Annotated in this window: 229 protein-coding genes, 4 tRNA genes and 5 pseudogenes (1 of these 238 only partly in view); 118 read left to right on the top strand and 120 right to left on the bottom strand. The window is 57.0% G+C overall.

From position 1 onward, the window contains the following. A protein-coding gene (locus SIB83_RS10625; protein ID WP_006043393.1) for an HU family DNA-binding protein crosses the window boundary here: on the bottom strand, positions 1 to 213 show its 5' portion. Its footprint begins 63 nt before the window's first position; only the first 213 of its 276 coding nucleotides appear in the window; the start codon lies at positions 211 to 213; its stop codon lies beyond the left edge, outside the window. 152 nt (positions 214 to 365) lie between these two features. Further along, on the bottom strand, positions 366 to 1,031 hold the full coding sequence (locus tag SIB83_RS10620; protein ID WP_413745786.1) for an MBL fold metallo-hydrolase: 666 nt from the start codon (positions 1,029 to 1,031) through the stop codon (positions 366 to 368). 69 nt (positions 1,032 to 1,100) lie between these two features. On the opposite strand from SIB83_RS10620, the gene SIB83_RS10615 reads away from it, so the two are divergent. Further along, a complete protein-coding gene (locus SIB83_RS10615; protein WP_413745785.1) occupies positions 1,101 to 3,179 on the top strand; it encodes a glycogen debranching protein in 2,079 nt (692 codons plus the stop codon). Positions 3,180 to 3,215: 36 nt separating this feature from the next. Here the strand turns inward: SIB83_RS10615 and SIB83_RS10610 are convergent. Then, a tRNA-Gly gene (locus SIB83_RS10610) sits at positions 3,216 to 3,286 on the bottom strand. An 89-nt stretch (positions 3,287 to 3,375) separates the two neighbouring features. Here SIB83_RS10610 and SIB83_RS10605 point away from each other — a divergent pair. The 8 genes and pseudogenes from SIB83_RS10605 to SIB83_RS10570 all read left to right on the top strand — a co-directional run bounded on the left by SIB83_RS10605 (position 3,376) and on the right by SIB83_RS10570 (position 9,379). After that, on the top strand, positions 3,376 to 4,734 hold the full coding sequence (locus tag SIB83_RS10605; RefSeq protein WP_413745784.1) for an MFS transporter: 1,359 nt from the start codon (positions 3,376 to 3,378) through the stop codon (positions 4,732 to 4,734). 23 nt (positions 4,735 to 4,757) lie between these two features. After that, the gene (locus SIB83_RS10600) at positions 4,758 to 5,507 is read left to right on the top strand and encodes an MlaE family ABC transporter permease (RefSeq protein WP_413406305.1); all 750 of its coding nucleotides are present in this window, start codon (positions 4,758 to 4,760) and stop codon (positions 5,505 to 5,507) included. Between the two features lie 17 nt (positions 5,508 to 5,524). Continuing rightward, positions 5,525 to 5,932 carry a DUF3119 family protein gene (locus tag SIB83_RS10595; protein WP_413745783.1) on the top strand — a complete coding sequence of 136 codons (408 nt, stop codon included), beginning with the start codon at positions 5,525 to 5,527 and terminating at the stop codon, positions 5,930 to 5,932. Positions 5,933 to 6,057: 125 nt separating this feature from the next. Beyond that, a complete protein-coding gene (locus SIB83_RS10590; RefSeq protein ID WP_413405693.1) occupies positions 6,058 to 7,032 on the top strand; it encodes a DUF3086 domain-containing protein in 975 nt (324 codons plus the stop codon). After that, the gene (gene plsY / locus SIB83_RS10585; protein WP_413405690.1) at positions 7,032 to 7,631 is read left to right on the top strand and encodes a glycerol-3-phosphate 1-O-acyltransferase PlsY; all 600 of its coding nucleotides are present in this window, start codon (positions 7,032 to 7,034) and stop codon (positions 7,629 to 7,631) included. The genes SIB83_RS10590 and plsY overlap by 1 nt, the downstream gene beginning before the upstream one ends. 41 nt (positions 7,632 to 7,672) lie before the next feature. Further along, positions 7,673 to 7,978, top strand: a complete 306-nt coding sequence (locus SIB83_RS10580) for a hypothetical protein (protein ID WP_413745782.1) — start codon at positions 7,673 to 7,675, stop codon at positions 7,976 to 7,978. After that, positions 7,972 to 8,652: pseudogene (locus SIB83_RS10575) on the top strand (aldehyde dehydrogenase family protein); the annotation flags it as partial. The gene SIB83_RS10580 and the pseudogene SIB83_RS10575, both read left to right, overlap by 7 nt. A 118-nt stretch (positions 8,653 to 8,770) precedes the next feature. After that, a complete protein-coding gene (locus SIB83_RS10570) occupies positions 8,771 to 9,379 on the top strand; it encodes an aldehyde dehydrogenase family protein (protein ID WP_413745781.1) in 609 nt (202 codons plus the stop codon). A gap of 275 nt (positions 9,380 to 9,654) precedes the next feature. Here the strand turns inward: SIB83_RS10570 and pyrF are convergent, their stop codons facing one another. The 3 genes from pyrF to SIB83_RS10555 are packed head-to-tail and all read right to left on the bottom strand — an operon-like array spanning position 9,655 to position 11,986. Beyond that, on the bottom strand, positions 9,655 to 10,374 hold the full coding sequence (pyrF, locus tag SIB83_RS10565) for an orotidine-5'-phosphate decarboxylase (protein ID WP_413745780.1): 720 nt from the start codon (positions 10,372 to 10,374) through the stop codon (positions 9,655 to 9,657). Beyond that, the gene (tyrS, locus tag SIB83_RS10560; RefSeq protein WP_413745779.1) at positions 10,374 to 11,618 is read right to left on the bottom strand and encodes a tyrosine--tRNA ligase; all 1,245 of its coding nucleotides are present in this window, start codon (positions 11,616 to 11,618) and stop codon (positions 10,374 to 10,376) included. Before tyrS ends, pyrF begins: the two co-directional genes overlap by 1 nt. 41 nt (positions 11,619 to 11,659) lie before the next feature. After that, entirely contained in the window at positions 11,660 to 11,986 is a 327-nt protein-coding gene (locus SIB83_RS10555) for a DUF1825 family protein (RefSeq protein WP_413405682.1), read from the bottom strand. 463 nt (positions 11,987 to 12,449) lie between these two features. Between SIB83_RS10555 and SIB83_RS10550 the strand changes: the two genes are divergently transcribed. From SIB83_RS10550 to SIB83_RS10535, 4 genes are all read left to right on the top strand, one after another. Beyond that, complete coding sequence (locus SIB83_RS10550; protein ID WP_413745778.1) at positions 12,450 to 13,040, top strand: tyrosine-type recombinase/integrase; 591 nt, start codon at positions 12,450 to 12,452, stop codon at positions 13,038 to 13,040. Between the two features lie 385 nt (positions 13,041 to 13,425). Beyond that, positions 13,426 to 14,400 (top strand): hypothetical protein, encoded by a 975-nt coding sequence (locus SIB83_RS10545; protein WP_413745777.1) that lies wholly within the window; start codon positions 13,426 to 13,428, stop codon positions 14,398 to 14,400. A gap of 430 nt (positions 14,401 to 14,830) precedes the next feature. Beyond that, positions 14,831 to 15,112, top strand: coding sequence for a hypothetical protein (locus tag SIB83_RS10540; protein WP_413745776.1), 282 nt, complete (start codon positions 14,831 to 14,833; stop codon positions 15,110 to 15,112). A gap of 143 nt (positions 15,113 to 15,255) precedes the next feature. Beyond that, positions 15,256 to 17,295 (top strand): acyltransferase family protein, encoded by a 2,040-nt coding sequence (locus SIB83_RS10535; protein ID WP_413745775.1) that lies wholly within the window; start codon positions 15,256 to 15,258, stop codon positions 17,293 to 17,295. A gap of 123 nt (positions 17,296 to 17,418) precedes the next feature. On the opposite strand, the gene SIB83_RS10530 is transcribed toward SIB83_RS10535, so the two are convergent. Together SIB83_RS10530 and SIB83_RS10525 are read right to left on the bottom strand one after the other, a co-directional pair. Further along, positions 17,419 to 18,030, bottom strand: coding sequence for a hypothetical protein (locus SIB83_RS10530; RefSeq protein WP_413745774.1), 612 nt, complete (start codon positions 18,028 to 18,030; stop codon positions 17,419 to 17,421). Positions 18,031 to 18,035: 5 nt separating this feature from the next. Beyond that, on the bottom strand, positions 18,036 to 18,848 hold the full coding sequence (locus SIB83_RS10525; protein WP_413745773.1) for a hypothetical protein: 813 nt from the start codon (positions 18,846 to 18,848) through the stop codon (positions 18,036 to 18,038). 247 nt (positions 18,849 to 19,095) lie between these two features. Between SIB83_RS10525 and SIB83_RS10520 the strand changes: the two genes are divergently transcribed. From SIB83_RS10520 to SIB83_RS10500, 5 genes are read left to right on the top strand one after another with little or no spacing between them, the layout of a single operon-like run. Next, positions 19,096 to 19,821: a response regulator transcription factor gene (locus tag SIB83_RS10520; protein ID WP_413405680.1), complete on the top strand. Its 726-nt coding sequence runs from the start codon at positions 19,096 to 19,098 to the stop codon at positions 19,819 to 19,821. A 34-nt stretch (positions 19,822 to 19,855) separates the two neighbouring features. Then, positions 19,856 to 20,443, top strand: coding sequence for a hypothetical protein (locus tag SIB83_RS10515; protein WP_413745772.1), 588 nt, complete (start codon positions 19,856 to 19,858; stop codon positions 20,441 to 20,443). Positions 20,444 to 20,448: 5 nt separating this feature from the next. Then, the gene (locus SIB83_RS10510; protein WP_413745771.1) at positions 20,449 to 21,036 is read left to right on the top strand and encodes a GIY-YIG nuclease family protein; all 588 of its coding nucleotides are present in this window, start codon (positions 20,449 to 20,451) and stop codon (positions 21,034 to 21,036) included. Between the two features lie 37 nt (positions 21,037 to 21,073). After that, positions 21,074 to 22,564, top strand: coding sequence for a leucyl aminopeptidase (locus SIB83_RS10505; RefSeq protein WP_413405674.1), 1,491 nt, complete (start codon positions 21,074 to 21,076; stop codon positions 22,562 to 22,564). A 25-nt stretch (positions 22,565 to 22,589) separates the two neighbouring features. Further along, positions 22,590 to 22,844, top strand: coding sequence for a hypothetical protein (locus SIB83_RS10500; protein ID WP_413745770.1), 255 nt, complete (start codon positions 22,590 to 22,592; stop codon positions 22,842 to 22,844). A gap of 37 nt (positions 22,845 to 22,881) precedes the next feature. Here the strand turns inward: SIB83_RS10500 and SIB83_RS10495 are convergent, their stop codons facing one another. The 9 genes from SIB83_RS10495 to SIB83_RS10455 form a co-directional block, all read right to left on the bottom strand. After that, the gene (locus SIB83_RS10495; protein ID WP_413405671.1) at positions 22,882 to 23,058 is read right to left on the bottom strand and encodes a hypothetical protein; all 177 of its coding nucleotides are present in this window, start codon (positions 23,056 to 23,058) and stop codon (positions 22,882 to 22,884) included. Positions 23,059 to 23,231: 173 nt separating this feature from the next. Next, the gene (gene msrA, locus SIB83_RS10490; RefSeq protein WP_413745769.1) at positions 23,232 to 23,855 is read right to left on the bottom strand and encodes a peptide-methionine (S)-S-oxide reductase MsrA; all 624 of its coding nucleotides are present in this window, start codon (positions 23,853 to 23,855) and stop codon (positions 23,232 to 23,234) included. 8 nt (positions 23,856 to 23,863) lie between these two features. Beyond that, on the bottom strand, positions 23,864 to 25,042 hold the full coding sequence (gene lpxB, locus SIB83_RS10485) for a lipid-A-disaccharide synthase (protein WP_413745768.1): 1,179 nt from the start codon (positions 25,040 to 25,042) through the stop codon (positions 23,864 to 23,866). After that, positions 25,042 to 25,893 carry an acyl-ACP--UDP-N-acetylglucosamine O-acyltransferase gene (gene lpxA / locus SIB83_RS10480; RefSeq protein ID WP_413747359.1) on the bottom strand — a complete coding sequence of 284 codons (852 nt, stop codon included), beginning with the start codon at positions 25,891 to 25,893 and terminating at the stop codon, positions 25,042 to 25,044. The genes lpxB and lpxA overlap by 1 nt, the downstream gene beginning before the upstream one ends. Positions 25,894 to 25,898: 5 nt before the next feature. Then, complete coding sequence (gene fabZ / locus SIB83_RS10475) at positions 25,899 to 26,306, bottom strand: 3-hydroxyacyl-ACP dehydratase FabZ (RefSeq protein ID WP_186541269.1); 408 nt, start codon at positions 26,304 to 26,306, stop codon at positions 25,899 to 25,901. Between the two features lie 69 nt (positions 26,307 to 26,375). Then, complete coding sequence (gene lpxC, locus SIB83_RS10470) at positions 26,376 to 27,230, bottom strand: UDP-3-O-acyl-N-acetylglucosamine deacetylase (RefSeq protein WP_413745767.1); 855 nt, start codon at positions 27,228 to 27,230, stop codon at positions 26,376 to 26,378. Next, positions 27,230 to 29,584 (bottom strand): BamA/TamA family outer membrane protein, encoded by a 2,355-nt coding sequence (locus SIB83_RS10465; protein WP_413745766.1) that lies wholly within the window; start codon positions 29,582 to 29,584, stop codon positions 27,230 to 27,232. Before SIB83_RS10465 ends, lpxC begins: the two co-directional genes overlap by 1 nt. 45 nt (positions 29,585 to 29,629) lie before the next feature. Continuing rightward, positions 29,630 to 30,382: a phosphoribosylaminoimidazolesuccinocarboxamide synthase gene (gene purC / locus SIB83_RS10460; RefSeq protein WP_413405659.1), complete on the bottom strand. Its 753-nt coding sequence runs from the start codon at positions 30,380 to 30,382 to the stop codon at positions 29,630 to 29,632. Continuing rightward, positions 30,379 to 31,377 carry a hypothetical protein gene (locus SIB83_RS10455; protein ID WP_413405657.1) on the bottom strand — a complete coding sequence of 333 codons (999 nt, stop codon included), beginning with the start codon at positions 31,375 to 31,377 and terminating at the stop codon, positions 30,379 to 30,381. The genes purC and SIB83_RS10455 overlap by 4 nt, the downstream gene beginning before the upstream one ends. A gap of 101 nt (positions 31,378 to 31,478) precedes the next feature. Between SIB83_RS10455 and purD the strand changes: the two genes are divergently transcribed. Together purD and SIB83_RS10445 are read left to right on the top strand one after the other, a co-directional pair. Further along, positions 31,479 to 32,795 (top strand): phosphoribosylamine--glycine ligase, encoded by a 1,317-nt coding sequence (purD, locus tag SIB83_RS10450; protein WP_413745765.1) that lies wholly within the window; start codon positions 31,479 to 31,481, stop codon positions 32,793 to 32,795. A gap of 24 nt (positions 32,796 to 32,819) precedes the next feature. Then, entirely contained in the window at positions 32,820 to 34,925 is a 2,106-nt protein-coding gene (locus SIB83_RS10445) for an ATP-binding protein (RefSeq protein ID WP_413745764.1), read from the top strand. Here the strand turns inward: SIB83_RS10445 and kaiC are convergent, their stop codons facing one another. The 3 genes from kaiC to SIB83_RS10430 all read right to left on the bottom strand — a co-directional run bounded on the left by kaiC (position 34,926) and on the right by SIB83_RS10430 (position 37,777). Further along, positions 34,926 to 36,464: a circadian clock protein KaiC gene (gene kaiC, locus SIB83_RS10440; protein ID WP_413745763.1), complete on the bottom strand. Its 1,539-nt coding sequence runs from the start codon at positions 36,462 to 36,464 to the stop codon at positions 34,926 to 34,928. Between the two features lie 66 nt (positions 36,465 to 36,530). Beyond that, the gene (gene kaiB / locus SIB83_RS10435) at positions 36,531 to 36,890 is read right to left on the bottom strand and encodes a circadian clock protein KaiB (protein ID WP_413405649.1); all 360 of its coding nucleotides are present in this window, start codon (positions 36,888 to 36,890) and stop codon (positions 36,531 to 36,533) included. After that, the gene (locus SIB83_RS10430) at positions 36,887 to 37,777 is read right to left on the bottom strand and encodes a circadian clock protein KaiA (RefSeq protein WP_413747358.1); all 891 of its coding nucleotides are present in this window, start codon (positions 37,775 to 37,777) and stop codon (positions 36,887 to 36,889) included. The genes kaiB and SIB83_RS10430 overlap by 4 nt, the downstream gene beginning before the upstream one ends. 127 nt (positions 37,778 to 37,904) lie before the next feature. On the opposite strand from SIB83_RS10430, the gene rplU reads away from it, so the two are divergent. Both rplU and rpmA read left to right on the top strand, forming a co-directional pair. Then, positions 37,905 to 38,279 carry a 50S ribosomal protein L21 gene (gene rplU / locus SIB83_RS10425; RefSeq protein WP_413406299.1) on the top strand — a complete coding sequence of 125 codons (375 nt, stop codon included), beginning with the start codon at positions 37,905 to 37,907 and terminating at the stop codon, positions 38,277 to 38,279. 51 nt (positions 38,280 to 38,330) lie between these two features. Further along, positions 38,331 to 38,597 carry a 50S ribosomal protein L27 gene (rpmA, locus tag SIB83_RS10420; RefSeq protein ID WP_066911218.1) on the top strand — a complete coding sequence of 89 codons (267 nt, stop codon included), beginning with the start codon at positions 38,331 to 38,333 and terminating at the stop codon, positions 38,595 to 38,597. An 18-nt stretch (positions 38,598 to 38,615) separates the two neighbouring features. Here the strand turns inward: rpmA and SIB83_RS10415 are convergent, their stop codons facing one another. After that, positions 38,616 to 39,077, bottom strand: coding sequence for a DUF2127 domain-containing protein (locus SIB83_RS10415; RefSeq protein ID WP_413405647.1), 462 nt, complete (start codon positions 39,075 to 39,077; stop codon positions 38,616 to 38,618). Positions 39,078 to 39,089: 12 nt separating this feature from the next. Further along, complete coding sequence (locus tag SIB83_RS10410) at positions 39,090 to 39,851, bottom strand: class I SAM-dependent methyltransferase (protein ID WP_413405645.1); 762 nt, start codon at positions 39,849 to 39,851, stop codon at positions 39,090 to 39,092. 81 nt (positions 39,852 to 39,932) lie between these two features. Here SIB83_RS10410 and truB point away from each other — a divergent pair, with 81 nt between their 5' ends. Next, positions 39,933 to 40,838, top strand: a complete 906-nt coding sequence (gene truB, locus SIB83_RS10405) for a tRNA pseudouridine(55) synthase TruB (protein ID WP_413405643.1) — start codon at positions 39,933 to 39,935, stop codon at positions 40,836 to 40,838. Positions 40,839 to 40,888: 50 nt separating this feature from the next. Next, a complete protein-coding gene (locus SIB83_RS10400; protein ID WP_413745762.1) occupies positions 40,889 to 41,689 on the top strand; it encodes a YebC/PmpR family DNA-binding transcriptional regulator in 801 nt (266 codons plus the stop codon). Here SIB83_RS10400 and SIB83_RS10395 read toward each other — a convergent pair. The 3 genes from SIB83_RS10395 to SIB83_RS10385 all read right to left on the bottom strand — a co-directional run bounded on the left by SIB83_RS10395 (position 41,592) and on the right by SIB83_RS10385 (position 47,507). After that, positions 41,592 to 45,326, bottom strand: a complete 3,735-nt coding sequence (locus tag SIB83_RS10395) for a hydantoinase B/oxoprolinase family protein (protein ID WP_413745761.1) — start codon at positions 45,324 to 45,326, stop codon at positions 41,592 to 41,594. The two genes, SIB83_RS10400 and SIB83_RS10395, sit on opposite strands and share 98 nt — an antisense overlap. Next, positions 45,323 to 46,054, bottom strand: coding sequence for a glucosamine-6-phosphate deaminase (locus SIB83_RS10390; RefSeq protein ID WP_413747357.1), 732 nt, complete (start codon positions 46,052 to 46,054; stop codon positions 45,323 to 45,325). The genes SIB83_RS10395 and SIB83_RS10390 overlap by 4 nt, the downstream gene beginning before the upstream one ends. 73 nt (positions 46,055 to 46,127) lie before the next feature. Next, positions 46,128 to 47,507: a SpoIID/LytB domain-containing protein gene (locus SIB83_RS10385; RefSeq protein ID WP_413745760.1), complete on the bottom strand. Its 1,380-nt coding sequence runs from the start codon at positions 47,505 to 47,507 to the stop codon at positions 46,128 to 46,130. Between the two features lie 88 nt (positions 47,508 to 47,595). Here SIB83_RS10385 and rnz point away from each other — a divergent pair, with 88 nt between their 5' ends. Next, the gene (gene rnz / locus SIB83_RS10380) at positions 47,596 to 48,567 is read left to right on the top strand and encodes a ribonuclease Z (RefSeq protein WP_413745759.1); all 972 of its coding nucleotides are present in this window, start codon (positions 47,596 to 47,598) and stop codon (positions 48,565 to 48,567) included. 87 nt (positions 48,568 to 48,654) lie between these two features. Beyond that, entirely contained in the window at positions 48,655 to 49,167 is a 513-nt protein-coding gene (gene psbV, locus SIB83_RS10375) for a photosystem II cytochrome c-550 PsbV (RefSeq protein ID WP_413405634.1), read from the top strand. 67 nt (positions 49,168 to 49,234) lie between these two features. Here the strand turns inward: psbV and SIB83_RS10370 are convergent, their stop codons facing one another. From SIB83_RS10370 to serA, 4 genes are all read right to left on the bottom strand, one after another. After that, positions 49,235 to 49,621 (bottom strand): hypothetical protein, encoded by a 387-nt coding sequence (locus tag SIB83_RS10370; RefSeq protein ID WP_413745758.1) that lies wholly within the window; start codon positions 49,619 to 49,621, stop codon positions 49,235 to 49,237. A 104-nt stretch (positions 49,622 to 49,725) separates the two neighbouring features. Further along, on the bottom strand, positions 49,726 to 50,025 hold the full coding sequence (locus tag SIB83_RS10365) for a ferredoxin (RefSeq protein ID WP_115019479.1): 300 nt from the start codon (positions 50,023 to 50,025) through the stop codon (positions 49,726 to 49,728). Positions 50,026 to 50,175: 150 nt separating this feature from the next. Next, positions 50,176 to 51,060: a 50S ribosomal protein L11 methyltransferase gene (prmA, locus tag SIB83_RS10360; RefSeq protein ID WP_413745757.1), complete on the bottom strand. Its 885-nt coding sequence runs from the start codon at positions 51,058 to 51,060 to the stop codon at positions 50,176 to 50,178. Then, complete coding sequence (gene serA / locus SIB83_RS10355; protein WP_413405628.1) at positions 51,060 to 52,646, bottom strand: phosphoglycerate dehydrogenase; 1,587 nt, start codon at positions 52,644 to 52,646, stop codon at positions 51,060 to 51,062. Before serA ends, prmA begins: the two co-directional genes overlap by 1 nt. 145 nt (positions 52,647 to 52,791) lie before the next feature. Between serA and SIB83_RS10350 the strand changes: the two genes are divergently transcribed. The 6 genes from SIB83_RS10350 (at position 52,792) to SIB83_RS10325 (ending at position 56,898) form a co-directional block, all read left to right on the top strand. Beyond that, on the top strand, positions 52,792 to 53,322 hold the full coding sequence (locus tag SIB83_RS10350) for a hypothetical protein (RefSeq protein ID WP_413745756.1): 531 nt from the start codon (positions 52,792 to 52,794) through the stop codon (positions 53,320 to 53,322). Then, entirely contained in the window at positions 53,319 to 54,098 is a 780-nt protein-coding gene (locus SIB83_RS10345) for a photosystem II S4 domain protein (RefSeq protein ID WP_413405625.1), read from the top strand. The genes SIB83_RS10350 and SIB83_RS10345 overlap by 4 nt, the downstream gene beginning before the upstream one ends. Positions 54,099 to 54,166: 68 nt before the next feature. After that, positions 54,167 to 54,238, top strand: a tRNA-Val gene (locus tag SIB83_RS10340). 28 nt (positions 54,239 to 54,266) lie between these two features. Continuing rightward, complete coding sequence (murD, locus tag SIB83_RS10335) at positions 54,267 to 55,655, top strand: UDP-N-acetylmuramoyl-L-alanine--D-glutamate ligase (RefSeq protein WP_413405623.1); 1,389 nt, start codon at positions 54,267 to 54,269, stop codon at positions 55,653 to 55,655. 39 nt (positions 55,656 to 55,694) lie between these two features. Then, positions 55,695 to 56,141, top strand: coding sequence for an EVE domain-containing protein (locus tag SIB83_RS10330; protein WP_413745755.1), 447 nt, complete (start codon positions 55,695 to 55,697; stop codon positions 56,139 to 56,141). Beyond that, entirely contained in the window at positions 56,125 to 56,898 is a 774-nt protein-coding gene (locus tag SIB83_RS10325; protein WP_413745754.1) for a hypothetical protein, read from the top strand. The genes SIB83_RS10330 and SIB83_RS10325 overlap by 17 nt, the downstream gene beginning before the upstream one ends. Here the strand turns inward: SIB83_RS10325 and SIB83_RS10320 are convergent. The 4 genes from SIB83_RS10320 to SIB83_RS10305 form a co-directional block, all read right to left on the bottom strand. Next, positions 56,850 to 57,161 carry a DUF2811 domain-containing protein gene (locus SIB83_RS10320; RefSeq protein WP_413745753.1) on the bottom strand — a complete coding sequence of 104 codons (312 nt, stop codon included), beginning with the start codon at positions 57,159 to 57,161 and terminating at the stop codon, positions 56,850 to 56,852. The genes SIB83_RS10325 and SIB83_RS10320 overlap by 49 nt on opposite strands. A 298-nt stretch (positions 57,162 to 57,459) precedes the next feature. Further along, a complete protein-coding gene (locus SIB83_RS10315; protein ID WP_413745752.1) occupies positions 57,460 to 57,849 on the bottom strand; it encodes a DUF1818 family protein in 390 nt (129 codons plus the stop codon). Next, positions 57,846 to 58,073, bottom strand: a complete 228-nt coding sequence (locus tag SIB83_RS10310) for a DNA-directed RNA polymerase subunit omega (protein WP_067095871.1) — start codon at positions 58,071 to 58,073, stop codon at positions 57,846 to 57,848. Before SIB83_RS10310 ends, SIB83_RS10315 begins: the two co-directional genes overlap by 4 nt. Before the next feature lie 25 nt (positions 58,074 to 58,098). Then, on the bottom strand, positions 58,099 to 58,383 hold the full coding sequence (locus tag SIB83_RS10305) for a hypothetical protein (RefSeq protein WP_413405613.1): 285 nt from the start codon (positions 58,381 to 58,383) through the stop codon (positions 58,099 to 58,101). Positions 58,384 to 58,422: 39 nt separating this feature from the next. On the opposite strand from SIB83_RS10305, the gene SIB83_RS10300 reads away from it, so the two are divergent. Both SIB83_RS10300 and SIB83_RS10295 read left to right on the top strand, forming a co-directional pair. Then, entirely contained in the window at positions 58,423 to 60,066 is a 1,644-nt protein-coding gene (locus tag SIB83_RS10300; protein ID WP_413747356.1) for an Hsp70 family protein, read from the top strand. 74 nt (positions 60,067 to 60,140) lie between these two features. Beyond that, positions 60,141 to 60,986 (top strand): hypothetical protein, encoded by an 846-nt coding sequence (locus tag SIB83_RS10295; protein WP_413405611.1) that lies wholly within the window; start codon positions 60,141 to 60,143, stop codon positions 60,984 to 60,986. A gap of 236 nt (positions 60,987 to 61,222) precedes the next feature. Here SIB83_RS10295 and pyrR read toward each other — a convergent pair whose 3' ends face one another. After that, positions 61,223 to 61,783 (bottom strand): bifunctional pyr operon transcriptional regulator/uracil phosphoribosyltransferase PyrR, encoded by a 561-nt coding sequence (pyrR, locus tag SIB83_RS10290; protein WP_413405610.1) that lies wholly within the window; start codon positions 61,781 to 61,783, stop codon positions 61,223 to 61,225. A 149-nt stretch (positions 61,784 to 61,932) separates the two neighbouring features. Between pyrR and gpmI the strand changes: the two genes are divergently transcribed. Both gpmI and secG read left to right on the top strand, forming a co-directional pair. After that, positions 61,933 to 63,564 (top strand): 2,3-bisphosphoglycerate-independent phosphoglycerate mutase, encoded by a 1,632-nt coding sequence (gene gpmI / locus SIB83_RS10285; protein WP_413745751.1) that lies wholly within the window; start codon positions 61,933 to 61,935, stop codon positions 63,562 to 63,564. Between the two features lie 24 nt (positions 63,565 to 63,588). Further along, entirely contained in the window at positions 63,589 to 63,819 is a 231-nt protein-coding gene (secG, locus tag SIB83_RS10280) for a preprotein translocase subunit SecG (RefSeq protein WP_413745750.1), read from the top strand. Between the two features lie 376 nt (positions 63,820 to 64,195). Here secG and groL read toward each other — a convergent pair whose 3' ends face one another. Continuing rightward, positions 64,196 to 65,830: a chaperonin GroEL gene (gene groL, locus SIB83_RS10275; RefSeq protein WP_413405604.1), complete on the bottom strand. Its 1,635-nt coding sequence runs from the start codon at positions 65,828 to 65,830 to the stop codon at positions 64,196 to 64,198. Between the two features lie 75 nt (positions 65,831 to 65,905). Then, on the bottom strand, positions 65,906 to 66,217 hold the full coding sequence (gene groES, locus SIB83_RS10270; RefSeq protein ID WP_066911278.1) for a co-chaperone GroES: 312 nt from the start codon (positions 66,215 to 66,217) through the stop codon (positions 65,906 to 65,908). Between the two features lie 218 nt (positions 66,218 to 66,435). Between groES and atpD the strand changes: the two genes are divergently transcribed. Together atpD and atpC are read left to right on the top strand one after the other, a co-directional pair. Beyond that, entirely contained in the window at positions 66,436 to 67,899 is a 1,464-nt protein-coding gene (gene atpD, locus SIB83_RS10265) for a F0F1 ATP synthase subunit beta (RefSeq protein ID WP_413323568.1), read from the top strand. Positions 67,900 to 67,975: 76 nt separating this feature from the next. Beyond that, complete coding sequence (gene atpC, locus SIB83_RS10260) at positions 67,976 to 68,386, top strand: ATP synthase F1 subunit epsilon (RefSeq protein WP_413745749.1); 411 nt, start codon at positions 67,976 to 67,978, stop codon at positions 68,384 to 68,386. A 142-nt stretch (positions 68,387 to 68,528) separates the two neighbouring features. On the opposite strand, the gene SIB83_RS10255 is transcribed toward atpC, so the two are convergent. After that, positions 68,529 to 69,266 carry a M23 family metallopeptidase gene (locus SIB83_RS10255; protein ID WP_413745748.1) on the bottom strand — a complete coding sequence of 246 codons (738 nt, stop codon included), beginning with the start codon at positions 69,264 to 69,266 and terminating at the stop codon, positions 68,529 to 68,531. Positions 69,267 to 69,627: 361 nt separating this feature from the next. Beyond that, positions 69,628 to 70,131 carry a 30S ribosomal protein PSRP-3 gene (locus tag SIB83_RS10250; protein WP_413405598.1) on the bottom strand — a complete coding sequence of 168 codons (504 nt, stop codon included), beginning with the start codon at positions 70,129 to 70,131 and terminating at the stop codon, positions 69,628 to 69,630. A 125-nt stretch (positions 70,132 to 70,256) separates the two neighbouring features. Between SIB83_RS10250 and SIB83_RS10245 the strand changes: the two genes are divergently transcribed. After that, the gene (locus tag SIB83_RS10245; RefSeq protein ID WP_413745747.1) at positions 70,257 to 70,997 is read left to right on the top strand and encodes an HAD family hydrolase; all 741 of its coding nucleotides are present in this window, start codon (positions 70,257 to 70,259) and stop codon (positions 70,995 to 70,997) included. A gap of 14 nt (positions 70,998 to 71,011) precedes the next feature. Here SIB83_RS10245 and SIB83_RS10240 read toward each other — a convergent pair whose 3' ends face one another. Beyond that, positions 71,012 to 72,304, bottom strand: coding sequence for an aminopeptidase P N-terminal domain-containing protein (locus tag SIB83_RS10240; RefSeq protein WP_413745426.1), 1,293 nt, complete (start codon positions 72,302 to 72,304; stop codon positions 71,012 to 71,014). Positions 72,305 to 72,417: 113 nt separating this feature from the next. On the opposite strand from SIB83_RS10240, the gene SIB83_RS10235 reads away from it, so the two are divergent. The 5 genes from SIB83_RS10235 to ald are packed head-to-tail and all read left to right on the top strand — an operon-like array spanning position 72,418 to position 78,270. Beyond that, the gene (locus SIB83_RS10235; protein WP_413405592.1) at positions 72,418 to 73,431 is read left to right on the top strand and encodes a CNNM domain-containing protein; all 1,014 of its coding nucleotides are present in this window, start codon (positions 72,418 to 72,420) and stop codon (positions 73,429 to 73,431) included. Next, positions 73,428 to 74,738: a GTP-binding protein gene (locus SIB83_RS10230; protein ID WP_413745746.1), complete on the top strand. Its 1,311-nt coding sequence runs from the start codon at positions 73,428 to 73,430 to the stop codon at positions 74,736 to 74,738. Before SIB83_RS10235 ends, SIB83_RS10230 begins: the two co-directional genes overlap by 4 nt. A gap of 2 nt (positions 74,739 to 74,740) precedes the next feature. Then, positions 74,741 to 75,331 carry a nicotinate-nucleotide adenylyltransferase gene (locus SIB83_RS10225; protein ID WP_413405588.1) on the top strand — a complete coding sequence of 197 codons (591 nt, stop codon included), beginning with the start codon at positions 74,741 to 74,743 and terminating at the stop codon, positions 75,329 to 75,331. Positions 75,332 to 75,337: 6 nt separating this feature from the next. Further along, positions 75,338 to 77,101 (top strand): NAD+ synthase, encoded by a 1,764-nt coding sequence (locus SIB83_RS10220; protein ID WP_413745745.1) that lies wholly within the window; start codon positions 75,338 to 75,340, stop codon positions 77,099 to 77,101. Between the two features lie 29 nt (positions 77,102 to 77,130). Then, entirely contained in the window at positions 77,131 to 78,270 is a 1,140-nt protein-coding gene (ald, locus tag SIB83_RS10215; protein ID WP_413745744.1) for an alanine dehydrogenase, read from the top strand. Positions 78,271 to 78,274: 4 nt separating this feature from the next. On the opposite strand, the gene SIB83_RS10210 is transcribed toward ald, so the two are convergent. From SIB83_RS10210 to SIB83_RS10150, 13 genes are all read right to left on the bottom strand, one after another. Continuing rightward, complete coding sequence (locus tag SIB83_RS10210) at positions 78,275 to 78,706, bottom strand: YchJ family protein (RefSeq protein WP_413745743.1); 432 nt, start codon at positions 78,704 to 78,706, stop codon at positions 78,275 to 78,277. Beyond that, positions 78,706 to 79,776, bottom strand: coding sequence for a DUF3326 domain-containing protein (locus SIB83_RS10205; RefSeq protein ID WP_413745742.1), 1,071 nt, complete (start codon positions 79,774 to 79,776; stop codon positions 78,706 to 78,708). Before SIB83_RS10205 ends, SIB83_RS10210 begins: the two co-directional genes overlap by 1 nt. Further along, entirely contained in the window at positions 79,773 to 79,979 is a 207-nt protein-coding gene (locus tag SIB83_RS10200) for a hypothetical protein (RefSeq protein ID WP_413745741.1), read from the bottom strand. Before SIB83_RS10200 ends, SIB83_RS10205 begins: the two co-directional genes overlap by 4 nt. Before the next feature lie 307 nt (positions 79,980 to 80,286). Further along, positions 80,287 to 80,622, bottom strand: a complete 336-nt coding sequence (locus SIB83_RS10195) for a 2Fe-2S iron-sulfur cluster-binding protein (RefSeq protein WP_413745740.1) — start codon at positions 80,620 to 80,622, stop codon at positions 80,287 to 80,289. Positions 80,623 to 80,774: 152 nt separating this feature from the next. After that, the gene (locus tag SIB83_RS10190) at positions 80,775 to 81,725 is read right to left on the bottom strand and encodes a F0F1 ATP synthase subunit gamma (protein WP_413405574.1); all 951 of its coding nucleotides are present in this window, start codon (positions 81,723 to 81,725) and stop codon (positions 80,775 to 80,777) included. 11 nt (positions 81,726 to 81,736) lie between these two features. Next, positions 81,737 to 83,257, bottom strand: coding sequence for a F0F1 ATP synthase subunit alpha (gene atpA / locus SIB83_RS10185; protein WP_413405572.1), 1,521 nt, complete (start codon positions 83,255 to 83,257; stop codon positions 81,737 to 81,739). A 60-nt stretch (positions 83,258 to 83,317) separates the two neighbouring features. Continuing rightward, the gene (gene atpH / locus SIB83_RS10180; protein ID WP_413745739.1) at positions 83,318 to 83,866 is read right to left on the bottom strand and encodes an ATP synthase F1 subunit delta; all 549 of its coding nucleotides are present in this window, start codon (positions 83,864 to 83,866) and stop codon (positions 83,318 to 83,320) included. Then, positions 83,866 to 84,387 carry a F0F1 ATP synthase subunit B gene (locus SIB83_RS10175; RefSeq protein WP_413745738.1) on the bottom strand — a complete coding sequence of 174 codons (522 nt, stop codon included), beginning with the start codon at positions 84,385 to 84,387 and terminating at the stop codon, positions 83,866 to 83,868. Before SIB83_RS10175 ends, atpH begins: the two co-directional genes overlap by 1 nt. Continuing rightward, positions 84,384 to 84,851, bottom strand: coding sequence for a F0F1 ATP synthase subunit B' (locus SIB83_RS10170; RefSeq protein ID WP_413405566.1), 468 nt, complete (start codon positions 84,849 to 84,851; stop codon positions 84,384 to 84,386). Before SIB83_RS10170 ends, SIB83_RS10175 begins: the two co-directional genes overlap by 4 nt. A gap of 87 nt (positions 84,852 to 84,938) precedes the next feature. Next, positions 84,939 to 85,187, bottom strand: coding sequence for an ATP synthase F0 subunit C (atpE, locus tag SIB83_RS10165; protein WP_007098848.1), 249 nt, complete (start codon positions 85,185 to 85,187; stop codon positions 84,939 to 84,941). A 169-nt stretch (positions 85,188 to 85,356) separates the two neighbouring features. Further along, on the bottom strand, positions 85,357 to 86,082 hold the full coding sequence (gene atpB, locus SIB83_RS10160; protein WP_413405564.1) for an ATP synthase subunit a: 726 nt from the start codon (positions 86,080 to 86,082) through the stop codon (positions 85,357 to 85,359). 25 nt (positions 86,083 to 86,107) lie between these two features. Then, complete coding sequence (locus SIB83_RS10155) at positions 86,108 to 86,443, bottom strand: hypothetical protein (protein ID WP_413406294.1); 336 nt, start codon at positions 86,441 to 86,443, stop codon at positions 86,108 to 86,110. A 104-nt stretch (positions 86,444 to 86,547) separates the two neighbouring features. Beyond that, positions 86,548 to 87,750 carry a class I SAM-dependent methyltransferase gene (locus SIB83_RS10150; RefSeq protein WP_413745737.1) on the bottom strand — a complete coding sequence of 401 codons (1,203 nt, stop codon included), beginning with the start codon at positions 87,748 to 87,750 and terminating at the stop codon, positions 86,548 to 86,550. Between the two features lie 159 nt (positions 87,751 to 87,909). Here SIB83_RS10150 and SIB83_RS10145 point away from each other — a divergent pair, with 159 nt between their 5' ends. The 7 genes from SIB83_RS10145 to SIB83_RS10115 all read left to right on the top strand — a co-directional run bounded on the left by SIB83_RS10145 (position 87,910) and on the right by SIB83_RS10115 (position 95,916). Then, on the top strand, positions 87,910 to 90,825 hold the full coding sequence (locus tag SIB83_RS10145) for a phycobilisome rod-core linker polypeptide (protein ID WP_413747355.1): 2,916 nt from the start codon (positions 87,910 to 87,912) through the stop codon (positions 90,823 to 90,825). Positions 90,826 to 91,252: 427 nt separating this feature from the next. Then, positions 91,253 to 91,738, top strand: coding sequence for an allophycocyanin (locus SIB83_RS10140; RefSeq protein ID WP_067095786.1), 486 nt, complete (start codon positions 91,253 to 91,255; stop codon positions 91,736 to 91,738). A 39-nt stretch (positions 91,739 to 91,777) separates the two neighbouring features. After that, positions 91,778 to 92,266 carry an allophycocyanin subunit beta gene (apcB, locus tag SIB83_RS10135; protein ID WP_413405558.1) on the top strand — a complete coding sequence of 163 codons (489 nt, stop codon included), beginning with the start codon at positions 91,778 to 91,780 and terminating at the stop codon, positions 92,264 to 92,266. 5 nt (positions 92,267 to 92,271) lie between these two features. Then, positions 92,272 to 92,472, top strand: coding sequence for a phycobilisome linker polypeptide (locus SIB83_RS10130; protein ID WP_413745736.1), 201 nt, complete (start codon positions 92,272 to 92,274; stop codon positions 92,470 to 92,472). A gap of 144 nt (positions 92,473 to 92,616) precedes the next feature. Further along, entirely contained in the window at positions 92,617 to 93,867 is a 1,251-nt protein-coding gene (locus SIB83_RS10125; RefSeq protein WP_413747354.1) for an FtsW/RodA/SpoVE family cell cycle protein, read from the top strand. A gap of 85 nt (positions 93,868 to 93,952) precedes the next feature. Continuing rightward, positions 93,953 to 94,621: a cytochrome c biogenesis CcdA family protein gene (locus SIB83_RS10120; protein ID WP_413406290.1), complete on the top strand. Its 669-nt coding sequence runs from the start codon at positions 93,953 to 93,955 to the stop codon at positions 94,619 to 94,621. A 2-nt stretch (positions 94,622 to 94,623) separates the two neighbouring features. Further along, positions 94,624 to 95,916 (top strand): cytochrome c biogenesis protein ResB, encoded by a 1,293-nt coding sequence (locus SIB83_RS10115; RefSeq protein ID WP_413405554.1) that lies wholly within the window; start codon positions 94,624 to 94,626, stop codon positions 95,914 to 95,916. Here SIB83_RS10115 and queF read toward each other — a convergent pair. Next, positions 95,888 to 96,298, bottom strand: coding sequence for an NADPH-dependent 7-cyano-7-deazaguanine reductase (queF, locus tag SIB83_RS10110; protein ID WP_413405552.1), 411 nt, complete (start codon positions 96,296 to 96,298; stop codon positions 95,888 to 95,890). The genes SIB83_RS10115 and queF overlap by 29 nt on opposite strands. Before the next feature lie 294 nt (positions 96,299 to 96,592). Between queF and SIB83_RS10105 the strand changes: the two genes are divergently transcribed. From SIB83_RS10105 to SIB83_RS10095, 3 genes are all read left to right on the top strand, one after another. Then, on the top strand, positions 96,593 to 96,808 hold the full coding sequence (locus SIB83_RS10105) for a DUF4278 domain-containing protein (RefSeq protein ID WP_413745735.1): 216 nt from the start codon (positions 96,593 to 96,595) through the stop codon (positions 96,806 to 96,808). A gap of 69 nt (positions 96,809 to 96,877) precedes the next feature. Next, positions 96,878 to 97,105 (top strand): hypothetical protein, encoded by a 228-nt coding sequence (locus tag SIB83_RS10100; protein ID WP_413405548.1) that lies wholly within the window; start codon positions 96,878 to 96,880, stop codon positions 97,103 to 97,105. A 32-nt stretch (positions 97,106 to 97,137) separates the two neighbouring features. Next, on the top strand, positions 97,138 to 97,476 hold the full coding sequence (locus tag SIB83_RS10095) for a P-II family nitrogen regulator (RefSeq protein ID WP_413323596.1): 339 nt from the start codon (positions 97,138 to 97,140) through the stop codon (positions 97,474 to 97,476). A gap of 21 nt (positions 97,477 to 97,497) precedes the next feature. Here the strand turns inward: SIB83_RS10095 and SIB83_RS10090 are convergent, their stop codons facing one another. Next, positions 97,498 to 98,325, bottom strand: coding sequence for a TlyA family RNA methyltransferase (locus SIB83_RS10090; RefSeq protein ID WP_413745734.1), 828 nt, complete (start codon positions 98,323 to 98,325; stop codon positions 97,498 to 97,500). Positions 98,326 to 98,423: 98 nt separating this feature from the next. Between SIB83_RS10090 and SIB83_RS10085 the strand changes: the two genes are divergently transcribed. From SIB83_RS10085 to fumC, 4 genes are all read left to right on the top strand, one after another. After that, positions 98,424 to 98,639 carry a hypothetical protein gene (locus tag SIB83_RS10085; protein ID WP_413405544.1) on the top strand — a complete coding sequence of 72 codons (216 nt, stop codon included), beginning with the start codon at positions 98,424 to 98,426 and terminating at the stop codon, positions 98,637 to 98,639. 61 nt (positions 98,640 to 98,700) lie between these two features. Further along, positions 98,701 to 99,996 (top strand): adenylosuccinate lyase, encoded by a 1,296-nt coding sequence (gene purB, locus SIB83_RS10080; RefSeq protein WP_413745733.1) that lies wholly within the window; start codon positions 98,701 to 98,703, stop codon positions 99,994 to 99,996. A 15-nt stretch (positions 99,997 to 100,011) separates the two neighbouring features. Further along, the gene (locus SIB83_RS10075) at positions 100,012 to 100,119 is read left to right on the top strand and encodes an adenylosuccinate lyase (protein WP_413405541.1); all 108 of its coding nucleotides are present in this window, start codon (positions 100,012 to 100,014) and stop codon (positions 100,117 to 100,119) included. Positions 100,120 to 100,138: 19 nt separating this feature from the next. Then, positions 100,139 to 101,536: a class II fumarate hydratase gene (gene fumC / locus SIB83_RS10070; RefSeq protein ID WP_413745732.1), complete on the top strand. Its 1,398-nt coding sequence runs from the start codon at positions 100,139 to 100,141 to the stop codon at positions 101,534 to 101,536. An 11-nt stretch (positions 101,537 to 101,547) separates the two neighbouring features. Here fumC and SIB83_RS10065 read toward each other — a convergent pair whose 3' ends face one another. Beyond that, entirely contained in the window at positions 101,548 to 104,322 is a 2,775-nt protein-coding gene (locus SIB83_RS10065) for a DEAD/DEAH box helicase (protein ID WP_413745731.1), read from the bottom strand. Between the two features lie 57 nt (positions 104,323 to 104,379). Here SIB83_RS10065 and SIB83_RS10060 point away from each other — a divergent pair, with 57 nt between their 5' ends. The 4 genes from SIB83_RS10060 to SIB83_RS10045 are packed head-to-tail and all read left to right on the top strand — an operon-like array spanning position 104,380 to position 107,156. Continuing rightward, positions 104,380 to 105,540, top strand: coding sequence for an aminotransferase class I/II-fold pyridoxal phosphate-dependent enzyme (locus tag SIB83_RS10060; protein WP_413745730.1), 1,161 nt, complete (start codon positions 104,380 to 104,382; stop codon positions 105,538 to 105,540). Then, a complete protein-coding gene (locus tag SIB83_RS10055) occupies positions 105,540 to 106,274 on the top strand; it encodes an alpha/beta hydrolase (RefSeq protein ID WP_413745729.1) in 735 nt (244 codons plus the stop codon). The genes SIB83_RS10060 and SIB83_RS10055 overlap by 1 nt, the downstream gene beginning before the upstream one ends. A 58-nt stretch (positions 106,275 to 106,332) precedes the next feature. Beyond that, positions 106,333 to 107,004 carry a dethiobiotin synthase gene (gene bioD, locus SIB83_RS10050; RefSeq protein WP_413745728.1) on the top strand — a complete coding sequence of 224 codons (672 nt, stop codon included), beginning with the start codon at positions 106,333 to 106,335 and terminating at the stop codon, positions 107,002 to 107,004. Next, positions 107,001 to 107,156, top strand: a complete 156-nt coding sequence (locus SIB83_RS10045; RefSeq protein WP_413405529.1) for a hypothetical protein — start codon at positions 107,001 to 107,003, stop codon at positions 107,154 to 107,156. The genes bioD and SIB83_RS10045 overlap by 4 nt, the downstream gene beginning before the upstream one ends. An 18-nt stretch (positions 107,157 to 107,174) precedes the next feature. Here the strand turns inward: SIB83_RS10045 and SIB83_RS10040 are convergent, their stop codons facing one another. Then, on the bottom strand, positions 107,175 to 107,465 hold the full coding sequence (locus SIB83_RS10040; RefSeq protein WP_413745727.1) for a hypothetical protein: 291 nt from the start codon (positions 107,463 to 107,465) through the stop codon (positions 107,175 to 107,177). A gap of 54 nt (positions 107,466 to 107,519) precedes the next feature. On the opposite strand from SIB83_RS10040, the gene bioA reads away from it, so the two are divergent. Then, entirely contained in the window at positions 107,520 to 108,803 is a 1,284-nt protein-coding gene (bioA, locus tag SIB83_RS10035; RefSeq protein WP_413405525.1) for an adenosylmethionine--8-amino-7-oxononanoate transaminase, read from the top strand. Between the two features lie 23 nt (positions 108,804 to 108,826). On the opposite strand, the gene SIB83_RS10030 is transcribed toward bioA, so the two are convergent. Together SIB83_RS10030 and SIB83_RS10025 are read right to left on the bottom strand one after the other, a co-directional pair. Then, a complete protein-coding gene (locus SIB83_RS10030; protein WP_413405523.1) occupies positions 108,827 to 109,093 on the bottom strand; it encodes a DUF3143 domain-containing protein in 267 nt (88 codons plus the stop codon). Then, entirely contained in the window at positions 109,035 to 109,595 is a 561-nt protein-coding gene (locus SIB83_RS10025) for a J domain-containing protein (RefSeq protein ID WP_413745726.1), read from the bottom strand. The genes SIB83_RS10030 and SIB83_RS10025 overlap by 59 nt, the downstream gene beginning before the upstream one ends. Positions 109,596 to 109,623: 28 nt before the next feature. Between SIB83_RS10025 and rsmG the strand changes: the two genes are divergently transcribed. Continuing rightward, a complete protein-coding gene (gene rsmG / locus SIB83_RS10020; RefSeq protein WP_413745725.1) occupies positions 109,624 to 110,388 on the top strand; it encodes a 16S rRNA (guanine(527)-N(7))-methyltransferase RsmG in 765 nt (254 codons plus the stop codon). On the opposite strand, the gene SIB83_RS10015 is transcribed toward rsmG, so the two are convergent. The 14 genes from SIB83_RS10015 to rpsT form a co-directional block, all read right to left on the bottom strand. Continuing rightward, entirely contained in the window at positions 110,364 to 111,575 is a 1,212-nt protein-coding gene (locus tag SIB83_RS10015; protein ID WP_413745724.1) for an aldo/keto reductase, read from the bottom strand. The two genes, rsmG and SIB83_RS10015, sit on opposite strands and share 25 nt — an antisense overlap. Next, entirely contained in the window at positions 111,572 to 111,970 is a 399-nt protein-coding gene (locus SIB83_RS10010) for a ferredoxin (protein WP_413405515.1), read from the bottom strand. Before SIB83_RS10010 ends, SIB83_RS10015 begins: the two co-directional genes overlap by 4 nt. Positions 111,971 to 112,001: 31 nt before the next feature. Further along, entirely contained in the window at positions 112,002 to 112,394 is a 393-nt protein-coding gene (locus SIB83_RS10005; RefSeq protein ID WP_413405513.1) for a DUF1257 domain-containing protein, read from the bottom strand. Beyond that, positions 112,394 to 112,597 (bottom strand): DUF2997 domain-containing protein, encoded by a 204-nt coding sequence (locus SIB83_RS10000; protein ID WP_413405511.1) that lies wholly within the window; start codon positions 112,595 to 112,597, stop codon positions 112,394 to 112,396. Before SIB83_RS10000 ends, SIB83_RS10005 begins: the two co-directional genes overlap by 1 nt. A 66-nt stretch (positions 112,598 to 112,663) precedes the next feature. Then, positions 112,664 to 113,473: a HEAT repeat domain-containing protein gene (locus SIB83_RS09995; protein WP_413745723.1), complete on the bottom strand. Its 810-nt coding sequence runs from the start codon at positions 113,471 to 113,473 to the stop codon at positions 112,664 to 112,666. A 15-nt stretch (positions 113,474 to 113,488) separates the two neighbouring features. Next, the gene (locus tag SIB83_RS09990; protein WP_413405507.1) at positions 113,489 to 113,614 is read right to left on the bottom strand and encodes a hypothetical protein; all 126 of its coding nucleotides are present in this window, start codon (positions 113,612 to 113,614) and stop codon (positions 113,489 to 113,491) included. A gap of 39 nt (positions 113,615 to 113,653) precedes the next feature. Then, a complete protein-coding gene (locus tag SIB83_RS09985) occupies positions 113,654 to 115,417 on the bottom strand; it encodes a sodium:solute symporter family protein (RefSeq protein ID WP_413405505.1) in 1,764 nt (587 codons plus the stop codon). A gap of 28 nt (positions 115,418 to 115,445) precedes the next feature. Next, positions 115,446 to 116,486 (bottom strand): 23S rRNA (adenine(2503)-C(2))-methyltransferase RlmN, encoded by a 1,041-nt coding sequence (gene rlmN, locus SIB83_RS09980; RefSeq protein ID WP_413745722.1) that lies wholly within the window; start codon positions 116,484 to 116,486, stop codon positions 115,446 to 115,448. Continuing rightward, positions 116,483 to 116,635 carry a high light inducible protein gene (locus tag SIB83_RS09975; RefSeq protein WP_066911119.1) on the bottom strand — a complete coding sequence of 51 codons (153 nt, stop codon included), beginning with the start codon at positions 116,633 to 116,635 and terminating at the stop codon, positions 116,483 to 116,485. Before SIB83_RS09975 ends, rlmN begins: the two co-directional genes overlap by 4 nt. Before the next feature lie 68 nt (positions 116,636 to 116,703). Next, positions 116,704 to 120,804, bottom strand: coding sequence for a DNA-directed RNA polymerase subunit beta' (locus SIB83_RS09970; protein WP_413745721.1), 4,101 nt, complete (start codon positions 120,802 to 120,804; stop codon positions 116,704 to 116,706). A 47-nt stretch (positions 120,805 to 120,851) separates the two neighbouring features. Next, positions 120,852 to 122,756, bottom strand: a complete 1,905-nt coding sequence (locus SIB83_RS09965; protein WP_413745720.1) for a DNA-directed RNA polymerase subunit gamma — start codon at positions 122,754 to 122,756, stop codon at positions 120,852 to 120,854. 45 nt (positions 122,757 to 122,801) lie between these two features. Next, positions 122,802 to 126,095, bottom strand: a complete 3,294-nt coding sequence (rpoB, locus tag SIB83_RS09960) for a DNA-directed RNA polymerase subunit beta (RefSeq protein WP_413745719.1) — start codon at positions 126,093 to 126,095, stop codon at positions 122,802 to 122,804. A gap of 271 nt (positions 126,096 to 126,366) precedes the next feature. After that, complete coding sequence (locus SIB83_RS09955) at positions 126,367 to 127,152, bottom strand: TatD family hydrolase (protein WP_413745718.1); 786 nt, start codon at positions 127,150 to 127,152, stop codon at positions 126,367 to 126,369. 73 nt (positions 127,153 to 127,225) lie between these two features. Further along, entirely contained in the window at positions 127,226 to 127,531 is a 306-nt protein-coding gene (gene rpsT / locus SIB83_RS09950; protein WP_413405493.1) for a 30S ribosomal protein S20, read from the bottom strand. Between the two features lie 108 nt (positions 127,532 to 127,639). Here rpsT and hisD point away from each other — a divergent pair, with 108 nt between their 5' ends. Then, the gene (gene hisD / locus SIB83_RS09945; RefSeq protein ID WP_413405492.1) at positions 127,640 to 128,962 is read left to right on the top strand and encodes a histidinol dehydrogenase; all 1,323 of its coding nucleotides are present in this window, start codon (positions 127,640 to 127,642) and stop codon (positions 128,960 to 128,962) included. Between the two features lie 2 nt (positions 128,963 to 128,964). On the opposite strand, the gene rpiA is transcribed toward hisD, so the two are convergent. The 4 genes from rpiA to SIB83_RS09925 all read right to left on the bottom strand — a co-directional run bounded on the left by rpiA (position 128,965) and on the right by SIB83_RS09925 (position 135,518). Next, positions 128,965 to 129,681: a ribose-5-phosphate isomerase RpiA gene (gene rpiA, locus SIB83_RS09940; protein ID WP_413745717.1), complete on the bottom strand. Its 717-nt coding sequence runs from the start codon at positions 129,679 to 129,681 to the stop codon at positions 128,965 to 128,967. A gap of 39 nt (positions 129,682 to 129,720) precedes the next feature. Beyond that, positions 129,721 to 130,794, bottom strand: a complete 1,074-nt coding sequence (locus SIB83_RS09935) for a trypsin-like peptidase domain-containing protein (RefSeq protein WP_413406289.1) — start codon at positions 130,792 to 130,794, stop codon at positions 129,721 to 129,723. Between the two features lie 104 nt (positions 130,795 to 130,898). Next, the gene (locus tag SIB83_RS09930; RefSeq protein WP_413745716.1) at positions 130,899 to 134,630 is read right to left on the bottom strand and encodes a glycosyl hydrolase family 18 protein; all 3,732 of its coding nucleotides are present in this window, start codon (positions 134,628 to 134,630) and stop codon (positions 130,899 to 130,901) included. A 183-nt stretch (positions 134,631 to 134,813) separates the two neighbouring features. Continuing rightward, positions 134,814 to 135,518, bottom strand: coding sequence for a response regulator transcription factor (locus tag SIB83_RS09925; protein ID WP_413745715.1), 705 nt, complete (start codon positions 135,516 to 135,518; stop codon positions 134,814 to 134,816). A 199-nt stretch (positions 135,519 to 135,717) separates the two neighbouring features. Between SIB83_RS09925 and grrP the strand changes: the two genes are divergently transcribed. From grrP to SIB83_RS09885, 8 genes and pseudogenes are all read left to right on the top strand, one after another. After that, positions 135,718 to 136,638 carry an extracellular substrate binding-like orphan protein GrrP gene (gene grrP, locus SIB83_RS09920; RefSeq protein ID WP_413745714.1) on the top strand — a complete coding sequence of 307 codons (921 nt, stop codon included), beginning with the start codon at positions 135,718 to 135,720 and terminating at the stop codon, positions 136,636 to 136,638. 37 nt (positions 136,639 to 136,675) lie between these two features. After that, positions 136,676 to 137,011 carry a GrrA/OscA1 family cyclophane-containing rSAM-modified RiPP gene (grrA, locus tag SIB83_RS09915; protein ID WP_413745713.1) on the top strand — a complete coding sequence of 112 codons (336 nt, stop codon included), beginning with the start codon at positions 136,676 to 136,678 and terminating at the stop codon, positions 137,009 to 137,011. Further along, entirely contained in the window at positions 137,008 to 138,153 is a 1,146-nt protein-coding gene (gene grrM / locus SIB83_RS09910) for a cyclophane-forming radical SAM/SPASM peptide maturase GrrM/OscB (protein WP_413745712.1), read from the top strand. The genes grrA and grrM overlap by 4 nt, the downstream gene beginning before the upstream one ends. 169 nt (positions 138,154 to 138,322) lie before the next feature. Beyond that, the gene (gene rimP / locus SIB83_RS09905; RefSeq protein WP_413747353.1) at positions 138,323 to 138,790 is read left to right on the top strand and encodes a ribosome maturation factor RimP; all 468 of its coding nucleotides are present in this window, start codon (positions 138,323 to 138,325) and stop codon (positions 138,788 to 138,790) included. A 54-nt stretch (positions 138,791 to 138,844) separates the two neighbouring features. Then, positions 138,845 to 140,290: a transcription termination factor NusA gene (gene nusA / locus SIB83_RS09900; protein WP_413745711.1), complete on the top strand. Its 1,446-nt coding sequence runs from the start codon at positions 138,845 to 138,847 to the stop codon at positions 140,288 to 140,290. Next, the gene (locus SIB83_RS09895) at positions 140,287 to 140,568 is read left to right on the top strand and encodes a YlxR family protein (protein ID WP_413405476.1); all 282 of its coding nucleotides are present in this window, start codon (positions 140,287 to 140,289) and stop codon (positions 140,566 to 140,568) included. The genes nusA and SIB83_RS09895 overlap by 4 nt, the downstream gene beginning before the upstream one ends. 62 nt (positions 140,569 to 140,630) lie before the next feature. Next, complete coding sequence (gene infB, locus SIB83_RS09890) at positions 140,631 to 144,026, top strand: translation initiation factor IF-2 (RefSeq protein WP_413745710.1); 3,396 nt, start codon at positions 140,631 to 140,633, stop codon at positions 144,024 to 144,026. Continuing rightward, positions 144,026 to 144,541, top strand: a pseudogene (locus SIB83_RS09885) (low-complexity tail membrane protein); the annotation flags it as partial. The gene infB and the pseudogene SIB83_RS09885, both read left to right, overlap by 1 nt. 558 nt (positions 144,542 to 145,099) lie before the next feature. Here SIB83_RS09885 and SIB83_RS09880 read toward each other — a convergent pair. Continuing rightward, positions 145,100 to 145,321 carry a DUF3493 domain-containing protein gene (locus tag SIB83_RS09880; RefSeq protein ID WP_413406285.1) on the bottom strand — a complete coding sequence of 74 codons (222 nt, stop codon included), beginning with the start codon at positions 145,319 to 145,321 and terminating at the stop codon, positions 145,100 to 145,102. Between the two features lie 82 nt (positions 145,322 to 145,403). Between SIB83_RS09880 and SIB83_RS09875 the strand changes: the two genes are divergently transcribed. From SIB83_RS09875 to SIB83_RS09860, 4 genes are all read left to right on the top strand, one after another. Beyond that, a tRNA-Thr gene (locus SIB83_RS09875) sits at positions 145,404 to 145,476 on the top strand. 1,164 nt (positions 145,477 to 146,640) lie between these two features. After that, on the top strand, positions 146,641 to 146,769 hold the full coding sequence (locus tag SIB83_RS09870; RefSeq protein WP_256359648.1) for a hypothetical protein: 129 nt from the start codon (positions 146,641 to 146,643) through the stop codon (positions 146,767 to 146,769). Between the two features lie 929 nt (positions 146,770 to 147,698). Next, positions 147,699 to 148,802, top strand: a complete 1,104-nt coding sequence (locus SIB83_RS09865) for a DUF389 domain-containing protein (protein ID WP_413745709.1) — start codon at positions 147,699 to 147,701, stop codon at positions 148,800 to 148,802. Positions 148,803 to 148,938: 136 nt separating this feature from the next. Then, complete coding sequence (locus SIB83_RS09860) at positions 148,939 to 150,012, top strand: metallophosphoesterase family protein (protein WP_413745708.1); 1,074 nt, start codon at positions 148,939 to 148,941, stop codon at positions 150,010 to 150,012. A gap of 131 nt (positions 150,013 to 150,143) precedes the next feature. Here the strand turns inward: SIB83_RS09860 and psbA are convergent, their stop codons facing one another. Next, positions 150,144 to 151,223 carry a photosystem II q(b) protein gene (gene psbA, locus SIB83_RS09855; protein WP_007100687.1) on the bottom strand — a complete coding sequence of 360 codons (1,080 nt, stop codon included), beginning with the start codon at positions 151,221 to 151,223 and terminating at the stop codon, positions 150,144 to 150,146. A 193-nt stretch (positions 151,224 to 151,416) separates the two neighbouring features. On the opposite strand from psbA, the gene SIB83_RS09850 reads away from it, so the two are divergent. The 4 genes from SIB83_RS09850 (at position 151,417) to SIB83_RS09835 (ending at position 152,883) form a co-directional block, all read left to right on the top strand. Next, a complete protein-coding gene (locus SIB83_RS09850) occupies positions 151,417 to 151,575 on the top strand; it encodes a hypothetical protein (protein WP_413406592.1) in 159 nt (52 codons plus the stop codon). 92 nt (positions 151,576 to 151,667) lie between these two features. Beyond that, the gene (locus tag SIB83_RS09845; protein ID WP_413405465.1) at positions 151,668 to 151,964 is read left to right on the top strand and encodes a hypothetical protein; all 297 of its coding nucleotides are present in this window, start codon (positions 151,668 to 151,670) and stop codon (positions 151,962 to 151,964) included. A 91-nt stretch (positions 151,965 to 152,055) separates the two neighbouring features. Further along, the gene (locus SIB83_RS09840) at positions 152,056 to 152,433 is read left to right on the top strand and encodes a hypothetical protein (RefSeq protein WP_413745707.1); all 378 of its coding nucleotides are present in this window, start codon (positions 152,056 to 152,058) and stop codon (positions 152,431 to 152,433) included. Between the two features lie 81 nt (positions 152,434 to 152,514). Then, positions 152,515 to 152,883 (top strand): hypothetical protein, encoded by a 369-nt coding sequence (locus SIB83_RS09835; RefSeq protein ID WP_413745706.1) that lies wholly within the window; start codon positions 152,515 to 152,517, stop codon positions 152,881 to 152,883. Here the strand turns inward: SIB83_RS09835 and SIB83_RS09830 are convergent. Next, positions 152,862 to 153,809, bottom strand: a complete 948-nt coding sequence (locus SIB83_RS09830; RefSeq protein WP_413747352.1) for an aspartoacylase — start codon at positions 153,807 to 153,809, stop codon at positions 152,862 to 152,864. The genes SIB83_RS09835 and SIB83_RS09830 overlap by 22 nt on opposite strands. Positions 153,810 to 153,864: 55 nt before the next feature. Between SIB83_RS09830 and SIB83_RS09825 the strand changes: the two genes are divergently transcribed. The 3 genes from SIB83_RS09825 to SIB83_RS09815 are packed head-to-tail and all read left to right on the top strand — an operon-like array spanning position 153,865 to position 157,396. Then, complete coding sequence (locus SIB83_RS09825) at positions 153,865 to 154,854, top strand: glutathione S-transferase C-terminal domain-containing protein (RefSeq protein ID WP_413745705.1); 990 nt, start codon at positions 153,865 to 153,867, stop codon at positions 154,852 to 154,854. Next, positions 154,851 to 155,489 carry a DUF2301 domain-containing membrane protein gene (locus SIB83_RS09820; protein ID WP_413405457.1) on the top strand — a complete coding sequence of 213 codons (639 nt, stop codon included), beginning with the start codon at positions 154,851 to 154,853 and terminating at the stop codon, positions 155,487 to 155,489. Before SIB83_RS09825 ends, SIB83_RS09820 begins: the two co-directional genes overlap by 4 nt. Then, on the top strand, positions 155,486 to 157,396 hold the full coding sequence (locus tag SIB83_RS09815; RefSeq protein ID WP_413745704.1) for an ABC-F family ATP-binding cassette domain-containing protein: 1,911 nt from the start codon (positions 155,486 to 155,488) through the stop codon (positions 157,394 to 157,396). Before SIB83_RS09820 ends, SIB83_RS09815 begins: the two co-directional genes overlap by 4 nt. Here SIB83_RS09815 and SIB83_RS09810 read toward each other — a convergent pair. Further along, positions 157,377 to 157,874, bottom strand: a complete 498-nt coding sequence (locus SIB83_RS09810; RefSeq protein ID WP_413745703.1) for a hypothetical protein — start codon at positions 157,872 to 157,874, stop codon at positions 157,377 to 157,379. The genes SIB83_RS09815 and SIB83_RS09810 overlap by 20 nt on opposite strands. A 157-nt stretch (positions 157,875 to 158,031) precedes the next feature. Between SIB83_RS09810 and SIB83_RS09805 the strand changes: the two genes are divergently transcribed. After that, positions 158,032 to 158,250, top strand: a complete 219-nt coding sequence (locus SIB83_RS09805) for a CP12 domain-containing protein (protein ID WP_413323665.1) — start codon at positions 158,032 to 158,034, stop codon at positions 158,248 to 158,250. 106 nt (positions 158,251 to 158,356) lie between these two features. Here SIB83_RS09805 and SIB83_RS09800 read toward each other — a convergent pair whose 3' ends face one another. Together SIB83_RS09800 and obgE are read right to left on the bottom strand one after the other, a co-directional pair. After that, positions 158,357 to 158,539 carry a hypothetical protein gene (locus tag SIB83_RS09800; protein WP_413405452.1) on the bottom strand — a complete coding sequence of 61 codons (183 nt, stop codon included), beginning with the start codon at positions 158,537 to 158,539 and terminating at the stop codon, positions 158,357 to 158,359. Positions 158,540 to 158,656: 117 nt separating this feature from the next. Then, positions 158,657 to 159,646 carry a GTPase ObgE gene (obgE, locus tag SIB83_RS09795; RefSeq protein WP_413747351.1) on the bottom strand — a complete coding sequence of 330 codons (990 nt, stop codon included), beginning with the start codon at positions 159,644 to 159,646 and terminating at the stop codon, positions 158,657 to 158,659. Positions 159,647 to 159,706: 60 nt separating this feature from the next. Between obgE and SIB83_RS09790 the strand changes: the two genes are divergently transcribed. Continuing rightward, positions 159,707 to 160,939, top strand: a complete 1,233-nt coding sequence (locus SIB83_RS09790) for an ABC transporter ATP-binding protein (protein ID WP_413745702.1) — start codon at positions 159,707 to 159,709, stop codon at positions 160,937 to 160,939. 12 nt (positions 160,940 to 160,951) lie between these two features. Here SIB83_RS09790 and SIB83_RS09785 read toward each other — a convergent pair whose 3' ends face one another. The 4 genes from SIB83_RS09785 to SIB83_RS09770 form a co-directional block, all read right to left on the bottom strand. Then, positions 160,952 to 163,327 carry an endonuclease MutS2 gene (locus SIB83_RS09785; RefSeq protein ID WP_413745701.1) on the bottom strand — a complete coding sequence of 792 codons (2,376 nt, stop codon included), beginning with the start codon at positions 163,325 to 163,327 and terminating at the stop codon, positions 160,952 to 160,954. Then, positions 163,327 to 163,725, bottom strand: coding sequence for a VOC family protein (locus SIB83_RS09780; RefSeq protein WP_413405446.1), 399 nt, complete (start codon positions 163,723 to 163,725; stop codon positions 163,327 to 163,329). Before SIB83_RS09780 ends, SIB83_RS09785 begins: the two co-directional genes overlap by 1 nt. Before the next feature lie 110 nt (positions 163,726 to 163,835). Then, positions 163,836 to 164,837 (bottom strand): porphobilinogen synthase, encoded by a 1,002-nt coding sequence (gene hemB / locus SIB83_RS09775; RefSeq protein WP_413405445.1) that lies wholly within the window; start codon positions 164,835 to 164,837, stop codon positions 163,836 to 163,838. 53 nt (positions 164,838 to 164,890) lie between these two features. Continuing rightward, the gene (locus SIB83_RS09770) at positions 164,891 to 165,895 is read right to left on the bottom strand and encodes a DnaJ C-terminal domain-containing protein (RefSeq protein WP_413747350.1); all 1,005 of its coding nucleotides are present in this window, start codon (positions 165,893 to 165,895) and stop codon (positions 164,891 to 164,893) included. A gap of 117 nt (positions 165,896 to 166,012) precedes the next feature. Here SIB83_RS09770 and SIB83_RS09765 point away from each other — a divergent pair, with 117 nt between their 5' ends. The 3 genes from SIB83_RS09765 to fldA all read left to right on the top strand — a co-directional run bounded on the left by SIB83_RS09765 (position 166,013) and on the right by fldA (position 169,153). Next, entirely contained in the window at positions 166,013 to 166,381 is a 369-nt protein-coding gene (locus tag SIB83_RS09765) for a hypothetical protein (protein ID WP_413745700.1), read from the top strand. A gap of 4 nt (positions 166,382 to 166,385) precedes the next feature. After that, positions 166,386 to 168,032: a SulP family inorganic anion transporter gene (locus SIB83_RS09760; protein ID WP_413745699.1), complete on the top strand. Its 1,647-nt coding sequence runs from the start codon at positions 166,386 to 166,388 to the stop codon at positions 168,030 to 168,032. A 614-nt stretch (positions 168,033 to 168,646) separates the two neighbouring features. Further along, positions 168,647 to 169,153, top strand: a complete 507-nt coding sequence (gene fldA, locus SIB83_RS09755; protein ID WP_413745698.1) for a flavodoxin FldA — start codon at positions 168,647 to 168,649, stop codon at positions 169,151 to 169,153. A 75-nt stretch (positions 169,154 to 169,228) separates the two neighbouring features. On the opposite strand, the gene SIB83_RS09750 is transcribed toward fldA, so the two are convergent. The 7 genes from SIB83_RS09750 to SIB83_RS09720 all read right to left on the bottom strand — a co-directional run bounded on the left by SIB83_RS09750 (position 169,229) and on the right by SIB83_RS09720 (position 176,536). After that, on the bottom strand, positions 169,229 to 170,188 hold the full coding sequence (locus SIB83_RS09750) for an NAD(P)/FAD-dependent oxidoreductase (RefSeq protein ID WP_413745697.1): 960 nt from the start codon (positions 170,186 to 170,188) through the stop codon (positions 169,229 to 169,231). Positions 170,189 to 170,190: 2 nt separating this feature from the next. Further along, the gene (locus tag SIB83_RS09745) at positions 170,191 to 170,952 is read right to left on the bottom strand and encodes an alpha/beta fold hydrolase (RefSeq protein WP_413745696.1); all 762 of its coding nucleotides are present in this window, start codon (positions 170,950 to 170,952) and stop codon (positions 170,191 to 170,193) included. Positions 170,953 to 171,599: 647 nt separating this feature from the next. Continuing rightward, on the bottom strand, positions 171,600 to 172,634 hold the full coding sequence (locus SIB83_RS09740) for a chlorophyll a/b binding light-harvesting protein (RefSeq protein ID WP_413745695.1): 1,035 nt from the start codon (positions 172,632 to 172,634) through the stop codon (positions 171,600 to 171,602). A gap of 1,489 nt (positions 172,635 to 174,123) precedes the next feature. After that, positions 174,124 to 174,351, bottom strand: a complete 228-nt coding sequence (locus SIB83_RS09735; protein ID WP_413747349.1) for a DUF3303 domain-containing protein — start codon at positions 174,349 to 174,351, stop codon at positions 174,124 to 174,126. A 578-nt stretch (positions 174,352 to 174,929) separates the two neighbouring features. Continuing rightward, positions 174,930 to 175,400 (bottom strand): hypothetical protein, encoded by a 471-nt coding sequence (locus SIB83_RS09730; protein ID WP_413405432.1) that lies wholly within the window; start codon positions 175,398 to 175,400, stop codon positions 174,930 to 174,932. A 401-nt stretch (positions 175,401 to 175,801) separates the two neighbouring features. Beyond that, the gene (locus SIB83_RS09725) at positions 175,802 to 176,065 is read right to left on the bottom strand and encodes a Nif11-like leader peptide family RiPP precursor (protein ID WP_413405431.1); all 264 of its coding nucleotides are present in this window, start codon (positions 176,063 to 176,065) and stop codon (positions 175,802 to 175,804) included. Between the two features lie 237 nt (positions 176,066 to 176,302). Then, positions 176,303 to 176,536 carry a hypothetical protein gene (locus tag SIB83_RS09720; RefSeq protein WP_413745694.1) on the bottom strand — a complete coding sequence of 78 codons (234 nt, stop codon included), beginning with the start codon at positions 176,534 to 176,536 and terminating at the stop codon, positions 176,303 to 176,305. 985 nt (positions 176,537 to 177,521) lie between these two features. Between SIB83_RS09720 and psbE the strand changes: the two are divergent. Further along, a pseudogene (gene psbE, locus SIB83_RS09715) lies at positions 177,522 to 177,605 on the top strand (cytochrome b559 subunit alpha); the annotation flags it as partial. Positions 177,606 to 178,275: 670 nt separating this feature from the next. Here the strand turns inward: psbE and SIB83_RS09710 are convergent. Beyond that, positions 178,276 to 178,722, bottom strand: a complete 447-nt coding sequence (locus tag SIB83_RS09710) for an MAPEG family protein (RefSeq protein ID WP_413745693.1) — start codon at positions 178,720 to 178,722, stop codon at positions 178,276 to 178,278. 356 nt (positions 178,723 to 179,078) lie between these two features. Here SIB83_RS09710 and SIB83_RS09705 point away from each other — a divergent pair, with 356 nt between their 5' ends. Continuing rightward, positions 179,079 to 179,873, top strand: a complete 795-nt coding sequence (locus SIB83_RS09705) for a LuxR C-terminal-related transcriptional regulator (RefSeq protein ID WP_413745692.1) — start codon at positions 179,079 to 179,081, stop codon at positions 179,871 to 179,873. Between the two features lie 426 nt (positions 179,874 to 180,299). Here the strand turns inward: SIB83_RS09705 and SIB83_RS09700 are convergent, their stop codons facing one another. Then, positions 180,300 to 181,316, bottom strand: a complete 1,017-nt coding sequence (locus SIB83_RS09700) for a hypothetical protein (RefSeq protein ID WP_413745691.1) — start codon at positions 181,314 to 181,316, stop codon at positions 180,300 to 180,302. 239 nt (positions 181,317 to 181,555) lie between these two features. Further along, a complete protein-coding gene (locus SIB83_RS09695) occupies positions 181,556 to 181,636 on the bottom strand; it encodes a hypothetical protein (RefSeq protein WP_413406275.1) in 81 nt (26 codons plus the stop codon). Between the two features lie 1,120 nt (positions 181,637 to 182,756). On the opposite strand from SIB83_RS09695, the pseudogene SIB83_RS09690 reads away from it, so the two are divergent. Next, positions 182,757 to 183,092: pseudogene (locus SIB83_RS09690) on the top strand (hypothetical protein). Positions 183,093 to 183,406: 314 nt separating this feature from the next. Here the strand turns inward: SIB83_RS09690 and SIB83_RS09685 are convergent. Beyond that, on the bottom strand, positions 183,407 to 183,631 hold the full coding sequence (locus SIB83_RS09685; protein WP_413405418.1) for a hypothetical protein: 225 nt from the start codon (positions 183,629 to 183,631) through the stop codon (positions 183,407 to 183,409). A gap of 212 nt (positions 183,632 to 183,843) precedes the next feature. On the opposite strand from SIB83_RS09685, the gene SIB83_RS09680 reads away from it, so the two are divergent. Both SIB83_RS09680 and SIB83_RS09675 read left to right on the top strand, forming a co-directional pair. Next, entirely contained in the window at positions 183,844 to 183,993 is a 150-nt protein-coding gene (locus tag SIB83_RS09680) for a hypothetical protein (RefSeq protein WP_413405416.1), read from the top strand. Positions 183,994 to 184,050: 57 nt separating this feature from the next. Continuing rightward, on the top strand, positions 184,051 to 185,244 hold the full coding sequence (locus SIB83_RS09675; RefSeq protein WP_413745690.1) for a THUMP domain-containing class I SAM-dependent RNA methyltransferase: 1,194 nt from the start codon (positions 184,051 to 184,053) through the stop codon (positions 185,242 to 185,244). An 11-nt stretch (positions 185,245 to 185,255) separates the two neighbouring features. Here the strand turns inward: SIB83_RS09675 and SIB83_RS09670 are convergent, their stop codons facing one another. Both SIB83_RS09670 and SIB83_RS09665 read right to left on the bottom strand, forming a co-directional pair. Continuing rightward, entirely contained in the window at positions 185,256 to 185,654 is a 399-nt protein-coding gene (locus tag SIB83_RS09670) for a phage holin family protein (RefSeq protein WP_413745689.1), read from the bottom strand. Next, positions 185,651 to 186,091: a glycine zipper domain-containing protein gene (locus SIB83_RS09665; protein WP_413745688.1), complete on the bottom strand. Its 441-nt coding sequence runs from the start codon at positions 186,089 to 186,091 to the stop codon at positions 185,651 to 185,653. The genes SIB83_RS09670 and SIB83_RS09665 overlap by 4 nt, the downstream gene beginning before the upstream one ends. Before the next feature lie 64 nt (positions 186,092 to 186,155). Between SIB83_RS09665 and SIB83_RS09660 the strand changes: the two genes are divergently transcribed. The 3 genes from SIB83_RS09660 (at position 186,156) to SIB83_RS09650 (ending at position 191,467) form a co-directional block, all read left to right on the top strand. Next, a complete protein-coding gene (locus SIB83_RS09660) occupies positions 186,156 to 186,566 on the top strand; it encodes a hypothetical protein (RefSeq protein ID WP_413745687.1) in 411 nt (136 codons plus the stop codon). Positions 186,567 to 186,670: 104 nt separating this feature from the next. Beyond that, positions 186,671 to 190,222 carry a chromosome segregation protein SMC gene (smc, locus tag SIB83_RS09655; RefSeq protein ID WP_413745686.1) on the top strand — a complete coding sequence of 1,184 codons (3,552 nt, stop codon included), beginning with the start codon at positions 186,671 to 186,673 and terminating at the stop codon, positions 190,220 to 190,222. Positions 190,223 to 190,282: 60 nt separating this feature from the next. Continuing rightward, the gene (locus SIB83_RS09650) at positions 190,283 to 191,467 is read left to right on the top strand and encodes a PRC-barrel domain-containing protein (protein WP_413745685.1); all 1,185 of its coding nucleotides are present in this window, start codon (positions 190,283 to 190,285) and stop codon (positions 191,465 to 191,467) included. Between the two features lie 42 nt (positions 191,468 to 191,509). Here the strand turns inward: SIB83_RS09650 and msrB are convergent, their stop codons facing one another. From msrB to SIB83_RS09635, 3 genes are all read right to left on the bottom strand, one after another. Then, positions 191,510 to 191,935, bottom strand: a complete 426-nt coding sequence (gene msrB, locus SIB83_RS09645; protein ID WP_413745684.1) for a peptide-methionine (R)-S-oxide reductase MsrB — start codon at positions 191,933 to 191,935, stop codon at positions 191,510 to 191,512. Between the two features lie 28 nt (positions 191,936 to 191,963). Next, the gene (locus SIB83_RS09640) at positions 191,964 to 193,250 is read right to left on the bottom strand and encodes a glycosyl transferase (protein WP_413405402.1); all 1,287 of its coding nucleotides are present in this window, start codon (positions 193,248 to 193,250) and stop codon (positions 191,964 to 191,966) included. A gap of 29 nt (positions 193,251 to 193,279) precedes the next feature. Next, a tRNA-Leu gene (locus SIB83_RS09635) sits at positions 193,280 to 193,361 on the bottom strand. Positions 193,362 to 193,509: 148 nt separating this feature from the next. Here SIB83_RS09635 and accC point away from each other — a divergent pair. Further along, on the top strand, positions 193,510 to 194,856 hold the full coding sequence (gene accC, locus SIB83_RS09630; protein ID WP_413745683.1) for an acetyl-CoA carboxylase biotin carboxylase subunit: 1,347 nt from the start codon (positions 193,510 to 193,512) through the stop codon (positions 194,854 to 194,856). A 22-nt stretch (positions 194,857 to 194,878) separates the two neighbouring features. Here accC and SIB83_RS09625 read toward each other — a convergent pair whose 3' ends face one another. Next, on the bottom strand, positions 194,879 to 195,208 hold the full coding sequence (locus SIB83_RS09625; RefSeq protein WP_413406273.1) for a YggT family protein: 330 nt from the start codon (positions 195,206 to 195,208) through the stop codon (positions 194,879 to 194,881). 89 nt (positions 195,209 to 195,297) lie between these two features. On the opposite strand from SIB83_RS09625, the gene psbX reads away from it, so the two are divergent. The 4 genes from psbX to SIB83_RS09605 all read left to right on the top strand — a co-directional run bounded on the left by psbX (position 195,298) and on the right by SIB83_RS09605 (position 197,479). Then, a complete protein-coding gene (gene psbX / locus SIB83_RS09620) occupies positions 195,298 to 195,420 on the top strand; it encodes a photosystem II reaction center X protein (protein ID WP_066910860.1) in 123 nt (40 codons plus the stop codon). Between the two features lie 81 nt (positions 195,421 to 195,501). Then, a complete protein-coding gene (locus SIB83_RS09615) occupies positions 195,502 to 196,464 on the top strand; it encodes a Ycf66 family protein (protein ID WP_413405398.1) in 963 nt (320 codons plus the stop codon). Positions 196,465 to 196,496: 32 nt separating this feature from the next. Next, positions 196,497 to 196,994 (top strand): TolB family protein, encoded by a 498-nt coding sequence (locus tag SIB83_RS09610; protein WP_413745682.1) that lies wholly within the window; start codon positions 196,497 to 196,499, stop codon positions 196,992 to 196,994. Further along, the gene (locus SIB83_RS09605; RefSeq protein ID WP_413745681.1) at positions 196,991 to 197,479 is read left to right on the top strand and encodes a TolB family protein; all 489 of its coding nucleotides are present in this window, start codon (positions 196,991 to 196,993) and stop codon (positions 197,477 to 197,479) included. Before SIB83_RS09610 ends, SIB83_RS09605 begins: the two co-directional genes overlap by 4 nt. A 14-nt stretch (positions 197,480 to 197,493) precedes the next feature. Here the strand turns inward: SIB83_RS09605 and SIB83_RS09600 are convergent, their stop codons facing one another. Genes SIB83_RS09600 through SIB83_RS09590 form a run of 3 tightly spaced genes read right to left on the bottom strand, consistent with a single transcriptional unit; the run spans position 197,494 to position 200,082 of the window. Further along, positions 197,494 to 197,703, bottom strand: a complete 210-nt coding sequence (locus SIB83_RS09600; RefSeq protein ID WP_413745680.1) for a chlorophyll a/b-binding protein — start codon at positions 197,701 to 197,703, stop codon at positions 197,494 to 197,496. Positions 197,704 to 197,709: 6 nt separating this feature from the next. Further along, entirely contained in the window at positions 197,710 to 199,716 is a 2,007-nt protein-coding gene (locus SIB83_RS09595; RefSeq protein WP_413745679.1) for an ABC transporter ATP-binding protein/permease, read from the bottom strand. Positions 199,717 to 199,740: 24 nt separating this feature from the next. Continuing rightward, positions 199,741 to 200,082 (bottom strand): histidine triad nucleotide-binding protein, encoded by a 342-nt coding sequence (locus SIB83_RS09590; RefSeq protein ID WP_413745678.1) that lies wholly within the window; start codon positions 200,080 to 200,082, stop codon positions 199,741 to 199,743. A gap of 73 nt (positions 200,083 to 200,155) precedes the next feature. Between SIB83_RS09590 and SIB83_RS09585 the strand changes: the two genes are divergently transcribed. Then, positions 200,156 to 201,700, top strand: coding sequence for a YifB family Mg chelatase-like AAA ATPase (locus tag SIB83_RS09585; RefSeq protein WP_413747348.1), 1,545 nt, complete (start codon positions 200,156 to 200,158; stop codon positions 201,698 to 201,700). 37 nt (positions 201,701 to 201,737) lie between these two features. Here SIB83_RS09585 and SIB83_RS09580 read toward each other — a convergent pair whose 3' ends face one another. The 5 genes from SIB83_RS09580 to def all read right to left on the bottom strand — a co-directional run bounded on the left by SIB83_RS09580 (position 201,738) and on the right by def (position 203,727). Then, positions 201,738 to 201,881 carry a hypothetical protein gene (locus tag SIB83_RS09580; protein WP_413405387.1) on the bottom strand — a complete coding sequence of 48 codons (144 nt, stop codon included), beginning with the start codon at positions 201,879 to 201,881 and terminating at the stop codon, positions 201,738 to 201,740. Positions 201,882 to 202,030: 149 nt separating this feature from the next. Then, entirely contained in the window at positions 202,031 to 202,201 is a 171-nt protein-coding gene (gene rpsU, locus SIB83_RS09575; RefSeq protein ID WP_006043142.1) for a 30S ribosomal protein S21, read from the bottom strand. 43 nt (positions 202,202 to 202,244) lie between these two features. Then, positions 202,245 to 202,862, bottom strand: coding sequence for a DUF3747 domain-containing protein (locus tag SIB83_RS09570; RefSeq protein ID WP_413745677.1), 618 nt, complete (start codon positions 202,860 to 202,862; stop codon positions 202,245 to 202,247). Between the two features lie 57 nt (positions 202,863 to 202,919). Further along, positions 202,920 to 203,117 (bottom strand): hypothetical protein, encoded by a 198-nt coding sequence (locus tag SIB83_RS09565; protein ID WP_066910887.1) that lies wholly within the window; start codon positions 203,115 to 203,117, stop codon positions 202,920 to 202,922. A gap of 4 nt (positions 203,118 to 203,121) precedes the next feature. Beyond that, on the bottom strand, positions 203,122 to 203,727 hold the full coding sequence (def, locus tag SIB83_RS09560; RefSeq protein ID WP_413405383.1) for a peptide deformylase: 606 nt from the start codon (positions 203,725 to 203,727) through the stop codon (positions 203,122 to 203,124). Between the two features lie 66 nt (positions 203,728 to 203,793). On the opposite strand from def, the gene SIB83_RS09555 reads away from it, so the two are divergent. Next, entirely contained in the window at positions 203,794 to 205,704 is a 1,911-nt protein-coding gene (locus SIB83_RS09555) for a prolyl oligopeptidase family serine peptidase (RefSeq protein WP_413745676.1), read from the top strand. On the opposite strand, the gene SIB83_RS09550 is transcribed toward SIB83_RS09555, so the two are convergent. From SIB83_RS09550 to SIB83_RS09515, 8 genes are all read right to left on the bottom strand, one after another. After that, a complete protein-coding gene (locus SIB83_RS09550) occupies positions 205,689 to 206,369 on the bottom strand; it encodes a class II aldolase/adducin family protein (protein ID WP_413745675.1) in 681 nt (226 codons plus the stop codon). The two genes, SIB83_RS09555 and SIB83_RS09550, sit on opposite strands and share 16 nt — an antisense overlap. After that, positions 206,356 to 207,468: an S-methyl-5-thioribose-1-phosphate isomerase gene (mtnA, locus tag SIB83_RS09545; RefSeq protein ID WP_413745674.1), complete on the bottom strand. Its 1,113-nt coding sequence runs from the start codon at positions 207,466 to 207,468 to the stop codon at positions 206,356 to 206,358. The genes SIB83_RS09550 and mtnA overlap by 14 nt, the downstream gene beginning before the upstream one ends. 89 nt (positions 207,469 to 207,557) lie before the next feature. Next, complete coding sequence (locus tag SIB83_RS09540) at positions 207,558 to 208,826, bottom strand: SufS family cysteine desulfurase (protein WP_413405375.1); 1,269 nt, start codon at positions 208,824 to 208,826, stop codon at positions 207,558 to 207,560. Then, on the bottom strand, positions 208,823 to 210,019 hold the full coding sequence (locus SIB83_RS09535; protein WP_413745673.1) for a SufD family Fe-S cluster assembly protein: 1,197 nt from the start codon (positions 210,017 to 210,019) through the stop codon (positions 208,823 to 208,825). Before SIB83_RS09535 ends, SIB83_RS09540 begins: the two co-directional genes overlap by 4 nt. 2 nt (positions 210,020 to 210,021) lie before the next feature. Then, entirely contained in the window at positions 210,022 to 210,810 is a 789-nt protein-coding gene (sufC, locus tag SIB83_RS09530) for a Fe-S cluster assembly ATPase SufC (protein ID WP_413745672.1), read from the bottom strand. Between the two features lie 53 nt (positions 210,811 to 210,863). Next, positions 210,864 to 212,303 (bottom strand): Fe-S cluster assembly protein SufB, encoded by a 1,440-nt coding sequence (gene sufB, locus SIB83_RS09525; protein ID WP_413745671.1) that lies wholly within the window; start codon positions 212,301 to 212,303, stop codon positions 210,864 to 210,866. Next, on the bottom strand, positions 212,300 to 212,611 hold the full coding sequence (locus tag SIB83_RS09520; RefSeq protein WP_413745670.1) for a hypothetical protein: 312 nt from the start codon (positions 212,609 to 212,611) through the stop codon (positions 212,300 to 212,302). Before SIB83_RS09520 ends, sufB begins: the two co-directional genes overlap by 4 nt. A gap of 68 nt (positions 212,612 to 212,679) precedes the next feature. Next, the gene (locus SIB83_RS09515) at positions 212,680 to 212,820 is read right to left on the bottom strand and encodes a hypothetical protein (RefSeq protein WP_413745669.1); all 141 of its coding nucleotides are present in this window, start codon (positions 212,818 to 212,820) and stop codon (positions 212,680 to 212,682) included. 262 nt (positions 212,821 to 213,082) lie between these two features. On the opposite strand from SIB83_RS09515, the gene sufR reads away from it, so the two are divergent. The 10 genes from sufR (at position 213,083) to SIB83_RS09465 (ending at position 222,100) form a co-directional block, all read left to right on the top strand. Continuing rightward, positions 213,083 to 213,757: an iron-sulfur cluster biosynthesis transcriptional regulator SufR gene (gene sufR / locus SIB83_RS09510; RefSeq protein WP_413745668.1), complete on the top strand. Its 675-nt coding sequence runs from the start codon at positions 213,083 to 213,085 to the stop codon at positions 213,755 to 213,757. Between the two features lie 2 nt (positions 213,758 to 213,759). Further along, positions 213,760 to 214,137, top strand: coding sequence for a hypothetical protein (locus tag SIB83_RS09505; RefSeq protein ID WP_413747347.1), 378 nt, complete (start codon positions 213,760 to 213,762; stop codon positions 214,135 to 214,137). A 78-nt stretch (positions 214,138 to 214,215) separates the two neighbouring features. Continuing rightward, a complete protein-coding gene (locus SIB83_RS09500) occupies positions 214,216 to 214,806 on the top strand; it encodes a phycobiliprotein lyase (RefSeq protein ID WP_413405365.1) in 591 nt (196 codons plus the stop codon). A 93-nt stretch (positions 214,807 to 214,899) separates the two neighbouring features. Next, the gene (locus SIB83_RS09495; protein ID WP_413405363.1) at positions 214,900 to 215,658 is read left to right on the top strand and encodes a phycobilisome rod-core linker polypeptide; all 759 of its coding nucleotides are present in this window, start codon (positions 214,900 to 214,902) and stop codon (positions 215,656 to 215,658) included. Between the two features lie 194 nt (positions 215,659 to 215,852). Next, on the top strand, positions 215,853 to 216,926 hold the full coding sequence (locus SIB83_RS09490) for a DUF4912 domain-containing protein (RefSeq protein ID WP_413745667.1): 1,074 nt from the start codon (positions 215,853 to 215,855) through the stop codon (positions 216,924 to 216,926). Between the two features lie 4 nt (positions 216,927 to 216,930). After that, positions 216,931 to 217,119 (top strand): hypothetical protein, encoded by a 189-nt coding sequence (locus tag SIB83_RS09485; protein ID WP_413745666.1) that lies wholly within the window; start codon positions 216,931 to 216,933, stop codon positions 217,117 to 217,119. Positions 217,120 to 217,169: 50 nt separating this feature from the next. After that, a complete protein-coding gene (locus tag SIB83_RS09480; RefSeq protein WP_413745665.1) occupies positions 217,170 to 218,591 on the top strand; it encodes a phospholipase D-like domain-containing protein in 1,422 nt (473 codons plus the stop codon). A gap of 358 nt (positions 218,592 to 218,949) precedes the next feature. Next, the gene (locus tag SIB83_RS09475; RefSeq protein WP_413745664.1) at positions 218,950 to 219,807 is read left to right on the top strand and encodes a sulfotransferase; all 858 of its coding nucleotides are present in this window, start codon (positions 218,950 to 218,952) and stop codon (positions 219,805 to 219,807) included. Positions 219,808 to 220,778: 971 nt separating this feature from the next. Then, positions 220,779 to 221,372 (top strand): hypothetical protein, encoded by a 594-nt coding sequence (locus SIB83_RS09470; RefSeq protein ID WP_413745663.1) that lies wholly within the window; start codon positions 220,779 to 220,781, stop codon positions 221,370 to 221,372. A gap of 161 nt (positions 221,373 to 221,533) precedes the next feature. Then, positions 221,534 to 222,100 (top strand): hypothetical protein, encoded by a 567-nt coding sequence (locus tag SIB83_RS09465; protein WP_413745662.1) that lies wholly within the window; start codon positions 221,534 to 221,536, stop codon positions 222,098 to 222,100. Here the strand turns inward: SIB83_RS09465 and SIB83_RS09460 are convergent. Next, complete coding sequence (locus SIB83_RS09460) at positions 222,058 to 223,068, bottom strand: site-specific integrase (RefSeq protein WP_413745661.1); 1,011 nt, start codon at positions 223,066 to 223,068, stop codon at positions 222,058 to 222,060. The two genes, SIB83_RS09465 and SIB83_RS09460, sit on opposite strands and share 43 nt — an antisense overlap. A 248-nt stretch (positions 223,069 to 223,316) precedes the next feature. On the opposite strand from SIB83_RS09460, the pseudogene SIB83_RS09455 reads away from it, so the two are divergent. From SIB83_RS09455 to SIB83_RS09440, 4 genes and pseudogenes are all read left to right on the top strand, one after another. Beyond that, positions 223,317 to 223,604, top strand: a pseudogene (locus SIB83_RS09455) (phospholipase D-like domain-containing protein); the annotation flags it as partial. A gap of 230 nt (positions 223,605 to 223,834) precedes the next feature. Next, positions 223,835 to 224,092, top strand: coding sequence for a hypothetical protein (locus tag SIB83_RS09450; RefSeq protein WP_413745660.1), 258 nt, complete (start codon positions 223,835 to 223,837; stop codon positions 224,090 to 224,092). 140 nt (positions 224,093 to 224,232) lie between these two features. Next, positions 224,233 to 224,940 carry a tetratricopeptide repeat protein gene (locus tag SIB83_RS09445; protein WP_413745659.1) on the top strand — a complete coding sequence of 236 codons (708 nt, stop codon included), beginning with the start codon at positions 224,233 to 224,235 and terminating at the stop codon, positions 224,938 to 224,940. A gap of 74 nt (positions 224,941 to 225,014) precedes the next feature. Further along, a complete protein-coding gene (locus SIB83_RS09440) occupies positions 225,015 to 225,824 on the top strand; it encodes a sulfotransferase family protein (protein ID WP_413745658.1) in 810 nt (269 codons plus the stop codon). Positions 225,825 to 225,826: the final 2 nt, after the last annotated feature.

Raw genomic sequence — 225,826 nt, 5'->3', positions numbered from 1 at the left:
AATCTTGATCTTCTCGCCGGTCTTGGGGTTCAGACCCTGGCGGGCAGAGCGCTCGCGAGGCTCGAAGGAACCGAAGCCGAGAATGGAGACTTTCTTGCCCTCCACAACGGAATCAATGATGGTTTCGATGGCGGCATCCACCACAAGGGAGACATCGGTCTTGGTGAGCTCGGTGCGGGCGGCAACCAGGTTGACGAGATCGGCTTTGTTCATTGAGTGGGGGAAAGTGGCGGAAGCGGTTGGATCGACGATGCGGAGGTCGACATCCGCACGGCTTCCCTGAGCGCGCTAATCGTATGGAGACAATCGCTGTGCGGCAACCGAAAAACACCGTGCCGCAATGCTTTCACCGAATCTTGTGTGGATCAGGGCGTGTCAAATGCTGCTTCTGTCTGCTGATTCCAGCTGTGGAAGGGGGCCAGATGGGCACCACGCAAAGCACCCAGCCCCGCTCCAGAAGCCAGTTCTGGAGCGGCTTCTGGGGGAAGCCAATGTCGTAGTCGATGCAGACTGCGCTGTTGCCGGGGCCAGTGAAAGGTGCGCCGATGCTGGAGAGGTGCCAGTTGATCCTTGTCGCATGGCACGAGCAAACGTCCGCAGAACAGCACATTCACAGGCTCCGGCGCATGCACAACCGCATGACCGGGAGTGGGGCCTGGCGTCCAGAGCAGTCGCAGACCCGAGCGCGTGACGGTCTCTTCGGAGAACGTTTCAAGCTGCTGAACGCCTGGCAGCAAATAGGCCTCCTGCTCCTGAACGAGCACAGGCCATGGCATGCGCTCCTGCAGGCGCCGGAGCCGTCCATGCCCCTCACGACTGGTGAGGAGGATGCGGGCACAACGGCCTTGCGAGAGGTCCCGCAGGGCTGCAAACGTGGCTTCGCTGAGCGGCGGACAGTCGATCAGAACGGGCTCAGGATCCACATCAAGCCACCAGGACGAGCCTCCGCGACAGTCTCGGTTGGGTGGAAAAACCCAGAGATCAGGCCGGATCTGCAAAGGCGGACGGCCTGGCTCCAGAGAGGAGGTCATCACAGACACGATGCATCACCGGAGCTGTCACTACTTTGAAGGCTTCACCTGCTCCCTGGGAGTGGATCTTTGAGCGCGATCCGGCAAGGCAGACCCTGGCCCCTTGGCAGCAGCATCACGGCCCATGGCGTGAATTTCTCGGTGGCAGCCCCAGGGGCCAACCGCGTGGAACTGCTGATTTTCGCCGCCGCAGAGGCCAGCAGCCCGGAACAGCTGATTGATCTGAGCGATGGGAACCACCGTTCCGGCGATTACTGGCATGTGGAGGTGGAGGGCCTGACAGCAGGTTGCTGCTATGGCTACCGGGTGTTCGGACCTCTCGCACCTGGAGGCCATGGATTCAGGCCCGCGAAGGTGCTGTTGGACCCCTGTGCTCGTGCCATCACGGGCTGGTCGGTCTACAAGCGCGAAGCCGCCACCGGTGCGTCACCAAACACCGACTGCTGTCTGAAGGGAGTGGTCTGCGAGCGGGACCACTTCGATTTCGATGCCCACCCCAGGCCACGGCACAGCTGGCAACAGACCGTGATCTACGAGCTGCATGCGGGCGGCTTCACCCGTCGCAGGGACAGCAACGTGGCCCAGGATCGACAGGGGAGTCTGCTGGGCGTGATCGACAAGATCCCCTACCTCAAGCAGTTGGGCATCACCACGCTCGAACTGCTCCCCGTACAGGCATTTGATCCGCAGGATGCACCGCCGGGGCGAGACAACGTCTGGGGTTACAGCCCGCTGAGTTGGTTTGCGCCGCATCAGGGATACATCAGCGGCGACGACCCGCTGCAGGCCAGGGCGCAGATGCGTGAACTGGTGGCGGCCTGTCACGACGCCGGCCTGGAGGTGTTGCTCGATGTTGTCTACAACCACACCACCGAAGGCAATGTGGCTGGGCCCACACTGAGCTGGCGTGGCTTCGCCGATCTCACTTACTACCACCAGAACGACAAAGGTGACTACCTAGACGTGAGTGGCTGCGGCAACACCATTGCCGCCCATCAGCCGCTCAGCAGGGAACTGATCCTGGAATCGCTGCGCTGCTGGGCAGTGGAGCTGGGTGTGGACGGCTTCCGCTTTGATCTCGGCATTGCGCTGAGCCGGGGCGAAGGACTGAAGCCGTTGGATCAGCCCGCACTGTTTGAGGCGATGGAGGCCGACCCGCTGCTCAGCGATCTCAAACTCGTCAGCGAACCCTGGGATTGCGGTGGTCTTTATCGACTGAATGATTTCCCAGCCAAGCGCATCGGGACCTGGAACGGCCGCTTCCGTGATGCCGTGCGCAGCTTCTGGAAAGGCGACGACGACAGCACCTGGTCGATGGCACAGCGTCTGCGCAGCAGCCCTGACCTGTACAACGGCAGGCCCGCGAGTCTGGGTCGCTCCGTGAATCTGCTCACGGCCCACGACGGTTTCACGCTGATGGATCTGGTCAGCTTCAACAGCAAACACAACCTTGCCAACGGTGAGGACAACCGCGACGGAGAAAATCACAACAACAGCTGGAACCACGGCGTTGAGGGTCCCAGCAGTGACCATGCCATCAACTCCCTGCGCAAACGCCAGCAACGCAACATGCTGAGCACACTGCTGCTTGCACGCGGCGTGCCCATGCTGTTGATGGGCGACGAGGTGGGTCGCAGCCAGGGAGGCAACAACAACACCTGGTGCCAGGACACCCCACTCAGCTGGATGATCTGGTCGAAAGAACACTGCGACGGAGAGTTGCTCACCTTCGTGCGGCGACTGCTGAAACTGCGCTCACAGCTGACCGAACTGTTGAATCCGGCGGTTGGTCACAGTGAACAGCCGCATCGCCGCAGCAGTGATCCCGATGGCTTGTGGCGCCAGTGGCACGGTGTGCAACTGGGCAAACCCGACTGGGCCAGCTGGTCCCACTGCCTGGCGATGAGCGTGCACCGAGGCAAACGGGGAGCCGTGCTCTGGGCTGGCTTCAACGCTTACTACAAGGGCATGCACTTCGATCTGCCGAAGCCGGCATCTCCCTGGCACCGCCTGATCGACACAGCACGTCCCGCAGGTGAAGACCTTCCCGAGACACCTGAACCCTGGAGTGCTGATGGAGTTCCGCTCGAAGCAAGAAGCCTGGTGGTGATGGTGGCTCGCGAGTACACCAGCGACCTGAGGGTCTGAGCGGCGAAACCTCAGCTCTCTCAAGCTTGAAATCGAAGCGGGCGGCGGGAATCGAACCCGCATCATCAGCTTGGAAGGCTGAGGTTTTACCACTAAACTACGCCCGCACAGAAACATCTGTACCAACGCCTTGAGAGGCGTGATCGCAGGTGTTGTGCGCATTCATTATGGCGGTCCGTCTGCCCCTCCCTGCTTGATGAGCTCCAGCACCCTTCCCGGGGGATCCCGCCGCCGCCTGATGGTCGCCTACGGACTGGGTGATGCAGGCACAGGACTGGCTGCGACGCAGCTTGGCTTTTACCTGTTCCCGTTCTTCACCTGTGCCGCCGGGCTTCCGGCGATCATCGCCGGCTCATTGCTCACGGTGATCAAAGTCTGGGATGCCATCAACGATCCATTGATCGGCTGGATGAGTGATCACACCCAGAGCCGCTGGGGACCACGCATTCCCTGGATGCTCGGTGCAGCACTCCCCCTGGGAATCACGCTCGCGGCGATGTGGTGGGTCCCAGACGGCAACACCTTTCAGCGCACCACTTACTACGTGGTGATGGCCGTCCTGTTGATGTCGTCCTACACCAGCGTCAATTTGCCTTATGCGGCACTTTCCACGGAGCTGACCACCAGCACGGCGATTCGCACCAGGCTCAATGCTGCCCGTTTCACGGGCTCGATTCTCGCCGGGCTCAGCGGTCTGATTGTCGCCTCCATCGTTTTGACCGACGGCGCCGATGGCTATCTGCGGATGGGGCAGATCACCGGCAGCATCGCCGCCCTGGCGACACTGTGCTGTTGCTGGGGCCTCGCACCCTTCGCCAAGCGTGCTCAGCGACCAAGCAACCAGGCTGAACCCGCTCTGGAACAGTTCAGGAGGATCCGCTCCAATCCGCGCTTTCTGATGGTTCTCGGGCTGTACCTGCTGCTGTGGTTCGGGCTGCAATTGATGCAGGTGGTCGCCCTGATCTGGCTGGTCCAGGTGGTGAGAGTCCCCCCCGACCTTTCCACCTGGATTCTGCTGCCCTTCCAGCTGAGCGCTCTGTTCGGCCTGCAACTCTGGAGCCTGCTCTCCAATCGCAAAGGCAGGCTGGTTGCGCTGCGCTGGGGAGCTGGAATCTGGATTCTGGCCTGCCTGCTCTCGATGGTCTTCCCGCCCATGCAGAACGGAGGCACCACGGCAGAGCTGATTCCCTTGATTGGCCTGATCATGCTGGTGGGCCTGGGAGCAGCCACCGCCTATCTGATCCCCTGGTCGCTGCTGCCGGATGCGATTGATGCCGATCCAACCCATCCGGCCGGCCTCTATACGGCCTGGATGGTGTTTGGCCAGAAGCTGATCATCGGCATCAGCATGAGTGTGTTCGGCGCACTGCTTTCACTCACCGGTTACATCTCCACCGAAATCTGCGATGGCGCTCTCAGCTTCATCGAACAGCCCCAGAATGCTCTTCTCGCCATTCGCATGAGCATGGGCCTGATACCAGCCAGCATGGTCCTGCTCGGTCTGATGGTGACCCGAAACTGGCCCGATCGCGGAGCCCATCTGCAACGCGCATGACCTCCTTCCGATTCAGAACTCAGTTGAAATCGCCACGCTGGCTGAACAGGCTGGGCAGCAGCCTGATCATCGGCGGACAGGCGGTGACGGCAACGGCCAAAGGGAGGATCAACACCGTTGACCTGCTCGATCAGCTCCAGGAAGCCGGGCCCGGCAGTTTTCTGATTGTGGTGATCACGGCACTAGCTGCCGGCACGGTGTTCAACATTCAGGTCGCCAAGGAACTGAGCAACATGGGGGCCAGCACCACGGTTGGCGGCGTTCTGGCGATTGGCCTGGCTCGTGAAATCGCACCCCTGCTCACGGCCACGCTGCTCACGGGAAAGGTGGCCACCGCCTACGCGGCCCAGCTGGGAACCATGAAGGTGACCGAACAGGTCGACGCCATCACCATGTTGCGCACTGACCCCGTGGAATATCTGGTCGTTCCACGCCTGATCGCCATGGTGGTGATGGCTCCGGTGCAGTGCCTGTTGTTTTTTGCGGTGGCGCTCCTGGGAGGCCAGATCAGCAGCACGGAGATCTATCAGATCCCACCTGCTGTGTTCTGGAATTCAGCACGCACCTGGCTCGTCCCGGATGACCTCCCCTTCATGTTGGTGAAGGCTCTGGTCTTTGGAGTTCAGATCGCCGTGCTGGCCTGTGGCTGGGGCATGACCACCCAGGGTGGACCGAAAGAGGTGGGCACCAGCACCACAGGCGCGGTGGTGATGATCCTGGTGACCGTGGCTCTGATGGACGTCCTCTTAACTCAAATCCTCTTTGGAGGCTGAAGCCTCCTCCTGAAACCATGACCGCAACATCCTCCGGGTCAGAGCAAGACACTGTGAGCATCAGCCCCAGCCCGCGACTGGCGCTGCTGATCATTCTGTTCAGTGCCTGCCTGCTGCCCCTGCCCTTGAGCCCATGGCCCACAGCGGTTGTGGGACTCTTCGGTGTGTTTTTGCTGGTGCAGACCTACAGCCTGCGTCTTGAATTCACCGCTGACACGCTTGTGGTGTGGCGAGGACAACAGGAGCTGCGCCGGTTTCCCTACGCCGAATGGCAGAGCTGGCGTCTGTTTGCCCCCTGGCTGCCAGGACTGTTCTATTTCCGCGAAGTCAAGAGCATCCACTTCCTGCCGATTCTCTTCAAGCCCGCTGAGCTGCGCCAGCAGCTGGAACAGCGGGTGGGTTCCCTGGAGACTCCCAAGCCCTGAACAAGCGACATCGCCCTCTTAGCGCCTGGGCAAGATCACAGAATCATCAAGAGAACGCAACGAGAACGTTGTGTTCGGGCCATGAACCCGGCGATCCGCTGAAATGAGTTCAGGACAAGTCGACCATGCCTGACGACAACGATCTGCCACTCGAAGAGGCGCCGCAGGCCCCAGCGGCGCCCAGTGAGGAATCCATCGCCGCAGGTGATGACCAAGAGCCTGCGCCGGAAACGCTGATCCGGCTGGCCTTGATCGATCTCCAGTCGCGGCGCGACAACCTGCAACAGGAGATCGAAGCTCTCCAACAGCGCAAGGAGCAGCTGGATCAGGAGATGGCTGCAAGCTTTGCTGGCCAGTCCGATGCGATCGCCAGACGAGTCAAAGGGTTTCAGGAGTATCTGGGTGGGGCCCTGCAGGGGCTGGCACAGTCGGTGGAAACGTTGGAGCTGGTGGCCCAGCCGGTGGTGGTGAAGCCGTCACCACTGGATGCGCAGGCCGCTGAAGCCGCCGCTGAACAGGCGATGGCCAACGCCAGCGGCGCTCCCGCTCTGGCCGACACCTTCCGCCCCGATGAGGAGCTGATTCGCAGCAACCTCAAACGTTTTCTGGAGCAGCCCGACTTCTACGCAGAGCCCTGGAAACTGCGCCGCAGCCTGGACGACAGCGACATTGCTCTGCTTGAAGACTGGTTTTTCAATCAGGGAGGCAGGGGAGCTCAGGCCAGTCGCGGCAGTCGACCTCGCAATGTGCTGGTTGGGGCGGCCCTGATCGCAGTCATCGGCGAGCTTTACGGCGATCAGTTCCAGACCCTGGTTTTGGCAGGACAGCCCGAACGCCTCGGCGACTGGAGACGAGGCCTGCAGGATGCTCTGGGCCTGGGTCGGGAGGATTTCGGTCCGAGCAGCGGCATCGTTCTGTTTGAACGTGGAGATGCCCTTGTGGAGCGGGCGGACCGACTTGAGGAACGCGGTGAAGTTCCCCTGATCCTGATCGACGCAGCGGAACGGGTGGTGGACATCCCCGTGCTTCAGTTTCCGCTCTGGCTGGCTTTTGCAGCCGGCCCAGGCGAAACCTACGACTACGACGAAGACCTGCTCTGATGCCCCTCCTCACGCTGCTGCTGGGCTATCTGCTCGGCTCGATTCCAAGCGGCTTCCTGGCCGGCCAATGGTGCAAGGGCATTGACCTGCGCACGATCGGCTCCGGCTCCACCGGCGCCACCAATGTGCTGCGCAATGTGGGCAAAGGGCCTGCTCTGGCTGTGTTTTTTGTTGACGTGGCCAAAGGAGCTGCAGCGGTGCTGCTGGCCAGAAGCCTCAACCCGACATCGGCGCTGATCGACTGGATTCAGGTGCTGGCAGGTCTTGCGGCCCTCGCCGGCCACATCTGGCCGGTGTGGCTCGGGTTCAAGGGAGGCAAAGCGGTGGCCACTGGCTTTGGCATGTTTCTCGGCCTGGCCTGGCCGGTGGGACTGGCCTGCTTCGGCATGTTCATGGCGGTGTTCAGCATCAGCCGGATCGTGTCGCTGGCAAGCGTGGTGGCCGCGGTGAGCCTGCCACTGCTGATGGCCGCCGGTTCAGACAGCAACGCCAATCTGGTGGTAGCCCTGGTGGCAATGTTGCTGGTGCTCTGGCGACACCGCAGCAACATCCAGCGACTGATCAACGGCACAGAACCGCAGGTAGGGCAGAAGCCTTGAGTGCGGCGGCCTGAATCGCCCTTCTAACCCTGATCGCCCAGGTGGAGAGCGCAGGCCGAACACGGGTGCTGCTGCTGGATGACTGCCAGAATGGACTGGAGGGCTTTTACGCTCCTGCACGCAATCGCATCGGCCTCTGCGGCAACATCCATAGCAGCGATGTGACACTCATTAGAACGCTGATGCATGAGGCGACGCACCGGCTGCAACACTTCCGCCAACAGGAACTGGCCGCGCAACTGGATGCCGAGCAGCACATGAACGCCCTGGAAGAGCAGGCCAGCACGTCGGATGCCCATCGATTTAAAAACCTCTGTCAGTTGAACAGACCATTGCAAGGATGCTGAGCAGAGGTCACAAACCGCTGATGAGCGAGTCTGAATTCGTCTCGATCAATCCAGCCAGCGGCAATGAACTGGCCAGGCATCCAGCACTAAGTCCCGCTGAAACGCAGGAGAAAATTCTGTGCTGCCATCAGGCCTTTTTGAAATGGCAGAAGTCCTCAGCCCAGGATCGCGCCAGTGCTCTGCTGGCCATTGCCACGCAGCTCGAAGAGGATCGCGAGCAACTGGCTTGCCTGATCACCCAGGAGATGGGAAAGCCCTTGCGTGAATCAAGGTCTGAGCTCGATAAATGTGCCTGGGTCTGCCGCCACTTCGCCGCAATGGGGCAGCAGTATCTCCATGAGGACGGCATAGAACTTGATCAATCCCGCGCCGATGTGATTGCAAGCCCCCTGGGGTTGATCTTCGCGGTCATGCCCTGGAACTTTCCGTTCTGGCAGGTGTTCCGTGCACTGGCGCCGGCCTTGATGGTTGGAAACACCCTGGTTCTCAAAGGAGCCTCCAACGTGCCCGGCTGCAGTCAGGCCATTGAAACGTTGGTGCGTCAAGCCGGTCTCCCCGACCACGTGGTCTGCAACCTGGCCATCAGAGCGGCTGACACCGAAAAGGTCATCGCCAACCCCCTTGTCCGGGGTGTGACGCTCACCGGCAGCGAAGCTGCAGGACGGGCTGTGGCGGCTCTGGCAGGCAGACATCTCAAAAAATGTGTTCTCGAACTTGGCGGACAGGACCCCCTACATCATTTTGGAGGATGCAGACGTCGCACTCGCCTCACAAAAATGTGTCCAGAGCAGGATGCTCTGCTCTGGACAGGTTTGCATTGCTGCCAAACGGTTGATCGTCGTCGAATCGGTGTACGACGCTTTTCGCAGTGCAGTGCTGCAGAGGCTGGAGTCGGTTCATTCCGGCGATCCAATGGATGAACAGTGCTCACTGGGGCCCCTTGCACGCCGTGATCTCCGTGATCAGGTCCATCGCCAGGTGCAGGCCAGTCTTGGAAAGGGATGTGAACTGATCCAAGGAGGGATGATTCCCGATCAACCCGGTTGGTGGTACCCGGCCACTGTTCTCGACAACGTTCAACCGGGCAGCGTTGTTTTTGACGATGAAGTGTTCGGTCCGGTGGTGAGCCTTGTGCGGGCAAAAGATGAAACGGAAGCCATCGCGCTGGCGAACATGAGCCGTTTCGGACTCGGTGCAGCCATCTTTTCAGCGAACCGCAGTCGTGCCCTTGCTCTGGCTTCTCAACAGCTCCAGGCAGGCTCGATCGCCATTAACGATTTTGTGAAAAGTGATCCAAGGGTTCCATTCGGGGGTTGCAAAGACAGTGGCTTCGGACGCGAACTCGGGAAACTTGGAATTCACGAGTTCGTGAACTTCAAAAGCATCGTGATGGCTGACTGAATGTTGTTGATTCGGGGGTTGTCTGCCAACTCCAGTTCCACCCACCAGGCCGGGGCACCGCCCTCAGCCGCACTGCTACTGAGGCGTTTACGAATCCGGCAGTGCTGCCAGCGCAGAGATATGGGTGGATGCATGGCGGTCGGACTTTGGCGTTCAGTGCTGCGTCATCAACCGAAGCCTCAGCATCCTGAACCAAATCGGCCTCCATTAATGACTCGCCAACACAGGCCTATTCCTGATGCGGAATGCACCTGGTCTGCGAGGCCGGCTGAGCTTCAGGTTCTGAGCTCGACGCAACAGGCTGCAAATGCCGCACAGGGATCCGCGGCCTTAGTGATCGGCCTGCCGATCACCAGCTGGCTTGCCCCCGCTGCAATCGCCTCTGCGGGCCCCATCACCCTGGCCTGATCCCCAACAGCAGCGCCCCTCGGGCGAATACCCGGCGTGACCAGGGCGAAAGGCTCGGGGTGTTGCTCCCGCAGTGCCGCGGCCTCAAGCGGTGAGCAGACACATCCACCAATGCCGGCGGTTGCCGACAGCTGCGCCAACGCCGGCACACGCTCGGCAATACCTTGAACAATGGCGAGTTCACGTTGCAAACGCTGCTCCTCCCAGCTGGTAAGCACCGTCACCGCCAGCAGGGTGGGCACCGTCAATCCCGTGCTTTGCGCCCCCTCCGCCGCCGCGGCCTGGGCCGCCTGCAGTGCTTCGCTTCCGGCGCAGGCATGCACGGTGATTAATTCAGCCCCCAGCGCCGCTGCCCTCCGGCAGGCACCAGCCATCGTGGCGGGGATGTCGTGGAATTTGAGATCGAGAAACACCCGCAGGCCCTGCTCCCGCAGCTGGCCAAGGATCCCGGGCCCCGCCTGCACGAACAGCTCCAGGCCCACTTTCACCCAGCGCAAGCCCTCCACCTGCACTGCAAAGCCAAGGGCCTGATCCGGTGCCATGCCGTCGAGAGCCACAATGATCCGATCGGCGGGATGGATCGCCATCAGCCCACCAGCCTGCGGAAGGTCTTCTTGCCCAGCTGCAGCACCTTGCCTTCCAGTTCCGTCGCCGAGGCGAACTCCTGATTGGGATCGGTGATCTTCTCTCCCTCCAGCCGAGCGGCACCACCCTTGATCTGACGCCGGGCCTCGCTGCTGCTGGCACAGATACCCACGGCACTGAGCAGATAGAACGCCTTGGCCGGAAAGTTCACCCGCGCAAGAGAGACCTCGGGCACATCGGCACTGGCGTCACCGCCGCTGCTTACCAGGGTGGCCGCATCGCTCTGCGCCTTTTGGGCTGCTTCCAGGCCATGGCGGCTGGCCGTCACAGCCAGAGCCATCGCCTTCTGCTTCTCCCGCGGATTCTCAGGCAATGCCGCCAGATCAAGATCGGTCAGCAACGTCAGGTAGTCGTTGATCGCCGCATCGCCGACCTTCTCCAGCTTGGAGTACATCGAAAGCGGATCCTCATCCAGGCCCACCACGTTGCCGAGGCTCTTGCTCATCTTCTGAACACCATCCAGCCCCACCAGGATCGGCAGCAGCAGGCCGAACTGGGTACGCTTGTCGAAATGACGCTGCAGGTCGCGGCCCATGGCCACGTTGAACTTCTGATCGGTTCCCCCCAGCTCCACATCGGCGTTCACCGACACGGAGTCGTATCCCTGCAGCAGGGGGTAGAGGAATTCATGCAGGGCAATTGGGGTGCCACTGCCATAGCGCTTGGAGAAGTCATCCTTGGCCAGCATCTGGCCCACGGTGCCCGTCCCCAGCAGGCCGATGATCTGGGGCAGATCCAGACCTGCGAGCCATTCGCTGTTACGGCGCACCTCCAGGCGACCAGGGGTCTCAAAATCGAGCAGTGCCGTCTGCTTCGGCTGGCCCTGACCCAGCTGTGCCAGGTAGGTGGCGGCATTGGCCTCAACCTCTTCAGCGCTGAGCTGCACCCGTGTGGCGCTTTTGCCGGTGGGATCACCGATGCGGGCGGTGAAGTCGCCAATGATCAACACCGCCGTGTGCCCCGCATCCTGGAAAGCCCGCAGCTTGCGGAACAGGATGCTGTGGCCGAGATGGATGTTGCTGCCGGTGGGATCAATTCCCAGCTTGATGCGCAGGGGGCTGCCTTCGGTTTCCGCCTGTTTCAGGCGAGCCGCCAGAGACTGATCGGCGTCATCTCCCTCCCCGGCTGGGAACAGATCAGCCATGCCACGCGACAACCAGACCGGCAGTGACGGTGTCGAGGCCATGGGGGGGCGGAGCGATTGCGGGCTGAATCGTACGGGCCGCTTCAGCTGGGTGGCTGATCTAGCTGACTTTTCATGCGTTCAAGGGTGCCCTGCATCTGCTCGAACATCTGCTCCGGCGTGATCCCGAACTGGCCCAGCTGGCTGCGCAGCTGCTCCACCGTGAGCTTCGCCTGAAAGTCCTCCGACAACTCAAAGCGCTTCATGAACACGCGGTAGCGCTCCATCAGCTCTTCCATCGTGTCGATGAACTTCTTTTTGCCCTCGCGATCGAACTTGCCGTAATCGGATCCAAGCTGCATCAACTGCTGGTAGTCGCCGAACAGACGCTTGGCCTCTTCCTGCACGATGTCGGAGTCAAAGAACGCCATATTGATTTCCAGTAGAGAGGGTCATAGAAAAACCAGTGCTGAAGCAGCAAGTCAGACTTGAAGCAATGAAGGCAGAAGTTCAAAGGATTTGAACTTTTGCTGTCTCATAAGTGCTCAAAGACCGAGACGACTGGAGTTTCAGAACTGAGTTCAAGGTTGGTTGGAAGGATTCTGCCCAAATTGCTGAGAACAGGGAGGTGGGAAAGACCACACTTCACGTTGTTCGGTCAACAACTGGGTTCATATACAGATCCATGCCTGATAAGTCAAACAAACTTGTTGCTTTTCTTTACCAACAGGCAGTCAAGGGTGTTCACCTGAGGGAGGCAAGACAAAAACCCCGCCATTACTGGATCTAATACTTGGTCTTTTACATAAAACACCAAGTAAACTGGTACTTGAACCATCTAGCGACGGACACGAGTTCGCCCACTCGGTTCAAAGACCTTCCAGCAGCAATCAGATGAGCAAGACGAATCGTTCGGGCAAGTCCACTTGCCTCTCAAAGCAAGAGGTAGAGACCATCGCTTCCAACCTGCCTTTGAAGTACGGACTGCTGGCGGAGTTGATGTACTACTCAGCAGGCAGGGTCAAAGAGATCACGACAATCCGAGTGAGGAACCTGAACTTCAACAAGCAACTCATCACTCTGGAAAAGGGTTCAACAAAGACACGGGAGACAAGACAAGTCCCAGTCCACCCCAGAGTGATGGAAGAGTTGAAGCACTGGATCAACAGCAACCAACTCACGGAAGATGACTATGTGTTCTTCACAGACAGCAAGAACACCCAATACCAAAAGGGCGAAAAGGCAGTGTCCACCCAATCTGTTGATCAATACTTCAGGAAGGCATTTGACTGGAATGGCGTAATCGGAGCATCAACACATAGTTTCAGGCGGAGTCGCTTGACTCACATGCTCCAAAGGGGCATGAATATTAGAGAGATCAAAGACATAAGCGGACACAAAAGCATTGTCTCTTTACAGCAATATCTGGACAGCGACAGGGAAGAGACATTTGAGAAGTACAGGCGGATTATGGATGATGAGTAAGAGCAGACAAACATTGTTTCTCCGCTCAAGAGCATAGGCAGCATCTGGAGTCTCTACTCAAAGCGGATCAACAAACTGAATCGCCAAAGACTTATATAAGCCCCCCCCTTTCCAAAAACTTGGAACCTTTACGACCTCCAGCGCTACTGCTTTTGAGGGTGATGTATCGCCCGATATAAAAAAATTGCCCGCCACAGATGCCCGCCAGACCTTTTTATTACTCAGAAAACCATACTGAGCATTCGCTCTTAGTCAGCAATTACAGAAGATTTCATGCCTAATTGTTGACGAAACAATGTAAATACGATATAACAACCATAAATAGAGACAGATAATACCTCGTAGTACGACATACCCTGAGTTGGTTTTCGGAAGAGCGTAAGTCTTGAAAATACCTGACCCCTATTCCTACCCAGAGCGGTGGGCGAAGTTCCGTATGGATGAACAATTCAATTATCCCCATGAGGTTCATATTCATGGAGATGTTCACATTCACTACTACAAAGAGAATCCAACACATGAACACAAAAGAGTTCATGCACAGAGAAAAGAGAATCAATTACATGTACACAGAAATGAACATGTACCTAACTCAACTCAAAACACAAGAGGTATTGATAAGAGACTGAAAGATTCGTACAAAGAGATAATGCTGAAGTCAATGAGTTTCAAACAAGATCTCTACTTCATCACTTGGACATACGCCAAGAAAGTCTGGGGAAGACACTACGACGAAGTTGAAAAAGATATTGGACAGATTCGTAAACGAATCATCCACCTGTTCTATCAAAACTTCAAAGACTGGAAGGACAACAGACCAACCAAAGACTTCCCAAGAATGTGGTTTGTTATTGAACCTCATGCTGATGGTCAATACCACATTCACCTGATCATGGAACCAGTAGATCCAGACTTACTCGCCAGAGGTCTTCATAATCAAAGATTCCAACTAATCTGGGACAGAATTGTTAGACAGAAGATTTGTAAGCGAGACACTAAAGATCAACAAATAATCACAAACAAAATGCTTGAGAAGCACCCTGAATACAAATATCATCACCACTCTCAAAAGACATTTTCACAACCAAATCGTTATGACCATTGGTTGATTGCTCGCTTTATCTGTGAGTACATTACTCACAACAATAAAAGAAATGGTGAACTCTGGGGACTAAACAGACTTACCAACTCCCCAAACAATATCAATTCAAAAGTTATGGAGCGTGAGGAGGAAGTCATCAACAAGATTGACTACCTGAACAAAGACAAGAACTTCAAGAAGCATCATCTCAAGCATCAAGCACCCAGTCATCTGTGCTTCAAATATTCAGACCTTTCCAACAACGACAACGAACCATGAATCACAACTACTTACAAAACGAACAGCAGGAACAATTCTCAATCACATTCTCCAAAGACGAGCAATGGTTATACGAGTGGGTGAACAAACAAGTCAAAGAACTACCATTTACAAGATCAGGGTACGCTAAAAGACTTTTCATCAATGACTACCAGCGAATGAAGTGTAATGGTGGAAAGAAGAAGTACCCGCCCAGCACATCAGCAGTCATTTATTGATCTTGAATACAGATACACAAACACACTAAAAAAGATATGGCGTTCAACAACACACTCACATCAAATCAAAAAGTAAAAGACCTTCTGAACAAACTTCAGAAGTTTGATGCTTTTAGATTCAAGTACACCACCGCCCAACAATACATTGAAGATCGTATGAGCATGGACATCACACGACTATCAAAGAATCCCAAGAATCCGCTTACCTAACAATGGAACATTCAAACACCCTTAGACAATTCAAACAGAGAGTTGAAGAATCAAACAAACAGAAGACCAAGAAGCAGAAGCGTCAAGAAAAAATCAACAAACTAAGTTCATTGGACAAACACTGGAAAGGTCTTGAGCATATTGAGCATTCACAACTTAACGAAGACATCGCTGGCTTGAATAAAGCGTACATGAAGTTCAGAAGTCTCTATCAGTCTGGGAGAAAATTTAGTTGTAAGGAGTGGATTGAAGTAATGGGAGAATTACTTGATGAAATTGACTAATCAGCAAATAATTGGTCGCAATACTGCGGGACCAGGCACAATTAAAACTATGCTACAATTTATTGTATATTAATGTCAGGACAGAATGCATTCGCCAGGCGTATCATATGCTACAATTTATTGTATATTAATGTCAGGACAGAATGCATTCCCCAGGCGTATCAACAGCAAAGAACAGGTACAGACCTGAGATTGATGGTTTACGAGCATTTGCTGTAATTGCAGTCATCATCAATCATTTTAACAAAGATGTCCTGCCAGGTGGATACCTAGGTGTTGATATTTTCTTTGTTATATCTGGGTATGTCATAACATCATCGCTGTTTGGTCGACCAAGCAAAGATTTCAAAGATTTCATTAGTGGGTTCTACGAGCGAAGGATCAAACGACTAGTCCCTGCCCTATCAGTTTTTGTTCTCATAACGAGCATTGCGATCTGCTTGTTCAATCCATTCCCAGACACCTCTTTAAAGACTGGTCTAACATCATTATTTGGACTTTCTAATCTATATCTACTGAAGCAATCGACAGATTATTTCGCTCCATCTACAGAACTAAATGTCTTCACACATACATGGTCTCTAGGAGTTGAGGAGCAGTTCTATATTTTATTCCCATTTCTAATTTGGTTTTCAGGATTTGGACGAGAAACCAAGAATGGTGCTCGCAATCTTTTTCTGATCGTTGGGATTTTGACAATTGCATCGCTGATTGGATTTCTTTATCTCTATCCAACAAACCAATCAGCAGCATATTTCCTAATGCCATCCAGATTTTGGGAGATGGCAGCAGGATGTCTGATTTTTCTTGGATTCCAGAAGCGAGCATCGATTGAGCAGTCCTTAGAGAAGGTGCCACCTCTTCTGGTGGTGGCATTGATGATTGGTGTGATGTATCTACCGATGTCTATGGCATCTGGATCCACCATTGCAATTGTTGCTTTGTCATCCATCCTGATCGCCTGCTTGAAAAAACAGACAGCAGCATTCAAAGTCTTCACCTATCCCAAGGTTGTCTATATCGGACTAATCTCATATTCGCTCTATCTATGGCACTGGGGGGTGCTTTCGATAAGTCGGTGGACTATTGGCATCCACTGGTGGTCAGTGCCCTTCCAGGTCGTCCTGATGCTTGGTCTGGCGGTTACTTCCTATCGATGGATTGAGAACCCACTTCGTAAAGGCAACTGGTTTGGGAAGCGATGGAAAACATTAGTGGTTGGTGGAGGGGTATTGGTTACTCTCTCGGGCGGTCTTATTGCACTTTACTTACCACTTAGAGGCAAACTCTATTCTGGCAGTAAAACAGATTGCAAACCATTTCAATACAACACTTGTGCCGGGATTGATGAACCTCACACGCCAACAACTCCCTTCATCACTGGAACTTCAATACAGAGAAAAGATTGCTTTCTATATAAAGGTTCAATTAGTGAATTAATAATCAATCGCTGCAGTGTAACGCCAACCACTAAAGACTCACCAAATATTTTCGTGGTTGGGAGCAGTTATGTGCATCACTTATCACCTGCATTCGAGTCTCTGCGCGAAGAATACGGAGTCGGCATTACAATGTCAGTCGTAACAGGTTGTGATCTTGATCCATTACTTTTAAAAGAAAATAGGAAAGGAACTTGCAAAGAAAGCAATGCCATCCGAAAAGATCATATAATAAAGAATGCCAAAAAAGATGATATCATATTCGCCGGCACAACTTCTGAACGAATAAATTCAAATTCCGTCAAAGAAATTGCCGCCCTGGGACGAAGACTTAAAGCGCATATAATTTACACAACTCCAATACCAGCATGGAAAAGATTAGGAACAGGCATTGACCATCGTTGCAGAACAACAGGCAATGCAAAGGTATGGTTTAACTTGGAAGACGGGCATAATTGTTCAAATTATTCAGAAATTTCAAGAGCGTTATACAACAAGAAAACTTCTGATACAATTCAAACTCTAAACAACCTCGAGCGTAGCAATCCTTACTTTCATGTCTACAGATTACATGAATTTCTGTGCAATTCCTCTACCTGCCCCAGTCATATTGATTCAGTAAGATTATACCGGGACAATACAGGGCACATATCGGTACATGCTTCAAGAGAATTCATTGGCGATCACCTAGAGAACTTTCTGATTGGCAGAAATCTAATGCCGACAAAAAAGAAAATAAAATAGCGCTTAGAATAAAATCTATTCAACGACAACTTTTTTATTCAGTCACCAAAAACACCTATTATTGTTTTCTTGGAAATAACCCAATCTTATTAAGTTATTTCCATGACAGAACCTTATGTTGTCCTATGGAAGGGGCATCTGCTCCAAGTCAAAGGTCTGAAAGTCTCCGTCCTCTAACTTCTTCTTCCTCATCACAACCAACTCGGACTCCATGTTCTTCAGTTTCACATTCTTGTAGAACTTCTCCATAGTCTTCATAGAGTGTCCAACAAGATCGGCAACTACTGCTGGGGGAATACCAAGTTCCAGTCTTTGATTGATAAAGAACGCTCGGCAAGAATAAATTGTGTACTTATTCTCAAACTCAATACCTTTATCAACTCTCAGATCTTCTAATAGTTCGTACCATAACTTTCTAAAGTGATCAGCAGTCAATGCTCTACCAACAAAATGGTCTTCTCTTGAATGTGTTGTCCCAATATTTCTAAAAATATAAACATTCTTTGAAGGTGCCTTGCCTTCCTGAGCACAATACATATCACGAATCCGCTTGAAGTACACACCAGCAGGACAAATTACTAAGCGTCTTCCTGTCTTCGTATCTGGAGACACTTGTATATGAGCAATGATTCGTTCACGATCACCTTTAGAAGACTTCTCCGTCTTGGATCTAAGTTCAATATCAGACCATCTAAGCAAAAGACACTCATGATTTCTAAGTCCGCTGTTCGCCAAGACCTTTAAGAACTCAGCGAAGACTTTTCTATAAAAGATCCCGAAGACTTTTCGGTTTTCAGTTTTTCTAGTCCAAGTACGAAGGTAGTAAACGATGGACAACCAATCATCAACTTCAAATGAAGGGTTCTTCTCCTTAGACTTATTCCAATCAATTTTTCTAAAAGAATATTCAATTCCTGTACATAAATTTTCTTAGACTTACACCAATCAAAGAACCCTTTGAAGTCAGTAAGTTCCTTATTGATTGTCTGGTCTGTAGGAGGATTATGATTGTTCCTATGCTTGCTTTTGTCCCAATTTTTAGTACGACGCCACTTTGTGTAGTCCGTCAGGACAAGTGCTGGGATCTCGCTTGGTTTTCTATAAGGTTCCAGAAACAACCTCAACTTCTTCAGACTGGTCTTTTTACCATTGATGGTGTGCTTCTTGTATTGCTGACTCTCAAGCAGTTCGTCTAAGTGGACAAGGTACTGATCCAACGATTCCATCGTCGTCTTCTCAAAGACTTCGCCACCCTGCTCAAGATGGTTCGTCAGTTGCCTCCATCTATCTAATGCTCTACCTCTTGCTACTTCTTTATCAGAAGTCCTAAGGGAGAGTGTCTTGTACTTTTTATCGCCAACATAAAATCTCATATACCAAACATCCGACTTCATTTGCTTGTGTCGGAAGAGGATTAGTCCTTTAGTAATTTCAATACGCTCTTGGTAATAGTCCTGTTTCCCGTACTGACTTTTCTGCTTTTGCTTCTGTAATTTTAGATAAGTTTGAAGTGTTTTTATTTGCTCTTCTGTGGGGTCAGCAGGTAGTTCCAACTTTGAGACAACCAAGAAAGACCCCTGCCTAAGCAGTTCAAATAATAGTTCAATGGAACTAAACTATCAAGTCCATGACTGGGTTTCTCGCCCCTACCTGATTTCGGAGTCGAAGAACGCCATGGCCCACCCATCAACTGGCGTGATTCTGAACAATTTGAGCGGCCCGTAACAGTGCGGATCCACGCCCTCTGTTTCCGATCAACATATCTTGGTCAGCGGCAATGGCCCCGAGCCTCTCCCTTCCTTGGATCTCAGCGAAAGGATCCCAACTCTTCAGCAACGCTCCCGCCAGGGCCACAGCCTGCTCAAGCGCAGTCGCACGGCCATTGCGACAGGCGACCATTTGTTGCTCAGCAGCTGGACGCTCTGGTTCGTAGGCCAGGGCCCTCTGGTGGCGGCCTGCACCAGCGAAACCGACTGCCTGCAGAGAATGAGAAGCAGCGCGGCCAACCTGCTTCTGTGCACTGACACCCTGGAGGGCGGCTGCGGTACCAGCCTGGTGCGGCAGGCCAGGAAGGAGAACCCTGAGCTGAAGGTGCTGATGCTGCTTCAGCGCCCTATCCCGCGCACGATTCTGGATGCGATCAATGCGCGCTGTCACGGCATCTGCTCGGCCCAGGCCACCGGAACAGGCACGGTGGCTGCCGCACTCACCGCCATCGACACCGACGGGCAGTACCTCGATCCGGTGATCAGTGGTGTTCTGCACCACAGCCGGCTGCGACGCAGCGGCGAACAGGTCCCTCTCCAGGAACTGACGATGCGGGAGGAGGACGTGCTGCGTGGCCTCTGCAGGGGCATGACCAATCAGGAGATCGCCGATGCTCTGGTCGTCTCGATCGACACGGTCAAAAGCCATGTCGGAAGCCTGTTGCGCAAGTTGCCGGCAAGGGATCGGACCATGGCGGTTGTGACAGCGTTTCGTGAGGGGCTGGTGCAAGTTCCCACCAGGCCGCCGCGCTGGACCTAGGGTCCTGACCAGGCTGCAAGGGAGAAACGCGGCGATGGCTCGCCGGCACTGGCTCGATCCACTGGCCCGCAGGGTGCTCCAGGCCATGGGTGATCTGCCCAGGGAACCAGCGCGTGTGAACGAAGGTCGCTGGCCCGCAGAAGTAGAAGGAGAATCGGTCACTCCCAGCTGGTGCATCGATGTGAACCGGGCCACGGCAGAACAGTGGCGACAGTTGCCAGGGTGCAGCGAGGTGATGGTGGATCAGCTGCTGCGTCTGCAGCAGGGCGGAGTGCAGTTCAGCCAGTTGGAGGACCTGGCCCAGCTGCTCGACCTTCCCGAACTGCTCTGCGAACAGTGGAGACCCCATCTGATTTTCCGCTGGCATGGGGACGCGCCCCAGTTGCCAGAGCAGGCTCCGCTGGATCTGAATGCCGACAGCCCCAAGGTGCTGTCCAGCACTCTGCTGTGGCCGGAAGAGCGGATGCAACGCCTGATTGCGGAGCGGCGCCGAGAACCGTTTCAGAATCTCGCGGATCTGCAGGAACGCCTGTGCCTGCCCCCGTCAGCTGTCGAAGCACTGATCGGACGTGTGCGCTTTGGTGCCAGACCCGCAGGCCCCAGCCTGCCTCCACGGGGCTGAGCTCCATGCCCGCACCCCCTCGCCAGGGAAATCTTTTCGACCAGTGCGAATCGGCAGGTCATGACAACGAACCAGCTGAATTATCGCTGAACCTCAGGCAGCTGCAGACCTGGCAGCAGCGCATTCACAGCTTCCAGAAACCTCTTTTCGAGGCAGCGCCCCCGGCTGAAGAGCAGGGCAGCCTTTTCGGCAGCAACAGTCTTTCAGCCGTCGAGATTCAGCCGCTGTCGCTCAAGCCGCTGCCACTGAGTTTCTGGCGCTGGCCGCAAAGCCCCCATCAGGGGGCGGCGCTGTACTGGGTGATGGATCGGCCCGCTGGCCTGGAGCACCCAATTCTGCTCTACATCGGCGAAACCCTTGCAGCAGATAGGCGTTGGAAGGGTGAGCACGATTGCAAGGCCTACCTCTCGGCCTATCAGGAGGCTTGCGTGAGCTGCGGTCTGACCTGCAGCACAAGCATTCGATTCTGGGGGGACGTGCCCAGGGCAACTCGGGCTCGAAGGACGCTGGAACAGACCCTGATCCGCCGCTGGCAGCCACCGTTCAACAAGGAATCGCGTGACCGCTGGGCCACACCGTTCCAGGCAGCCTGAGCACAGCTCCTAGCATCAGTTCAGGCAACGGCACCCCATGAAAATCTCCCTCTCTCCGGCCACACCTGAGGCCTGGAGTGGTTCGGTTCTGGCGATTGGCATTGCTCAGGACGACCCCCAGGGCCTGGTCGTAGCGATGGAGCAGCGTTTCAACATTCAGCTGACGGAATGGCTGAAGCAGAAGCCATTCACGGGCAAGAGCGGAGATCTGGCCAGCCTTCAATTACTGCGCAGTGACTGCACAACCCTGGTGCTTCTGGGGCTGGGAGAAGCAGGGTCCATCGAGCGGGACAGCCTGCGCATGGCCGCCGCCGCCGCCGCCCGTGCGGCGCAGGGTCAGGGCGGCAGCCTCGGACTGCTACTGCCCTGGGGGTCAGAAGACCCCAGCGGTGATGCCACTGCCGCTGCTGAAGCCGTTCGACTGGCGCTTTACAGCGACCTGCGCTTTCGCAGCAAGCCCGAACCCAGCCAGAAGCCTGAACAACTGGAACTGCTGGGCCAATGGCCAGCGGGCTCAAACCCGACGCTGGAAACAGTGCATCCGGTCTGTGCCGGGGTAGAGCTGGCCAGGGAACTGGTGGCGGCACCTCCCAACAGCGTCACCCCGGAGGAACTGGCCCGCACCGCGGCGGCGCTCGCCCATGAGCACGGCCTTGAGCTCACCGTGCTTGAGCGAGCCGACTGCGAGGAGCGGGGCATGGGCTCCTACCTCTCGGTATGCCAGGGATCTGACATGGATCCCAAGTTCATCCACCTCACCTATCGCCCAGGCGGCGTGGCGAAGAAGCGACTGGTTCTGGTGGGCAAAGGACTCACCTTTGATTCCGGCGGATACAACCTCAAAGTCGGTGCCGCCCAGATCGACATGATGAAATTCGACATGGGCGGAAGTGCATCTGTGTTCGGAGCGATGCGCAGCATTGCCGAGCTGCGCCCTGCAGGTGTGGAGGTGCACATGCTGGTGGCCGCCTGCGAGAACATGATCAACGGTTCCGCGGTTCACCCCGGTGACATCGTCACGGCCTCCAACGGCACCACGATCGAGATCAACAACACCGATGCGGAGGGACGTCTCACCCTCGCCGATGCGCTGGTCTACGCCTCCAAGCTCAAGCCGGACGCCATTGTTGATCTGGCAACACTCACCGGTGCCTGCGTGGTCGCCCTCGGGGATGAGATCGCCGGACTCTGGACACCCGATGATGCGCTCTCAACTGACCTGGAAAACGCTGCAAGCGATGCCGGAGAAGGCATCTGGCGCATGCCGATGCACAGCTCCTACCGCAAGGGCCTCAAATCGCTGCTGGCCGACATGAAGAACACCGGACCTCGCCCCGGTGGATCGATCACAGCCGCCCTGTTCCTCAAGGAGTTTGTGGATGCCGGCATTCCCTGGGCCCACATCGACATCGCCGGAACGGTCTGGAGTGACAAGGGCCGAGGCCTGAATCCCTCCGGCGCCACCGGCTACGGCGTTCGCACGCTGGTGAACTGGGTGATGAAACAGGCCTCAACCGCCGAGGCCTAAATTCAGCCTTAACGGATCAAGCTGCATGGCCTCCAGCCCGCTTCGCTGGTATGTACGCGCCCAGTTGGGTGTTCTGCTGTTACCCGCAGGTCTTTGCCTGTTCGGAGAAGCGGTGAGCCGCAGAACCCTTCAGATGGCGGGAAGCGACAGTGGTCCCTGGTGGTGGTACGGAACTCTCAGCCTGATCGTCATCAACGCGGGGGTCGGCCTGATGATCGAATCAGGACTGCTGCGTGGTTATCCCGGTCGCAGGGCCGCCGGTTCAGACACCAAGAATTGACTCATCTAAAGGTTGAATTTCCAGAACCTGTACTCAGTCAGGAGGCTGCAACCATCGTGAGCGTGTGGGGATTTTCCAGCGCATGAATCTGCCAGCGCGCCCGCTCCGAACAACTGGCCATCACCCGCTCAAGATCATCGGATGCCTGCTTCGGAGAAGGGTACGGACCAACATGACGGGTCACGAGACCGTCTTTGATGGTCAGCAGATACATACACACCTTTCACAATTCGTTCTCGAATGGTACGCAGTCCATTCTGTGTCGTCGATAGCGTAAAAGCCGCACCTTCACTGCGGAGTGACTGGATCTGAGCGCATCAATCGCTACAGAATTTCCTCAGATTCGCGTCATTAAGCCATCAATCCTTGTCGATGGCGCCCGAACACCTACTTCGCCCACGACTCGCTGCTGCGCGCCTTGTCCCCCCAGATCGCATCCAGGCGCTTATCCCTTCCGCAGGCCCAGCGGTAGTACTTGTATTTGACCGAATTCAGCTCAGCGAAATTCTGGTGATAATCCTCGGCGGGCCAGAACTTCTCCAACGGTTTGATCTCCACCTTGAGCGCTGATTCAGACACACCCAGCTCGCCGGCCGCCGCTGACTGACTGGCGAGAGCATCACTGTTCTGCTGTTCTCCGCTCGTGAAGATCACAGGTCGGTAGGAGTCGCCGCGATCGCAGAACTGACCTTCACCGTCCAGGGGGTCAACATTGCGCCAGTACGACTGAAGAAGCTTGGGATAACTGATCGTCGCCGGGTCAAACAGCACTTCCACCACCTCCTGATGACCGGTGGTTTCGGAACTCACCTGGTTGTAGGTCGGCTGGGACACGCTGCCGCCGCTGTAGCCGCTTTCAACAGAAATCACGCCGGGAAGTTTCTCCAGGTCACTCTCCATGCACCAGAAACAGCCGCCGGCCAGCACGGCTTTCTGCTCCCCGGCATCAGCGGAGGCAGGTGAAGTCAGGAGCAGAGCTCCAAACAGCAACGAAAGCAGAAAGCGGACCACAGGCGAGCTCAGGTAGACAGCTGATCGAGAATGGCGGCGGCGGCGCGATCGGTCACCCCAGGCTCCCCCAGCGTTTGACGCAACCGCTCATAGCCACTCAGCATCGTTTGGCGTGCCTCAGTGCTCTCCAGAAGAGGGATCGCCTGCTCCACCAACCGGTCGGCATTGAAATCTTCCTGTAGAAACTCGGGCACGAGCCGCTCATTGAGCAGCAGGTTCACCGGCGAGATGTGATCCACATGGAAGCGCAGCAGATTGCGCGCCACCCAGGCCGTCATCCTGCTCACCCGGTATCCGACCACCTGGGGGACTCCCTGCAGAGCCAGTTCAAGATTGACCGTTCCGGACTTCCCCAGCGCAAGATCCGCCGCACTGAACAATGACGGCTTGAGAGCATCCGCATCGGCAGCTGGAATAACCCGTCCACGCACACCGGCGGCTTTCAGGCCCTCCTGAAGTTCACGTTCGAACCGGCTGAGGCCCGCAGGGACCATCACCATGAGTGTTGGATCACGAGCCTGCAGCCGTGCTGCAACCTCCGCCAGCACGGGCATCAGATAGCGCAACTCCTGTGGCCTGGATGCGGGCATCAGCAACAGCAGGCGTCCCTGCGGATCGAGGCCGAGCTGGCGACAGGCCTCAGCACGACTGGGGTTACAACCAGCAAGATCGAGCAAGGGATGGCCGACCCAGGTGACCTGAGCGCCATGGGACGCATAAAAGGAGGCTTCCTCGGGGAAAATCGCGAGGATGCGATCGGTGAAGGACAGAAGGCTGCTCGTGCCGTTGTCATTCATCCGCCAGGCCCATTCCTGGGGGGCGATGTAGTAGGTGATGGGGACCTGGGGCAACTTGCGGCGCAACCGCTTGCCAAGACGCACATTGGCGCCCATGTAATCAATCAGCACCACGGCATCAGGGGGCCGAACACTGAGTTCCCTGTTGACCCGTGACTGCAGCTTCAGTGTCGGCACGACCTGAGGAAGATGCTCGAGAAGACCGATCGAACCCAGTGGTGCCGTATCGGCGAGAAGTTCGGCACCGGCTGCATGCATGCGTGGTCCCCCGAGAGCCAGCACTTCAAGATCAAGGCTCCTCAGACAGGCCTGTCGACGCAGAGCATGCACCAGGAGACTTCCCTGAAGATCACCAGAGACCTCACCGGTGCTGATCAGCACGCGCACCATCAGCGGGCACCGACTGCCGGCATGGGACCCCGCCGCCCCTGACTGATTGACCCCTCCAGAAAGCTGCACAGATGATCGGCCAAGGGCATCAGGGGTTGTTCACGGGCCAGCCGCAACCCTTCCGCAATCACATGATCCGAGCGGTAAAGCAGCGACCAGATGTCCTGCAGCTGCTTGATTTCCTGGCCCTGATCCTTGCGATCTAACCCCCGCCTACGCAGACCCACACGATTGAGACCACGCACACGTCCGGGATGGCCCTCAACAAGGCAGTAGGGAGGTACATCCCGGTCCACCCGGGTCATGCCGCCGACCATGGCCATCCCGCCGATGTGAACGAACTGGTGGATGCCAAGGCATCCACCGATCACGGCCTGGTCTTCGATCAGAACATGGCCTGCAACCTGGATGCCGTTGGACATCACGATGCTGTTGCCTAAAAGGCAGTTGTGGCCCAGATGGCAATAGGCCATCAGCAGGTTGTGATCGCCGATGCGGGTCTGCTCACCCTCGTCGGTGGCCCGATTGATCGTCACGCATTCACGGATGGTGTTGTGATCGCCGATCACCACCTCCGTGGGGGCACCCTTGTATTTGAGATCCTGGGGCTCCTGGCCGAGGCAGGCCCCCGGAAAGATCTTGTTGTGCTCTCCGATGATGAGTCGACCATCGAGCACCGCGTGGGGCCCGATCCAGGTGTGTGAACCAATCCGCACATCGGGTCCCACAACGGCCCCCGGGCCGATCACCACTCCGGATGCGAGCTCGGCCCGGGAATCGACCGCCGCAAGCGGGTGAATCTGGGGAGGACAGTCCTCAGCAGTCACGGCGGGGGATCGCTGTTCACTCATCATGGTCAGTCAACCAGCGAGAACATGAGTTCGCCGGAGCAGACCAGCTGGCCATCCACCGTGGCCTCAGCCTTCACCTTTCCGAAGCGCTTGCGCTTGAGACTCAGCAGCTCGCAGGTGATCAGCAACTGATCTCCGGGGATCACCGGACGACGGAAACGCACACCGTCGATGCCGGCGAACACGAACAGCCCCTTGGGCAGGTCGGGCATCTGGGTGACGATCAGACCACCCACCTGAGCCATCGCCTCAACAATCAGCACTCCGGGCATCAACGGACGCCCAGGGAAGTGCCCCTGAAACTGAGGCTCATTGAGAGTGATGTTTTTGATGGCGACCGCTTTTTCCCCGGGCACGTGCTCCAGGACGCGATCCACAAGCGCGAAGGGATAGCGGTGGGGAAGCAGCCCCATGATCTGTTCTGCGGTGAGCAGAGGCTGAGCTGCGGATGCGGCGGTGGCTGAGGAGGAAGTCAAATCGGTTCAGAGCTGAGCATCGGATCGATCGGCCAGGACTGCTGCAAGGTCAGTGTGCAGACCATGAGAGCCGCGGTAGACCAGAACCTGCGCCCGAGGGAAACCGACGAGCGCCAGATCACCGATCAGGTCAAGAAGCTTATGGCGCACCGGTTCATCGGGATAGCGCAGTGGTGGATTCAACCAGTGGTCACCATCACAGACCAGGGCATTGTCGAGGGCACCCCCCTGGATCAGACCCGCAGCACGGAGCTGGTCCACCTGCTCACGGAAGCCGAAGGTGCGGGCCGGTGCGATCTCGGCAACAAAGCGCTCCGGAGTCAGCGCCAGCGCACACTGCTGACGACCGATGGCAGGCTGGGGAAAATCAATCACTCCCACAAGCATGAACTGATCAGCGGGCGTTGCGGTGATCACACTGCTGCCGCGGTGCAGAGTGATCGGCTGCTGGAGTTGCGGCCGAGCGCAAGCGGGTGTTGATGCTGGTGTGAGACCAGCCTCGGCGATGGCCTCCACCCATCCCTGTGAGGAACCATCCAGAAGCGGTACCTCATTGCCCTCAACCTCGAGATGCACATGGGTGAGACCGCAGCCGGCAATTGCCGCCAGGAGATGTTCGACTGTGGCCAGTCGTCGTTCACCCAGCTCGAGAGTGGTGCAGAGCGGGCTGTCACGCACCTGGGAGGGCATCAGCCTGAGGGGATCCGCACCGTCTGCCGGCCAGCTCACCCAGACGCCGGGCTGCTGCGAAGGCTGAAGGGTGACGGACACCTGCTGACCGCTGTGGAGCCCGATGCCGCCACGACGGGCCGCGCCGTCAAGCGTCCAGGCACCGTCGTAATCGTGAGGCCAGGAGACCATCAGAACTTCCAGCCGACACCCAGATTGAACCGGTACTCTCCCGTGAAATTCTGGCTGGCCACCTCAAGACGAAGAGGTCCGACAGGAGTGGTGACGATCACACCAACACCTGGAGAGACACCCGAACCTGGTTTGTCGAGGAGCTCTCCGGGATTGCCGGGAACATTGGCCTGGGATCCGAAATCAGTACCTGCATCGATAAACACCTCGCCTTGGAAGATGCTGAAAATGGGGAACCGATACTCGATGGTTGCCTCACCGAAGCTCCGTCCCACAGCGAGATCACAGTCGAACCAGCCGCGCACTGAGTTGGAACCGCCAAGACAGAAGGCTTCATAGGGAGGAAGGTCACCGATCACAGTTCCGGCCTTGATCTGAAAAGCCAGGGCCTGCGGGCAGTTTTCCGGCTCACCCTCCTTGGGTCGACATCCCTTGGCAAACTTCAGCCATTTAACGGGTACAAAGTGGGTGTAACTGCTGCGGATGCGATTGAAGGTTGGTGAGTTCTCACCGATTGAGACAAATTGTTCTGTGCCGAAGCTGAAGAAATTTCCTGACGTTGGATTCCTGCCGTCGTTCAACGTGCTGTAGGTGGTTGCAAATCGGACACTGGCAAGAGTGTTCTGGTCAGCACAGTTGAAGGCAATGCAGATGACCTCGTCATTGTTGATTCGATCATCTTTGATTCTCCGATTGGGGATGCCGTAAGTCCTTGTCGCACCTGAATAATTGATCGGACGAACAGCCTGAAGGTTCAGACCGGCCAAGACCTGCCAGGGCACTTTTTTGAAGGGATCTCCGCCGTTGAGTGGGCGCGCAAAGATCACATTGCCCCCAACACGTTCGAGTGCAATTGAATCCCCCTGAAAATCAAACCAGCTGACATCGGAGAACTCATCATTTGCCTCATCAACATTGTCAAACTTGCTGTCAGCAGGATTGTTTCTGGAGCTGATTGAGTAGGCGTATTTGGAATCATTGTCGACGTAATCGCGAAGCGTAACGATGTCGCCGTCGTTCTGACTTTGGAACACCTGTGGAACTTCCCGGCTCAGGAACAGGGAGGTGCGGAAGGAGGTGCGATGCTTGTCACCCTTGATCCAGGGGTCTGAGAACGTGAGGTTCGCAAGACCGCCGAACTGGCCGTAGGTGAAATTCAGTGCCAGGTCCCAGGCACGCCCAAACAGGTTGCTGTCTGAAATCTGAAGCTGACCAAAAACGCCCTGACTCTGGCTGTAACCGAGCCCGCCTGAAAGTGAGCCGGTGGACTGCTCGACGATGCCGAGCACGATGGTGATGAACCCTGGTTCACCGGTCACCGGCTGCAAGGTCACCTTCACGTCACTGAACAGCGATGTGCCGTACAGGCGCCTGATATCGCTCTCAAGCTGGGTGCGATTGAAAGGTTCACCCGGCTTGATGGAGATTTCCCTGCTCACGACCCAGGGCTTGGTCTTGCCCTTGATCGGCTCGCCTTTTTCGTTGGTCTCTTCTCCTTCCTTGTTGATGAATTTGACTTCAACACCGGCCACGGTGCCGATCAGCACCTTCAGCTGCACAACACCGTCGGGACTGACTCTGGTGGGTCCACTCACTCGGGCCAGTGAATACCCCTGATCGGCGTACCACTTCTGCAGCTCCTTCATGCGCAGCTGCAGTTCATTGAGGTTGAGCGTGCGGCCGTAATCGGAACTGAAGGTGTCTTCAATCACCTGGGGCTCAATCGTGTCGTCCTCAGGCTCGAGAACAACCTTGGTCATCACTGGATTCGGCACCACCTGCACCGCCAGCTGAACCCCTAAAGGACCGTTGATCGGCTCGATACGCACGTCCGAAAACCATCCGGTTGCGTAGATCGCATCAAGATCAAGTTTCAGCTCATCCCTCGTCACCCGGCTGCCGGGGCGCACACTCATGGCGTCGTAGGCGGCGATCTCAAGCCGTTCCTGCTCCGGATGGCCATCAATGCCTTCAATGATCACCTCAGTGATCAACACCCGGGGCTGTTGCGGCCCCTCGTCCATGGGCTCGGCAGCGGGACCTGCAGCAGGGGCGGGAGTGACCTCAATCTGATCGACCTCGACCTGCTCCTCCGTTAGCTCTGCATCGACAGAGTCAGCTTCAACGGATTCACTTTCAACGGATTCAGTTTCAACAACGTCCAACTCAGCATCAACAGCTTCAGACTCGGCTTCGACCTGTATCTCCTCGGCCTGAGCCGCTTCGAACTCGATCCCGTCAGGATCAGCCTGCGCTTGTGCAGGAAGGCCGCTGATCAAGGGCAGGGCGAGGGCAAATCCCACAGCACCTCGCCGAACAGTGTTCTTGGTTCGGCTGGAGGAGAAAGCGACCATTGGGGGGGACGAAGTCGGCCGGGCCGGCCACAAACGTCGCTGAACTTAACTGCAGTTGCGGGGTGTCGGGCAGGCCCCTTGTACCCGTTTGCAGACCTCCCCGTAGGCCTCAATCACACCGCCCAGATCCTTGCGGAATCGATCCTTGTCGAGGATGCGCTCTTCAGCATCCGTGCATGAGAGGTCCCACAGGCGACAGGTGTCAGGACTGATCTCATCAGCCACAAGGAGCTCACCGGCTGCATTCAGCCCCAGCTCCAGCTTGAAATCCACCAGCTGCAGACCGATGCTCGCGAAAAAGGGGATCAGCACGTCATTCACCTTCCTGGCCAACAGCTCGATCCGCTCTCGCAGCTCAGACGAGACAAGTCCCAGCAACGCAAGGCGTGCATCCGTCAGCAACGGGTCCCCCAGACCGTCATCCTTGTAATAAAGGTCAAGCAGAGCCGGCTCGAGTGCCGTGCCCTGGGCAATCGGCGTCTCGCGACAGAGCGAGCCGGTGGCGATGTTGCGGAGAACCACCTCCACTGGAATCACCTCGACTCGCTGAACAACCATCCAGGTCTCTTCGGCGATTCCGCAGAAGTGGGTGGGGATTCCCTCCCGCTCCAGCAGTTCGAACAGACAGGCCGAGATTCGGCAGTTGAGACGACCCTTGTTGTCCAGCTGAGCCTTTTTCTGGGCGTTGAATGCAGTGGCATCGTTCTTGAACTCCACCAGCACCTGCTGGTCGCTGGAACCGGCGTAGATGCGCTTGGCTTTGCCCTCATAAAGAAGGTCGCCGTGGGGAATGGTCATGGCTGCTCGTTGACGCCGGTCGCGCCGGCTTCAGATGCTGATGATTCTCCCAGCGCGGCGTGGCCACCGGGAGCGCGTGGAGAGCGCAGTTCCTGTTGCAGCTGCTGTTGTGTCTCAAGGGACACCCCCTGAAGATCCTGATCGAGCTCCAGCAGGGTGAAGCGGTCGTCCACCCTGCTGGCCAGCCGACGCAATCGTTCCCGGGGACGCTCACCACTTCCGCCCCTGGCAATCTCCTGCCTCAGCTGCAGCCGCAGCAGATCCTCCGCATGATTCCAGGCCTGCTCAGTCGCCGCCTGATCAAGGGCCGCTTCAATCAGAGCAGTGCTGCGTTCGAACTCCATCAGATCCAGCAGCTCAGCTGCACGACCAAGACGACGTGCTGCGATCACCCCTGGAGTACGGCCGGCAAGCAACGTGATCACGGCCTGCTCAGACTGCCCGGAAGCGATCTGAGCTTCTGCCAGAAGATCAAGGGCCGAGCGCGTTGAAGGCAGGCCTTCACCATCCACCCCCACAACCAGTTGTTCCGCGTCGAGTCTGGCGAGGTCACCCTGCGCCAGACGCATCAGAGCCAGAACAATCCGCTCCTGATCCAATGCCGCACTGGCGGCCTGCCAGGACAGCAGCAACCAGTCCCGGCGGCGACTCCCCGAACCGGGGCCGTAACGGCTGAGCACCACCTGAGCACTGTCCGGCGCCTTGCACGACATCAGAGCTCTGGCATTGGCCATCACCACATCAAAGCTCTGCGGTGCTGGGGCGATCAGCATGAGCCGATCGCGCAGCAGCTGAAGACGTTCATTGGCTCCGACGCTGGCGGACTGCTCGCAGGCCAGATGCAGCTGGGGAATATCTCCCTCCATCAGAACCGTCTCGAAGGCGTCCTGAGGCATTGGCACTGCCGATGATTCCAGCGGCATTGAGGTGCCAGACGCCGCGGTTCCTGGCACCGCCGCCAGGAGAAGTGACAGAGGCAGGGTGAATAAGCCCATGGGCCGAAAGGCGTTCAACAAAGATGGAACGATCTCTCCGCCACCAACAACAGCGGAGTGACGCCCAAACCTAAGGGCCTCTGCCCGTAACGCTTGCCTCCATGGCCCATTCCAGCTCCCGTCCTCAGGCCCTGCCACCGCTGCGAAATCTGCTCGTGGTGGGCGGTGGTGGCCGTGAACAGGCTCTGGCCTGGGCCTTGCGCCGCTGCCCGGGCATTGAAGCGGTCTGGATCACTCCCGGAAACGGAGGAACCGAAGACCTCGACGACTGCCGCTCGCTGACCATCCCGGAACAGGATGCCGAGGGGCTGATCAAGGCCTGTCGGCAGCAGGCGATCGATCTGGTGGTGATCGGCCCGGAAGCCCCATTGGCCGCCGGTGTGGCCGATCGTCTGCGGGAAGAAGGTCTGGCGGTGTTTGGACCAGGCGCCGATGGAGCTCAGCTCGAAGCGAGCAAGGCGTGGGCCAAGACTTTGATGCGGGAAGCGGGCATCCCCACCGCAGGGCACTGGACAGTGGCAAGCGCCATTGAAGGACTGGAGCTGCTGGAACAGCTGCAACGGCCACTGGTGGTGAAAGCCGATGGCTTGGCAGCCGGCAAGGGCGTCACCGTGGCCGAAACCCTCGAACAGACCGCAGCAGCGATCCGTGACGCCTTTGCGGGACGCTTCGGCTCCGCCGGTGAACGACTTGTTCTTGAGGAACGGCTTCAGGGGCCTGAGGTGTCGGTGTTTGCGTTGTGCGATGGAGAGCGCATGGTGCTCTTGCCGCCGGCTCAGGACCACAAACGGCTGCTTGAAGGTGACCGGGGACCGAACACCGGAGGCATGGGCGCCTATGCCCCCGCACCGTTGCTTGATCAAGACGGGCTCAGTCAGGTGCGACAGCTGGTGCTCGAACCAACCCTGAAGGCCCTGAAGGATCAGGGAATCCAGTACAGAGGCGTGATCTATGCCGGTCTGATGCTGACCCAGGAAGGTCCTCAGGTGATCGAATTCAACTGTCGTTTCGGTGATCCTGAATGCCAGACACTGATGCCTTTGCTCGGTCCGGAACTCGCGCAGGTTCTCCAGGCCTGTGCCCTCGGCTGTCTGGATCAGGCACCTGAACTCTCGGTGTCCCAGACGTGCAGCGCCTGCATCGTCGCCGCCGCCGAGGGCTACCCCGAGTCGCCGCGCAAGGGGGATGTGATCGAGCTGCGGTCGGATTCCGACAGCCGGCGCCAACTGTTTCATGCCGGTACGTGTCGACAGGAAAATGGCCAGGTGCTGACCGCGGGCGGACGGGTGCTGACGCAGGTCGCCCAGGCGGAGGACTTTGATCTGGCCTTTGCCAGGGCCTACGAAGCCCTTGAACTGGTGTGCTTCAAGGGAATGCAGTTCCGGCGCGACATCGGTCATCAAGTGCGCCGGTCCTAGTCTCGGAGTATGTGCTCCGGCGGAATGGCCAGCGATCCAGCCACTGCTCAGAACAAGGCCACTAACGAGGCCACTGCGGAATGGGCAACGCGAGTCGCCGGAGCTGAGCAGACGACCAGAAGGGGATTGTGGCCGCAGGCTCGGGCCTGGTGGGCTGAATTCAGCCTTCAGACCAAGCTGCTGGCCGTGGCCACCCTTGTGGTGAGCCTGATGATGACGGGCATCACCTTCTTCGCACTGAACGGCATTCAGCGCGATACGGCGATGAACGACACCCGCTATGCAAGGGACCTGGGTCTGTTACTGGCTGGCAATGTCAGCGAACTCGTGGCGGAAGGGCGTGACCGCGAACTCGCCAATGTCACGGAAACCTTCTGGCGCTCGAGCCGAAGCCTCCGATACATTTTTTTCGCGGATCCTGACGGCATTGTCTATCTGGGCATTCCCGTCAGCGGCAGTGATGACGCAAGCAATGCGGATCTGCGCCTGAGCCGACGTCTGGAACTGCCTGATGAACTGCGCAACCGCACTCAGAATCCGCTGGTCCGCCAGCACGCGACTCCCCAGGGCCAGGTCACGGATGTGTTCGTCCCGCTGGTGGAGAACAACAACTACCTCGGCGTGCTGGCTCTGGGCGTGAACCCCAACGAAACCGCTCTCGCCAGCGCCGCCCTCACCCGGGAAGTGACGGTGGCGGTTTTCATCTCCATCTGGGTTCTGGTGATTCTGGGGGCTGTTTTCAACGCCTTGACCATCACGCGTCCGGTCAAGGAACTGCTGAGGGGTGTCCGATCCATCGGTGATGGTGACTTCCGGGCTCGCATCGGCCTGCCGATGGGTGGCGAACTGGGGGAACTTCTCGACGGCTTCAACGCCATGGCCTCACAGCTGCAGGACTATGACGCCGCAAACATCGAGGAACTGCAGGCAGCTCAGGTCAAGCAGGCATCGCTGATCGCCACCATGGCCGACGGTGCGGTTCTGCTCGATGGGGCTGGACGCATCGTTCTGGTCAATCCGACGGCGCGACGCCTGTTCCGCTGGGAAGGTCGCAATCTTGAAGGGCAGGATTTTCTCAATGAGCTGCCGGAACTGCTGTCCGTTGAACTGCATGAGCCGCTCGATGCCGTGTTCTCCAAAGAAACGGACACCAACGAGCTGCGCAGCAGTGTCGGAGACCCACCGAGGACTCTGCGTTTCGTGATCCAGGCCGTCCGCGAGCCAAGCGGCGACACACTCAAGGGCATTGCTGTCACCATCCAGGACCTCACCCGTGAAGTGGAGCTGAATGCGGCACAGAGCCGTTTCATCAGCAACGTCTCCCATGAACTGCGCACACCGTTGTTCAACATCAAGAGTTACGTGGAGACTCTCCACGACATGGGAGATCAGCTCAGCGAAGAGGATCGGAAGGAATTCCTGGGCGTTGCCAATTCGGAAACGGATCGCCTCACCCGCCTGGTGAACGATGTTCTCGATCTCTCCAGGCTGGAGTCCAATCGAGTCGTTCAATTCTCTGCGGTTGATCTGAGGCCCGGCCTGGAGCAAACCCTGCGCAGCTACCAGCTCAATGCCAGCGACAAGCAGGTTGAGCTGAGCCTCGAAGCCGACCGCGAGCTTCCCGATGTTCTGGGCAATTGGGACCTGATTCTGCAGGTGCTCGACAATCTGGTCGGCAATGCTCTGAAATTCAGCCGCAGCGGTGGCCGTCTGATGATCAGGGCCTACACCTGGCCCGACAGCTGCCAGATGACACCATCGGACCCAAACAGCGGCAGCAACGATGGGCCCACCTGCATCCTGAGCTCACCACTTCCGAAGATCCGTGTGGAGGTGTGCGACACCGGCTACGGAATCAGTGAGGAAAGCCAGCAGCGTATTTTTGAGCGCTTCTATCGGGTTGAAAATGCTGTGCACACTGAGGTGGGCACTGGACTGGGGCTGTCGATCGTCCGAGGCATTCTCGAGAAGCACGGCAGCATGATCTGCATGGCCAGCGAGCTGGATGTGGGAACCACCTTCTGGTTTGAACTGCCTCTGGCACAGGAAGATCCCGAAGAGCTGAGGTGGAGAGCCGAGCGTCAGAGTGAGGACGAACGGCTGGCGTTGACTCCGAGAGCAGAGACCTGATCAGTCGTCGGCTGCCACTCCACGGGCAATGCGCGAGAGCTCACTGCGCTCATCCGTCATGAAACGGTGCGGTACGCCGGAAATAATCCTCTCGAAGTTCGAGAAGGAATCCTTGATCTGCGGACCGTTGCCGGTGATCACGAACTCGCGGATTCCCTTGTCGTGCCAGGAACCACGCATTTTGAACACATTGACGGCTCGAGCCATTTCTCCACGGATCTCCACGTACTGCAGCAGCAGGATCGTGTCGGTGATGGTGGAGATATGCGAATCGGTGATCGAATGACTGCCCATGAACTCCTCGGAGGTGTTCGTGAAGAAGCCAGCGATCTCCTCCTGTTTCGCATAGCCGGTCACACCGATCACGAATTGTCGGAAGGCGTTGTGGCTGACGCCGCGGGCCAGGGCGGACAGGGAGTCAATCGCCATCCGTGAGGGCTTGAACTGACTGATCTCCGTTTTGATGATCTGGAGATGATCCTCCAGGCCCGTCGATTCCGGATAGGCACAGATGATCTTCAGCTGTCCGTCCTGCTCCATCTGTTCGAAATCAATCCCCCAGCTGGTGGCGTTGCGCAGAAGCTGGGCACGCGACTCCTCATAGGCGAACAGGATGGCGCGTTCCTTGTTGCGACAGGCATCCTCAATGAACTTGGAGACCAGCAGGGTCTTGCCGGTGCCCGTGGCGCCCGTGGCCAGGATGATCGAATCTTTGAAGAATCCTCCACCGCACATCTCGTCGAGCCGAGGCACACCGGAACTGATCCGGACATTGGAGGATCTCTGCGTGAGCCGCATCGCGCCCAGGGGGAAGATGCTGATCCCATGGGCGCCCATCGTGAAGGGGAACTCTCCCTTCATGTGAGTGGTTCCCCGGAGCTTGAGGATTTCCACGGTGCGTCTCCGGCGTTCACCTTCCAGCACGTTGCGCAGAATCACCACATTGTCGGAGACGAACTCTTCAACGCCGTAGCGAGCGATCGGCCCGTATTCATCGATGCGCTCCGTGGTCATCACGGTGGTGACACCGATTTCCTTGAGGCGAGCAATCAGACGGAAGATTTCGCGTCGAACCACAAACACAGCGTCGTACTGCTGAAACACCGCTGTGATCGAATCGATCGCCACCCGTTTCGCCTTGTATTTGCGAATGGCGTAGTTGATCCTCTCGATCAGACCGGACAGATCGAAACTGCCGGCCACATCCTGACCATCGGGATCGGGGGAGGCATCGAGAATGAACAGCTTGTCCTGTTCGACCATCTCCTGCAGATTCCAACCGAAGCTGGCGGCATTGCGGAGGATGTCGAGTGGCGACTCCTCAAAGGTGACAAAGATGCCCGGTTCGTCGAAGTGGGCAACGCCGTTGTGCAGAAAATGCAGAGAAAAGACCGTTTTGCCGGTGCCGGATGTGCCACTGATCAGCGTGCTCCGACCGATCGGAAGGCCCCCATGGCACACATCATCAAAGCCTTCGATCCCTGTCGGAAGCTTCTGAACCTGCATCTGTGGAGAACCACTGGAGCTGGAGATCTGCATAACGACGCTCTTATGGCTGCAAGGTAAGGAAAAAACGAGTCATCACCTGCGTGTGCACGGGCAGGCTTAAGAATCTGACTCGGCTGTCTCCACCTCTTCCAATGCATCCATCAGCGATGAGGTGAGGTTGTTGTCGGTGAGTTCGTCGTAGAGGAGGTCGAGACCGATGAGCACCCGCTCACGGTCGGAAAGATCACCGATGATCCGCCGGACAGGAGGAGGGAGGATCTTGGACAGCGTTGGGGTGGCGAGGATCTTGTCCTCCTCCGCAAGCTGCGGATTTTTGAGAACATCAATCACTTTGAGGGCATAAACGCCCTTGAACTCCGTTTCAAGAATGTTGCGCAGAGTCTTGAGTGCCCTCATCGAGTTCGGCGTGTTGCCGGCCACGTAGAGCTTGAGGATGTAAGTCTTGCGTGGGCTCATGGGGCCACCTCCGGATCGGTGAGAACGCGACGTTCCCCGGCCGCGGGTGTCAGAGAGACCTCGGGAGGTATCGAACGTCGATACATCTCACAGAGGTGTGCCATGACATCGAGCAGAGCGAGGCGATAGTCCTGAAGAAAATCGTTTTTATGTCCCTCAAGTCTGAGCTGCTTCCAGAAGTCGTCAATGAGATTCATGTGGATCTCCACAGCTCGGGTGATCGGAAGATCGCCGAAGAAGGCCGTGTTCACGAAACTTTCCAGTGCCTGATTGGCGGCAGCCGGATCTTTGAAGTAGCTGATCAAAAGATCTCGGTAGGTGCGTTGCAGGGACTGCACAAGGTCCCGCTGCTCATCTGGAGGCAGATTGGCGAGAAAGCGTGAAGGGTCTCGCTTGTAGAAGACACCCAGGTAGCCGAGGCGCTCCTGCAGACGACTGGACAGTTTCCAGGCACTGCCTTCCATCGCTGGCATGGCGTTCTGTTCAGCGCCGTCTTCGGGCCTGGTTTCCTTCTGGCCCTGGCGCAGAAAGCGCGAGATGGAGGCATCAACGTTGTAGCCCAGTTGCTCGAGCTGGTCTTTCGGCAGGTGGACCTCTTGAGGGTGGTAATCCACACGGCCCATCAACTCACCCACCACCACAGCGGGAAACATCAATCCCTCAACGCCCAGGGATTCACGGGTCTTTTCATCAAGAAGGCACCGCTCAATAACGACTGCATCCACCGCCTCCCGCTGGAGAGAGAGCAGTTCCACAACTCCCTCACCGGATTCCACTGCACCGAGATCAACGGGTGAATAGCGGTTCACAGGCAGCCACTGGCAGCAGATCTCAACGAGATCTCTCGTCTTGAGCAGCAAAGCAATCGTGAGTGCCGGACGAGCCATCCACTGCGACAGGGGCCTGAGCTGAATCTTGACGAAAGGGAGTGAGAAGACCGAAGATCTTTGTTTGTCTTTCGATTGCGGCTCAGGCTGAATCGGCATGTCCGAGCCTGACCGCGTCTTTCAGCACATGGCCGAAACCAGCTCCAAAACCTCCGCCGCTCCAGAGACCGGCAGTTACGCGATTGTCGAGGCCTCCGGTCAGCAGTTCTGGCTGCAGGCCAATCGTTATTACGATCTCGACCGGTTGAATGCGGAGGTCGACGCAACAGTCACTCTCGACAACGTTCTTCTGGTGAAGGATTCCAAGGGAACAACTCTTGGCAAGCCCTACGTGAAGGATGCCAGCGTTGAGCTGAAGGTGATGGCCCACCGCCGCGGTCCCAAGGTGATCGTTTACAAAATGCGCCCCAAGAAGAAGACCCGCCGCAAGAATGGTCATCGTCAGGAGCTGACCAGGGTCATGGTTCAGGCGATTTCCATCGGTGGCAAGGCCATCAGCTGATCATCCGGATCAACCCCCGCAAACGTCCTCTCTCCCCTTCCATCTCATCCCATGGCTCATAAGAAAGGCACAGGTTCAACACGCAACGGGCGCGATTCCAACTCCAAGCGTCTGGGCGTCAAGGCCTATGGCGGCGAATCCGTCACGGCCGGCTCCATTCTGATTCGTCAGCGCGGCACCTCAGTGCTGCCCGGCGTCAATGTCGGTCACGGCAAGGACGACACCCTCTTCGCACTGACCGATGGTGTTGTCAAATTCGAAACGATCCGCCGCGGCCTTCGTAACCGCAAGCGGATCAACATTACAGCGGCCGTCTGAGCAGAGAACTCCAGGCCATCACTGCTGACCTCCCGGGCTCAATGCCATTCGGGTCGTCAGGACAAGACCGATCAGGGTGAGCCCCAGAACGATCCACGTTCTGGGGCTTTGTTCATGCAGAGCATCGGCAATCTCCAGTGGCAGCGCAAGGCAAAGGACCCCGACCAGCAACCACTCTCCCCATCGGCGACCAACCCATGTGGCCCAGGCTGCCACCAGGATCAGAACGGCATAAAGACCTGAAACCAGGGCCAGGGAGATCAGACGCGTCGGCCCCAGCAGTGTTCCCTTCAAGGCCAGCGAAGCGAGGAATTGACGATCGGCATTCCCCCAGCTTTCGGCGAAATTGGAGAGCTCGGCGTAATGAAGATCCCCGAACACAGCGGCCAGGCTGACGGCGAAGAGAGCGCCTGCCAGCAACAGCTTCTTGATCACGATCAAACGAAGCAGCCAGCGACCCTGCCCGGCGATCTGCGCCATCGATCGATCTGCCTAAACCTGCTCGATCGGACGGTAGACCCTTGTCGTGATCAGCAATGGATGGAAAAGTTCGAGGAAGCGACTCTGAAGGCAACGGAAGAAGTCCTCCACAAGCTGAGGATCATCGAAATGAAAGGGATATTCGCCGTCATGTCCTTTGAAGAAATACCAGTTGAGAAGAGCCCGACCTTCTGGGGTGAGTCGGCGGTGAAACTCCCTCAGCTGCGCTGAGGGATCAGTGAGATGTTCCAGCACGTCAAGACAGACCACCGTGTCGAAACGGCGTCCGGGGAGACTGTCGAGATCGCGGTGAACGCTCAGGCGCTTCTCAAGTCCGAGGCGGGTGGCACGATCCTTCACAAACGCACGATTCTGAGGATTGAGGTCCACAAACCAGACATGCTTGACACTCTCCAGGCCTGCTGCGGCAAGAGCATGGGTGCCGATGCCACCGCCGAAATCAAGCACGTCGCCGTGAGCGAACTGCTGCTGAAGCCTCAGGGTGTCGGCGATGTAGTCGGCGCTGCTGAGATGCCAGGCCGCAAGCTCAAAAAGGTGCCCTGTGCCAACGGTGTCTTCATAGAAATCAGCAGCCCGCTCGGGGTCGAAGGCTCCCGGATGCATGGCCGCCAGGTCCTCCTTGCTCTGTGGCAGACGCTCGGCAACCTCCGCCGGTGAAAGCGACAGATAGGACGCCAGATGGTCCTTCACGGCAAAGCCGCTGTCGAGAAACTCCTGAATATCCACACCAGCGGAGGCATTGAGTGGCTTCATCAACCATCAGGACGTGATCGGGCAAACCTACGTGCGTGCCCACTTCTGCCAACGGCAGGGTGCCACAGTCGACAGCTGGATATGGCTTGCACCTTGCACGCGCCCATTGGCTTCGCCGTGATCGACAAGCCGGCTGGGCTCACCTCCCACACCTGCGTCGCTCGCATCCGCCGCGTGCTGGGCATCCGCAGGGTGGGTCATGGCGGCACTCTGGATCCGGCGGTGACCGGGGTGTTGCCGATCGCTGTCGGCCAGGCAACAAGGCTGTTGCCCTATCTGCCCGGTGAAAAGACGTATCGAGGCGTGATCCAGCTTGGGGTCACCACCAGCACCGACGATCTGCAAGGCGAGGAACTGTCCAGAGAATCAGTGCCCGATGATCTGTGCACGGAGGCACTTGATCAGGCACTCAGTCGTTTTCGCGGCTCCATTGCCCAACAGCCCCCTCAGGTCTCAGCCGTGCATGTGAATGGAGAGCGGGCCCATGCCAGGGCACGACGCGGAGAGGTGATGGACCTTCCGGCACGGCAGGTGACCATTCATCAGCTGGATCTGCTGGGCTGGGATGCCGCAAGCGAGCGGTTGAGCGTGGAAGTGCACTGCTCAGCAGGCACCTACATCCGTTCACTGGCCCGAGATCTGGGTGCAACACTCGGATGTGGAGGTTGTCTGGCAAGCCTGCGGCGGACCCAGGCCCTGGGCTTCCATGTCCACCAGGCGATCCCGCTGCCGGAGGCTCCAGAGGTGGGCGGTCAAGGCAACATGACCTTGATGCGTCCCGAACTGGCCCTGCCTCATCTGCCCAGACGCCTGCTCAGTGCCGATGAACAGATCGACTGGAGCTGTGGCCGCAGGATCAGCCTCGGCATCGCGGGCAGAGCGGATGCTGTGGTTGTTCTCAGTGAGGGGGGGCGCATGCTCGGACTCGGACTGCCCGGTGCGGAGGGTGAGTTGAAACCGAAGGTTGTGTTCGAAGCGCGGGGCTGACGATCCGATCTCGGTAATTTGCTGTATGCAGAGGGACGCCCAAGCATCCGATGGCAGGCCACAGCAAATGGTCCCAGATCAAACGAACCAAAGCGGTGGTGGATGCGAAGCGAGGTGCTGTGTTCACACGGATCGGCCGTGAAATCAGTGTGGCTGCCCGCTCTGGCAGTGACCCGGATGGCAATTTCCAGCTGCGCACGGCGATCGCCAAAGCCAAGGCAGCCGGAGTGCCGGCGGGCAACATCGAGAGAGCCATCGCCAAAGGCTCCGGCAAAAGTGGCGAGGCGGAACAGCTCGAATCAATCCGCTACGAGGGCTATGGCCCGGGAGGTGTGGCTGTGCTGGTGGAGGCACTGAGCGATAACCGCAACCGCACTGCCGCTGCTGTACGCCTGGCCTTCAACAAACATGGCGGCAACCTGGGTGAAAGCGGCTGTGTGAGCTATCTCTTCGAGCACCGCAGTGAAGTGCACCTCCGGAACCAGTTAATCAATGAGGAGTCCCTTCTGGAATCCCTGCTCACGCTGGAGGCCGACGGGTACGAGCTTCTGAATGCCGAGGAGGCCCTCGTGCATGGTCCATTCGCAGCGCTCGAATCCCTGCAGACAGGACTCCGCAATCAGGGCTGGGGGGTCGCGGAATGGGCGCACTGCTGGCACCCGCTCACCCAGGTGAGACCGGACAACGAAGAGAGTTCCCGACAGTGCCTGAAGCTGCTTGATGCATTGGAGGATCTCGACGATATCTGCAGTGTCAGCGCGAATCTCGAACTCGGCGATGATCCGAGCGAGTGCACCGATCAAAGCCACCTCCACCGGGAGTGGCGATCAGCAGCCGATCCCCTGGACTGACCTGAAGCTGCACGCAACCATCAAGCTCCTGCACCGTTCCATCAGACCTGATCAACTGAGCCTTGCCTGTTTCGCCCGGCTCTCCACCGGCCAGACCGAAAGGAGCCACCGTGCGGGAACCAGACAGCAGTGCTGCGGTCATCGGTTCCAGGAAGCTGAACTCCCTCACCAAGCCATCCCCACCAGACCAGCGACCGGCTCCACCACTGCCGCGGCGGAAGCCGAACCGTTCCAGCCTCACGGGGAATCTCTGCTCGAGAATCTCAGGGTCCGTGAGCCTGGAGTTGGTCATGTGCGTCTGCACACCGCTTGATCCGGCGAAGCCCTTGCCTGCTCCTCCGCCACCGGCGATCGTTTCGTAATACTGCCGACGTCCGTCTCCGAAGGTGAGGTTATTCATCGTGCCCTGGGCCGCGGCCATCACCCCGAGCGACGCAAACAACAGATTGCAGAGAGCCTGCGAGGTTTCCACATTGCCGCCGACCACTGCAGCCGGTTCGCTGGGGTTGAGCAGGGAGTCCTTCGGGACGATCAGGGTCAATGGCCGAAAACATCCTGCATTCAGAGGAATCGGCTCCTCGACCAGACAACGGATCACATACAGCACTGCTGCCTTGGTCACCGCCAGAGGAGCATGGAAGTTGTGCCTGCCCTGAGCACTTGTGCCACTGAAATCGAGCACGGCCTGTTGCCGCTCCCGGTCGACCTTGAGAGCCAGCTTGAGCGTTGCGCCGTTATCGAGCTCAACCTCGAAGCTCCTGTCCTTGAAACGGCGGATCAGCCGCCTGACGGTGTCTGCAGCATGGTCCTGAACATGCTGCAGATAACGCTGCACGCGCTGATGACCTTCAAGCTCCAGCAGCCGATCAAGCAGTTCAACCCCCAGGTGATTGGCGGCTGCCTGTGCCTGAAGATCTGCCCAGAGCAGCTCGGGGTCTCTCGGAGCTGAGCTGAGCCCCTGCAGGCGCTGATTCCAGCCCGAACGATCAGGCTTTCCCCCGGCGGTCAACCAGTGATTGCGCACCAGCAGGCCTTCCTCCTCAATGCTGGAGCTGAACGGAGGCATCGAACCCGGCGTCTGACCACCCACATCCGCGTGGTGACCACGACAGGCCACAAATGCGAAGGGCTCAGGATCTCCCTCCACGAAACAGGGAGTGATCGCGGTGATGTCAGGCAGATGGGTGCCGCCATGAAATGGATCGTTGCTGATCACGGTGTCCCCGGCCGCCAGGGAAGGCCTCTGACCTCGACGGATCTGCCCGAGGAGATCCTCGACCGCATCACCCATCGAACCCAGGTGCACGGGAATGTGAGGAGCGTTGGCGACAAGCGCCCCCCGGGAATCGAACAGCGCACAGGAGAAATCCAGCCGCTCCCGCATGTTCACGGAACGACTGGTCTGACGGAGCCGCTCTCCCATGCGCTCGGCGATTTGCATGAAACGGTGATGGAAGAGGCTGAGATCAACCGGGTCCGGGTCCGGGTTCTCGTCTGCACTCGCTTCACTGACATGCCCCCCGACATGGGAGCTCTCAGCACCAGTCCCGCATCCGGCCTCGAGCAGCACAATGCCACCATCCAGCAGCCGGGCCCTCCAACCGGGCTCCAAAACAATGCCCGCCGTGGGGTCCAGGATGAGCGCAGGTCCCGACAGGTGCTGATCACGCTTCAACTGCCAGCGCTCCAGCACAGGCACCTCACACCAGCCCTGCTCTTTCAGGTGAACACGAGCACGCTGAGCCGTGGCTGATGGGGTTGTCGATGGAGTGGCGGAAGCTCCGTGACTTTCGGACGTTGATTGCAGGGCGCTCTGCACCGTTGCATCCAGCACCTCCACCTCAAGGCGTTCAGCGATCAGTGGGACATGACGCGGCGGCACATAGCCGAACCGTCGACGATGGGCCTCGTCAAAGCAGGTTTCAAGCTGATGCTGGTCCAGCTCCTCAACAGCTGATGCCAGTGAGAGCATCAGCCCCTGTTCCGCCGAGGGATCTCGCAGCTCGATCCTGATCTGATGCTCCTGGGCTGCCGGGGACACAGCAGTGAGCTTCCGTAAGTCAAGGATCGCCTGATTCAGATCTGCCCTGACCATGGCTGGCAGCTGAGTCAGCAATGCCGCATCCAGGGGACGGCGGATTGACCGCTGGTGCAGCTGACGCTGACGGGCCTGCCCGAGCCCGTAGGCCGACAGCACTCCAGCCAGAGGATGCAGCAGCACCTGGAGCAGCCCAAGGGATTCGGCCAGTCGACAGGCCAGCTGCCCTGCAGCTCCGCCATAGGCGATCAACACCCCTCCACGGATGTCGTGTCCACGCATCAGGGAGACCTGCCTGATCGCTCCCGCCATAGCCTCGACGGCGAGATCCAGAGCACCTTCAGCAAGCTGCTCGGGGTCCTGACCCAGTTGTTGCATCAGCGCCTGAAACCCCTTTCTGGTCGCCTGCAGATCAGGTGGTTGATCGCGATTCGGGCCGAACACCGCAGGGAAAGCCTCCACCTGCAGTCGACCGAGAAGCAGGTGGGCATCGGTGATGGCCAGTGGCCCGCCACGTCGATAGCAGGCGGGGCCTGGTTCAGCACCAGCCGAGCGTGGCCCCACCGTCAGGCGGCCACCATCTCCGCAGATGATCGACCCCCCACCTGCCGCCACGGTATGGATCGGCAGCCGGAACGCTGTGAGCTGAAATCCAGCGATCTCGGTGACGGCATTGCGTTCCCACTCCCGGTCGGCAGCACCCGAAGGCAGGCAGAACACATCCGTGCTGGTGCCCCCCATATCCACGCCCACCAGGGCAGAAGCCCCCAGACCAGCCTGTTGTGCAGCGGCAACAGCTCCGACCATGCCGCCCGCCGGACCCGACAGAACGGTGTCTTTGGCGAGCAGTGAACTGGGTTGCTGCAGAGCTCCACTGGAGGTCATCACCCGCAATCGGGTCTGATCACCCAGAGCGGCCTGCACCTGAGCCAGATAACCCGAAAGCACAGGCCTGACGGCAGCCTCCACGAGCGTGGTCTGTCCTCTGGGAACAAGACGCGGCAGCGGACTGGCCTCATGCGAGCAGACCACCGTGCTGAACCCCACGGTTCGCATCACCTTCGCCAGAGCCTCTTCTTGCACTGGATCACGCCAGGCATGCATCAGAGCGATGGCACAACAGCGGATGCCGGCCTCGTGATGACGAACAAGCCGCTGCATGAAAGCGTCCTCGAGCCGCAGTGGCTCAAGTTCCCGGCCATCCGCGTCCAGGCGACAGTCCACTTCTTCGACGGCAGTCAGCAGTGAAGGGGGCTTGGGAATGGCTAGAGCGAAAAGATCCTGGCGATGCTGATCACCGATCAGCAGGAGGTCGGCGAGTCCGCGGTTGGTCACGAGCAGCACGGGCTCACCTGCGCTCTCGAGCAGTGCATTGGTGGCAACGGTGGTGCCCAGCCGCAGTTCCTCAATCAATTCAGGAGCAATCCGCTGCTCGGCAGCGAGTCCCATCAACTCGCGCATGGCGGCAACAGCCGGATCTCCGGGAACATCCGGCTGTTCCGAAAGCACTTTGCGCACCAGGAGCTGGCCTGAGGGATGACGCGCCACCAGATCGGTGAAGGTGCCGCCTCGGTCGATCCAGAACTGCCAGCGATTCAAGACAGCAGCGGGAGGTGAGCACAGGCCGCATCATCGACCCAGAGATGCACGTTTGAGTGGCGCTGCAGCCAGCTTGCGGGCACGTCGTCGCGGCAGGGATCAACCAGAGCTTGTCGCAGAATCTCCGCCTTGGCGGCTCCGGTCACGATCAGGTGGATCTCATCAGCGGCAAGAATTTCATCAAGACCGAGGGTGATCGCCTGCTCAGGCACCTTGTCAGGGTTGCCCCCGAATGCACCTGCGTTCTGATTCCGCGTGGCTTGCTGCAACGTCACCACGCGGCAGCGACTGCCGGCTGGTGACGGCGGCTCATTGAAACCCACATGACCATTGCCACCCAGACCGAGCAGCTGAAGACCGATTCCCCCTGCCTTGTGCAGCGCGGATCCATAGCGTCGGGCCTCCTCTGCAGGATCCCTGGCCGTTCCGTCCGGCAGCTGCAACTGACAGGAAGGCAGGTTGAGATGACAACCCAGCTGGGTTTGCATGTAGGCGGCGAAGCTGCGGCTGTCTCCGGGCGGCAGACCCACGTATTCATCAAGGTTGAAACTCAGCCAGCGGCGCTTCAACTGCTCAAGCCTGGGCGTCGGCCAACTCGCCAGACGCTGAATCAAAGCCTTGTAGAACGGTTCCATGGTTCTTCCCGTGGCCATTCCCAGCGGCTTGAAAGACTCCCTTTCAAGGGCCGTGGCGAGATGGGCGACCACATGATCCACGATCGCCTCCATCAGCAGAGGCGGCTTCTGGCGGCGCACCACCGCGCATCTGGACAGAAACTCGGGCACGCAGCAAACGCGTCGATCAACCCATCAAGGCTGGCTCCGAACCGGTGCTGAATGCCACCGATGGGTCATCAGAGGGCTGGTACGGCCTGATCGTCGCCCCGCGATAGTAGTGACGGAGAATTTCACGGAAATCAGCCCCTTGGCTGGCCAGACCATGGGCTCCCCACTGGCTCATGCCCACACCGTGTCCGTATCCCTGGCCGCTGGCTTCCAGCACGATCGCGTCGCCGCGGGTTCCGGAGGATCTCCCAGGACTGGTCGAAGGGCTCAGGGGTGCGCTGAGAGAGGGAGAAGACAGTGGACCGCGTGCACTGATACCGCTTGCGGAATCCCGCCAGAGACCGATCAGCTGAGACGGCGGTTGCGAATCCTGATCCACAGGATCCACGGACTCGTCTGCGGTTCCAGCATCACCCTTCAACAGGGAGAAGCTCACCATCGTGCTTTTCAGTCCCAGGCGCTGACGCAGTTGACGACCTGAGAGCACCAGCGATCCAAGTGGTCCCTGAATCCGTGCGGAGCGAACTCTGCCTGTGGAGCTGGTGGTGAGAACACTCAACCGCTCCACTCCACCGGTCTCCTCAAAGCGACGGCGAAGATCTTTGGCCTCGAAACGCTGGTTCCAGCGATGAACGGGACTGTGCTGGTCGTGATCCTGAACGCTCACGAGGTATGGAAGCTGGTTTTGCCAAACCTCTCCACTGGGCTCAGTGGATCCCCCCGAACTGCTGTGAAAAACAGCATTGATCAAACGGCCGCCATGCACCAGAACCAGCGAGCGCGTTGTGGCAACCGCTTCCCGGGTACGGGGAGTTTCGGATTCCATTCCCTTATAGACCTGGCTGCTCACCGTGGCCTTCACATCGAAATCAGGCTTGCGTCCCCGTTGACGGAGGGCATAGGTGCGGGCAGCGACGGCCTGGGCCTGGAGGGCTGCCAGCGGCCACTTTGCTGGCATCTCACTGCCGACCACGCTGGGGAGGTAGGTCTCGATACCCAGCTGGTTGATCGCCAGGATCCTGCCGCTGCGGACCATCAGCAGCAGGTCACCGCGATAACGGCGGCGCCCGAGCCAGATGCCGCGTGGGTCAGTCGTGCTGATGCGAAGCGAGGCGTCGCGGGCTGCACTGCCATCCGCGAGGGTCAGGTGACCGTTCAGCAAGCGAACCTGCAGACGCTGCAGGCGACGTTCCTTGCTGGCGAGACCACGAACGAGCAGTGGCTGTTCACCATCGGATCGCAGAATCAGCTCAGAGCCCTCGGCCACCAAAACACGCATCTGCGGCTCCTGGGCGGTGACCGCAGATCTGGGCTCAGCGGCCAGCGCAATCACTGTCACTGGCAACATCAGAGCTGCTCCAACAGCAGCCCGACCGATGGAGATGTGCAGAAACACTCAGAAGGCCGACGGTCGCTCAGTGTGCCCCGCCCGGAGGACTGCAGCCAGGCCTTCATGGCAGATTGACCATTGAGCCCACCATGCCGTGCAGGTCACCTTTCTCGGCACCAGTTCTGGAGTTCCCACCAGAGCCCGCAACGTCTCAGCGGTGGCCGTTCGACTGGCTCAGCGATCGGAGCTTTGGCTGTTTGATTGTGGCGAAGGGACCCAGCATCAGTTTCTACGCAGTGATCTGAGGCTGTCTCAGCTGCGCAGGATCTTCATCACACATATGCACGGTGACCACGTTTTCGGCCTTCCAGGCCTGCTGGCCAGTCTCGGACTCAGCGGCAGCAGTGGTGGTGTGGATCTCTATGGACCCGATCCGCTTGCAAGCTATCTGGAAGGGGTGCTGCGGACCAGCTCAACCCGGATCGGCTATCCGCTCGAAGTGCACCAGGTCCGCAATGCCGCTGAAGCGGATCGCATCGTTTTCGAGGACAACGATCTCACCGTGCGAGCCACACCACTGCACCATCGCGTTCCTGCCTATGCGTATCGCATTGAGGAAAAACCGAAGCCGGGTCGCTTCGACATCAACAAAGCCCGGGAGATGGCGATCCCCCCGGGACCTGTCTATGCCTCGCTCAAGCGGGGCGAGACTGTCACCTTGGAGGATGGCCGGCTAATTGACGGCAGAGCACTGTGCGGGCCTGAACGCGCCGGGACAAGCATCGTCTACTGCACGGACACCGTGTTCTGCGAAGCAGCCGTGACTCTGGCGAAGGGTGCAGACCTGCTCATTCACGAATCCACCTTTTCCCATGCGGAGGCCGACATGGCCTTTCAGCGTCAGCACTCCACCAGCACGATGGCGGCCCAGACCGCGGCTGAAGCCGGTGTCAGCCAGCTTGTGCTCACCCACCTCAGCCCCCGCTATGCCCCTGGAAACGCTGTGACGGCAGACGATCTGCTGGCAGAAGCCAGAGCGATTTTCCCGAACACGATCCTGGCCAAGGACTTTCTCTGTCTCGATGTGACCGCCTCGCCCAAGACTTCATGCTGCAACAGTTCGTGATCGGTGGAGCCTGAACACCGTCACTTTGATACCTCAGCGTGATACAAGATCTTGGTGCGCTGTATCCATCAGTCCCTGGCGTCCTTCATGGTTCCTCTTCTCTCCAACCTGCGACAGTCGCTGAGTCGACTGCTGATTGTCCTGCCGGTGCTGGCTGTCCTGTGGATCAGCGCCCCCGCTCAGGCTGCCCAGTGGGATGCCGAAACACTGACCGTGCCTTCCGACCCTGAAGGCACCGCGGTGACCTTCAGCGAACAACAGGTGAAGGCGGGTCGCAAAGTCTTCAACACCAGCTGTGGCACATGCCATGCCGGCGGCATCACCAAGACCAATCAGAACGTTGGACTGGATCCGGAGACCCTGGCACTCGCCACACCATCGCGCGACAACATCGCCGCTCTGGTGGACTACCTGCAGGATCCCACCTCTTATGACGGCGAATACAGCATTGCCGATCTTCACCCCAGCATGCGCAGTCGGGATCTCTATCCGGCGATGCGTGATCTAACCGACGAGGATCTGCAGCTGATGTCGGCATACATCCTCGTGGCTCCCAAGGTCCTCGGCCAGGAGTGGGGTGGCGGCAAAATTTATTTCTGAAGTCAATCTGATCGATCTGGCCAGAGCCAGATCGATCCATCTCACTGGTTCATCGGTGGAAGAGCTTTCAGGGTGAAAGATTGCCTGGTTCCAGAGATCTGGGGCGACGGCTGTACCACCACTCCTGCATTTCGGCCGTGAAACGCATCGGGAAGAGCGTGAGCACTGTGACTGTCGGACGGGATCCAGGTTGGAGCAGTTCAACCGAATAGGACGGACAACGACGCGATCCAAGATCGGCGACAAAACGACGGCCGACGCGCCTCCAGCTGGGTTCTTTGCTGCGCCAGGCCAGCCTGCAACAGGGCCAGGGAAGCTCTTCACGGTCATAAAGCCGGCAGCAGGGACCGATCACCCGAAAGCTGTACTGGCCTCCAGGACTGGTGTGCACCGATCCATGCTTAAGCAACCATTCCACTTCAGGTCTCAGCGGTGCAGCGGGAACGGCGGTCATCGGCGGAAAAGCCAAGTCGCACCACACTGACAGTAAAAAGCCACCCCTGCGGAGAGGTGGCGAAGAACGCTGTTGTCAGATCTTCTGAACAAAGGTCCTGGAGCTCAGTAGAGCTCCTCTTCGGCATGGGTCTTAATTGTGCAGTCGGAGGTGGGGTAAGCCACGCAGGTCAGAACGAATCCGGCCTCGATCTGATCATCGTCGAGGAAGCTCTGATCAGACTGGTCAACGGTTCCAGAGGTGATCTTGCCGGCACAGGTGGAGCATGCACCCGCACGACAGGAATAAGGCAGGTCAATGCCTTGCTCTTCAGCGGCATCGAGAATGTACTGATCGTCAGGAACCTCAATGGTCTTGTTGAGACCCTCGCTTTCGGCGACAAGGGTGACCTTATAAGAAGCCATGGATGGAGTGAATTTGCAGAAGCTCGTAACAAACGAGCTTGCCGGACCGATCATTTCTACATGGTCTAGACGTCAAGGCATACGCCTGAGCGCCTGTTTCGATGCAAGGCCAATCAAAACAGAATGATTTATAAGGCTGGCTTATCAAGGTTAGCGCCGGATCTCAAGCAGGCCCCATCGACCCTGGTCAGCAATCGGCTTGACCGCCCACCCCAGGCTCTCCAGCACATCCTTGAGTCTGGGTGCCTGTGAGACCAGCAGGCCACTGAGGAGCCCCCGCCCACCAGGGCGAAGAACCGATTCAAAATGAGGCGCGAGGGCCTCGATCACCGGGGCCAGGATGTTGCAGAGAAGCAGGTCAGCGGGCTGCCCCTCAAGCAGCTTCGCCAGCATGGCCACAGACCCTTTGCTGACCCTGAGCTCATTCTCTGAACAAGCGTTCAGAACCGCATTGTCAGTCGTTGCCGTGACCGCCAGGGAATCGGTATCGACCGAAAGCACCTGGCGAGCTCCAAGCCCGAGTGCGGCAATCCCGAGCACACCGCTTCCACAACCCAGATCCGCAACCCGAAGACCTAGAGGGGGATCCCGTTCGAGTGCCTCGAGACAGAGCCTGGTTGTGGGATGACTTCCGGTTCCGAATGCACTGCCTGGGTCCATCTTGAGAACAAGCCTGTGAGCCTGCTCCTCGGGCACATCAAGCCAAGCCGGAAGAATCAGCAGCCTTTCACCAACTGGGTCTGGCTGCCAGTGCTGTTTCCAGCTGAGACTCCAGTCTTCATCGGCCAGTTCCTCCCACACCGGCTGAGCCAGAGTCAGTCCGAAGGTCTCCGCGAGGGGTATGAGGCTGCTGAACAGCGCTGATCGCTGATCCTGTGGCCATTCATGGGCAGGCAACCAGACCAGGAGCGTGCATTGATCAGGCGCATCAGGTGCGTGCTGTAAGGCGACTCTGTGAAGCCCGAGAACATTGAGCTTCCAGAGAAGCGACTCTTCCAGCTCAGCCTGAACTGGAAGAGACAAACGCCACCACATCACAACGTGACGGGATGGGCTTCCTGAATCCCGTTGATGCCGTTGATGGTGGCCAGAAGCGCAGGCGGAATAGGGTCATCAATACTAAGCACCATCACGGCATCGCCGCGCACGATCCTGCGGCCCACCTGCATAGAGGCGATGTTCACATTGTGCTCGCCCAGCAGAGAGCCGAGATGACCAATGATTCCAGGCATGTCCCGGTGACGGGTGAACAGCATGTGTCGACTCGGCGGCACATTCACAGGGAATTCATCAATGGTGGTGACACGCAGCTCACCGTCTGCAAACACCGCACCGGTCACACTGTGTCCCCCCTGACCGCCGCGGGTTGTGAGCTGAAGGGATCCTCCGGCGAAGTCCCGGCTGGCATCGTCCTTGACCTCCAGCACATGAATCCCGCGCCCCTTGGCTTCGAGTGAGGCATTGACATAGTTGATGCGTTCTCCGAGGGCGCTTGTGAGCAGTCCCTTCAGCGCTGCCACCACCAGAGGCTGAGATGGGTGACTGGCGAACTCTCCCTGAAGGCGCACCTCCAGCTCCTGGACCTGGCCACCGCTGAGCTGACTCACCAGCAAGCCGAGGGTTTCAGCAAGTTGCAGATGCGGTTTCAGACGCTCCATGATCTCGGCGCTGAGACCTGGAATATTCACGGCACTGCGCGCGGGGAGTCCAAGCAGGACATCGCGGATCTGCTCAGCCACATCGGTGGCCACATTCTCCTGAGCTTCCTCGGTGGAGGCTCCGAGGTGTGGCGTCAGGACCAGCCCGCGCTCGACCGCACGCAGTGGAGAGTCCTCAGCCAGAGGTTCAGCAGCGAAGACATCCAGACCGGCTCCGGCGATCACACCGTTGTCGATGGCTTCTGCGATGGCAGCCTCATCAACGATGCCTCCCCTGGCGCAGTTCACGATCCTCGCCGTCGATTTCATGGAGCGGAGGAGCTCCGCATTGACGAGATTCTCGGTGTCGGGCGTTCTTGGAATGTGCAGGGTGATGTAGTCAGCCTGATGAAAGAGATCCTCCAGAGTCGTGAGTCGCACCTGCATCTGCTGCGCCCGGTCAGCCGAGATGAACGGATCGAATGCGATCACCTCCATGCCCATCGCCTTGGCAACCTTGGCCACGTGTGAGCCGATCTTGCCCAGACCCACAACACCGAGCATTTTCTTATAGAGCTCGTTCCCCACGTATTTCTTGCGATCCCAGGCACCGGCCCGCATCGATGCGTGCGCCTGAGGCACGTGGCGGGACAGGGACAACAACAAGGCGAGAGCATGCTCGGCAGCTGCGATCGTGTTGCCTTCGGGTGAATTCACGACCAACACACCTCGCTGGGTTGCGGCAGGAACATCAACGTTGTCAACACCCACTCCAGCCCGGCCGATGATGCGCAGACGGTCAGCGGCCTCGATCACGTCCGCAGTAACCTGAGTGCCCGAGCGGATCATCAGGGCGTCATAGTCACCGATGATCGACTTGAGCTCGTCCTGAGACAGGCCGGTCCGCTGATCCACCTGGGCCACCTGCCCGAGGATGTCAATCCCCGCCTGATCAATGGGGTCTGAAACGAGAACTTTGGTCATCCAGCGGCGGATAGAAAGCCATTGGGAAGTTTAGAGATCGGCCTGAACATCACTGTTGAGCAGAGAAATTGACCTCCTCCGCACCAAGGGGGGCCACGGCATTCCTGGACCTCCATGGAGAATGGCAGTCCGCACCGATCCGCCCATGCCCATCTGCGTCCTGGTGCTCAAAGAACGCGCCTCCGCCGAGACTCTGGTCCAGGACCTTCAGGATTCCGGCACTCCGCTCATGCGCGTGGTGCTGGTGGCCCCTGAACAATCAGGAACCACTGAGGGGGCTCTCGAGGCCGAGCAGTTCAACAGTGTTGATCTGCTTAATCCGAACATGGCTCGCAGTCGCCGCCAACGTTCCATGTCGCGCTGGCTGATGCCCTTCGGCTTCATGGCGGGAGTTACCTTCACCCAGATCACCACCCTTGATACTTTTGCGCGCTTCGGTGATATCGGAGAAGCCCTGATCGGCGGCCTGCTCGGACTCGGATCAGGCTTGATGGGAAGCTTCGCCGCTGCAGCCAGCGTTCCATCTGACAACGAGGACGGGGTCAGGATTCTGCGCAACAGGCATAACGAGCAGTTCTGGTTGCTGCTGCTGGAAACTCAGGCGGGTCTTGAAGTTCCCTGGCAGCTGGTTCAGAAAGTGCGCCCGCAGCAGGTTGTTCGTCTGAGCGAACTGTGAATCTTCACCGTGCTCCATTTCTGGATGGACTCACTGAGCCGGAGTCGATGCATCGGCTGATCGACCTAGTGGAGAAGGTGCTGCGCACCAGGCAACCGAGCTGGAGCCCCTTCCTGAGCGGCCCTGAACTGGAGAACTCCCGTCGTCTGGAGGCACTGACAGAACTGCGCATGGTCAGAGACGGAGGAAGACCTGGAACCGAACGCTGCCGCCTTCAGCTGAGCCACAGCGATCAGGAGCTGCAACCCGAGCCAGCGCCAATTTCCGGATTGAGACTTGAGGGCAATTTCCTGTTCGATCGGGCTGAACCGGAAGACATGCGCCGGGCACTGCTTGATCTTGGCGTGACAGCCGATGGTCTCGGCGATCTATGGCTTCGTGGTGACCGTGGAGCCCAGGCCGTCTGCACCCTGGAGGCGGCCAACCATCTCAATGGCCTGACCGGCCAAGTTCGCGATGTGACGTTGACCGTTGAGGCTGTGAGCGTCGACGGCTTGCAGTGGCCCGCTCAGAGACTGCCGAAGCGTTTGACCAGCGTGGAAGCTTCCTGCCGCCTTGACGCTATTGCCTCAGCCGGATTCGGACTGTCTCGCTCCAGGGTGATTCGTCAGATCCGGGAAGGAAGGCTGCGGCTCAACTGGCATCCGGTCCGCCAGGCGAGTCGCGAGCTGAAAATCGGCGACCGCCTTCAGCTTCAGGACAGGGGCAGTGTGGAAGTCTTGAACCTCGAACTGACGAAACGCGATCGCTGGAGAGTGGAGATGATGCGACGGTGAACTGCTAACTTCAGTCGCGAGCGGTTGGGCTGTTCAACCGTGACCGCTGATCCCCTGAGGGTGAATGTGGGCGATTAGCTCAGAGGTAGAGCACTACCTTGACACGGTAGGAGTCACTGGTTCGATTCCAGTATCGCCCATTTCCCTCATGCGCAGAGATCAAACAGCATGTCCCTGAGTGTCGTGATCGGACTGGGACGCTCTGGCATCGGTGCAGCTCGTCTGCTCAAGACCCAGGGTTCAGACGTGGTGATTCTCGAAAAGTCTGAGCGCGAAAGTTGCAAGCGAAAGTCAGCGGAACTGAAAGATCAGGGCATTGACGTCCGACTCGGACAGCCCTTGGAGATATCCAGCTTCGAGCCCTGGCTCAATGCCATGGATCAGGTGGTGATCAGTCCTGGAATTTCCTGGACGCATCCGACTCTTGAAGTGCTGCGAACGCGTGGTGTTCCCGTGAAGGGAGAAATGGCTCTGGCCTGGGAATCCCTGAAGACACGGCCTTGGATCGGCATCACTGGCACTAATGGGAAGACCACCGTCACCCATCTTCTTCACCACGTGCTCAGCCACAGCGGGTTGGAGGCTCCCATGGCAGGAAATATGGGGTATTCCGCTGCGGAGCTGGCCCTGGGATGTCTTGATGGCTCCTGCCCTCAACCGGACTGGGTGGTGATGGAGATGAGCAGTTATCAGATTGAAGCGGCCACCGAGGTGGCCCCGCGCATCGGTATCTGGACAACACTGACACCTGACCACCTGGAACGACATGGATCGCTGGACGCTTACAGGGCGATCAAGCGTGGACTGATGGAACGCTCCCGACTGGCGATTCTCAATGGCGATGACCCTGATATCAGCCGAACTCGCTGCAGCTGGGAACAGAACCAGGTGAACTGGGTCAGCACAGGGAGGGAATCCTCAACCAGCACAAGCTCACGCGTCACCGTCAGCGACGACGGCTGGGTCTGCGAAGGGAAGCGAAGACTCTTCCGCGCCAGTGCTCTGGCGATGCCTGGAGAGCACAACCGCCAGAACATGCTTCTGGTGACTGCAGCCGCGCTCGAAGCTGGCTTGGACCCGGAAGCGATTGAATCGGCTTTACGTTGCTTCGGAGGGGTCCCGCATCGACTCGAATCGCTGGGAACAGTTCAGGGAATTTCGGTTTTCAACGACAGCAAGGCAACCAACTACGACGCAGCTGCGGTGGGTTTGAAGTCCGTGCCCAATCCGGTGGTGCTGCTTGCAGGGGGACAGACAAAACAAGGAGACGCTCAGTCCTGGCTGCAGCTGCTGAAGGAACGAAGCAGCTCTGTTGTGTTGTTCGGCGCTGGAGCTGACGAACTTCGCGGCCTGATCGAGGCTTCCTCCTACCCAGGTGCCGTGATTTCACACAGAAGCCTGAATGAGGCTGTTCCAAATGCTCTGGAACTGGCCCGACAACAGCGCGCTGCGAGCCTGCTGCTGTCACCGGCTTGCGCCAGCTTTGATCAATATTCCGATTTCGAAGCTCGTGGCGATCACTTCCGTGAGCTGATCGCGGCGAATCAATCAACCTAGGCTGGTGAAAATCTTGAAGATCTCGTGGCCTACTGGCTGATGAAAAGTGAACCCGACGTCTATGGGATTCATCATCTTGAGCAGGAGCAGACAACTCTGTGGGACGGTATTCGTAATTATCAGGCGCGTAATTTCATGCGCACGATGGCTGTTGGCGATCAGGCTTTCTTCTATCACTCCAATTGCAAGCCGCCTGGAATCATCGGCCTGATGGAAGTGATCGAAACAGGATTGGTGGATCCAACACAGTTTGATTCTTCATCGAAGTACCACGACCCTGGGTCCAAGCCGGAGGCACCGCGCTGGGACTGTGTTCGTCTGGCCTACAGAGGCAGATTCAAGAACATCTTGAGTCTTGAGGACTTGCGTCAGTTGTACGAGCCGGATGAACTGGCCGTTGTGCGACGCGGTAATCGGCTTTCCATACTCCCTGTGGATGACCGTATCGCCCAGGACCTGCTCGATCGACTTGGCTCAATCCAGTGAATCAAGGGCACCTCAGCTGACGGAGCGTCTCCCTCTCACAACGATCATTCCAAGAGCCTGGATCGGGTTCAGCAAGGCTCCCTGGCGGTTTGTTGGGCTGACGGCTTTGATGCTGATCACAGTGTCTGGACTGAGTGTGATCTCAAGGGATCTTCAGCAGGCTGAGGGCCTGTGGCAGTCAACCATCAGCGACTTGGTCTTTGTTGCGACCATCCCCAGCACTCTTGTGCCACTGGTGGCCTTGCTGCATCTGGCTGATCAGTATCTTCCCTCAATCCACACTGCGCAAAGCATTGAACCTGCCAAGGGGCGTCAGCAGCTGCGGTGGATTTTCAGGCAAACAGCTGCACTGCTATTGCTGGAAAGTGTGATCCTGATCGGAGGCCTCAACACGCTGAAGATCATCGGTGCACTGATGGCCAGGCAAAGCGGAGTTTTCTCGGCTGTGATCCTGATTGCTGGAGGACTGGCACTGATTCTCTGGACCCTGAGTCAAACCCTGGCGATTCCTCTGCTGGTGCATCACGGGCATCGCCCACTGGCAGCAATGGAACACAGTCGAAGACTGGTTCAAACCAATCGACTAAAGGTTCTAGCCCTGCTTGGCCTGCTGATTGGTGTCAACCTGATTGGGTTGATGGGTGCATTCCTCGGCCTTCTGCTCAGTATTCCATTCAGCGCCTTGCTGCTGATGGCAAGTTGCCGGACTCAGACGCCCTGGGTCAGTGATTCCCGGCGAAACATATTGCCTACATAAAGGCGGGTGATTTCTCTCGACTCGACTCCGTGTTGAATCAGGAAGCCAGCCAGCGCGGCCTGAACAAGACGGTACTGATCCCAGTTCGGGCAGCGCTCAATGAACGCGACCATGGCCTGCTGCAGAGGCTGAGGGAGCTCGGAATGAAAGCTCACTACCGATTCATCAGGAACAGCTTCTGTCGCAGAAACAACCTGAGACACCTCGGACAAAAGCTCTGATGCTGGTGCTTGTGACTGCTGTAACTGATCGGCCAACTGCATTCAAACGGTTCGGATGCCAACCAGTTCTCCACAGATGCGGGCCTGAGTCAAGAAGCCTTTCAACAGCCATTCCCAATGACTCTCCCGGTGAGACTTCAGCCACCAGAACCGTTTCCAGAAACGGATCTGCTCAAGAGGTCACTAAAGAGTCACAAATGCGAGTCGTCAACCAAAACCACGCCCGGGAATGGGGTTTTCCACAGAAACCGGCCATGCCTGACAAAACGCCCTGCACCCTGTGGAAAACATCACCGTCACCGTGGGGAACACTGGGGGAAAATCAATGGAGAGTCATTGATTAGCTGCTCTGATCATTGCTGCTGTCCCACAGCGTTCTCATCGCCTCGGCGATGGCCTGCGCAGCTGGCTCTGGCCAGTAGAACTCCAGGCCTCGAGCCCTTTCACCGTCACCGCTGCAGATGCCACGAAGCGACCACCGCGATCGATCTCCTTCAAGGCAGGCCCACCAGCTGCCACGTTCCAGCTCGACGGTGATGGATTCCTCCGCCATGAGCTGATCACAAATGGATTGATGCTGATCCGTCAGATCGGCGATCAGTGAAGCCAGCTCGCAGGCTTCACTCTCCTTGAGTTCCAGAGCCCAGTGCTCACCACCAATCAGAACTGAGAACAGAGGGCGGGATGGATCCCTGGACAATCTCCAACCCGGGCCCTCCCGTTGAATCATCCAGGAAGAAGATCGGGCTGATCCTGCTCGTCGCTCAGTTCAACGATGGCGCGCTGAACCGGCTTGACACTGGATTCCTCAAGCAGACCATCAAAATCGTCGAAACGACGCTGTTTGGCACGGAAAGCGATCCGAACAGTGGTCAGGTAGCGATTGCTGGACTGACGAATCAGGCTTTCACCACGCTTGGCAAGATCCTGGTGATCAACTCCGGCAGACAGCATGCCCAATATTCATTGATCCCCAATACTAAGTGAGCAGATCACTGTGAAAAGGAACATGCATGGGGTAGCTGCGTTGAGGACGCCCTGGAACCCTCAGCACGATCTGACGCCCAAGCCCCATGGCCACCAGCGGTCTGCGCAAATGACTCAGAAGTCCACTGACCTCCTCGAGATGCTGCGCATCCACACACTCGATGCGAATGCTTCCCCAGCTCCGCGACATCCTGCAGTCACGCAGTGGTTCCAGCTCTGCCTCGATCTGCGGATCTTCCCTGTAGAAGGAAAAGACAAGCCTTCTTAAGCGATCCATCGTTGCTCCCCGTAGCCTCGACCTGACTACAACCTGCCCATAGCGGTGGTTCAGCCCCTCGCTGCCGAACAAAACCTTCATCTTTCCGACGCTTCTCACAACGTCGGCACCCTGGCGATCGATCTGGGAAGCACCACCACGGTGGTCGCATTCCAGTCTGCTCAGCGGTCAGAGGTGGATCTGCTCGATCTGGATGCAATCACCCGTGAGACAGGAGCCATTCCCTCGCTCCTCTGGGTGGAGGATGCGTTCTCGGGGCCAGCACTGGTGGGGTTTGAAGTGCTTGAGAACGGCTTGCACGAAAGGGATGCTCCGCAGCTGCATCGTGACTTCAAACGCTGGATCGGTATCGCATCAGATCCACACAGTGCTGAGAGACGGCTCAGCCCGGAGCAGGCAGGGGCGCGGCTTCTGACTGAAATCTGGAAGCGGATGCCACCTGGTCTTTTGATCGAGCGACTCGTGCTGACAGCCCCAGTGGATCAGGGCTCCGGCTACCGCGACTGGCTTCTCAAAGCCTGCGAGCCAATGCAAGTCGCAGAGATCGCCATGGTCGATGAACCGACGGCAGCCGCCCTTGGAGCTGGGCTGGAAGCGGGTTCCAAGCTCCTTGTGGTCGACCTCGGTGGAGGCACTCTGGATCTGTCCCTGGTGGCCCTTGAAGGCGGTGAGGGTCGTGCTGCTCCGGTGGCCCAGCTGCTTCGCTTCCGCGGCCAGAACCTCACCAACAGCCGCCAGGCGGTGCGTCAGGCCAAGGTTCTCGGGAAAGCGGGCATCAACCTGGGCGGAAGGGATCTCGATCGCTGGATTCTTGACGAACTCTGTCCAGAGGGCCTGCCTGAGGAAGGTGATGGGCTGATGACTCTTCTGAATGCGGCGGAACGTCTGAAATGCCGCCTCAGCGATCCCGAGATCCCGCAACGGGAGAACCTCCTGGAAACAGCGAATGGTCAGGATCTCGCGGCACCACTCAAGCTTTCGATGAATCGACACAGATTCAGCCGACTGTTGCTGGAGCGAGGATTCTTTGACGCTCTTGATGGACTTCTCAGCAAAACGTTGCGCGATGCGGAACTCAACGGCTGCCCGGCCGAGGAACTTGACGCGGTGGTGGTGGTCGGAGGAGGGGCCCATCTGCCCCAGCTGCGCGACTGGCTGACCGAAAAACTTTCACCCACACCACTGCTGACACCACCTCCGATGGAGGCAGTGGCCTGCGGTGCCCTGAGCCTCACTCCCGGCGTTCGCATGCAGGATCTGCTGCAGCGCGGAATCTCACTGCGCTGCTGGAACCAGCGCAGCAACACCCACCACTGGCATCCGCTGTTTCTCCCCGGACAACCCTGGCCCTCCAGCAAACCGCTTGAACTGATCCTGAGCGCCAGCGGTCATGACCAGCAGTCGCTCGAGCTGGTGCTCGGCGAGTCGAGAGGGGAGACAAGACATGAGGTGGTGATGGTCAATGGCCTGCCTCAGGTCATTGAAAAGTCCGATGGATGGGAAGAAGTAACCAGGAGGCCTGACACCGCCTGTGAGCTCCCTTTGGATCCCCCGGGACAGCCTGGAGAAGATTGCCTGAAACTTCGTTTCCACCTCAATGATCAGGCGGAACTGATCCTGGAGGGAGAGGATCTGCGAACCGGTGAGAGCCTTGAGAGCAGACCACTCGGGAGCGTGCGGTGATCGCGCCGTCCACAAAGCCGTGTGCATCGGCGATGTCATCCATAGAAAGAGTGCTCTTGATTTCCTGACCACCCTTGGCGCTGCGTCGCCATCTCCCGAGGTTCTGGCTGATCGCCACACTGGGTGGTGTCGCAGGACTTTGCGTTTTTGCCTACTGGTGGGAACAACAGTTACCGGGTCGACTGCGTGAAGCGGCATCCAGGGGAGATCTTCAGTCCTGCCTGCGTTACGGAGAACAGCTGGCAGCACTCCGTTGGCTGGACCGGGAGGCGCCCATCGAGCAGGCGGTCTGCCGTCGTCGCCAGGCTGAACTCGCCTGGGAGCGAGGCGACAGCAGCCAGGCCCTCAACCTGCAGGCTCAGCTTGTCAACTCCAATGTGGGCAGTGAAGAACAGCGCAGCAGCGACCGTTCAAGATTGCTCAAGTGGCGCCAGGTCCTGCGCGAGCGGGCACTGGATCAGTTCAGGGCGGGAGATCTCGAACAGGCCCTCGTCACCCTCAGTCCACTGGAACAAAAAGGCCAGAGACCCGGTACACAGCTCAGCGACAGCCTGCGCGAAACCTGGAACCGCAACAAGGTTGATCACGAACGACTGCAGGACAAAGTGCAACGACAACAGTGGTGGGAAGCACTGAGCGTTCTCAATCAACTGGACCACCCCTGGTGGCAGACCCATTCCCTGCCTCTCCGCAGACAGGTTGAGGAAGCCATCAAGAATCTGCGCGATCGTCAGGAACATCACAGCCATGGGGCGTTGCCGGCCCACACCGTCGATCCTGAACAACTCAATTCTGCTGTGGAAGAGCGTCTGTCAGGCGGCATGGACCCATGGAGCGCCTTCATCGCAGGGTGTGCTGATCTAGGCGGTGTTCTGGTTGAGGAAGGACCGGAGAGCCTCTGCAAGGCGAAGAGACCGTGACGAGATCAATCCCAATGGAATCAATGGCAATTGCAGACTGGCGAAGAGGTTCTTGAGAGCTGATAGGGGCTGTTCACAATCGCCCGCCCAACACCGGGTGAAGCCTTCAGCTGGAAGGGCAGCGGAGGAAATGCGATCAGGTCACTGACGCCATGTAGAGGGGGTTCCACCAGCCCAAGCCGGCCTGAACTTGTGGCTTTCGTGTGCTTTTAAGGCTTTTTGGACGGGGAGGTGATTCAGTTCCGCCCCTGAACACTCCGCAGAAAAACACCCTCCTCACCATCCACATCCAGCAGTCTGAGCTCGATGGTTTCGGTCCGCCTGGTGGGAACGGACCGACCACAGAAATCCGGCTGAATCGGCAACTCCCGATGACCGCGGTCCACCATCACCAGCAGCATCACGCGGCGTGGCCGCCCCCAGGCCTGGATCGCCTCGAGAGCTGCACGCACGGTGCGGCCGGTGAAAATCACATCATCGACCAGCAGAACATCGCGTCCTTCGACACTCACAGGCAACTCGGTCGCTTGAACGGGCCTCATGGCAACCCGCTCGAGATCATCGCGATGAAAGGTGGGATCCAGTGTTCCCTGAGCAATCACCTTGCCGCTCTGCTCCTGAAGGAAGCGTGCCAGTACCGCTGAAAGCTGAACACCCCTGGTGGGTATCCCCAGCAGCAGCAACTGCTCAACATCCCCCACGCATTCAAGAACCTGGGAGGCCAGCCGCGAAAGAGTTCTGCCGACATCCTCGGCGGAAAGAATCTCGATCCGTTCACCGTTCCCAGGCGTCACCATGACCGACTTAATGCGACTGATGACTGTATGTCGGATATCACCCTTGAGATCCGCAAAAGCTGACCTTGGTGAACCAAAGAGTTCACCAAGGGCCGGATCCGGGGGTAACTTATGAATCTAGAGAAGACCTTAAGAACGGATAGGGCTGAGTGAACGTTGTTGATCGCCATGCGGGACGACCAGGCAAGGAGCGATCCATCGCTCCTGTTGTCCTTGCGATCCTGGATGGCTGGGGCGAGCGCACAGAAGCAGATCACAACGCCATCCAAGCAGCACGCACCCCCGTCATTGACGCTCTTCGACACGCCTATCCCCAGACATTGATTCAGGCGAGCGGTTCCTATGTGGGATTGCCCGATGGACAGATGGGCAATTCCGAGGTAGGGCATCTCACCATCGGTGCTGGCAGAATCATTCGCCAGGAACTCGTGCGCATCGGCGACACGGTGCGCGCCAACCAGCTCAGAGACGTTCCGAAGCTCCGTGAACTGGCTGAACGGCTTCGAGCGAGCAACGGCACGCTTCACTTACTTGGGCTCTGTTCGGATGGCGGCGTGCACAGCCATGTGGACCATCTGTGCGGTCTGCTGCACTGGGCGGCCGACGAAGGTCTGAAACACGTTGCGATCCACGCGATCACCGATGGACGTGATACACCGACCCAAAGTGCTCCGACATATCTGAAACAGATTGAGAAAGCGATTCAGGTCAGTGGAGTGGGTGAAATCGCCAGCCTGTGCGGTCGTTACTGGGCCATGGACCGAGATAGGCGCTGGGAGCGCACAGCCCGCTCCCATGAGCTGCTGACCTCTCCTGACGTTGCGTTGAGCTCTCTGTCAGCAGCTGAAGCGCTACAGGCCAGTTACGACAGCGGTATCACCGACGAGTTCGTGGAACCGACACGTCTGCAACCGACCTATCTGAACGATGGCGATGCCTTGCTGATGTTCAACTTCAGACCCGATCGGGCTCGCCAGATCATTCAGTGTCTGGCCCGAGCGGACTTTTCCGATTTCGAACGCCCCCATCAACCTCAGCTGGACGTGGTCACCTTCACGCAGTATGAGGCCGGCCTGCCGGTGGAAGTGGCCTTCCCACCGGAATCCCTGGATGACCTGCTGGGTCAGGTGGTGGCCTCAAGAGGACTGCGCCAGTACAGAACAGCTGAAACCGAAAAGTATCCCCACGTCACGTATTTCATGAACGGTGGCGTTGAGCAGCCGCTCGAGGGGGAAGATCGACACCTCGTGCCTTCCCCACGCGTGGCCACTTACGACCAGGCCCCGGCCATGAATGCCGACACTCTCACTGTGAGCTGCATTGAAGCCATCGAGAAAGGGATCTACTCCCTGGTGGTGATCAACTACGCCAACCCCGACATGGTTGGGCATACCGGCGTGATGGAGGCTGCCACTGAGGCGATCGAAACCGTTGACCATTGCATCGGAAGGCTTCTAGATGCTGTGGGACGCATGGGCGGAACGATGATCATCACCGCAGACCATGGCAACGCCGAGCGGATGCAGGGCGACGACGGACAGGCCTGGACAGCCCATACCACCAATCCGGTTCCATTGATTCTTGTGGAGGGCGAACGCAGAAAGCTGCATGGCATGGGCAACGCTATCCGCCTGCGGGACAACGGCGGGCTTGCTGATATCGCACCGACTCTTCTGCAACTGCTTGGCCTTCAGAAACCCGAGGCCATGACCGGCAGCACTCTGATTGAACCAATCGAGACCCCTGTGCCCTCAAGCGCTCGCCTGCCACAGCCAGTCTGACCGGCTCGGGCATAAAATCTGCAGATGATCACCACCGTTCTTTCCTGGATTTGGATCAGCAGTGGCCTTTTGCTGATTCTCTTCGTTCTGCTGCACAGCCCCAAGGGTGATGGCATGGGCGGGCTTGCAGCCAGTGGCAGCACCTCGTTTACAAGTGCCAGCAGCGCGGAAGCAACTCTCAACCGCATCACCTGGACCACTCTGGCCGTCTTTCTCACACTGGCTGTGATACTGAGTGCCGGCTGGCTGAACTGAATCAAAGAGCCGACATTTCCAGGTCCAGCGACCTCAGGCCCTCGGGACATTCAGGGAAGCCGTCGCGTCGCGGATAAGCCCCCTCATCGCGTTAAGGAACATTATTCCTCAGAGTGTCAGCCTCTTACCTCTCGAAGGATGGCAGACCATGCCCGCGAAGAGACGCCGCAGCCTGAATCAGTGCTTTTTTTACAGCAGAAGCCACAATGCCGCCGGCCCTGAGCAGCACACAACTCACACCCCAGGATCTCGACCCAAGGCGTTAGCCCTTGGCAATAGTTGAGAGACCTTAGAGGCCCTGCAACGAGCACAAAAAAACCCCGCAAGAGCGGGGTTTGACGGGTCGCCTGAGCGAAACTGCAGGAAAAGCCGCGACTCAGTAGTCGAAGTCGCCACCACCCATGCCACCACCTGCTGGTGCAGCTTCCTTCTTCTCGGGAAGATCAGCAACGATGCACTCCGTGGTCAGCACCATGCCTGCGATTGAGGCAGCGTTCTGCAGACCGGAACGGGTCACTTTCGCTGGATCCACAATGCCGGCAGCCAGCATGTCGACATAGTCGCCGTTGGCAGCGTTGTAACCGTCATTGAAGGTCTTGGCCTTCACATTTTCAGCGACTACCGCGCCGTTGACTCCTGCGTTCTCAGCGATGCGCATCAGCGGTGCAGTCAGAGCAGCCGCAACGATGTTGGCTCCGATCAGCTCTTCACCCTCCAGGCTGGATGAGGCCCACTGCTCAAGCGTGGGAGCCAGATGAGCAAGGGTGGTACCACCTCCGGGAACGATGCCTTCTTCAACAGCAGCCTTGGTCGCATTGATGGCATCCTCAAGGCGAAGCTTCTTGTCCTTCATCTCGGTTTCAGTGGCAGCACCCACCTTCACCACAGCAACGCCACCAGCCAGCTTTGCAAGTCGCTCCTGAAGCTTCTCCTTGTCGTAGGTGGACTCGGTTTCATCCATCTGCTTCCGGATCTGCTCGCAACGGGCTTTCACGGCCACGTCGTTGCCTTCGGCCACGATAGTTGTGGTGTCCTTGTTGATGGTCACGCGACGGGCAGTGCCCAGCATCTCGATCTTGGCGTTCTCAAGCTTCAGACCGGCGTCTTCGGTGATCAGCTGACCATTGGTCAGCACAGCCATGTCTTCCAGCATGGCCTTGCGGCGGTCACCGAAACCGGGGGCCTTGACGGCAGCCACATTCAAAACACCGCGCAGGCGGTTCACCACCAGAGTGGCAAGAGCTTCCTTCTCAATGTCCTCAGCGATGATCAGCAGGGGCTTGCCAGTGCGGGCAATCTGCTCGAGGACGGGTACGAGATCCTGCACGAGACCGATTTTTTTGTCGGTGAGCAGGATGTAGGGCTCATCGAGGACGGCTTCCATTCGCTCCGTGTCAGTGGCGAAATAAGGGGAGATGTACCCCTTGTCGAAGCGCATACCCTCAGTGACCTCCAGTTCGGTGGTCATCGACTTGCCCTCTTCCAGGGAAATCACGCCTTCCTTGCCGACCTTGTCCATGGCATCGGCGATCATCCGACCAACTTCCTCGTCGTTGCCGGCGGAGATGGTGCCCACCTGGGCGATGGCATTGCTGTCAGCAATCGGCTTGGCATTTTCCTTGATCTTGTCGACCAGAAAATCCGACGCCTTGTCAATGCCCTTTTTCAGAGTGATGGCGTTGGCACCGGCGGCAACATTGCGCAGACCAGCCTTGACCATGGCATGTGCCAGAACGGTGGCTGTGGTGGTGCCGTCACCTGCTGCGTCATTGGTCTTGGATGCGGCCTGACGAATCAGAGCAACGCCGGTGTTCTCGATGTGGTCCTCGAGTTCGATCTCCTTGGCGATGGTGACGCCGTCATTGATGATCTGAGGTGCACCGAACTTCTTTTCAAGAACAACGTTGCGACCCTTGGGGCCAAGGGTGACAGCAACGGATTCGGCGAGGATGTCGATGCCCTTTTCGAGAGCGCGGCGTGCGTTCTCATTGTAGATGATGCGTTTTGCCATGGGGGCGGGAATGAATGGGAAGGGTTGAGTGAATGACTGCCGGCCTGTCAGAGGCGCGGGGCAGCCGGAGGCCGGTCAGTTGACGATGGCAAGGATGTCCTTCTCAGACAGGAGCACGAATTCATCGCTTCCGAGCTTGATGTCGGTGCCTGCGTACTTGCTGTAGAGGACCTTGTCTCCGACGCCCACTTCGGGGGACTGGCGTGAACCGTCGTCGTTGCGCTTGCCGGGGCCAACCTGAACGACTTCACCCACCTGGGGCTTTTCCTTGGCTGTGTCGGGAAGCAGGATGCCGCCGGAAGTTTTCTCCTCCGATTCCGAAACCTTGACGAAAACGCGATCGCCGAGGGGCTTAACAGTTGAGACGCTGAGAGATACAGCTGCCATGGGTTCTTGCAGAGCAGGGACAGTGCGCCGAAGCGCCGATGCGACTCGAGCTGGCACTCAAGGTCGTCGAGTGCCAACCTATGTCCGGGTTCTGCACTTCGGCCACGGGACAAGCGTGCGGGTGACCGAACAACACCCCCCTTTCACATGACGGTGGTATCGTTGCCCCGCTCAGGACGGGATTGCTCTAGACGCTCCCCTCCCACACCCCCTTACTTATGGCCGCTGCTGCTCCCGCCTCCGCCGGTACCAAGGGCGTTGTCCGCCAGGTGATTGGCCCGGTTCTGGACGTGGAATTCCCCGCCGGCAAGCTGCCCAAAATTCTCAACGCTCTCCGCATTGAAGCCACCAACACCGCCGGCCAGGCGGTCGCTCTGACTGCTGAGGTCCAGCAGCTGCTTGGTGATCACAGGGTCCGTGCCGTGGCCATGAGCGCCACCGACGGGCTTGTCCGTGGCATGGAAGCCATCGACACAGGCGCACCGATTTCAGTGCCTGTCGGCGAAGGAACACTGGGTCGCATCTTCAATGTTCTGGGCGAGCCTGTTGACGAACAGGGTCCCGTGAAGTCGGATGCGACAGCTCCGATTCACCGCTCGGCACCGAAGCTGACTGAACTTGAGACCAAACCGAAGGTCTTTGAGACCGGCATCAAGGTGATCGATCTCCTGGCTCCTTATCGCCAGGGTGGAAAAGTTGGCCTCTTCGGTGGTGCAGGTGTCGGCAAGACCGTGCTGATTCAGGAACTGATCAACAACATCGCCAAGGAACACGGTGGTGTTTCCGTATTCGGTGGTGTGGGTGAACGCACCCGTGAAGGCAATGATCTGTACGAGGAATTCAAGGATTCCGGCGTGATCAACGCCGATGACCTCTCCAAGTCGAAAGTGGCGCTCTGCTACGGCCAGATGAACGAGCCCCCGGGCGCACGCATGCGTGTCGGCCTGTCAGCTCTGACGATGGCTGAGCATTTCCGCGACGTGAACAAGCAGGATGTGCTGCTGTTCATCGACAACATCTTCCGTTTTGTGCAAGCAGGCTCTGAAGTCTCCGCACTTCTTGGACGGATGCCATCAGCTGTGGGCTACCAGCCGACCCTCGGAACCGACGTCGGTGAACTTCAGGAACGAATCACCTCCACCCTCGAGGGCTCCATCACCTCGATCCAGGCGGTTTATGTTCCTGCTGACGACCTGACTGATCCGGCGCCAGCCACCACATTCGCTCACCTCGATGCCACCACAGTGCTGAACCGTGGCCTTGCATCCAAGGGCATCTATCCAGCGGTTGACCCCCTCGACTCCACCAGCACCATGCTTCAGCCCGCAGTTGTGGGTGACGAGCATTACCGCACTGCTCGCAGCGTTCAGTCCACCCTGCAGCGGTACAAGGAACTGCAGGACATCATTGCCATCCTCGGTCTCGATGAACTCTCCGAGGATGATCGCCGCACCGTTGATCGTGCCCGCAAAATTGAGAAGTTCCTCTCTCAGCCTTTCTTTGTAGCTGAGATCTTCACTGGCATGTCCGGCAAATACGTGAAACTCGAGGAAACCATCAGTGGTTTCAATCAGATTCTCGCCGGCGAGCTGGATCACCTCCCAGAACAGGCTTTCTATCTCGTTGGCAACATCGATGAGGTCAAGGCCAAGGCCGCAAAGATGGCCGAAGAAGCCAAGTGATCATGATCGGGGCATGGCATTCATGCCCCTGAATTTTCACTTCACTCAACGCTTTTAACCCAAACATTCCATCTCCATGTCCCTCACCCTCCGCGTGCTGGCACCAGACCAGAGCGTGTTCGATGGTTCTGCTGATGAGGTGATCCTCCCAAGCACCACCGGACAGCTGGGCATCCTTCCAGGTCACGTTTCACTTCTGGCGGCACTTGATGTCGGCGTACTTCGTGTTCGTGCGGACGGAAGCTGGAAATCCATCGCACTGATGGGTGGGTTCGCTGAAGTGGAAGCTGACGACGTCACGGTGTTGGTGAACTCTGCTGAGATGGGTAGCTCAATCGATGGCAGTTCTGCTGAAACAGAACTGCAGGCTGCACGCGCAGCCGTGAGCAAACTGGAAGGTCAGCCGACCTCACCCGAGAAAGTGAAAGCCCAGCAAAGCCTTGATCGAGCAAGAGCTCGTGCGCAGGCAGCCATCAACCAGAATTAATTCACTTCTGGGAGAAAAAAGTTATCAGCACAATTAGAGGCAATGCCTCGACAAATTTATCAGTGGTTTACGGAGTGGCCAGATAGCTATCACTATTTTTTGAGCCAACTCAACCGCAATTGACCACTGGCTCAATGCGCCACTAAACCCCAATTTCCTCATTAATTACAAGTCCCTGCAGGTACGAAGCAGGATCAAGAGCAACATTCTTGGGGGTTCTGATCTCGAAGTGAAGATGCGGTCCAGTGCTGCGGCCTGTATTACCCATCCTCGCAATCAGATCACTTTTCCCGACGATGTCACCAACCTGAACAAAACTCTCGTTGCAATGCGCATAACGCGTTCTGTAGCCATCAGGATGTTCAATTTCAATCATCAACCCATAGGCACCTAAAAATCCTGAGAAAACCACACGGCCGGACCGTGAAGCACGAATGGCTGTTCCGATGTAATTCGCGATATCAATACCTGAATGGTGCCGTGACCAGCGTGGTCCAAAACCCGAAGTGAAAACGCCTGATGCAGGCAAGGAATAAGCCTTGGCCGACAACTCGCTCAGATAGTCGGCGAAGGAAGCAAATGAACAGAGCCGAGAAGGCGAATAAGACGATGCATGAGAGGGAGCGAGAGACACCTCGCCTGAGTAAGCCTCGGAGGAATCAACAGCAAGCACTGAAGAAGCACGCAGACAGTATTGCTCGAAAAGCGCGATCGCCGAGCGGTCGTTCAATGATTGGCCAGAATCAGGAAGACTCTTCTTTTCGGTTTTCAAATAAAAGACTGACTTCCCCTGATTCTTGAATTTGTCCTGACCAAAAACATTCAAAACTTCCACGCCTGGCGACGTCAACAAAGCCGCAGAAGACAGACCGAGAGTCAAAGAGGAGGCGAATGAAATCAACCGATCACAAATCTTTGCCAAGATTGTAACAGACTATTTCGAAGCGCAGGCAGCCGTACTGCCTGCCGCCGGTGATCAATATTACGCTCCGGAATGAATAAAAATCATCGTGCATTCGCCTGCGCGCAAAGCACTGCCCGCAAGAGGCCAATCTGCCACCGCAAACTGTTCAAAAGCATAGTTAAAAGTATTTGAGCGCATCATTAATGCAATTCAAACAGGCATTCTCACAACATGATTCATGCAGACAAAACTTTTTCGGAACGCTTGTAAAACTGCTGCTTCAACATTAAAAAAGCAGGCCTTTGCAGCCTGCTTGAAAAAGTTATGACCGACCGAATCAGGCGGTACCGCAGAAGGTCACATCAGGGAATTTTAGCTTGGCATCTTCCAGGCTCTTGCCCTTGCCCTCTTCCTGCCAGTAATTGATGACCTCTGTGGCTTTATTCAACACCTCAACGCGTTCGTTATCGGTGATCCAGGACTTACCTTCAAGTTCACTCTTAAGCGTTTCCCAGGCATCTTCACGAGGCCAGAAGAAGTAGGCGGTCAACGGGCTGGGGCCACCACCAACAATTTGATCAACGGCCAGAGCCACATTGTCGGGCAGCCAGAGAATCTTCAGCAGGAAGCGTCCCTCATCGGCCTTCGGGGTGTATCCGGATGGCACACCATCAGCGTCGATGGTGGCTGAAGCCAGTGCAGCACTACCGCCACGCATCACCGGACGGCCTTCCTTCGGCTCCTGCTGCTGATCAGCCTCTGTGCTCTGAGGAGCCTGATCAGCTGCTGCTGCCTCGGTGGCGACCTCTTGGTCGACGGCAGCGCCTTCGGAAACCGTCATGGTGTCAGCGCTCAAGAATCAATGACAAAGAACTAACCTACCAGCCGTCAAATCCAACCGTCCTGGAAAGGCAGCCATCCACCAGCCAGCTTCTGCTGTTCGACATCGACGGAGTGATCCGTGATGTGTCTGGAAGTTATCGCAGAGCCCTCCAGGCAACCGTGGAGCACTACAGCGGCTGGCAGCCGGCTCCCTCCTGCATCGACGCTCTCAAAGGCGAAGGCCGCTGGAACAACGACTGGGACGCCAGCCTGGAACTGCTGCGCCGACATGGCGACTCGCTGCCTGTCAGAAATGAGCTGATTGATGTGTTCAGTGATTTTTATTTCGGGGCCGATCCCGATGGTGATCCAGGGAATTGGAGGGGATACATCCGTGATGAACCCTTGCTGGTGCGCAGAGATTTCTTTACTGCGCTGGTTCGGAACGGCTGGCGTTGGGGGTTCGTGAGTGGTGCGGAACCTCCATCGGCGCGATTCGTGCTTCAGCAGCGACTGGGACTGGTGAATCCTCCTTTGATCGCCATGGGCGATGCCCCTGACAAGCCTGACCCCAGCGGTCTTGTGCAGCTCAGCGACAGCCTTTTGCCTGATCGCAGCGGGGGTGTGGTCGCTTACCTGGGTGACACGGTTGCCGACGTGCAGACCGTGCTCAACGCCAGGTCCGAACGACCTGACAGGCATTGGATCAGCCTCGCTGTGTCACCTCCGCATCTTCGACCCGGCAGCGATGAACGCAACACCTATGAGCTGCAGCTGAGATCCGCTGGTGCGGATCGGATCCTGTCCAGCACTGAAGCGGCTATTCAATGGTCAATGGACCACCCATGGGCTGAACGTCAGGGTCTCGCAGAATCCGATCGCTGACGCGTCAGGTCCTCTCAGCGCTCCATGTCAGCGACTGCTTTCAGAGCTCCTGAAGTGAGTACTTCATGACCACATGACACTGCGGCAAGGTCCCTGACTGCAACGTCGTCCTCGATTCGGATGCCGATGCCCTTCCAACGCTCGTCAATCGCCGGCTGTCCCTCGGGAACCGCAAGACGATCACTGATGTAAAGACCGGGCTCCACCGTGAGCACGATGCCCGGTTCCAGCTCGACGTGATGCTCACCGAGCCGATAGGCACCAACGTCGTGAACGTCCAAGCCCAGCCAGTGCCCGGTTCGGTGCATGTAGAGATGCCGATAGCTGCCCTGCTCGATCAGACCATCCACCTCTCCCACCAGAAGGCCCAGTTCCACAAGTCCCTCGACCAGAACATGCACGGCTGCGTCATGAACGTCCTCAGCGGTGTGGCCGGGCTTGACCTGGCGAATCGCCGCTTCCTGCGCAGCCAGCACGAGTGAATAAAGCTCGCGTTGCTCCCCACTGAAGCGACCACCCACCGGGAACGTCCGGGTGATGTCACCGTTGTAGTAATCGCGAAGCGAACAGCCGGCATCGATCAGCAGCAGATCTCCGTCCTGAAGAACCGCGCTGTTGTCGATGTAATGCAGAACACAGGCGTTATCTCCACCGGCAACGATCGAGCCGTAGGCGGATCCACGGGCTCCCTGCTCCAGAAAATGCTGCTCGATCAGGGCCTGAATCGTTCGCTCGTTCATTCCAGGACGAACAGCGGCCCTGGCCAGCTCATGGGCCGAGGCTGAAATCCGACAAGCTTCCCGCAGGCGTTCCAGTTCAGCTGGTTGCTTGCGCAGGCGCATCCGATGCAGCAGCGGGCAGGGCGCGATCAGTGCCAGTGCGGCACTGCCGGTGCGCGATGCCCGATCCAGTTGCGCCCCCCATGAACGCAACACCAGGGGTTCGATCGATGGATGACTACCGACGCGGAAGGCGATGCCCTCCGCACCCTCCAGGTACTGCGGCAGCAGGGCATCAAGCTCCACACGCGGATGGGAGAGATCGGCACCGAAGCGCTCGACCGCGCCCTCACAACCCCAACGCCTGCCTGTCCAGACCTCAGCAGCTGGCTCACGCGGATTCACGAAGAGCACAAACCTCTCACCCTCAGGGCGATGTGGCAGGAACAGGGCCACGGCATCGGGTTCGTCGAAACCGGTCAGATACCAGAAATCACTGTTCTGGCGGAAGGGCCATTCCGTATCCGCATGGTGAGTGACCAGGATCGCCGCAGGGATCACCGCCGCGGCCCCACCCAGTTCAGCCATGAACCGCTCGCGGCGATCTGCGAACAATTGCGCATCAAAAACAGGGGCGAGATCAGCCACGGCAGAGACAGGACACCGGAGAAACGTCAGGATGGCAGTCAAAGCGCCCGCGCATGACCTCCGACCTGCTGATCCTTCTCCTGTTGGTGGTGGTGGTGCTGACCGGATCCGCACTCTGCTCAGGAGTGGAAGCTGCGCTGCTCACCGTGAATCCCGTACGGGTGCATGAACTTGCGGCACGGCCGAAGCCTGTTGCCGGGGCACGCAGGCTGGCCCAGCTGCGGTTGCACCTGGGCCGGACCCTCTCCGTTCTGGCGATCACCAACAATGCCTTCAACATCTTCGGAAGCCTGATGCTCGGTGGCTACGCCTCCTGGGTGTTCACCGAGAAGATGGACGCAGGCAATGGAGCGCTGGCGCTGTTTTCAGTGAGCCTCACGGTGCTGGTGATCCTGCTTGGTGAGATCCTGCCCAAGGCGGTTGGAAGCCGACTGGCACTGCCCGTCTCCCTGGCGAGTGCTCCGGTTCTGCACTGGCTCGGCGTGATCATGCGTCCGCTGGTGCTGCTGCTGGAGCGACTGCTGCCTGCCATCACGGAGGAGAGTGAGATCAGCACGGATGAGGAGGAAATCCGCCTGCTGGCGAAACTCGGATCTCAGAAAGGGCAGATCGAAGCCGATGAAGCCGACATGATCTCCAAGGTCTTTCTGCTCAATGATCTGACCGCCCGTGATCTCATGACACCGCGGGTGGCGGCGCCAACCCTTGATGGCTCCTGCAACATCGAAAAGCTGCGCGTTGAACTGCTCGACAACGAAGCTCAGTGGTGGGTCGTGCTGGGCGATGCAGTGGACAAGGTGCTGGGAGTTGCCAATCGTGATCGGCTGCTGAGCGCCCTGGTGCGCAACAAGGGCCACCTCACGCCAGCCGATCTGAGTGAGCCGGCGGAGTTCGTTCCCGAGATGATCCGAGCCGACCGCCTGCTCACCGGATTCCAGCGCGACACCAGCGGCGTACGCGTGGTGGTGGATGAATTCGGAGGCTTCGTTGGTGTGATTGGCCCGGAGGCTGTACTGGCTGTGCTGGCCGGCTGGTGGAGGAAAACCTCCGGCGAGGCAGCGTCATGAGCGCCACAGAGACGCGCTGCAGAGATCTGCTGCGGGGTTGGCGAGAACGGCTGGAGTTCAACCAGCGGGAACAGGGACTTCTGGCAGGTGGGCTGCAGCTTCTGGATCGCCAACTCGATCGCCTTGAGCGAAGCAAGCTGCGGATCTCAGTGTTCGGCCGCGTGGGCGTCGGCAAGTCCAGTCTGGTGAACGCTCTGGTGGGCCGGGAACTGATGGCCACGGATGTCGCCCACGGCTGCACACGTCAGCAGCAGGCCGCGGCCTGGCCAAGACCCGTTCCAGGCCTGCGGACGGTCGAACTGGTTGACACTCCTGGCATCGATGAAGTGGACGGGCCTGCGCGGGCACGACTGGCTGCCAGGGTTGCCCTCCATGCCGATCTGGTGCTTCTTGTGCTGGACGGCGACATCACGCAGGTGGAACTGGAGGCCCTGGACACGCTCCAGACCATGGGCAAGCCGGTGCTGACCGTGCTGAACCGCAGCGACTGCTGGCCGGCGGATCAGCTGCCGGATCTGCTGCGCAGCATCCACAACCGACTCCCTGCAGGACTGCAGGCGCCGCTTGCGGTCTCGGCGGCGCCGCGCAAGGCTGTTCAGCTGAGTGATGGCCGCATCCGCAGCCGCGAGCAACCAGCCGATGTGAAAGCACTGGAGATCGGCCTGACCCGTCTGCTGGAACAACATGGCCAGAGCCTGCTGCTGCTCAACAGCCTCAGGCAGGCCACGAGGATTCAGCAGCAGTTGGAGACGGGGAGGCTGCAGCGACGCCGAAAAGAAGCCCAGGGCTTGATCGGGCGCTACGCCGCTCTCAAAGCCACCGGAGTGGCCGCCAACCCGCTGCTACTTCTCGATCTGGCTGGGGGTTTCGCCTGCGATGCCGCCCTTGTTCGCCAGCTGTGCTCTCTGTATGGGCTTCCCCTTGGAGGCCCCGCTGCCCGCAAGTTGATTCGCCAGCTGAGTGGACAGAACGCTCTGCTGGGGGGGGCACAGCTCGGACTCCAGGTCGCCTTGGGCTCATTGCGACAGCTGTTGTTGCTGGCGGCACCCTTCACTGCTGGTCTGACACTGGCCCCTGCCGCACCGGTGGCCCTGGCTCAGGCGGCACTGGCGGTGCACACGACACGCCGCACCGGACGGATGACAGCCCGCTGGCTGCTGGAGGAACGGGGGCGGGGCCGCCGACTTCAGCCGGGTCCAGCCACATTGATGCGGCGCCTGGCACAGACGGATCACGGCATCGTTCTGCTGATGCAGGAATGGCCCCAGCCGCAGACCCGTCAACCGCTGCCATCGCTGTTGCCCTGACCATGGCGGACACAGCCACCGCTGAGATCGCACTGCTCGGGACCAGTGCAGACCCTCCGACGGTGGGGCATCAAGCGCTGCTGGAAGGGCTGCTGACCCAGTTTGACCGGGTCGCCACCTGGGCCAGTGACAACCCGATGAAACGCCATGACGCGGATCTGAAGCTGCGTTGTGACCTGCTGAGAACCCTGGTTGATGCGATCGCCGATCCCAGGCTGCAACTGGCCCAGGATCTCAGCAGTCCCTTCGCGATCTCCACACTGGAACGGGCCAGCCAACGCTGGCCCGACCATCGCCTCTGTTTCGTGGTGGGGAGCGATCTCGCTCCGCAGATCAAAACATGGAAGGAGGCCCAGCGCTTTCTGAAGCACTGCAATCTCGGAATTGTGCCCCGTGATGGATGGCCCCTTCAGCAAGTCACTCTGACGACGCTTCGTCTGATGGGAGCGTCAGCGCGGGTGCTGCCCCTTGGCATTCCCGCTGCGGCCAGTTCTCAGCTGAAACAGAGGCAGGAACGTCAGCAGGTGCCCGAATGTCTCTGGCCGCTGCTGCTGAAGCACAATCTTTATGGCTTCAATGCCTTCAATCCCTGAGTGCCGATGCGTATTGCCCTGGCCCAGATGAATCCTGTTGTGGGCGACTTGCTGGGCAATGCCAACCGCATCCTGAACGCCCTCGACAGCCTGATCAAGACCACCGGAACCGAACCGGAGCTGCTGGTGACGCCGGAACTCTCGCTCTGGGGTTACCCACCCAGGGATCTGCTGTTCAGCCCCACACACCTGCAACAACAACGGCAGGCCCTCGACGCGCTCCGAGATGGACTTGCCGTCAGGCGTTTGGACATCGCGCTTCTGGTTGGTGTGGCCGATGCGGCAGATGACAGCCTGCATCCGGGCCTGTTCAATGCCATCTCCCTCGTGCAGCTGAGCGGGGATCAAGTGGTGGCCAGGAAGCAACTGCTACCCAGTTACGACGTTTTTGATGAGACGCGTTACTTCAGGCCAAGCCATGGCGCCGGGCAGATCACACTGAGCAGCGAACGCCGCGACTGGCGACTGGGAATCACCATCTGCGAAGACCTGTGGGTGGATCAGGAACTGCATGGTCATCGCCTGGTGGGACCTGATCCTGTGGCCGATCTGATCCCCGCAAGGATCGATGCGCTCATCAACTGCTCAGCCTCTCCCTATGGCCGCCGCAAGGCGACTCTGAGACGCCAGTTGGCCGCTCGTGCGGCGCAGCGCCTTGACTGCCCCGTGGTCTACGTCAATCAGGTGGGAGGCAATGACGAACTGGTGTTTGATGGTGCCAGCTTCGTGATGAGCGAGCGCTGCGAGACGCCGCTCCTGGAACTTCCTGACTGCCGTGAAACCACAGAGATCTGGGATGCCGCCGACAGACCACCAGCGGCACTCCATCCATCGGCACGTCATCCATCGGCCATGACGCCATGGATCCAGTCGGGGCAGCAGGAGACGGAGCAGCAGGAGATGGAAACGCTGTTTCGCACCCTGGTCACCGGTGTCAAGGACTATGCGGGCAAATGTGGATTCCAGAGCGCCCTGCTCGGCCTGAGCGGGGGGATCGACTCAGCGCTGGTGGCTGTGATCGCTGCCGCGGCCCTGGGCCCCCATCAGGTGCAAACCCTGCTGATGCCTTCTCCATGGAGCTCGGAGGGTTCACTCAGGGACGCGCTCAACCTGGCGGATCGACTGAACATCGCCCACACCATCGTTCCGATCGAGAACCTGATGGACAGTTTCCAGTCGACATTGACCCCTGCCCTGGAGAGCGCTCCCTCAGGGGTGACAGCCGAGAATCTGCAGTCGCGCATCCGGGGCACCCTGCTGATGGCCATGGCCAATCAGCAGGGTCAGCTGCTGCTCACCACCGGCAACAAATCGGAGCTCGCAGTGGGCTACTGCACTCTCTACGGCGATATGAATGGCGGCCTCGCTGTGATCGGGGACCTATATAAATCAACAGTGTTTTCACTGTGCCGGTGGCTGGACAGCAGCCAGGCAAGCCAGTGTCGCAAGGACCTGTCCCTGCCGGCCGAGGGGGCATTGATCGGCAGCGCAATCCTCGAGAAACCTCCCAGCGCCGAACTGCGTCCAGACCAGAAAGACAGCGACTCACTCCCGGACTACGACCGGCTCGACCCCCTGCTGATCGACCTGATTGAACACCGCCTCAGCGGGCAGCAGCTGACAGCTGCTGGGCATGACCCTGCGGAGGTGCAACGGATTGAACGGCTGTTCCGCAGAGCTGAGTTCAAGCGCAGACAGGCCGCGCCGTTGCTGAAGGTGAGTGCCCAAGCCTTCGGCAGTGGCTGGCGGCTGCCGATCGCGGCTGTCTGAGCCAGATTGAAGACAAGACTCCGTCCCCCATGGCCCATTCCGTCCTGACGGCCCCGATGGCCACTATCGGTGTCCCCACTGAGATCAAAGCCGACGAACAACGCGTGGCGCTCACCCCGGATGCCGTCCGCGAACTGGTGACCCAGGGCCTTGAGGTGCGCATCCAGAACGGAGCAGGCGCAGGAGCAGGCATCAGTGACGACGCCTTCGCTGCAGCGGGGGCCCGACTCGTGGAACGTGAGGAAGCCTGGGCGGCTCACCTGGTGGTGAAAGTGAAAGAGCCGCAACCGGTGGAGTTCAGTCTTCTGCGGGACGACATGGTGCTGTTCACCTACCTGCATCTGGCTGCTTACAGCCAGGTGGGAGAGGCACTACTGGATGCCGGTACCACGGGAGTGGCCTATGAAACGGTTCAGCTGGAGAACGGAAGCCTGCCTCTGCTGGCCCCGATGAGCGAGATCGCAGGGCGACTGGCTGCCCAGGTGGGATCCAGGCTTCTGGAACGCCCCAATGGCGGACGTGGTGTCTTGATCGGTGGATGCACAGGCGTGCGTCCAGCTCGCGTTGTGGTGCTGGGAGCCGGCACGGTGGGTTGGAATGCAGCGCGACTCGCAGCGGCGATGGATGCCGAGGTTCTGCTTCTGGACCGGTCCCCGGAACGGTTGCGCAGCCTTGAAGCCGACCGTCGTGGTCGACTGACCAGCATGGTCAGCAGTCGTGGACTTCTGGAGCGCTTGGTTCCAACAGCTGACCTGTTGATCGGCGCTGTACTCACCCCGGGTGGTCGGGCACCGACATTGGTGGATGAGGAGATGGTGAAGCAGATGACGCCTGGATCGGCGATCGTCGATGTTGCTGTTGACCAGGGAGGGTGTGTGGCCACGAGCCGTGAGACCACGCACACCGATCCAACAGTGTTCATCCATGGAGTACAGCACTATGGCGTTGGCAACATGCCGGGAGCCGTGCCCTTCACCTCAACCGAAGCTCTGGTGAGCGTGACCCTGCCCTACATCCTCGGCATCGCAGGCCGTGGACTGGAGGAGGCCGTCACCGAGCGTCCCGAGTTGCTTTCAGGGCTGAACACCGTGAAGGGTGCGGTCTGCCATCCAGGAGTCGCCAAAGCTCTGGGGGTTCCACCGCGCCACCCGATGGCCTGCCTGCGCTGATTGTTCACTCGAGTGAGCGGATGTAGAGCCACTCTCCTGTTGCTGCGCCATCACGTCTGCGGAACAGCGAGTGTTCCTTCAGCACATGGCGTTGCCCACCGGCGCTGAAGACGGCCTCGAAACGTACGGTGCCCTCAAGATCCTCAGAGCAACCGGCCTCAGAGTCCAGCACGGTGAGGCCATGCCACTGGGTCTGCCGGCAGCTGAGACGCAGCTCCCGACGCCGCTCGACAGGGGTGCGGGCATCGTCGGGATGGGTTGCGATCAGGTACTCCACCTCCGCAAGCACATACGCGGCGTAGCGAGAACGCATCAACTGTTCCGCTGTCACCGCCTTCAGCCTTCCTCGATGCAGAGGACCGCAACACTGGTTCAGCACCAAGCCGCTGCCACAGGGACATGCCCGCACTGGCGGCTTGGCGAAGCCAACTGCCATTAATTCAGCTCCCGCAGAGCTGGGAAGGGACGCCCAAGAGAGGGGATAGCGATGCCCTCGCGCAGAGCAACCAACAACCCGGCTGCTTCCAGATAAGAGGCAGCCTTCAGAACCTGATGCCCCACACCCAGAGCCTCCGCACTGACCGACAACACACCAGGATTGAGAACCGCGATCACAGGAACATTTCGCTCCAGGCAAGCAAACACAGCCTCTCCGCCAAGCGCACCATCGGGCACCACAAGGGCACCCAACTGGTCGGCAACGAGATCGCCAGGCATGCTCGCACTCCCGGCGGAAAGATCCAGCAGATCCGGAGCCCTGCTGAGTCCCACCAGCACACAGGCCAGAAAGGTATGGCCAAGCTCCTCGCCTGCGGCTCGAGGGTCAAGGTCAGCGTCGAGGGGCAGAGGCGCCAGTGCTGGAGCATGGGCGCAGGGAATCTGAAGATGGCGAACCAGCAAGTGACTGATCACCGCTTCAGCTCCCGCGAGACCATCCACGCCTCTGCCGTGGCGGTATGCCGTCAACACCTCACTGGTGAACTCATCGGGGAACCGGGCAACCACAGCGATGGCGGTTGACCCTGCTGCCTTGAGGCGCTCACCCGCTCTCAGCAGCGCATCGGGACGATCCAGAGTGCCCCAGCTTGTGCCGCTACCAGCTGCGCAAAGGTGCACAACAAGAGGGGCATCGGTTGTGACTACTGCGTTGATATCAAGGCCCAGACTGGCTCTGCAACCCTCAGCGACCTGTCGGTGTCGTATCCGCAGATCGCTCTCGATTCCTGCATCCAGCAACAGGCCGATGCGTTGATTGCGCTTGGGACGCAAACCCCAGGCAGAGGAAGCAAAACGGTCGAGCCCGTAACCCTCGACGTAATGAATGCGTGAATCACGCCAATACAGCGAAGCTCCGTTGATCACATTGGGATGGGTGATCAGGCAACCGCTGGCCGCTGCCAGCAGTCGGGCACTCGGCAGGGCATCCCCGGCAAACCCTCCAACCTGACAGCCGATGCCGGTGGGCACAATCATCAGCGTGGGCATCGGCGCCACCGATAGCGTCATGCGTCGATCAGCACAGCTTCAACCTCAAGCGCAGTGGAAGAGCCTTCAGGGGAAGGATCGATCGAGGTGATTGCCCAGCGCAGGGGCTCACCCTCCAGACGCAATTGCTCAAGGACCCAGGAACGCAAGCTTTTCACAGGGAGTGATTCTGGAGTGATCAGCGACATCCTCTTGAACATGAGCTTCAGGGGAACTTTGTTCAATTTTCAGACTCCCGGGCTTCGCGAACAGCAGAACAAGAATATTTGCTTGAAGTCAATGCATGAAGTGAGCCATATCAAACAGCATTGAAAGGTCAAAGATTTCAGTCAATACAACAATTGACCTCCAATATACCGACAGGAATTTGTGTGTTCCAACCTCAGGAGAATGCCAATAAAAGGATTAACATCTGACCAGAAATTTTTCTTTCAAACAGCAAGGAAAGATCACTTTCGCCAATGCATTCCTGATTCCGAAGACTCTTGCCCAATCTGTATCCAACGCAGAAGGCAGGTCGAAAGCATCAACTCAGCTCTGGTATTGGCCGAACTGAGCCTCATACAGAGCATCCTCCTGCCCTGCCGTTGCAGCGAGATCAGAACGCGGAAAGGAGACACAGAGAAGAGCGAAGCCCTCTTGACGAAGATCCTCCTTCACACCCATGGCATCGGGTTGGTGGACCTCGCCCTCCTGGATGCGTGCTGCGCAGGTGGTGCAGACGCCTGCGCAGCAGGAGCTGGGCACTGGCACTCCTGCCGCTTCCGCAGCGGACAAAACGGTCTGATTGTCGCGGCACTGGAAATGATACTGCTGGCCATCCAACTCAATGGTGATGGCATATACAGCTGGAGTGACGTTGCTCATCGTTTCTAGATTGCTCCCATCAATGGGCTTTCGTAAGCGTAGAGGTCGCCTGAAACCAGTTCAGTGTCACTGCCTTCGCAACGTCAAACAAAAAAGCCGGCCATATGGCCGGCTGAAGGACGCAAACAGATTGGCAATGATGCCAAAGCCGATTAGGCCATTGCTGCGGCGCCGCCCACAACCTCAAGAATCTCCTGCGTGATGGCCGCCTGACGCGCCTTGTTGTAGTCAAGGGTAAGCGTCTTGGCGAGAGCCTTGGCATTGTCACTGGCATTGTTCATGGCCGTCATTCGGCTTGCCAGTTCAGAGGCCGCCGCTTCCTGCAACGATCTCAGCAGCTGATTCTGCAGATAAAGGGGCAGGAGCGCATTGAGCAACTGATCCGGACTCTGTTCAAAGACAATGTCCGAAGGCAGCTGAGGCTGGGTGTTGGCCGGACCCTCGCCCGATTCAACGCGGAGCTCTCCATCCTTGGTGGTGAGACGGAAGATCTCGTCATCAGCCTCAGCGATGCCCTGGGGATCCAGGGGAAGCAGAGTCTGAACAACCGGATTGCAACTCACCAGATTGATGAACTTCGTGTAAATGATCTCAACACGATCAGTGCTCCCGGAGAGAAACTCTGCAAAAACCTCATTGGCGATGGAGCCAGCTTCGTCGGCGGTGGGAACCTGCTCAAGACCGGTGAAGGTGGCCTGAATCGGATAGCTCCGGTTGGTGAAATAGCTGATGGCTTTACGTCCGATCAGAACCAGATCAACCTTGTATCCCTTGCCCTGAAGCTCAGCAAAACGCATCTCGGTGCGTTTGATGATGTTGGCGTTGTAGCCGCCACAGAGACCGCGGTCACCGGTGACAGCCACAAGCGTGATGGTCTCGACGTTGCGCTGCTCCAGCAGAGGAGCATCGGCGTCTTCGAAACGCATGCGTGCCTGGAGGTTTTCAAGCAGTCGAGCAAGCCGATCCGCGAAGGGTCGACTGCGCAAAACCTGTTCCTGAGCACGCCGCACCTTTGCCGCAGCCACGAGGCGCATGGCCTCGGTGATCTTGCGGGTGTTTTTGACAGACTTGATCCGGTCTCGGATCTCCTTCAGATTTGCCATGTCTCAGAGCCTCAGTTGGCGGAAGCCAACATGGTGGAGGTGACTTCGGAGATGGCCTCCTTGAGCATGGTTTCGGCTTCGGGGCTGAGGACCTTCTCGTCCTGAATCTTCTTGATGAACTCAGGCTTGTTGCTCTTCAGGTATTCCCGCAGTTCCCTGGAGAACTGAACCACTTGATCCACAGGGACGTCATCGATCAGACCTTTGACACCTGCATAAACGATGGCGACCTGTTCAGCCAGGATCAGCGGACTGAACTGAGGTTGTTTCAGCAGTTCACGCAGGCGCTTGCCGCGACCCAGCTGTTTCTGCGTTGCCGCATCAAGATCGGAAGCGAACTGAGAGAACGCAGCCAGTTCATCGAACTGAGCCAATTCCAGCTTCAAGGTGCCGGCGATTTTCTTGATGGCCTTGGTCTGGGCAGCGCCGCCGACCCGGCTCACTGAAATACCCACGTTGATGGCGGGACGCAGACCGGAGTTGAAGAGGTCGGAACTGAGGAACACCTGACCGTCGGTGATCGAAATCACGTTGGTGGGGATGTACGCGGACACGTCACCAGCCTGGGTCTCAATGATCGGCAGGGCCGTCATGGAACCTTTGCCCATGGCGTCGGACAACTTGGCTGCACGTTCAAGCAGACGACTGTGGCAGTAGAAGACATCACCGGGGTAGGCCTCACGTCCGGGCGGACGACGAAGCAGCAGAGACATCTGGCGGTAGGCCTGGGCCTGCTTGGAAAGGTCGTCGTAGATGACCAGGGTGGCCTTGCCCTTGTACATGAAGGCTTCTGCGATCGAAGCCCCGGTGTAAGGAGCGAGATACTGCAGAGCTGCGGGATCGGAGGCGTTGGCCGCAACGATCACGGTGTAATCCAGTGCTCCACGCTCACGCAGAACCTCGGTGACCTGGGCCACGGAAGCGGCTTTCTGACCGATGGCGACATAGACGCAAACCACATCCTGATCGGCCTGATTCAGGATGGTGTCGATCGCAATGGCTGACTTACCGGTCTGGCGGTCACCAATGATCAGCTCACGCTGGCCGCGACCGATGGGGATCATCGCGTCGATGGCGGTGATTCCAGTTTGCATCGGCTCGTGAACCGACTTGCGCTGAATAATGCCTGGAGCGGGGGACTCGATCAGACGGGTCTCGGTGGTGGCGAGATCACCCTTGCCGTCCAGAGGAACTCCAAGGGAATTGACGACCCGGCCGAGCAGGGCATCGCCAACGGGAACAGAAGCGATCTTCCCTGTTGCACGAACGGTGCTGCCCTCCTGAATTCCAAGGCCTTCACCCATCAGCACAGCGCCGACATTGTCATCCTCGAGATTGAGGGCGATGCCTTCGGTGCCGTCTTCGAATTCAACGAGTTCGCCAGCCATCACTTCCTGAAGGCCATAGACGCGGGCGATGCCATCACCCACCTGCAGGACAGAACCAACGTTGCTGACAGAAACAGACTTGTCGTAGTCCTCGATCTGCTGCTTGAGAATCGCGCTGATCTCGTCGGGACGGATGGAAACCATGGCTGGTAAACCCTTTGACGGGGGATAAGAGAAAAATCTGAAGGGTGAAGAAAAAAACGGTCAGCCCGCTTTGGCAAGCGAGAGACCGAGTCGTCTTACTTGGCCGGAAAGACTAGCGTCGATGACCTGGGAGCCCACATTGATCACGAAGCCACCAATCAGGCTGGGATCAATGGTGAGGTCGATTTCAACGGAACCGCTTCCCACCATGGACTGGACCTTGGCGGTGAGCGATGCTTTCTGAGAGTCGGACAGGGCCTGGGCCGAGCGCACATGGGCCAGCGATATCTTGCGGGATTCGCGGTAAAGCTCGAGATACCGACCCAGGACGGCATCAAAGGCAGTGAGTCGGTAGCGGTCGGCCAAAACCTTGAGCAGATTCAGCAATGAAGGCTGTATCTGCTGGCTCAGGAGCTGTTCGAGCGCTTTCTTCTTGGCCGTCGGCTCAAGCACCGGAGACGTCATGGCATCGCGCAGTGAATCACTGCTGTCCCAGAGAGCGATGAGCTCTTTGCACTGGGCAGCCACCTCTTCCGATTCATTGCGAGCATTGGTCACCTGCAGCAATGCTTCGGCGTAAGGGGTGGCCAGAGTATTAAGCAGGGGCATCAGGCGTCCTCCAGATTGTTGATGGAGGCATCGATGAGACGGGCTTGAGCCGCAGAATCGAGACGTCCGGGAAGATCAGCCATCACTTTGTTGATGGCTGCCAGGGCAGCTTCTCGGCGTAGCTGCTCGGTGAGACGTGCACCCTCAGCATTGAGGTCAGCAAGAGCATCCTGCTTCAGGGCAGCCATCGCCTCGATCGTGCGTTGCTCGCCATCTGCCCGGATGGCCTGTGCCCTGGCTTTGCCGTCGGCACGGATCTTCTCAGCCTTTTCTTTCGCGGAGTCGAGATCAGCCTGAGCCTTGCTCAGTTCTGTGGTGGCGGTTTTGAGACGGGCTTCCGCATCATTCAACTCCTTGAGAATCGATTCACGCCGCCGCTCAAGAATGCCGCCAAGCAATCCCTTGAGAAAATAGACAAGTAACCCGATGACAATGACCAGATTGATCAGGTTTGTCTCAAGAGGATTGAGGTTGATCGCGAAACCACCCTCTGCAGCAAGGAAATTGACAAAAGACATCATGAAACGGCCAGCAGACGTTGAATGATCTTTGTGCTGAACTCATCGACTTTGCCCATCAGCTGGGACTGAGCCTGCTCTCGCTGAGCCTCAATCTCACGGCGAGCCTTCTCTCGCGTGCGATTGGCGTCTGCCTCGGTGGTTGCGATCGCCTCGCGGTAAAGGTTGTCGACCTCCTGCTCAGCCTCGAGAATCGCTGCCTGAGCGGACTGGCGAGCTCCCTTGAGTTGTTCAGTGAGTTCAGCCTCTAGACGCTGAACTTGCTCAAGCTTCTGCTTGGCATCGGCAAGGCTTGTGGAGATGTAGCCCTCACGGTCCTCCACGACCTTGCCGACCGGACGGAAGAAGAGGGAATTGAGCAGGAAGGTCAGGAGAACCACCTGAACTGCCATTAACGGCAGGGTGGCATCGAGGTCGAAGAGACCTCCCTCCGGCACCGCTGCTTCAGCAAGCAGAAGCCAGGTCATGAAAGAGGAGCGCTGAGGAAAAGCTGTAGAAGAAAGGAATCACATCAGGGAGCTGCCATCGGCATGACGGCGCTCCCTGGAAATGGATCAACCGGCGAAGGGGTTGGCGAACAGAAGCACCAGAGCCACAACCAGGCCGTAGATCGTCAGCGACTCCATGAATGCCAGAGAGAGCAGCAGGGTGCCGCGGATCTTGCCTTCAGCTTCAGGCTGGCGGGCAATACCTTCAACAGCACCTTGGGAAGCGCTGCCCTGACCGATGCCAGGGCCGATAGCCGCAAGGCCAACAGCGAGGCCAGCAGCAACGACGGAAGCTGCGGAAGTGATGGAATCCATGTTGAGAGGGTTGGGGGGGGGTGCGCAGTAGCGCTGAGCAAATGAAGTGGGGATTGGTTCCCCCTGCGCAGGGACACTCTCTGTTGCAAGAGAGCGGGCCCGAGTCATGAGCGTCGGACCTACGCGCAGAAGTGTTTAGCAGATCGCCTTATCGGCGAGCATTTGTCACCTAATGGTGTTCGTGCAGGCCTTCACCGATGTAGAAGGCTGCAAGCGTTGCAAAGATCAGAGCTTGAATCGCGCTGGTGAAAAGTCCCAGCAGCATCACAGGCAGGGGAACGATTAAAGGGACCAGATAAACAAGAACTCCAACCGCAAGTTCATCAGCGAGAATGTTTCCGAAAAGACGGAATGACAGGGAAAGAGGTTTTGTGAATTCCTCAATGATCTTGAAGGGAAGCATGATCGGAGTCGGCTCTACATAGAGCTCGAAAAACCTCAGCCCCTTCTTGCTCAAACCCGCATAGAAATAGGCGAGAGAGACGAGCAGAGCCATTGCAACGGTGGTGTTGATGTCTGCCGTAGGAGCACCCAGTTCACCTTCAGGAAGTTCAAAAACTTTCCATGGGATCAGGGCACCACCCCAGTTGCTCACAAAAATGAACAGGAAGAGGGTTCCGATGAAGGGCAGCCACTCTCGATAATATTTTTCTCCGATCTGATCACGAGCGAGATCACGCAGATAGTCCCAGAGAAACTCGAGCAGGTTCTGCACACCCCTTGGGTCGCGATCCAGCTTGCGAGTCCCAACAAGGACGAGAGCAAGGAGTGCGCCGATCAGGATCCAGGAACTCAGAAAAACCTGGCCGTGCAGGTTGAGATTACCGATCTGCCAATACAGATGGTTCCCAACCTCCAGTTCAGCGAAAGGCAGTGTGTAAGGCAGCAAAGCCATTGAATGCAGAAGGGGATGCGCTAATTCAGCCGTCGATGACGGTCTGAAGGATCAAGGCGGGTTTATAGAGAAGGAAACCGATGAAAGCTGGAAGGATCTCGAGCTGGGGGAACTTGGCCGCTGCAACAACGAGCAGCACAGGCACAACCAGCTGAAAACGACCAACTTGACGGGAACCTCCGCCGAGCCGAGCCACACTGCGGGCGAGAAGACGCAGGTAAAGAACACCAGCGCATGAACCCACCAACAGGCTGCGGGCAACCATGACGTCGAAACCAACCAGCGCGATGAGGAACGCAACCAGTGAAACCGCCAGGGTGGCCAGCATCAGACGTTGTTGAAGCCTGGCGTAATCACCCATTCCAGAATCGATTGCAACGGAAGCCGCTGTTGATTCGGTGGAGTCGTTAGCCAGCAAACAATGCCTGAGGAAGCGCGCGGAATCTATCACGCGTTTTCTCACGCTCAGGTTCTGATGGCCTCCAGAAGCAGCAGCCGGCGCGACAGGAGACCTCTGGCGACGGAGGCGGTCTCCGGCCCGAATTCCAGCTCACCCAAACAGGTTTCTGGACGTTGTTCAACCGCTTCCAGCAGTGCCAGTTCGGATTCGGAGAGCGCTATCGGCTCAAGATCAGGGCCCAGAAGACTGGATGAAGGCCATCCCCACAGACAGGACTGTCGTCTGCCGAAGGCCTGGAGCAAAACAGCATCGTCTTCCCAGACGTTGGATCGCACGGATCGTTTTGCCACGAAGAACTCGAAATGACTGATCTCCGGATCGAGGTCTTCGACAAGCAGCCACTGTTCACGCTGTGGAAGCATTTCTGCTCGCTGAAGAAGTTCCCCTGCAAGCAGACGGTTCAGATCCCATACAGCGGGATTCGAGAAGCCGGCGAATTGCAGGCCGGCGGCATCGATCAAGCCGAACAGGCGACTGAGGTCATAACTGGTCTCCTGGGGGTGGAGATACATGTCAGCAAAATTTGCGTCCGCTGCGGTATCAATCAGCCAGCGTTGCTCATGGTTCTGACGCAAGCGGTTGCCCTCCGGCAGAACCTCGAACAGCTCTCGGCCGAGACGAAGACCTTCGGCGCCGCAACCAGCGCCCAAACGGGACAGCGCACGCTGGGTTCGATGAATCTCCCAGCGTCCTGCGTCGGCGTAGAGGAACAGGTGAATCAATCCTGTGTCTGCCAGAAGCGACTCCAGGGCCTTCAGGCCCTCAAGCGGCTCGCGCAGGTGATGCAGTACACCCACGGAATTGATGTAGTCGAAAGGTCCCTCGCCCTGAAGATCAAGAAGGCTGCGCTGCTCCTGGCGCAACCCCTTGACTTGATCCGCCGCACCTGATCTCCTCAGCCGTTCGCGAGCAAGCTCGAGCGCTCCGGCACTGATATCCACCGCGAGAACCTCCGCTCCCGGGTTGAGATGGCAGAGGTAATCAGTACTGACGCCTGTCCCACAACCTGCATCGAGAATTTTCGGGGAAGCGGTTTCATCGGCACTTGAGGGCACTGCGCCATGCACAGCTGCCAAAACGCTCTCCAGACACCAGCGCCAGTTGTAACCCGGAGGCGGTCCGTCCTGCAGTGGATCCCCGGGATATGGGAAACGGTCATAAAAATCACTCACAACAGGAGTGGCGGCATCCGAGGGCTGGGGGTTCATCGGGACGTCGATTTCCGATCTCATTATTTAGGTCTGGATCGTTTCAGGGCGGCCATCAGAAAAGGGCTGAAGGACAAACCCCTGCAAACATTTGTTCATGCCGGATCAGGAGCCCTTAGGACGAGCCGTAACGTGGCCGAATCCGGCTTGCTCCCGTTCATGACCGTGACCGCCAGCAGCGGCAGCCCAAGGGTTTCCCCCCAGCTGTTCGACACCCTGCCGCTCTCCAGCGTTCGTCAGGCGGAACAGCAGGACCGTTTTCCGGATGGGGGCGAACTCGACACGCTGATCACGTTCTTCCGCAGCGGCAATGACCGCCTGGAAGCGTCAAAGATCATTGCCGCCAATGCCGAAGCGATCGTGGCCCGCGCGGCCAACAGGATCTTCGTCGGAGGAACTCCGCTTTCGTTCCTCGAGGCGCCGCTCAGCACAGGCGAGGTGTCCAGAACCCAGGCCGTCGATGCCGCCCCGCTGGCCGCCGACCAGGCCGCCTTCGAGCAATCCGTGCGCACCTTCACGGGTGACAGCGGTGTCACCAAGCGCGGCAATTTCTTCACCCGGCTTTTCGATGTCGCAGGCGGCGATGCCGATGTACGTGTCGTTCTGCCCACCGGCTTCACCGCCATCAGCGTGGCCAAGTATGGCCCTGCTTTCATGCGCAAATCGGTGCGCGACCTGGGCTGGTTTCTCCGCTATGTGGGCTATGCCTTGGTGGCCGGAGACCCAAGCATTCTTGCGGTGAACACGCGCGGGCTGCGCGACATCCTTCTCAAAAACTGTTCTCTGAACGCCACCAACGTTGCGCTTCAGGAAATGCGAGGAGCCTGTGCAGAGCTGCTTCGAGAGAGCCCTGAGGCACGCCGACTCACCATCGACTGCTTCAACGTGCTCCTGAAGGAGCTGGCCATAGCCACACCCTCCACCAAACAGAAGCTCGGCAGCCCTGTCAGCCAAGGGCTTCAGCTTCCGGCGATCTACTCCCTTGCTGCGGAAACATCACAACGCTTTGAAATGCGCCCTGGCCTTTCGGGTGCGGAAAAATCCGAAGTGATCCGTGCGGCCTACAGACAGGTTTTTGAACGTGACATTGCCAAGGGCTATTCACAGAATCCCTGCCGCTCAGAAGCCAGTCAGCTGGTGCAGGGCAAGATTTCGATGCGGGAATTCATCCGCGCCTTGGGCAGAAGCAAGGAATACCGGAATCAGTTTTACGGACCTTTTGTCAACAGCAGGGTGGTGGAGCTGGCCTACCGCCATTTCCTCGGACGAGGCATCAGTTCTCTTGAGGAATTCCGCAAAGCTTTCTCAATCGTCAGCGATCAGGGCCTGAACGGTCTCGTTGATGTGATTGTGAACAGCAGTGAATACGCACAGACCTTCGGGGAGGAAACTGTTCCGTATCTGCGTGATCTGGGTGAAGAGGCTCAGGAGAGCGCTGGCTGGGGGTCCAACCGGCGACTGTTCCGCTTCAGCGCTCCGTTTGAGGGAGCACCTCAGTACGTCACGCTCTATGCCTCGTACCGGCAGCCACTTGCTGACCAGCATGTTTACGGGGGCGGCAATGATCCGGTCGGCAATCAGTACGGAGCGATCTTCCCTTCAGACACCGCTTCGGTGACGACGCGTCCTGCACCCTTCAGCTATGACACCCGCCGCCTGCTGGTGAGCAACGGCATGGCGCAACCGGGACAGATGGACAGTCCTCAGTTCCGGGGCAGTCGCCCGCGCAAGGTGGGACCAAGGGTGGTTCGACTCCAGCAGATCTCCACTGGCGGTTCGGCGCTTCCACGCCGCGGCGGCCAGCCGAGTGTTCGCAACACCGAATCCTCCACCCAGGCGGTGATCAAAGCCGTGTACATCCAGGTGCTTGGCAATTCCGGCTACGACGGTGAACGCCTTAACTCCCAGGAAGCCCGTCTGGAAAACGGAGACATCAGCCTCCGTGACTTCATTCGAAGCGTGGCTCGCTCGGATGCCTTCCGTCGTCGCTACTGGGAAGGCCTTTACATCGCCAAGTCGATCGAAGTCATGCACCGTCGACTTCTGGGCAGACCCACCTTCGGTCGCTGGGAGATCGATGCTCTCTTCGACACCGCAGCTCGCCGTGGGTTTTACGGTTTGGTCGATGCCTTGATCGACAGCAAGGACTACAAAGACTGCTTCGGTGAAGACACCGTTCCCTATGAACGCTTCATTACTCCCAAGGACCTGACCACGCGCCGTGCTCCGGGATTACGCAGGGCATTGGATCCCTCGATCGGGTCCAGAGTCGATGTGTCAATGACACCTCGGCCCGAAGCGATCCGTCGGGAAGCATTCCGCTCCACAGGCGACGTCACCAAGAGAAATATCTCAGACAAGAATCAGCCGAGCCGCTTCGCCGGCAAGTGGACAGCAGACATCAGCGGCTTCACGCCCCCGGAACAGCTGGCAGCTTTCATGCTCCAGCGCACATCGGGCAATGCGGCATCCAGGAACCAGTTCTCAACTGCATCGTTCTCCAAGCGTGCAACAACTGGCCTTCAGGCTGCTCTTCCTCTGGGCGATGCCAGTGGCTACAGAAAACGTGGGGGCCTCCCCACACAGGCGTCACTTGCAAAGGTGTCCAGCGAATCGGAACTGAGGGAGATTCTTGATGCCACCTACCGACAACTGTTGAACCGCGTACCCCTGGAGACTGAGCGCCTCACCACAGCGGAATCACTGCTCAGAGATGGCCAGATTGATCTCGATGGCTTCGTTGAGTCGGTTGCTATGAGCGAGCCATTCCAGGATCGACTCTCACGGATGGCACCACTGCGGGCTGCTACAGCGGCAAGCATTGCAATCCTCGGCAGGGCCTCAACTCCTTCGGAAACAAGTCGCTTCCTTCAGGTGAGGGCGGCCTCAGGACAGCCCACCGCTGTTCGTAATCTGCTGGAACTCCGCGCTGAGATCGGTTCTGAACCCTCTGATGTGCCAGGGCTGAGCACTCTGAGCTCCCGCAGTGGAGTGCCACAGTCCACGATCACTCGAACGGCCAGCCTCTACGGCGGCAATGCCGGCCTGACCCCACGACCTGACGAAGCCCTCTGAGCGTTCCATTCAGAAGGTGGAATTGAAGCCTTATTGCATGGCTTTACGGCATTGATTAATTCTTGATACGGAGATATCAAAGCCTCTGTTTTTTGCTGATTTTTTTATAAACAAACAGACCTACAAAATCAGCAAGAAGCTCAAATTCAGCCGCTTACACTGGCAATGAAGATCTGTTACCGGCGCACATCCTCTCCCTTCTGCTGCCTGAGAATTAAAGAGGTTTAACGGCTCCTGGCCCTGCGAGGAGCACGAATTCCATAACGGAAGATCAACAGATACAACATCTGAAGGCCTTCCGACTCGGATCTCCGCGATCCGAGGTCCCGCGGCCCTTAAGCTGCATTCCGATCTCAATCGAGATCACCACACCACTCACCGGATATCGGCCTCCTACGGGCGGCTGCTTGCTTCGAGGTAGAACTGCATGAGCATCGTCTCCAACTCGATCATCAACGCGGACGCCGAAGCCCGCTATCTGAGTCCAGGGGAACTGGACCAGATCAAGGCGTTCGTCAGCGGAGGCCAGCGTCGCCTGCGAGTCGCTCAGGTTCTCAGCGAGAGCCGTGAGCGCATCGTCAAGACTGCAGGCGGTCAGCTTTTTCAGAAGCGTCCTGACGTCATTTCTCCTGGCGGCAATGCCTACGGAGAAGCCATGACGGCAACATGTTTGAGGGACATGGATTATTACCTTCGTCTAGTCACCTACGGCGTCGTCGCCGGCGATGTGACTCCGATAGAGGAGATCGGCGTGATCGGAGCCCGCGAGCTCTACAGATCCCTCGGCACCCCCCTCGAGGCCATGGCAGAAGCCGTTCGTGAGATGAAAACCGTCGCCATGGGCATCCTCAGTGGTGCTGATGCCGAGGAAGCCGGCTTCTACTTCGACTACGTGGTGGGCGCTCTCGCCTGATCACCGGAACCAACGCCCCTTCACGTCACTCCTGAGTCCATGCAAGACGCGATCACCAACGTCATCAACAAGTCCGACGTCCAAGGTCTCTACCTGGATACGGCATCCATGACCAACCTTGAGAGCTACTTCGCCAGTGGTGAACTGCGCGTGAAGGCTGCCGCAACGATCAGTGCGAATGCTTCCGCCATCATCCGAGATGCTGTCGCCAAGGCTCTGCTGTATTCGGACATCACCCGTCCCGGCGGCAACATGTACACCACCCGTCGCTATGCAGCCTGCATCCGCGATCTGGATTACTACCTGCGCTACTCCACCTACGCGATGCTCGCCGGCGACACCTCCATCCTCGATGAGCGCGTGTTGAACGGCCTTAAGGAGACCTACAACTCCCTGGGCGTGCCTATCGGTGCAACAGTGCAGGCCATTCAGGCCATGAAGGAAGTCACCGCCTCCCTTGTCGGCTCTGATGCAGGCAAGGAAATGGGTGTGTACTTCGACTACATCTGTTCCGGTCTCGGCAACTGAGACCCATGCGGTTGTTCAAAGTCACCGCCTGCATTCCCAGCCCTGAAAAGGTTCGGACGCAGAGAGAATTACAGAACACCTTCTTCACCAAGTGGGTCCCCTACGACAGCTGGTTTGCTGAACAACAGCGCATCCAGAAGCAGGGAGGACGAATCATCAAAGTGGAGCTCTGCACCGGCAATCAACAGGTCAACGTCGGCAACTGAACTGAGTGAACTGACCCAAGTGAATTCAATGGTGAGCAAGACCCGGCCTCTGGTCGGGTTTTTTATTGAGCTCCCTTGGCAAACCGTCGAGAGGACGGCTCAATACATGCAACATCTCCGATCGTTTTGAGCAGCCCCACTGTGATCTCCAAAAGGAGTCGATCCTCACCTCAGGGCAGTGCTCGCGAACGACACAAGGCCGCTTCAGTGCCCAAGCCCTTGTGGCAGCGTTATCTGCCTCTCGACTGGTCACTCTGGCCAGCGGAGGCGCGCCTGCTGCTGACACTCACGGCCATCTGGAGCCTGGCTGGTCTGTTGGTGCTCGCATCAGCCAGCTGGTGGGTGGCGGCCCGTGAACAGGGAGAAGGGGCTTATTACGTCAAGAGACAGCTGGTTTGGATGGCAGCCAGCTGGAGCCTGATGTCCTTCACTGCCTCAATCAATCTGCGCCGCTGGCTCAAGCTGGCAGGGCCAGCGCTCTGGATCGGCTGCCTGTTGATTGCAGCGACCCTGGTGATGGGAACCACTGTGAACGGGGCCAGCCGCTGGCTGGTGATCGGGCCGATTCAGATTCAGCCTTCCGAACTCGTGAAACCATTCGTGGTGCTGCAAGCTGCGACTCTCTTCGCTCACTGGAAACGGACAGGCCTGGATCAGAAGCTGCTGTGGCTGAGCAGTTTCGGAGTTCTGGTGCTGCTCATTCTCAAGCAGCCCAACCTCAGCACCGCGGCACTCACCGGCCTTCTCATCTGGCTCATGGCCTTTTCCGCCGGACTGCCCCTCTTTCAGCTGTTCGGCACGGCGATCGGAGGCGCATTGCTGGGCACAGCAAGCATCCTGATCAATGAATATCAACGGTTGCGGGTGATCTCCTTTCTGAATCCCTGGAAGGATCCTCAGGGTAATGGATATCAACTGATTCAAAGCCTGCTGGCAATCGGCTCGGGTGGTGTGTTCGGCCAGGGTTTCGGCCTCTCAACCCAGAAACTCCAATACCTGCCGATTCAGAGCACCGACTTCATCTTCGCGGTCTATGCCGAGGAATTCGGACTGGTGGGCTCCCTGCTGCTGCTGCTGTTTCTGATGTTGATCGGCTATCTGGGGCTGCGTGTTGCGCTTCGCTGCCGAAACAATCAGGCCAGGCTCGTCGCGATTGGTTGTTCGGCGCTCCTGGTGGGGCAATCCGTGATGAATGTGGCTGTGGCCTCCGGGGCAATGCCAACCACAGGTCTGCCCTTGCCGTTGGTCAGCTACGGGGGCAACTCATTGCTGTCAAGTTTGATGATCGTTGGACTCCTGATCCGCTGCTCCCTCGAATCCACGGGTTTGATCGGTGGACGTGGGCAGGGGCAACGACCGGCGGTTGATCGACGCCGGCAACGTTCTGATCGATAGGCTGAATTCCGATTTCTCATTGATCGGCTTCACCATCGCCTTCCTTGACCTGGCACTGTCCGATCTGGCCCGAAGCGGTGAAGACCTGCTGAACCATGCACTCCAGCAGCCTGGTCCACTCAGCCTGGGAGCCGTGCTGGTGGTTGGAGCCCTGACCAGTCTCGGCCCCTGCTCACTCTCTCTGCTGCCGGTGACGCTGGCCTATCTCGCCGGTTTCGAGAGCGAGCAACCGCCTTGGCAGCGCAGCATTGCCTTCTGCGGGGGCATTGTCGGGGCCCTGGTGGTGCTGGGCAGCCTGAGCGGACTGCTCGGAGGTATCTACGGTCAGGTGCCAGGACTAATCCCAACCCTGGTGGCTCTGCTTGCAGTGGTCATGGGACTCAACCTTCTTGGAGTGGTGCGACTGCCACTTCCGAGCGGCCCAGACCCCGACGCATGGAGCCGAAAAGTGCCCGCACCTCTTGCGCCTATCGCAGCTGGTCTTGCGTTCGGCCTCGCGGCCTCTCCCTGCACCACCCCTGTGCTGGCCGTTCTGCTGGGCTGGATCGCCAGCAGCGGCAATGCGCTAACAGGCCTTCTCTTTCTGAGCTGCTTCGGAATCGGCCAGGTCCTGCCGTTGCTGCTTGCGGGAAGCATGGCCGCGTCACTTCCCAAACTGATGGCGATGCGCTCGATCAGCCGCTGGATCCCGAGCATCAGTGGCGTCGTGCTGCTCACGATCGGCACCCTCACCCTGCTGTCGAGGCTTGTCTGAGCATGCGTTTTTTGAAACGAATGCTGGCCTTGATCTCAAGCCTGCGGCTGGCCATTCTGCTGCTGCTGCTCATCGCTCTGGCCAGTGCGGTGGGCACGATCATTCCCCAGCAGGAAGACCCTGAGCTCTATCTGGAACGGTTCAATACAGATCCATGGCTGGGGCTGATCAACGGAGACCTGATGCTGCAGTTGCAGCTCAATCACGTCTATTCGAGCGTGTGGTTTCTTTCGCTGCTGGCCCTGCTGGGGCTGGCACTCACGCTGTGCAGCTGGAGGCGTCAGTGGCCCACCCTGAAGGCGGCACTGCGCTGGACCGACTACTCCCGTCCCCGTCAACTGAGCAAACTGGCTCTTGCCGAGACCATCTCCTGCACTGACAGTGGTGCCGCGCTGAACGGACTGGCCTCCGAGCTCAGAGGGCAGGGCTGGAACGTCAGAGAGCAGACCGGACGACTTGCGGCCCGAAGGGGTGTTGTCGGGCGTGTGGGGCCTCTGCTGGTTCACACGGGCCTGGTGATGCTCCTGATCGGAGCGGCCTGGGGTGCCCTGGCGGGACAACGTCTCGAGCGATTTCTCGCACCTGGACGCTCGCTGGACCTGCTCAGTCCTTCAGGGGAGAACAGACTCAGCCTCACCCTGCAGGATTTCGCCATTGAGAGGGATCCTGCTGGTCGGCCGGAACAGTTCAGTTCCACCCTGCTGCTGACCCCCCAGGGAAACCCTGAGGAACAACGCAACATCAGCGTGAACCATCCTTTGCGCTACCAGGGCATCACCGTGTATCAGGCGGACTGGTCACTGGCGACCATCACCGTGCAGATCGGCCGAAGCCCCCTGCTTCAACTACCGCTGAGCACCTTCCCTGAGCTCGGAGATCAGATCTGGGGACTGGTGCTGCCAACGCGACCGGACGGGAGTGAACCGGTGTTCCTCAGCACCAGCAGCGAACAGGGACCGGTGCAGGTGTTTGATGCAGACGGAAATCTGCTCACCAACCTCAGGCCCGGAGGAGACGGTGCTGAGATTCAGGGACTGCCACTGAGAGTGGTCGAGATCATGCCGGCCAGCGGATTGCTGCTCAAGCGGGATCCAGGCGTTCCACTGGTTTATGCAGGCTTTGCGATCACGCTTCTCGGAGGTGGACTGAGCATGGTGGCCACGCGTCAGATCTGGGCGGTAGCTGAAACACAACAGGCCAAACTGCATGTTGGTGGGCTGTGCAACCGAAACCTCGCAGGCTTCGCAACGGAGCTACCCCAGCTGATCAACAGGGTTGACGCTCTCCATGGCTGACGCGCACCACGGTGTGCACGTTTCCACGGGGATAGAAATCCGCCTCCAGCTGCATCCAGACCGGATCACAGGCCTCGACTAGATCATCAAGGATGCGGTTGGCAACCTCCTCATGGGAGATGGTCCTATTCCTGAAGCTGTTCACGTAGAGCTTGATGGCCTTCAGCTCAACAACACGCGGTCCGGGTTGATAAAGAAGTCGCAGCACAGCGAAATCCGGATACCCGGAGAACGGGCAGAGGCAGGTGAATTCAGGAAGCTCAATGGAGACCTCATAAGCGCGGCCCTCGCGAGGGTTGTCAAAACAAATCAGCTCGGCATCAGCAATGGCCCGCTCGCCATAGAGAGGGGTGCGGGTCGTCTCTGCGGGTGATGCACTCATGGGCGGGAAGCCAGACAACGGTATGTGAAGACACTAAAACCCGACCCCACGGCCACCATCGCTTAGGAACACTCGAGAAACCAGGAATTTCTGGACCGATTTAGCTCAAACTGTTCACCGTGAACAACATTAATGCGGTAGTAATGCATTGAGAGACAAACCGTTGGGCTCGGGACCGCTCCAGCAGTCTCTTCCAGCCGGAAGTAGCCACCCGCACGGCGAAGCAACGCTCTCTCCCACGAAGCGATCCCGATCAACGATCGGAGCACACACCATCCCTTCGAGGCCACTCACATGACCAGAACACAGCGCACCTACCGGGGCATCCCCTACGACCCGGCAAAGCATGAACGCCTGAGCCAGGCCAAGGTCGACCACACCTATCGCGGCCAGCACTACGAAGCCCCTCTGAGCCACGCAGCTGCAGCGGAAACGACTGTGGAACTCCACTACCGAGGCAGCATCTATCAGCACCGCTGCGCGCAGGCCAGAAATCTCGTCAACTCCTGATTCGGTATCAACGCGTACATCCGCAAAGGGACTGACGAGCCGTAATGGGTTGGTCACTGAGTCTTCTTCATGGATCTCCGCTTGCTCGCTGAAGGCACCTCCTTCCGGTTGGTACCTGCCAGCGTTCATGGAATCCTCTGGCTTCAGACCCATTTCGAATCTGAGCACTGGGAGCTTCTCGCAGAAGGTCACGTGATCGTGAGCCGCACAGATGCTGAGACGCTCATGGCGGACGCTTCCCTGGCAGGCCTCCTTCTAAATCCGCTGCCTTCCCTCTCTTCAACACAACACGCCTGAGCTCTTAGCTTTTCCAAAGCCGGATAACAGCCATGAAAAAAGTCGAAGCGATCATCCGTCCTTTCAAGCTTGAAGACGTCAAACTTGCTCTGGTCAATGCTGGGATCGTCGGCATGACCGTGAGCGAGGTTCGTGGTTTCGGTCGTCAGAAAGGTCAGGTGGAGCGTTACCGCGGTTCTGAGTTCACCGTTGAATTTCTTCAGAAGCTCAAGATTGAAGTGGTGATCGACGATGGGCGTGTTGACACTGTGGTCAATGCCATCGCCGAAGCGGCAAAAACCGGTGAGATCGGTGACGGCAAGATCTTCATTTCTCCCGTTGACACTGTGGTTCGCATACGCACAGGCGATCGCGACAGTTCTGCACTCTGAGTCCACCAGAACGGCTTTGGATCAGGTGCTCAGAGTGTCTGACACAACGCTGTTGATCACACTGTGGTTGAAGTCCCGATCCTCCTGTGAGGTCAGCCAGAGGAGATATTCATGGTTTCCGGCAGGGCCGGTGAGTGGTGAAGCCACCAGGCCTCTGGCTTTCCATCCGATCGGGTTGGCGGCTTCGATCACGGCGATGATGGCGTCCACGTGCGCAGCGGGGTCACGCACAACACCACCTTTGCCGACTCTCTGACGCCCCACCTCGAACTGGGGCTTCACCAGCACGATGGCTTCGCAGTGATCAGCATCTGGACCTTCGTTGCTCATCAGACCCCGCAGGGCCGGCAATACAAGCCGCAGAGAGATGAACGAAACATCCGCCACAGCCAGCGTCGGACGTTGTTCATGCTCACCGTAGAGGTCTTCAGCCGTCAGACGTCTCAGGTTGGTGCGTTCCCGCAGGACCACCCGCTTATCAGTACGAAGACTCCATGCAGTCTGGCCATACCCGACATCAATGCCGTAAACCCTGCTGGCACCGTGTTGCAGCAGGCAATCGGTGAACCCACCGGTCGAAATTCCGCCATCGAGGCAGACCCGTCCACGCACCTCAACCGGGAAGATCTTCAAGGCACCCAGGAGCTTGTCTCCACCTCTTGAAACGAATCGCGGCGGTTGCTCAACCTCAAGGGGAGCATCTTCCGGCACCTCCAGTCCAGGCTTCTCGAGGCGCTGTCCATGGGCGTCGCGCACCTTGCCGGCACGGATCAAACGCTGGGCCTGCTGACGGGAAGAGGCCAGGCCCAAAGTGAGCAGATGCAGATCCAGACGGCGTTTGCGAGCCATTTCTTCATAAAAGCAGAGTCGAAATCCGAACAAACTTGCATGGTTCGCCCCTGAGAGCTGACAACTCCTTGAGGATCGTTCCGAGCCGCACAACGGTCATGTCCGCCAAGCAGCACCCACGCCACCGCCCAAAGCCTCGCAATGTGGTGGAACTTCTGCACCCCGGCACCTTCGTCACCATCGAGAACCACCCCAGCGATCTCCCACCTTTCCAGGTGATCGAATGCAGGGGAGGTCTCTGCACGGTGAGACAACAGGCCTGGGGACTGCACGTGCAATGGGAGGTTGAGCATCGCCGTCTGCGCTCTGCCTGAGCTCGCTGAGATGAACCAGCGTCACCGTATGGTCAGGGATTGACCGTTTGTCTGCGATCCCTTGATCGAGCGCTACACCTTGCCCGAAATGGGCACGATCTGGACCGACCAGGCCAAGTATCAGAGCTGGCTTGACGTTGAAGTGGCGGCCTGCGAGGCCAACTGCAGCCTGGGACGCGTTCCAAAGGAAGCCATGGAGGACATCCGCAGCAAGGCGGCTTTTGAGCCAGGGCGGATCCTTGAGATCGAAGCGGAAGTGCGTCACGACGTGATCGCTTTCTTGACCAACGTCAACGAGCACGTCGGAGCCTCGGGTCGCTACATCCACGTGGGAATGACCAGCAGCGATGTGCTGGACACAGGTCTGGCCTTGCAGCTCAAAGCATCCGTCGTACTGCTGAGGAAGGAACTCAGCGCCCTCGACGCCGCCATCGCCAAACTGGCGGCGGAGCACAAATCCACCGTGATGATCGGTCGCTCCCACGCCATTCATGGTGAACCGATCACGTTTGGATTCAAGCTGGCCGGCTGGCTGGCCGAAACCCGTCGCAATGACGAGCGCCTCGAACGGTTGGAACGGGATGTGGCCGTGGGTCAGGTCAGTGGAGCCATGGGCACCTACGCCAACACCGACCCTGAGGTGGAACGGCTCACCTGCGAACGACTCGGACTGACAGCCGACACCGCAAGCACTCAGGTGATTTCTCGCGATCGGCACGCGGATTACGTGCAGACTCTGGCGCTGGTTGGTGCCTCACTGGACCGCTTCTCCACTGAAATCCGCAACCTGCAACGCACTGATGTGCTCGAGGTGGAAGAAAGCTTTGCCAAGGGTCAGAAAGGCAGCTCGGCCATGCCGCACAAGCGCAACCCGATCCGCAGTGAACGCATCAGCGGCCTGGCCAGGGTTCTGCGCAGCTATGTCGTCGCTGCCCTGGAAAATGTGGCGCTCTGGCATGAGCGAGACATCAGCCACAGCTCAACCGAGCGGATGATGCTCCCCGACTGTTCGGTGACACTGCATTTCATGCTGCGGGAGATGACAGCTGTGGTGGCAGGTCTTGGGGTCTACCCGGGAAACATGCTCCGCAACATGAACGTGTACGGCGGTGTGGTGTTCAGCCAGCGGGTGTTGCTCGCTCTGGTGGATGCGGGAATGAGCAGGGAAGACGCTTATCGGATGGTGCAGCGCAACGCCCACAGCGCCTGGAACAACGACGGGGGGGATTTCCGCAGCAATCTTGAAGCGGACCCGGAAGTCACGGCCAGGCTCGACACTCAGCAACTGAACGATTGCTTCAGTACCGATCTTCACCAGGCGAACCTGGGGGTGATCTGGGACCGCCTGGGACTCTGAGACCTGGCCTGAACCATGTTCTGGACCCCCTATGCAGACTGGATTTACGTGGTCGTCAGCGTCAGCGGCATGTTGCTGATCATTGTCCTCGTGCTGCGGCCCGGAGCGGGTCCAGACCCGTAACGCACTCATCTGCCCTGCGATGCCAGACGCAACCAGAACCGAACACGACAGCATGGGGGCCGTCGAAGTCCCTGCAGATGCCCTCTGGGGAGCACAGACCCAGCGGTCCCTGCAGAACTTCGACATCGCCGATACCCGTGTACCGGTGGAGCTTGTTCATGCGCTCGCACGCATCAAACAGGCGGCAGCCTGCGTGAATGCCAGCCTCGGAGTGATCAGTGAATCAGAGTGTGACGCCATCGTGACCGCCGCAGCGGCAGTGGCAGATGCACAGCACGATGATCAGTTTCCCCTGCGCGTCTGGCAGACCGGCAGCGGCACCCAGACGAACATGAACGTCAATGAGGTGATCAGCAATCTGGCTGCGCGGGCCGCCGGCGAACCGCTCGGCAGCCACAGGCCAGTTCACCCGAATGACCATGTCAACCGCTCCCAGTCCACCAATGACGCCTTTCCGGCAGCGATTCATCTGGCGACCGCGGAAGGTCTCGAACGCCGCCTGCTGCCCGAACTCGACCGATTGATCGGTGCTTTTGCAGCCAAGGCGGAGCTCTGGAAGGACCTCGTGAAAATCGGTCGCACCCACCTGCAGGATGCGGTTCCGCTGACCCTGGGCCAGGAAGCATCGGCATGGCGGGACCAGATTTTGGTCGCCCGCACCCGTGTTGCATCCAGCCTGGCGGAGGTCTATCCGCTGCCACTGGGGGGCACGGCGGTGGGAACCGGCCTCAATGCTCCCGACGGTTTCGCCGAGCAGGCTGCGGAGGAACTGGCCAGGCTCACAGGACTGGCCTTCAGCTCAGCTGCCAACAAGTTTGCTGTGATGGCGAGCCATGACGGGCTGGTGCATGCCATGGCCCAGCTGCGACTGCTTGCGGGAAGCCTGCTCAAAATTGCCAACGACATCAGGCTTCTGGCCTGTGGCCCGCGCGCAGGTCTGGCGGAGCTGCATCTGCCCGAGAATGAACCGGGAAGCTCGATCATGCCCGGGAAAGTGAACCCGACACAGTGTGAGGCGATGGCCATGGTGTGCACCCAGGTGATCGGTCTCGATGCGGCTGTGGCGATGGCCGGTTCCGGTGGCCATCTGCAGATGAACGTCTACAAACCACTGATCGGCTTCAATCTGCTGCAGTCGATCACCCTGCTCACGGATGCCTGTCGCTGCTTCCGGGTGGCCATGGTCGAAGGGATCGAACCGAACAGAGCCAGGATTCAGAGGGATGTCGAACAATCGCTGATGCTGGTCACGCCTCTGGCGCCGATCATCGGCTACGACAAAGCCAGTGCGATCGCCAAATACGCCCATGAACAGGGCCTCAGCCTCAGAAATGCAGCTCTGGATCTGGGTTATGTCAGCGGCGAGGATTTCGACCGCATCGTCGATCCCGCCGACATGGCACGACAGCAGGGCTGAAGAACAAGCAATCAGGCGGCCCGTTCCGTCGCGGGATTGAGTCCCTCTGAGTCCGATGCTTCAGCCTTCTGCAGATCATCGGCTTCAGCGACAGGAAAACGATTGATCGCCCTGAGAGCCTGACGGGAGTGGCTGCGCAGCTGCTCACTGATCGCTTCGCAATAGGGAACCTGTGCCAGCAGATCCACAGTGCGGCGCATGATCCGCACCACATCACCTTCGTCCAGGGAGGTGTTGGCAATCAGATCATTCCAGGCGGTGCCGCTGGCCCATGCCTCCACCAGTCCCATCAGCTCAGGCTCCCACCAGGCCGGCACCACGACCTGGTGACGTTCCTGCGCACGCAACAGCTCCCGGCGGAGACCGGAGAGATCATGCAACGCCTCTTCCGCACGGGGCGGCGCTGGAAATCCACTCCAAAGGTCTGGGCGGTTCACCTCGGTGCTGATCGCTTCAAACACCGCGGCCAGCTCCGCCGGCGGCAGATCATCAAGGTGACCGCTCATCAGGGCCAGCCCCAGCCAGAGTTCGTTGTCGCCGCGAAGGGCCGCCACCGTGCGCCCGATCTCCGTGGGTTCAAGCTCATCAAGAGCTGCGAAATGCTGAAGGATCTCCATCAGCGCAAGAAAGGTCTCCCAGTGACGGTTGGCACGGTGATGCAGCAGTTGCTGCCGCTCGCCGATCTCCAGCTCCAGTTCCTCCATGCGCCGGCGGTGCTTCTTGAGCTGCTTGCGGTCGCCCCAGCGATGGGCGGGATGGGCTTCCAGATCAGCTTCGAGCGTCTGCACCGTTTGCGCCTGCGACAGCACTTCCCCTGCCAGGTCGTACTGAGGAGTTGTCATGTCGTGGCGCCGAGCCATGTGCCCCACCGCGAGGGCCAGACCGCCACTGTTCTGATCACCATGGCGCAGCTCTCCGGCACGTCCAAGCTCAGGAGGTCGGACACCATCAACCTGCAGGCAGCTGAGCTCGGCATGCAGGCTGACCACCGCCTGACAGGGCAGCAGAAGCCAGACATTGTCAATGGTGAGGCAGAGCAGGAGAGGGAACTGTCCCGGTCCCTCGCACTTCTCCACGATCACAGCCGGGGTGACCCCCCCTCGCAGTTGCGGGGCTTTCAGGCTCACAAGCGTTCCGACACTCGCGAACTGCAGCGCAAGCGTGAGTTCATGGGCCAGGGTTTCCTCAGCCTGTTGCTGAAGAATGCGCATCAGCCGACGCTCTTCGCGCAATCGCCCGCGCCGTTTTTCGTAGTCCTCAAAGTCTTCCCACGGCACATCGCCAGCCGTCCCCTGCAACTGCCCGAGCTGCAGACGCAACTGCTCGAGGATCTCCTCCTCCTCTACCAGGTCAAGGCTGGCCAGGTAGCGCCCGAAACTGCGTTCCACCAGCTCGCGCGCCTTGGCCAGATCATGGCGCTGCAGAAGGTTGAGAACCATCCCATAGCTGGGGGTGAACTGGCTCACCAGCGGATCTGGAGGACTCGTTGCCAGCTGACCGGCTTCACGAACCCCTTCGAAGCGGCTCTGCACAGTGACCACATACCCCTGGGAGTCAAGTCCGCGTCGGCCTGCGCGACCTGCCATCTGCAGAAATTCACTGGCCATCAGGGGGCGATGACCACGCTCTGTGCGTTTCGACAGTGCAGCAATCACTGTGGTGCGCGCAGGCATATTGATTCCTGCCGCAAGTGTCTCGGTGGCGAACACCACCTTCACCAACCCCTGCTGGAACAGCTCCTCGATCAGCTCCTTCCAGGCAGGAAGCACTCCGGCATGATGCGCGGCGATTCCACGCAGCAAAGCATCGGCGTGCAGGCCGTCGCGAACGGCTTCAGGATTGGCGGTCGTGTAGGCCCTTAAGCATGCACGGATTCGGGCCTGCTCAGCCTCGGTCACCAGGCACTGCACCCCTAGGTCGCGCACGGCCTTGTCACAGCCACGTCGACTGAAGATGAAATAGATCGCTGGCAGCATGTCGCGCTCGGCCATCTGTGCCACCACAAAGCTGATCGGTGGTGGCTCGGGCTGAGGTGGCCGGGATGAACGGCCCTTGCGTTTATGCCCCTTGGGAGCTCGCCAGACCTTGCAGTTGGGATGGAGGCCTGTGCCCTGCTCATTGAGCAGGGGATGCAGACCCTTGGCGCTGCAGAAACCGAACTGCAGCGGAACGGGCCGGAAGTCACTCAGCACAAGCCTGGTGGGGCCATGCACTTTTTCAATCCAATCGGTGAGCTGCCCGGCATTGGCCACCGTTGCCGAGAGAGCAACAAGCTGCACCGGAGGCGGCGAATGAATGATCGATTCCTCCCAGACCGTGCCGCGCTGAGAGTCGTTCATGTAGTGGCACTCATCGAGCACAACGGCCTCCACATCGGCCAGGGGGTCGTCATGCTCATCGGCTTCTGCGTAGAGCATGTTCCGGAAGATCTCCGTGGTCATCACCACGATCGAAGCTTCCCGGTTGACACTGAGATCGCCGGTCATCAGACCGACGTTCTCGGCACCGAACTGCTCGCGGAAATCGCGCAGCTTCTGATTGGAGAGAGCTTTGAGCGGTGTGGTGTAAAAGACTTTCTGGCCATGAGCCATGGCTCGATGAATGGCGTACTCGCCGATCAACGTCTTGCCGGATCCCGTGGGTGCACTCACCACCACGGAATGTCCTTGGTTCAGAGCGTCGATCGCCTCCAGCTGAAAATCATCCAGCGGGAAGGGAAACAACTGCGCCGGATCCGGGGAGCTCCCCTGAGCGGAATGTGAAGCCTGGCTGTCTTGCTCCGCCATGACTGAATCCTAGGGACGCCGCCGCAACATGATCGGCATGGACCGAGACTGCACTGCATGAGCACTTCTCCGGCCCGACGCCGTCAGCTGCGCAGCTGGTCTCCCACTGAACGGCGGGAGCACCTGCAGGCGGTGGCCGCTGGTTCGAAGCACGGTTCGGCGACCGGTCCGGCGCTGCTGGATCTGGCCAGCAATGATTATCTCAGTCTGTGCCGTCATCCTTGCCTGATCGCCGCGGCTGAGGCGCAACTGCGCAACAGCGGAGTGGGTGCCGGTGGCTCCCGACTTGTGAGCGGCAGTCGCCCGGTGCATGCCCAGCTGGAATCAGAGCTGGCCTGCTGGCTGGGACGGGACAGAGTGCTGCTGTTTCCAAGCGGGTTTCAAGCAAACCTTGCGGCAGTCAGTGCCCTGGCCAACCGCCACACCACCGTTGTGGCGGATCGGCTGATCCATCACTCACTGCTGGTGGGTGTCCAGGCCAGCGGCGCCCGACTCAGGCGTTTTGCCCACAACGATCTCGAATCACTGGAGCGACTTTTGCTGCGCAGTCGTAGCGATCGTCCGCAGGCACCCCTGCTTGTGATCAGTGAAAGCCTGTTCAGCATGGAAGGCACCAGCCCTCCGGTGCATGATCTGGCAGCCCTCTGCGAACGCCACGGTGCACACCTGCTGCTTGATGAGGCCCATGCCCTGGGAGTGCTCGGCAACGGAGGCCGAGGGCTTGGATTCGGGGAAGAAAGGGTGACGATGCTCAGCGGCACATTTGGCAAAGCCTTCGGCAGCGGCGGTGCCTTCCTGGCCTGCGACAGCGAACGCGGGGAAAAGCTTCTGCAGGAAAGCGGTGCCTTCCGGTACACAACCGCACTGGCTCCACCTCTGGCAGCAGGCGCGCTTGCCGCCCTGGAGCTGATGCGGGCCAACCCGGACTGGGGCCATCAACTGGTGCTGCGCGGTGACAACTGGCGCGACCGACTGGCCGAAGCCGGTTGGGCCAGGCCGAAGGGTCGTGGGCCGATCCTGCCGCTGATTGTCGGTGACGATCAGCACTGCCTGAAACTGCAACACCAGCTTGAGCTTGCAGGTCTGCTCACAGCTGCGATCCGTCCACCAACGGTGCCGGAAGGCAGCGCCCGACTGCGTCTGGTTCTGCATCGCTGCCTTCCCGATGAAACATTGGAATCACTGCTGAAGGCCCTCTCAGATGCCCTCGCTGCCTGATGAGACAGGTCATCGCCATGCATGGCTGGAGCGGCGAAAGCACTTCCTGGGCTCCATGGGAGCGTCATTTCTGCCATCGCGGCTGGCTCTGGCAGAGCGGTGAACGTGGCTATGGCAACAGGCGATCCTGCAATCCCAGCTGGGCCGAACCAGCCTGCGCCGAAACACTTCTGCAGCAGCCGAAGCCAACGCGCAGGGTCGTGATCGGCCATTCCCTCGGCCCCCATCTGCTGGAATCCTCCGTGCTGAACCAGGCCACGGATGTGGTGCTGCTCGCCAGCTTCGGGCGATTCGTTCCGGAGGGACCCGAGGGAAGGGCCTTGCGCACCGGCCTGAAAGGCATGCGCAAAGCCATTGGCGGAGCCGGGGAGTCCACGATGCTGAGAACCTTTCTGCAACGGGCCGCGCAACCGGCTGGCCTGGAAGGTCTGCCACCGGGGCTGGAACAGCAGGACCTTTCCCAGCGAAGCCGGGAGCGTCTGCGCGCTGATCTCGATCGTCTGATCGGAACCAACGGCCTGCCTGAGGGCCTGCCGGAAACAGCACGTGTGCTGGTGGTGGAGGCTGCAGAGGATGCGATCGTTGCCCCGGCGGCGAGCCGGGAACTCCTGCAGGCGCTGGTACGTCATCTTGAGCAAAAACCCGAGCACTGGAATCTCAGCGGTGTCGGCCATGCACTGCTGGTTCCCGACCTGCTCGTGCGGGTTCGGCAATGGCTGGATGACGAAAGGTGAGCCTCCTGATCGACGCATCAGCAACGCTGGTCGATCATGCAGCTGAAGCACAGCAACGATGACACCGACCTCAGCAGCACTACGCCTTGTGGTCTGCGGCACAGACACGGACGTTGGCAAAACAGTGGTCAGTGCCCTGTTGGTTCAGGGGCTCAATGCCACGTACTGGAAACCGGTTCAGAGCGGTCTGGAGGAGGGTGGTGACCGTGAGCGGGTGATCAGGTTGATCGACCTTCCCGCCGATCGCTGGATTCCGGAGACCTATGCCTTCCAGGCAGCCGTTTCACCCCATTGGGCAGCGGAACTGGAAGACACCTGCCTTGATCCGAATCGGCTGACGCTCCCTCCCATAGGAACCAGGCCACTTGTGGTGGAGACCGCCGGCGGACTGCATGTTCCACTCACCCGCTCCCGGCAGCAGATAGACCAGCTGCAGCGATGGATGCTGCCGGTCGTTCTGGTGGCTCGCAGCGGACTGGGAACACTGAATCACACCTTGCTCAGTCTTGAGGCTCTCCGCCACCGCGGGATCCCTGTGATCGGCTTGATCCTGAATGGACCTGTCCACGCTGACAATCCAAGAACTCTCAGCGAGATCGGCGATGTTCCGGTGCTTGCGGAACTTCCCCATCTCCATCCTCTCAATGCCGAGGCTCTGCGAAATGAATGGCACAACCAGAACCTGGGCCCTAAGTTCGAGGCGTTTGCGAACCATTCTGGCAACCGATGACAAGCCGTCAGACCTGGGCCACCGTGGCCGTTGTGCTCCTCTGCGGCGGCATCCTCGTTCTGTTCACCGACGTTGAAGTGCAGCTGGTGCGATGGTTCAACTGCGGGCCGATAGCAACTGTCGAAGAAAAAGAAAGCGACGTCTGCCGGTAGAGGCTTCACGCAGAGATCTCAGCCCATCGGTCTGGACCGCAGTGGGCATCTGCCCATCAGCAGAGCCACATGCCGCACCGCCATGGTCAGGGTCCATCCCTGACGCAGCTGCTCATGGATCTGTTCGATCTGCGACGGTGACCAGCCACGCATTTCAAGCCGGGCCTTGATCGAGGGCCATCCACCTTCAAAAAAGATGCTTCGACATCCATGGCCACCTAGACCGCAGCGGGGCTGCTGTGATGCAGGTTCAACAAATCGATTGGAGGATGGCCGACCCCGGCCTCGATATGTCTGATCCATGGCCATGGCTGGCCTCGCTGACCTGTGCTCATGATGACAACAGGCCGACAAGCGTGCCCGGTGTCACGGAACCATCACCCCAACCTCTGGCCACCCTTCACGTCGATCACGACGACTCCTCCTCTTGAGCAGGTGGTGCGAGGCGAGGGAGCTCTTCTCTACAGAGCGGAAGGGCCACCCCTGATTGACGCGATCAGCAGCTGGTGGGTCACCCTTCATGGCCATGCCAACCCGGTGGTTGCTGCAGCCATCGCTGAACAGGCCGCCACGCTCGAGCAGGTGATTTTCGCTGAGTTCACCCATCCGCAGGCGGAACGACTGGCATTGAGGCTGGCGCAGCGGACCGGGCTCGATCGTGTCTTCTTTTCAGATAACGGCTCCACCGCTGTGGAGGTGGCTCTTAAAACAGCCGTGCAGTGGTGGCATAACCGGGGTGAACTGCGTCAGCAGCTGATCGCCTTTGAAGGGGCTTATCACGGCGACACCTTCGGGGCGATGGCAGTTGGAGCACGCAGCCTGTTCAGCGAACCCTTCGATCCAATGCTGTTTCCGGTGCGACGGGTCCCCTGGCCTCAGACCCACTGGAATGACGAGACTGTGGAAGCCAGTGAAAAGCGTGCTCTTGATGACCTTGCGCTGGCTCTGCAAACGCCGACCGCGGCGGTGATTCTCGAACCGCTGATCCAGGGTGCTGGCGGCATGCGCATGGTTCGACCTGAATTTCTGCAGGCCGTGGAACAACAGGTCAGACGCGCCGGCAGCCTGCTGATCGCCGATGAGGTCCTCGCCGGTTTTGGTCGTTGTGGCAGCTTGCTGGCGTCCCAGCGAGCGGGGATCCAGCCGGATCTTGTGGCACTGTCCAAAGGACTGACCGCAGGATTCCTGCCCATGGGCATCACGATGGCCAGCGAGGCAATTTTTCAGGAATTCCTCGGCAGCGATCCGACCAAAACCCTGTGGCATGGTCACAGCTTCACCGCCAACCCACTCGGCTGCGCAGCGGCCAATGCCAGCTTGGATTTGCTCGAAGCTGACCCAGCGTGTCATCAGCAGTTCGAACAACGCCATCAGGTCAGGCTGGAACGGTTGGCCTGCCATCCCAGGGTGCAACGCGTCAGGCTCTGCGGCACCATTGCAGCCTTTGATCTCGTCACCGACGGTGAGCAGGGCTATCTCAACCCTGCGGGCAAGGTGCTCCGAGGCCTCGTGAGAGATCAGGGCGTGTTGATCCGCCCCCTCGGGGATGTGGTGTATCTGCTGCCGCCGCTCTGCATCAGCGACACCCAGCTGGATCAGTGCTACGACGCTTTGCACAGTGGACTGGATGCTCTGCCTGGCCTATGAGCTCCTGTCGCAAACCCTCATCGTCACGGACCAAGACGGAGTGCCGCTTCCACATCCTCCCGGGTCAGGCCATAGGGGTAGGAACAGGAGCGATGTGGCCGTTCCGAAGTCCAGATCACTCCGAGGTCCTGTTGATCAAGTCTCAGCTGAGCACTCCAGTCAGGCTGCTCCCAGATCCAGTCACAGGGGTCCTGATCACTGCGAGTGGCGCCCAGAGCCTGCAACCACTGCTCAAGTGCCCGCAGGGAATGCTGATTGAGAGGCGTGTTCGCTGAGGGAAGTGATGCCATCGGACTCACCGGGCTGCGCATCAGTCAGATGAGTCTGCTCCTCCACCAGCCAACTCGGCTGCACCTGAAGTTCAAGGCCACGGCTCCAGGCCACACCTACACCAAGCAGCAGGCACAGCAGCAAAGACCCCAGCAGAAGCAGCAGGGACAGCCATTCACCACCGGAGAGAGGGCGACGCTGACCGATCGCGTGCGGCACAGGCAGGGAAGGAATCACGGTCTGCTGCATCGCGTCCCTCTCCTGCAGTGCCGCGTCGTACAAGCGACGACGACGTGGATCAGCGAGCTGCTCATACGCTTCTCGAAGCAAGCGAAACTGGCGAGCCGCATCTTTGGCCGGCAGACGGGTCGTATCTGGATGCACCGCTTTGCTGAGACGCCGGAAAGCCTGACGCAGGGAATCAGGATCCGCACTGCGAGTGACACCCAGCCGCTCGTAGTAGGTGATGTTCTGAGCCTGAGGGGCCATTGCGGTTAGCAGCACCTGCGGCGTCAACGCCATTCTAGAAAGGAGTGATGGTCAGGCCGCCATGCCGGATACATCGCCGTTTGCCAATCCGGGACCTGAGCTCTGGTCATTGCTTGGATGGAGCCCAGACGCCGGACAGCTGAAGCAGTTGATTGACCTGCAAAAGCTGCTCCAGGACTGGAACAGCCGCGTCAATCTCACCCGTCTGGTGCAGGGAGAGGATTTCTGGATTGCTCAGGTTCTTGACAGTCTCTGGCCTCTGTTACCCGAGCTGATGAGCCCAGACACTCCCCGCCGCTGCATCGATGTGGGCACAGGCGGAGGCTTCCCCGGGCTGGCTGTAGCCATTGCTCTTCCAGGCGCAGAGCTGACCCTGGTGGATTCAGTGGGACGCAAGACAGCTGCTGTGGCTGCAATGGCGCAGTCGCTGGGCCTGAGCGATCGGGTGCAGGTGCGCACGGAACGGGTGGAACGCACTGGTCAGGATCCAAGCTGTCGAGGCACGTTTGATCTTGCAATGGCCCGTGCCGTGGGCTCCGCTCCGGTGGTGGCGGAATACCTCGTGCCGTTGTTGCGAAGGAGCGGAGAGGGCTTGCTCTATCGCGGGCGTTGGCACGACACAGATGACAAGGAACTTCAATCAGCACTGACGCTGCTGAGAGCTCGTTCGCTGAAGCTGCAACGCATGGAACTGCCTTCCCAGCGAGGCGCACGCACGCTGATCAGGATTGGGCCTGAAGCAGCAACACCCGACACTTACCCACGCGCCACCGGCATGCCAACCAAAATGCCACTGGGTGTTCAGGACGACGACAGCCGCTCCTGAGGAGATCCACCTGCCCGATCCCGCAAGCTGCGCAACAGGCCGGGGATGCGATCCCTCCAGGGACTGTCCTGCAGGACAGACATCAACAGCTCCTCGCTCACACTGCTGTCCAGGGCATCGGCATTGGCGCCCGGGAACCAGTGCCCTGCACGACCCAGCAGACCGTATCTCGCCTTGACAAAGCCCTCGAGATCCCATGCCTCGAGCAGGTTATGCAGCCAAAGCAGCATTGGCAGATTGATCTCTCCTGGAGTGTTTTGCCATTCGGGCAATCCCTGTCTCCAGCTCGTCAACCATGACGTGCCGAGGGCATCGCATTCCGCCAGACGAAGACGCGATTCGATCGGCGCCACCAGCTCGGCAGCCTGATCCAGCAGGGAGACAGCCTCCAGGTGCAGATCGAGATCCTGAGGACGAGCCGCACCGACACTCAGGGTGTGCACGCGTGGATCACGAAGACAGAAAAGATCATTGAAGACAATCGGATGCAGGGGCTTGGTGAGCTCCAGCAAGCGAGGACCGGGGGTATGCAGGTGTCCACCCTTGTCGGTGGGGCTGATGATGAACACGCCCATGTCCTGAAGACTTGCGGCAGCGATCGCCGGTTCATTGTCCTGACGGATGAAATACCAGTGCAGATTCACGTAATCGAAAGCACCGGTTTCGATCGCATCAACGATCAAGGCCGTCTCCCCATGGGTGGAGAAGCCCACATGACCGATCCGGCCTTCGGCCTGCCAGCGACGCACCACATCTAGGCAGCCGCCTGGTCGGATGGTCTGATCAAGATGGGAATGGAGATTGATGCCATGAATCGACAGCAGATCCACGCGATCCACATCAAGTCGGGAGAGGGAGAGCTCAAGGTCTGCCTCAAAAAGCGCCGGATGAGCCTGGGGTGGCACTTTGGTCTGCAGGATTCGGGAGGAATCGGGACAACCCGGCAGGGCCCAGCCCAGCTGTCGCTCTGAACTGCCGTAATGGCGAGCGGTTTCCACATGATGGAAGCCGGTCTGCACCGCTCGTTCGAGTGTGCTCTGCAACAACCGCTGAGATTGATCAGTGATCGCATCAGCCTCAAGATCTGTCCAGCTCTGCTGAAATCGCATGCCGCCCAGTGAGAGCACAGGCATGGGGATCTCGGTGCGCCCGAAGCGACGTGTGGGCAGGCTGGAGCACTCCATCATCGGTGATGGTTGTTTCGCGGTAGCTGACGACGTGGCCGGGCCGGCGTGGGGACTCCCATTGGCAGCAGTTCCTGGGCATCAAGCTGTTGCTTCAGCTCCGTCAAGTCATTGAAAGCGACCCAGTGGATGCAGTCCACGGGACAGGTTTCGATCGCTTCCTGGATGCAGTCGGAAGAATCACCGTCCTGACGAACGGCCCTCGATCGGCCGAGATGGGGCTCAATCACAAAAGTGTTCGTGGCCACATGGGCGCAGTAGCGGCAGCCGATGCAGGCAGCTTCATCTACCCAGACGGCTTTGGAGCGAAGAGAGCCTCCGAGCACAGGCTCTAGACCTGTGCGCTCATCCCGGTCATAGGACGTTGCGGAGTAGGCGGCAGCCGCTGGATCGGTCACGTCGTCAACAGGCTCCGCAAAGAAAACTGCTTCAGGTGTCCCAGCGGGTCACCACCAGCTCAATGGAACCATCCTGGCAATCACGCTGTTCTGTGACATCAAATCCTTCATGACGGGTAGCTTCCAGAACAGATCTCAGGGCATAACGCTGGGTCAGACGAGAGAGAAACCGCTCAACAGGCACAGGCTGGCGCCACAGATCCAGATCAGTGACGAACTCGTAGGAGTGGTTCGATTCATTCCAGCGGAATCCGAAATCGGCACCACCATCAACGGCGACTGCCAGCTCAGCTTCGACGGTCTGCCCTTTGTAACCACGCACGGTCTGTTGACTGTCTCCGGGGGTGTAGCCCAGATCTTCGAGAGCACCCCGCAGCGGAGCCAGCTGACGGAGTTCGGTTTTAACGGTACTGAAATGGGACATCAGGAAGGCTCTACGGACTGGGACTGAGTGACTGGCTGAGTTGTGGTGAAGGCCTCGGAAGTGGGCTGGCGCCGTTCAACGGTGCCCAGCGCAGCCTCAAGACGATCCGTGAGTTGCAGGCAAGCGTCACCTGTGACTCCCTCCACTCGCTCCTCAACGCGACCGTCGGGACGAATGCGGAATCGCACTGTGCGCTGAGGCATGCACCATCACAGAATTGCCTGCATGTTAAAGGGAATCGACAGGAGCCGGAGTTCCCTGTAACGGGATCAGATCAACAGTCCTTCGTCCAGCAGAGTCTGCAGACGATCCACAAGCTCGGGATTATCGAGCTGCTCAAGGGCGGTGCGGGCTTCATCACGCACTGTCGTCTCGCGATCCTGCAGAAGAGCTGCCACGAAGGCCTCAACCATTTCGTCCTGGCGGGGCTTCACAAGCTGATCATGCAGTCTCCCCAGAGCCCAGATGCAATTGCTGCGCACAACCGGTTCACTGTCGATCCGAAGGCTCAGCAGCAGCTGACCTGCCGCGAGATCCGCCTTCACAGGGGATGTGCTGCCGGCCTCAGCGAGTGACACCGAAGCCCAGAGACGAACCGAAGCCACATCAACCTGCAAAGCCTTGATCAATGGATTGAGCACGGGAGCATCCGGATAATTACCGAGGCTCCAGGCCGTGGCTTTACGCACATAGGCGTTGCTGTCCAGCTGCAGAAGACGTAACAGGGCTTCAACGGCCTGCAGGGAAGGATTTCTGCCCAGCGCATAGACAGCGCTCATGCGCACCACAGGACAGGTTTCATCCAGCAGTGGCAGAAGCAGGGGGACGGCACGGGGGTCGCGATGTTCACAGAACACCCGCAATCCCTGAAGGCGTTGATCATGTCCTTGTTTCAGCAACTCCAGGCCTTCATCGCAGGCTCGGACCGCCTCAAGGGCATCACCTTCCGGATCATCCGGGGCAATCTCATCCAGTGGATCACCCATGAGCTCTGCAGCGAGTTCACGCTCCAGCACATCAGGATCGATGGCCAGTTCAGCCATGAGGTCCTCGTTCTGAATGCTGGATGAATCGCCCATGGATCGATCGTAATCTCAGCTGATCGGAGCAGGCGCCAGCATGTCGCCTGGAAGCCAGATTCGAGCGCTTACAGCAACCAGGGCCAGGGCGAACAGTGCCACGATCAGGACGGGAAGAATGGTGCTGCGGAAAAAAGCCAAATCACTGTCGGATTTGTGAGCATTGTGACTGCTGCCCGATCAGACCGGAGCAGCGGAGCGACCGGTCCATCGCAGAAGCATCAGAGAGATCACTGCCAGAACCAGTCCGAACCAACCCAGCAGCTGCTGATGCAACAGGAATGCCCCTGATCCAAGCAGAGCTCCGAACAGCACTCCGGAACTGAACAGGAATCGCCCAATCAGGTCTGAAAGGGATTCAGAAGCGGTCGCATCGAGGCCACGGCGCCAGCGGCTCCAGCCAGGCCCGGGAGGGCGGACCTGAACCACAAACCGTTCGAGAACAGCCGGGGATTCAGGAGGGGTCAGCAGCATCACCGTGATCCAGACCACAGCGGTGAGGCCGGTGGTGACGATCAGTCGTTCTCCATAGTCAGAGATCTGAAGCAGTGGAACCACCGAGGTCACCAGGCCCACCACAAAACCGCAGAGCATGGCGGACAGCTCAGCTGCTGCATTGATCCGCCACCAGAACCAGCGCAGAACGAGCACAACACCAGGTCCGGTTCCGATAGCGATCACGAGCCGGAACACCGTTCCGATGCTGTCGCTGATCAGCGCTGTGACCACACCGAGCACAAGCAGCATCACACTCATGAGCTGACCCACCAGCAGAAGCTCCCGCTGAGAGGCGTTCGGCCGCATGAAGCGTTGATAGAGATCGTGGGTGAGGTAGCTCGCTCCCCAGTTCACAGATGTGCTCACGGTGCTCATGAAGGCAGCCACCAGGGAGACCACCACGAGGCCGAGCACCACCGGTGGCAGAAACTGAACCGCAAGTGTGGGGTAACTGAGTTCCCAGTCGGCCTGATCGGGAAGCAGCACCAGTGCCGCCAGGGCCACGATCACCCAGAGCCAGCTGCGCAGCAGATAGTTGACCACCAGGAACACCCAGCCTGCGAGCCGTGCCTGCTGTTCATCTTTCGTAGCCAGCATCCTTTGGATGAATTCACCGCCACCGTCGCTCCGGCGGAAACTCCACCACTGAACAGTGAGATAGGCGAGAAATGTGGAAATGCTGATCCCCGCACCACCGATCCAGTCGAGGCCTTCAGAACCCCAGCGCCAGGGCACGATCGACAACAGCTCGGGGCGACCCAGCGCTTCCAGCTGATCGAGCAGCGATTCCATACCTCCTGCGGCGTGTACAGCAGCCCACGCCACAGCGCCTGCCCCGAGCAGCGCCAACAGGAGCTGTACGAAATCGGTGATCACCACGGCCCACAACCCACCGGCGACGGTGTAAGCGAGCACGAGGGCCGCCACGATGATCAGCAACACCAGAGTGTCGGAAAGTCCACCCGCTGCCCGCATCGGCTGATCGGAGACGATGCCGAGCGCCTCGACCACCTTGCGCATGGCGAGGAAGGCGTAACCGATGCCGATGCAGTTCACCGGAAGTGCCAGAAGAAAGGCCTTGATGCCCCGAAGCCAGGCAGCGGCGGGGCCGCCGTATCGAAGCTCCGTGAAGGCGGCGTCAGTCAGCACACCGCTGCGTCGCCACAACGGTGCGAACACCACGGCCATCGCGACATGCGCCAACCCGAAACCCCACCACTCCCAGTTCGCAGCAAGGCCTCGTGTGCCCACGATCCCCGCAACGTAAAGGGGGGTGTCGATCGAAAACGTGGTAGCGGCCATCGACGCACCGGCGAGCCAGCCGCTGAGTCGGCGACCGGCCACGAAATAGTCGTCCTCGCCGCGATTCCGTCGTGCAAGCCAGAGCCCCAGGGCCAGCGTGGCCGCCAGGTATACGATCAGAATGGTCCAGTCGATCGGAGCCATGGGACCACGCAGATCAGCTCAGTCTCCCTTACCTCTGCCGCGATCGCCTCAGCTGACCACAGGCCGCATCCTGATCCAGGCCTCGGCTGGAACGAAGGCTCACGGCGACACCGCGGTGCTCCAGCACCCTGCGGAATTCCTCGATGCGGTCGCGTGAGGGTCGCTGAAACTCCTCCTCTTCGATCGGGTTGTAGGCGATCAGATTGACGTGACTCTGAAAACCGCCGACGCGGTCGGCCAGTTCCTCGGCATGTTCAGGGAGGTCATTGAGTTCTCCCAGCAGGATGTATTCAAAGCTCACCCGCCGGCCCGTGACATCCAGATAGTGACGGCAGTCGTCGAGCAGAGCGTCATAGGGGTAGGCCCTGGCTGTGGGGATCAGATCCTCCCTCAATCGCTGATTGGGGGCGTGCAGGCTCACCGCCAGAGTGAACTGTGCTCTGCCAAGGGTTTCAATGGCCAGCTCGGCAAGCTGGGGCAATGTTTTCGGAACCCCAACGGTGCTCACGGTGATCCGGCGCTGGCTGATGCCCAGATCATCGCTGAGGCAACGAATCGCCTCGAGCACCGCATGGCTGTTGAGGAGCGGTTCGCCCATTCCCATGAACACGATGTGAGAAGGACGACGATCCATCACCTCCCGCACACTGAGAACCTGATCAACGATCTCGTGGGTTCGCAGGGAACGCTGCAGCCCATCTTTGCCGGTGGCGCAGAAACGGCAGGCCATCGGACAGCCCACCTGACTGGATACACAGACGGTCAAGCGTTGATCTGTAGGAATGCCCACGGTTTCAATGGTTTCACCGTCGTCAGTGGCCAGGAGCAACTTGGTTGTGGCATCGGAAGCCACGGTGCGATGCACCTCTTTCAATCGGCCGATGCTCACCCCCTGATCGATGAGCGTCGTCCGCCACGACTTGGGCAGCACCGTGATGTCATCCAGGGAGTGGGCACCCTTGGAATAAAGCCAGTCATGAAGCTGACGCCCGCGAAAGGCTTTCTGCCCCTGGGACACCACCCAGTCCTGGAGCTCGGCCTCGCTGCAACCGAGCAGGGCTTTGCTCACCAGATCAGAAGACCGTGTCCAAGCTTGATTTCAACCGCAAGCAAGGCGATGAATCCGAGCATGGCCATACGCCCGTTCAGACGCTCGGTGTGAGTGTGGAAACCATACCGGGGCAAACGACGAACAGGAATCGTGGTGGGTTCAAGCATGGGCAGAGCCGGCTTCAGCGCAAAGTTGGAAAGGGACTGGGTGATGGACGCGGAGGAGACCACCAATTTCACTCATCACTGAGAAGTCCCTCCTCCTGAAGCCCCTCAACGGCCTCGGCATCGACCACCTGCTCTTCCTTCAGCTCGTTTTCAGCGTCAGGACGAACAAAGGCGGCGAAGTTGGCACCACCCTCGATGCCATGACGGCTGCGAGTGGCTTCCAGATCGGCATCACTGGGGTCATCCAGAACCGCGGTGGCATCTTTGACAGGAGCCGCAGGCATGTCGACGGTGTAGTCCGGCCGCAGGTTCTGCATTCGGCGGTAACCAACGGGATCCTCAGCCAGGATGTCTGGATGGGGCCCGGCCTCCGCTCGAAGCTCCTCTTCGAAGCCGCTGAAGCCTGTGCCTGCGGGGATCAGGCGTCCGATGATCACGTTCTCCTTGAGACCGCGAAGCCAGTCGCTCTTGCCCTCGATTGCGGCTTCTGTCAGAACGCGTGTTGTCTCCTGGAAGGAGGCAGCTGAAATGAAGCTGTCGGTGTTGAGAGAGGCTTTGGTGATCCCCAGCAGAACCGGTGTGAATTCTGCTGGAGCTCCCCCGGTGATCGACATCGCCTGATTGGTGTCCTCGACCTGACGAAGCTCAATCAACTCACCAGGCAGCAGGGTGGTGTCACCGGCATCCTCGACCCGCACTTTGCTGGTCATCTGACGCACGATCACCTCAATGTGCTTGTCATCGATTGAGACGCCCTGGGATTTGTAGACGTTCTGAACCTCAGTCACCAGACGATGCTGCAGGTTGGCGATTGCCTCCTGGGCAGCCTCCATGAGTGGCTTGCGACTGCGCAGATCTTCGAAGAAACACTCCAGCAGCTCATGGGGATTGATCGGACCGTCCGTCAGCAGCTCGCCGGCTGCCACCTGCTGGCCATCGTTAACCATCACATTGCGGCCCAGCAGAATCGGATATTCGCCAATGGCGTCATCGCTCTCGATGACTGTCACCACTGTCGTTTCATCGTCTTCGCCCTGCTTGATCTCGACCGTACCGGGCTTCTTGCAGAGAATCGCTGACTCGCGGGGTCTCCGGGCTTCCAGCAACTCTTCGATCCTGGGAAGGCCCTGAACAATGTCCCCGGTCTTCTGACGTTCAAACACCAGCAAGGCAAGACCATCCCCTCGCTGCACCAGGTCGCCGTCGCGAACGTGCAGAAGAGAATCCGGTGAAATCATGTAGGGGCGTCCCAGTCGCAGCGTGACGGCTTTGGCATCCACCTGTTCCACCTCGCCGCAGCAATCAGCGAGCTGGCCTTCGGCAAGACGATCACCGTCAACAATGCGCTGACCCACAGTCACCACGGGCTTGGCAGAAGTGCTGATGGTCACGGTGTCTTCGGCGCGCTCCACGATCAGTCGACGCACCGGCTCGCTTTCAGTGGCTTCAGGCATCTGGGCCACGCCCTCCTGCTTACAGAGGATCTGCGTTGTGGCCACCACGTCGCCGGCCTTGATCGACTGACCGTCCTCAATCTGGAGCTCAGTGTGGGTGGAACCGTGACTGGAGTCGGAAATTGTGTCACGGCGCACCAGGATGCTCTCCAGGATCACCAACTGCAGACGCTCGATCGTCTTGGCGCGCCTGTCAGGCACGCGTTCCACATCCACGGTCATCTGCGGGGTGGTGTCGAACGTCTCAAGCATCAGCTGTGTGCGCAGCAGCTCGACGCCCTCCACAGACTTGACCAGCTCGTTGTCTTTAAACGACAGACGCTGGGTTGCCTTCAGGCCGAGGTGAGGACCATTCGGCTGCTTGACGTGTCCAAGATCTGGGAGCTGTGCCTCATTGGGGATGGTGTATTCCTCAACCGGGCGGAGCAGCAGTCCTGAGCCTTCAGGGGTTTCAACGGTTTGCACATACACCATGGCATCGGTGCTGATGCCCTTGGCAATCGACTCGCCAGGATTGACCATCACACCGTCGCCGGTGAAGCGCTCGAGAGCTTTTTTCTCAGTGCAGAGATGGAAGCTGCCGCTGCGAACAATGATCTCGCGCAGGATGTCGTTTTTCTGAGTGACGGTGACGATGCCGGCCGTCTGGCTGAAGATGTCTTTAACAACCTCGGTGCCGGCTTCGATCCACTGACCATCAGTGATCATCAGCAGAGAGATGTCCTTGTTGATCTCATGGGTTTCCTGGGGAATCCAGAGCAGAGTTCCACCCTTGTTGACCTCGTAACCGTTCTTGGCGGATCGGGCCTTCTTGATGGCGAGGCCGGGAGCGAAGCGAACCAGTCCACCGGTCTGCGTGCGGAAGCGATCGTCATTGAGTTCAGCGACGACTTCGCCACTGCCGATCTTGCTTCCGGGGATCGTGTTGAGGCGATAACGGGTGCCATCCTTGGCCTCAAGATTCCAGATCTCACCGGCATGAGTGGACTCGCCCTGCAGCTTGAAATCGCGCAGGGTCATCGACGTGGTGACGATCTGCACCTCGCGTGAATCACCAAGGGCTTCACGCAGTCGGACGGCACCGCCGTACTCACTCGCCTGACTGGCTTCCGCGAGCACCTGGGATTCAGTGACCTGAGCTCCGGCCGTGACCACTGGCCGGGCATTGGGGGGAAGGTTGTAGACATCCCCTGCCAGCACCCACATCCTTCCCAGACGTTGTGCTTTGTGCGTGATGTTGCCCTGGCGATCGGTGACTTCCCTGGGCTGAATGGTGGGGTCGTAGCTGACCTGTCCGGCCAGATCACAGATCACATCCTTGGTGGCCTTCTCAACACTCTTCTTGACAGCACCCGCAGCGATTTGTGCCACAGTCACGTCCGCGGCGACCTCCTGGCCGTTGTCAACAAACAACAGCGAACCGCTTGTGATTTCAACCTTCTGAGCCTTGCCCTTGCCGGAGGGATTGATCGTGAGTTTGAAATCAGCCTCAGCCTGCTGTGCGTCCACTCCATGGGGAGTGCGGTACGGGCGTACGCGTGCTTTCGAACCGAACTCAACGGTGCCGGCGACCTTGGAGCGGACCACGCCGGATTCCGCCGTGGATACACCGCCGGTATGGAACGTTCTCATGGTGAGCTGCGTTCCAGGCTCGCCAATCGACTGAGCAGCGATGATGCCGACGGCTTCACCGAGATCCACCAGTTCGTTGTGGGCCAAAGCCCAGCCATAGCACTTGCGGCAGACCGAGCGATTGGCTTCACAGGTGAGCGGTGAGCGCACACTCACCGCCTGAACCCCGGCCTTCTGGATCCGCTGGGAAAGAGGCGGGTCAATTTCAGTGTTGCGCTCGGCGAGCACCTCACCCTCGGCAGACACCACCTGATCGGCGGTGAGTCGACCCACGAGACGATTGCCGAACTTGCCATTTTCAGCCTTCACGACAATCAGACGCGTCGTTCCACAGTCGTCTTCGCGCACGATCACATCCTGAGCGACATCAACCAGACGTCGGGTGAGATAGCCGGAGTCAGCTGTGCGCAGTGCCGTGTCCACCAGTCCCTTGCGGGCTCCGTAGGACGAGATGACGTATTCCGTGACGGTCAGACCTTCACGGAAGTTGGTGCGGATCGGCAGGTCGATGATCTCCCCCTGGGGATTGGCCATCAGGCCGCGCATACCCACCAGCTGGCGAACCTGGGACATGTTTCCCCGGGCCCCGGAGTTGGCCATCATCCACACTGAATTCAGTGGATCGTTCTGGTTGAAGTTCTTTTTGACCGCATCCACCAGACGCTCGTTGGTCTCCGTCCAGGTGTCGATGACCTTGGTGTGACGTTCAACCTCGGTGATCACCCCCAGACGATATGACTCCTCTGTGGCGGTGATCAGCTCTTCCGCCTCTCCCAGCAAATCCTGCTTCGCTTCAGGCACCTTCAGATCGTCCACAGAAATGGACACTGCGGCCTGAGTGGCGTATTTGAAGCCAAGATCCTTGAGCTGGTCAGCCATCGCCGAAGTGGCCGCCGTGCCGTGGTGCTTGTAGGCCCAGGCAACCAGCTGTTTCAAACCCTTTTTGTCCACCACACGATTGCTGAACGGTGGAGGGGTCTTGGCCAGGGCACGGGCCTCCTTGGCAGCTGCAGCAGCCTTGGCCGCCTTGGAAGCCTTGGAGGACTTGGAGGACTTACGGGATTTGGAAGGGGTGGAGGTCATGACAGCGCTGATTGGTCGTGTTTATGGAGTGGGTCGGTCTTGATCGTTCAGGTGGCTGCCACTGCATCAATGATGGTGTGATTCATCACCACACGGCCCACGGTGGTGAGGATGTAACGGCTGATCAGGGCTCCCTCCTCGTCAAATCGATCACGGCGGTAGGTCCACTGCTCCAGTCGTGTGCCGTCGGAAAGGGTTTCAATCTGAATGGGTTCGTCGCGCTCGTCGTCGTCTTCGACTTCACCGTTGAAGCGAACCCAGACCCAGTCGTGCAGTCCGAGGCGCTTGTCCTCAAAGGCATGGATCACGTCCTCCAGATCGGAGAAGGTCCGGCTGCGATCGCCGAATTCAATGGGGCTCATCTGCGGCTGAAGGGCAGTGAGGTAGTAGGCACCAAGCACCATGTCCTGTGACGGCGTGATGATTGGTTCACCGGTGGCGGGGGAGAGAATGTTGTTGCTGGCCAGCATCAGCATGCGTGCCTCGGTCTGGGCTTCGATCGCCAGAGGCACATGCACGGCCATCTGATCACCGTCGAAGTCGGCGTTGAACGCAGGGCAAACGAGAGGATGCAGCTGAATCGCGCGACCATCAACCAGTTTGGGTTCAAAAGCCTGGATACCGAGTCTGTGAAGCGTCGGAGCTCGGTTGAGCATGATCGGATGCCCCTCGATCACCTCCTGAAGCACCTGCATCACCTCATCATCAGCACGCTGGATGAGCTTCTTGGCGGCCTTGATGTTGTTGACGATGTTCTGGCGGATGAGGCGATGAATCACGAACGGCTGGAACAGTTCGATCGCCATCTCTTTGGGCAGACCGCACTGATGCATCTTCAGTTTGGGGCCCACCACGATGACGGAACGACCCGAGTAGTCGACTCGTTTGCCCAGCAGGTTCTGGCGGAAACGACCCTGTTTGCCCTCGATGATGTCGCTGAGTGACTTGAGAGGACGGTTGTTGGCACCGACCACGGTGCGACCACGACGGCCGTTGTCAATCAGGGCATCCACAGCCTCCTGAAGCATCCGCTTTTCGTTGCGGACAATGATCTCTGGAGCGAGGATCTCCTGCAGACGCGCAAGTCGGTTGTTGCGGTTGATGACCCGGCGATAGAGGTCATTGAGGTCAGAGGTGGCGAAACGACCGCCATCCAGCTGCACCATCGGGCGCAGGTCAGGAGGAATCACCGGAATGACATCAAGCACCATCCACTCCGGACGGGCATTGGTGGCGATGAAGTTGTCAATCACTCGCAGACGCTTGATCAGCTTGGCGCGCTTCTGACCTTTGCTGCTCGCGATCTCTTCACGCAGCTGCTCAGCCACCTCGTTGAGGGTGAGGTCCTCCAGCAGCTGCTTCAGCGCTTCCGCACCGATACCGACCACCGGCTCGTTCTCTATCTCGGAATCCTCGGCATAGATTTCATCTTCGATTTCAAGCCACTCGTCCTCGGTCAGCAGCTGTTTGTACTTGAGATCCTTGTGGTCACCTGGGTCCAGCACCACATAGCAGTTGAAATAAACAATTTGCTCCACATCGCGCAGAGGCATATCCAGAAGGATGGCCACATAGCTGGGTATGCCCTTCAGGTACCAGACATGGGAAACAGGAGCTGCAAGCTTGATGAAGCCCATACGGTGCCGGCGCACCCGGCTTTCAGTGACCTCAACGCCGCAGCGCTCACAGACGATGCCGCGGTGACGCACCCTCTTGTATTTGCCGCAATGGCATTCCCAGTCTTTCGACGGGCCGAAGATCTTTTCGCAGAACAGCCCGTCCATCTCGGGCTTGAGAGTTCGATAGTTGATGGTCTCTGGCTTGGTGACCTCGCCAACCACCTGACCATTGGGCAGGGTGCGCTGACCCCACTCCATCACCCGATCAGGTGATGCGAGTGTGATCTTGACGTAATCAAAGTGGTTCTCGGTCCGGAGGTTGCTGTTGGTCATTGACGATTAGGGAAGAGGGGGGTTGTCGGTTCGTTCGTTGATCCGTCAGTCCTCGTCGTAATCAGCGACGCCCAGGGATTCGTAGGTGGGCCTGCTGGGGGTGCTGCGACGGGGGTTCACGTCCTGCATCAGATCGACTTCCTTGCCCTCATCGGTGAACACGGCAATGTCCAGACCCAGCGACTGAAGCTCGCGCATGAGCACCTTGAAGGACTCCGGCGTGCCGGGGCGGGGGATCGGCTTTCCCTTGACGATGGCGTTGAGAGCCTCGTTGCGGCCCTGCATGTCATCGGACTTGACAGTGAGCAGCTCCTGGAGGGTGTAAGCGGCGCCGTAAGCCTCGAGTGCCCAGACCTCCATTTCGCCAAGACGCTGTCCACCCTGCTGAGCCTTGCCTCCGAGAGGCTGCTGAGTCACCAGGGAGTAAGGGCCTGTAGAGCGGGCGTGGATTTTGTCATCCACGAGGTGCACCAGTTTGAGGAAATGGGAGTAGCCCACGGCCACAGGTTGGTCGAAGGGCTCACCGGTGCGTCCGTCGATCAGCTGAAGCTTGCCGGGGTCATCGGGGTTGTAGATCCACTCCTTGCCGGGCTGTTTGGCCGCAGTCTTCAGGAAGGTCTCCACCGTCTGCTGAGACTTCTCTGCACCGTACATCTCATCGAAGGGCACAACCTTCACACGGCAGTCGAGGTTCGAAGCGGCCCAACCCATGAGCAGCTCGAACACCTGACCGACATTCATGCGGCTCGGAACGCCCAGAGGGTTCAGCACGATGTCTACCGGAGTGCCATCGGGGAGATATGGCATGTCCTCACGGGGAAGGATGCGGCTGATGATGCCCTTGTTCCCGTGGCGGCCGGCCATCTTGTCGCCGACCTGGATCTTGCGACGCTGGGCCACATAGACACGCACCACCATGTTTGGGCCTGGGGGCAGCTCATCGCCTTGTTCTCGGGTGTAGATGCGCACATCCACAACACGTCCGCGCTCGGTGCTGGGCACCCTGAGTGAATTGTCACGCACGTCACGGGCTTTTTCACCGAAAATCGCTCGGAGCAGTTTCTCTTCGGGGGGTTGATCGGATTCACCCTTCGGAGTCACCTTGCCGACAAGTATGTCGCCGCTTTCAACGAAGGCGCCGATGCGGATGATGCCCATCTCATCGAGGTTGCCGAGACTTTCCTCAGCAACGTTGGGAATCTCTCTGGTGATCTCCTCTGGCCCCAGCTTGGTCTGACGTGCCTCGATCTCGTACTTCTCGATATGCACCGAGGTGTAGAGGTCGTCGTTGACCAGACGCTCACTGACAAGGATGGCGTCCTCGTAGTTGTAACCCTCCCAGGGCATGTAAGCGATCAAGACGTTCTGGCCAAGAGCGATCTCACCGCCTTCACAGGCGGAACCATCAGCCAGCACCTGACCCACAATCACCGGGTCACCCTGCCGAACAATCGGACGCTGGTTCAGGCAGGTGTCCTGATTGGACCGCTGATACTTCTGAAGGAAATGGGTGTGTTCGAGACCTTCTTCGTCCTGTACCACAATCGCGGTGGCGTCAACGAAGGTGACGGTGCCATTCACCCTTGAGATCGGGACCATGCCCGAGTCGCGGGCAACCTGGGTTTCCAGACCTGTTCCGACAAGCGGACGCTCCGGACGTAACAGCGGCACAGCCTGACGCTGCATGTTGGAGCCCATCAACGCGCGGTTGGCGTCGTCGTGCTCCAGGAATGGAATCAGCGAGGTTGCAACGGAGATCACCTGCACGGGTGAGAGTTGCACGTAGTCCACCTGCTCAGGGGGGACCTTTTCAAAATCCTGCCTGTATCGGACAGGGATCAGGTCAGCGAGGATCGTTCCGTCGCTGTCGGTCGCCACATCTCCAGGGGCGACACGGCATTCGTCCTCGAGGTCAGCTGAGAGATAGATGGGATCGCCCTGCTTGAGAACCCGCCCGTTCTCGACTTTCCAGAAAGGGGTTTCAATGAAGCCGTATTCATTCACCCGGGCGTGGGTGGCAAGTGAATTGATGAGGCCGGCGTTAGGGCCCTCAGGCGTTTCGATTGGGCAGAGACGGCCGTAGTGAGAAGGATGGATGTCACGCACCGCAAAACCGGCACGCTCCCTGGTCAGGCCGCCTGGGCCAAGCGCCGAAATGCGTCGCTTGTGCGTGAGCTCAGCCAGTGGATTGGTCTGATCCATGAACTGACTCAGCTGACTGGAGCCGAAGAACTCCTTGATGGCAGCGACCAGGGGCTTGGGATTGACCAGCTGAGCAGGGGTGAGCGAGTCGGTTTCACCAACCGTCATGCGTTCCTTGATGATTCGCTCAAGGCGATTGAGACCCACGCGAACCTGGTTCTGAAGCAGCTCACCCACCGAGCGCACCCGGCGATTGCCGAGGTGATCGATGTCATCAAGGCTCGCTCCGCCGACATCAAGCTCCAGGTTGATCAGATAATCGAGGGTTGACAGCACATCCTCGTGGGTAAGGGTGCGCACAGAGTCGGGAATCGTGAGACGGAGCTTCTTGTTGATCTTGTAGCGACCCACTCGGCCGAGGTCGTAGCGCTTGGGACCAAAGAAGCGGGTCTGCAGAAGCTGCTGTCCGCCGCTGACTGATGGCGGTTCACCCGGACGCAGCTTTTTGTACAGCTCAAGCAAGGCCTGATCTTCAGAGCTGATGCCCTCGTCGTTGGCGGCTTCAATCGACTTTTTGTAGTACTCCGGATGGCGGAGCTTGTCGATCACATCATTGTCCGAAAGGCCCATGGCGCGCATGAGCACGTGGGCGTTGATCTTGCGGGTCTTGTCCACACGGACGTGCAGAAGATCGTTCTTATCGGTCTCGAACTTCAGCCAGGCACCACGGTTGGGAATGACACTGGCGTTGTAGGTGCGACGCCCGTTCTTGTCCATTTCATCCTTGAAATAGACCCCGGGGCTGCGCACGATCTGATTGACGATCACGCGCTCAGCGCCATTGATGATGAACGTTCCTCTCTCCGTCATCAACGGCAGCTCGCCGATGAACACCTCCTGTTCCTTGATTTCACCGGTCTCCTTGTTGACCAGACGGCATGTCACGTACATCTGCGAGGCGAACGTCGCATCACGACGCTTGGCCTCTTCCACGTCGTGACGAGGACGCTTCAGCCGGTACTCGCTGCCGACGAAATGGAGTTCAAGCTTGCCGGTGTAGTCGGTAATCGGCGAAAAGCTTTCAAGCTCCTCGATCAGACCTCTCTCAAGAAACCACTTGAAACTGGCACGCTGAACCTCCACCAGATCGGGCAGATAGGTGGCGGTCTTGGCGACCTGAATCGCGCTGCTGCTCATGCGGAGACCTGCAGGTATCGGAGGGGACAGTGGGGCCTGAAGGAGGCAGCTGGTACAACCATGAAATGAGCTTTCAGCCAAAACAGCGGCGGCCACCCCTTGGAAAGGGACAACCTCCGCGATCACTGGCTTTAAAAGACTCGGGTCAGGACAGCTGACGTCGTCAATGCACCGGACGGTAATGGACGCTTCGGGAGTCCAAGCACAGAAAACCGTGCCTGGCCAGGCCAATAAGTCATCTTACACTTTCATGTTGCAACGGTCTGCAAGATCAGGGAAGCCTGAACAGACGCCTGGCATTGGCGGTGCTGTCCTGAGCAACCTGCTCGAGCGACTGGTCACGGAGTTCTGCGACACGCGTTGCAACCGAAGCCACGAATGCAGGCTCGTTGCGTTTGCCCCGGCGTGGGACCGGCGCCAGGAAAGGACAATCGGTCTCGACAAGAAATCGATCCTGCGGAACCTCCCTGGCACAGTCATGGGTGGGCACCGCCTTGGGGAACGTCACGGTGCCGCTGAAGCTGATGTAGAAGCCCAGCTCAAGAAATTGATGCATCTCCTCAGGCGTCCCCCCCCAGCAATGCATCACACCGGCGGGACAGCGGCCCTCACGTTGTCGCGCACGCAGTTCGACCAACATCGGCTCTGCCGCATCGCGGCAATGAACGATCACGGGAAGGTTGAGCTCCACGGCGAGGTCGAGCTGGGGACGCAGGATCGCAAGCTGCTCATCCAGATTCTTGTCACGGAACAGATCAAGACCGAGCTCGCCGATGGCCACGACCCGGCTGTCATCCAGCGCAGCAATGCGCAACACCTCAGGTGTGTCATCACCCCAGTGCTTGGTGTCAAGGGGATGAACACCCACGGAATAACGCATTTCGGGGAAGCGATCCGCCAGGGAGCGGATGGCGGGAATCTCACTGGGTTCGACACAGGCGTGCAGCAGCGACTTCACCCCAGCGATCCGCCATCGCTCAGCAACCGCCTCAAGATCCTCCTCGAAGCTCTGAAAAACGATGTGACAGTGACTGTCGATTAACGCTGGAACAGCCATCGGACCCTGAAACGCGCCTTCAGGATCCATTCTGCAGGGCTTGTGGCCATCATCCTGGCCCAGAGATCAGCAATCAGCTTGCAGCGGGAGCGGGATCAATCGCCTTTTTCACAGCGACGGTGAGTCGGGCTTTCTGATGAGCTCCGGTGTTGCGGTGCAGAACGCCTCGCTTGACAGCCTTGTCAATTTTGCTGAATGCGGCATTCATGCTGGATTGAACACCGGCTTTCGCCTCATCACCGGGCGCTGCTGTGTAGGCATCACAGGCACTGATACAGCGCTTCATGAGAGTGCGCATGGCCGACTTGTAGGCCTTGTTCTGAAGGCGATTGCGCTCAGCGATCTCGACGCGTTTCTTCGAAGATTTGTTATTGGCCACAGAGCCGGAATTCTCATCGACAGCCCACAACGTTAACCCAGGACCCTTCGGCTTCCATCGAGGTGATGCGGGTGGACCTAGCTTGACTGAACCTTATGGCCAGCGTTGATGACCACCCTGAGCACAGAGCCGGCGACAAGCGGTCTGCCCAGGTGCCTCGACAGCGCAGCCGGGGCAGAGCAACAACTCGATCGAATTTCAACACGCACCACCGGACAGACGCAGAAAGAAGCCACAGCGACTGTCGAAACCATCATCGAACGCGTGCGCACTGAAGGTGACAGCGCTGTGATGGCACTCACCGAACAGTTCGACGGTTTCCTTCCCGAACCGCTGAGGGTTCCAGCGGCTGAGCTGCATCAAGCCTGGGAGAGCAGCCCAGCGAACCTGCGGGACGCCCTGGAACTCGCCCACCGTCGGGTCCAGGACTTTCACATGCGCCAGAAACCACAGGACATCGACGTTCAAGGCATCCACGGAGAACGCCTCGGGCGTCGATGGAGACCGGTGCAGGCTGCAGGTCTTTATGTTCCGGGTGGTCGGGCTTCATACCCCAGCACGGTGTTGATGAATGCCGTTCCTGCAAGGGTTGCGGGGGTGGAGAGGCTGGTGATGGTCACCCCTGCAGCAGCCAATGGCCAGGTGAACCGGACCGTGCTTGCAGCTGCACACCTGGCGGGAGTGCAGGAGGTCTATCGGATCGGGGGCGCCCAGGCGGTTGCGGCTCTTGCTCTGGGCACGGAAACAATCCCTCGCGTTGATGTCATCAGCGGCCCGGGAAATCTCTATGTCACTCTCGCCAAAAAGCTGGTCTATGGACAGGTTGGCATCGACTCCCTGGCTGGTCCCAGTGAAGTTCTGGTGATTGCCGATGGCTCAGCCTGCGTTGGTCAGGTCGCTTCTGATCTTCTGGCCCAGGCGGAACACGATCCACTGGCTGCAGCCATTCTTCTCACCACATCCCAGTCCCTGGCCGATTCGCTGCCGGCGGAGCTTGAAACTCAGCTGAGCAGCCATCCCCGTGAAGCTATCTGCAGGCAATCGCTGGGGCAATGGGGGCTGGTCGTGGTCTGCGACAACCTTGAAACCTGTGCACGCCTGAGCGATCGTTTTGCGCCGGAACATCTGGAGCTGCTCGTGGAGCGGCCACGGATGCTGGCGGATCGCATCCAACAGGCAGGCGCAATTTTCATCGGTCCATGGAGTCCGGAAGCAGTGGGTGATTACCTGGCCGGTCCGAATCACACCCTGCCCACCTGTGGTTCCGCGCGTTACAGCGGCGCACTGAGCGTGGAAACCTTCATGCGCCATACCTCGATGATCGAATTCAGCAGGGAAGCGCTCGAAGCCACTGGCGGAGCAGTGGTGGAACTGGCCAGCAGCGAAGGACTGCACAGCCATGCGAACTCAGTGAAGGTCAGGCTGGACTGAGATCAGCCGACCTTGTCCAGTCGACGAACCCCTGCCACACCGTCATTCACTTCACCCACCAACACCTCGTGGGCGAGATTCACAAACAGACCGTTCTCCAGCACACCGGGAATGTTGTTGATGGTTCTCTCCAGATCCAGGGGGTTAGCAATTCCCCCGTCGAAACGAACATCCAGAACGAGGTTGCCCTGATCGGTCACCACAGGACCGGCCTTGCGATTCGCCATGCGCAGTTCGGCTTTTCCGCTCATCGCCGACAACCGCTGCTGAACCTGACGCCAGGCTCCGGGCAGAACCTCCACCGGCAGAAGAAAGTCAAGATTCAGCCGTTCCACCAGCTTGGTGGAATCCACCACCACGACGAAGCGTTCTGCGCGAGCGGCGACAAGTTTCTCCTGAACGTGGCATGCACCGCCGCCCTTGATCAGCTGGAAAGAAGGATCCACCTCATCAGCACCGTCAATGGCCAGGTCAATCCTGCTCACAGCGTTGAGACTGAGCAGAGGGATGCCCAGCTCAGCAGCTAGCACTTCACCCTGGAACGATGTGGTGACACCGACGATGTCCTTGAGCTGACCGGAGGCGAGACGCTGGCCGAGTCCCTGAATCATCAGAGCTGCCGTGGAACCTGATCCAAGCCCCACAATCATTCCGTCGCGGAACTGTTCGACTGCCGCTTGAGCGACGGCCTGTTTCATCTGGTTCTGAAGATCTGGCATCGTTCAGGTTTGATCCGCGGCGCGACCGTAGCAAGAGTGTCAGCCGAAACCCGGCAAGGGTTCAGGTTTGACGGACAGCTGCAGATCTTTTTCACCACGGATGATCTGAAGAGCCAGGGGTTGATGAATCTCTGCCTGATCGACCTGCTGAAGAAGTGTCTGGGGATCATCAACGGGAACATCACCCGCCTTGACCACCAGATCACCGCGACGCAGGCCAGCTCTCTGGGCAGGGCTGTCTGGAAGAACAGACTGAACAAGGGCGCCTGACCGTTCCGGCAGCTCGACGAGAGCATTGGGGTCCCGGTTGTGCTCTCTGGCGATTCTGGCCGTCAGCGGAATCAACTGAAGCCCCAGATAGGGATGAACAACTTCCCCGGCCTGTTGCAGCTGCTGGGCGACGCGGCTCGCGAGATTGATGGGAATAGCGAAACCAAGTCCAGCCCCGGGACCCGATCTGACAAGGGTGTTGATGCCGATCACGCGACCATCGGCGTTCACAAGCGGGCCGCCCGAATTTCCGGGATTGATGGCTGCATCGGTCTGAATCAGATCAAGGCGCTTGTCGTTGAAACCGAGACTGCTGATGTTGCGATGCAGGCTGCTGACAATGCCGAGGGTGACGGTCCGCTCAAGGCCGTAGGGCGTGCCCAGAGCGATGGCCCAGTCCCCGACATCCAGAGCATCGGAGTCCCCGAGCCTGGCCGGCTTGGGAAGCTCACCACCCTCCAGCCGGACCAGTGCCAGATCCGTAACCGGGTCGCGGCCGATGACGACACCGTCTCTTTGATCACCGTCGGCGAGGGTCACATTGACCTCATCGACCTGCTCAACAACATGGGCATTGGTGAGCACCAGGCCCTCTCGGTCGATCACTACCCCGGACCCCTGCCCGCGCTGACGCTCAGGGCCGTAGCCGGGCTCGCCGAGCAGGTCCCTGAGCAGAGGATCGATCAGGTTTGGGTCAAAGGGCTGACGCTCCACAATCCGCTCCGTGTCGATTCTGACCACTGCCGGAGCGACGTTGCGCACAGCGTCGGCAACGAAGCTGTGCGTGCCAGGGAAACCATTCGCGGCTGCCCATGCTCTGACCGGCAGAACCGTGAACGACAGAATCAGCAAAAAGGTCCCCGGCCAGCCGAGGACCACCTGCTTGGTTATCCGACCAGGAGCCACAGACGTGAGCGTCAGAACTGCGCTCACGCTAGAGGGGCCAATCAGAACATTTGGCTGGAATCAACAACCGTCGAAAAAGCGTCAGCGTTGAGGGGGTTGTCAAACTCCTGACCTGGGGGGATGGGTTGGCTCGCAGGCGAGCCAGCACTGAACAGATCGGGATCAGCACTGATCACGCCTTGACTGGAAGCGACTGTCGGCGACTCGACGAAATCGTCGAGACCGAAATGACCATCACCGCCAATAACAGAATCGAACGGTTCGCTTCTCGAAATCACCTCATCGAAGCTGGCACCGCCAAGAAGCAGGTCAGACGCCGACGCGATCAGACTCTGATCACCACTGCTGTCGTTGGAAAGAGCCCAGAACATCATGCCCCCTAGTCCCATTTCATCGACATAAGCCGTTTTGCCGGCGATGGTGGCTGGAGTTTCAATCGAACTCCAGACCTGAGTGTCTTCGTTGTAAACGAAAGCTGCCTTGGAATCGTCATCCCAGATCAATTCATAACGTCCGTCGGTGACACCAGTGATCAGATCCTTCTGGTCGTAATTCCCCGATTCATAAGAGCCAGGAGCCTGTCGTGCATCACCGGAGTTTCCCAAACCGAATGTGTCTCCAGCCTGCACATTCCCCCAGGCTCGTGTGTAGGCAGGAGCTCCAAGCACCACCTTATTCAGATCAACACCATTGACTTCGAACTGTTCAATTGCCGTAGCGATGTCATAGCCACCAGGATCATTGACCATGGCTGCCTGATGACCAGTCACTGACTCCCAGCCTCCATGGAAGTCGTAGGTCATCACATTGTAAAAATCAACATAGGGATCAATCCCTGGAAGATTCAGATTGGCAAGCTTGTCTGCCCCCCCAGCAGTGGCAATCGAAACCTCATAATTTTCACCTGTTGACTGCTCAAGTTCGTCAAGCTTGCCCTTCAAAAGCTCAAGAGTTAACGCAAAGTTTGCACCATCTTCAGAACTGGAGGCATTTCCCGAATCACCCCCACCACCGGGGTATTCCCAGTCAAAGTCAACAGTATTGAAAAAATCATATTGCTTGAAAATGTCAACAACATTGTCAGTGAAGCCATCTCGGCCAGAGGCAGAATCAACTGCCAAACTGAATTCATCCGACAGGGTCCAGCCACCGAGAGCAAATCCCAGATTAATATCAGGATAAAGCTGTTTAACGAGGTCGAACTGGCGCAGATTACCCACATATTCAACAGGCGTGCTCCAGCCCACCGGAACACCCGTCACGGTCACAGATCCATCAGAATTAGTGATGGACGTGAACTCACCGCCATCAACATATGCATTACGCCGTTCCCAATCCAGGTCCTGCCATTCAGCCGCTGAGAATGTTCGATTAACCTGCTCATCTGCTGTGAATCTCTTGTCCTCAGCCGCCCATGGATCGAACAGATTCACATCACCGTTGGCTTTCACATCAAAGAAGCTATAATTGATATGGGTGAGTTGCTCGACATTGATGTCTTGCACAAGAAAATCACGTTCGTAAATCCCCCATTCCTCGAAATAAGCAACGACTTTCTTCTCTGGACTGTTGATCTCCTGGCTGGACGGACTCAGTGAATTGGAAGAATCAACTTGATCTGCAACCTGCAGGTTTGCTGAAATCTCACCAGATCCGGCAGAGAGAAGGTCTGACCTTGACGTTACAGCCACATCAGTTTGAGAACGTTCTGCGGCATCCGCCGAACCCCCATTGAGCAGAAGTTCAGCCGACGCTTCTTTGGCAACGGTGTTTAATGAATTGGAATAATCAAGTTGATCTGCAACCTGCAGATTTGCTGAAATCTCATCAGGGTCTGCAGACAAAAATTCTGACGTTATTGTTGCATTTGCATCGGCTTCAGGAACTTCTTGAGTCTCTGCCGTGCCTCCAATCGGCAGAACTTCACCTGACGTTTCGTTGGCAACGATGGTTGCTGAACGAGAAACATTCTCTGCCCTGAAAAACAGATCGCTGGTGAGTTCTCCGCTGTTTGGAAGTCCCTCGCTGACCGCATTGAAACTCACATCGATGCTTTGACCGGCGGCGATCTCGCTGTTCCAGGAAGCAGGGGTGAGGGTCACCTGGCTGCCGCCGTCTGGCAATACATCGATGTCAGCACCACCAGCCCAGCTCTGAAAATCACTGTGGGGGGTCTCGAAACTGACAGACCAATTATCGATTGCGCGCTCTGAAGTGTTTGTGATGGTGAGAATTCCACTCATGCCACCCCAGTACAAGTTCCCGCTCACCTCGAGACTGAGCGGATTGCCACTGGAATCAGCCTGCACAGTGGCCGCCTCAGCGATGTCATTCAGCAGCGATGGGTCAGCCGATGGATCAGCATCGCCTCCAGTCATCAATGCATCTGCGATTTCAGCGGGATCCCCTGGCTGAAGTGATGGACCAGAAGAAGCAAGCGCCTGCTCTTCCACCGCCTCAAGATCAGAAGAGAGGGCAGGCGCTGGAGAAGGCAGTGATGTCGATGTATCAACAGGGGCAGCAGAAACAGCGGCACCAGTGAAGAAGTCTGAGCTGGTCAGAGCTCCACTGTCAGGAAGCCCCTCACCCTGGGCATTGAAGCTGATTGAGATCTCACCATTCGCTGGAATCGTTCCATTCCAATCAGCAGGATTGAATGTAACTCTGTTGAGGCCATTTCCTGCATCCGAAACCTGAACATCTCCAGACCAACTTTCAAACTGACTATGCGAAGTAAGGAAGGAAACTTCCCAATCTTCCACCGCTACTCCCATCGGGTTTCGGATGATCAGATCGCCGCTGATCCCACCACCCCACCACAGAGATCCATTCACATCGAGCTGAAGACAACTGTTGTGAGGATTGGCACCGCCCGGCAGATTCATCACCACATTGGAAAGATCCGGAGAAACCATATCCATAGGCATTGAATCCATCCCGTCGGACGACTGCTGAGACTCAGCAGTCATGGGCATCGATTCGATTAATGCAGTCGACTGATCCTGATCAGCTCGCTCCTGAATCAAACGATTACTCTCATCGAGTGTCGTGGGCTGACCGGGAGCTTCACCGAAAGCTGTGACAAATTCTCCTGGCCGAGTTTGCGAACCATCAGTCAAACCACCATCAGGAGTGAACAGACTTGTTCGGTCTACCAAGGCAAGCTGTTCAGGACTGAAGCCAAAAGCTCGATCAAGAAGGTCTTCCTCGATCTGGTCAAAATGAAATTCTAGATTTGCTCCAATCAAATCCTCCTTCTGAACATCAGAAAAAATAAACTTTTGCCCAAGAGGCTCAGAGCTTATAACCAAATCCGAACCAACATTTTCAACTGTCAGGCGCTCACGAGTACCAAAATAAAGGAAATTAATTTTGTCCAAACGAGGGTCAAAACCATCAACCGTTGTGACACTATTTTTTTCATGCGAACGTATATATACAGTGTTGCCAACACTCTCATTACCAGGATCAAAAGCGGGTCCTATCTTGCTCTCCCAAGACATGACTCCACCCACATCCTGCCGCAAATGCTCGTTACCAACAGGAGCAAAATTACGCTCACTTAATTCTTCCCAACGAATCCCCTGTCCATCGACATCGAGAATTCGCTGATATTGATCGGGTTGCCAAGGGAAAACAATCGTCGCAAAACCGTCTTCATCTTGTCCAATGATCAAGCTATGCACAGAAATATCAGAAAAATCCAGCTGATCGTTTGCAGAATCAAAGCCAAGAATGTCCTGACTAAAGTCGCCAACGGTGAAAGTTGCCATGGATCAAGATTGTGCGAGGTAGTTGAATCATTGCCGCTGAGAATGAAATCCAGAACCCTTCATCTTTAGGGTTTTCAGTTGAATCCAGACACAACTATCAACGACGCATTCACTTGATATTCACAACCTTGAAATCATTGAGTCACACAATGCGTCACACCTGTGGCAGTGGTTGAGATTGTTTCAGTCAACCCAGTGGCGTCTGATTCCTTCAACCGCTGCTGCAGTGCGGTCTTTCACGTTCAGCTTGCGCATGATCGATTGCACGTGCCCCCTTGCGGTGGTTTCAGCGATGCAAAGCTCCTCAGCAATTTCCTTGTTGGTCATGCCGTCGCAGAGCAAGGTCAGCACCATGCGTTCTCGATCTGAAAGGGCTTGCGCGTCGCGTGGATCTCTATGACAAATGGCATATGGGATGAATGGATCAACAAAACGCTCACCTGCCTGGATCGACTTCATTGCGTTGGCAATCGATGTCAGATCAAGACTCCGTTGTGTGAGAACCACATCCGTGGGACTGGCGAGAGCCTCCCGCATCAGGGTGGGATCCGCTCCCATGAGCGTGAACACCGTGGCGATCGGAGACTCCGATACCGAACGCCGTTTGAGGTCGACAACCAGATCCAGCCCCCGGCCTTCCTCAAGCTGCTCGCTGACGAAGGCCAGCACGGGTTCGCTGATTCCATCCAGACAGGACAGAGCCTCTTCATGGGTCGAAGCGATGCCGATCAGAGGACATGGTTGGTCCGTGCTTTGCAGAGCGAAGAAACTGGCCAAGGCCAGGGCATAGGGACGATTCGCCGTAGCAACAAGAATCCGATGACTGCCGGAGAGGTCTCTCAAATGCTCGCTCAGGAGCCGGAATGACTCATTAATGGTGATCAGCACTGATCAGCTCCACTGTTTTCGCCTTCTCTGAATGGGACATGAACCGGGCGACAGGAGTCATGCCACCGGCATCAGTCAAAACGACAGAGGGATGCCCTTCGGCTGATCCTGATCGGGCAGGTTTCCCAATTCTCGAACTGGCCGCTTGCGCAGACCGTGCCTAGTGGTGTGTTGAATCCGATCCGACCGTGTCATCACAATGCGCCTGATCCACAAGGCCGCAACCGGCCTGCTCGCTCTCTCCACAATCGCCCTTGTGGGGTGCCAGAACGAAACGACTGAAGCGAATAACTCCACCGAGAGTTCATCTGAAGCGAATGTCTATGACAGTGGCAAGTTGAGGGCGGTGGTCATTGGTGATGCCTTGCCGATGGTCAAGAAGGAGGGAGACAACTACGACGGCCTTTCCTTTGTTGTTCTCGAAGCAATCCGGGATCAGATCAATGTGTCGCCGAAGAAGAAAGACAAGGAGGTGAGCATCGAGCCCGTCGCGGCAGGTTCCGCCCGCGAAGGTCTGGACATGATCCGATCAGGAGCTGCTGACATCGCCTGCGGCGTGGCCTTCACCTGGGAGAGACAGCGCTCTCTGACCTACACACTGCCCTTCTCTGTTGGTGGAGTCAGGCTGCTCGCCCCGGACGGCATTGATGGCACTCCGGACAGCCTGAGCGGAAAAAAAGTCGGAGTTGTGAAAGACAGCATGGCGGCCACCGTTCTGGCGGAATCGGTTGATGACGCCAAATTCCAGTTTTTCGACACGCCTGATCAAGCTCTGGCGGCTCTCAAGGACGGCAACGTTGAAATTCTTGGCGGCGATAGCCTCTGGTTGAGAGCCAACCAGGCTGAGACCGCACCTGAGGCAGCACTTGTTCCAGACAGGCCCTATGCCCGTTCCGGAGTGGGTTGCGTGGTGGCTGACACCACTCCCCATCTGCTCAACATCAGCAATCTGGGCATTGGTCGCCTGCTTTCCGGATACATCAACGACGACGACGGAGTCCGCTCGGCCATCAACACCTGGATCGGCACCGACAGCACCGTGGGACTCAAAGACGAGCAGATCAACCGCTTCTTCACGATCGTGCTCTCCACTGCCGCTGAATTCAATCCGCAGTCCTGATATTGAGCCGTAATTGATCCATTTTTTTCTGTCAACCATGAACAAGACAAGCCTTCTCACCTTCGCCGCCGTTCTGGCAACAAGTGCGGTGCTCTGTGAATCGTCCAGAGCCGCCGTACACAACGAACCCGATCTGGGCAACTCCCTTGAACAGCGGATCGAGCGGATGAGCACCGAAGCCTGGGCCGTCATGCAACGCAATGGCGTTCTGACTGACGAGCAGATCGCTCGCGCCTGGGGCAACGGCGGCGGCCGGGCCTGGGGCAACGGCGGCGGCCGGGCCTGGGGCAATGGCGGCGCTCGCAGGGGCTTCGCAAATGGTGGCCGTGGCGGCTTCGCCAACGCCTACCGCGGTGGATTCACCAACTGGTGAAGCATTCCGACTACGGCCCGATCGGTCTGCTGGTGATCCAGTCGACGTCGCTCTGCAACCTCGACTGCAGCTACTGCTACCTCCCCGATCGCCAGCGGCGCAATGTGTTCAACCTCCAGCAGCAGTTACCTCTGCTGCTGGAGAGGATTTATGAAAGCCCATTCTGGGGGCCCCATCTCTCGATTCTCTGGCACGCCGGCGAACCGCTGACCCTGCCCACCAGCTTCTATGACCAGGCCAGCGCGATCATCCAGCGCCAGACAGCCGGTCTGCAGGAGCAGGGGGTGGTGATCGAACAACATCTGCAAACCAACGCAACGCTGATCAACGAAGACTGGTGTGACTGCTTTGTGCGCAACAGGATTGTGGTTGGAGTGAGTGTCGACGGGCCTGAGGACATTCACGACAGCCACCGCCGCTTCAGAAACGGCAAGGGCTCTTACGCCCAGACCATGCGCGGTATCCGCACCCTGCGTGAGCGCGGAATCGACTTCCATGCGATTGCTGTTCTGACCGCCGATGCTCTCGAGCAACCGGAGCGGATGTACGCCTTCTTCCGTGATGAAGGGATTCATCAGCTCGGTTTCAATGTGGAGGAGCAGGAGGGAGTCCACACCAGCTCGTCCATGCAGGGCCTGTTGAAGGAAAAGCTGTATCGCGACTTCCTTTCACGCTTCTGGGCCTGCAATGAAAAGGATGGTTTCCCCATCCAGGTTCGTGAGTTCGATCAGGTGATGGGCATGATCGCCGGGGGACAACGCCTGCTGCAAAACGAGATGAATCGGCCCTACGCGATTCTCAGCGTGGATGCCAAAGGCAACTTCTCAACCTTCGATCCGGAACTGCTGTCGGTCGAAACCGAACGCTATGGCCTGTTCAATCTGGGCAACATCCGCGATGTGTCTCTGATGGAAGCCACCAGGACGGAACCGTTTCAGAAACTGCTTCGTGACATGTCTTCCGGAATGAAGCGATGCAAACAGGAATGCGAGTACTACGGGTTCTGCGGTGGTGGAACCGGCAGCAACAAATACTGGGAGCACGGCAGTCTGGACGCCACAGAGACCTGTGCATGTCGTTTTTCCAGTCAGATCCCCGTGGATGTGCTGCTGGAGAAGCTCGAAACTGCAGCCGGGCCCTGAACAGGGCAGGAGATCAACAGGTGACCGAACTCCGTTCGGAGATTTTTTTTTTGGGGGGGGGGCGACAATCCTTTAAATTGGATTAACGGCCTGGTGAGATCCTCTCTCCGGGAGGGTGATCAACGCATCCACCATCGGGCCTGAGCCCGAGACCACCCTTCCTGCGCCCTTGCCCCATCCACTTCTTCCGGATCTAACGTCTTTGGCCAAGGCCACGGCTGAAAGCCATGGATTTTCACTGGTCAATGCCCAGGTGCTGACACATCTGCAGCCGATGACCCTTCAGCTGCAGATCCGACGCAGCAATGGAGATGACGTTTCCCTGGATGACTGCGCGGGTTTCAGCGCGCCGATGGGAGAGGCCATCGAAGCCTCTGCCTTGCTCGCGGAGGCTTATGTTCTGGAGATCAGCAGTCCCGGGATTGGGGACAGACTCCAGTCGGACAGGGATTTTCAAACCTTCCGGAGCTATCCAGTTGATGTCGTCCATCAGGACGACGAAGGCCGGGAACAGCGTTTGTCAGGAACTCTGCTGGAACGCACCGAAGACCACGTGCAAATCAACATGCGCGGCCGAGTCAAACGGATCCCGAGGGATTCAGTGATCAGCGTTGAACTCACAAGCCCCACAGGCTGAACAGATCACAACCGCTCTCGACTTTCCTCTCCTTCACTCCTCCTCGTCTCTGTCATGGCACTCGTTCTTCTTCCCGGCCTCAGCAACCTGATTGATGACATCAGTGAGGAGAAGAAGCTTCCTCCTCAGGTGGTTGAAGCCGCTTTGCGGGAGGCACTGCTCAAGGGCTATGAGCGCTACCGCCGCACCCTGTACCTGGGAATCGGGGAAGACCCGTTTGACGAGGAGTACTTCAGCAACTTCGATGTCGCGCTCGATCTGGAGGAAGAGGGTTACAGGGTCCTCGCCAGCAAGATCATCGTGGAGGAGGTTGAGAGCGAAGACCACCAGATCGCACTGGCTGAGGTGATGCAGGTGGCCGAAGACGCCCAGGCTGGCGACACGGTTGTGCTGGATGTCACCCCGGAGAAAGAGGATTTCGGCCGCATGGCTGCGGCCACAACCAAGCAGGTGTTGGCTCAGAAGCTGCGTGATCAGCAGCGGCGGATGATTCAGGAGGAATTCGCCGACCTTGAGGATCCAGTCCTGACGGCGCGAGTGATCCGCTTCGAACGCCAGTCCGTGATCATGGCTGTGAGTTCAGGCCTGGGCCGCCCTGAAGTGGAAGCGGAGCTTCCTCGTCGTGATCAGCTGCCCAACGACAACTACCGCGCTAACGCCACCTTCAAAGTCTTTCTTAAAGAAGTCAGCGAGGTCCCAAGGCGAGGTCCCCAGCTCTTCGTGAGCCGAGCCAATGCCGGTCTTGTGGTGTATCTGTTTGAAAACGAAGTGCCGGAAATCCAGGAAGGATCCGTGCGCATTGTTGCCGTTGCAAGGGAGGCCAACCCCCCTTCTCGATCTGTCGGTCCCCGCACCAAAGTTGCCGTGGACAGCATCGAGCGTGAGGTGGACCCCGTCGGGGCCTGCATCGGCGCCCGCGGCTCAAGGATTCAGCAGGTGGTGAATGAACTGCGCGGAGAGAAAATCGATGTCATCCGCTGGTCGCAGGATCCTGGCCAGTACATCGCCAACTCGCTCAGCCCTGCAAGGGTCGATGTGGTTCGGCTCGTCGACCCCGTCGGCCAACATGCCCATGTGCTGGTGCCTCCGGATCAGTTGAGCCTGGCGATTGGTCGCGAAGGTCAGAACGTGCGACTGGCAGCACGCCTAACCGGCTGGAAGATCGACATCAAGAACGCAAGTGAATACGACCAGGCTGCCGAGGATGCCGTTGTCTCGGAACTGATCGCCCAACGGGAGCAGGAGGAGGCCCTGCAGCGTGAAGCCGAGGAACGTCTTGCCGCTGAGCAGGCCGCAAGAGCGGAAGAGGATGCACGCCTGCGTGAGCTGTATCCCCTGCCGGAAGACGATGAGGAGTACAGCGAAGCATCGGAAGAGAAAATGACAGAGGCTGATGCCTACGAGGAATCAGCTGAACCGGCGTCAGAGGAAGCCGCCACTGACCAGGACGGCGAGACCGCAGAGGTGGTCAATGACCCCAACGAGGAAGGAGCCCGGTGAACGCCTCACGCCCTGTCCTGCGTCGCTGTGTCGCCTGCCGAGAGCTGTTTGACCGCAGCATTCTCTGGCGGGTCATCCGCGACCATCGGGACGGGGTTCTCCTCGATCAGGGCACGGGGCGTTCCGCCTATCTCTGTCGCAGGGAGAGCTGTCTTGAGGAGGCACAGCGCCGGAAACGCCTGCACAAAGCCCTGCGATGCCAGGTGCCCGACAGTGCGATTGAGGAGCTGAGAAGGCGACTGAAACCAAACAAGGAATCAGCCGCTGAGGCAAGATGAACACTGGCCCCACCTTGTGTGGTGCCCCGAGCACCCAGTGCCCGGACCGACCGGAGACTTGAATGACCAGCAGCGGCAAAGTCAGAATTTATGAGCTGTCCAAGGACCTAGGCCTGGACAACAAAGACGTGCTGGATGCCGCTGAGAAGCTGTCCATTGCGGCCAAAAGCCACAGCAGCTCGATCAGCGAAGCCGAAGCAGGCAAGATCCGCACGATGCTGAAAAGCGGTGGTGGTGGTGCGTCCAGCCCGGCTGCAGCTCCCTCGAAACCCGCACCTGGGAAATCAATCCTGTCGGTCAAAAAGGCCGCCAGCCCAGATGCCCTTGCACCGGTTAAGCCAGCTCAACCAAAACCGGCTGCTGCACCGGCAGCCCCCACCCGCGCTGTCACATCCCCCCAGCGACCGCCTACACGGCCCTCCGCACCCGCAAAACCTTCTGCACCTCAGGCAGCTGCCCCTCCGAAGGCAACACCACAGAAACCGGTGGCTCCGCCACAGACACTGATTCGCAGGGAAACCGCTCAGAAGCAACCTCCTCAGAAACCGGTTGAACGCCAGTCCCAGCCGCCGCAGCAGCCCGCCCCGCGACCCACTGCTTCACCAGCTCCAGCTCGCAGCGCCAGCCGACCTGCACCGCCGCCGGCGAGACCCAGTGCGCCGTCGCCCGCTACAGCAGCCAAACCCCGCAATACGGCTCCAATCCGTCGAGCGCCGAACGAGGGGGGAGCACGCCCAACTCCCCCACCGCCAGGACGGCCCCAGCCCAAATCACCGGTGAACCGAACGGTGCCTTCCCCGCAGAGACCGGCCAAGCCGGAACTGGTGGGTCGCCCCCAACCGAAGAGGCCTGGAACCGGGGCTCCCTCCAGACCGGGGACTCCTCGTCCTGGAGCCGCCGGGGGACAGCGAACAGGATCGCCACAGCGTCCAACCGGTGTACAACGTCCAGGCGCACCCACCCGTCCGGGTTCACCGTCCGGCCGGCCCGGTGCAGGTCGCTCAGGCAGCCCTCTTGAATTGGTCGGCAAGCCGATCCGACGCGACGGCAGCGGCAACCGCGGCGAAGGAGGACGGGCGGGAACCGGTCCTCGCAGCGGCGCTCCTGGCTCCAGTCGACCGGCAATGCCGCCTGGCATGCGCAAACCGGTGGCACCCGGTGAGCTCATGCAACTGCAGAAGCCCACAGGGCGTCCGGCCGTCCCTCCTCCACGCCGTCCCGACGGGACCCCTGTTACACCCCGTGGTGATGGCCCCAAGGCAACACCACCGGTCAATCGACCCACTCCCTCTCCAGCAACGGCGCCACGCCGTCCGGGCTTCCGACCTGGAGCAGGTCCAGGAGGTCAGAGGCGTCCTGGCAGGCCTGACTGGGATGACAGCGCGAAACTCGAGGCACTGCGCAATCGCTCTCCTCAGAAGCAACGCCAGAAGGTCCACATCATCGGCGAAAACGATGATTCGCTGGCAGCTCAGACCGGTGGTTTTGCCGGTGAGCAGGAAAACATGGTGCTGTCGGCGAGCCTTGCTCGTCCCGCCAAACCCAAATCCCAGCAGAGAACCACACCCAAGCCTGTGGCGGCCATGCGCAAGCGGCGCAAGGAAACCGCTCGCCAGCGTCAGCGGCGCAGGGCCATGGAATTGCGTGCTGCACGCGAAGCCAAGCAGGTGCGGCCGGAGATGATTGTTGTGCCGGAGGACAACCTCACGGTGCAGGAGCTCGCCGACATGCTCAGCGTGGAGAGCTCAGAAATCATCAAATCCCTCTTTTTCAAGGGGATCATCGCCACGGTCACCCAGACCCTGGATATGCCCACGATCGAAACGGTGGCCGAGGAATTCGGTGTGCCGGTCCTTCAGGACGACGTTGAGGAGGCAGCCAAGAAGACCGTCGAGATGATCGAGGAAGCGGATCGGGAACACCTGATCCGACGTCCACCTGTCGTAACCGTGATGGGCCACGTCGATCACGGCAAAACCAGTCTTCTCGATGCGATCCGCAAAGCAAGAGTGGCCGCCGGAGAAGCCGGTGGAATCACCCAGCACATCGGTGCCTATCAGGTCGAGATCGAGCACAACAACGCGGCGCGCAAGCTCACCTTCCTCGACACTCCTGGTCACGAAGCGTTCACGGCCATGCGTGCACGCGGCACCAAGGTCACTGACGTGGCTGTGCTCGTTGTGGCGGCCGACGACGGTGTGCGCCCTCAGACCCTGGAGGCCATCAGCCACGCCCGCGCTGCGGAAGTGCCGATCGTTGTGGCCATCAACAAGATCGACAAGGAAGGCGCTTCTCCTGACCGCGTCAAACAGGAACTGTCCGAACAGAATCTGCTGGCGGAGGAATGGGGCGGTGATGTGGTGATGGTGCCGGTAAGCGCCATCAAGGGCGAGAACATCGACAAACTGCTGGAAATGCTGCTGCTGGTCACCGAAGTGGAGGACCTGCAGGCCAACCCCGATCGCATGGCCCGAGGCACGGTGATCGAAGCGCACCTCGACAAGGCCAAGGGCCCTGTCGCCACACTCCTGGTTCAGAACGGCACCTTGCGGACAGGTGATGTGGTGGCAGCTGGACCTGTGCTGGGGAAAGTGCGTGCGATGGTCGACGATGCAGGAATGCGCCTGAAGGACGCCGGTCCATCCTTCGCGGTTGAAGCGCTCGGATTCAGCGAAGTTCCCACTGCGGGCGATGAGTTTGAGGTCTACGCCGATGAGAAATCCGCACGAGCCGTTGTTGGCGACCGAGCCTCGGACGCTCGAGCGACGCGCCTTGCTCAGCAGATGGCGTCGCGCAGGGTTTCACTGACCGCAATGTCAGGTCAGGCCAACGAGGGAGAGCTCAAGGAGCTCAACCTCATCTTGAAGGCCGACGTGCAGGGTTCTGTCGAAGCCATTCTGGGTTCTCTGGAGCAGCTGCCCAAGGACGAGGTCCAGGTGAGGGTTCTGTTGTCTGCGCCTGGAGAAGTCACCGAAACCGACGTGGATCTCGCGGCTGCATCCGGAGCTGTGATCATCGGCTTCAACACCTCGATGGCCTCAGGCGCCAGAAAGGCTGCTGATGCCAACAGCGTGGACGTGCGTGATTACGACGTGATCTACAAGCTGCTGGAGGACATCCAGCTGGCGATGGAAGGACTGCTTGAACCGGAGCTTGTCGAGGAAGCCCTGGGTGAAGCAGAGGTTCGCGCCGTGTTCACCATCGGCAAGAGCGCTGTGGCCGGCTGTTATGTCACCACAGGCAAAATTCAGCGCAACTGCAAGGTTCGGGTCCACCGCGGCAAGGAGATCGTCTACGCCGGCGACCTCGACTCCCTGCGTCGCAACAAAGACGACGTCAAGGAAGTGGCCACAGGTTTCGAATGTGGTGTTGGCACCGATCGCTTTGCCAACTGGCAAGAAGGTGATCGCATCGAAGCCTTCAAAATGGTCACACAGCGTCGCAAGCTCACCACCTGATGATCAGCCGCCGAGAGCCACTGCTCTGGCTTCAGTTAATGGCCATTGGTGTCATTCCACTGGAGCTGGAGCTCATGAGGCTCGTTTTGGCAGGACCCGCATACGGACCGGCACCCGCTCTCGAGCGTCTGCTGATCTGGGGTCTCGCGGTTGTCGCGCCGGGGGTGCTGCTGTGGCGTCGTCCGCCCGACTGGGCCTCGCTGCTGCTTGTGCGCATTGCCCCTGCCAGGCGCAATGTTGATCAACGCCGCATCAGCGCCATCCAGCAACCGCTGAGTTTGAAAGCGGCTCTGATCATCGGGATTGCGCTGCTCCTTCCCTTGTTCTGGAGCATTGATCATTCAGCTCTGCTGGTGGCTGAGTTTTCGCCCACGCAGAACAGCAGCCGACTCACAGCGTTGCTGATCGCTGCTCCTTTACTGGCTCTGATGCTCTGGCAGTGGCAACAGATTGTTCAGTCCATCTGGCTGTTGTCACGGAGTGATGAGACGTTTGCAGACCTCGCTCCGATCAATGCGACCGACCTGCAGACCAACCACCTGTCCCTCGGTGTGGGACTGCTGCAACTGCCGCCCCTGCAATGGGAGGCAGGCGATGACAACCCTCAAAAACCGAAGACCAACCCCTCGGGAGACGACCTAGCTCAGATCAGCCGATACGCTGCTGAGCCAGCGCCCGATTCCAAACCGGGCACTGCAGTACCCGAAATAACTGCGAATGCCCAGAACGACGAGCCTGAACCAGTTCTAGAAAACGTAGAAATCCCTTCGACAGACAACGAAGACCCTGATCAGACACGGGCATCTGCAGACCGCGAAGCAGCACAACCTGAGCAGTCCCTGGATGAGCCCCAGAACCCTGAACACAAGCTGCTGTTCAGTGAGGAAACGGCTGTCATCGGCAATGACGCCGAAAATGATGCCAAAACAGGTCAGGCATCAGCTCGGGATAACGAACTCGACTCCCAACCCGAACCGAAAGAATCAGCCGCTGCCGTGAAACCGGCTCAGGAGATTTTGAGGCAAACCGATTTGAGCCCGGTCTTGGTTGACAGTGATGACGATGACGCAGCCTCAGTCACCGCCACGGTCGCGATCAAACCACAGCAATCCCCCGAAGAGCACCACGGCCCCGACCTGGATGGCCAGGTCAGTGCCGACAGCGCTGCTGCCGGCACTGATGCTGAAGCTCATCACGAAGAGTCCGAGGCCACCGGAAGCGAACAAGGCGGTCCAGAGCAACCTTCGCAGCCCCCGCCAGGGGGTGCGTGATTCACGCAGCAGCCGTTCCCGCATAGCCGGATCCAATCCCTGATCACCCTCGGGTTCAGCGCTCAAAAGCTGTTTGCGTGAACCTGAATGTTAATTTCCTAGAGTCGCCGATGTAGCTCAGCCGGTAGAGCAACGCTTTCGTAAAGCGTGGGTCGCCTGTTCAAGTCAGGTCATCGGCTTCGATGTTGAACCCTGTTTCAGCGGCCGTTTTTGCTGGAGCAGGGTTTTCGATGTCCAAGCAAGACACATACCAACACTGGTTTGACTCTGCCCTGCCTGCGGCTCCGACCTCGATGCATCCGTTCTGGTGAAAAGTGCATGGGTATGAGGCACTGACCAGCAAGTTGTCACGCATTCCGAGCCAACCACGTGGAGCAAGCTTCCTCTGCCGGAATCCCATCAAAAGGTTGAAGCCTTCTGAATATTCTTTCCACTAAGAATTTAGATCTGTAAAAAGACGCCAGGAAGCAACCGATTTGTGAAGCTTTTTTCATGAAGCTGTGCAACAGGTGGCAGCACAAGCAGCGAAATGGCAACCATTTGAAACACCAGGTCTTCAGGTTTCCTTTAGATTTGCCTCAACGTTTTTCGGGCTTTCCCCCCTCAAATCATGGCCAGGAGTCCAAAAGAATTGGCGTTTCTTGGCGGCACGTTCCTGTTTGGACTTGGAGCACTGGAAGTGTGCCTTCGATTTGGGGGCTTTTGAGCGATCGAGATCCTGGCACCCGTTCAGCAAGCGGGAGCAACACCACGCGTGAAACAAGTTGGCCCAGCAAAAAGCCCCGCTTCCGCGGAGCAATGTCTGCAAGAACCCAGACCTGAGCTCAGATTGCGCAATCCACCAGCTTGGTGGGTGACAGGTGAGCCGACGTGAAATCGCTGCCTTCAGACGAAGCAGCAAAAGAGTGCTGCGCATCATGCAGCCGACGAGCTTTGAGCTCCTTTTCTTTGATCATTGCGAGGGTGTTCATGAGAACCTCCTACAGCGTCCCAAACCCCGTTGCATGTTTGAGATCGGACTGCGCCCCTGTCGGGACCAACGTGTGTTCAACATAATCGAATGATGTTGAGCTGGTGATGTGGATACCGAACCAGCTTTGGCAGGAAGACCGCAACAACGACCGAGAGTCCCGTCACGCTCCTCAGCTCACAGTCTCGACTCCATGCCTGGTGACGTCTCTGAAGAGAGGCTTCATGGTCGTTCGTGACCTGATGACCAGGGAAAGACCTGGGAGGCTGACCACTCAATCCGACGCATCCGCATACGCAGGAAACCTTGAGAGGCCGATGATGGCCTTCTCAAACGTTTTCCCGTTATGGTCTTGCTCAACAGGAACGATCAGATGGGCGATTACACGGTTGCGATTTGGGCCACCATTGGCCTTGTGGTGGTTTTCACCGTGCCGGTCGTCTGGCAGTTCATGCAACCGAATGATGACGATTTCGGCGACCTGACCAAAAGGCCTAAATAAGAGCTTTTAGCGACTCCGAAGTAAGCAAAATCGCCAGACCAAACCAGAGACATCGAGAATCAGTTCATCTCTGCCTGAATAACAGCTTAGTCAGGTTGGACCACGTGATTGGAGAAGCCAAACGATCGAATACTGGATGTGATCAACCACTTATTCAGGCAAAGAATTTGACAAAAATTTAGTGCTCACTCAATCTGCAATAGCAATCATGAATGCACGCAAGAAAAACCAGGCTTAATCACAAGTTCGAATCAAACTATAACTTTATTCGCTTGAAGTTGATTTTATGGTTGAATAAATGCGCCGAATTTTAAAAATAATTTTGATCTGATTACAATGAATCCGGGAAATAATAGAATTGGATTACGCATCAAACCGAAGCTTTTTGCTTTTCGAATGGCAGTGCTTCGAAGATAACTGCAGAAGACTCGATGCTTTCTCCTGTTCTTCAACTTTTGCCAGTCGTGTTACGAGATCCCAAGTGTCCTGGGCAGACATCTCACCATCCGCTTCCCACTTCAAAGAAGACAGATCGGAAGGAGGCATTGTGCAAAAAAGGGCATTCCAAAATAATGGAAAGGTTGCCGGTTTCCGACATTGCAACAGCAATCAAACCTTTAATGATTTGGAAGTTGGTACCGGAGCATACGATTGCCTTGACGGTCTCTCAGATTATTTCCATCGAACACTGACAGGAAGCTCCTGCGCCAGCAATGCATAACGCACAATCAGACGATCTCCTCAGAAAACGCACAGTCCTCTGAGAATTAATTGCATGCACAGCTATCGATTTGGATTCACAAAACAACATCAGAAGCTCTTGAACAGTGAAGAACGACAGGTGGGGCCCGTGATCAGGGAGCTTTGCGTCGACAGCACCTGATCGAACGTACATAAACAATCAGACTGCTCGGACCATTGGGGAGTTCATGACATCAGGCAGCGTCTCAAGCCGCAAAATTGAACAGCTCCATCGCAGTCACATGCGCGATGCCGCCTTGGATGAGGTGTTCATCGTGCTCAGCATTGGAGCAAGTCTGATCTCCACGTTGGGGTTGCTTGCCGACAGCCCTGCAGTGGTGATCGGAGCCATGGTGGTGGCGCCGTGGATCATGCCTCTACGGGCGGCGACTTTCGCAATCCTGCTTGGAGAAGTGCGTCTGCTGGGCCGGTCACTGCGCACACTGCTGGTGGGAGTTTCGATCAGCACGCTGCTCTCCTTCATCCTCGGATGGCTCGCAGGCCTGCCTCAGCTGGGATCAGAGGTTCTCACCAGAACGATGCCAAACCTGCTGGACCTCGGCATCGCACTTGTGGCTGGTGGGTTGGCGACCTACGCAAAGCTACGTAGCGATGCCGTGAGTTCACTGGCGGGAACGGCAATCGCCGTTGCCCTGGTGCCACCTGTCTGCGTCATGGGACTGCTGCTGTCACATCAGCGCTGGAGTGATGCTTACGGAGCAGGATTGCTGTTCACGACAAATCTGCTCGGGATCCTCACAGGAGGTCTTGTTCTAATGGCCTGGAAGGATTCCGAATTCCGCCACGTGCTGCGCCGAAGTCGTCTCAGCGTGGCCAGCTTCACCCTGACAGGCATGCTGCTGATTCCACTTGGTGGCAGCTTCATCGGATTATTGAGACAAGGAGAAGTTGAAGAGACTGTTCGCAAGATTCTTGTGAAAGAAACTCTCACTTTCAGCGACCCTGAATTAGTTGATATTCAACAGATTAATATTGACTGGGATAAAGAGCAAATACGCATCATTGTTCGTGTAACTGATCCTGATCTTCCGAGCTTCAAACAGGTTACCTTGGTTCAGGAGGAGATCAACAAACGCCTTAAAAGCAATTTTCAACTTGTAGCCCAACGCACTGCAGTGGATGTCGTTGGACCTGTCAAAGTTGATCCTTCAGAGCAGCAGCCTGCAAATTCTGAGATCAACCAAGCCCCACAAAGTGACCAGGATGAGCTTCGTGAACCTGATGACGTTCCGCTTGCTCAGGAAGCCAGCAATGCGCCTGGCGAGCCTTAACACTTTGATCAATAAAGCAATCTCCCGCGTCTTCTCAATGACATTCAGAGATCAACAGTCAGACAATCGTGCTGAATCTGGTGCCATCCCTCCATTGATGCAGGCCATGCATGGATACCGGCCATAAACTCAGCAGATGATTCAGACCGGGCGTCGAGAATTTCTGCGGCTGATCGCTGGCGCTGGACTTTCAGGTGTCGTTCTGGACGGGCTGCTTCGCAGGATTGGCTCAACAACGTTGAGACCCTCCCCAGATCAGCCGATTAAAGGGTTGAAACTGGGCTTAATCAGCGATCTGAACGGCTCTTACGGAAGCACCTTTTACGCTGATGCTGTGCAGCTTGGCATGGGGTTGCTGCTGCAGGCAAAACCTGACCTGGTGCTTTGTGCCGGAGACATGGTGGCTGGCCAGAAAACATCCTTGCCCACATCACAGCTGCAGGCGATGTGGGCCGGTTTTGATCAATCGGTGAGAGCACCCCTTGAGCAGGCAGGCATCCCCTTGCTTCCCGCCATTGGCAATCACGATGGGTCGAGTCAACAACAGCAGGGACACTGGGTCTTCGGGCGTGAGCGTCGGCAGACAGAGCTGTTCTGGGGAAAGCATTGTGGGAATCTGCAATCAGGGTTCATTGAGAGCAAGCGATTTCCGTTTCACTACGCGTGGAGACGTCCTGGACTGTTTGTGATCGTGATCGATGCCTCTTCAGCAAACGTCGATTCTTCACAACGACGATGGATCGAAGCAGCACTGAACTCCGCCCATCGCCAGCCTGACGATCTATGCCTGGTGATGGGCCATCTGCCGCTCACTGCATTCAGTGATGGACGGGCGCGCACTGGAGAATGCATCGCCAACCCTCAGGGGCTCGCCGCTCTGATGCGAAACGGTGGGGTTGATCTGCTGATCTCGGGTCACCACCACGCCTGGTACCCGTCTGAATCAATGGGTTTACGGCTGCTGAGCCTGGGGGCCATGGGCAGCGGACCACGCCGGATCATCGGCAGCAGCTTGCCTTCACCACCATCTCTGACGCTTCTTGAGTGGACACGACCCGCGACACTGATTCGCGAAACGACCATTGATCTCAACACCATGAAGCCCATGGCGAGTGATGGCCTGCCTGCCCAGGTGAGCGTTTCTGGTTTTCCAGTAGCCCGCCGCCGAAGCCTGCAATGGGAACGCGGATCACCGGTTGTGAATCGATAATTCAACAATTGATTGATCAAACAGCTGGCTGATCGAACAGCTCGTCAATCAACCAGCCAGCCATCAAAAAGCCCCCTCGTGAGAGGGGGCTTTCCGATTCAGCTAAAGCTGAATCTCTGGAGACTTCAGCCTCAGCCGATGGCGGGAGCTTGCAGAGCCACAGGAGTGGACTCAGCAGCAGCCAGGTCGAGGGGGAAGTTGTGAGCGTTGCGCTCGTGCATGACTTCCATGCCGAGGTTGGCGCGGTTCAGCACATCAGCCCAGGTGTTCAGGACACGGCCCTGACCATCAAGGATGGACTGGTTGAAGTTGAAACCGTTCAGGTTGAAGGCCATGGTTGACACGCCCAGGGCGGTGAACCAGATGCCGACAACGGGCCAGGCAGCCAGGAAGAAGTGCAGGCTGCGGCTGTTGTTGAACGATGCGTATTGGAAGATCAGGCGACCGAAGTAACCGTGGGCAGCCACGATGTTGTAGGTCTCTTCCTCTTGGCCGAACTTGTAGCCGTAGTTCTGGGACTCGCTCTCGGTGGTCTCGCGGACCAGGGAGGAGGTCACCAGTGAACCGTGCATGGCGGAGAACAGTGAACCACCGAAGACGCCAGCCACACCAAGCATGTGGAAGGGGTGCATCAGAATGTTGTGCTCGGCCTGGAACACCAACATGAAGTTGAAGGTGCCGGAGATGCCCAGGGGCATGCCGTCAGAGAAGGAACCCTGACCGAAGGGGTACACCAGGAACACGGCGGAGGCAGCAGCCACAGGTGCGCTGTAAGCAACGCAGATCCAGGGGCGCATGCCGAGGCGGTAGGAGAGTTCCCACTCGCGACCCATGTAGCAGAAGATGCCGATCAGGAAGTGGAAGACAACCAGCTGGTAAGGACCGCCGTTGTACAGCCACTCGTCGAGAGAGGCAGCTTCCCAGATGGGATAGAAGTGAAGGCCGATGGCGTTCGAGGAGGGCACAACAGCACCGGAGATGATGTTGTTGCCGTAGATCAGTGAACCGGCGACGGGCTCACGGATGCCGTCGATGTCGACGGGGGGTGCTGCGATGAACGCAACGATGAAGCAGGTGGTGGCAGCCAGCAGGGTGGGGATCATCAGCACACCGAACCAGCCCACATACAGGCGGTTGTTGGTGGAGGTGACCCACTCGCAGAAGGACTGCCAGCCATTGGCGCCGGAGCGCTGCTGAATGGTGGTGGTCATGAGAACGGGAAAGAATGTCTCCGAGGAGACGGTTACGGAAGGGCAGGAAGCCCTGCCGAGAACGATTGTAAAGCAACATTGCGCAAGATGTCGCCTGCTTTATGAAGCCGACATGAAGAACCATTGAGACCTCGCTCAGCCGCAGGCAGAACAGAAGACCGCGGCCTAAAGGAACGCTTAAGATTCTCAGGTTGTGTCTTGGGAGACGCTTGTGGTCCTGATTCGTTGGTTGATCGCAGGACAGCGTCTGGAGGAAACCGTTCCCACCAAGGCTGCGCGCCACAGGCGTCATGAGCTGGAAGCTCAGGGAGCTGTTGTCTACTGGAGCGAACGACTGGTCGAAGCAGGCTGAACACCCACACTGGATCAACAACAACCGCCGCGGTCATGGTTTTGTCTTCAGCCCCCGCCGTTCGATCAATGGCGATTGCGTGCAGCGCAGTCATGGCGGCTTCGCTCATCGGTGCCTGTCAACAACGATCTGAGGTTCAGCCGACAACAGACATCAGTCGTGATGCACAAATCACGAAACTGAAAACCCGTCTCGACCAGCTTGAGCGTCGGGTCAGCGAATCGATGCCGGAAGCTGATGACAGTGGAGAGCGCGTTCCTCCCGGGCCGATCCAATCGATCACATTCCGCAGCGGCACTGCCGACGACAGGCTGAGGATCTACTGGGAGGACGGCAAGGTCAGCAGTCTTCCCTGCACACTTGAGCAGGGGACGTGGGCCTGCGGATGAAGACTCTCAGAGAGCTGAGGGGACAGTCACAACAGGACATGTCTTTCCAAGGTCTAGACATAGATGCCCTGGGGCCTGGCACCAGGCTGGAATGCCATCCTTCGAACCCATGAAGCCACTGCTGACCACAGCCGCCGGTTTTGTTCTCTCCCTGGGAGGGATCAGCGCTTTGCAGGCTGCACCTGCTCTGCCCCTTGCACAACCCAAGGCAGCGAATCTCGCGAGGATGAGAGCGGAATCTCTCAATGGCGGCCTCTCCTCATACCGCGCCGCGGCCTGCATGTACGAAACCGGAGCGACGTCCTGCCTGATCTCCAAATCGGATCAGGGGTTTCTGTTCGGGTTCAGCGGAGGTCCACCAGGCTGGGAACAATTGTCTCCACCCGATCCAACAATGGAAACTGAAGTTCTTGTCTCCCGTGATGGAGACAGAATTCTGGCTGTTCCTTACAACGGACCGATCCGCTGATCCAGTCGTTCAACAGACCACAACGGATTGGTTGACAGACGTTGAAGCTCTGTCTCCGATAGAAGAGTCTTCACAAAGGTCATGTACCTCTCCTCCCTTACCACCCTGGCTGTGATCGCCGGCACAGGTGCTTTTGCCGGTGCCCCTGCGCTTGCACAAGCGCCAGTTCCGGCATCCCAGGTGCGAGCGCTGAACCTGGCACGCAATACAGCTGTGACCGAGAACGGTGGTCTCAGTGTCTATCGCCCCCAGCCCTGCATGTTCCAGACCAGCTCAGGCGGAGGGGATTGTCTTGTGAATGATTCCCCAGATGGCTTCACCTTCAGCTTCCTGGGGGGAAGTCCTGGATGGCCTGAAAATGGCAGCGACGCCACAACGGAAACGGAAATCGAGGTCGCGCCTGACGGCCGCAGCGTCGTCAGCATCATCTACAACGGTCCACCGCGCTGATTGCCGTTCAACAAAAGATCGAGAGCCTCTGTCCATGTTTCCGACAGAGGCCACTGTTCACGGCTTGTGAGGCTGAGCGCAATGGCTTTCTCCGCGTAAGCCGCTTCATTGATGAAGACGGGAATGTCTCCATCGGGCCCTTCGTAGGCAATGGTTGTTCCCTGCGCCGAGACAAACAGAGGATCGCCGCTGCGCAGGGGAATCCAATCCCGGTCCTGCAGCTCAGGATGAATCAAGGCTGCAGCCTCGCCTGAGGGCTGTCGAGGCAGATCAAGGCTTTTGAGATGCCGGTGGAGCACAAGCCCGTTGGGATAGCTGGCTTCGCCTGACATGACATCAGCAATGGCCCGAAACACCGCCTGAAGCGCCAGCCGCGTCTGCTGAACGATGTCATGCCGTCGAACGCCCTGAGGCACGGGCCCCACCTCAATCACAAGGCCACATGGCCAGCGCTCCACCATGAAACCCTGTTGCGCTGCATCTGCTTCATGCAGATAAATTCGCAGACCCAGCATTGACTGAACCAGCGCTGCCAGAGCCAGATCGGCTGGCCTGCGGCCGTAAACCACTAGGCAGTTACCCATTGCCGATGTGGTGCTGTGCAGATCAATCACCAGTTCACAGGGTGTTTGACCGTCAGGCCCGAACTGACGCAGAAGTTCCAGAGCCCTGAGCATTTCACGATCACACTGCTCGGGGTGGGTCGCGCTCTGCTGAAGGAGATCGGGACGGAAGGAGCGATTGAGATCGCGATCGCAATAACGACGACCAACCGCTAAGGCCTCCGGGTTACCAATCGCCGTTTGGACGACACATCCACAGGCGTCAATCAGCTCCTCGTGAACGGCCCATTGCTCAAGAAGCCAGGGGGCATTGACTTCATTGCCGTGGGTACCAGCCACCACCAACACTCGGGGGCTTGCCATCAGCTCGCTGCACTCATTCACAGCCTGAAGGACAATGCCTTGAAACGGAACCGTGATGTCGATTCCTCCGCTGATCGTTCGCAGCGTGCGCAATGGCTGGCAGTGGCAGTGGAAACGCCTGATGACAGGGCTGGGGCCGGCGGATGACCAGGGCAACTACCAAAGGCCGGACAGCACACCCATGCAGACCCTGGTTCCCGAGGCGGAGGATCTCCAGCGGCGAGACCCAAAGCGTCGACCGCGGCTGCTGATCGGACGCAGTTGTCCATGGGCACATCGCACCTGGCTGATGGTGAAGCTGCGAAACCTTGAAAGCACCCTCGAAGTGATCACCGCCAGGGCTGACCATGAGGAGGGACGATGGCGGCTGGATCCCGGCTGGCTGGGCTGCACAAGCCTTCTTGAGCTGTATCGCCGTTGCGGAGCTGAACCAAGTCTGCGGGCAACGGTGCCGGTGCTGGTGGATCCTGGCCACAGCGAACAGCACAATCCAAAACTTCTTGGCAACGACAGCACACCTTTGAGTGAGGCACTCAATCGCTGGCCTGCGGAAGCTGGCGCTCCGGACCTGGCACCGGACACCCTGCTGGAACGGATCGAAAGCTGGCAGCAGCTCCTGCAACCAGCCGTGAATGACGGGGTCTACCGCTGCGGCTTCGCCAGAAACCAGGCGGCTTACAACCGGGCAAGTGCCGCCATGATCGAAGCATTGAACGAGGTGGAACGCAGCCTCCAGAGTGAGGGGCCATGGCTCTGCGGTGAAACGCTGACCCTTGCGGACATCCGTCTGTTTCCGACCCTGATCCGCTGGGAAACGGTTTATTCCCCCCTGTTCGGATGCAGCGCCAGTCCCCTGTGGATGCTGCCTGGACTTTGGAGATGGCGGCAACGGTTCCTGGCCCTACCTGGAGTGGCTGCCACCTGCGATGCCTCTGCCTGGCGCAACGACTACTTCGGCGCCCTGTTTCCCCTGAATCCGGGCGGAATCGTTCCGGACGGCCCGAAGCTGAGCACACTGGTGAACAGCACCATTCCCTTGCCATGACGACCGCCGATCCACAGTTCGACGGAATGTATGGACCTTTCACCATCACCTCGAAGGACAGGGAGGAGGTGCAGCGCTACAGGGTGTGCCTGCTGATCAGCGGAGCATCGCTCAGCGCTGGCCTTCTGCAGTGGTGGCTGGCTGGCGGTGAGTGGGCATGGTTGTGGCTTCTTCCCCTTGGCGTCAGCCTTGGACTGGCGCTCCAGTGGATTCACATCTACCTGCGTCCGCTGCATCAGGCGCTGCAGCTGTTCTGGCTGCTCGGTTGTGGAGGATGGCTGGTGCTGATGCTTCAGGGATCAGCCGGTACAGCTCTGGACACGCTGGCCAGTCAGCCGTTGTGGATTCTTGCCATCGGCCCGATGTTTGCGGCTCTCACAGGCATCGGCTTCAAAGAGTTCTTCTGCTTCCGGCGACCGGAGGCCATCGGCCTCACCCTGCTGCTTCCTGTTGCTCTTCTCGGACGGCTGCTGGGGCTGATTGGCAATGGCCCCTGCTGGTTTCTGGTGCTGTTCGCGGGATTGCTGCTTGTGGTGCTTGCCGTTCGGAAATTCGGCATGGAGGCAGCAGCCGATGTGGGAGACAAGAGCGTGTTTGCGTATCTGGACGCCCAGAGAGAGGTGGCGGGCCCGTGAGTCTGATCAGCCTGGTTGATGCCTCCAAGGATTTCGGGATCCGAACCCTGTTCGAGAACCTCACGCTGCACATCCGTGAAGGGGACAGGGTTGGGCTGATCGGACCGAATGGAGCGGGTAAGTCCACTCTTCTGCGGGTTTTGTCAGGGAAGGAACCTCTCGGCGGCGGAGAGCGGCGCTGTTCCTCACGTCTGAGAATTGAGCTCGTTGGTCAGGACAGCACGGTGGAGCCTGGACTCACCGTTCTCGAACAGGTGCTGGCAGGGTGCGGAGAGAAGCGGGAACTGCTGCTGCGCTTCAGCGCAGTCTCTGAGGCGGTGGCCCAGTCTCCCGAGGACACAATGCTGATGCGTGAACTCGGCGCTCTCAGTGAGCGCATGGATGAAGAGAGCGCCTGGGGGCTCGAGCAGCAGTGCCAGGAAGTGCTGCAGCGCCTGGGGATCAGCGATCTTCACCGCCCGGTGGAGGATTTGTCAGGGGGATATCGCAAGCGAGTGGGCCTGGCCTCGGCACTGGTTGCAGGACCTGATGTGCTTCTCCTGGATGAACCGACGAACCATCTGGACGCAGCGGCTGTGGAATGGCTGCAGAGCTGGTTGGATCGATACCCGGGAGCTGTGGTGCTCGTCACCCATGACCGTTATGTGCTCGACCGTGTGACACGCCGAATCGTGGAGGTGGACAGGGGACAGGCCTCCAGCATTGATGGCAATTACAGCGCCTATCTTCAGCGCAAAGCTGACCAGGAGATCTCAGAAGCCGCGGAAGCCGCCCGATTCAAGAGCGTGATGCGACGTGAACTGGCCTGGCTGCGTCAGGGCCCCAAGGCGCGGAGCACCAAGCAGAAAGCTCGCATCCAGCGAATTGAGGAAATGCGGTCGGGTCCCGCGAAAACCAATCGCAGCCACCTGGAGATGAGCAGCATCAGTCGTCGGATCGGCAAACTCGTGATCGAAGCTCAGCAACTGACGGTCACAGCTGATGGCCGGGTCGACGGAGCCGTGCTGCTGAAGGATTTCACCTACAGCTTCAGCCCAGAGGATCGGGTTGGAATCATCGGCCCCAACGGCAGCGGCAAATCCTCCCTGCTGGATCTGATCGCCGGAAGGCGGCAAGCCACTTCTGGCACTCTTCGAGTTGGGGAAACAGTGCATCTCGGCTATCTCGATCAGCACACCGATGCCCTCACCGAAGGTCGAGGGCTTGAACGCAAGGTGATCGAATTCGTCGAAGAGGCTGCATCCAGGATTGACCTGGGTGGGGAGCAGTTGAGCGCATCGCAGCTGTTGGAGCGCTTCCTGTTCCCACCAGCTCAACAGCACAGCCCCCTAAGCAAGTTGTCAGGAGGGGAACGGCGACGGCTGAGTCTTTGTCGGATGCTGATTCAGGCTCCCAATGTGCTGCTGCTGGATGAACCCACCAATGATCTCGATGTTCAAACGCTGAGCGTTCTCGAAGACCTGCTCGAGGACTTCCGCGGCTGTGTGGTTGTGGTCTCTCACGATCGATACTTTCTGGATCGAACCGTCGATCGGCTGTTCTGCTTTGAGGGCGGCCGGCTAGAGCGTTTTGAAGGCAATTACAGCGACTTTCTTGACCATCGCCGCAGCAAAGAAAAGGTTGCTGCGACTGAAGACGATCGCAATCGATCCAATGGAGCGCAAGCCACAAAAGAGCAGGCTCTGAAGAACCAGGGCCCTCGTCGACGCAGTTTCAAGGAATCACGGGAGCTGGAATCGCTTGAACGTGAACTGCCTCAGATGGAGCAGCGCAAATCAGATCTGGAGCAGGCCATCTCCAGCGGCCAGGGGGATCTCACCAGCCTGAGTCATGATCTGGCCAGCCTGCTGGAACGGCTCGAAACCAGTGAGGAACGCTGGCTGGAACTCAGTGAACTGGTTCCCTGAGAGAACGACGGCGGCGACGAGGATGCGTCAGTTCGCCGCCAGGTTCACCCACCAGACCCGCACTGGAATTCAGCAAGGGAACAGGACAGCTCAATGGGTTGGACTGTCGACCATTCCATGGCGCTGGTCTCACTGCTCGACCAGCGGCTTCGGCCAGCTTCATCACGGTGGGGCGGTAGTCATCCGATGAGCGATGCAGAGCCATCTGGTCACCCATGCGACGCAGGTAGAGATCATGAGACCAGAGAACCTGATTGTGTTCAAACGCTTCGCAGGCGGCCCTTAGCGAGCCGAAGCGCTGACTCACCAGCCCTGAAGGCGCACATTGTTTCCAGTCAAGAACCTCCTGAAAGCTCAGACCGCAGCGCCACTGACGCTGTTCCGAGAGATAGCAGAAGTTGTCAGGACCATTGATCCAGAACATTCGGCCCTCTTCATCCATGAAGTGGCGGCCCTGTCGTTGCCTGATTCGCACCATGACCACGAACCCTTTCTTCTTTGCTGGTAGCCGAAATCACTCAATCAGGGCATGAGTGTTGATACGGAAACGAGCTGTCACCTCCAACGGCTGGCAGCACAGCGCAACAGCCGTATGGTGTGTGCGTCGACATTGGTTGGGACACGCCAACGACTCCATGAAATCCATCGACGAGCACATCAAGAAGGACCAGAGCGAACTCGAAGCTGCCAAGGCAGAGGGCAACGATGCCAAGGTTCGCCACTTCAGCGAGGAGCTTGAGTCCCTCCAGGACTACAAGAAGGAGCACCCCGGCGACAGCCACGACCCGACTCCCCTTGAGCTCTACTGTGAAAACAATCCGGAAGCTGATGAATGCCGCGTGTACGACGACTGAATTGTGTGCGCCGTAATCAGCTCAAGAAAAAAGCGGGGAATTCTCCCCGCTTTTTTCTTGAGAAGCTCCGGTCAAGAACTCTGCATGGTGAATCCGGCAGGATCGATCACTGATCTTCGTTGAAATCAGCGGGACTGCCGGTGAGGCTGCAAACAACGGCTTCCTCAGGCTTCATTGCCTGCACGCCGGCAATGGGACGACCGCGACGGCGAAGAGCCTCGATTTGCTCAGGCGTTTGACAGCGGGCGATCAACTGGCCCTGGGAGTCGAAACAGGTGAAGAAGGTCATCGGACGTTCTCTCATTACTTCCGTTATCGCCATCCCAAGCTGAACGCACAAGTCCTGATGCGGCCGCGTACACAGTTCAAGGCAAACAGGTCAATTCACTTGATTGAGCCCACAAGCTCAGACACCAAGCTCCTTCCAGACCTGATTCAGAAGCTCCTGCAAACCTTGAGCCATCACCGCTGAAATCAGCAGTGGCTTTCGACCACTCACTTGTTCCAAAGAAGCCACCAGTTCGTCGCGAGCCGAGTCATCGAGAAGCTCAAGCTTGTTGACCACCAGCAGGCGCTGGCGATCGACCAGGCCATGGCCATACGCCTCCAGCTCTTGCTCCACCACCTTCAGATCATCCAGAGGATCATCCGCGCCTCCATCCACCACGTGAATCAGCAGACGGGTGCGCTCGATGTGGCGGAGAAAGTCATGACCAAGTCCAGCGCCCTGGGCTGCACCGGCAATCAGACCGGGAATGTCGGCGAAGACAGTTCCATCCCCGGTTGGACGACGCACCACACCGAGGTTCGGCACCAAAGTGGTGAAGGGGTAGTCGGCGATCTTGGGACGGGCTGCAGACAAGACGCTGATCAGCGTGCTTTTGCCGGCATTGGGCAGACCGATGATGCCGACCTCTGCCAGCAGCTTCAGTTCAAGCTGTAAAGGCCACTCCTCTCCGTCGCGACCTTCGGTGCACTTTTCGGGCGCCCGGTTGCGGTTGCTCAGATAGTGGGCATTCCCCAGACCGCCGCGGCCTCCGAAAGCAACCATGAGCTGCTCCCCAGGCGCGGTCAGATCACCCATGAGGATTCCCGTGGTGAGGTGTCGCACCTCAGTTCCGCAGGGAACATTTATGACCAGAGGCTGCCCGGACGCCCCGGTGCAGCGGTTAGGGCCGCCCCGACGACCATCAGTGCCGGCGAACAATCGCTTGTACTTGAAATCCAGCAACGTTTGAAGATTCGAGTCAGCCTCAAGGATCACGTGGGATCCATGCCCCCCATCGCCGCCTGAGGGGCCCCCGGCTGGCACGTACTTCTCACGACGGAAGGCCACGATTCCGTCACCGCCACGGCCGCCACGGACGGTGATGCGCGCCTGGTCGATGAACTGCACGAAAAGCTTCGATCGGTGCCATTCACCAACCCTAGGATCGCAGGGCACGGGAGATTGAGCTTGGCCGGCGTTCGCTTCGAGGCGCTCAGCAAGAGCTATCCAGGTCGTGGTGGTGAGGGGCCGATCGAGGTGATTCGTGACCTCTCACTGTCGATTGAGGATGGTGAGTTTCTGGTGCTGGTCGGTCCTTCCGGCTGCGGGAAAAGCACCCTGCTCAGACTGATGGCAGGCCTTGAGACCCCCAGTGCCGGTGAAATCCTGGTGGGGCAGCAGCCTGTGACCAGGCTGAGGCCAGCCAAGCGGAATGTGGCAATGGTGTTCCAGAGCTACGCGCTCTATCCCCATCTCAGCGTTCGCGACAACCTTGGGTTCGGACTGCGTCGCAGCCACCGCCGCAGCGCCGCGCAGCAGCTTCATGACCAATTGCATCGCAGCACACGTGAGCTGCCGCGCCTGCTTCAAGTCAGATCTGGGCGGGAAGAGAGGGTGGAACATCGGGTGCTGGAGGTTGCCCGCGCCCTCGAATTGGATCAGTTGCTGGATCGACGACCCAAGGAGCTGTCCGGTGGTCAGAAACAACGGGTGGCCCTCGGGCGAGCCATGGCGCGTCAGCCGGATGTCTTCCTCATGGACGAACCGCTGAGCAATCTCGATGCAAAGCTGCGCGGCAGCACCCGCACTCGCATCGTGGACCTCCAGCGTCAGCTGGGGACCACCACTCTCTACGTGACCCACGATCAGGTGGAGGCCATGACCATGGGGCACAGGATCGCCGTCCTTAATCAGGGTCGACTTCAACAACTGGGCACCCCGATGGAGCTCTACCGCTGGCCGTCAAACCTTTTTGTGGCCCAGTTCATCGGCAGCCCACCCATGAATGTTCTGCCAGTTCAGGTCGGTCGCAGCCACACCCTCCACCTTGGCGAACGACGTGTGAGTGTGGAGGGCCCACTTGCCGCAGCTCTCGCAGGTCTCGAGGGCAAAGAGCTCAATGGCGGCATCCGCCCGGAAGATCTCAAGGTGGCACCTGCCACCAACCGAAACCTGCAGGCAGACGTCTGTCACAGCGAAGTGCTGGGCAACGAACAGCTGATCACCTGCAGGTTGCTGGATGGACAGCACCTGGTGCAGGTCAGGACGGATCCGGGTTTCAGAGCAATGCCAGGCAATCGCATTCATCTGGATGCTGATCCCCGTGGATGGCGCCTGTTTGACGACCATGGGAACGCCATTCCCATGCCAACACCCCCACCAGATCGAGACGACAAACCCATGCTTCCCGATCTGAACTGAAGGGAAGATCGATCAGCGCACCCAGACGACACTGCATCCAGCGCCACCTTCACCCTGCTCGGCATCCAGCACACGCTCCACATAAGCCAGTGAAGCCAACCAGTCGCGCAAGCCGCGTTTCAGGCGACCGGTGCCGATTCCATGGATCACCCAGACAGGGCCATTCGCCCCCCGCAGCACCTCATCAACGGCAGCCTCAGCTTCATGCACACGCATGCCGCGTACATCAATCGTGTTGCGGGAGGTGCGCACCTCAGCAGCACCAGTGCCTCGGCGCGCCTTGATCTGAACCACCGGTGCCGGAGGTTCAGGTTTGCGTCCATCAAGACTCTCCACAGCTGAGAGATCAACGGTGCTGCGCATCACCCCGCAGCGCACGTTCAACTGCAAGCCATCGTCAGAAACAGCCAGCACCTCGGCAGCTTTGCCGAGTGCCAGAACACGGATGCGATCACCCACCTGAGGACGCCAGCCAACGTGCTGTCTTGTCTCCGGCTCGGGACGATGCCGATCCTGCAGCTTGCGTAGACGCTGACCTGCTTTCCGTGCCGTTTCACCATCGGCCTGATCATCACGGAGACGGCGGATCAGCTGACGCACTTCCTTCTGCCCTGAGCGAATGGAGGTCTCGAGACGCTGCCTACCACGCTCCTGCTGTTCGGCGGAGTGCTGTTTCTGCTTTTCCCATCGCTTCAGCAGCTCCTCATGCAGAAGTTCTGTGCGCGCCAGCAAAGCTGCAGCATCCTCGGCAGCCGACTGCTGTCGTTGACGCTGCTCCTCAAGACCACGGATCACCGTGTTGGCCTCACCGTCTCCGCGCGGAGAGAGAAGGCTTCGCGCCTGAGCGATCACCCCCTCATCGAGACCCAGCCTGGAGGCAATGGAAAGAGCATTGCTTCGCCCGGGAATTCCCCAGAGCAGGTGATAAGTGGGAGACAGTGTCTCACTGTCAAAAGCGACCGATGCGTTCTCGAAACGGGAGTCGCTGTATTTCAGGGCCTTGAGCTCACCGAAGTGGGTTGTGGCCACAGTGAGCCTGGCCCGGTCCGCCAGTGTGCGCAGCAATGCGGTGGCCAGAGCACTGCCTTCGCTGGGATCCGTTCCTGCTCCAACTTCATCCAGCAGTACCAGCGCCGGGGCGGGGCCGGTGCTGACGGCATCAAGGATGCGACCGATGCGCTTCACATGGCCGCTGAATGTGGAAAGGCTTTGCTGCAGCGACTGCTCATCGCCGATATCGGCAAGGACCTGGGCGCACCAAGGCAGAACTGGCTGCCGGGAGCAGGGAATCCAGAGCCCTGCACGCGCCATCAATGCTGCAAGGCCAAGACTCTTGAGCGTGACGGTTTTTCCGCCGGTGTTCGGCCCTGTGATCGCGACAACCCGCAGACCAGGCGAGACATCGACACTGACAGGAACAACGGATGGGCCCTGCTCTTTCCTCTCCTGCCAGACCAGCAGTGGATGTCGGAGATCCTGGAGGGTAAACGGTGCCTCACCAGACGCTTCAAGCCGTGGAGGTACGGCACCGAGCCACTGCCCATAACGACCTCTGGCCAAAGCCAGATCGAGCTGCAAAAGCACCAGCGTCAGCGCGAACAGTCCATCGATCTGCTCGGCAACAGCAGAGCTGAGATCGGCCAGAACGCGCCGCTCTTCCTCACGGATCCTGCCGTCGAGATCCGCCAGCCGATTGCCCAGATCAACCACTGACTTGGGCTCGACAAAGACTGTGCTCCCGGAGGCGGAACTGTCATGAACCATGCCTGGACACTGGCCACCGGCTCCCGCTTTCACGGCCAGCACAGGTCGTCCATGCCGTTCAGAGATCACCGTGTCCTGAAGGTGCACTGACCAGCGCCGGATCACATCCTGAAGTTTGTCGCGACGCCGTGAACGCATCTCCTGCCATTGCCGGCGCAATCCTTCAAGCACGGCACTGGCCCGATCCGCGACGCGACCACCCTCCTCAATGGCGAATTTGAGCTGCTGCTCCAGCTCGGGCAAGGTGGCCACATCCACGAGCAGGGCTGTGCAGACCGGCCTCAACTCAGGATCATCGATCTGTCGTCTCAGACGACGGGCCGCTCCAAGGGTGTCAGCGACCGTGAGCAGTTCCTCTCCGGAAGCGACACCGCCCTTGCTGCATCGCAGCAAGGTCATCTCGAGATCACCCACCCCACGGAAACTGAGACCCCCGTCGAGGAGACCATCCAGGCTTGCCATCTCCAGCGTTCTGGCCTGAAGGGTGATGCTTTCAGGCAGGGTATCGGGGAGTGAACCGAGACGACAGTGCCGGCGGCCCTGACGCGTGCTGGCAAAGCTGGAAAGATGTTGACAGAGGCGGGGCCACTCGAGCAGCTCCAGGGTTTCCTCGAGAGCAGACATCAATCGGACTGAGCGGCTCCGGGCTGATTGGTGGGGATTCCCCCTGGCGGCTCATAGAGCATCTCGAGCCAGTTGCCCTCGGGATCGCGCAGGTAGAACGAAGCCGTGCCGTCACGATGATCATGCACTCCGCCCACCGCGACACCTGAGGCCTTCAAGCGGTCATGCACCACATCCACCTCGCCGCGATCGCGGAAATGGAAGGCGAAATGAGGACCTGCAGCCTTGTATTTAGGCCCCAGCAAAGCCAGCCCGTCGCGGGAGTCACCGGCCTCGAGATAACACCAGTCGTCGGCTTCCCAGACCATGCGCATACCCAGAGCGGTGTAAAAACCAACAGCCCGATCCATATCGCTCACGCGAATGGCGACATGACCAAGGCGCTGGACCGCAGACATGTGGGCTCCCAGAGTGTGGGTCCATTCTGAAGGTGCCCGCCGCTGATCGAAGGCGGAATCATGAATTCGATCAAAACCCAGGCCTGAATCTCAATCTCTGAAACACGGGCTCATCCCTTTTTCAACCATTCAGCAGCATCACAGGCGTGATAAGTGAGGATCAGATCAGCCCCTGCTCTTTTGAAGCTGAGCAGCGTTTCGAGAACCACTGAGCGTTCATCAATCCATCCCCTTTCCGCCGCGGCTTTCACCATCGAATATTCGCCGCTGACGTTGTAAGCAGCGATGGGAAGCTCCGACTCCAAGCGCAAGCGATGGATGATGTCGAGATAGGCGAGACCTGGTTTCACCATCATGATGTCGGCGCCCTCCTGTTCATCGAGCTGAGCCTCGGTAATGGCCTCCCTGGCATTGGCAGGGTCCATCTGATAGGTGTCCTTGTTTTTCGGAATCGGTTTGCTGCCTGCAGAGCGGGGCGCTGAATCAAGAGCTTCCCGGAAAGGCCCGTAATAGGCCGAAGAATATTTGGCGGTGTAGCTGATCACCCCAACATGCTCGAAACCTTCGTCATCTAGCGCCTCGCGGATGGCGCCGACCCGACCATCCATCATGTCGCTGGGACCGATGAGATCAGCGCCGGCGCGGGCCTGCATCACGGCCTGCCTGCACAGTTGCTCAATGGTTTCATCGTTGAGCACAACACCTTGCTCGCTCACGATGCCGTCATGGCCATCGCAGGAATAAGGATCTAGAGCGACATCCGTCATCACCGCCATCTCAGGGATCTCCTGCTTCAGCTGGCGGATCGCACGCGGTATCAGACCGTTTTCGTTGAAACACTCTGCACCGTCCTCTGTTTTGAGACCTTCAGACACCTTCGGGAACAGCACCACACAGCGGATGCCGAGATCCCAGGCGCGCTTCACCTCCCCCGTGAGCTGATCGAGGCTCCAGCGACTTGCACCGGGCATGGCCCCGATCGGCTCGACTCCTGCGCCTTCATGCACAAACAAGGGGTAGATGAAATCTGCGGGAGAAAGACTTGTTTCACGAACCATGGCGCGCAGAGCCGGAGATCGGCGCAGGCGGCGCGGGCGGTAAGTGAGGTCCATCAGCAGGCCATGATCGAAGGAGGCGATCGTAAGCGTCGAAAGCCGACACCCACTCAGAGACGGGCGCTCTGGAACCAGTCTTGGCGTGGATCTTCTGTTCTGGAGTTGCGAAGCTGTTCCAGCAGCTTTCGTTGCTCATCGGACCAGTTGCTGGGCCACTGAACGTTGAGATTGAGCAGCAGATCACCACGACCTGACTTGAGAGGCCAGCCCTTGCCTTTCAGTCGCAGACTTCTTCCTGGAGCCGTGCCGGCAGGAATTAAGACCTCGGCCTCACCATCAGGCGTCATGACTTTCACCGTCCCACCGAGTGCCAGTTCATCGATCGACACGGGAAGTTCTCCTCGCAGCTGGTCACCCTCGAGGCGCCAGACAGGGTGAGTCAGCACCTCAAGGTTGAGATACAGATCTCCGCGGCGGCCGGTCCCAGGCTGAAGATTTCCCTTGCCTTTGAGCCGAAGCCTGGACCCTGTTCTGACACCTGCAGGAATTCTGACCTGGACTCTTTCGTCGTTCACGGACAGAGTCCGCTCCGCACCGCGGAAGGCCTCGGTAAAACTCACCTTCACGCTGGCTTCCGCGTCAAGATTGACGGTGGTTCTCGACGACCCACGCGGAAAGCCACCACCGGCAAACCCTCCACCTGGAAAACCTCCTCCAGGAAAACCTCCACCGGCGAATCCACCCGGCCCTCCTCCAAAGCCTCCAGCGGCAGGGCCGCCGAAACGACCTAGGAGATCGTTGATGAAATCGTCGAAGTTTCCGTAACGACCGAAATCAACTTCAAATCCCCCTGCACCAGGTCCTGAACCCGCAGCTCCAGCCTGGTTCCAGTACTGACCGAACTGTTCGTATCTGCGTCGCTTGTCAGGATCGGAAAGAACTTCATAGGCCTCGCTGACCTCCTTGAATTTAGCCTCAGCGCCGGCGTCACCTGGGTTCACATCAGGGTGGTATTGGCGAGCCAGCTTGCGAAAAGCCCGCTTGATCGCATCGGAATCAGCGCTTCTCTCAACCCCAAGCACTTTGAAGTAATCGCGGTATCCACTTCCGGCCATAGTGATCGGTGAGCTCCATGAGCTCCGGTTGGACACAGTGTCCCAGTTCCGTCCGGAGTTCGGCACCAATCAAGGGGGCCGGATGCCCGTACGTCGGAACACACGTACATTTCGCGCATGTACAAAGTTCTTCTGCTTGGCGCACTGAGCGGCCTCAGCGCTGTCTGCCTGGGATGCGAATCCGCCAAGGCAGACCCTGACCCCGGAGCTATCGCCGACTTCCTGAACCGGACCAAAGTCACGTATTACGGCTCATGGCGTTGTCCAGCCTGTCAGTACCAGGGGCGTCTTTTTGGTGAAGCAGCTGTACGTCTTCCCTACGTGGAATGCGGCAAACCCAAGGAACTGCCGATTCAGGCAGCTGCCTGCAAGCAGGCAAAAATCCAGGCTTATCCAACCTGGATCCTGCCCAACGGTGAACGAAGAGAAGGCGTTCTATCTCTCAAAGAGCTTGAAATCTGGTCGGGAATGACAGATAACCCCTGAGGCCATGACCACGAGAAGAGAGCCACTCATAAACGGCTTTCATTGGCGCCACTGGCGAGGAGATCTCACAGGTGGCGTCACTGCAGCTGTAGTGGCTCTGCCTCTGGCTCTGGCATTCGGCAATGCCGCACTGGGCCCCGGAGGCGCGATTTACGGTCTCTACGGAGCAATCATCACCGGCTTTCTTGCCGCCCTATTTGGCGGAACCCCTGCCCAGGTGACCGGCCCCACAGGCCCAATGAGTGTCACGGTTGCCGGTGTTGTCAGCAGCCTCGCCGCTGCGGGAATAAGCCGGGAGCTGAGTCAGCAGGACATGCTTTCCCTGGTGATGGCGGCGGTGGTTCTTGGTGGATTACTGCAGATCCTGATGGGGGTATTACGCCTGGGGCGATACATCACCCTGGTCCCCTATTCCGTGATCTCTGGGTTCATGTCAGGGATCGGAGTGATCATCATTGGCCTTCAGATTGGGCCACTTCTGGGAATCAGCAGTCAGGGAGGGGTGTTGCAATCACTGCAGATGGTGAGCACCAACTTCACGCCGAACCCTGGAGCGCTGATGGTCGGAATCGCAACACTTGTGGTGGTGTTCACAACTCCGAAACGTGTCACAAAGGTCATTCCCTCTCCATTACTTGGCCTCCTGTTGATCACACCACTTGCCCTGTGGATTTTTCCAGAGAACCTGCCCCGAATCGGTTCGATACCAGCAGGAGGACTGAGTTTGAACAGTCCGAACTGGAGAACCGACTTACCGCTACTGCTGCGAGCAGGCATGGTTCTCGCGGTGCTTGGGTCCATTGACTCTCTGCTGACTTCACTGGTTGCCGACAACATCAGCCAGAGTCGACATCTATCCAACAGAGAGCTGGTGGGTCAGGGCATAGCCAACAGCGTCTCTGGATTGTTCAGCGGTCTCCCAGGTGCAGGCGCAACGATGCGCACTGTGATCAATATCAGATCAGGTGGAAAAACACCACTCTCAGGAATGACACATTCCGTGGTGTTGTTGATTTTATTGCTTGGAGCCGGCCCGCTGGCTGAAGGGATTCCCACGGCTCTGCTCGCAGGAATTCTGATCAAAGTTGGGCTTGACATCATTGACTGGGGCTTTCTGCTTCGTGCCCACAGATTGTCATTCAAAACTGCCCTGGTGATGTGGGGAGTTCTGCTGATGACTGTGTTCTGGGACCTGATCGGAGCGGTCCTGGTAGGGATGTTCGTGGCCAACCTTTTAACCATTGAATCGTTGACCAACCATCAGCTCGGAAACATGAACACCGCGACTGGTCATCTAACAGAAAAAGAACAAAATTTACTGAAGTGCTGCGGCGACGATCTCCTCCTGTTCAGGATGAAAGGACCTTTGAGTTTCGGAGCTGCAAAGGGAATCAGCGAACGAATGATGCTGATAAAGCAGTACAGAATCCTGCTCCTGGACATCACTGAGGTTCCTCATCTCGGTATCACCGCAAGCCTTGCAATCGAGCGGATGTCAAACGAGGCAAAACGTCATCGTAGAACAGTAATTGTCACTGGCGCAAGTGGGAAAGTCAAACAACGACTTGCACAATTCGGAGTCATTCACCTGATCGACGACAGATTCGAAGCGTTAAAAGTGGCCTTAGAAAAAATCAACAAGGAATCTTGAGCAAAGCCATCCAATGACTTTTAAAAACCCGGCCTTGGAAATTTCATTTTATAAAAGCATTGAGTCCAGCAAGCTGAGCACCAATCCAACAGAATCAGATAAAGCAAAATCCTGATATCAAAAAATCGCAAAACTGCAAGGCTGAAGGCACTGGAAACGAAAGAAAAACTACAGGCCGGTTCCACCACAACCCAAGAATTAGCGTCCTATCAATAGATACGCTAAACCGTAAAACTCAAGCTAAAGACAACCATGACCAGGGATAGAGTCTTAGAAGCAAATAAGTGCAGACATGGCCCTTGCTGGCAAGCAGATTCTCGAGGCATTTATTGATCACATTGAATCTGACTCGCGCAAACGCAAGCAGTGGCTCACAAGGGTCCGAGAGGCAGGATTCGACCAGGCACTGTCCGAATATCGCGAAATGACAACACCACAAGAGATGCCGTTACAGATGAGACGCGAAGCGTGCTAAAAACTGCAGTGTCAACACAAAATGTTACAAACATGTAGCAAAAGTACGCCGCACAGTGTTCGATATAACGAAGCAGCGCGTCAAAAGCAGGAACAGTCTCGCTCTAAAGCAAGGATGATGACCTGGTTATCCAATTCCTATGGCTTTCACGATTTTCTTTGCAACATCAACAGGCAAAACGGAAGATATTGCCGATCGTCTGAAGGAACTCCTAGGGACTGATGCAAAAGACGTTGACAGCATCAGCGGTGTAGACGAATTGGTTTCAGCAGAAGCTCTTGTCTGCTGCATTCCAACCTGGAACACAGGAGCCGATGAAGCCCGCTCAGGCACTGCCTGGGATGATCTGATCACTGAAATTCCTAGTCAGGATTTTGCAGGTAAGCCTGTAGCGATTCTCGGACTTGGAGATTCTTCAGGTTATGGAGATTACTTCTGTGATGCTATGGAAGAGCTTTACAGTGCATTCCAGAAATCAGGCGCAAAACTGATTGGCAAAGTCTCTCCCGAGGGTTACACCTTCGACGAGTCAAAAAGTGTCGTTGATGGCAAATTCTGCGGACTTCCCATCGATGAAGACAATGAGTCTGAATTGACTGATCAAAGACTTTCAGCCTGGGTTGAGCAAATCAACTCTGAAGCCTGATCTGCTTTAAAACATCATTGATAGATAAAGCGCCCTCCGGCGCTTTTTTTTTGCATACAGAAGGAGCAGATATCGTTAACGGTGAACCCAATCAACTCTAATTTCTTTCCGTTGGTTCAGGAACTTGTCAATTGACATTGCAGCTATACATCCATCTGAACAGGCAACCACCGCTTGCTTGAAAGGAGTATTCCGAATATCACCAATAGCCCAAACACCGTCTAAATCAGTCATCATATCGTCATTGACTTGAACACCACCTTCTTCAGTTAAGGGAATTTGACCATGCAGGTAATCAGTGATCGGTAAGCTACCAGAGGAATAAACAAAAACACCATTCACATCCAAACTTGAATCCTCCTGACTTCCAGATTCTTGGACTTTGACAGATGTGACACCCGAATCATCACCCTCAACCGAAGTCAGACGAGTACGCTTCCAATGCTGGACATTCGGTGCAGATTGAAGTTGAGAAAGACCATTAGAATTTGTATTAGGCTTGCTATTGGTGATCCAATGCACGGTCGAGGCAAACTTTGTCAAAACAAGAGCTTCATCGATAGCTTCTTGATTGGATCCATAAACAGCAACCTGCTGATTTTTATAAAAAGCACCATCACAAGTTGCACAGTAACTAACACCGCGCCCCAAGAACTCATCTTCTCCAGGCAATGTTGAGGTCCGCCCCATTGCGCCAGTAGCCAAAACAAGAGTTTTTCCTTTAAAAGTACCTTCAGGTGTATACACAGTCTTTTGGGATTCAGATAAATCTATGCCATATACTTGAACTTGTTTATATTCAGCACCATAACTGATTGCTTGATCTCTCATTGTTTTCAGTAGATCTGCACCAGACGTGTCCGCAGGAACACCTGGATAATTCGCAATTTTATGAGTAATTGCAAGCGCACCAACAGCTGGATTCTTATCCAAAATGTAAGTTTTTAGTGATGAGCGAGCTGTGTAGAGAGCACACGCACAGCCGGCAGGACCTCCTCCAACAATAATCACATCGGCTTCAAAGATATCTGACATGATCAACTCCGAACGAAGGACATGAAATCAAAACAATTGACTTCCCTGTCAATCCATGAACCAGGAATCATTTGCAGGAATGCGGTGATTAAATCTGCCACTTGTTGAGATTGATCAAAGTGGAAAAAATGACGCCCTGACTTCATACAAACATAACGATCTCCAGATTTTAGCGTTTTGGACCAGCGGTCGCGCGCATTGATATCAATAACAAAATCATGCTCGCCATTTAAGACAAATGTGGGGACAACAGATAAAGACAAATTGTCTACATATTGGCTGTTAATTATTGAACCTTGATTGAATTCAGTGTCTAGACATTTTGCCAGCAGACACGACAACGCTTCAACAGTACGAGAGCTGTCTGTGTTGAAGAGTGACGAGGACAAATGTCTCAAAATAGATTGCCTTGATGACGGCAACTGGCTCCTCAATCCCAGATAGTGGGAGGACCAGTGGTTGGCAGAAAGGGTATCCACCGATATCAATGTAAGAGATTTTACCAGGGTGGGGTACTTTTCTGCAAAAAGACCAGCAATAGTGCCACTGAGCCCATGACCTATCAGATGGTATCTCTCTGAAGACGCCTGAAGGGTCTGTCTCAGCAGCTCGTGAATTGTGCCAACAGTACAGGACTCATCGAGATCGTGCTGAAAAGACCAACGTTGCACAACAAACGTACGACTCAATGATTGAGCTACTCGCTGATTGAGACAATGCAAGGTCGGCTGCAAATCGATCCAGAGGACCTTGTCTTGAGACATATGTTGCACCATTTCAATTATTTTGAAATAGCGCGGAACCCGAAGTAAATCACAACGAACAAGGCGTTGTATAATATAGCTTCGGACTTGGTGAGTGATCTACTGATCACAAAGGATCAGTCACCAGGATTGACCCTTGCATAATTCTTTTTTTTAAATGCTTGATGAGTTTCCGATCACCCTGATCAGCGGATTCTTCAAGACAGACCAACGATTGATAGGCGCTATCAGTGATGGAACCCGAGCAGGTTGTCGCAAGGTATAGGTCTACAATCCTTGACTCATTAGAGAAAAATTCCGATCGAGCACTAATCAAAACAATAGCTCTCAATTATTAAGCAAAAATAAACGAATCACACACAACAACCCAGTATAAAAAGCATCGTTGTAGCGTTCCATGCAAAACAACGCTGCTGCTGGAGCTCAGCAGAAACAGATGACTGATCAGTGAGCTGATCTATGAACATCTTGCCTTTAACGAGATTGAACTGAAAGGGTCTAGCAGTTTGCTTTGATCCTTGGGGAAGCAGTACAAGTGGGGGTATGGCAATCGAAGTATGAGGACTGCGACTGCATAGCAACGATCTAATGACATTAAAAAAGCCCCTGGAGAAGGGGCTTTGGTTGATTAAAGAACAAAGATAAAATCAGTTGATTTTTGCTTTATCCATAGACTCGAATGCATTAACAACACTCTTGAAATTGAAACCCATTCCTCTCAAAGCATGCCAGAGATGACCCTGGAGGAAGAAGAATGCGAGATAGAAATGGGTGTTTGCAAGCCATGCACGCGCTGTGTGTGCATCACCAGGAAGAGTTGAGGTGTCTGTGAAATAAGGAGAGAAAGCAAAATTAAGCTTCAGAGGAGCACCATACAATTCAACTGGATAAATAGTTGTATTTTGTGCACACCAGATGGCGGTCACAAAACCCATCAATGCGATGCCAGCAAGTGAGTAAGAAAGGATCGACTCACCATTGTAAATAAGGACTTTTTTGAACGGACCAAAAGGTGAACTGATGATATGCCAAACACCTCCAAAGGTGAGGATGAACGCCAAAACAGCATGGCCACCCATTACATCTTCAAGACTGCTGATTGTCAGGAAGTTTGTTTGATAACCCCAAACCATTCCCAGGTCGATATTAGGCTCAACAGTACGAACAGCCCCGATAGAAGCATCATAAATACCGTGAACACGAGCCCACTCAACGAATGCGATGACGCCCACGCCAAGGAAGATCAGGTGATGGCCAAGGATGAAAGTCAACTTTTTGGGATCGTCCCAACTGAAATCAAACTTTTTCGCCCGTCCTGTTGCCTCTGAAAGATCCTTGGGAGCTCTCAGTGTGTGCCAGATGCCTGCAGCACCAAGTACGGCTGAAGAAACCAGGTGAGTTGCAGCGACCACGATCAAGGGCTGTTGGTCAATGATGACTCCACCATCCCCAACACCGAGACCTAAACCAGCAAGGTGAGGAATCAAAATCAGACCCTGCTCACCCATCGGAAGGGAGCCGTCGTATCGAGCGAGTTCAAAAAGAGTAAATGCTCCGGCCCAGAACATGATGAGACCGGCATGTGCAGCATGCGCAGCGATGAAAGAGCCGGAGCGCTTCGCTACTCCAGAATTTCCCGCCCACCAGTCATAAGTGACTGATGAATTTCCATACGATTGCATTGGGAAAATGAAAGGCAATCACAACTTAAGTACCAATCAATTTGCTCCAATCATCCGTTAACAATAGTTTTCAAGCTGAAATTTTATGAGACGATCAAAATTTTCTTTTTTAACCCATGCATGTAGCGGATGACAGGGGCATTGCTGAAGCGCCATGAATGGTGGCCAAATCTTCTAAAAGGTAAATTTTACTTGGAAGGATACGAGGCTTGATGATATACAAAACAGATGCTCAGCAATTGTCAGGGCTGGCAAAATCAAAACTGAATCGAAATCCGCACGATACTGTCGACAACAACCTCAGTTCAAGCCAAACAAATCAGCCTTATCGAATGGGCTACAGCACATCCAGGTAGCCCTCGCGTGCTGTGAAAGCGACTACGGTAAACTTCTTCTGAAATCAATAAAAATAAGGATGAGAAGCAGAAAATCGCAAGAGGTTCTGGAGCGACTTTACTGAAGTAAAAAAACACATCTTAAACCGCACAAGCGCGATTTAAAACCTCAACTATTAATCAAACTGAAGATAACAATCGAATTTTACTACTCAGCCATGTTGAAATATTCAAAATCTACCAAGGGTGCAATCATTACTAACAGTCAATCACGCCGCTAAAGCGGATAATTAATTGTTTGATGCTCAACATATCAGTGAGTTCCTCAAATCAGATCTCAAGACGATTAGGGCCTAGCGAAGGCTGGCGTAGCAAACGTGTGAGAATTGCAATGGCCTTGAGACAACAAGGATGGACTTATCAAACGATTTCAGAGCACTTATTTGTGTCTCCAAAATCAATTATGCGAGATATAAAATGTTTTGTCATTAATCCACGAAATCTTCCTCGTCCATAAAAACAATACGAACCATCAAAAGACAAAACTCGAATAATCTATATCAGCTTTTTTGCGAATTGACTTAACAAAATTTTATATAGTAGATTGTGGAGCTGTCAGCCCGACAGCTCCACAATCATGATGCCGGTGCCCACCTGCATCTTACTCAAAACAGATGAATCTGAATGAGCAGCGATTATCCAAGTCGCAATTCAATTGTGAACGAGGGGTCGTCCAAGCGCGCTTCATTTGCGACAAAACAGTGGATCATCGAGTCAAATCTAGAACCTTGAATGCTACAAGCATGGTGGTCAACGAAAAGAGTAAAAGGAGAGATAGTACTCGAGAAATTTAAGCTGACATTCCCTATACATGCGACTAATGACAGTAAAAATAAAAATGAAATGAGAAAAATTAAAATATATTCGACGATGATAAATTAAACACAAAAACTATTAGACACTTTTTCAGACAACTCAGAAACAGCAACATGATCACCAATCATCGCTGGAGAAAGTATTCTGAAAGCAAAAATTGTGATTAAGAATATCAGCGCAATGCATGGGCGCCAAGCGTGACTCAAGCCGGTTATTAATCAATTTCAACTCAGAATGCTTCATACCGATAGTATGAAGCATTCTGTATGTCTCGATATTCAGCTATAGGCTTTGGCAATCAACGGGCCAGCCTGATCATCGGTGAGCACTGGTGTCAGCTCCCAATCAAGGCACTCTGCCCATTCAGCAGCGTGCTCGTAACAGGCATCAGCACTGTCAGCTTCAACAAGAATCCAACCTTCTACAGAACCAGGGCCGTGGAAGCGCTTCCAGGATTTACAGGCGGGAAAAGGTGCTCCCGTGGACAGGAATTTCTTCGCTGCAATTTCGTGATATCCAGTCTTAAAAGATCAATGCATCAAAAAAGTCATAAATGGAATGATTGACTCAGGCAGAGTCGCACAAAAATGCGAAAAAGAAAAGAACCAATGAATACATTAGCGAAGAAAATTATCTTAGCAAGCAATAGTGAAATGCATCACCGTGAGTCAGCATAAGGAAAGAGCAAAAAATCTGCACAACTCAGAAACAAGAAGGAAGCGGAATATTAATTATAGTCGACAAGCGAAAAGAGCAGATCAATGTCAACGAAGAGACCGAATCGTTCAAATAATGACAAAACAAAAAGTCCAATTCCGAAAGCTAGAAACAAACCAAGCGCGATAAACATCGTATCAATAAAGATAAATCATTCTAAATACAAACACGTATTGATCGCGACTCATGAGTTATTGGATTCGAGCTCAGAATCAACGAAATAAAAACGACACACGCTCCCCGAAAATTCAGGCTGTCACAGGCAAGCCAAAACAGCTAAAACAAAAAGACGGATTGAAGATAGCCAGATCACTATATAAGTAATTGAATAAAGAAATGTATTTTTGGATAAAGGGACACTAAGAGACTATTTAAAATTTATATCACGTTCAAGAGGAAGTATGTCCTCGTCGGACGGATCCTGAGAAATTGTTGGGACTGGTATTGCCACCCTGGCTTTGGCTTTTTTGATCGTGAAAGGTGGTACAGCAAAATTAGGTATTGGTACACGAACAGAAAATTGGCTAGTGCCTACAGGCACATTATTAATAGATCCAATTCTTGGACGATTTGGAAGTACTTCTTCGCCTGATGCATCATAGATAAAAGCAAAAACATCCACATCTTTAATCACACTTTGCGCGTCGCTTCTGATTTGTCCATCTAATATGTAGCAACCAGAACGATATCCCTTGGGCTGCTTCGATGCAGGGTCAGCTGTATCGCACTTCACTAGATCAAGCTGACTCAATTCGAGATCAAGTGCTTCGACGGCAGTAGCAGAAATAAAAATAGAAATGAGAAAGGAAAAGAAGCCTAGAAAAAATCGTTTATTCAAGAAGTTCATTCCAGGTAAATCTCAAAATCACAATGCTGCAAATCAAAGAAATCGGCAAATGCAACTATGCACACAGATGTATCGATTGACGCACCTCAATTAAACAGTAGTGGAACAGCCGTAATCCAAACCATCAGATCAATTATTGCATCATCTTTTGAACAATTGATGCACATTAAGACCGCAGTCTCAATGACCTTGTTTCAAAATATCCAGAATGGAGAAGCATGATGCTCCAATCTAGCGAGTGTAGTATAAACAAAACAAGATTTATTCAAAGTCGAATTATTCCGAAGAAACGGCGGCAAAAAAACAACGGCAGGTAGAATTAATAGGGCTAAACGTCTAAAATGCCAATCCAATTCTCACAGAAAAACATTAATGAGCAAAAGTCAGGATATTTATTTTTTAATATAAAAACCTCTGCGCTCAACGTGTCGCTTGAAATCGTTTGATTCAAACAACCAAAACTTTTCCTTATCGAGAACAAAGCCCTCTGCCAAGGCAATCGCAACAACATGATCTTCATTGTTGGCCATCCTAATTTTCTGCTGGAGAACATGATCGTTCTTGAGACGTGCGAGGAAAAAGCAGAGATCTTTTTCGGCCCGCTGACAGTCTCTGAGTCTTCCCATGTAAAAAGGTAATTGGGATTGCTGAGTCATAAAAATCTAAAATCAGATACAACCATACGACTAATCGTGGAATTGCTAACAATCAGGAAACAAACTTTAGATTAAGTCAGTCAACAAATCGACAAAATTGTTCAACAAAGAAAAATCAAGATGCAAATAAAAATGACTAGCTTATCATGCGGTAGACGAAAAACAAATTATAGGTAAAGCAAGAATCAGAAACAATTGCGATCCACTTAAAATTGCAATCTGCTGTTATAGGGTTAATTAACCGACAAGCATAATTGTCCATCGCCTGCCACCCATGCGATTATCTTCTGAATAACAATTAGCCAACAATTCGCCTTTAGCTGTACGAACTATGCATTCAAGCCCATCATTCGTCGTAATAAAACTAGAAGCATTAGGACATATAGTTTTAGACAAACCAGAGTTCATCGTTTCAATGATTTTTTGCCAAATCACATCAATATTCTCATCGGAATCTACAAAAAAATACATTAAAATAAAAAAAGGCTCCTCATATTCTAATCAAAAATAAATAATGACCATACTCAAATAGGACTAAATTTTTAGATAGGCCATAAGCGCTTTATAAAATACTCTCAACACTTTTGTGGCAATATAAAGTTAAAAGGATGCCAATTATTGATAGTTATTTTTTGACGCGAGAAGCAACTTCCATATAATTGAAAGTTTCTAAATTATCAATTTCCGAAGGCGCAAAACCCTGCGGTTGCACAGTTTTGGCCATGCTAATAAACTCACTGATGTACCCACGTCGAAGGGTTCGAACAGGAATGCTCTTTGGAGTAAGGTCGCCGATGATAAAAAGCTCAGATGTGCGTAGTATAGAACTTCATGAATTCGTATGAAGAATGAATTTGCATGATTCGACGCCTTGGCAACATTGGCTACATCCACGAAGCGAACGACAAACCTAGTACTGAAAAGAAACATAATGACCTTGTTTTGACGCCTATAAAGGAAAACACGAAAAATTTATGCTTTTAGTGGAAATTAAATTCCAATAAAAGCATATAGAAAGCATGATCGTTTCGGAATAGATTACACAACGTCACTCAAACTATACCTCAAGAAATTAAAAATAGATATCGGGTTCAAAGTTGACCAAATCTCTGAAAATGTTAAATGATCAGAAGAATTAAGGCACTGCAACTCATAACGACGGTTGAAATCATCTCGGCGTGCTGAGTTTATCCTCATCTCTTCAAGCTGCTTGTTCCGACTCTCGATGGTTTCTTGAGCAACAACAACCTCATCAATCACCAAGAACCATCGGTCACCTCCCTTCAAAACATTGAAGAACGTTTGGAACAAATTGGTGAACAAGGCTAGTAATTTTTGCATCACATCAAAAATTCAATTGACCATAATGCATATCACTCAAGGAGGCTGGTGTTACACAACACATTGAAGCCGTCATCAAGAATGCTACGAGTCTATTTGATCTGCAGGACGTCCTGTGAGCACGCGAGTACTCCTGATTTACGCAGGCATTTTTATTGCAGGTTTTTTATTCGTATCAACAGGACTGGCCTACGACTCGTTATAAGTAAACTTCAAAAGGAAGATGCATTCACCAATTTCCTATACCTAGTAATGAAGCAACAAGAGTGGTCACAGCAAAAATATTTGAAGCATGCCAAATTTTAGTCGGCAAATATATCAGCCGTGCTCAGAACAATTTGAATAAAATGTATTATTTTTGTGATTAAGCAATGAGCGCAAAAGCAGCCGCCACTAAAGTTTTACAGCCAAAAATTCAAGTTATTAGAATTCAAAAATATAACCTAGCCTTCAAAAATTCAGCAAAGCCCGCACGAATCAGCCTGATATCAGGCAGATCCAAAGCCAGGAACAGACAACTCGTTAAGAATCAATAAAAAGTGATCAAAACAAGGACCTGAATATTAAAACCATTAGAAACGGGAGTCAACTGTTGTCAACCATAGAATGCAATAACTATCCCGATTCGGTGTATGAAGATGCCTGGGAAGATCTAGGCGTAATGTATGAAAGCTGGAAGTCTGTTCATGGGGTGGATCATGCTTTCTGCATCAAAATCATCCAAAAATTTGTTGACCATCTGGATAGTCAACAAGATTGGGGGTGAAAAATATCGGCTTTGTTTACCAAAATTACATCATAAGAATATCGTTGTCATTTCAAGAAGCTGTGGTGTGCGATCGATTTATCACAAAAAAACAGTTTCAAAGTTAAGTGATTACCGACAAGCAAAGACCATAAATAGTACCACTACAGATCAAACCAAGAGCCCAGGTAAGCGACCTCAAGAAAGCAAGATTCGATATGTACACAATGACGTAGATCGCTCGAAGAATTGGATGAGCAACAGCAACAAAGGTGGCAATAGGAGGAAGATCGAGACCACTCAAAACAACAAGGATGGCCAATAACGCTGCCGGAGCGTGCAGCGTAAACGATTCAAAGCTATTTTTTTGTGCCCAACTTGCCCTTTTTCCCCAAGCTGGATAACGATCAAACATTGTACGCAGAGACGACAAATCACTCATCTCAAACTGTGAGTTAAACCGAGCCGCATAAAGAGAGGCAATGCTCAAAATCACCATGAAGAACGACAAAACAAGCGACCACACGTATGGCACAGCTTCGGCATAGGCTGGAGACGAGAGGAAAGACACTGAGACAAAGCGCAAAATCATTTGATACGAATATTCTAATCATTACTGCTGAATTGACAGAATTAATTTTTTAAATTTCAACCCTGAAATCCGAGCGAAGCACGAACAGAGCATCAATCAATACTTGCAAGCAAAATAATGCTTTTTAAAAATACTGGCGCCTGAGCGAAAGATAATCAACACTGCAAATGATCAATATTCGCCCAACACGAAACAGCCACATCCGCATTCCTTCCACCAATTCGTCGATAAATCAAAATGGACGTATAAAGAAAACAAACACCAAAAGATGATTGTGATCATTAAAAAAGTCACTTGCTCAGCAGTGTTGGTGGAAATGATGCGTCCTGCGCAAGATGAGCTTGATCCGAATCAAGCAAACAAAAACGAAAAGAATTGCATTCAAACAACGCTCTAGTAGAATGATTTCAGATGATGTTCTGCGCGTGCTCATCAACCCAAAAGATCAGCCACTTATGCAAGCAGCTGATCAATGCCATAAACTACTCAAAGATAAAAGAGTCTTGGTGTGCAGCAAAAATCGATTAACTCTCACAGCATTATGTCTATGCTCGCCAATTTTACAATCACTGGTTGGTGGAGCAACAACTGAGGACGAAGGTCTGGAATTGCAGCTTCAAACGAACCCCGATCTATTAATCACAAGTGAAGATCTTGAAAAAGGATATGGCATTCGTCTTGTCGAAAAGGTAAAGTTACATAATCCAAAAATCATTGCGCTCATTTTTCTGGGAAGAGAAACAACTGACGTTGTCCATGAAGCAATGGACGCTGGAGCAGATGGCGTCATGTTTATTTCGTCCGTGGGATCGGGTCATGGAGACTTTATCAAGGCACTGACCACAACAAATGATGGCGGTGTTTATTACCCAAAATCAGTTCGTGCAGCAGCAACAGCCAAGATCAAACAAGCACCTAAATTCATCGATGCACTCTCTGAACGAGAACGAGAAGTTCTGCGCTGCATTATCCAAGGCATGAAGAATTCTGAAATCGCAGAATCATTATTTTTATCCTCTGAAACAATTAAGAGCCACGTCAGTACAACAATTCAAAAACTGGGTGTTAGAGACAGAACTCAAGCCGCTGTATTTGCTTTAACACATGGCCTTGTGGAAGTTGACCTATAGATTGTTATAGTTAAAGACTGAACCGACTCAATCCAGGGTTAAAAACAATCTCAGCTTTTAATCGTGTTTAATTGAACCGCAACAACCAATCGATATCGCCAGGGATAATATTCTGTTGTTTCCATCAAATCCTGATTCATCATGCTTGTTAACTACAGGCGTGAGTCCAGAGGAATATTATTCTCATCAAAAATTAATGGCGATGTCTGCTCACCCACCATACGCAGACAGTCCTCAACCATTCAAAAACCGCTGTCAGCCACGACAGAGGGACAGAGCTCTTAGAGTATTTGTACTTAGATCAAGTCCATGACCAGTGAGAATCTGCTTGTTCTGTTTGTCAGCTTTGGGACTGCCTGTCTTGTATTAAGCATCTACAAAATCAATCAAACAGCCCAGTAACTCTCACTTTCCCGGAGTAAGCGGTTACAGACTGCTCCAGGCTATCAAGGGCTGTATTCCAAGTGCAATCAGCAAACTCAGGACAAGCCCGACGGATGCTTTTCCAAGATCACTGCCAATCACCCTCACTAGACTTCCGTGCGTCTGGTTGGTGAAAACAGTGGTTTGTGCGTGTTCCTTAATCCGCAAGGCTAGTTCTCTGCCTCCAAGTAAACCAAGAAAAACCCAAGTTGTACTCAAGGGAAAGTTGCTTATAAATGCTCTGTAGAGTAGACAAAGACCAAACATGAAGTCAATCACAGTGGCTGATCGTAAATCGGTAGTGTTCGTTTTGGAGCGCAAAACACCCTGAATCGGACCACCACCAACCACGATCAAAAAACAAAGACCCATGCAAAGAATCAGAGTGCACACGAGCATGGAAGTGAGATCAAGATTGCGAGGTAAGTAAACAAAAATATTCGCCATGTCCTGAATTAACCACATACTCCATAGGAAACCAGTCGAAAACCACTGGACGACAAACCAAATTTTATTGATATCTTTTGATTCCTGATTACGTCGAAAAATCCATCTTTCTAAAAGCCATCCTCCCAGTCCCCAGAAGGCAAGTCCTAGAAAAAATGCCATGACATAGCCGGAAATTGAACTACCTAAAAGCTTCACTATATTTTCAGGAACGAACGAAGAAAGCACCAGAAATGATGTACTTACAGGTGCACCCCAGGCTGTCAGTGCTAAGACTGCAACAGGAGGAATGATGTAAGCCCAGGTAAAAGGTTCGGGTACGGGAAATAACTGCAAACGTCCCCAAGCGCTCTCCCCATGATTGATCGACCAACCCAGAAACAGGACAAAAATCGTAACGTTACAAACAAAAACCATCTGAACACTCTTGGGTGTTCGCTGTCGGTTGGAGGAGATATAAGTACCAAGCGTTTGCAGGGAGTCGTTGGAAACGACTGAAAAGGCGGCAAGCAGAAAGCCAATGATCATCCAGACATTAATATCGATCACCGGGTACTGAATAACTGACATCATCAGATCATCGCACCGCATAGAGACATACTGCCAATACCACAATTCTTTGCATCACCCAAACCTATTAAGCAAACTTGTGATCACTGTCGCCTCATCAAAATAACCAGAGACTCAACAAGAGGCTAGTCAATGAATTCATAGCAATGTCATTCAATACATTTTCGGGCTCTTGAATATGACAATTGTCCTATCAGGGTCATTTTGCGGAACAACTCAATCAAACATTTTGATGCCAATTCTTAGAACATTACCTGCTGATCAGGCGCTTCCATATAATTTTTGTATTCTTCAAAGGTATTGCTGAGATTGAAGTCGAGCACCGTGATTTCGACCAACGCCGACTACGCAGAAGGATGATGCCGCAATGGTTCTTCGTTTAAAACAATCACTTCAGGAGAAATCCTAATGTGAAAACATCGCTTCATTGCTTGCGCCTGTGTGGATCAGCCCACATAGGCGGTGATTGATCAGCGATACAGCTACTCATTGGGAAGACGAAGCCAGGAGAACAATGGAAAAAGAATTGCACTGCATTCGAGAAGCCAGTCATTATCTGCCCTCAGTGGCATTCACCGCTCAAGACATCAGGCACATTCCAACCACCAACTCAACCAGGTGGTATCAGCTCTGGGCACAATCTCAGCATGCTTATTGCAACAAAACGATTGCTGAAAAAAACTGATAGCTCTCCGAATGAGGTTTTCAGCCAACCACCGAGACAAGGCATAAACAAAATGTCATCAGAGCTGGACTGTTCCTGAAATATTTTCAGAACTGTGGGAACAGTATTAATTCAGCAGAGATACATGAACAAGGCAGTATCTGGGTGAGTCGATTAATGAAAGCCATCATTAATTAAAGCCATCATTAGCGAGTGTTGAAAATCACTCCAAGAAGAATCGAAGCAACCGCCAACTGCTAAGCCATGGCAAAACCATCCGATAAGTGCAAACTGGATTACCTCTATCGGTGTACAGACCGCACTGTCAACTCAAAAGAGAAAGTTTATTTGCTGCGCTGGTTCAGACATTTCCGTAGGCCTGGTAACAAATTTCAAGCAATGTCACAAAAACCGAAAGCATCTCAGTCTTGATTTTGCTTTTGATACGCTCGAATGCATTCATTTTTATTCACCGAACCGGATTAATTTCAAACTAATTCGAAAAAACTGAGAATGATGAGTCACCCAATACCATGATTCTTAAATTTTGGCGAAAATCACCGAGGTCTTCCTTTTGAGCGCAGCGCCAAGCAATCGCTCTCATCGAGCCAGCTGGCGCTGGCTTGTTGAAAAAAAAAGAAAAGGGCACCTCTACGTCTTTTGGGATTCTTTCCGAACAACAAATCCAACTATCGAGAAGTAAGAACTGTTTTGAAAACATCAACTACCATTGCAATGGCTGTAATACGCAATATTCAGAGCATGTCCAGCACTGATTGATGGCTTCCAAATTCTTCCACGTTCACCATGAGTTTCGGGCTGGCAAAGCGCAGCAATAGTGGGATGCAGCGCAGAAAGCAATGGCACCCGGAGGAGGTTAGGATGATGCGGTTGCAAATAACTTAAAAGCTGGTTTCTACAACCACTGCCCGATTGGTCCTGAAAGCCCTGCCTTCTGCATCTGGGAAGTTCGAGTAGGGACCACGGCTCAACAGTTCCAAGACTTTATCGATGGCCCAAACGGAGTGAACTTTGGGCTGGGTGCCTGGATGAATATCTGCAAGGAGATCAATGTCGAGCTGGCGGGAAATCCCCCTTACCCACGGAAATTCTGAACATCCGTTTTTAACGACATCGGCCGACCAACCTGGATCACTTTGCACCAGGCTGTCTTCAAGACTTCTGAGTCAATGGCACATCCTTTTCTTCTACTCAGTCTCTGATCTGTGGCCACGCAACAACGCTTCAGAGCCTAATGAACCGAATCAAGGGTGATTCCCATGACTCTTGTCAAAACGAGAAACCGCTCCAGACGATCAGATTCAGTCCGATCGCCCAGAACCAGACAGTTTTTGTTGTTTTGCTGGTGTCTTCATCCATGAGTCTTCTGCTGGTCAGCGCATGAACCACATCGTGCAGCGCTACAGACTCAGGCGGCAGCCTGCTCGGAAGTGTTGCGAAGAACTTTCTCCTGAAGTTGCTTGACAGCGCAAAGAGCCTCATGGGCAGGCCACCCATGGTTGTTCATCAACTCCTCCACCAGATAATCAGGAGAGTTGGAGATGCGAGCATTGAGATCAGCCACAGCCCTGTCGTCACGGGCTAGTGCATCGAGCCGCAGTGATCTGAGTTGTTGAAGACTTGGCTGATTCATGACCACACTCTGCATGTCGGTGGTACCTGGGCACCATCAAATGACAATCAGAGCCGATTCAAGTGGACGTATAAAAGTCAGAAACTGTTGTGAAGGAACAGTGGTGGGGGCCTTCCAGCCCCCGCGAGTCACTTGGGTGATAAGGCTGACTTCACCCCATCTCCTTTAAGGATCAGGCAGCAACAGGGGCTGCTTGACGGGAGAAACGAACGATGTTGTTCGCAGTTACGGGTTTGCTCTTACCGAGCAGGCTTCAGTCACCCTCCTCATGCCCCGTCGAAACCATTGCAGCCCCGGAAAAGGGGGGAATGGAGCTGAGCGGAATCGAACCGCTGTCCGAAACACTGGTGTGGATCACCTAGTCCGATCAAAATCGGACAGTGTCATTCTGACAGCAGTGGTGAAGCGGAGCAGCGGATTTGGGGAAAAAGCAACGACCCTCACCACAGGGCATTCGTGGCGTCGCAGTGTTGCCCCAGGGTTTCGAAGAGATCGGCTGTCAGGAGTTGCAGGCACTCGGTGCCAAGCAGGTCACGCCCCTGCGACGTGCAGCATCCTTTGAAGGCGACATGGCCTGTCTTTACAGGCTTCACCTGCAATCTCGTCTGCCGTTCAGGCTTCTGCGGGAAATGGCGCGCTTCCGCTGCGACGGCCGAGATTCGCTTCACAAGGGCGTGCAGCAGGCTCTCGACTGGGAACGCTGGCTTCACCCATCGATGAGCTTCCGTGTGGATGTGACTGGCAATGCTCCAGGGCTGAATCACAGCCACTTCACGGCGCTGCAGGTGAAAAACGCTCTGATTGATCTTCAGCGTGCACTCTGGGGAAGACGGTCATCCATCGATCTGGATGATCCCGATCTCTGTCTGCATGTTCACGTGCATCGTGGTGAAGCAGTGCTCAGCCTGGATGGCAGCGGTGGCAGCCTCCACCGCCGGGGATACCGGGCAGCTGTTGGTGCTGCTCCGCTGAAGGAAAACCTGGCAGCCGGTCTGATCAGACTCACCGGCTGGGATGGAACCAGCCCTCTGACGGATCCCTGCTGTGGTTCGGGAACGCTGCTGATCGAAGCAGCAGCCATGGCATTGCAGAGATTCCCAGGGCTGCATCGCAATTTCCTGCTCGAATCATGGGCGGACTTCGAAGGGAAGCTCTGGGATTCGGAACAGCAACGAGCAAGAACAAGACAGCAACCCGCCCAGGCAGCCCCACAAATCATTGGTTACGAGCAGGACCACAACATCGCCCAGCAGGCCCGCGACAACGTGAGCGCAGCAGGCCTCGAGGACGTGATCACAGTGTTTGAAGGCGATTTCAGGGATGCACCTCCTCCTGAGCAACACCGAGGCGTGGTGGTCTGCAACCCCCCTTATGGAGTGCGGCTGGGCAACAGTGCCGAACTTGAGAAGCTCTACAGAGAGCTGGGAGAGGTGCTGAAAAACAACTATGGAGGCTGGGATTTATGGCTTCTCAGCGGCAACAGGGAGCTGACCGGATCTCTGCGTCTCAAAGCGAAACGCAGGATCCCTGTCAGTAACGGTGGCCTGGATTGCCGCTGGCTGCATTACGAACTGAACAGACGCTCGCCGGATTCAAGCCTCCGGAAAGACTGAGCGCAGGCGGCTCACTTACCGAGAACAGCCCGCGTGGTGCGGAGCAGACCTTCCAGCGTCTGAGGCAGATACGGTCCCTTGGCGAGCTGACCACCAATCCGCAGGCTGAAACCGGCCACCACCAGATTGAGAATCGCCATCGCCAGCAGCGATTGGATCAACGACCAACCCCACGACTCCAGCATCCAGACCAGCAGGGCGGCTTCTCCAGCAACAAGGGTCATCAGCATCAACGTGCCGCCCATGGCCAGAAACACACCACCGCTGATCAGGCGGCGTTTCTCGCGATCCACCTCCTGGAGTGCAATGCGGACGTGCAGATCCATCACCGAACCCGCGAGTGCCGTGACCCGGGCAGCGGCACCAAGGCCTCTGGAGCGCGGTTGCTCGGAACGTGGCAGTTCACTCATGAGGATCTCCTTCCACCGGTCAGTAGCGCACCCACAAGAACCCCCACACCAGCGGCCACAGCGAGTGACATCAGAGGTCTTTCTCGCACAGGCTTTTCAAGCTTCGGCCTCAGCGTTCTGTTGAGCTCATCGAGCAGATGCTCCAGCTGCTCTTCCAGCGGATCGAGATTGTCAGCCAGGCTTCGAGAGCGATCGCCTGCCTGATGCAGCAACTCCTCAAGCTGAACCGACACGATGCTGGCAGCGCGGTCGCTGTGGGTGGAAATCAGATGCACCACCTCATCGAAACTGCCGCGGGTGGCTTCCAGAGCTTGATGGGTGACCTCTGGCCAGCGCTTTTGGATCTCCGGCAAAAGGCTTTCAAAGCGATCACGAAAGCGGTAAGCGAGATCCTGGGAATCCTCAGGGGCATCGGTTGGAGTAGGAGCTGAATCCATGATGTTCCTGACAGCCAAACGCAGAGTAAGGGTGGTAACTCAGAGATGAAACCCATTGGCATTGATGGGTAAACGGTTGCGCTACGCCCTGCTCGAACATTTCGCTGCACCGGACGACCCTTATGGCTGCCACCTCGACCTGTTGCTTGAGGACGGGAACAGCTGTCGCAGCTGGCGGCTGGAGGCGATCCCACGCCTGAACGGTCCCGCAGTGAGGGCCACACGGATACCTCCTCATCGACTGGTCTGGCTGGAGCGGGAAGCAGCCGTCGTCTCCGGCGATCGAGGTTGGGCACGCCGTGTCGTGGCAGGCACCATGCGCAGCCGTCTGCCTGCTGATATCGATCAGCCGATCCAGGTGGAACTGGAAGGCATGGCTGTGATCGGCCTGAGCGAACCAGTTGTTCTGGAAATCACAGCAGACCGGTGCAGCATGAGCAGTCCGGATGAGAGGAACGCCGCCCAAGGCACTTGAGCTTTTTCGAAGCTCCGCTAATTTCAGATTGCTGACAGCCGTGGCCCCTGTTGGTACACATCAATCAGGTCGGGCTAACACAGTTCAAGTCCTTCGGGGGGGCGATGACCATCCCCCTGGAACCGGGTTTCACGGTGGTGACCGGACCAAATGGATCTGGCAAGAGCAACATCCTTGATGGAGTGTTGTTTTGCCTCGGACTGGCCAACAGCAAGGGCATGCGTGCTGATCGCCTGCCCGATCTGGTCAACAGCAATGTGTTGAAGGCCGGAAAGTCAGCGGAAACCACGGTCAGCGTGCGTTTCGATCTGTCCGAGTGGCAGCCTGACGCCGCAGAGGAAGGACTGGAGCCTCCAGAGGAGGGTCCGTGGATCCGCGCCGACCAGACGGAATGGACCGTCACACGCAAGTTGCGGGTGATGCCAGGCGGTTCCTACAGCAGCAGCTACAGCGCTGATGGAGTCCCATGCAATCTTCAGCAGCTGCAATCACAGCTGCGACGACTACGCATCGACCCTGAAGGCAGCAATGTGGTGATGCAGGGCGATGTGACCCGCATCGTCTCGATGAGCAACCGTGATCGCCGCGGCCTGATCGATGAGCTGGCTGGTGTTGCACTGTTCGACACGCGCATCGAACAAACCCGGCGCAAGCTTGACGAGGTGCAGGAGCGGCAGGATCGCTGCCGGATCGTGGAGCAGGAACTGCTTGCAGCACGACAGCGGCTTGAAAAGGACTGCGCCAAGGCCAGGGCTTATCAGGAACTTAAGGAGCAGCTGCAGCTGGGACGCCGCCAGGAGCTGGTGTTGGCCTTTGAAGCAGCCCAGGCGGAACGCCACCGCCTGCAGCAGCGCCAGGAACAGCTGAGGACAAAGGAAGACAGCGACACCCGGTCAATCCAGCAACGCGACCTGAGCCTGCAGGAAGCCGCAGTGCGCTTGCAGGCTCTTCAGGACAACGTCAAGGCACTCGGCGAAGACCAGCTGCTGAGCGTTCAGGCTGAACTGGCCGGTCTGGATCCGCAGAGCCGCGAACTGGAACGGCAAGCCGGCCAGCATCAACAGGAGGGAGAGCGCCTGCAGGGACTACGCCATCAGCTGCAGGCCCGCCGCGGCCAACTGCAGGCTGAAACGGAAGAGCTGCGCCTGAATGCTGACAATGGATTGCTGGAGAAAGCCGAACAGGACTGCAGAGATGCGGAAGCAGCTGTGGAGCTCTCCAGGCGGCGGCTGGGAGAGGTGGCAGGCCGCTCAGGCACCTGGCTCGAAGAGCAGAAGCAGCGCTCCGGCCAACGCCAGAAACTTCAAGCCCGCGTCACTCCGCTTCAGGAGGAACGTCAACAGCTGCTGGAACGGCTGCGACAGGACGAAGAACGACATCTGGAGCTGGAACAGGATCGGGATCGAGACGGTGCAGAAGATCAGCAGGTCCAGACACTGCTGACCCAGCTTGAGAAGGAGTGGGAGACCCTGCTGGAGTCGGTTCGCAGCGGCAGAGAGCAACTTCAGCAGCTGCTGGAGTCAGTCGCCATCCAGCAACGCACCCGTTCCAGGCTCGAACAGGAACAGACACGACTCGAGCGCGACATTGCCCGTCACGACAGCCGCAGGGAAACCCTCCAGGAAAGCAGAGGCACTGGAGCCCTGAGACTGTTGCTCGAATCGGGCCTGGAAGGGCTTCATGGCCCTGTTGCTCAGCTTGGGGACGTTGATGAACGCCATCGCCTGGCTCTTGAAGTGGCTGCCGGAGCAAGAATGGGTCAGGTGGTGGTGGACGATGACCGGATCGCGGCGCGTGCAATAGACCTGCTGAAAAGTCGCCGTGCTGGCCGACTCACCTTCCTGCCGCTCAACAAAATCAGAGCCCCTGGTGTGGGATCTGCGGCTGCCACAGCTCGCGGCCGCCGCCCCCAGGCCGGCGAAGCAAGTGGCCTGGTCGGTCGAGCTGTGGACCTGATCCGTTACGAAGCGATCTATGCCGACGTGTTCGCCTATGTCTTCGGAGACACACAGGTTTTCAGCGATCTGAGCAGTGCCCGACAGTTCCTTGGCCGCTCGCGGGCCGTCACCCTTGAGGGTGAGCTGCTTGAAAAAAGTGGTGCCATGACTGGAGGCAGCTTTTCGCAGCGCGGAGGCGGACTCAGCTTCGGAGCCAGCAGTGAAGGCGATGAAGCGGCCCCACTGCGTCAGCGACTGCTGGAGCTTGGAGAGACCCTGGCCGCCTGTCGGAGGGAAGAACAGCGGCTGGTGGAGGCCGTGGATCAATTGCGGCCAAGACTGCGCCAACTGGAGCAGCGCCAGGCCGCCCTGGAAGCCGAGCGTCAGGCCGCCAAGCGTGCCCATGGCCCGCTGCTCGAACGGGTGCAACAGCGTCAGCACAAACTCAGCGAACTGCAGCAGGCCCAGCAGAAACACCGCTTGAGGCTTGATCAGCTGGAGACAAGCCTGAACCCACTGCAGACGGAACTCGAGCAGCTGAATGCCCAGGAAGCCAGTGTGGAAGCCAGTGGTGATGCCGAGCGCTGGCAAGCTCTGCAGCAGGAGCTTGAACGGGTGGATTCCGGTCTTGAGGCCACACGGCAGCAACGTGATGCGCTGCTCCAACAGGAACGCGACCGACAGCTCTCTCAACAGAGACTCGAGGATCAGCAGCAAACGATTGAACGGGAAGAAGCAGCCCTACAGCAGGCGGTTCAGGCTCTCACTGAAGCCCATGGCCGTTGGAGAGAACAACAACAGGCTTTGAAAACCCGCCGGAATGAACTGGAAGCTCAGCAGCAGGAACTACAAACCCGTTTCGGAGAAGAGCGACGCGCCAGAGATGAAGCCGAGGCTGCCGTCGCTGAGCAGAGGCAAGCCCTGCAGCAGGCCCGCTGGGAACTGGAGCGCCTGCGCGAAGAACGCAGCTCACTCGAGGAGCAACTGCGCAACGGTGGACTGCGCCTGGAAGAGCTGCGGGCAACGCTGCCTGATCCACTGCCGGAGATCAGCGACGAACTGCGTGAAAGTGGTCTGGAGAGCCTTCAGGAACGCCTGCAGCAATTGCAGCAGCGCATGGAATCCCTGGAGCCGGTGAACATGCTGGCCCTGGAGGAGCTGGAAGAACTCGAACAACGCCTTGGCGATTTGGGTGAACGGCTGGATGTGCTCAGCCAGGAGCGGGAAGAACTGCTGCTGAGAATTGAAACTGTGGCCACGCTGCGCCAGGAAGCCTTCATGGAGGCCTTTGAGGCGGTCGACAGCCATTTCCGTGAAATCTTTGCCAGCCTTTCCGATGGCGATGGCAAGCTTCAACTCGACAGTCCGGATGATCCTCTTGAGGGTGGTCTTACACTCGTCGCCCACCCCAAGGGCAAAGCCGTCAGACGCCTGGCGGCCATGTCTGGTGGAGAAAAGTCGCTCACAGCTCTCAGTTTTCTCTTTGCTCTGCAGCGCTTCCGCCCATCACCGTTCTATGCGCTCGATGAGGTCGACAGCTTCCTCGACGGGGTCAATGTGGAACGCCTGGCGGCCCTCATTGCCCGCCAGGCCGAACAGGCTCAGTTTCTGGTGGTGAGCCACCGCCGCCCGATGATCGGAGCCTCCACACGCACGATCGGCGTGACCCAGGCCCGCGGGGCCCATACCCAGGTGGTTGGCCTTCCTGATGCAGCCTGAACAGCCAGTGAAGGGGCCTTGCGCCAAAATGTCACGAATCCCTCCGGCTGAGGCCCGCGGTTGAGCTTGTCGTCAACTTCCAATGACCCCCTGGCGAACGTGCCCAGTGACCGCCTCTGGCTGAGGTCGGAACTGATGGGCACGCAGGTCATCACCCGCGACAGCGGAAGGCGCCTTGGCGTTGTGGGTGAAGTGGTCGTGGATATCGACCGCCGCGAAGTGGTGGCCCTGGGATTACGAGACAATCCACTCACCAGGTTTCTGCCGGGCCTGCCGCGCTGGATGCCCCTCGACCGCATCCGCCAGGTCGGGGACGTGATCCTTGTCGACTCAGCGGACTCCCTCAGCGAAGGCTTTGCAGCTGATCGTTACGGCCGCATCATCAATTGCCAGGTCATCACGGAATCAGGGCAGCAACTCGGCCGAGTTCTGGGCTTCTCCTTCGACATTGAAACCGGCGAGCTGACCACCCTGGTGATGGGGGCTTTGGGTGTACCGCTGCTCGGTGAAGGAGTACTCAGCACCTGGGAAATTCCCGTCGACGAAATCGTCAGCAGCGGTGCTGACCGGATCATTGTTTACGAGGGCGCCGAAGACAAACTCAAACAACTCAATAGTGGATTCCTTGAAAAGCTGGGAGTGGGAGGTGCCAGCTGGGAGGAGCAGGAAAGAGAGCGCTACCGCCTCAATGTTGTGCCCGTTGAGAACCAACTCAGCTCTGGTCAGCCAGCTGAAACGGCTCCACTACAGCTTGAATCTTCTCAGGCCGAGCGTTTCGAAGCTGAACAGCCGGAACTGGAATATGTGGAGCTGGAACAGCCACGGGAGCAGGGCCTACGCCGGCGCCGCTACCTCGATGAACTGCCCATCGATGAACCCGAGCCCTACAGAGAGGCTGAGCGCTATTCCAGACGCGAACCTGAGCCTCTGGATCATCGTTACCGGAATCAGGACCAGGACGAACGGTCTTTCCGGGAGCCAGATCCCTCCCGCTACATCAACTCTCGGGGCGAAAGGGATTCATTCATCGATGAAGAAAGGCCTAGGTACGACGATCGTCCCCGTCCGGCTTCTCGGCGACCAGCCGAGCGGCCCGGAGAACCCCTGGATGTGGAACCGATGGATGTGCAACCCATGGATGTGCAACCCATGAAGCGACAACCACTGGAACCGAAGGCGCGCGAGCCATGGAGCAACGAACTTCCGGAAAGGTCTTCCGGCGAGCCCGTTGAAGATCCCTGGTGAATCAATCTGAGCAGCGTGTCAAATCGATCAAAGTCAGTCCAATCAGGACTCAGAACCATTCTTGAACTGCAGCGAAGCGCTGTTGACGCAGTAGCGCTGACCCGTGGGAGCTGGTCCATCGCTGAACACGTGTCCGAGATGGGAATCACAGCGTGCACAGAGAATTTCTCTGCGCACCATTCCATGGCTGAAATCCTCCTTGGTGACGATGGCCTCGGAACTGACTCCCTGCCAGAAACTGGGCCAGCCGGTGCCGGAGTCAAATTTGGTTTCGGAACTGAATAAGGGGATGTCACAGCAAATGCAGTGATACATCCCTCGGTCTTTGAGATTCCAGTAAGCACCTGTGAAGGCCCTTTCAGTACCTCCTCTGCGAGCCACCTGGAACTGTTCAGGAGTTAGATGCTGTTTCCACTCCTCAGGGGAGCGTTCATCACGATCGCCGCCGGAGGTTGATGGAGTGGTCATGGACAGAGAGAAGGTTTGGTATCAAAAGCTAGTCGGAAAGAGCCTTAGGCAGCAGGCTTCTCACCTCTTCAGCCAGAGCCGCCACTGCTCCAGGCTGGCCACGCAACGCCCTGAGATCCTCGCGCTGACCCTGCAGTCGCTCGGGCTGCTGCATCCAGCCCGATGCTTCGGCTGCAATCTGCTCGGGTGTGATGGTGCCTACCCGCTCAGGGACCACCATCCGGCCTGCGGAAATATTCGGCCAAGCCAGCAGACCTTGGTTTCTCATCCTCCAGGCGCTGAGCAGAAGACCGATCAGTCTCCGCAGTCCTGGCAACCGGGCCAGGAGCCCCATCCCACCGTCCCAGGCCTGCATCACACCAAGATGCTGGGTGGGCACCAGCACAATCATCGGCACTCCGAGAGCTCCAAGCTCAGCCGTGTTGGCCCCCACTGTGGTGAGTGCGAGGGAACACTGACTCAGCACTCCGTGGGCAGGGGGGTCCTCCTGTAGGTGAATGAGAGTGCCGGCCTCCGTCAGGAGCCGCCTCCATGGCCAGCACTCACCAGGGGGGAGCACCTCCCTGACGCCGGCCGCATAACCATCCATGATGCGATTGGAAGGTTCCAGGTAACGGAGCAGATCCTCGGCACTGGTCGTGGGAGCAACGGGTAAAAGAAATCGACAACCCGGCCGCTGAACGCTCAGGCGGTCAGCGGTTTCGACAAGGAAAGGAACTCCCACGCTCAGCTTGGCTGGCTTGGACCCGGGCAGCAGCGCCACCCACTCTCCCTCAGGCAGAGGATCGCTCACCCGAGCATGGCTGGACAAATCGGCCATCAGGTCGCCAACAATCCTGCAACGCGAACGAAAGCGCTTGGGCAGCTGTTGCTGAACCCCTGAAGACATCGCCGCAATGCGGTCATTCCAACGCGGCCAGCGGGCTACCCACTCGGCGTAGGTGATGTGTCGGTAGCCGAGTCTTGCTGAGAGCAACACACTCCAGAACTGGTCTCCACCAAGAAAAACCACCACTCCTCGAGCCGGCCAGTGGCCGAACCGATCCGGATGAAGCAAAAGAGACCAGAACTGAGCTGCAGGAAAAATGCGGTCGAACTGCTGCCAACGGCTGGCAGCCTCAGCCTCCATGCCAGTGGCATTAGGGCATGGCACCAGCACCAGCCTCAGACTGAGAGGTGAATGCCTTGCTCTGGGCCTCAGCAGCAATTGCCTGTGGAGCTGTTCCGCCAACGGACGAACCCAGGTACTCAGTTCGCCTGGTCCGTTGGACACGAACACCACAGAGAGCGTTGAATCCGTGGATCGGAACGTCAAGCGGAACGGACCGTGTTTTGGGAAGAAAATGCGGATGGCGAGACTTGAACTCGCAAGGCCGAAGCCACACGCCCCTCAAACGTGCGTGTCTACCAATTCCACCACATCCGCGTGGCCGATTGAGCCCCATGGGCCTCATCGGGAAAGGATCATACCGGCTGGGGTGCCCGTTAATGCCCTCCAGGCTCTGCCTTCAGAGCATGGATCAACCCTCACGCACGGACACTGATACGATCCGCCCTGGCTTGGAAACTGCGGGATGCCAATCGGCAAGGTGCTGATCGCCAACCGCGGCGAAATTGCTCTCAGAATCCTGAGAAGCTGCCGGGAGATGGGGATCTCCACTGTGGCGGTTTACAGCACCGTTGATCGAAATGCGCTCCACGTCCAACTGGCAGATGAGGCGGTTTGCGTCGGAGAAGGGCCCAGCAACCGCAGTTATCTGAACGTTCCCAACATTCTCGCTGCCGCCACCTCAAGAGGCGTTGACGCCATTCATCCCGGCTATGGATTCCTTGCCGAAAACGACAAGTTCGCGGAGATGTGCCGCGACCATGGCCTCACCTTTGTCGGACCGTCTCCCCATGCGATCCGCTCGATGGGCGACAAGTCCACCGCAAAAACCACCATGCAATCGGTGGGTGTTCCCACCGTTCCCGGAAGTGAAGGGCTGCTCTCCGGAGCCAAAGAAGCGGCTGAACTTGCAGCCAGCATGGGTTATCCCGTCATGATCAAGGCCACGGCCGGTGGCGGTGGCAGAGGTATGCGCCTCGTCCAGGGCCCTGATCAGCTCGACACCCTTTACAAGGCAGCACAGGGAGAGGCCGAAGCGGCGTTCGGCAATCCCGGGCTGTACATGGAGAAATTCATCGACCGCCCGCGTCACGTTGAAGTGCAGGTGTTGGCCGATCGCCATGGCAACGTCGTTCACCTCGGCGAACGCGACTGCTCGATTCAGCGTCGCCACCAGAAACTTCTGGAAGAAGCTCCCAGCCCTGCTCTTGACCCTGAGTTGCGTCGACGCATGGGCGAAGCTGCTGTGGCTGCAGCACGCAGCATTGACTACGAGGGCGCAGGAACGGTCGAATTCCTGCTGGACCGCAGCGGCGGTTTTTATTTCATGGAGATGAACACCCGTATTCAGGTGGAGCACCCTGTCACTGAGATGGTCACAGGAGTTGACCTGATCACTGAACAACTGCGCATCGCAGGAGGCGAGCCGATCAGCGTCCTTCAGAAGGACATCAAGCTTCGCGGTCACGCGATCGAATGCAGGATCAATGCGGAAGATGCTCGTCATAACTTCCGCCCCGCACCCGGACGGATCACCGGTTGGCTGCCCCCCGGAGGTCCTGGCGTACGCGTCGACAGTCACGTTTACACCGGTTACGACATTCCACCCTTTTATGACTCCCTGATTGGAAAGCTGATTGTGTGGGGAACGGATCGCACCCACGCACTGTCACGCATGAAGCGCGCGCTCAACGAGTGCGCCGTCACGGGAATACCCACAACGGTCGACTTTCATCTTGAGATGATCGACCGACCGGAATTCATCAGCGGCGACGTTCATACCAAATTCGTTGAGCAGGAAATGCTTCCCTGAGCTCCAGGTGAACGGCCGCAGTTCAAGCAACGGCCTGGGAACGCATCAGGATCTGGGACAGCACACCCTGCTGACCCACTAACAGCTCACGCACAAGGCTGACCAATCCAAGCCAGATGACCGGCGTCACATCGACACCACCGATCGGTGCGACAACACGACGCGTGAGGGCCAGTACCGGCTCAGTGAGCCAGATCACCACAGCCCAGACCCCCGAGTTGGAATCGGCCTTCGGATACCAGGTGAGCACGATCCTCATCAGAAACATCAGGCTCCAGGCGGCCAGGAGAAGACCCAGGATCAGATGCACCGTTGGCAGAATCTGAAGCAGGGTCGGCGTCACAAAGCTCAAAGCAACGGGTTCAGCATCGTAGAAAGTCGCCAACGATCCCTAAGATCGCTCTTGCCTTGAATCCAGGGTTTGGTTCCGGCCCGATCACTATGACTCCCTCCCTCACCAATTTCCTGCTCAGCCTGGTCGCGGGTGCCGTGATCGTGGTGGTGCCTGCTTCGATCGCTCTTTTCCTGTTCAGCCAGACCGACCAGGTGGACCGAAAGCTCTGAAGGGCCTGGCGCACTTCGTAAACTTGAAACAACTGTTCCCGGTTTCAAAAAGCCCGGCGAACGCATTTCGAGGTCCTGATCGTGGTTAACGCCAGTCTTAATTGGGCCAGCATCGTTGGCATCGTGCTGGCCGTTGGCGGCGCAATGCTGTACTTCATGCGCAGCTTCAAACCTGCACTGGCCCGCGATTACGACGTTTTTTTTGCAGCCATCGGCCTGCTCTGCGGCGGCATTCTCTTCTTCCAGGGCTGGAGACTCGATCCGATACTCCAGTTCGGACAATTCCTTTTGGCCGGCACAACAGTCTTTTTTGCGTACGAAAGCGTTCGTCTGCGAGGAATCTCAGCGGAGCAAGCGCGCCGCTCGGCCTACTTCGATGACGAACCGCCCGCCAGGGGACAATCGCCTGGAATGCGCGGTGGATACGACGAGTCCTATGAAAGCTTTGACGAACCTCAGCCGCTGAGACGTCGCTTCGCAGGCCAGGAATTCGACCGCAGTGAGGGGCAGGACGACGATTTCTATCGTCCACGACGAAATTCCAGAGCTGCGATTCCCGAACAAGCCGCCAGTCGACGACGCGGTCGCCCTGAAGAACCTTCCAGCTGGAGGCAGGACAGTGAGCAGGAGCGCCGAATGGCCCGCTTCGGGACTCGGGACGACGACCGCCCATCCACCGGTCCCAGCTTCGGGGATCGCCGCAATCAGCGGGATGACCAGCGGCGTGGCAGCAGGCCCAGTGCAGCTTCTGCCCGTGCGGCAGCCCCATCAACCACCTCTCCTCGCGCAGCCTCCCGACGTCCAAACGAAGAGTCACAGGGTTCAGCATCCAGCTCTCCTCTTATCAACCGCTCAACAACGACAACGCCGCCTGGAGTTCCTCAGGGGACACCGTTCCGCCAGGCTGCCGAGGATGCGGCCTACAGTCCGAGCCGACGTCAGTCCGGCCAGGAGACTACGCCCGGCACGCGTTCCCAGGATCCAGGGCGAACTCCTCCCCGCAGCTCGCGTCCACGGGACAACAGCTCCCGCTTCGACGACTGATCCGCATCCCTGCGCTGCTGCTGCTGATCGGCTTGTGGATAGTCGGATGCAGCGGCCAAACCCAGCGGGCTCCTGGCTCATTTCTGCCTGAGCAGCAGCAGCAGCAGCCCGCACTCAGTGGAGATGGCAGCAAGTTGGCTGTGATCGTTGACCAGCGCGGCAGACCCACCGTGCAGTTGAAGGATCTTCGCAGTGGTGGTCGTCTCCCCCTGCGCCATCTGAGCAGGCAACAGCCCCACAGCTCTCCTTCACTGAGCTGGAACGGTCGCTATTTGGCCGTGATCATTCAGCGCGGTAACCGACGGCTTGTTCTGATCGAGGACCGACTCAATGGGCGCGCTCATCCCCTTCGCCTCCCCTCAGGTCGTTCTCCCGTCCGACTGAGCCTCTCACCGGATGGGCGTCAGCTGGCAGTGCAGACCGCCGATCGAGGACGTTGGCAAGTGGAACTGCTTGATCTCAGCGGACTGCTCGAACCCGATGGACGCGGTGGGCTGCGCCGTTCAAATCCGGCAGAGCCTCAGCCATGAGAGATCGGTGGACACGGTTAGCTGCACTGTTGCTTGGGCTTTGCCTGGTGGGCTGTGGTCCATCCGGCCTACGCCCTGAGCGGGGCATCAGCAGTGCCCTGCAGCGCAGTTCAGACAGCCGGAGATGGCCCTCGATGGGCAACCGCTGGTTGGCATCGATCGCCAGTCGCAACGGCCGGGAACGCATCGAACTTGTGGATCTGCGCAACGGTCAGCCGGTGCCGCTACCTGGCATCAATCCGGCGGATGCCCAGCCGATCAGTGTCAGCGTCAGCGGCGATGGCAAACGCATTGCTCTGATCCGCAGCCGAGATGGACGCACGGAACTGATGCTCTACCGCCGTGGTGTAGGAATCCTGCAACGCTTACCCGTAGAACCAGCTGGAGTTCCCAGGGAGGTCAGCCTCAATGGATCAGGACGTCTCCTTGCTGTGCAGGTGAGCCGCCAGGGGCGATGGGATGTGGATCTGATCCGCTTGCCTTGATCAACGATTGCCGCTCAGGGCACCAGACCAGACCAATGCAGGAAGGTGTCGTGGCTCAGCGCTTCCACAAGCAGCACTGCAAGAAAGCCGATCATGGCGAAACGGCCATTGACACGCTCTGCATAGCCGCTCCAGCCGAATGCAGGAACATCATTTGTGGTTGCTGAGGGTGTCTGGTCGGCAGGAGCCACAGGCGGCTTCGCTGAGTCGGTCTCGGAGGTCATCGGGGATCAAACGCGGCCGAATTCATAGCCTGCCGCGGGAAGTAGACGCCATCCTCCCTTGCCATCGAGTTCGAGAACCGTGTCATGGAACTCTCGAAGAGTTGGCCTGTGGCCAACACTGATGAATGAAATTTCGCGCCGGCAAAGCAGTTCATAAAGGTGGCGTTCCGTGGCAACATCCAGAGCGCTGGTTGCTTCATCAAGCACCACCATGTGGGGAGCATTGAGCAGCAACCGAGCAAAGGCGAGACGCTGCTGCTCACCCAGGGACAAAAGACGCGGCCAATCCTGCTTCACATCCAAATCGGGATAGCGGTTAACCAGATCAGGCAGCCGCACTTCCTGGAGAACGGAGCGGAACTGATCAGCATCAAAGCGATCAGGCTGGAGTGGATAGGCCAGCTGTTCACGCAAGGAACCCAGCAGCATGTAGGGCTTCTGAGGGATAAAGAGCATGTCGCCGGCGGGAGGACGCTCCAGATGACCGTCACCACTGACCGGCCAGAGTCCACTCGCGAGCCTCAGGAATGACGTCTTGCCACAACCTGAAGGACCCACCACCAGCAGCCGCTGGCGGGCCTCCATGCTGAGACTGAGGTCTTTGATCAGAACACGGTCGCTCTGAGGAGGCACCAGATCAACATGACTGAGTAGTAGCCGACCTGCCTCGACTTGCTCGGCATCATGCAGAATGCCGAGTTGATCGTCTTCACTGCGGTGCGTGATTTCATCGACCCTTCCCTGGAAACCTTCCAGTCGGGAAATGCTGGCTGAAAAGGCTGCCAGACGATCAATGTTGTTGACGATATAGCTGACTGAAAAAAGCACCTGAGAGAAGGCGATGCTGGCTTGTCCGAAAACCCCGAAATCAACCTCCTTAGCGAAGTAAATGGGTGCGATAACCAGCCAGGGGAGAAAGCGAGAAAAGTAATCGTAAGAACGCTGAATCACACTGATCAGCGCCTCCCAGATGATCAATCGGTTGTAGTTGGTGATAGCGCCGTCCAGTCGGCGGTTGGCCTCCTTCCCCTCTTGCTGTTCGCCGCCGTAAAAGGCAATCGACTCAGCGTTGTCGCGAATATGGACGAGGCCGTAACGGAAGTCCGCTTCAAGCTTGAGCTGCTGATAGTTCAAGGCCACCAGCTTGCGGCTGGCATAAACAATGAGGGTGGTTCCAACGACTGAGTAAACGATCAGCAGCTGGGCAAGACGACCATTGATGCCCCACAGCACAAGGATGAAACTGAAGAAGGTGAGCAGAGCCGTGATCACCTCCACGACAACACTCAAGCTAGTGATCGTGAAACTGCGGGTATCGTCCGCAATCCGCTGATCCGGGTTGTCGATATCAGAAGCGTTCTCATCGTTGGGATTGAGAACGTAGTAAGCCCGATTGGAGAGATAGCGACCCAGTAGACGCGAGCTAAGCCAGCGCCTCCACATCAAACCCACCTTGGGGATCAGATAGCTCTGCACCGCGCGAATCGGCAGCGCAAGCACTAGGCAGAACGCATAGATGGCGACGATGTTCCAGAAACTTGAAACGTCGTAGGCAACCAGTGCGTTCTCGATATTGCGGGAGATGTAGCTGATGCCGACGTTGATGCCGTTGATCACCAGAATCAGCAGGGCGATCACACCAAGCAGCAACCAGGGAAGCCAACGGCCTTGCCGGAGTTTGCTGCGGAACGCAATGAACAAACCGGCTCCTGCCAGCGAGCAGGCGAGCACGACCGGACCGATCCAGCCTGACCAGATCGATCGAACGATCTCATCGACTCCGGGGAGAAAGCGGTCCTGCAGTGTCGGGATCAGTTGATCCGTCAGGGCCACAACGAGCGTGAGCAACCCGAGCGTGACTCCGATCACCAGAAGCAGCAGTGAGAGCACCAGCAATAAGAACTGCCAGGTGCGGGTTTCCTCCACAGGGAGGAAATAGGGCTGGGCCAGGCGCTGCAGCTTGCCCAGCTGCGCACCCAGTCCCTGGGCAGGACGCCGAGGGGTGGTTGTCATGAGGTCATTCTCACTGAATCTGGATCAACCGGGGGGCCAAGCCAGTGCACGACCTCCGATCACGTGCACATGCAGATGAAAGACGGTCTGACCGGCAGCGGCGCCGCTGTTGATCACTGTTCGCCAATCCTTGAGCCCCTCCTGCTTGGCCACCCGGGCAGCAATCAAAAGGAGGTGTCCCAGCAGAGCCGCATGCTCTTCGCCCACATCCTGAAGGCCCACGACCGGCTCACGCGGAATCACCAGCACGTGAACGGGAGCCTGGGGAGCTATGTCGCGAAAAGCGAGGCACTGCTCATCGCTGTAGACCTCATCACAGGGAATCTCACCCCTGAGGATGCGGGAAAAGATCGTGTCCTCGGCCATGACACCTGGGCTCGTGGTGGGGGAGGTGATGGGACAGGCAGGGCATCAGATCCATGCACCGCTCATCATCTCAATGCTGGCACGCTGCCTGAGTGCGTCACTGCTCGGTTTCGACGCCATTCCAGTCACTGTCGAGGTTGATCTGGCTCCTGGGTTACCAGGCCTGCAGCTGGTGGGCTTACCGGACACCGCGATCCAGGAGTCGCGGGAACGTGTTCGGGCTGCGCTGCGCAACAGCGGATTTCGCGGCCCCCTTGTGCGAGTGGTGGTGAACCTTGCACCTGCAGACCTGCGCAAGGAAGGTCCCGCATTCGACCTCCCCATCGCACTGGCCTTGCTCGTGGCGAGTGGGCAGCTGGATGCGCCTCTGCTCAATGGGCTCTGGTGTGCCGGAGAACTGGGGCTGGATGGCCGCATCAGACCCTGCCGAGGGATTCTCGCCATCGCCTGCGAGGCGGCTGAACAAAAGGCAAGCGCCCTCGCCGTGTCCGCGGATGATGCAGCCGAGGCCTCCCTGGTGACCGGCCTGGAAGTCCGCAGCGCCGCCACGCTTCGAGAACTGGTGGAATGCCTGCGCAATGGCGGGGAAAGAGCTCTTCAAAGCTGCAGACGGTCGGTCCCTGAAACCATTCAGCAGGCCTCTCTGGAATCTGACTCAACCAAGAAACTGCTCCATCTCCCAGAACAGGGTCTCGCTCGTCAGGGCCTCGCCATCGCTGCTGCAGGCGGCCACCATTTGCTGCTGGTGGGTCCACCTGGATGCGGCAAAACAGTTCTGGCCCATCAGTTGCCATCACTTCTGCCTCCTCTGGACAGAGAGGAAGCCCTGGAAATCACCCGGCTGCATTCGATTGCCGGACTCATTCGTGGTAAAGGGCAGTTGATCCGGCAACGGCCTTTTCGAAGCCCGCATCACAGTGCAACAGCTGCCGCATTGCTTGGAGGAGGTGCCCATCCCCGACCGGGGGAAGTCAGCCTCGCCCACGGTGGAGTGCTGTTCCTGGATGAACTGACCGAATTCCCCCGATCGGTGCTTGACCAACTCCGCCAGCCCCTCGAGGAAGGCGTGATCTGGCTGAGCAGAGCAAGAATCAGCTGCCGCTTTCCCAGCCGAGTGACCCTGGTCGCTGCCGCCAATCCCTGTCCTTGCGGTTGGTGGGGCGATCGCCGCTGCATCTGCAGTGAGCTGAAACGTCGGCGTTACTGGGGGCGGCTGTCAGGACCGCTGCTCGACCGGCTGGATCTTCAGCTGAAACTCGAACCAGCAGAGCCTGACAGTTTGCGCCGCAGCCTGGCTAGGAACTCCCGAGAGCAGGACCCGACCTTCAGCGCCGCCTCAGTCGATCGCGCCAGGGTGCTGATGCGTGAGCGCAATCCGGACGATCTGCCCAACCGTGAACTCAGTGCCCAACAGCTCAAACAGCATGGTGGATTCAGGGCGGAAACCATCGAACACTGGGAGGAGGTCATCCGCGCAAGAGGTCTGAGCATGCGCAGCGGACTGCGTCTGTTGCGGGTCGCCAGAACGGTGGCCGACTTAAATGCCAGTGACCAGGTGAACCTTGAGAATCTGGCTTCCGCACTGTGCTTCAGAAGCTTCGATACTGCTGAGCCATGATGCTGACCATGGCCCCTGCAGGGTCGGAATCAGGATTTCACCGACCTGACCTGGGATCATCCCGATAGGGCTGAGGACCGATGGCGGGAGGGACAGTCATCTTCTCCTCCCTGGGGTTGCCAACGGCATGTGAAAGAGTTTCCGCCATCCAGGAGCGGAATGCGTTGATTGATCGACCCATGGCACTGATTACTCATCTCTGCATTCAGTCTTGACAACACTGAAGAGGAAGCCAACAGGCCGATATACGGGTTTTCAGCCGGTGACCCGGCACGAGTCCATGACTTATAAGCCGATGAGACGTTCAACGCCTCACCGGCAGAAAGTGAATCAGCGGCGACGACGACGCTGCTGAGCTTTGCGCTTGTACTTCTCGATCGGTGTCTCGTGGTGACGCAGACGCTTGAGATCAGCGAAGATTCCAGCCTTGGAGACCTGACGCTTGAAGCGACGCAACGCCGATTCGATGCCTTCGTTTTCGCCGACCGTGACCTGAGTCATTCAACAAGCAATGATTTCCAGCGCACTAACCTAGCAAGTGACCTCAGGGGGTCTGTTCTGTTTCTCCCGGCACAGCGGTCTCAGCCGCTCCCCCAGATTCGGACTGCACTCCATCGCGGTAGACGTAGAGATGTCCAAGGGTGCGCTTTCCGTATTGGCGTCGCATCAGCTTCCAGCCGGGCTCGAGCTTCAGTTCAACAAAGTTGTTGCCGAAGCCGCCTGCTCGAGCCACCAGGAAAGTGGGTTCAGAAGGGTTACGCGTTGGCACAGCCATCAACTGAACGTCATTCGCTGATTTGATGACCGAGAGGCGGTAGCGGGTTCCCAGATCGTTACCGCCGATGCGCAGCGAATAACCATTGCCGTCGATGTAGCGGTTGCAGATTCCCGTGAAATCGAAGGTTGCCAGCAACGGATCAACCACCGCAGGCGCACTGCCAGTCACCGAGTAGCAGGGACGAGCACTGGTGCGTTGTTCATAGATGTTCAGCTGGGAACGTTCGCCGGAGCCGATCGGAGCTGAAACCAGAACAAACTTGGTTTCATCGACCTCAGTGGTGGTGAACAGGGAGCCCTGCGCACGCACCGAAGACATCAGTCCAGTGGCGACAGTGGCACCGAAGACCGTTAAAGCGGCAGCGGCGATCCGGAAACGGGCCATCGAAGCAGAAGAATGTGCCTGGATCGTAAAAGTGCCGCGGCTCTTCGGCTGCATCAATCAGGCCGGTTTGTTGAGCCGAATCGCAACCAGAAGCGACCCGACCGTGGCCGGCAGAGTCAGGCCGAGGATCCATCGCGTGAGCGTGACACCAAGATCAGGATCGCCATAGGCAAGCTCGAACACACTCCCTGTGGCAGCGATACCGAGCACGCAGGCCAGGGCCAGGAACAGCCCTGCGAGGGGTTTCATCGGCATGGAATCAGGGGATGGAGCGCACGTCGGACGACTGGAAGCCGTGGTCCTTGAGCTCCTTGAGAAGTCCGTCTTTATCTGTGACCCGATCAACGAAAAGCACCCCATTGAGGTGATCAATCTCGTGCTGAATACAGCGGGCCATCAGGCCATCGGCTTTCATCGTGCGCGGGCGACCCATCTCATCGCGGAAACTCACCTGCACTGCGGTGGGTCTCACCACATCGAGATAAACCCCAGGGATACTCAGGCAACCTTCTTCGTAGGTGTCAAGCCCTGCACTGGCGGAAATGACCTCGGGGTTGATCAACACCAGGGGTGGTGTGCTCGGGGTCTCCGGATCGAGATCGATCACCAGCAACTGCTTGTCGACGCCCACCTGGGGAGCGGCAAGGCCTATGCCATGGGCCGTGTACATGCTGCGCAGCATGTCTCTGGCGAGATCCCTCACCGATTCATCAACTTTGCCGACACGACGGCCTTCGACCCTGAGAGCTTCAGCACCAAGTTGGTGAATGTGAAGCGGAGGAGAATCCAGAGGCTTCTTCGGCACGGCCACTGAAGAGCTGGTCTTCTCGGCGGATCGTGCCAACTGGGCGAAGCTCCTGGCCAAGGTCTCAACCTGAATCAAAACTGTGCTGATCTTAGGCAGTCTTCCCATTTGCATCCGATTGCAGCGATGAGCAGCTCTCAGCCCCTGTCTGCGAGGACCGCCCTCGGACGCCAGCCGACGCTGAAAGCACCTCAAGTTCTGGGGAACTGGGTGCTGTGGCTGGAGCAGCGCCCTCAGGAAAAAGGCCGGACAACGGCCATGATCCGCCCCTGGCGTCAGACCAACAAACCGGCGAAAGAGCTGACGCAGGCCCCAGCCAACCTGCGCTGCCGCATTCACGAATACGGCGGTGGCCCAATGGCCGTGGCCCTGACGGGGGACAAACTGCTGCTGACCTGGATCGATGACGACGACCGCTGCCTCTGGCAGCAGACCTGGCTTGGACTGAGCAGAGAGGATTGCGCAGCCCTCACTGCGGAAACTCAGCCGGTCCGGATCAGTGCACCAGGCACCTGGGCCCTGGGCGGAGGCCTGATTGACCAGGAGCGGCAGCGTTGGGTGGGAGTGATGGAGCGCGACAGCCGTGACCATCTGGTGTGCGTTGCCCTGAATCAGAACGATCAACAACCACAGCTGCTTCATGCAGCCGATGATTTCGTTGGCTACCCAGCACTCAGCGCGGATGGCAACAAGCTGGCCTGGGTGGAATGGCGACAGCCAGCCATGCCCTGGGATGCCAGCGAACTTCGTTGCGCCTGCCTCACACCGGATGGAGAGCTGACGCAGGTACAGACACTCGCCGGGAGCCGACCTGGCGCCGAACAGGCCATCTCCGTGTTTCAGCCCCTGTGGCTACCCGACGGCAGCCTGGTCGTTGCTGAAGACAGCAGTGGTTGGTGGAACCTCATGCGGCTTGCCGACCCCCTCAGCGGAAGCAACTGGGAGCGTCCATGGCCCATGCAGGCGGAAACCGCAATGCCTCAGTGGGTGTTCGGCATGAGCACCAGTGCCTGGGATGGCGAACAGTTGCTGGCAGCCATCTGTGCTGAAGGCCGCTGGCAGCTGAAGCAGCTGAGGGGCGACGGCACGATCAGCAGCGTCGATCAGCCCTTCGATGACCTGGCTGATCTCCATGCCAATGGGGGACGGGCCGTGGTCATCGCCAGCAGCTCCTCCGTCGGCCAGGGCCTGCTGGAGCTGGAGTTGGCCACCGGTGATTGGCAGCACACTCCAGCCAGCGAAGCCGCACTGCCGATCGAAGCCATCAGCTGCGCCGAACCATTGTGGTTCGAAGGTGCCGATGGCCTGCGCACGCACGCCTGGTACTACCCGCCGCTGGGTGGAGCCAGCAGCGAGACTCCCCTCCTTGTGAAAAGCCATAGCGGACCAACCGCTATGGCCCGCCGCGGCCTCAGCCTCGGCATCCAGTTCTGGACCACTCGGGGCTGGGGCGTTGTGGATGTGAACTACGGAGGATCCACCGGGTTCGGGCGGGCCTACCGAGAAAGACTGAACAGCGGCTGGGGCGTGGTTGATGTCACAGATTGCGCAGCAGCAGCAACAGCTCTTGTCGAGGCCAGCAAGGCCCATCCAGAACGGATTGCGATCGAAGGGGGCAGCGCCGGTGGCTTCACCACCCTGGCCTGCCTCTGCTTCACCGATGTCTTCAGGGCAGGGGCATGCCGCTACGCCGTCAGCGACCTCAAGTCTCTGGCCTTCGAGACACACCGCTTCGAGGCCGGCTATCTCGACTCACTTGTGGGGGACTGGCCTGAGGATCAAGCCCGCTATGAGCAGCGCTCACCGCTCCTGCATGCGCAATCCATTCGCTGCCCGGTGATCTTTTTCCAGGGCCTGCAGGACAAGGTGGTGGTTCCCGAGCAAACGGAACGGATGGCGGCTGCTCTCAGAAACAACGGACTTGCTGTCGAGGTGCAGACTTTTGCGGAGGAAGGCCATGGCTTCCGCGACAGTGAGGTGAAAGTGCAGGTGCTGGAGGAAACGGAGCGCTTCTTCCGGCATCACCTCGGGCTCTGATCCACCTGCCCGTAATCAAGACCTCTGAATTGGGCATGCACCGCTTGCATCTGCTCGTGGGAGAGAACTGGCGGCTCCCCCACCTGAAGAGCCTGCAGATACATGCGCGCCAGGGTTTCCACCTCAACCGCCACCCGCAGTGCTGACTCCAGATCCTTCCCCAGTGTCACCATCCCGTGTCTGGCCAGCAGACAGGCATTGCAAGGACCGAGAGCTTTCACCACATTGTCGGAAAGCTCCTTCGTTCCGAAGGTGGCGTAGGGGGCGCAGCGGATCTCATCACCGCCGGCCACCGCAACCATGTAGTGAAACGCAGGAATGCCACGGTCATGGCAGGCCAGTGCAGTGGCATGAATTGGGTGGCAGTGAACCACGGCCGTCGCTTCCGAACGACCAGCAAGCACATCCGCATGCAGGCGCCACTCCGATGAGGGCCGCCGCTGCTGCTCGCGCAGGGGATGACCGCTCAGATCCAGCGCCACCAGATCATCGGCCTCCATCTGTTCATAGGGAAGGGAGCTGGGAGTGACCAGAATCCCTCCCTCAATCCGTACTGACAGATTGCCGGACGTGCCCTGGTTGAGCCCTGTGCTGTTCATGCGGCGGGCCACATTCACCAGCTGCTGACGCAGCGCCTGATCCTCGCGGTGGTCAGCCACAGCCATAAAGACTCTTCAGCCCCTCCTCACTGGCATCCGCCACACCCCGATCGGTGATCAGCGCAGTGATCAGCCGGGCAGGCGTCACATCAAAAGCAGGGTTGAAGCCGTCGCTGCCCTCGGGTGTGAGCTGCACCTGGGCAAGAGTGCCTGTCTCTGATCCATCGAGCAGGCGGCCCTGAATCGCCGTGACCTCCTGGGGGGACCGGGCTTCAATCGGGATTTCCCGCACCCCATCATCCAGATTCCAGTCGATGGTTGATGCGGGAAGAGCCACATAAAACGGCACCGCGTTGTCATGGGCCGCCAGGGCCTTCAGATAGGTCCCGATCTTGTTGCACACATCGCCGCGGCGAGTGGTGCGGTCCGTTCCCACAATCACCGCATCCACTTCACCGTTCTGCATCAGGTGACCTCCGGCGTTGTCCACGATCACCGTGTGGGGAATTCCTTCTCGACCGAGCTCATAGGCCGTGAGCGATGCACCCTGATTGCGGGGGCGGGTCTCATCCACCCAGACATGAAGATCAAGGCCGGCTCGTCGGGCCTTGTAAATCGGAGCCAACGCCGTTCCCCAGTCAACCGTGGCCAGCCAGCCAGCGTTGCAGTGGGTCAACACCTGAAATGGCCTGTTCCTCCGGGCCTCCGGCCTGGCCGCCGCAAGCCGCTTGATGATCTCCAGACCGTGGTCACCGATGGCGGAGCACATGGCCACATCCTCATCAGCGATCAAACCGGCCTCCTCCCGAGCGGCAGCCGCCCGTCCCGACGGAGACAGCGGCAGCACACGATCTCGCACTCGCTCCAGAGCCCAGCGCAGATTCACAGCCGTGGGGCGCGTGGCATTGAGCTGGTCAAAAGCAGCCGCCAAAGCAGCATCACTGGAATCTTCCAGCAGGGCCAGCATCAGGCCATAGGCGCCGGTCACCCCAATCAATGGAGCGCCACGAACCACCATGGTGCTGATGGCCGCAGCCGCCTGCTCACAGCTGCAGAGGGTTCGAGTTCCAAAGCGATGGGGCAACTGGGTCTGATCAATCACCCAGACCGAGCGACCATCCGGTTCGAGTCCGATGGTGCGCCAGGCCTGACCGTCAATGTTCATCCGGATCGATTGGAGAGACCTGAGCCAATCTGCCTGTCCGCTTTACAGCGGTTGTTGACGCAAACCAGTCAAAGAACCTGAGACAGGACTCAGGCGTTATCCCGGAAGAAGTTGATGACACCCTGAAGCTCATCGGCGAAACGATCAATCTCCGCCGTCGTTGTGATGAAGCTGAGGCTGGCTCTGGCTGAACCCGTGACCTGGTAGTGGTGATGCAGAGGCTGGCAGCAGTGATGACCACTGCGGATGCAGATTCCTGCCAGATCGAGCATGGCGGCGATGTCGTTGGCATGGATTCCATCCACAAGGAAGGTAGCAAGAGCACCCCGGCCTGACTGTTGCTGAGGAGTTGGTCCGAGAATGCGCAGGCCGTCAATCATCTGAAGGCGATTGAACAGATGCACCGTGAGTTCGGCTTCCCATGCGGCGATGTTGTCAAGTCCGATCTGCGTGAGATAAGTGAGCGCAGCGCCCATTGCCACGGCCTCACCGATGGCGGGAGTGCCGGCCTCGAACTTGTATGGAAGGCTGGCCCAGGTGCTGTGATCCAGATAGACGTCCTGAATCATTTCCCCACCACCGAGGAAAGGCGGCATCGATTCCAAAAGAGCTTCCCTGGCCCACAGGAACCCCATCCCTGTGGGACCACAGAGCTTGTGTGAGGAACCCACGAGGAAATCAGCATCCAGAGTCGCGACCGACGTGGGGTGATGGGCGAGGCTCTGGCACGCATCCACCAGCACCAGAGCACCTGCAGCATGGGCAGCGGGAATCACCAGCTCAAGAGGATTGCGACAACCCAGCGTGTTGCTGATCTGCACGAGGCTGACCAGTCGTGTGCGATCGCTCAGCTTGGAGTGAAAGTCGTCGAGATCGAGCTCACCGGTTTCAGTGATGCCCACATGACGCAGAACACAACCGGTTCTCTGTGACAACAGCTGCCAAGGCACCAGGTTGCTGTGGTGCTCCATCAACGTGAGCAGGATCTCATCCCCTTCACGCAGGTTGGCGTCGCCCCAGGAGCGGGCGACCAGATTGATGCCCTCGGTTGCGTTGCGGGTGAACACAATCTCCTGAGCTCCTGCCGCCCCGACATAAGAGGCAGTGGTGGAGCGGGCCGCTTCAAAGGCCTCGGTGGCTCTGGCGCTGAGCTGGTGTGCTCCTCGATGCACATTGGCGTTGTTACAGGAGTAGTAGGCCTGCAGCGCCTCCAGCACAACCCGGGGTTTCTGGCTGGTGGCGGCATGATCGAGGTAGATCAGAGGATCGCCCTGGGCGGATCGCTGATCGAGAATCGGGAAATCAGCACGGGTCCGTTCCGCTAAAGAGACACCGATATCGCGAGAAAGAGTGGTCATAAGGGTCGAGAGGGGTCAGCGATTGCTCCGGAGGCCATCCAGGCCTTGACCGCTGCTGGCAGACGATCCACCACTTCGCAGCAGAATCCCCTAAGTAGCAAGGCAGCTGCTTCATCGGCGTCAACTCCACGACTTCGCAGGTAGAAAAGTTCCTCCTGTTGCAGCTGACTGACCGTGGCGCCGTGTGCACATTTCACATCGTCGGCGATGATCTGCAGCTCAGGCTTGGCATCCACACGCGCACGGCGTGAGAGCAGAAGGCTGCGGCTGAGCTGGGATGCATCAGTGCGCTGCGCCGGCCTGGGCACCTGAATGGCGCCATTGAAAATGCTGTGGGAACGATCAGCTGCAACAGCTTTTTGAAGCTGATCAAGTCCCCCTTCAGGGCCGTCGAAACGCATGCTGCTGTGCGTCGCAAATTGTTCTTCCGCTGTTGTCATCGACAGGCCATGGATCCCTGTGGTGGCCTGGCCGTCCAGTTGCAACACTCGCGGTTCAAGCCTTCCGAATCGCCAGCCGCGGCAGACACTCGTCAGCCCGTAGTGACTACCGGGCTCCTGCTCGATGGCCAGATGCACCATCAACGATGCATCTCCTGAACCACTGGCGAGAACACCATGATCCAACCTGGCGCCTTGACCGAGATGCACTTCCAGAACATGACTGTGAGCCTGATGTACGTCCGGAGGAGATCCCTCGGCAGGAAAGACCTGAAACAGTTCCAGTTCGGCGTCCGACTCGAGCAGCAGCAACACTCTTGTGGCGGTCAGACCAACACACGTGGGCAACACCAGTTCCAGAGGCGCAACTTTGCCGCGAATACGCAGCGCCAGCAGCTGCCGGCTGTGGGCATGGTTCAGTTGCACAGGCCAGGCCTGAGAGCAACCGCAATGGTCGAGAGACTGTCCAAGGTGATAATGCAACTCGGCCTCTGTGAGTGATGTCACCCCCTCTGGAAGACGGACTCCATCAAGGGGATCCGACTCCGCGCCCAGCACGATCCTCGTCACTCCTTCAGCCACTTCCGGCAAAACGATGTCGAGAGCTTCTCTGACCTCCGGGAGTGCGGCGATCTCCCCAAGTCGTTTGAGATCGGTGAGTCTCCAGGCTTCCTGTTTACGGGTGGGCAAGCCAAGACGCTGGAGGGCTTCACGTCCTCGCTGCTGCACCGGTGCCAGTACGTTGCTCACCATGATCAGGCCACTCCCTCGGCAGCGAGCTGCTTATCAACCCAGTCGTAGCCGGTTTTCTCCAGCTCGATTGCCAGATCACGCCCACCGGTGCGCAGGATGCGGCCCGCAGCCATCACATGCACGTAGTCGGGAGTGATTTCATCGAGCAACCGCTGGTAATGCGTGATCAGGATCGTTGCGTTCTGCGGACCGGAAAGCTGATTCACGCCGCCGGCCACGATGCGCAGGGCGTCGATATCAAGACCGGAATCGGTTTCATCAAGAATCGCCACGACCGGCTCCAGCAAGGCCATCTGCAGGATTTCATTGCGCTTCTTCTCGCCACCGGAGAAGCCCTGGTTGACGCTGCGTTCGAGGAACGCAGGATCCATCTGCACCACCTTGAGCTTCTCGCGCACGTGGTCTTCAAAGTCAAAGGTGTCGAGTTCTTCCTGGCCCCGCTTCTCACGCCGAGCATTGGTGGACACGCGCAGAAATTCCAGATTGCTGACGCCGGGGATCTCAACCGGATACTGGAAGCTGAGGAACACACCGAGGCGTGCACGCTCCTCCGCCTCCAGTTCAAAGAGATCTTCACCGCGATAGCGAACACTGCCACCGGTGACCTGATAAGCGGGATGGCCGGCCAGAACCTTCGAGAGGGTGCTCTTGCCACTGCCGTTGCGACCCATGATCGCGTGAACTTCACCAGCTCTGATCTGGAGATTCACGCCTTTGAGGATGGGCTGATCTTCAACGGATGCATGCAGATCGTTGATGTCGAGAAGCAGCTCGGCGTCGGAGCGAATCACAGTTGAGAAGAAAAGGGCAAATGACCGTTAGAGCTGGCGCAGGGCAGGAGAATTCAACCCACCGAGCCTTCTAGCTTTAGAGCCAGCAATTTGTCGGCTTCGGCTGCGAACTCCATCGGCAGCTGGTTGAACACATCTCGGCAGAAACCGCTGACCATCATGGAGACCGCCTCCTCAAAACCGATGCCGCGGCTCTGCAGATAAAAGAGCTGGTCTTCTGAGATACGGCAGGTGCTGGCCTCGTGCTCGATCGCTGATTCCGGCTGCTGGGAGCGGATATAGGGATAGGTGTTGGCGGCTGCCTGGTCTCCGATGAGCATGGAATCACACTGGCTGTAGTTCCGCGCTCCCTTGGCTGAGGGCCCAATCTGCACCAGCCCGCGGTAACTGTTGCTGGATTTGCCTGCACTGATTCCTTTGCTGACGATTGTGGAGCGGGTGCGGGCACCGATGTGAACCATTTTCGTACCGGTGTCGGCTTGCTGTTTGTTGTTAGTGAGAGCCACTGAATAGAACTCACCAACGGAATCAGCTCCCTGAAGCAGACAACTGGGGTATTTCCAGGTCAGCGCCGAACCGGTCTCCACCTGGGTCCAGCTGATACGACTGCGAGCGCCGCGGCACTGGCCACGCTTGGTGACGAAGTTATAGATACCACCAACACCGTTTTCATCACCGGCATACCAGTTCTGAACCGTGGAGTATTTGATCGAAGCATCATCAAGCGTCACCAGTTCAACCACTGCGGCATGGAGCTGATTGGTGTCGAACATCGGGGCCGTGCAGCCCTCGAGATAGCTCACGGAAGCACCTTCCTCCGCCACGATCAGGGTGCGTTCGAACTGCCCAGTATCCCCGGAATTGATCCGGAAATATGTGGAGAGCTCCATTGGACATTCAACTCCTTTTGGGATGAAAACAAAGGAGCCATCGCTGAAAACCGCAGAGTTGAGGGCTGCGAAATAGTTGTCATTACTGGGGACAACAGAACCGAGGTAGCGCTCAATCAGTTCCGGATGCTCCTTAACAGCCTCACTGAAAGAGCAGAACACGACACCGTGCTCGGCAAGTTTTTCCTTGTAGGTCGTGGCAATTGAAACGCTGTCAAACACAGCATCAACCGCGACATTGCTCAGGCGCTTTTGTTCGCTGAGAGGAATGCCGAGTTTGTCAAACGTTTCGAGAAGCTTTGGATCAACTTCGTCGAGTGAGCTTTTTTTGACCTGCTGCTTTGGAGCCGCGTAGTAGACGATGTTCTGGTAGTCGATTGGGTCGTACCCCAGCTCAGCCCAGTCAGGTTCTTCCAGGGTGAGCCAATGCCTGTAGGCCTTGAGCCGAAACCTGAGAAGAAACTCAGGCTCCTCTTTTTTGCTGGAAATAAGTCGAACAATTTCTTCACTGAGACCTTTGGAAATTTTTTCAGTCTCGATATCAGTCACGAAGCCGTATTTGTACGGCTGGCTGACTAGATCCTGCGTGGAAGTGGATGTCATATCAATCGACCTGCCAAGGCTTGAATCGTTTCCACGGAGACACTGCGGTCTGACCTGCGGAAAGAATCTTCTTCAATCAGAAACAGCGCGGAACGGCACAACTCGTGCTCAAGGTTGGGCGCTCGTTGATGCAAGGCTGCCGAAAACATCTGCTTGCAAAGAGTGAAACCTTCCCGAGCAGCTGCAGTAGCGCCCTCGTCTCCACAAGAAATGGTGTTGGTTCGCTTCGCGTAAATCCCGGCAGATTCGTGAATGACTTCCAGCTTCTCCGAGGTCGGCACTCGATTGCCAGTCATGGCATCAGTCATGGAGACGAACGTTGGCAAAAGGGTCGTAGCCAGGGAGATACGAAACAAAAGGGTTTCGTATTTGGAGCCTAAAGCACGGTTCCATCACCCGACCATGTGACCATTGTGACGGAGAGTTGTTCTAGCTGGAAAAGACGGCTGTCGCGGAGCCACCACAGATGACTGGGGAGAAAGCTTCCATCAAGAGCCAGCTTCAGACGAGGAGCCACGGGAGGTCGGGACAGAGCCAGGCAGCAGTTGATACCCGCGGCAGGCCAGTGAACGACTTGATTTGGATCAATTCATGCCTGCCACGGACTCAAACAAGCCAAGGGCTGGCTCCGATCAGTCCCAGAGAACCGGATCGCGGAAGACAAGCGCAGTCTTCAATCGATGCGCAGTGATTCAGCGATACGTCTCACATCCAAGCCGGGGGCGAGCCAAGTCAGTTGCACCGATCCCGTGGCATGGTGAAACCATCGGCCAGAACTCATGGGCGCGGCAGCTCAGGCACCCACGCGTGAAGCGACCCTCACCTTGCTCCTTAGGCACGGTGAGATCAGTGCTGCCGATCTGGCCAATGAACTGGGAATTTCCGTTCAGGCGATGCGTCGTCATCTGCGCACCCTGGAGGAAGCAGGTTTGGTGGAAGCGAGTCCCTTAGCAGCAGGGCCAGGCCGACCTTCCAACCAATGGAGACTCACACAGCGGGGGCATCAACACTTCCCAGATGGCAGTGACACCTTTGCGCTGAGTCTGCTTGAGTCGATGACGACCAGTCTGCCGCCGGAAACACTGGCCACTCTGCTCAGCCGCCAGGCTCAGGAAAAAGCCCATCAATACAGACATCAGCTCGGCGATGGACCGCTCGAAGAACGCATTCGCAGATTGGTGAATCTGCGCAGTCACGAGGGATATGTCAGCGAAATGGTTCCAGCCGAGAGTGGTGTCGGCTGGTGCATCAATGAATTTCACTGTTCCGTGCAAAGGATCGCTGAAGAGTTTCCGGCTCTTTGCGATCAGGAACTTCAACTGATTCGCATGACCTTCCCCGACTGTCATGTGGAACGGGTGCACTGGCGGCTGGAATCCGGGCATTCATGCGGGTTTCAGATCAGTCCGTTCAGCACAACGTCCAAGGAATCCAAACCAGGATCCAGCCCGTGAGCATGGACCCAGAGCCTGCTGCAGGCCCGTTGGACCGAAAGCAGATCGAACAAATTGACGCCACCCTTCTGCCGGTGGTGGACCGCCACCTTCTACGGCTCCAGGCCCACTGCCTGGCGACATTCCAAGAAATTGCCATGCCGTTGCAGCAGGGTCCTTTACCGACCCGTGATCGCTGGCAAGACTGGTGTGATCGCCAGCCTCAACTCGCCAACGATGGAGAATTCAGAGAACAGCTGATGATGCAATTCACCTTGATTGCAAGCCAGCTTGAAGAGCTGGCCACACAGCTTGAGCTCACCCCACTGGAGCTCAAGCTCAACAATTTGATCAAACACGCAGAAGAGAACAGCCGTCAACGCTTGTCCGAATCGAAGTGAACGAATCGCTTCAACGATGACGTATGTCGCATTCTGATCTCTCCCCTGCGATCATCAATAACAGATCGTCCACAGCCGATGACCCTGGACATCCCCGACGCGCCGACATTTTTCCGGCTGAGCTGTGGAAACTGGCGTTCACAACGCAGCGTGCACCACCTCTTACACCGCCGCAGCGAGGCAGGTGGTTCGCTGATCGTGGTCGAGGACCTGGAACTCAATGACGAGCGATTGCTGGCCATGGCCAAGCAGCACGACAAGGATCCTGGCCTGATCATCGGCGGCAGCTACGTGCGCTGGAGCGCCTCGATGGCTTGGGACCGCGATGGCGATGCCCACGATGGCGAAACCTGCTTCGCCTTGATCGGAGACAGTGAAACCGCCCGTTCCGGCACCCTGCTCAGGGATCAGGGCTACGCAGAAAAAGCTCCTGCAACGTCGACCTTCGACATGGACGACAGAGATGGTCTGATTCTCTGTACGAGCTACGAAATGATGACGGTCTGGGAGCGCTTCAGCTTCTCTGGTCCTGATGTACGCATTCGTTCCAACACCGTTGAAGGACTGTCCAACAACGCATCCTTCTGCGTGGAAACCAGGCTCAGAAACGACAGCTCATCGACCGGCTCACAGGGGATGACAGCGCTCGTATCACCCTTCGGCTGGTGAGTGTCCTCTGTTACGGACTGTGAGTAGGCCGAAGCCAGTTTTGAAGTGTGTTGACTCGCACTTATACGATCCAGCCAGTGTGTTCCGACTCGAGTGGCCATTCCTCTTCTTCAGTACGCACCAACGACGCAGAACAACCGCGTCGCAGCCCTGAACGTTGCCTCTGAAGAGACACAGCGCTCCCTTCAGATGGACATCTCGATGGACGCTGACAACATCAAAACGGTGATCGAATCGGCTTACCGCCAGATTTTCTTTCACGCGTTCAAGAGTGACCGCGACTCCTTCCTCGAATCACAACTGCGTGACGGGCAGATCACCGTTCGTGATTTCATCCGAGGGCTGTGTCTGTCGGACACCTTTAAACGAACGTTCTATGGCTTCAATTCGAACTACAAAGTGGTTCGACACCTTGTCCAGAAAATCCTCGGCCGCAAGACCCACGGACGATCCGAAGAAATCTCGTGGTCGATCGTGATCGCGACCAAAGGTGTCGAAGGCATTGTTGATGCCCTTCTTGACAGCGAGGAATATCTCGAAGCCTTCGGTTACGACACTGTTCCTTATCAACGCAACCGGGTGCTTCCCGGCCGGGAGCTCGGCGAAACCCCTTTCAACATCACCACACCTCGTTACGACGAGTACTACCGGGGAATTCTTGGTTTCCCCAAGATCATCTACACCGGCACTGCGAAGAGCCTGCCCGCACGCGCAACCCGCCGACGTGGAGGATTCAGCGAAGATTATCTTCCCTGGGTCCGAGGCATCGCCGCCGCAGGCTCAGCCTCACCCGAGGGCAATCTCGACATGGATTATCTGTCGAAAGTTCCATACCGCAGCATCGGCCGCTGAATCGCTTTCCCAGCCGAAGACGTCTGAGCGGAGCCCCCTGTGGAGCTCCGCTTTTTCGTGCGCAGCCTCAGGATCGAGCCGGATGCGGTCCCGGCAGGTGATGCAGTCAGAAGATGCTGACCACGGGCGAACAAGCACCCTGAAAAGCGGGACTTTCCAGCAAACTGATCCCAAAGAAACCCGGTAGCCCGACCGTGACGCAAGCCATCACATCCCTCGCCCGCATGACCCTGCGTCAGCTGCGTCAGATGGCCAGTGATCTTGGCGTTACTCTCTACAGCCGCAAGAGCAAGAAAGACCTGGTCTCCGCCATCGCCGAAAAACAGGAACGTCGTGGCGGCGATCTCAAGGCCATTGAAGCCGAGTTGAATCCACCGTCACGGCCCCAGTCCGAGACTCGCGTGGTTTTTCTTCCCAGAGATCCTCAGTGGGCCTATGTGTTCTGGGAAATCTCAGATAACGATCGTCGCCGCGCTCAGAGCGAGGGTGCCGCACATCTGAATCTCCGCTTGGCCGATGTGACAGGCCTGCAGGACGGCTCAGCCCATCCCCACACACTCCAGGAGGTGCCCGTCGACAGCCACAGCACCGAGTGGTATTTGCCGGTGCCTCTCTGTGATCGTGACTATCGCGTGGAGCTCGGCTTCCGCTCCGGCAGCCAATGGATCTCCCTCGCATTCTCGTCCGTGGCCAGGGTGCCGGCACTGCACCCCAGCGACCAGATCCTCGATCAGTTCGTTCCTTTCAGCCTCGAAGCCACCGCCCCTTCTCCAGCGCCCATCAGCTCACCCACCTTTGAGCCCAGCGACAGTGGCTTGCATGAGCGCCTTTACCAAAGTGCGACGACCCACTTCCGCAGCCGCAGAGTCGGATCGGAGGTTCTTCACGAGCATGACTCTCTCTCCGGAGATCAGCGAGGCCTTTCTGATTCCGGTGCTGGTTTATGGGCCAGCGGCCGCAATGAATCCGGCCTGGGAGGAGTCGCCCCTCGCCAACGCACCTTCTGGCTAGTGGCAGATGCCGAGCTGATCGTTTACGGCGCCACTGATCCTTCCGCCCGACTCACCATCGGCGGAGAAGAAGTGCCACTGTCCAGCGATGGAACCTTCCGCATTCAGGTTCCATTCCGTGACGGCGAGCAGATGTATGCCGTTGAAGCAACAGCTGCCGATGGTGAACAGAAGCGAAACATCACGCTCAATTTCGAGCGCGTCACCCCCGAAGACAACAGCAACCCTGCCAGCGAAGCCAAAGCCGAGTGGTTCTGATTCTGTGGGAGTGAACCGAAAAGCCCTGCGCTTGGTTGTGGCGGTCACCCCCGTGGCAGGGGCTGTGGCATTCCCTGTTCTTGTCCCTCTGACGATGGCAAGGATGGGGATCGGTGCGGGTGTTGTAGTGGCACTCGTTCTCAGCAGCCTCTGGTTTGTCGGCATGCTTCGAACCTCTGAAATGCCCCACTGAAGACCTCACCTCAAGGCGGTGGAACACTTACAGCACCCGAAGCGCAGAGCATGCTGGTCAGGCTGCTCCAAAAGACCAGACGAAAGGTCCTGCTGACCCTTCTGACGTCACTGATGTTTGGTTGCAGCCAGGCGGGGCGAATTGTCGGACCAAAAGAAACTGAACTTCCACTGCCGCAGAGCTTCAAGCTGCATTTCAATCATCGGGCTTCCAGCCGCTACCGCGATCCCCTAAACGGAGGTTGGCGCAACGGCGACAACCTCGAGAAGCGGTTGATCCAACAGATCGATTCAGCCAGGGAGGAAGTGCTGCTGGCAATTCAGGAACTCACACTGCCGAAAATCGCTGAATCATTGATTCGCGCACAAGGGCGAGGAGTGAAGGTTCAGGTTGTGCTGGAAAACAACTACAGCAGCCCCTGGTCGGAACAGCATCCCAGCGATCTGACAGTTCACAACAGACGCCGACTCCAGCAATTGCAGCTGCTCGCGGACAGCAATCGCGACGGCCGGCTGACGGCTGAGGAACGGCTGGCAGGTGATGCCATTGCGCTGCTGAAACGTAGTGGGATACCGATGATCGATGACACCGAAGATGGGAGCCGAGGCAGCGGCCTGATGCATCACAAATTCTTGGTGGTGGATCGGGCTCTGGTGATCACCGGCAGTGCAAACTTCACTAGTTCGGGAATGCATGGAGATGCGGGAGTATCCCGCAGTCGCGGCAATGTAAATCACCAGCTGAGCATCCAAAGCGCCGAACTTGCTGAGCTGTTCCGAGAAGAATTTGAACGCATGTGGGGAGATGGACCTGGAGGCCAGAGGAACAGTCGGTTCGGACGCGGCAAAAACAACCGCGGCGTGCAATCCGTTGAAGCCAATGGCGTACAGATCAAAGTTCTGTTTTCACCGCATTCCGATCAACTCTCCGGACACGGCCTCGACTTGATCGGTGAGCAGCTGACTGCAGCGCAGAGGAATATTGATATGGCGCTGTTTGTCTTTTCAGACCAATCACTGACTAATATTCTTGCGGAGCGACTGAAAGCTGGTGTGGGAATTCGGCTGTTGGCTGATCCAGGCTTCGCAGGACGTTCCTTTTCCGAAGTGTTGGATCTGCTTGGATTGGAACTGCCCGACCGCTTTTGCAAACTTGAAGCAGGCAATAACCCTCTCAAAACACCACTGCAAAGTGTTGGAACACCAAAACTGGCCAACGGCGACAAGCTCCATCACAAGTTCGCGGTGATCGACAACAAAACAGTGATCACAGGATCCTTCAACTGGTCACCTGCTGCAGCTCACACCAATGATGAAACCCTGCTGGTGATTGAGTCACCACAGCTAGCAGCACATTTCACCCAAGAGATGGATCGAATGTGGCGAGGAGCAGAGCTGGGGATCACCGCTCGGATGCAGCGCAAGCTGGATCGACAAACAAGAAAATGCGGGAGTGGGATCGAGAGGGATTGAGAAGGGCTAGAGAGAGAGAGGAAAAGTAGCTTGAGAAGCGGCTCACCATAAAAGCAATCGGCGCGCAACATCTCGGCCTTAAATTTGCTCGTAAATCATATAGCTTATTGACTCATGCCCTCAGATTTAATTAATAAAATTTATTTCATCAACAGCGCTAACTGAATACAAGAAGAATTATCATAGAGAAAACACACAAAACCATCTTGATCGATCAGAAACCAACTCTCTCAAATGGATCAGTTACCTTGGCAGCACTGACAAGTTTATGTGGCGAGAAAAGAGAGAGCATATTGTCATCGCCAAAGAAACCAATATTCCCCTCACTAGTATAAATACAAACCAAAATATCTAAACAATGTCTAAAATTTTTCTTCTCGGTGTAGGCTGCCAAAAGGGAGGAACAACTTGGATTCACGATCAGCTTTCTAAAAATGAGCAATGTGACTTCGGTTTTCGCAAGGAATATCACGTCCACGATGCGCTGCATGTCCCTGAACACTCTGGATTCCTAGCTCGTGCCAAAAAACAAGCCTTAAAACAAATACGTAACGGCAATACATCACCAAACTCCTTACAACGCTTATCATTTATAATGAATCAGGATTTGTATTATGATTATTTTGATTACTTGTATTTAAAGCACTCAAAAACAAAAATTGTTGGGGACATCACGCCAGAGTATTCAGCATTGCCAGAGCATGCGCTTGCTCAAATAAGGTTAAATCTTGAACTTAGAGGATTTAAAGTAAAACCAGTTTTTATTATGAGAGATCCAATCAGCAGGTGTATATCGCAAATAGAAATGATGCGCAGAAAAGGATGGAAGCAATTGCAATACAAAGCATTGAGGACGATGTCTCTTGATAATGCTGTAAGAGTTCTTGGGAGCTCAACAAAATGCCGAATCAATACCCTTTATTGTCAAACAATTAAAAATCTTGAAAGAATTTTCCCGCAAGAAGATATCTTTTACTCGCTTTACGAAAATCTTTTCGAAAAAGAAACGCTTGAAAAATTCTCCAAATTCCTAGAAGAGGATAAACTATTTTTTGATACCGGTCACAGAGTAAATAAAAATAGCGCATCTTATGACGAAAGGGTAAAAAAGTCGACCCGCAAATTACTCTTTAATTCTTACTCTGACGTTTATGAGTTTTGCGGCGAAAGGTTTAGTGCTAGCAAGGCTTGGGACGGATGGAATTACTCCAAGTGAACACGGAGCGAATTTCAATCGACTACTGCGTTTCATTCAACACTCACAAGAATTGATCACTCAGTCATCAAGGAAAGGGGAATCGCAATAAATATTGGTGTCCCATCATCAATGACTGGCAACAGAATCTCAGCAAAATCGGCACTCAGTCGATCTCATAACAACTCGATGGAAATATTCTTTGTGAAAGCTGGAAATCTGGAAAACCCGCTCCTGGATTTTTTAGTGAGTAAAATAAATAGATTGACCTAAATTCTTTAGCTATCCATGCGCTTGAGTTGCTTAAGCGGTTTCTTATCAAGTTCTTTCAAAGCTTCTACTAAAGACCACTCTAGAAACTTCTGAAAAGTCCCAAACTGATTCACGAATACCTGCTTTTCTTCTAATTTCGAAAGCAGTTCACTAACCTTACGGTTAATCTCTATCCTTATTTGCATCAATCGCTCTTATCACTACCATCTATTTAGGACTATTTCTTCAAGCAATGCTTGATCCATAATGAGCAATCATTCTTTTGATCAACTGTGACTTATTCATCCCTACGTGCCCCTGCAGTTCCTTAAGAAGTGGATTTAACTGCAGAAACTCTTGATACGTGAAAGAAACCTGTACAACATATCTTTTCTTTCTCATAGACAATGCTCTAAGGCAACCATAGAACTCTATTCTTTAAGTTGATCCAAACAAGTTCATAAAACTAGTGCATTGAAGTAGTTGCTTTCGCTACGCTCACGTCTCATTGGGATTGATCTAAAGAATTGAAATCTAAATAGTCATAAGATCCAAAGAATCTAAAGATCTTTTGTTCATTCTACACAAGGTTATTATACACACTTTGGAGTGATTTGTCAACCCCTTGAGGATCAACTATTGAATAGTTCGATCAACCTTTACAAGGTTATTTATACATGCAGTACTTTACAAAAATGAGAAGTTATGGTATACTTGTAGGGTAAGTTAGAAATACAACTATGAACTTAGATCAAGCATTCATCAACAAAATATCCAGTCATCTTCTCCACTATCGTTTCAAAGGAGGAGAAACACATCAACTCTGTTGTCCTTATTGCCAGTCGGGTGGCATCAACAGCAAAGGCAAGAAGATCAGCGAATCAAAAGCAAAGGGATACTTCTACAAAAAGGAGAGTTGTATCAATTTCAAGTGCCATAAATGCGGAACTGGCAAACAATTCCATAACTTTCTCAAGGATCATTTCCCCACTGAATTCATTGCCTACGTCAGAGAACGAGAACACATGGGTACAACAGGCAAAGGGCATAACTGTCCAACCCTTGCGAATGCTCTTGAAAGTATTGGAGGTTTGAAGTTTGAGAAACCAATTTTTGATAAAAACAAAATAAATGACAGCACTAGCACTACTGCAAGAGAGTCACCCGATGCTTCTAAAGAAGACAAAATAGAAGGATGCGGCAATCCGCCAAAAGTCCAGAAACTGCCACCAATGCGTTCGCCTCAACAGCAATCAGGATGCCAGGCACACATCAACCATCTGATCAAGCAAAAGCATGAGCGTGCTCGTAAACGCAGAGGTGATCTGTGGTGATCAACCCCAGGGAGGGTTGACAAATTAGCAGTACAGGTGTACTGTAGCGGAGCGGGTTGATACTCGCCATCATCGAACAATTCTTTTCCTAATACTGCTGGCGCTAGAAGGAAAACAAAATAGTTTGAATATTTTATCCACCTACACTTACTTTTAGATCTATGTCTTGGAATCTTTCCGCAAACTCATACTGTTTTGAATTAAAGCGTGTGACGCAAAAATCAACGTTTGACAAATTACTCAATCGCTTAGCAGAGGATATTTGGATGGACTTTATGAAGGATGAGTTTGCACCTGAACACTTTGCGGACCTCGATATTCCCGAAAACAGAGAAGAGGGTATTCCATTCATTGCCAACGAACTCAACAACTACATCATCGAATTCAATTGCACAGATAAAGGGGCGTCATTTGTCGTCTACAGCGAATACGACACATCAGAACGATGGGACAGTGAACTCGTAGATAGCATCGCAAACTTTTTCCTCTTAAATAGCGATCAAGATTACTGCCTAGGACAATACGCCGCATTCGATAAAACTGGAGGTTACGCCCATCAATGGATCACAATCAAAGAGGGTGAGCAGACCTACACAATGAATATGCATAAATTCATGAACGCATTATCACAACACAAAAACTACTCTTTCCCCAGTATCAAAGAAATGAAAGTTTTTGCGGATAATCACCAACTCGGAAGCAACACTCTCCCAGTCGGTTTGGCATAGGTATTCAGTAACTGCTCGGTCCTGTGACCTGCAACTTCTGCTAAATCTGCAGGTGAATTTCCTAATGCCAACGCATGGGACAGAAACGTATGCCTTTGTGAATACAACCGCCTTACAGGCAGTCCTAGGCGCCTTAGAGAACGTTTCCATACGTGCTCAAGACCAGAGTCATACAAATGCTGATGCGTTCTTGGGGTAACGAACACCAAACCGCTTTTGATATTGAGACCCAATGCCTTCATGGTGGAGCGATGCTGCCTCAGCATCTCCACCACCTGGGGGTTGATCGGGACAACTCTGCTCTTCCCTGTCTTGGTTGGTCCCCAATACCTCTTATGAGTGGCAGTCCCATCTCTCTTCAGTGTCTTACTAATCAGCAGTTCACCGTCATCCAATCGAACGGCATCCCACGTCAGTCCAATCAGTTCTGAGTTCCTAAGACCAGTGCTCAACCACAACAAGAAGCAGGGGTAGAACCATTCCTCATTGGTATTAAGGTCTGCCAGCACCTGCTGGATCTCTTTCTTACTGAGGACCTCCTGATGGACACTTCTGGTTGGCACCTTGATGACCACTGATGCCAATGCTTTGTTCTTGGGTTGAACTGATCGAATCGTGCTGAGGATCGTGGACTGGGTGGATGCTGCCAATCCCTCTGCCTTCATCCATGCCAAGAAGCGATCAACCTCTGCCCTTGTCCTGATCGGCAAGCCAAACCGCTTCACCACTCGAAAGGCATGCGTCACCCTTGCTTGCCTCTTCTCCTCTGCTAGTGACCTGAGGGCATCGAGCAAATCCTGATCTCGCCCCTCCACCAGTGGGCGGTATCGATTCAGAGATAGGTCCAAATCTCCCTGCTGCGCATCCCGCCAGATCTCAGCGCAGATGGCTTGCCGCCTGGCTTGGGCAACTGGATCGTCGAAACGACCAATCCGATTAATGAAATGGTCACGCCCATCCAGCCTCAACCTGACTTGGAGAGCACCGTTGTTGTCCCTCACCCTCGGTGGCTTCTTCAAAATCCCTCTCCCTTGCATGGAAGTCGGGCTTAGGGAAGACATCCCTCAAAAGCCAAGCCAGATCAGCAGATCCAGTAGCTCTTCTTAGCCATTTGGCGTCTCAATGCGAGATCAGATGCCCTTTTGGCTTGGGTTCTGGCTTATGGATCTATGACAGACCTGAGCATCCCTGAGCGAATCCTTCAAAACCACTGCAAGTACAAGGCGTAGGTACACGTCGCCTCGCCCACGGCGACAAGCTCCATCACAAGTTCGCTGTGATCGACAACAAAACAGTGATCACAGGATCCTTCAACTGGTCACCTGCTGCAGCTCACACCAATGATGAAACCCTGCTGGTGATCCACTCACCCCAACTCGCCAAACATTTCACTCGTGAAATGAACCGCCTCTGGCGAGATGCGGAACTGGGGGTCACGCCACGGATTCGGCAAAAGCTGGAACGGCAGCGTGCCAAGTGCGGGAGTGGTTTGAAGAGAAGCTGAGATGGCTTGAGAGGTGGCTTAAGATGATTCAAAAATCTGAGCAGCAAATGGCTGGCTTTGGGAAGCCTCAAAAACACAAAAAAAGCATCAAGCAAGATGCGAGCAGATCACGAACAGAAGAAATCAAACAATCAATCACTAAATACCAACAAGGAGACCTAGAGGGCGCAAGGCTTTCACTAGATAATATATTACAAGCAGATCACTAGAATAGCTTTGCCCTCGGATTCTTGGCAACGATTGAGAAAGCACTAGGCAACAGCCAAAGAGCCTTAAAACTATTCAAAAGGTCAACAAACATAAGCCAAAATAATTCAGATATTCTTCAAAACTATTCAGGCTTGCTGGAAAAGCAAGACCTAAAAAACGCCATCCTATTATCAGACAAAGCAGTACATATCTCACCCGAGAACAGCAAGTATCTCGAAAGGAATGGATACCTAAAATGGCAAGCCGACGATCTTGGCAACGCCCTTGAGCAACGCTAAAAGCAATAAGCCTTAATCCAAGCCTTGTTACCGCCCACATGAACCTGGGCGGCATCTACAAAGATCTCGGCAACCTCGATTAAGCTCTTGCCTCCACTCTCAAATCACTCGAGCTCAAACCTGATAACCCCACAGCCCACATGAACCTGGGCGGCATCTACAAAAATCTCGGCAACCTCGATCAGGCTCTTGCCTCCACTCTCAAATCACTCGAGCTCAAACCTGATAACCCCACAGCCCACATGAACCTGGGCGGCATCTACAAAAATCTCGGCAACCTCGATCAGGCTCTTGCCTCCACTCTCAAATCACTCGAGCTCAAACCTGATAACCCCACAGCCCTCATCAACCTGGGAGGCATCTACAAAGATCTCGGCAACCTCGATCAGGCTCTTGCCTCCACTCTCAAATCGCTCGAGCTCAAACCTGATAACCCAGATGCCCTCATCAACCTGGGTGGCATCTACAAAGATCTTGAAAGAATTGAAGACGCAAAAACAGCTGTCAATCACGCCTTGAGGGCAACTAAAAAAGATACCAATATCGTTACCATAATTCTTGACTTTTACGACAGCATCAACGAAGAAGAGTTATTAGAAGAAGCAATTATCTGCCTAAAAAGCGCTCTTCCAAGCAAAAGCATACGCATCACGATGTACGAAGCTCGAACACAATTTAGGCAGAAAAAATACGAAGACAGCTGGGCAAAACTGCCGAGACTTAACCTTGCATCAAAGGACTTAAAAGACTGGTTTTGCATGTCAAAATATCATGCATTTAGAGCCCAAATTGCAGAAAAAATAATCAATACGATGATGCCTTCTACAGTCTTGAAGCTTCACAAATAGATCCACTGTACAAGTCAATAAATCACAAAAAAGAGCATTATCGAGTCCATGAATACATTTCTCTTTCTGAAAACATGTCCAAAGACAGAGCAAGCATAGATTTCATTAATCAAACTCAAAGTGATTCACACCCTGTATTTTTAATTGGCTTTCCTCGGTCAGGAACCACCCTATTAGACACAATCCTAAGAAGCCATCGCGCAGTGGAAGTTATTGAAGAAAAAGACCCTCTCCATCTTACAGAGATTTTAGGCATTAACAATCTGCAGAGACAAATTTCAAATTTCAACTCGCTTAAGGAAAACGATTTAAATGCAATGAGAAAGACTTACAACTCCAGGCTTAAATTTCACTCAAAAGATGCCGGCAAATTAATAATCGACAAGCTTCCATTGCACACAGTTGCTATTCCGCTGATTAACTTGCTATTTCCGAACGCAAAAGTAATCTTTGCATTAAGACACCCTTGCTACTCAATACTCTCGTGCCTCCAGCAGGTATTTACACCAAATATAGCCATGACAAATTTCACCACTCTAGATAGGTCAGTGGACTATTACGACAAAGTCATGAACGGCTGGATTACCTACAATGAAAACTTCAACGTAGACTACACAATATCCAAATACGAGGATTTACTGGACAATTTTGACGAGAGCGTTTTGAAAGTGCTCAAACATCTCAACCTACCCTGGGATGATGGCGTGAGAGAGTATAGGAACACTGCCAAGAATCGAGAGTTTATTAAACCCCCCTCCGCATTGCAAGTAGTTCAACCTCTTTACAAGTCATCTGTAGGCAGATGGAAAAATTACCAAAAATACTTTGCGGAACATATGGACAAACTTAACCCCTGGATTAATTATTTTGGCTATAGCATATAATA

The sequence above is a fragment of the Synechococcus sp. MIT S9507 genome, assembly GCF_047304715.1.
Taxonomy (GTDB): Bacteria; Cyanobacteriota; Cyanobacteriia; order PCC-6307; family Cyanobiaceae; genus Synechococcus_C.
Note: the sequence above shows the minus strand (reverse complement) of the source record. Positions and strands in the feature narration are given on the sequence as shown.

Bases quoted from the DNA above. Each gene is read 5' to 3' on its own strand.
- SIB83_RS10620 (WP_413745786.1), bottom strand. From the start codon at position 1,031: ATGACCTCCTCTCTGGAGCCAGGCCGTCCGCCTTTGCAGATCCGGCCT.
- SIB83_RS10605 (WP_413745784.1), top strand. From the start codon at position 3,376: ATGAGCTCCAGCACCCTTCCCGGGGGATCCCGCCGCCGCCTGATGGTC.
- SIB83_RS10595 (WP_413745783.1), top strand. From the start codon at position 5,525: ATGACCGCAACATCCTCCGGGTCAGAGCAAGACACTGTGAGCATCAGC.
- SIB83_RS10590 (WP_413405693.1), top strand. From the start codon at position 6,058: ATGCCTGACGACAACGATCTGCCACTCGAAGAGGCGCCGCAGGCCCCA.
- plsY (WP_413405690.1), top strand. From the start codon at position 7,032: ATGCCCCTCCTCACGCTGCTGCTGGGCTATCTGCTCGGCTCGATTCCA.
- SIB83_RS10570 (WP_413745781.1), top strand. From the start codon at position 8,771: ATGCTCTGCTCTGGACAGGTTTGCATTGCTGCCAAACGGTTGATCGTC.
- pyrF (WP_413745780.1), bottom strand. From the start codon at position 10,374: ATGGCGATCCATCCCGCCGATCGGATCATTGTGGCTCTCGACGGCATG.
- tyrS (WP_413745779.1), bottom strand. From the start codon at position 11,618: ATGGCCTCGACACCGTCACTGCCGGTCTGGTTGTCGCGTGGCATGGCT.
- SIB83_RS10555 (WP_413405682.1), bottom strand. From the start codon at position 11,986: ATGGCGTTCTTTGACTCCGACATCGTGCAGGAAGAGGCCAAGCGTCTG.
- SIB83_RS10550 (WP_413745778.1), top strand. From the start codon at position 12,450: ATGAGCAAGACGAATCGTTCGGGCAAGTCCACTTGCCTCTCAAAGCAA.
- SIB83_RS10540 (WP_413745776.1), top strand. From the start codon at position 14,831: ATGGAACATTCAAACACCCTTAGACAATTCAAACAGAGAGTTGAAGAA.
- SIB83_RS10535 (WP_413745775.1), top strand. From the start codon at position 15,256: ATGCATTCCCCAGGCGTATCAACAGCAAAGAACAGGTACAGACCTGAG.
- SIB83_RS10515 (WP_413745772.1), top strand. From the start codon at position 19,856: ATGGCTCGCCGGCACTGGCTCGATCCACTGGCCCGCAGGGTGCTCCAG.
- SIB83_RS10510 (WP_413745771.1), top strand. From the start codon at position 20,449: ATGCCCGCACCCCCTCGCCAGGGAAATCTTTTCGACCAGTGCGAATCG.
- SIB83_RS10505 (WP_413405674.1), top strand. From the start codon at position 21,074: ATGAAAATCTCCCTCTCTCCGGCCACACCTGAGGCCTGGAGTGGTTCG.
- SIB83_RS10500 (WP_413745770.1), top strand. From the start codon at position 22,590: ATGGCCTCCAGCCCGCTTCGCTGGTATGTACGCGCCCAGTTGGGTGTT.
- SIB83_RS10495 (WP_413405671.1), bottom strand. From the start codon at position 23,058: ATGTATCTGCTGACCATCAAAGACGGTCTCGTGACCCGTCATGTTGGT.
- lpxB (WP_413745768.1), bottom strand. From the start codon at position 25,042: ATGGTGCGCGTGCTGATCAGCACCGGTGAGGTCTCTGGTGATCTTCAG.
- lpxA (WP_413747359.1), bottom strand. From the start codon at position 25,893: ATGAGTGAACAGCGATCCCCCGCCGTGACTGCTGAGGACTGTCCTCCC.
- fabZ (WP_186541269.1), bottom strand. From the start codon at position 26,306: ATGGGGCTGCTTCCCCACCGCTATCCCTTCGCGCTTGTGGATCGCGTC.
- lpxC (WP_413745767.1), bottom strand. From the start codon at position 27,230: ATGGTCTCCTGGCCTCACGATTACGACGGTGCCTGGACGCTTGACGGC.
- SIB83_RS10465 (WP_413745766.1), bottom strand. From the start codon at position 29,584: ATGGTCGCTTTCTCCTCCAGCCGAACCAAGAACACTGTTCGGCGAGGT.
- purC (WP_413405659.1), bottom strand. From the start codon at position 30,382: ATGACCATTCCCCACGGCGACCTTCTTTATGAGGGCAAAGCCAAGCGC.
- SIB83_RS10455 (WP_413405657.1), bottom strand. From the start codon at position 31,377: ATGGGCTTATTCACCCTGCCTCTGTCACTTCTCCTGGCGGCGGTGCCA.
- purD (WP_413745765.1), top strand. From the start codon at position 31,479: ATGGCCCATTCCAGCTCCCGTCCTCAGGCCCTGCCACCGCTGCGAAAT.
- SIB83_RS10445 (WP_413745764.1), top strand. From the start codon at position 32,820: ATGGCCAGCGATCCAGCCACTGCTCAGAACAAGGCCACTAACGAGGCC.
- kaiC (WP_413745763.1), bottom strand. From the start codon at position 36,464: ATGCAGATCTCCAGCTCCAGTGGTTCTCCACAGATGCAGGTTCAGAAG.
- kaiB (WP_413405649.1), bottom strand. From the start codon at position 36,890: ATGAGCCCACGCAAGACTTACATCCTCAAGCTCTACGTGGCCGGCAAC.
- SIB83_RS10430 (WP_413747358.1), bottom strand. From the start codon at position 37,777: ATGGCTCGTCCGGCACTCACGATTGCTTTGCTGCTCAAGACGAGAGAT.
- rplU (WP_413406299.1), top strand. From the start codon at position 37,905: ATGGCCGAAACCAGCTCCAAAACCTCCGCCGCTCCAGAGACCGGCAGT.
- rpmA (WP_066911218.1), top strand. From the start codon at position 38,331: ATGGCTCATAAGAAAGGCACAGGTTCAACACGCAACGGGCGCGATTCC.
- SIB83_RS10415 (WP_413405647.1), bottom strand. From the start codon at position 39,077: ATGGCGCAGATCGCCGGGCAGGGTCGCTGGCTGCTTCGTTTGATCGTG.
- SIB83_RS10410 (WP_413405645.1), bottom strand. From the start codon at position 39,851: ATGAAGCCACTCAATGCCTCCGCTGGTGTGGATATTCAGGAGTTTCTC.
- truB (WP_413405643.1), top strand. From the start codon at position 39,933: ATGGCTTGCACCTTGCACGCGCCCATTGGCTTCGCCGTGATCGACAAG.
- SIB83_RS10400 (WP_413745762.1), top strand. From the start codon at position 40,889: ATGGCAGGCCACAGCAAATGGTCCCAGATCAAACGAACCAAAGCGGTG.
- SIB83_RS10390 (WP_413747357.1), bottom strand. From the start codon at position 46,054: ATGGAGGCGATCGTGGATCATGTGGTCGCCCATCTCGCCACGGCCCTT.
- psbV (WP_413405634.1), top strand. From the start codon at position 48,655: ATGGTTCCTCTTCTCTCCAACCTGCGACAGTCGCTGAGTCGACTGCTG.
- SIB83_RS10370 (WP_413745758.1), bottom strand. From the start codon at position 49,621: ATGACCGCCGTTCCCGCTGCACCGCTGAGACCTGAAGTGGAATGGTTG.
- SIB83_RS10365 (WP_115019479.1), bottom strand. From the start codon at position 50,025: ATGGCTTCTTATAAGGTCACCCTTGTCGCCGAAAGCGAGGGTCTCAAC.
- prmA (WP_413745757.1), bottom strand. From the start codon at position 51,060: ATGTGGTGGCGTTTGTCTCTTCCAGTTCAGGCTGAGCTGGAAGAGTCG.
- serA (WP_413405628.1), bottom strand. From the start codon at position 52,646: ATGACCAAAGTTCTCGTTTCAGACCCCATTGATCAGGCGGGGATTGAC.
- SIB83_RS10350 (WP_413745756.1), top strand. From the start codon at position 52,792: ATGCCCATCTGCGTCCTGGTGCTCAAAGAACGCGCCTCCGCCGAGACT.
- murD (WP_413405623.1), top strand. From the start codon at position 54,267: ATGTCCCTGAGTGTCGTGATCGGACTGGGACGCTCTGGCATCGGTGCA.
- SIB83_RS10330 (WP_413745755.1), top strand. From the start codon at position 55,695: ATGAAAAGTGAACCCGACGTCTATGGGATTCATCATCTTGAGCAGGAG.
- SIB83_RS10320 (WP_413745753.1), bottom strand. From the start codon at position 57,161: ATGCAGTTGGCCGATCAGTTACAGCAGTCACAAGCACCAGCATCAGAG.
- SIB83_RS10315 (WP_413745752.1), bottom strand. From the start codon at position 57,849: ATGATTCAACGGGAGGGCCCGGGTTGGAGATTGTCCAGGGATCCATCC.
- SIB83_RS10310 (WP_067095871.1), bottom strand. From the start codon at position 58,073: ATGCTGTCTGCCGGAGTTGATCACCAGGATCTTGCCAAGCGTGGTGAA.
- SIB83_RS10305 (WP_413405613.1), bottom strand. From the start codon at position 58,383: ATGGATCGCTTAAGAAGGCTTGTCTTTTCCTTCTACAGGGAAGATCCG.
- pyrR (WP_413405610.1), bottom strand. From the start codon at position 61,783: ATGGTGACGCCTGGGAACGGTGAACGGATCGAGATTCTTTCCGCCGAG.
- secG (WP_413745750.1), top strand. From the start codon at position 63,589: ATGATCACCACCGTTCTTTCCTGGATTTGGATCAGCAGTGGCCTTTTG.
- groL (WP_413405604.1), bottom strand. From the start codon at position 65,830: ATGGCAAAACGCATCATCTACAATGAGAACGCACGCCGCGCTCTCGAA.
- groES (WP_066911278.1), bottom strand. From the start codon at position 66,217: ATGGCAGCTGTATCTCTCAGCGTCTCAACTGTTAAGCCCCTCGGCGAT.
- atpD (WP_413323568.1), top strand. From the start codon at position 66,436: ATGGCCGCTGCTGCTCCCGCCTCCGCCGGTACCAAGGGCGTTGTCCGC.
- atpC (WP_413745749.1), top strand. From the start codon at position 67,976: ATGTCCCTCACCCTCCGCGTGCTGGCACCAGACCAGAGCGTGTTCGAT.
- SIB83_RS10250 (WP_413405598.1), bottom strand. From the start codon at position 70,131: ATGACGGTTTCCGAAGGCGCTGCCGTCGACCAAGAGGTCGCCACCGAG.
- SIB83_RS10240 (WP_413745426.1), bottom strand. From the start codon at position 72,304: ATGGCTGAACTGGGTGGGGCCGCGGCGGTGATCCCTGCGGCGATCCTG.
- SIB83_RS10235 (WP_413405592.1), top strand. From the start codon at position 72,418: ATGACCTCCGACCTGCTGATCCTTCTCCTGTTGGTGGTGGTGGTGCTG.
- SIB83_RS10230 (WP_413745746.1), top strand. From the start codon at position 73,428: ATGAGCGCCACAGAGACGCGCTGCAGAGATCTGCTGCGGGGTTGGCGA.
- SIB83_RS10225 (WP_413405588.1), top strand. From the start codon at position 74,741: ATGGCGGACACAGCCACCGCTGAGATCGCACTGCTCGGGACCAGTGCA.
- SIB83_RS10220 (WP_413745745.1), top strand. From the start codon at position 75,338: ATGCGTATTGCCCTGGCCCAGATGAATCCTGTTGTGGGCGACTTGCTG.
- ald (WP_413745744.1), top strand. From the start codon at position 77,131: ATGGCCCATTCCGTCCTGACGGCCCCGATGGCCACTATCGGTGTCCCC.
- SIB83_RS10210 (WP_413745743.1), bottom strand. From the start codon at position 78,706: ATGGCAGTTGGCTTCGCCAAGCCGCCAGTGCGGGCATGTCCCTGTGGC.
- SIB83_RS10205 (WP_413745742.1), bottom strand. From the start codon at position 79,776: ATGACGCTATCGGTGGCGCCGATGCCCACGCTGATGATTGTGCCCACC.
- SIB83_RS10195 (WP_413745740.1), bottom strand. From the start codon at position 80,622: ATGAGCAACGTCACTCCAGCTGTATATGCCATCACCATTGAGTTGGAT.
- SIB83_RS10190 (WP_413405574.1), bottom strand. From the start codon at position 81,725: ATGGCAAATCTGAAGGAGATCCGAGACCGGATCAAGTCTGTCAAAAAC.
- atpA (WP_413405572.1), bottom strand. From the start codon at position 83,257: ATGGTTTCCATCCGTCCCGACGAGATCAGCGCGATTCTCAAGCAGCAG.
- atpH (WP_413745739.1), bottom strand. From the start codon at position 83,866: ATGCCCCTGCTTAATACTCTGGCCACCCCTTACGCCGAAGCATTGCTG.
- SIB83_RS10175 (WP_413745738.1), bottom strand. From the start codon at position 84,387: ATGATGTCTTTTGTCAATTTCCTTGCTGCAGAGGGTGGTTTCGCGATC.
- SIB83_RS10170 (WP_413405566.1), bottom strand. From the start codon at position 84,851: ATGACCTGGCTTCTGCTTGCTGAAGCAGCGGTGCCGGAGGGAGGTCTC.
- atpE (WP_007098848.1), bottom strand. From the start codon at position 85,187: ATGGATTCCATCACTTCCGCAGCTTCCGTCGTTGCTGCTGGCCTCGCT.
- atpB (WP_413405564.1), bottom strand. From the start codon at position 86,082: ATGGCTTTGCTGCCTTACACACTGCCTTTCGCTGAACTGGAGGTTGGG.
- SIB83_RS10155 (WP_413406294.1), bottom strand. From the start codon at position 86,443: ATGGGTGATTACGCCAGGCTTCAACAACGTCTGATGCTGGCCACCCTG.
- SIB83_RS10150 (WP_413745737.1), bottom strand. From the start codon at position 87,750: ATGAACCCCCAGCCCTCGGATGCCGCCACTCCTGTTGTGAGTGATTTT.
- SIB83_RS10145 (WP_413747355.1), top strand. From the start codon at position 87,910: ATGACCGTGACCGCCAGCAGCGGCAGCCCAAGGGTTTCCCCCCAGCTG.
- SIB83_RS10140 (WP_067095786.1), top strand. From the start codon at position 91,253: ATGAGCATCGTCTCCAACTCGATCATCAACGCGGACGCCGAAGCCCGC.
- apcB (WP_413405558.1), top strand. From the start codon at position 91,778: ATGCAAGACGCGATCACCAACGTCATCAACAAGTCCGACGTCCAAGGT.
- SIB83_RS10130 (WP_413745736.1), top strand. From the start codon at position 92,272: ATGCGGTTGTTCAAAGTCACCGCCTGCATTCCCAGCCCTGAAAAGGTT.
- SIB83_RS10115 (WP_413405554.1), top strand. From the start codon at position 94,624: ATGCGTTTTTTGAAACGAATGCTGGCCTTGATCTCAAGCCTGCGGCTG.
- queF (WP_413405552.1), bottom strand. From the start codon at position 96,298: ATGAGTGCATCACCCGCAGAGACGACCCGCACCCCTCTCTATGGCGAG.
- SIB83_RS10105 (WP_413745735.1), top strand. From the start codon at position 96,593: ATGACCAGAACACAGCGCACCTACCGGGGCATCCCCTACGACCCGGCA.
- SIB83_RS10100 (WP_413405548.1), top strand. From the start codon at position 96,878: ATGGATCTCCGCTTGCTCGCTGAAGGCACCTCCTTCCGGTTGGTACCT.
- SIB83_RS10095 (WP_413323596.1), top strand. From the start codon at position 97,138: ATGAAAAAAGTCGAAGCGATCATCCGTCCTTTCAAGCTTGAAGACGTC.
- SIB83_RS10090 (WP_413745734.1), bottom strand. From the start codon at position 98,325: ATGGCTCGCAAACGCCGTCTGGATCTGCATCTGCTCACTTTGGGCCTG.
- SIB83_RS10085 (WP_413405544.1), top strand. From the start codon at position 98,424: ATGTCCGCCAAGCAGCACCCACGCCACCGCCCAAAGCCTCGCAATGTG.
- SIB83_RS10075 (WP_413405541.1), top strand. From the start codon at position 100,012: ATGTTCTGGACCCCCTATGCAGACTGGATTTACGTGGTCGTCAGCGTC.
- fumC (WP_413745732.1), top strand. From the start codon at position 100,139: ATGCCAGACGCAACCAGAACCGAACACGACAGCATGGGGGCCGTCGAA.
- SIB83_RS10065 (WP_413745731.1), bottom strand. From the start codon at position 104,322: ATGGCGGAGCAAGACAGCCAGGCTTCACATTCCGCTCAGGGGAGCTCC.
- SIB83_RS10060 (WP_413745730.1), top strand. From the start codon at position 104,380: ATGAGCACTTCTCCGGCCCGACGCCGTCAGCTGCGCAGCTGGTCTCCC.
- SIB83_RS10055 (WP_413745729.1), top strand. From the start codon at position 105,540: ATGAGACAGGTCATCGCCATGCATGGCTGGAGCGGCGAAAGCACTTCC.
- bioD (WP_413745728.1), top strand. From the start codon at position 106,333: ATGACACCGACCTCAGCAGCACTACGCCTTGTGGTCTGCGGCACAGAC.
- SIB83_RS10045 (WP_413405529.1), top strand. From the start codon at position 107,001: ATGACAAGCCGTCAGACCTGGGCCACCGTGGCCGTTGTGCTCCTCTGC.
- SIB83_RS10040 (WP_413745727.1), bottom strand. From the start codon at position 107,465: ATGGCCATGGATCAGACATATCGAGGCCGGGGTCGGCCATCCTCCAAT.
- SIB83_RS10030 (WP_413405523.1), bottom strand. From the start codon at position 109,093: ATGGCATCACTTCCCTCAGCGAACACGCCTCTCAATCAGCATTCCCTG.
- SIB83_RS10025 (WP_413745726.1), bottom strand. From the start codon at position 109,595: ATGGCGTTGACGCCGCAGGTGCTGCTAACCGCAATGGCCCCTCAGGCT.
- rsmG (WP_413745725.1), top strand. From the start codon at position 109,624: ATGCCGGATACATCGCCGTTTGCCAATCCGGGACCTGAGCTCTGGTCA.
- SIB83_RS10015 (WP_413745724.1), bottom strand. From the start codon at position 111,575: ATGATGGAGTGCTCCAGCCTGCCCACACGTCGCTTCGGGCGCACCGAG.
- SIB83_RS10005 (WP_413405513.1), bottom strand. From the start codon at position 112,394: ATGTCCCATTTCAGTACCGTTAAAACCGAACTCCGTCAGCTGGCTCCG.
- SIB83_RS10000 (WP_413405511.1), bottom strand. From the start codon at position 112,597: ATGCCTCAGCGCACAGTGCGATTCCGCATTCGTCCCGACGGTCGCGTT.
- SIB83_RS09995 (WP_413745723.1), bottom strand. From the start codon at position 113,473: ATGGGCGATTCATCCAGCATTCAGAACGAGGACCTCATGGCTGAACTG.
- SIB83_RS09985 (WP_413405505.1), bottom strand. From the start codon at position 115,417: ATGGCTCCGATCGACTGGACCATTCTGATCGTATACCTGGCGGCCACG.
- SIB83_RS09975 (WP_066911119.1), bottom strand. From the start codon at position 116,635: ATGCTTGAACCCACCACGATTCCTGTTCGTCGTTTGCCCCGGTATGGT.
- SIB83_RS09970 (WP_413745721.1), bottom strand. From the start codon at position 120,804: ATGACCTCCACCCCTTCCAAATCCCGTAAGTCCTCCAAGTCCTCCAAG.
- SIB83_RS09965 (WP_413745720.1), bottom strand. From the start codon at position 122,756: ATGACCAACAGCAACCTCCGGACCGAGAACCACTTTGATTACGTCAAG.
- rpoB (WP_413745719.1), bottom strand. From the start codon at position 126,095: ATGAGCAGCAGCGCGATTCAGGTCGCCAAGACCGCCACCTATCTGCCC.
- SIB83_RS09955 (WP_413745718.1), bottom strand. From the start codon at position 127,152: ATGGCTGTTCCAGCGTTAATCGACAGTCACTGTCACATCGTTTTTCAG.
- hisD (WP_413405492.1), top strand. From the start codon at position 127,640: ATGACCACCCTGAGCACAGAGCCGGCGACAAGCGGTCTGCCCAGGTGC.
- rpiA (WP_413745717.1), bottom strand. From the start codon at position 129,681: ATGCCAGATCTTCAGAACCAGATGAAACAGGCCGTCGCTCAAGCGGCA.
- SIB83_RS09930 (WP_413745716.1), bottom strand. From the start codon at position 134,630: ATGGCAACTTTCACCGTTGGCGACTTTAGTCAGGACATTCTTGGCTTT.
- grrP (WP_413745714.1), top strand. From the start codon at position 135,718: ATGCGCCTGATCCACAAGGCCGCAACCGGCCTGCTCGCTCTCTCCACA.
- grrA (WP_413745713.1), top strand. From the start codon at position 136,676: ATGAACAAGACAAGCCTTCTCACCTTCGCCGCCGTTCTGGCAACAAGT.
- nusA (WP_413745711.1), top strand. From the start codon at position 138,845: ATGGCACTCGTTCTTCTTCCCGGCCTCAGCAACCTGATTGATGACATC.
- infB (WP_413745710.1), top strand. From the start codon at position 140,631: ATGACCAGCAGCGGCAAAGTCAGAATTTATGAGCTGTCCAAGGACCTA.
- SIB83_RS09880 (WP_413406285.1), bottom strand. From the start codon at position 145,321: ATGCGGGAACGGCTGCTGCGTGAATCACGCACCCCCTGGCGGGGGCTG.
- SIB83_RS09870 (WP_256359648.1), top strand. From the start codon at position 146,641: ATGGGCGATTACACGGTTGCGATTTGGGCCACCATTGGCCTTGTGGTG.
- SIB83_RS09865 (WP_413745709.1), top strand. From the start codon at position 147,699: ATGACATCAGGCAGCGTCTCAAGCCGCAAAATTGAACAGCTCCATCGC.
- SIB83_RS09860 (WP_413745708.1), top strand. From the start codon at position 148,939: ATGATTCAGACCGGGCGTCGAGAATTTCTGCGGCTGATCGCTGGCGCT.
- psbA (WP_007100687.1), bottom strand. From the start codon at position 151,223: ATGACCACCACCATTCAGCAGCGCTCCGGCGCCAATGGCTGGCAGTCC.
- SIB83_RS09845 (WP_413405465.1), top strand. From the start codon at position 151,668: ATGGCGGCTTCGCTCATCGGTGCCTGTCAACAACGATCTGAGGTTCAG.
- SIB83_RS09840 (WP_413745707.1), top strand. From the start codon at position 152,056: ATGCCATCCTTCGAACCCATGAAGCCACTGCTGACCACAGCCGCCGGT.
- SIB83_RS09835 (WP_413745706.1), top strand. From the start codon at position 152,515: ATGTACCTCTCCTCCCTTACCACCCTGGCTGTGATCGCCGGCACAGGT.
- SIB83_RS09830 (WP_413747352.1), bottom strand. From the start codon at position 153,809: ATGGCAAGCCCCCGAGTGTTGGTGGTGGCTGGTACCCACGGCAATGAA.
- SIB83_RS09825 (WP_413745705.1), top strand. From the start codon at position 153,865: ATGTCGATTCCTCCGCTGATCGTTCGCAGCGTGCGCAATGGCTGGCAG.
- SIB83_RS09820 (WP_413405457.1), top strand. From the start codon at position 154,851: ATGACGACCGCCGATCCACAGTTCGACGGAATGTATGGACCTTTCACC.
- SIB83_RS09810 (WP_413745703.1), bottom strand. From the start codon at position 157,874: ATGGTGCGAATCAGGCAACGACAGGGCCGCCACTTCATGGATGAAGAG.
- SIB83_RS09805 (WP_413323665.1), top strand. From the start codon at position 158,032: ATGAAATCCATCGACGAGCACATCAAGAAGGACCAGAGCGAACTCGAA.
- SIB83_RS09800 (WP_413405452.1), bottom strand. From the start codon at position 158,539: ATGACCTTCTTCACCTGTTTCGACTCCCAGGGCCAGTTGATCGCCCGC.
- SIB83_RS09785 (WP_413745701.1), bottom strand. From the start codon at position 163,327: ATGTCTGCTCTCGAGGAAACCCTGGAGCTGCTCGAGTGGCCCCGCCTC.
- SIB83_RS09780 (WP_413405446.1), bottom strand. From the start codon at position 163,725: ATGTCTGCGGTCCAGCGCCTTGGTCATGTCGCCATTCGCGTGAGCGAT.
- hemB (WP_413405445.1), bottom strand. From the start codon at position 164,837: ATGGACCTCACTTACCGCCCGCGCCGCCTGCGCCGATCTCCGGCTCTG.
- SIB83_RS09770 (WP_413747350.1), bottom strand. From the start codon at position 165,895: ATGGCCGGAAGTGGATACCGCGATTACTTCAAAGTGCTTGGGGTTGAG.
- SIB83_RS09765 (WP_413745700.1), top strand. From the start codon at position 166,013: ATGTACAAAGTTCTTCTGCTTGGCGCACTGAGCGGCCTCAGCGCTGTC.
- SIB83_RS09760 (WP_413745699.1), top strand. From the start codon at position 166,386: ATGACCACGAGAAGAGAGCCACTCATAAACGGCTTTCATTGGCGCCAC.
- fldA (WP_413745698.1), top strand. From the start codon at position 168,647: ATGGCTTTCACGATTTTCTTTGCAACATCAACAGGCAAAACGGAAGAT.
- SIB83_RS09750 (WP_413745697.1), bottom strand. From the start codon at position 170,188: ATGTCAGATATCTTTGAAGCCGATGTGATTATTGTTGGAGGAGGTCCT.
- SIB83_RS09745 (WP_413745696.1), bottom strand. From the start codon at position 170,952: ATGTCTCAAGACAAGGTCCTCTGGATCGATTTGCAGCCGACCTTGCAT.
- SIB83_RS09740 (WP_413745695.1), bottom strand. From the start codon at position 172,634: ATGCAATCGTATGGAAATTCATCAGTCACTTATGACTGGTGGGCGGGA.
- SIB83_RS09725 (WP_413405431.1), bottom strand. From the start codon at position 176,065: ATGACTCAGCAATCCCAATTACCTTTTTACATGGGAAGACTCAGAGAC.
- SIB83_RS09720 (WP_413745694.1), bottom strand. From the start codon at position 176,536: ATGTATTTTTTTGTAGATTCCGATGAGAATATTGATGTGATTTGGCAA.
- SIB83_RS09705 (WP_413745692.1), top strand. From the start codon at position 179,079: ATGAGCTTGATCCGAATCAAGCAAACAAAAACGAAAAGAATTGCATTC.
- SIB83_RS09700 (WP_413745691.1), bottom strand. From the start codon at position 181,316: ATGATGTCAGTTATTCAGTACCCGGTGATCGATATTAATGTCTGGATG.
- SIB83_RS09685 (WP_413405418.1), bottom strand. From the start codon at position 183,631: ATGAATCAGCCAAGTCTTCAACAACTCAGATCACTGCGGCTCGATGCA.
- SIB83_RS09680 (WP_413405416.1), top strand. From the start codon at position 183,844: ATGTTGTTCGCAGTTACGGGTTTGCTCTTACCGAGCAGGCTTCAGTCA.
- SIB83_RS09670 (WP_413745689.1), bottom strand. From the start codon at position 185,654: ATGAGTGAACTGCCACGTTCCGAGCAACCGCGCTCCAGAGGCCTTGGT.
- SIB83_RS09665 (WP_413745688.1), bottom strand. From the start codon at position 186,091: ATGGATTCAGCTCCTACTCCAACCGATGCCCCTGAGGATTCCCAGGAT.
- SIB83_RS09660 (WP_413745687.1), top strand. From the start codon at position 186,156: ATGGGTAAACGGTTGCGCTACGCCCTGCTCGAACATTTCGCTGCACCG.
- smc (WP_413745686.1), top strand. From the start codon at position 186,671: ATGACCATCCCCCTGGAACCGGGTTTCACGGTGGTGACCGGACCAAAT.
- msrB (WP_413745684.1), bottom strand. From the start codon at position 191,935: ATGACCACTCCATCAACCTCCGGCGGCGATCGTGATGAACGCTCCCCT.
- accC (WP_413745683.1), top strand. From the start codon at position 193,510: ATGCCAATCGGCAAGGTGCTGATCGCCAACCGCGGCGAAATTGCTCTC.
- psbX (WP_066910860.1), top strand. From the start codon at position 195,298: ATGACTCCCTCCCTCACCAATTTCCTGCTCAGCCTGGTCGCGGGTGCC.
- SIB83_RS09605 (WP_413745681.1), top strand. From the start codon at position 196,991: ATGAGAGATCGGTGGACACGGTTAGCTGCACTGTTGCTTGGGCTTTGC.
- SIB83_RS09600 (WP_413745680.1), bottom strand. From the start codon at position 197,703: ATGACCTCCGAGACCGACTCAGCGAAGCCGCCTGTGGCTCCTGCCGAC.
- SIB83_RS09595 (WP_413745679.1), bottom strand. From the start codon at position 199,716: ATGACAACCACCCCTCGGCGTCCTGCCCAGGGACTGGGTGCGCAGCTG.
- SIB83_RS09590 (WP_413745678.1), bottom strand. From the start codon at position 200,082: ATGGCCGAGGACACGATCTTTTCCCGCATCCTCAGGGGTGAGATTCCC.
- SIB83_RS09585 (WP_413747348.1), top strand. From the start codon at position 200,156: ATGCTGGCACGCTGCCTGAGTGCGTCACTGCTCGGTTTCGACGCCATT.
- SIB83_RS09580 (WP_413405387.1), bottom strand. From the start codon at position 201,881: ATGGGTCGATCAATCAACGCATTCCGCTCCTGGATGGCGGAAACTCTT.
- rpsU (WP_006043142.1), bottom strand. From the start codon at position 202,201: ATGACTCAGGTCACGGTCGGCGAAAACGAAGGCATCGAATCGGCGTTG.
- SIB83_RS09570 (WP_413745677.1), bottom strand. From the start codon at position 202,862: ATGGCCCGTTTCCGGATCGCCGCTGCCGCTTTAACGGTCTTCGGTGCC.
- SIB83_RS09565 (WP_066910887.1), bottom strand. From the start codon at position 203,117: ATGCCGATGAAACCCCTCGCAGGGCTGTTCCTGGCCCTGGCCTGCGTG.
- SIB83_RS09555 (WP_413745676.1), top strand. From the start codon at position 203,794: ATGAGCAGCTCTCAGCCCCTGTCTGCGAGGACCGCCCTCGGACGCCAG.
- SIB83_RS09550 (WP_413745675.1), bottom strand. From the start codon at position 206,369: ATGGCTGTGGCTGACCACCGCGAGGATCAGGCGCTGCGTCAGCAGCTG.
- mtnA (WP_413745674.1), bottom strand. From the start codon at position 207,468: ATGAACATTGACGGTCAGGCCTGGCGCACCATCGGACTCGAACCGGAT.
- SIB83_RS09540 (WP_413405375.1), bottom strand. From the start codon at position 208,826: ATGACCACTCTTTCTCGCGATATCGGTGTCTCTTTAGCGGAACGGACC.
- SIB83_RS09535 (WP_413745673.1), bottom strand. From the start codon at position 210,019: ATGGTGAGCAACGTACTGGCACCGGTGCAGCAGCGAGGACGTGAAGCC.
- sufB (WP_413745671.1), bottom strand. From the start codon at position 212,303: ATGACATCCACTTCCACGCAGGATCTAGTCAGCCAGCCGTACAAATAC.
- SIB83_RS09520 (WP_413745670.1), bottom strand. From the start codon at position 212,611: ATGACTGATGCCATGACTGGCAATCGAGTGCCGACCTCGGAGAAGCTG.
- sufR (WP_413745668.1), top strand. From the start codon at position 213,083: ATGGGCGCGGCAGCTCAGGCACCCACGCGTGAAGCGACCCTCACCTTG.
- SIB83_RS09505 (WP_413747347.1), top strand. From the start codon at position 213,760: ATGGACCCAGAGCCTGCTGCAGGCCCGTTGGACCGAAAGCAGATCGAA.
- SIB83_RS09500 (WP_413405365.1), top strand. From the start codon at position 214,216: ATGACCCTGGACATCCCCGACGCGCCGACATTTTTCCGGCTGAGCTGT.
- SIB83_RS09480 (WP_413745665.1), top strand. From the start codon at position 217,170: ATGCTGGTCAGGCTGCTCCAAAAGACCAGACGAAAGGTCCTGCTGACC.
- SIB83_RS09475 (WP_413745664.1), top strand. From the start codon at position 218,950: ATGTCTAAAATTTTTCTTCTCGGTGTAGGCTGCCAAAAGGGAGGAACA.
- SIB83_RS09470 (WP_413745663.1), top strand. From the start codon at position 220,779: ATGAACTTAGATCAAGCATTCATCAACAAAATATCCAGTCATCTTCTC.
- SIB83_RS09465 (WP_413745662.1), top strand. From the start codon at position 221,534: ATGTCTTGGAATCTTTCCGCAAACTCATACTGTTTTGAATTAAAGCGT.
- SIB83_RS09445 (WP_413745659.1), top strand. From the start codon at position 224,233: ATGAACCTGGGCGGCATCTACAAAAATCTCGGCAACCTCGATCAGGCT.
- SIB83_RS09440 (WP_413745658.1), top strand. From the start codon at position 225,015: ATGTCCAAAGACAGAGCAAGCATAGATTTCATTAATCAAACTCAAAGT.